Source organism: Streptomyces sp. NPDC007907 (assembly GCF_042959365.1).
GTDB lineage: Bacteria > Actinomycetota > Actinomycetes > Streptomycetales > Streptomycetaceae > Streptomyces > Streptomyces indiaensis.
On the sequence record NZ_JBIBKR010000004.1, the window covers coordinates 57672 to 280998 of the forward strand.

General features: G+C 71.3%; 205 protein-coding genes, 7 tRNA genes, 1 other RNA gene, 4 pseudogenes and 1 riboswitch (2 of these 218 only partly in view). Of the genes and pseudogenes, 122 read left to right on the forward strand and 95 right to left on the reverse strand.

Going from position 1 to position 223327, the window contains the following annotated elements:
• Positions 1-1929 carry the 5' portion of an FtsK/SpoIIIE domain-containing protein gene (locus tag ACFZDI_RS16560; RefSeq protein WP_391251224.1) on the reverse strand. 2214 nt of this gene lie to the left of the window's left edge, so 1929 of the gene's 4143 nt are visible here — the first part of the coding sequence; the start codon lies at positions 1927-1929; its stop codon lies beyond the left edge, outside the window.
• 363 nt (positions 1930-2292) lie between these two features.
• Here ACFZDI_RS16560 and ACFZDI_RS16565 point away from each other — a divergent pair, with 363 nt between their 5' ends.
• The 4 genes from ACFZDI_RS16565 to ACFZDI_RS16580 all read left to right on the forward strand — a co-directional run bounded on the left by ACFZDI_RS16565 (position 2293) and on the right by ACFZDI_RS16580 (position 7456).
• Positions 2293-3978: a protein kinase gene (locus ACFZDI_RS16565; protein ID WP_391251226.1), complete on the forward strand. Its 1686-nt coding sequence runs from the start codon at positions 2293-2295 to the stop codon at positions 3976-3978.
• Between the two features lie 122 nt (positions 3979-4100).
• Entirely contained in the window at positions 4101-5348 is a 1248-nt protein-coding gene (locus ACFZDI_RS16570) for a serine/threonine-protein kinase (RefSeq protein ID WP_234850428.1), read from the forward strand.
• Positions 5349-5407: 59 nt separating this feature from the next.
• Positions 5408-6511 carry a peptide chain release factor 2 gene (gene prfB / locus ACFZDI_RS16575; RefSeq protein ID WP_234850429.1) on the forward strand — a complete coding sequence of 368 codons (1104 nt, stop codon included), beginning with the start codon at positions 5408-5410 and terminating at the stop codon, positions 6509-6511.
• A 291-nt stretch (positions 6512-6802) separates the two neighbouring features.
• The gene (locus ACFZDI_RS16580) at positions 6803-7456 is read left to right on the forward strand and encodes a hypothetical protein (protein WP_391251229.1); all 654 of its coding nucleotides are present in this window, start codon (positions 6803-6805) and stop codon (positions 7454-7456) included.
• Positions 7457-7559: 103 nt separating this feature from the next.
• Here ACFZDI_RS16580 and ACFZDI_RS16585 read toward each other — a convergent pair whose 3' ends face one another.
• Positions 7560-7751, reverse strand: a complete 192-nt coding sequence (locus ACFZDI_RS16585; protein ID WP_221759658.1) for a hypothetical protein — start codon at positions 7749-7751, stop codon at positions 7560-7562.
• Positions 7752-8020: 269 nt separating this feature from the next.
• Between ACFZDI_RS16585 and ftsE the strand changes: the two genes are divergently transcribed.
• The 5 genes from ftsE to ssrA all read left to right on the forward strand — a co-directional run bounded on the left by ftsE (position 8021) and on the right by ssrA (position 11923).
• Positions 8021-8710 carry a cell division ATP-binding protein FtsE gene (gene ftsE, locus ACFZDI_RS16590; protein ID WP_003990615.1) on the forward strand — a complete coding sequence of 230 codons (690 nt, stop codon included), beginning with the start codon at positions 8021-8023 and terminating at the stop codon, positions 8708-8710.
• A 40-nt stretch (positions 8711-8750) separates the two neighbouring features.
• Positions 8751-9668, forward strand: coding sequence for a permease-like cell division protein FtsX (ftsX, locus tag ACFZDI_RS16595; protein ID WP_391251232.1), 918 nt, complete (start codon positions 8751-8753; stop codon positions 9666-9668).
• A 68-nt stretch (positions 9669-9736) separates the two neighbouring features.
• Positions 9737-10906, forward strand: a complete 1170-nt coding sequence (locus ACFZDI_RS16600; RefSeq protein WP_391251234.1) for a S41 family peptidase — start codon at positions 9737-9739, stop codon at positions 10904-10906.
• A gap of 46 nt (positions 10907-10952) precedes the next feature.
• Positions 10953-11435, forward strand: coding sequence for an SsrA-binding protein SmpB (gene smpB / locus ACFZDI_RS16605; protein WP_053669821.1), 483 nt, complete (start codon positions 10953-10955; stop codon positions 11433-11435).
• Between the two features lie 99 nt (positions 11436-11534).
• Positions 11535-11923: a transfer-messenger RNA gene (gene ssrA / locus ACFZDI_RS16610) on the forward strand.
• A 48-nt stretch (positions 11924-11971) separates the two neighbouring features.
• On the opposite strand, the gene ACFZDI_RS16615 is transcribed toward ssrA, so the two are convergent.
• Both ACFZDI_RS16615 and ACFZDI_RS16620 read right to left on the reverse strand, forming a co-directional pair.
• Positions 11972-12223 carry a hypothetical protein gene (locus ACFZDI_RS16615; RefSeq protein ID WP_391252293.1) on the reverse strand — a complete coding sequence of 84 codons (252 nt, stop codon included), beginning with the start codon at positions 12221-12223 and terminating at the stop codon, positions 11972-11974.
• Positions 12224-12254: 31 nt separating this feature from the next.
• Positions 12255-13463, reverse strand: a complete 1209-nt coding sequence (locus tag ACFZDI_RS16620; protein WP_391251236.1) for an MFS transporter — start codon at positions 13461-13463, stop codon at positions 12255-12257.
• Positions 13464-13711: 248 nt separating this feature from the next.
• Between ACFZDI_RS16620 and ACFZDI_RS16625 the strand changes: the two genes are divergently transcribed.
• The 15 genes from ACFZDI_RS16625 to ACFZDI_RS16695 all read left to right on the forward strand — a co-directional run bounded on the left by ACFZDI_RS16625 (position 13712) and on the right by ACFZDI_RS16695 (position 32138).
• On the forward strand, positions 13712-13957 hold the full coding sequence (locus tag ACFZDI_RS16625) for a hypothetical protein (RefSeq protein ID WP_234850435.1): 246 nt from the start codon (positions 13712-13714) through the stop codon (positions 13955-13957).
• Between the two features lie 12 nt (positions 13958-13969).
• On the forward strand, positions 13970-14821 hold the full coding sequence (locus ACFZDI_RS16630) for a hypothetical protein (protein WP_391251239.1): 852 nt from the start codon (positions 13970-13972) through the stop codon (positions 14819-14821).
• A gap of 52 nt (positions 14822-14873) precedes the next feature.
• Entirely contained in the window at positions 14874-15896 is a 1023-nt protein-coding gene (locus tag ACFZDI_RS16635; protein WP_391251241.1) for a LysR family transcriptional regulator, read from the forward strand.
• A 262-nt stretch (positions 15897-16158) separates the two neighbouring features.
• Positions 16159-17037, forward strand: a complete 879-nt coding sequence (locus tag ACFZDI_RS16640) for a hypothetical protein (protein WP_391251243.1) — start codon at positions 16159-16161, stop codon at positions 17035-17037.
• Between the two features lie 337 nt (positions 17038-17374).
• Positions 17375-19567 carry a glycosyltransferase gene (locus ACFZDI_RS16645; RefSeq protein WP_391251245.1) on the forward strand — a complete coding sequence of 731 codons (2193 nt, stop codon included), beginning with the start codon at positions 17375-17377 and terminating at the stop codon, positions 19565-19567.
• Positions 19564-20763 carry an acyltransferase family protein gene (locus ACFZDI_RS16650; RefSeq protein ID WP_391251247.1) on the forward strand — a complete coding sequence of 400 codons (1200 nt, stop codon included), beginning with the start codon at positions 19564-19566 and terminating at the stop codon, positions 20761-20763. Before ACFZDI_RS16645 ends, ACFZDI_RS16650 begins: the two co-directional genes overlap by 4 nt.
• An 80-nt stretch (positions 20764-20843) precedes the next feature.
• Entirely contained in the window at positions 20844-21794 is a 951-nt protein-coding gene (locus tag ACFZDI_RS16655; RefSeq protein WP_391251249.1) for a hypothetical protein, read from the forward strand.
• A 158-nt stretch (positions 21795-21952) separates the two neighbouring features.
• The gene (locus tag ACFZDI_RS16660) at positions 21953-23338 is read left to right on the forward strand and encodes a NarK/NasA family nitrate transporter (protein WP_234850365.1); all 1386 of its coding nucleotides are present in this window, start codon (positions 21953-21955) and stop codon (positions 23336-23338) included.
• A gap of 188 nt (positions 23339-23526) precedes the next feature.
• Positions 23527-24675: a uroporphyrinogen-III synthase gene (locus ACFZDI_RS16665; RefSeq protein ID WP_234850366.1), complete on the forward strand. Its 1149-nt coding sequence runs from the start codon at positions 23527-23529 to the stop codon at positions 24673-24675.
• A gap of 349 nt (positions 24676-25024) precedes the next feature.
• Positions 25025-25618, forward strand: coding sequence for an ABATE domain-containing protein (locus ACFZDI_RS16670; protein WP_391251252.1), 594 nt, complete (start codon positions 25025-25027; stop codon positions 25616-25618).
• Positions 25619-25970: 352 nt separating this feature from the next.
• A complete protein-coding gene (locus ACFZDI_RS16675) occupies positions 25971-26492 on the forward strand; it encodes a sigma-70 family RNA polymerase sigma factor (RefSeq protein WP_010039908.1) in 522 nt (173 codons plus the stop codon).
• A complete protein-coding gene (locus ACFZDI_RS16680) occupies positions 26492-27325 on the forward strand; it encodes a zf-HC2 domain-containing protein (RefSeq protein WP_308287574.1) in 834 nt (277 codons plus the stop codon). Before ACFZDI_RS16675 ends, ACFZDI_RS16680 begins: the two co-directional genes overlap by 1 nt.
• 125 nt (positions 27326-27450) lie before the next feature.
• Complete coding sequence (locus tag ACFZDI_RS16685; protein ID WP_391251254.1) at positions 27451-29748, forward strand: UvrD-helicase domain-containing protein; 2298 nt, start codon at positions 27451-27453, stop codon at positions 29746-29748.
• A gap of 331 nt (positions 29749-30079) precedes the next feature.
• Positions 30080-31513: a malic enzyme-like NAD(P)-binding protein gene (locus tag ACFZDI_RS16690; protein ID WP_391251255.1), complete on the forward strand. Its 1434-nt coding sequence runs from the start codon at positions 30080-30082 to the stop codon at positions 31511-31513.
• 343 nt (positions 31514-31856) lie between these two features.
• The gene (locus tag ACFZDI_RS16695) at positions 31857-32138 is read left to right on the forward strand and encodes an HU family DNA-binding protein (protein ID WP_003990598.1); all 282 of its coding nucleotides are present in this window, start codon (positions 31857-31859) and stop codon (positions 32136-32138) included.
• A gap of 283 nt (positions 32139-32421) precedes the next feature.
• On the opposite strand, the gene murA is transcribed toward ACFZDI_RS16695, so the two are convergent.
• A complete protein-coding gene (murA, locus tag ACFZDI_RS16700; protein ID WP_234845601.1) occupies positions 32422-33762 on the reverse strand; it encodes a UDP-N-acetylglucosamine 1-carboxyvinyltransferase in 1341 nt (446 codons plus the stop codon).
• A gap of 252 nt (positions 33763-34014) precedes the next feature.
• Here murA and ACFZDI_RS16705 point away from each other — a divergent pair, with 252 nt between their 5' ends.
• From ACFZDI_RS16705 to ACFZDI_RS16750, 10 genes are all read left to right on the forward strand, one after another.
• A complete protein-coding gene (locus ACFZDI_RS16705; protein WP_234845602.1) occupies positions 34015-34587 on the forward strand; it encodes a YqgE/AlgH family protein in 573 nt (190 codons plus the stop codon).
• Between the two features lie 29 nt (positions 34588-34616).
• Positions 34617-34892, forward strand: a complete 276-nt coding sequence (locus tag ACFZDI_RS16710) for a DUF3039 domain-containing protein (RefSeq protein ID WP_053669953.1) — start codon at positions 34617-34619, stop codon at positions 34890-34892.
• A gap of 211 nt (positions 34893-35103) precedes the next feature.
• Positions 35104-36402, forward strand: coding sequence for an extracellular solute-binding protein (locus ACFZDI_RS16715; protein WP_391251257.1), 1299 nt, complete (start codon positions 35104-35106; stop codon positions 36400-36402).
• Between the two features lie 5 nt (positions 36403-36407).
• The gene (locus tag ACFZDI_RS16720; protein ID WP_391251259.1) at positions 36408-37406 is read left to right on the forward strand and encodes an ABC transporter permease subunit; all 999 of its coding nucleotides are present in this window, start codon (positions 36408-36410) and stop codon (positions 37404-37406) included.
• Positions 37403-38248, forward strand: coding sequence for an ABC transporter permease subunit (locus ACFZDI_RS16725; RefSeq protein ID WP_391251261.1), 846 nt, complete (start codon positions 37403-37405; stop codon positions 38246-38248). Before ACFZDI_RS16720 ends, ACFZDI_RS16725 begins: the two co-directional genes overlap by 4 nt.
• A gap of 1 nt (position 38249) precedes the next feature.
• Entirely contained in the window at positions 38250-39872 is a 1623-nt protein-coding gene (locus ACFZDI_RS16730; RefSeq protein WP_391251263.1) for a family 20 glycosylhydrolase, read from the forward strand.
• Positions 39873-40131: 259 nt separating this feature from the next.
• The gene (locus ACFZDI_RS16735) at positions 40132-41025 is read left to right on the forward strand and encodes a xanthine dehydrogenase family protein subunit M (protein WP_234845606.1); all 894 of its coding nucleotides are present in this window, start codon (positions 40132-40134) and stop codon (positions 41023-41025) included.
• Complete coding sequence (locus ACFZDI_RS16740) at positions 41022-43202, forward strand: 2Fe-2S iron-sulfur cluster-binding protein (protein ID WP_391251266.1); 2181 nt, start codon at positions 41022-41024, stop codon at positions 43200-43202. The genes ACFZDI_RS16735 and ACFZDI_RS16740 overlap by 4 nt, the downstream gene beginning before the upstream one ends.
• A complete protein-coding gene (locus tag ACFZDI_RS16745; RefSeq protein WP_391251268.1) occupies positions 43199-45517 on the forward strand; it encodes a molybdopterin cofactor-binding domain-containing protein in 2319 nt (772 codons plus the stop codon). The genes ACFZDI_RS16740 and ACFZDI_RS16745 overlap by 4 nt, the downstream gene beginning before the upstream one ends.
• Positions 45518-45940: 423 nt before the next feature.
• Positions 45941-47107: an SUKH-4 family immunity protein gene (locus tag ACFZDI_RS16750; RefSeq protein ID WP_391251270.1), complete on the forward strand. Its 1167-nt coding sequence runs from the start codon at positions 45941-45943 to the stop codon at positions 47105-47107.
• A gap of 10 nt (positions 47108-47117) precedes the next feature.
• Here the strand turns inward: ACFZDI_RS16750 and ACFZDI_RS16755 are convergent, their stop codons facing one another.
• On the reverse strand, positions 47118-48362 hold the full coding sequence (locus tag ACFZDI_RS16755; RefSeq protein ID WP_391251272.1) for a hypothetical protein: 1245 nt from the start codon (positions 48360-48362) through the stop codon (positions 47118-47120).
• Between the two features lie 216 nt (positions 48363-48578).
• Here ACFZDI_RS16755 and ACFZDI_RS16760 point away from each other — a divergent pair, with 216 nt between their 5' ends.
• The 3 genes from ACFZDI_RS16760 (at position 48579) to ACFZDI_RS16770 (ending at position 49555) form a co-directional block, all read left to right on the forward strand.
• Positions 48579-49067 carry a DUF6083 domain-containing protein gene (locus ACFZDI_RS16760; RefSeq protein WP_234845611.1) on the forward strand — a complete coding sequence of 163 codons (489 nt, stop codon included), beginning with the start codon at positions 48579-48581 and terminating at the stop codon, positions 49065-49067.
• 88 nt (positions 49068-49155) lie between these two features.
• Positions 49156-49461: a hypothetical protein gene (locus tag ACFZDI_RS16765; RefSeq protein ID WP_391251274.1), complete on the forward strand. Its 306-nt coding sequence runs from the start codon at positions 49156-49158 to the stop codon at positions 49459-49461.
• Positions 49433-49555 (forward strand): hypothetical protein, encoded by a 123-nt coding sequence (locus tag ACFZDI_RS16770; protein ID WP_391251276.1) that lies wholly within the window; start codon positions 49433-49435, stop codon positions 49553-49555. The genes ACFZDI_RS16765 and ACFZDI_RS16770 overlap by 29 nt, the downstream gene beginning before the upstream one ends.
• Before the next feature lie 3 nt (positions 49556-49558).
• Here the strand turns inward: ACFZDI_RS16770 and ACFZDI_RS16775 are convergent.
• Together ACFZDI_RS16775 and ACFZDI_RS16780 are read right to left on the reverse strand one after the other, a co-directional pair.
• A tRNA-Cys gene (locus ACFZDI_RS16775) sits at positions 49559-49633 on the reverse strand.
• Positions 49634-49654: 21 nt separating this feature from the next.
• Positions 49655-49751: transfer RNA gene (locus ACFZDI_RS16780), tRNA-OTHER, on the reverse strand.
• Between the two features lie 208 nt (positions 49752-49959).
• On the opposite strand from ACFZDI_RS16780, the gene ACFZDI_RS16785 reads away from it, so the two are divergent.
• From ACFZDI_RS16785 to ACFZDI_RS16810, 6 genes are all read left to right on the forward strand, one after another.
• Positions 49960-51426, forward strand: a complete 1467-nt coding sequence (locus ACFZDI_RS16785) for an MFS transporter (RefSeq protein ID WP_391251278.1) — start codon at positions 49960-49962, stop codon at positions 51424-51426.
• A gap of 170 nt (positions 51427-51596) precedes the next feature.
• Positions 51597-51797, forward strand: a complete 201-nt coding sequence (locus ACFZDI_RS16790) for a hypothetical protein (protein ID WP_391251280.1) — start codon at positions 51597-51599, stop codon at positions 51795-51797.
• Complete coding sequence (locus ACFZDI_RS16795) at positions 51794-52177, forward strand: type II toxin-antitoxin system death-on-curing family toxin (RefSeq protein WP_391251282.1); 384 nt, start codon at positions 51794-51796, stop codon at positions 52175-52177. Before ACFZDI_RS16790 ends, ACFZDI_RS16795 begins: the two co-directional genes overlap by 4 nt.
• 137 nt (positions 52178-52314) lie before the next feature.
• A complete protein-coding gene (locus ACFZDI_RS16800) occupies positions 52315-54114 on the forward strand; it encodes a DEAD/DEAH box helicase (RefSeq protein WP_234845615.1) in 1800 nt (599 codons plus the stop codon).
• A gap of 353 nt (positions 54115-54467) precedes the next feature.
• Positions 54468-55109, forward strand: a complete 642-nt coding sequence (locus tag ACFZDI_RS16805) for an IclR family transcriptional regulator (RefSeq protein WP_234845616.1) — start codon at positions 54468-54470, stop codon at positions 55107-55109.
• A gap of 210 nt (positions 55110-55319) precedes the next feature.
• Positions 55320-56111, forward strand: coding sequence for a S16 family serine protease (locus ACFZDI_RS16810; RefSeq protein ID WP_391251285.1), 792 nt, complete (start codon positions 55320-55322; stop codon positions 56109-56111).
• Here ACFZDI_RS16810 and ACFZDI_RS16815 read toward each other — a convergent pair.
• From ACFZDI_RS16815 to ACFZDI_RS16845, 7 genes are read right to left on the reverse strand one after another with little or no spacing between them, the layout of a single operon-like run.
• The gene (locus ACFZDI_RS16815) at positions 56108-56278 is read right to left on the reverse strand and encodes a hypothetical protein (RefSeq protein WP_391251287.1); all 171 of its coding nucleotides are present in this window, start codon (positions 56276-56278) and stop codon (positions 56108-56110) included. The two genes, ACFZDI_RS16810 and ACFZDI_RS16815, sit on opposite strands and share 4 nt — an antisense overlap.
• Positions 56279-56294: 16 nt before the next feature.
• The gene (locus ACFZDI_RS16820; RefSeq protein ID WP_391251289.1) at positions 56295-56867 is read right to left on the reverse strand and encodes a helix-turn-helix domain-containing protein; all 573 of its coding nucleotides are present in this window, start codon (positions 56865-56867) and stop codon (positions 56295-56297) included.
• 51 nt (positions 56868-56918) lie between these two features.
• Complete coding sequence (locus ACFZDI_RS16825; protein WP_391251291.1) at positions 56919-57884, reverse strand: glycine betaine ABC transporter substrate-binding protein; 966 nt, start codon at positions 57882-57884, stop codon at positions 56919-56921.
• Positions 57881-58681, reverse strand: a complete 801-nt coding sequence (locus ACFZDI_RS16830) for an ABC transporter permease subunit (protein ID WP_391251293.1) — start codon at positions 58679-58681, stop codon at positions 57881-57883. Before ACFZDI_RS16830 ends, ACFZDI_RS16825 begins: the two co-directional genes overlap by 4 nt.
• The gene (locus tag ACFZDI_RS16835; protein ID WP_234845621.1) at positions 58678-59937 is read right to left on the reverse strand and encodes a betaine/proline/choline family ABC transporter ATP-binding protein; all 1260 of its coding nucleotides are present in this window, start codon (positions 59935-59937) and stop codon (positions 58678-58680) included. Before ACFZDI_RS16835 ends, ACFZDI_RS16830 begins: the two co-directional genes overlap by 4 nt.
• A complete protein-coding gene (locus ACFZDI_RS16840) occupies positions 59930-60577 on the reverse strand; it encodes an ABC transporter permease (protein ID WP_234845622.1) in 648 nt (215 codons plus the stop codon). Before ACFZDI_RS16840 ends, ACFZDI_RS16835 begins: the two co-directional genes overlap by 8 nt.
• A 19-nt stretch (positions 60578-60596) precedes the next feature.
• Positions 60597-61067 (reverse strand): Lrp/AsnC family transcriptional regulator, encoded by a 471-nt coding sequence (locus tag ACFZDI_RS16845; RefSeq protein ID WP_053669862.1) that lies wholly within the window; start codon positions 61065-61067, stop codon positions 60597-60599.
• A 123-nt stretch (positions 61068-61190) separates the two neighbouring features.
• On the opposite strand from ACFZDI_RS16845, the gene hppD reads away from it, so the two are divergent.
• A complete protein-coding gene (gene hppD / locus ACFZDI_RS16850; protein WP_234845623.1) occupies positions 61191-62336 on the forward strand; it encodes a 4-hydroxyphenylpyruvate dioxygenase in 1146 nt (381 codons plus the stop codon).
• Positions 62337-62445: 109 nt separating this feature from the next.
• On the opposite strand, the gene ACFZDI_RS16855 is transcribed toward hppD, so the two are convergent.
• Positions 62446-63882 (reverse strand): tetratricopeptide repeat protein, encoded by a 1437-nt coding sequence (locus tag ACFZDI_RS16855; RefSeq protein ID WP_391251296.1) that lies wholly within the window; start codon positions 63880-63882, stop codon positions 62446-62448.
• Between the two features lie 91 nt (positions 63883-63973).
• On the opposite strand from ACFZDI_RS16855, the gene ACFZDI_RS16860 reads away from it, so the two are divergent.
• On the forward strand, positions 63974-65389 hold the full coding sequence (locus ACFZDI_RS16860) for an FAD-linked oxidase C-terminal domain-containing protein (protein WP_391251298.1): 1416 nt from the start codon (positions 63974-63976) through the stop codon (positions 65387-65389).
• 11 nt (positions 65390-65400) lie between these two features.
• Here the strand turns inward: ACFZDI_RS16860 and ACFZDI_RS16865 are convergent, their stop codons facing one another.
• Positions 65401-65811: an SsgA family sporulation/cell division regulator gene (locus ACFZDI_RS16865; protein WP_234845626.1), complete on the reverse strand. Its 411-nt coding sequence runs from the start codon at positions 65809-65811 to the stop codon at positions 65401-65403.
• A 245-nt stretch (positions 65812-66056) separates the two neighbouring features.
• Here ACFZDI_RS16865 and ACFZDI_RS16870 point away from each other — a divergent pair, with 245 nt between their 5' ends.
• Both ACFZDI_RS16870 and ACFZDI_RS16875 read left to right on the forward strand, forming a co-directional pair.
• Positions 66057-67922, forward strand: coding sequence for an RDD family protein (locus tag ACFZDI_RS16870; protein ID WP_391251300.1), 1866 nt, complete (start codon positions 66057-66059; stop codon positions 67920-67922).
• A gap of 61 nt (positions 67923-67983) precedes the next feature.
• Entirely contained in the window at positions 67984-68739 is a 756-nt protein-coding gene (locus tag ACFZDI_RS16875; protein ID WP_391251302.1) for an RDD family protein, read from the forward strand.
• A gap of 32 nt (positions 68740-68771) precedes the next feature.
• Here the strand turns inward: ACFZDI_RS16875 and ACFZDI_RS16880 are convergent, their stop codons facing one another.
• Positions 68772-69047 (reverse strand): hypothetical protein, encoded by a 276-nt coding sequence (locus tag ACFZDI_RS16880; protein WP_372486555.1) that lies wholly within the window; start codon positions 69045-69047, stop codon positions 68772-68774.
• A 416-nt stretch (positions 69048-69463) separates the two neighbouring features.
• On the opposite strand from ACFZDI_RS16880, the gene ACFZDI_RS16885 reads away from it, so the two are divergent.
• Together ACFZDI_RS16885 and ACFZDI_RS16890 are read left to right on the forward strand one after the other, a co-directional pair.
• Positions 69464-71812: an immune inhibitor A domain-containing protein gene (locus tag ACFZDI_RS16885; protein ID WP_391251304.1), complete on the forward strand. Its 2349-nt coding sequence runs from the start codon at positions 69464-69466 to the stop codon at positions 71810-71812.
• A gap of 122 nt (positions 71813-71934) precedes the next feature.
• Positions 71935-72279: a hypothetical protein gene (locus ACFZDI_RS16890; RefSeq protein WP_234845631.1), complete on the forward strand. Its 345-nt coding sequence runs from the start codon at positions 71935-71937 to the stop codon at positions 72277-72279.
• Between the two features lie 26 nt (positions 72280-72305).
• Here ACFZDI_RS16890 and ACFZDI_RS16895 read toward each other — a convergent pair whose 3' ends face one another.
• Together ACFZDI_RS16895 and ACFZDI_RS16900 are read right to left on the reverse strand one after the other, a co-directional pair.
• On the reverse strand, positions 72306-72896 hold the full coding sequence (locus ACFZDI_RS16895) for a nicotinamidase (protein ID WP_234845632.1): 591 nt from the start codon (positions 72894-72896) through the stop codon (positions 72306-72308).
• A gap of 124 nt (positions 72897-73020) precedes the next feature.
• Positions 73021-74367 carry a nicotinate phosphoribosyltransferase gene (locus ACFZDI_RS16900; RefSeq protein ID WP_391251307.1) on the reverse strand — a complete coding sequence of 449 codons (1347 nt, stop codon included), beginning with the start codon at positions 74365-74367 and terminating at the stop codon, positions 73021-73023.
• A 107-nt stretch (positions 74368-74474) separates the two neighbouring features.
• Here ACFZDI_RS16900 and clpS point away from each other — a divergent pair, with 107 nt between their 5' ends.
• The 7 genes from clpS (at position 74475) to ACFZDI_RS16935 (ending at position 79343) form a co-directional block, all read left to right on the forward strand.
• On the forward strand, positions 74475-74792 hold the full coding sequence (clpS, locus tag ACFZDI_RS16905; RefSeq protein WP_010039975.1) for an ATP-dependent Clp protease adapter ClpS: 318 nt from the start codon (positions 74475-74477) through the stop codon (positions 74790-74792).
• 32 nt (positions 74793-74824) lie between these two features.
• On the forward strand, positions 74825-75433 hold the full coding sequence (locus ACFZDI_RS16910; protein ID WP_391251310.1) for a DUF2017 family protein: 609 nt from the start codon (positions 74825-74827) through the stop codon (positions 75431-75433).
• 366 nt (positions 75434-75799) lie between these two features.
• Positions 75800-77224 (forward strand): amino acid permease, encoded by a 1425-nt coding sequence (locus ACFZDI_RS16915; protein WP_391251312.1) that lies wholly within the window; start codon positions 75800-75802, stop codon positions 77222-77224.
• Between the two features lie 132 nt (positions 77225-77356).
• Positions 77357-77779: a Mov34/MPN/PAD-1 family protein gene (locus ACFZDI_RS16920; RefSeq protein WP_234845636.1), complete on the forward strand. Its 423-nt coding sequence runs from the start codon at positions 77357-77359 to the stop codon at positions 77777-77779.
• 109 nt (positions 77780-77888) lie between these two features.
• The gene (locus ACFZDI_RS16925) at positions 77889-77984 is read left to right on the forward strand and encodes a putative leader peptide (RefSeq protein ID WP_311688247.1); all 96 of its coding nucleotides are present in this window, start codon (positions 77889-77891) and stop codon (positions 77982-77984) included.
• A 123-nt stretch (positions 77985-78107) separates the two neighbouring features.
• Complete coding sequence (locus tag ACFZDI_RS16930; protein ID WP_234845637.1) at positions 78108-78386, forward strand: MoaD/ThiS family protein; 279 nt, start codon at positions 78108-78110, stop codon at positions 78384-78386.
• A 6-nt stretch (positions 78387-78392) separates the two neighbouring features.
• The gene (locus ACFZDI_RS16935; protein WP_234845638.1) at positions 78393-79343 is read left to right on the forward strand and encodes a PLP-dependent cysteine synthase family protein; all 951 of its coding nucleotides are present in this window, start codon (positions 78393-78395) and stop codon (positions 79341-79343) included.
• Between the two features lie 61 nt (positions 79344-79404).
• Here ACFZDI_RS16935 and ACFZDI_RS16940 read toward each other — a convergent pair whose 3' ends face one another.
• Positions 79405-79851 (reverse strand): type II toxin-antitoxin system PemK/MazF family toxin, encoded by a 447-nt coding sequence (locus ACFZDI_RS16940; protein WP_234845639.1) that lies wholly within the window; start codon positions 79849-79851, stop codon positions 79405-79407.
• Positions 79852-80063: 212 nt separating this feature from the next.
• On the opposite strand from ACFZDI_RS16940, the gene ACFZDI_RS16945 reads away from it, so the two are divergent.
• Complete coding sequence (locus ACFZDI_RS16945) at positions 80064-80816, forward strand: MBL fold metallo-hydrolase (protein WP_234845640.1); 753 nt, start codon at positions 80064-80066, stop codon at positions 80814-80816.
• Positions 80817-80936: 120 nt separating this feature from the next.
• Here the strand turns inward: ACFZDI_RS16945 and ACFZDI_RS16950 are convergent, their stop codons facing one another.
• Positions 80937-82199 carry a PTS transporter subunit EIIC gene (locus tag ACFZDI_RS16950; RefSeq protein WP_234845641.1) on the reverse strand — a complete coding sequence of 421 codons (1263 nt, stop codon included), beginning with the start codon at positions 82197-82199 and terminating at the stop codon, positions 80937-80939.
• Positions 82200-82375: 176 nt separating this feature from the next.
• Positions 82376-82569, reverse strand: a pseudogene (locus ACFZDI_RS16955) (PTS lactose transporter subunit IIC); the annotation flags it as partial.
• A 378-nt stretch (positions 82570-82947) separates the two neighbouring features.
• On the opposite strand from ACFZDI_RS16955, the gene ACFZDI_RS16960 reads away from it, so the two are divergent.
• The 4 genes from ACFZDI_RS16960 (at position 82948) to rdgB (ending at position 85320) form a co-directional block, all read left to right on the forward strand.
• The gene (locus tag ACFZDI_RS16960) at positions 82948-83181 is read left to right on the forward strand and encodes a glucose PTS transporter subunit EIIB (protein ID WP_221756120.1); all 234 of its coding nucleotides are present in this window, start codon (positions 82948-82950) and stop codon (positions 83179-83181) included.
• 111 nt (positions 83182-83292) lie between these two features.
• Entirely contained in the window at positions 83293-84030 is a 738-nt protein-coding gene (gene rph, locus ACFZDI_RS16965) for a ribonuclease PH (RefSeq protein WP_234845642.1), read from the forward strand.
• A gap of 156 nt (positions 84031-84186) precedes the next feature.
• Positions 84187-84585, forward strand: a complete 399-nt coding sequence (locus ACFZDI_RS16970; protein WP_234845643.1) for a hypothetical protein — start codon at positions 84187-84189, stop codon at positions 84583-84585.
• 132 nt (positions 84586-84717) lie between these two features.
• Positions 84718-85320, forward strand: a complete 603-nt coding sequence (rdgB, locus tag ACFZDI_RS16975) for an RdgB/HAM1 family non-canonical purine NTP pyrophosphatase (protein WP_361110850.1) — start codon at positions 84718-84720, stop codon at positions 85318-85320.
• Positions 85321-85368: 48 nt separating this feature from the next.
• Here rdgB and ACFZDI_RS16980 read toward each other — a convergent pair.
• The 4 genes from ACFZDI_RS16980 to bcp all read right to left on the reverse strand — a co-directional run bounded on the left by ACFZDI_RS16980 (position 85369) and on the right by bcp (position 87211).
• Positions 85369-85441, reverse strand: a tRNA-Leu gene (locus ACFZDI_RS16980).
• A gap of 16 nt (positions 85442-85457) precedes the next feature.
• Entirely contained in the window at positions 85458-85952 is a 495-nt protein-coding gene (locus tag ACFZDI_RS16985) for an HNH endonuclease (RefSeq protein ID WP_391251318.1), read from the reverse strand.
• Positions 85949-86590: an HNH endonuclease signature motif containing protein gene (locus ACFZDI_RS16990; RefSeq protein WP_361110848.1), complete on the reverse strand. Its 642-nt coding sequence runs from the start codon at positions 86588-86590 to the stop codon at positions 85949-85951. The genes ACFZDI_RS16985 and ACFZDI_RS16990 overlap by 4 nt, the downstream gene beginning before the upstream one ends.
• Before the next feature lie 153 nt (positions 86591-86743).
• On the reverse strand, positions 86744-87211 hold the full coding sequence (bcp, locus tag ACFZDI_RS16995; RefSeq protein ID WP_391251321.1) for a thioredoxin-dependent thiol peroxidase: 468 nt from the start codon (positions 87209-87211) through the stop codon (positions 86744-86746).
• A gap of 95 nt (positions 87212-87306) precedes the next feature.
• Between bcp and ACFZDI_RS17000 the strand changes: the two genes are divergently transcribed.
• The 3 genes from ACFZDI_RS17000 (at position 87307) to ACFZDI_RS17010 (ending at position 88516) form a co-directional block, all read left to right on the forward strand.
• Entirely contained in the window at positions 87307-87636 is a 330-nt protein-coding gene (locus ACFZDI_RS17000) for a DUF3618 domain-containing protein (protein ID WP_234845647.1), read from the forward strand.
• 44 nt (positions 87637-87680) lie between these two features.
• Positions 87681-88037: a co-chaperone GroES gene (locus ACFZDI_RS17005; RefSeq protein WP_104779699.1), complete on the forward strand. Its 357-nt coding sequence runs from the start codon at positions 87681-87683 to the stop codon at positions 88035-88037.
• 56 nt (positions 88038-88093) lie between these two features.
• Positions 88094-88161: riboswitch (guanidine-III (ykkC-III) riboswitch) on the forward strand.
• Between the two features lie 34 nt (positions 88162-88195).
• Positions 88196-88516, forward strand: a complete 321-nt coding sequence (locus tag ACFZDI_RS17010) for a multidrug efflux SMR transporter (RefSeq protein WP_031113232.1) — start codon at positions 88196-88198, stop codon at positions 88514-88516.
• Positions 88517-88644: 128 nt separating this feature from the next.
• On the opposite strand, the gene ACFZDI_RS17015 is transcribed toward ACFZDI_RS17010, so the two are convergent.
• Positions 88645-91050, reverse strand: a complete 2406-nt coding sequence (locus ACFZDI_RS17015; protein WP_391251324.1) for a transglycosylase domain-containing protein — start codon at positions 91048-91050, stop codon at positions 88645-88647.
• A gap of 477 nt (positions 91051-91527) precedes the next feature.
• Here ACFZDI_RS17015 and ACFZDI_RS17020 point away from each other — a divergent pair, with 477 nt between their 5' ends.
• The 4 genes and pseudogenes from ACFZDI_RS17020 to ACFZDI_RS17035 form a co-directional block, all read left to right on the forward strand.
• Positions 91528-92328 (forward strand): ABC-2 family transporter protein, encoded by an 801-nt coding sequence (locus tag ACFZDI_RS17020; protein ID WP_234845649.1) that lies wholly within the window; start codon positions 91528-91530, stop codon positions 92326-92328.
• Complete coding sequence (locus ACFZDI_RS17025) at positions 92321-93142, forward strand: ABC-2 family transporter protein (RefSeq protein WP_391251326.1); 822 nt, start codon at positions 92321-92323, stop codon at positions 93140-93142. The genes ACFZDI_RS17020 and ACFZDI_RS17025 overlap by 8 nt, the downstream gene beginning before the upstream one ends.
• 10 nt (positions 93143-93152) lie before the next feature.
• On the forward strand, positions 93153-94130 hold the full coding sequence (locus ACFZDI_RS17030) for an ATP-binding cassette domain-containing protein (RefSeq protein ID WP_391252252.1): 978 nt from the start codon (positions 93153-93155) through the stop codon (positions 94128-94130).
• 33 nt (positions 94131-94163) lie between these two features.
• Positions 94164-94856, forward strand: a pseudogene (locus ACFZDI_RS17035) (DUF1707 domain-containing protein); the annotation flags it as partial.
• A 72-nt stretch (positions 94857-94928) separates the two neighbouring features.
• On the opposite strand, the gene ACFZDI_RS17040 reads toward ACFZDI_RS17035, so the two are convergent.
• The gene (locus ACFZDI_RS17040; RefSeq protein WP_361110836.1) at positions 94929-96263 is read right to left on the reverse strand and encodes an SGNH/GDSL hydrolase family protein; all 1335 of its coding nucleotides are present in this window, start codon (positions 96261-96263) and stop codon (positions 94929-94931) included.
• A 196-nt stretch (positions 96264-96459) separates the two neighbouring features.
• On the opposite strand from ACFZDI_RS17040, the gene ACFZDI_RS17045 reads away from it, so the two are divergent.
• Positions 96460-97803: a DUF445 family protein gene (locus ACFZDI_RS17045; protein ID WP_391251328.1), complete on the forward strand. Its 1344-nt coding sequence runs from the start codon at positions 96460-96462 to the stop codon at positions 97801-97803.
• A gap of 67 nt (positions 97804-97870) precedes the next feature.
• Positions 97871-99439 (forward strand): MFS transporter, encoded by a 1569-nt coding sequence (locus ACFZDI_RS17050; protein ID WP_391251330.1) that lies wholly within the window; start codon positions 97871-97873, stop codon positions 99437-99439.
• A 410-nt stretch (positions 99440-99849) separates the two neighbouring features.
• Here ACFZDI_RS17050 and ACFZDI_RS17055 read toward each other — a convergent pair whose 3' ends face one another.
• Positions 99850-100152 carry a hypothetical protein gene (locus ACFZDI_RS17055; RefSeq protein WP_234845655.1) on the reverse strand — a complete coding sequence of 101 codons (303 nt, stop codon included), beginning with the start codon at positions 100150-100152 and terminating at the stop codon, positions 99850-99852.
• Positions 100153-100321: 169 nt separating this feature from the next.
• Between ACFZDI_RS17055 and ACFZDI_RS17060 the strand changes: the two genes are divergently transcribed.
• The 5 genes from ACFZDI_RS17060 (at position 100322) to ACFZDI_RS17080 (ending at position 103153) form a co-directional block, all read left to right on the forward strand.
• Complete coding sequence (locus ACFZDI_RS17060) at positions 100322-100747, forward strand: Hsp20/alpha crystallin family protein (protein ID WP_234845656.1); 426 nt, start codon at positions 100322-100324, stop codon at positions 100745-100747.
• A 99-nt stretch (positions 100748-100846) separates the two neighbouring features.
• Complete coding sequence (locus ACFZDI_RS17065; RefSeq protein WP_234845657.1) at positions 100847-101305, forward strand: DUF2267 domain-containing protein; 459 nt, start codon at positions 100847-100849, stop codon at positions 101303-101305.
• Between the two features lie 177 nt (positions 101306-101482).
• On the forward strand, positions 101483-102274 hold the full coding sequence (locus ACFZDI_RS17070) for an alpha/beta fold hydrolase (RefSeq protein WP_391252254.1): 792 nt from the start codon (positions 101483-101485) through the stop codon (positions 102272-102274).
• 304 nt (positions 102275-102578) lie between these two features.
• Positions 102579-102767, forward strand: coding sequence for a VOC family protein (locus ACFZDI_RS17075; protein ID WP_391252255.1), 189 nt, complete (start codon positions 102579-102581; stop codon positions 102765-102767).
• A 236-nt stretch (positions 102768-103003) separates the two neighbouring features.
• Positions 103004-103153 carry a hypothetical protein gene (locus tag ACFZDI_RS17080; protein WP_391251333.1) on the forward strand — a complete coding sequence of 50 codons (150 nt, stop codon included), beginning with the start codon at positions 103004-103006 and terminating at the stop codon, positions 103151-103153.
• On the opposite strand, the gene ACFZDI_RS17085 is transcribed toward ACFZDI_RS17080, so the two are convergent.
• Together ACFZDI_RS17085 and ACFZDI_RS17090 are read right to left on the reverse strand one after the other, a co-directional pair.
• Positions 103150-103383, reverse strand: a complete 234-nt coding sequence (locus ACFZDI_RS17085) for a DUF397 domain-containing protein (protein WP_391251335.1) — start codon at positions 103381-103383, stop codon at positions 103150-103152. The genes ACFZDI_RS17080 and ACFZDI_RS17085 overlap by 4 nt on opposite strands.
• Entirely contained in the window at positions 103384-104229 is an 846-nt protein-coding gene (locus ACFZDI_RS17090; RefSeq protein WP_391251337.1) for a Scr1 family TA system antitoxin-like transcriptional regulator, read from the reverse strand.
• Positions 104230-104447: 218 nt separating this feature from the next.
• On the opposite strand from ACFZDI_RS17090, the gene ACFZDI_RS17095 reads away from it, so the two are divergent.
• The gene (locus ACFZDI_RS17095) at positions 104448-105080 is read left to right on the forward strand and encodes an ATP-binding protein (RefSeq protein WP_391251340.1); all 633 of its coding nucleotides are present in this window, start codon (positions 104448-104450) and stop codon (positions 105078-105080) included.
• Between the two features lie 138 nt (positions 105081-105218).
• On the opposite strand, the gene ACFZDI_RS17100 is transcribed toward ACFZDI_RS17095, so the two are convergent.
• Positions 105219-105683 (reverse strand): DNA mismatch endonuclease Vsr, encoded by a 465-nt coding sequence (locus tag ACFZDI_RS17100; protein WP_391251341.1) that lies wholly within the window; start codon positions 105681-105683, stop codon positions 105219-105221.
• Between the two features lie 88 nt (positions 105684-105771).
• On the opposite strand from ACFZDI_RS17100, the gene ACFZDI_RS17105 reads away from it, so the two are divergent.
• Complete coding sequence (locus tag ACFZDI_RS17105; protein ID WP_391251343.1) at positions 105772-107028, forward strand: DNA (cytosine-5-)-methyltransferase; 1257 nt, start codon at positions 105772-105774, stop codon at positions 107026-107028.
• A gap of 27 nt (positions 107029-107055) precedes the next feature.
• On the opposite strand, the gene ACFZDI_RS17110 is transcribed toward ACFZDI_RS17105, so the two are convergent.
• The 4 genes from ACFZDI_RS17110 to ACFZDI_RS17125 all read right to left on the reverse strand — a co-directional run bounded on the left by ACFZDI_RS17110 (position 107056) and on the right by ACFZDI_RS17125 (position 111849).
• On the reverse strand, positions 107056-107910 hold the full coding sequence (locus ACFZDI_RS17110; RefSeq protein ID WP_391252257.1) for an NgoMIV family type II restriction endonuclease: 855 nt from the start codon (positions 107908-107910) through the stop codon (positions 107056-107058).
• Between the two features lie 20 nt (positions 107911-107930).
• Positions 107931-108728, reverse strand: coding sequence for an HNH endonuclease (locus ACFZDI_RS17115; RefSeq protein ID WP_391251346.1), 798 nt, complete (start codon positions 108726-108728; stop codon positions 107931-107933).
• 442 nt (positions 108729-109170) lie between these two features.
• Positions 109171-110187 carry an SEC-C metal-binding domain-containing protein gene (locus ACFZDI_RS17120; protein WP_391251348.1) on the reverse strand — a complete coding sequence of 339 codons (1017 nt, stop codon included), beginning with the start codon at positions 110185-110187 and terminating at the stop codon, positions 109171-109173.
• Positions 110188-110343: 156 nt separating this feature from the next.
• Positions 110344-111849, reverse strand: a complete 1506-nt coding sequence (locus tag ACFZDI_RS17125) for a beta-1,6-galactanase (RefSeq protein WP_391251350.1) — start codon at positions 111847-111849, stop codon at positions 110344-110346.
• A 193-nt stretch (positions 111850-112042) separates the two neighbouring features.
• Here ACFZDI_RS17125 and ACFZDI_RS17130 point away from each other — a divergent pair, with 193 nt between their 5' ends.
• From ACFZDI_RS17130 to ACFZDI_RS17145, 4 genes are all read left to right on the forward strand, one after another.
• Positions 112043-112354, forward strand: coding sequence for a DUF6412 domain-containing protein (locus tag ACFZDI_RS17130; RefSeq protein ID WP_391251352.1), 312 nt, complete (start codon positions 112043-112045; stop codon positions 112352-112354).
• 99 nt (positions 112355-112453) lie between these two features.
• On the forward strand, positions 112454-113164 hold the full coding sequence (locus tag ACFZDI_RS17135) for a membrane protein insertase YidC (RefSeq protein WP_391251354.1): 711 nt from the start codon (positions 112454-112456) through the stop codon (positions 113162-113164).
• 154 nt (positions 113165-113318) lie between these two features.
• Entirely contained in the window at positions 113319-114176 is an 858-nt protein-coding gene (locus ACFZDI_RS17140) for a fumarylacetoacetate hydrolase family protein (protein WP_391251356.1), read from the forward strand.
• A gap of 214 nt (positions 114177-114390) precedes the next feature.
• Complete coding sequence (locus ACFZDI_RS17145) at positions 114391-116295, forward strand: protein kinase (RefSeq protein WP_391251357.1); 1905 nt, start codon at positions 114391-114393, stop codon at positions 116293-116295.
• 25 nt (positions 116296-116320) lie between these two features.
• Here the strand turns inward: ACFZDI_RS17145 and ACFZDI_RS17150 are convergent, their stop codons facing one another.
• The 3 genes from ACFZDI_RS17150 to ACFZDI_RS17160 form a co-directional block, all read right to left on the reverse strand.
• On the reverse strand, positions 116321-117187 hold the full coding sequence (locus ACFZDI_RS17150; protein WP_234845667.1) for an LLM class F420-dependent oxidoreductase: 867 nt from the start codon (positions 117185-117187) through the stop codon (positions 116321-116323).
• An 88-nt stretch (positions 117188-117275) separates the two neighbouring features.
• Positions 117276-117797: a heme-degrading domain-containing protein gene (locus ACFZDI_RS17155; RefSeq protein ID WP_234845668.1), complete on the reverse strand. Its 522-nt coding sequence runs from the start codon at positions 117795-117797 to the stop codon at positions 117276-117278.
• Positions 117794-118885 (reverse strand): Gfo/Idh/MocA family oxidoreductase, encoded by a 1092-nt coding sequence (locus tag ACFZDI_RS17160; RefSeq protein ID WP_234845669.1) that lies wholly within the window; start codon positions 118883-118885, stop codon positions 117794-117796. The genes ACFZDI_RS17155 and ACFZDI_RS17160 overlap by 4 nt, the downstream gene beginning before the upstream one ends.
• Before the next feature lie 173 nt (positions 118886-119058).
• On the opposite strand from ACFZDI_RS17160, the gene ACFZDI_RS17165 reads away from it, so the two are divergent.
• The 6 genes from ACFZDI_RS17165 (at position 119059) to ACFZDI_RS17190 (ending at position 125549) form a co-directional block, all read left to right on the forward strand.
• Positions 119059-120528 (forward strand): ROK family protein, encoded by a 1470-nt coding sequence (locus ACFZDI_RS17165; RefSeq protein ID WP_391251359.1) that lies wholly within the window; start codon positions 119059-119061, stop codon positions 120526-120528.
• 398 nt (positions 120529-120926) lie between these two features.
• Positions 120927-121730, forward strand: coding sequence for an LPXTG cell wall anchor domain-containing protein (locus ACFZDI_RS17170; RefSeq protein WP_391251361.1), 804 nt, complete (start codon positions 120927-120929; stop codon positions 121728-121730).
• Positions 121731-121834: 104 nt separating this feature from the next.
• On the forward strand, positions 121835-122614 hold the full coding sequence (locus ACFZDI_RS17175; protein ID WP_234849034.1) for an HAD-IIA family hydrolase: 780 nt from the start codon (positions 121835-121837) through the stop codon (positions 122612-122614).
• 121 nt (positions 122615-122735) lie between these two features.
• A complete protein-coding gene (locus ACFZDI_RS17180) occupies positions 122736-123473 on the forward strand; it encodes a hypothetical protein (protein WP_391251364.1) in 738 nt (245 codons plus the stop codon).
• 2 nt (positions 123474-123475) lie between these two features.
• Positions 123476-124153 (forward strand): class F sortase, encoded by a 678-nt coding sequence (locus tag ACFZDI_RS17185; RefSeq protein WP_391251366.1) that lies wholly within the window; start codon positions 123476-123478, stop codon positions 124151-124153.
• A 358-nt stretch (positions 124154-124511) separates the two neighbouring features.
• Entirely contained in the window at positions 124512-125549 is a 1038-nt protein-coding gene (locus tag ACFZDI_RS17190) for a glycoside hydrolase family 6 protein (protein WP_391251368.1), read from the forward strand.
• A 70-nt stretch (positions 125550-125619) separates the two neighbouring features.
• Here the strand turns inward: ACFZDI_RS17190 and ACFZDI_RS17195 are convergent, their stop codons facing one another.
• From ACFZDI_RS17195 to ACFZDI_RS17210, 4 genes are all read right to left on the reverse strand, one after another.
• Positions 125620-127560, reverse strand: coding sequence for a kelch motif-containing protein (locus tag ACFZDI_RS17195; protein ID WP_234849030.1), 1941 nt, complete (start codon positions 127558-127560; stop codon positions 125620-125622).
• Complete coding sequence (locus tag ACFZDI_RS17200) at positions 127557-129557, reverse strand: glycosyltransferase family 2 protein (protein ID WP_234849029.1); 2001 nt, start codon at positions 129555-129557, stop codon at positions 127557-127559. Before ACFZDI_RS17200 ends, ACFZDI_RS17195 begins: the two co-directional genes overlap by 4 nt.
• A gap of 323 nt (positions 129558-129880) precedes the next feature.
• The gene (locus ACFZDI_RS17205; protein WP_391251371.1) at positions 129881-130594 is read right to left on the reverse strand and encodes an FCD domain-containing protein; all 714 of its coding nucleotides are present in this window, start codon (positions 130592-130594) and stop codon (positions 129881-129883) included.
• 98 nt (positions 130595-130692) lie between these two features.
• A tRNA-Lys gene (locus ACFZDI_RS17210) sits at positions 130693-130766 on the reverse strand.
• A gap of 197 nt (positions 130767-130963) precedes the next feature.
• On the opposite strand from ACFZDI_RS17210, the gene ACFZDI_RS17215 reads away from it, so the two are divergent.
• The 5 genes from ACFZDI_RS17215 (at position 130964) to ACFZDI_RS17235 (ending at position 136496) form a co-directional block, all read left to right on the forward strand.
• Positions 130964-132274 carry a peptidoglycan-binding protein gene (locus ACFZDI_RS17215; protein WP_391251373.1) on the forward strand — a complete coding sequence of 437 codons (1311 nt, stop codon included), beginning with the start codon at positions 130964-130966 and terminating at the stop codon, positions 132272-132274.
• Positions 132275-132411: 137 nt separating this feature from the next.
• Positions 132412-133533, forward strand: coding sequence for an SPFH domain-containing protein (locus ACFZDI_RS17220; RefSeq protein WP_391251375.1), 1122 nt, complete (start codon positions 132412-132414; stop codon positions 133531-133533).
• A gap of 101 nt (positions 133534-133634) precedes the next feature.
• Positions 133635-134240, forward strand: a complete 606-nt coding sequence (locus tag ACFZDI_RS17225; protein ID WP_234849025.1) for a lytic polysaccharide monooxygenase — start codon at positions 133635-133637, stop codon at positions 134238-134240.
• A gap of 98 nt (positions 134241-134338) precedes the next feature.
• On the forward strand, positions 134339-134833 hold the full coding sequence (locus ACFZDI_RS17230; protein ID WP_391251377.1) for a hypothetical protein: 495 nt from the start codon (positions 134339-134341) through the stop codon (positions 134831-134833).
• A gap of 55 nt (positions 134834-134888) precedes the next feature.
• Entirely contained in the window at positions 134889-136496 is a 1608-nt protein-coding gene (locus ACFZDI_RS17235) for an AMP-binding protein (RefSeq protein ID WP_391251380.1), read from the forward strand.
• Positions 136497-136689: 193 nt separating this feature from the next.
• Here ACFZDI_RS17235 and ACFZDI_RS17240 read toward each other — a convergent pair.
• The 6 genes from ACFZDI_RS17240 to ehuB form a co-directional block, all read right to left on the reverse strand.
• Positions 136690-136763 (reverse strand) — tRNA-Lys (locus ACFZDI_RS17240).
• A gap of 96 nt (positions 136764-136859) precedes the next feature.
• Positions 136860-137618, reverse strand: a complete 759-nt coding sequence (locus tag ACFZDI_RS17245) for an IclR family transcriptional regulator C-terminal domain-containing protein (protein ID WP_391251382.1) — start codon at positions 137616-137618, stop codon at positions 136860-136862.
• A 207-nt stretch (positions 137619-137825) separates the two neighbouring features.
• Positions 137826-138623 carry an ectoine/hydroxyectoine ABC transporter ATP-binding protein EhuA gene (ehuA, locus tag ACFZDI_RS17250; protein WP_234849020.1) on the reverse strand — a complete coding sequence of 266 codons (798 nt, stop codon included), beginning with the start codon at positions 138621-138623 and terminating at the stop codon, positions 137826-137828.
• Positions 138613-139263: an ectoine/hydroxyectoine ABC transporter permease subunit EhuD gene (gene ehuD / locus ACFZDI_RS17255; RefSeq protein WP_234849019.1), complete on the reverse strand. Its 651-nt coding sequence runs from the start codon at positions 139261-139263 to the stop codon at positions 138613-138615. Before ehuD ends, ehuA begins: the two co-directional genes overlap by 11 nt.
• Positions 139260-139976: an ectoine/hydroxyectoine ABC transporter permease subunit EhuC gene (ehuC, locus tag ACFZDI_RS17260; RefSeq protein WP_391251385.1), complete on the reverse strand. Its 717-nt coding sequence runs from the start codon at positions 139974-139976 to the stop codon at positions 139260-139262. Before ehuC ends, ehuD begins: the two co-directional genes overlap by 4 nt.
• Positions 139973-140902 (reverse strand): ectoine/hydroxyectoine ABC transporter substrate-binding protein EhuB, encoded by a 930-nt coding sequence (gene ehuB, locus ACFZDI_RS17265; protein WP_391251387.1) that lies wholly within the window; start codon positions 140900-140902, stop codon positions 139973-139975. Before ehuB ends, ehuC begins: the two co-directional genes overlap by 4 nt.
• Positions 140903-141009: 107 nt before the next feature.
• Here ehuB and ACFZDI_RS17270 point away from each other — a divergent pair, with 107 nt between their 5' ends.
• Positions 141010-141504 (forward strand): DUF3830 family protein, encoded by a 495-nt coding sequence (locus tag ACFZDI_RS17270; protein ID WP_234849016.1) that lies wholly within the window; start codon positions 141010-141012, stop codon positions 141502-141504.
• Here the strand turns inward: ACFZDI_RS17270 and ACFZDI_RS17275 are convergent.
• Together ACFZDI_RS17275 and ACFZDI_RS17280 are read right to left on the reverse strand one after the other, a co-directional pair.
• Complete coding sequence (locus tag ACFZDI_RS17275; protein ID WP_391251389.1) at positions 141485-142903, reverse strand: amidase; 1419 nt, start codon at positions 142901-142903, stop codon at positions 141485-141487. The two genes, ACFZDI_RS17270 and ACFZDI_RS17275, sit on opposite strands and share 20 nt — an antisense overlap.
• A gap of 17 nt (positions 142904-142920) precedes the next feature.
• The gene (locus ACFZDI_RS17280) at positions 142921-143868 is read right to left on the reverse strand and encodes an NAD(P)-dependent oxidoreductase (protein ID WP_391251391.1); all 948 of its coding nucleotides are present in this window, start codon (positions 143866-143868) and stop codon (positions 142921-142923) included.
• 196 nt (positions 143869-144064) lie between these two features.
• Between ACFZDI_RS17280 and ACFZDI_RS17285 the strand changes: the two genes are divergently transcribed.
• Both ACFZDI_RS17285 and ACFZDI_RS17290 read left to right on the forward strand, forming a co-directional pair.
• Positions 144065-144880, forward strand: coding sequence for an aspartate/glutamate racemase family protein (locus ACFZDI_RS17285; RefSeq protein WP_234849013.1), 816 nt, complete (start codon positions 144065-144067; stop codon positions 144878-144880).
• The gene (locus tag ACFZDI_RS17290; RefSeq protein ID WP_391251393.1) at positions 144877-145608 is read left to right on the forward strand and encodes an aspartate/glutamate racemase family protein; all 732 of its coding nucleotides are present in this window, start codon (positions 144877-144879) and stop codon (positions 145606-145608) included. The genes ACFZDI_RS17285 and ACFZDI_RS17290 overlap by 4 nt, the downstream gene beginning before the upstream one ends.
• 61 nt (positions 145609-145669) lie before the next feature.
• Here ACFZDI_RS17290 and ACFZDI_RS17295 read toward each other — a convergent pair whose 3' ends face one another.
• Both ACFZDI_RS17295 and ACFZDI_RS17300 read right to left on the reverse strand, forming a co-directional pair.
• Positions 145670-145933, reverse strand: coding sequence for a hypothetical protein (locus ACFZDI_RS17295; RefSeq protein ID WP_391251395.1), 264 nt, complete (start codon positions 145931-145933; stop codon positions 145670-145672).
• The gene (locus ACFZDI_RS17300; protein WP_391251397.1) at positions 145930-146151 is read right to left on the reverse strand and encodes a hypothetical protein; all 222 of its coding nucleotides are present in this window, start codon (positions 146149-146151) and stop codon (positions 145930-145932) included. Before ACFZDI_RS17300 ends, ACFZDI_RS17295 begins: the two co-directional genes overlap by 4 nt.
• 260 nt (positions 146152-146411) lie before the next feature.
• Here ACFZDI_RS17300 and ACFZDI_RS17305 point away from each other — a divergent pair, with 260 nt between their 5' ends.
• Both ACFZDI_RS17305 and ACFZDI_RS17310 read left to right on the forward strand, forming a co-directional pair.
• Positions 146412-146681: a hypothetical protein gene (locus ACFZDI_RS17305; RefSeq protein ID WP_391251399.1), complete on the forward strand. Its 270-nt coding sequence runs from the start codon at positions 146412-146414 to the stop codon at positions 146679-146681.
• Between the two features lie 127 nt (positions 146682-146808).
• The gene (locus tag ACFZDI_RS17310; protein WP_391251401.1) at positions 146809-147921 is read left to right on the forward strand and encodes an MsnO8 family LLM class oxidoreductase; all 1113 of its coding nucleotides are present in this window, start codon (positions 146809-146811) and stop codon (positions 147919-147921) included.
• Here ACFZDI_RS17310 and ACFZDI_RS17315 read toward each other — a convergent pair.
• Positions 147891-149756, reverse strand: a complete 1866-nt coding sequence (locus ACFZDI_RS17315) for an EAL domain-containing protein (RefSeq protein ID WP_391251403.1) — start codon at positions 149754-149756, stop codon at positions 147891-147893. The genes ACFZDI_RS17310 and ACFZDI_RS17315 overlap by 31 nt on opposite strands.
• 277 nt (positions 149757-150033) lie before the next feature.
• Between ACFZDI_RS17315 and ACFZDI_RS17320 the strand changes: the two genes are divergently transcribed.
• Positions 150034-151329 (forward strand): M6 family metalloprotease domain-containing protein, encoded by a 1296-nt coding sequence (locus ACFZDI_RS17320; RefSeq protein ID WP_391251405.1) that lies wholly within the window; start codon positions 150034-150036, stop codon positions 151327-151329.
• Between the two features lie 68 nt (positions 151330-151397).
• Here ACFZDI_RS17320 and ACFZDI_RS17325 read toward each other — a convergent pair.
• The 7 genes from ACFZDI_RS17325 to ACFZDI_RS17355 all read right to left on the reverse strand — a co-directional run bounded on the left by ACFZDI_RS17325 (position 151398) and on the right by ACFZDI_RS17355 (position 158174).
• A tRNA-Lys gene (locus tag ACFZDI_RS17325) sits at positions 151398-151474 on the reverse strand.
• Positions 151465-152178 (reverse strand): bifunctional DNA primase/polymerase, encoded by a 714-nt coding sequence (locus ACFZDI_RS17330; protein WP_391251407.1) that lies wholly within the window; start codon positions 152176-152178, stop codon positions 151465-151467. Before ACFZDI_RS17330 ends, ACFZDI_RS17325 begins: the two co-directional genes overlap by 10 nt.
• Before the next feature lie 132 nt (positions 152179-152310).
• Complete coding sequence (locus ACFZDI_RS17335; RefSeq protein WP_234847858.1) at positions 152311-152679, reverse strand: hypothetical protein; 369 nt, start codon at positions 152677-152679, stop codon at positions 152311-152313.
• 456 nt (positions 152680-153135) lie between these two features.
• Positions 153136-154470, reverse strand: coding sequence for an AAA domain-containing protein (locus ACFZDI_RS17340; RefSeq protein WP_391251409.1), 1335 nt, complete (start codon positions 154468-154470; stop codon positions 153136-153138).
• Complete coding sequence (locus tag ACFZDI_RS17345; RefSeq protein ID WP_391251411.1) at positions 154467-156059, reverse strand: hypothetical protein; 1593 nt, start codon at positions 156057-156059, stop codon at positions 154467-154469. The genes ACFZDI_RS17340 and ACFZDI_RS17345 overlap by 4 nt, the downstream gene beginning before the upstream one ends.
• Positions 156050-157213 carry a hypothetical protein gene (locus tag ACFZDI_RS17350; protein ID WP_391251413.1) on the reverse strand — a complete coding sequence of 388 codons (1164 nt, stop codon included), beginning with the start codon at positions 157211-157213 and terminating at the stop codon, positions 156050-156052. The genes ACFZDI_RS17345 and ACFZDI_RS17350 overlap by 10 nt, the downstream gene beginning before the upstream one ends.
• Positions 157164-158174, reverse strand: a complete 1011-nt coding sequence (locus tag ACFZDI_RS17355) for a phosphatase PAP2 family protein (protein ID WP_391251415.1) — start codon at positions 158172-158174, stop codon at positions 157164-157166. Before ACFZDI_RS17355 ends, ACFZDI_RS17350 begins: the two co-directional genes overlap by 50 nt.
• A gap of 187 nt (positions 158175-158361) precedes the next feature.
• Between ACFZDI_RS17355 and ACFZDI_RS17360 the strand changes: the two genes are divergently transcribed.
• On the forward strand, positions 158362-158955 hold the full coding sequence (locus tag ACFZDI_RS17360; protein WP_391251417.1) for a histidine phosphatase family protein: 594 nt from the start codon (positions 158362-158364) through the stop codon (positions 158953-158955).
• A 41-nt stretch (positions 158956-158996) separates the two neighbouring features.
• Here ACFZDI_RS17360 and ACFZDI_RS17365 read toward each other — a convergent pair whose 3' ends face one another.
• Entirely contained in the window at positions 158997-160448 is a 1452-nt protein-coding gene (locus ACFZDI_RS17365; RefSeq protein WP_391251419.1) for a hypothetical protein, read from the reverse strand.
• A gap of 297 nt (positions 160449-160745) precedes the next feature.
• On the opposite strand from ACFZDI_RS17365, the gene ACFZDI_RS17370 reads away from it, so the two are divergent.
• Complete coding sequence (locus ACFZDI_RS17370; protein WP_391251421.1) at positions 160746-161141, forward strand: hypothetical protein; 396 nt, start codon at positions 160746-160748, stop codon at positions 161139-161141.
• 134 nt (positions 161142-161275) lie between these two features.
• Complete coding sequence (locus ACFZDI_RS17375) at positions 161276-162145, forward strand: fused MFS/spermidine synthase (protein WP_391251423.1); 870 nt, start codon at positions 161276-161278, stop codon at positions 162143-162145.
• 43 nt (positions 162146-162188) lie between these two features.
• On the opposite strand, the gene ACFZDI_RS17380 is transcribed toward ACFZDI_RS17375, so the two are convergent.
• Positions 162189-162698: a hypothetical protein gene (locus ACFZDI_RS17380; protein WP_391251425.1), complete on the reverse strand. Its 510-nt coding sequence runs from the start codon at positions 162696-162698 to the stop codon at positions 162189-162191.
• Positions 162699-162829: 131 nt separating this feature from the next.
• Between ACFZDI_RS17380 and ACFZDI_RS17385 the strand changes: the two genes are divergently transcribed.
• Both ACFZDI_RS17385 and ACFZDI_RS17390 read left to right on the forward strand, forming a co-directional pair.
• A complete protein-coding gene (locus tag ACFZDI_RS17385) occupies positions 162830-163528 on the forward strand; it encodes a response regulator transcription factor (protein ID WP_361110743.1) in 699 nt (232 codons plus the stop codon).
• Positions 163525-164922, forward strand: a complete 1398-nt coding sequence (locus ACFZDI_RS17390; RefSeq protein WP_391251427.1) for an ATP-binding protein — start codon at positions 163525-163527, stop codon at positions 164920-164922. The genes ACFZDI_RS17385 and ACFZDI_RS17390 overlap by 4 nt, the downstream gene beginning before the upstream one ends.
• 210 nt (positions 164923-165132) lie before the next feature.
• Here ACFZDI_RS17390 and ACFZDI_RS17395 read toward each other — a convergent pair whose 3' ends face one another.
• From ACFZDI_RS17395 to ACFZDI_RS17410, 4 genes are all read right to left on the reverse strand, one after another.
• Positions 165133-166569: a GH1 family beta-glucosidase gene (locus ACFZDI_RS17395; protein WP_391251429.1), complete on the reverse strand. Its 1437-nt coding sequence runs from the start codon at positions 166567-166569 to the stop codon at positions 165133-165135.
• Positions 166570-166662: 93 nt separating this feature from the next.
• Entirely contained in the window at positions 166663-167568 is a 906-nt protein-coding gene (locus ACFZDI_RS17400; protein WP_234847846.1) for a carbohydrate ABC transporter permease, read from the reverse strand.
• Positions 167569-167579: 11 nt separating this feature from the next.
• Positions 167580-168590 (reverse strand): ABC transporter permease subunit, encoded by a 1011-nt coding sequence (locus tag ACFZDI_RS17405; RefSeq protein ID WP_391252259.1) that lies wholly within the window; start codon positions 168588-168590, stop codon positions 167580-167582.
• Positions 168591-168595: 5 nt separating this feature from the next.
• On the reverse strand, positions 168596-169924 hold the full coding sequence (locus ACFZDI_RS17410) for an ABC transporter substrate-binding protein (RefSeq protein WP_234847845.1): 1329 nt from the start codon (positions 169922-169924) through the stop codon (positions 168596-168598).
• A 410-nt stretch (positions 169925-170334) separates the two neighbouring features.
• Here ACFZDI_RS17410 and ACFZDI_RS17415 point away from each other — a divergent pair, with 410 nt between their 5' ends.
• Positions 170335-171390, forward strand: a complete 1056-nt coding sequence (locus ACFZDI_RS17415; protein WP_234847844.1) for a LacI family DNA-binding transcriptional regulator — start codon at positions 170335-170337, stop codon at positions 171388-171390.
• Between the two features lie 37 nt (positions 171391-171427).
• Here ACFZDI_RS17415 and ACFZDI_RS17420 read toward each other — a convergent pair whose 3' ends face one another.
• The 5 genes from ACFZDI_RS17420 to ACFZDI_RS17440 all read right to left on the reverse strand — a co-directional run bounded on the left by ACFZDI_RS17420 (position 171428) and on the right by ACFZDI_RS17440 (position 175564).
• Positions 171428-172618: an MFS transporter gene (locus tag ACFZDI_RS17420; protein WP_391251432.1), complete on the reverse strand. Its 1191-nt coding sequence runs from the start codon at positions 172616-172618 to the stop codon at positions 171428-171430.
• Positions 172619-172718: 100 nt separating this feature from the next.
• Positions 172719-172791: transfer RNA gene (locus ACFZDI_RS17425), tRNA-His, on the reverse strand.
• 115 nt (positions 172792-172906) lie between these two features.
• Positions 172907-173509: an oligoribonuclease gene (gene orn / locus ACFZDI_RS17430; RefSeq protein ID WP_234847842.1), complete on the reverse strand. Its 603-nt coding sequence runs from the start codon at positions 173507-173509 to the stop codon at positions 172907-172909.
• Between the two features lie 104 nt (positions 173510-173613).
• Positions 173614-174858 carry a helix-turn-helix domain-containing protein gene (locus ACFZDI_RS17435; RefSeq protein WP_234847841.1) on the reverse strand — a complete coding sequence of 415 codons (1245 nt, stop codon included), beginning with the start codon at positions 174856-174858 and terminating at the stop codon, positions 173614-173616.
• 373 nt (positions 174859-175231) lie between these two features.
• On the reverse strand, positions 175232-175564 hold the full coding sequence (locus tag ACFZDI_RS17440; protein ID WP_391251434.1) for a hypothetical protein: 333 nt from the start codon (positions 175562-175564) through the stop codon (positions 175232-175234).
• Positions 175565-175870: 306 nt separating this feature from the next.
• On the opposite strand from ACFZDI_RS17440, the gene ACFZDI_RS17445 reads away from it, so the two are divergent.
• Together ACFZDI_RS17445 and ACFZDI_RS17450 are read left to right on the forward strand one after the other, a co-directional pair.
• Entirely contained in the window at positions 175871-176398 is a 528-nt protein-coding gene (locus ACFZDI_RS17445) for a universal stress protein (RefSeq protein ID WP_010047889.1), read from the forward strand.
• Positions 176399-176513: 115 nt separating this feature from the next.
• Complete coding sequence (locus ACFZDI_RS17450) at positions 176514-177074, forward strand: GPR1/FUN34/YaaH family transporter (RefSeq protein ID WP_391251436.1); 561 nt, start codon at positions 176514-176516, stop codon at positions 177072-177074.
• Between the two features lie 177 nt (positions 177075-177251).
• On the opposite strand, the gene glmS is transcribed toward ACFZDI_RS17450, so the two are convergent.
• Together glmS and ACFZDI_RS17460 are read right to left on the reverse strand one after the other, a co-directional pair.
• Entirely contained in the window at positions 177252-179069 is a 1818-nt protein-coding gene (glmS, locus tag ACFZDI_RS17455) for a glutamine--fructose-6-phosphate transaminase (isomerizing) (RefSeq protein WP_234847838.1), read from the reverse strand.
• A 12-nt stretch (positions 179070-179081) separates the two neighbouring features.
• The gene (locus ACFZDI_RS17460; protein WP_030838058.1) at positions 179082-179339 is read right to left on the reverse strand and encodes a hypothetical protein; all 258 of its coding nucleotides are present in this window, start codon (positions 179337-179339) and stop codon (positions 179082-179084) included.
• A gap of 186 nt (positions 179340-179525) precedes the next feature.
• Between ACFZDI_RS17460 and ACFZDI_RS17465 the strand changes: the two genes are divergently transcribed.
• Positions 179526-181091, forward strand: coding sequence for a fibronectin type III domain-containing protein (locus ACFZDI_RS17465; protein ID WP_391251439.1), 1566 nt, complete (start codon positions 179526-179528; stop codon positions 181089-181091).
• Between the two features lie 7 nt (positions 181092-181098).
• Here the strand turns inward: ACFZDI_RS17465 and ACFZDI_RS17470 are convergent, their stop codons facing one another.
• Positions 181099-181980 carry a DUF4429 domain-containing protein gene (locus ACFZDI_RS17470; protein WP_391251441.1) on the reverse strand — a complete coding sequence of 294 codons (882 nt, stop codon included), beginning with the start codon at positions 181978-181980 and terminating at the stop codon, positions 181099-181101.
• Positions 181981-182074: 94 nt separating this feature from the next.
• Between ACFZDI_RS17470 and ACFZDI_RS17475 the strand changes: the two genes are divergently transcribed.
• On the forward strand, positions 182075-183664 hold the full coding sequence (locus tag ACFZDI_RS17475; protein WP_391251443.1) for a family 20 glycosylhydrolase: 1590 nt from the start codon (positions 182075-182077) through the stop codon (positions 183662-183664).
• A gap of 104 nt (positions 183665-183768) precedes the next feature.
• Here the strand turns inward: ACFZDI_RS17475 and ACFZDI_RS17480 are convergent, their stop codons facing one another.
• The 6 genes from ACFZDI_RS17480 to ACFZDI_RS17505 form a co-directional block, all read right to left on the reverse strand.
• The gene (locus ACFZDI_RS17480; RefSeq protein ID WP_391251445.1) at positions 183769-185538 is read right to left on the reverse strand and encodes an IucA/IucC family protein; all 1770 of its coding nucleotides are present in this window, start codon (positions 185536-185538) and stop codon (positions 183769-183771) included.
• On the reverse strand, positions 185535-186086 hold the full coding sequence (locus ACFZDI_RS17485; protein WP_391251447.1) for a GNAT family N-acetyltransferase: 552 nt from the start codon (positions 186084-186086) through the stop codon (positions 185535-185537). The genes ACFZDI_RS17480 and ACFZDI_RS17485 overlap by 4 nt, the downstream gene beginning before the upstream one ends.
• On the reverse strand, positions 186083-187360 hold the full coding sequence (locus ACFZDI_RS17490; protein ID WP_391251449.1) for a SidA/IucD/PvdA family monooxygenase: 1278 nt from the start codon (positions 187358-187360) through the stop codon (positions 186083-186085). The genes ACFZDI_RS17485 and ACFZDI_RS17490 overlap by 4 nt, the downstream gene beginning before the upstream one ends.
• Positions 187344-188786: a lysine decarboxylase DesA gene (gene desA / locus ACFZDI_RS17495; RefSeq protein ID WP_391251451.1), complete on the reverse strand. Its 1443-nt coding sequence runs from the start codon at positions 188784-188786 to the stop codon at positions 187344-187346. The genes ACFZDI_RS17490 and desA overlap by 17 nt, the downstream gene beginning before the upstream one ends.
• A 281-nt stretch (positions 188787-189067) precedes the next feature.
• Complete coding sequence (locus tag ACFZDI_RS17500) at positions 189068-189922, reverse strand: SIP domain-containing protein (protein ID WP_391251453.1); 855 nt, start codon at positions 189920-189922, stop codon at positions 189068-189070.
• 122 nt (positions 189923-190044) lie between these two features.
• Positions 190045-191088 carry an ABC transporter substrate-binding protein gene (locus ACFZDI_RS17505; protein WP_391251455.1) on the reverse strand — a complete coding sequence of 348 codons (1044 nt, stop codon included), beginning with the start codon at positions 191086-191088 and terminating at the stop codon, positions 190045-190047.
• A gap of 512 nt (positions 191089-191600) precedes the next feature.
• Here ACFZDI_RS17505 and ACFZDI_RS17510 point away from each other — a divergent pair.
• Together ACFZDI_RS17510 and ACFZDI_RS17515 are read left to right on the forward strand one after the other, a co-directional pair.
• Positions 191601-191897: a hypothetical protein gene (locus ACFZDI_RS17510; protein ID WP_391251457.1), complete on the forward strand. Its 297-nt coding sequence runs from the start codon at positions 191601-191603 to the stop codon at positions 191895-191897.
• The gene (locus ACFZDI_RS17515) at positions 191894-192298 is read left to right on the forward strand and encodes a hypothetical protein (RefSeq protein WP_391251459.1); all 405 of its coding nucleotides are present in this window, start codon (positions 191894-191896) and stop codon (positions 192296-192298) included. Before ACFZDI_RS17510 ends, ACFZDI_RS17515 begins: the two co-directional genes overlap by 4 nt.
• Positions 192299-192305: 7 nt before the next feature.
• On the opposite strand, the pseudogene ACFZDI_RS17520 reads toward ACFZDI_RS17515, so the two are convergent.
• The 5 genes and pseudogenes from ACFZDI_RS17520 to ACFZDI_RS17540 form a co-directional block, all read right to left on the reverse strand.
• Positions 192306-193110 (reverse strand): annotated as a pseudogene (locus ACFZDI_RS17520) (tyrosine-type recombinase/integrase); the annotation flags it as partial.
• Positions 193111-193593: 483 nt separating this feature from the next.
• Positions 193594-194754 carry an acyl-CoA dehydrogenase family protein gene (locus ACFZDI_RS17525; RefSeq protein WP_234847829.1) on the reverse strand — a complete coding sequence of 387 codons (1161 nt, stop codon included), beginning with the start codon at positions 194752-194754 and terminating at the stop codon, positions 193594-193596.
• A gap of 5 nt (positions 194755-194759) precedes the next feature.
• On the reverse strand, positions 194760-195710 hold the full coding sequence (locus ACFZDI_RS17530; protein ID WP_391251462.1) for a hydroxymethylglutaryl-CoA lyase: 951 nt from the start codon (positions 195708-195710) through the stop codon (positions 194760-194762).
• On the reverse strand, positions 195707-197623 hold the full coding sequence (locus ACFZDI_RS17535) for a biotin carboxylase N-terminal domain-containing protein (protein WP_391251464.1): 1917 nt from the start codon (positions 197621-197623) through the stop codon (positions 195707-195709). Before ACFZDI_RS17535 ends, ACFZDI_RS17530 begins: the two co-directional genes overlap by 4 nt.
• Positions 197624-197637: 14 nt before the next feature.
• Complete coding sequence (locus ACFZDI_RS17540; protein WP_391251466.1) at positions 197638-199254, reverse strand: carboxyl transferase domain-containing protein; 1617 nt, start codon at positions 199252-199254, stop codon at positions 197638-197640.
• A gap of 87 nt (positions 199255-199341) precedes the next feature.
• Here ACFZDI_RS17540 and ACFZDI_RS17545 point away from each other — a divergent pair, with 87 nt between their 5' ends.
• From ACFZDI_RS17545 to ACFZDI_RS17555, 3 genes are all read left to right on the forward strand, one after another.
• Positions 199342-199935, forward strand: coding sequence for a TetR/AcrR family transcriptional regulator (locus ACFZDI_RS17545; RefSeq protein ID WP_344369200.1), 594 nt, complete (start codon positions 199342-199344; stop codon positions 199933-199935).
• Positions 199936-200294: 359 nt separating this feature from the next.
• Positions 200295-201452 carry an acyl-CoA dehydrogenase family protein gene (locus ACFZDI_RS17550; RefSeq protein WP_102912870.1) on the forward strand — a complete coding sequence of 386 codons (1158 nt, stop codon included), beginning with the start codon at positions 200295-200297 and terminating at the stop codon, positions 201450-201452.
• 35 nt (positions 201453-201487) lie between these two features.
• Entirely contained in the window at positions 201488-202363 is an 876-nt protein-coding gene (locus tag ACFZDI_RS17555) for an acyl-CoA thioesterase II (protein WP_234849171.1), read from the forward strand.
• Positions 202364-202610: 247 nt separating this feature from the next.
• Here ACFZDI_RS17555 and ACFZDI_RS17560 read toward each other — a convergent pair whose 3' ends face one another.
• Entirely contained in the window at positions 202611-203399 is a 789-nt protein-coding gene (locus ACFZDI_RS17560; RefSeq protein WP_234849172.1) for a phosphatase, read from the reverse strand.
• Positions 203400-203523: 124 nt separating this feature from the next.
• Positions 203524-205029 (reverse strand): helix-turn-helix domain-containing protein, encoded by a 1506-nt coding sequence (locus ACFZDI_RS17565; protein WP_391251470.1) that lies wholly within the window; start codon positions 205027-205029, stop codon positions 203524-203526.
• A 121-nt stretch (positions 205030-205150) separates the two neighbouring features.
• Between ACFZDI_RS17565 and ACFZDI_RS17570 the strand changes: the two genes are divergently transcribed.
• From ACFZDI_RS17570 to ACFZDI_RS17580, 3 genes are all read left to right on the forward strand, one after another.
• The gene (locus ACFZDI_RS17570) at positions 205151-206608 is read left to right on the forward strand and encodes a sodium:solute symporter (RefSeq protein ID WP_391251472.1); all 1458 of its coding nucleotides are present in this window, start codon (positions 205151-205153) and stop codon (positions 206606-206608) included.
• Positions 206609-206674: 66 nt separating this feature from the next.
• Positions 206675-207655, forward strand: a complete 981-nt coding sequence (speB, locus tag ACFZDI_RS17575; protein WP_391251474.1) for an agmatinase — start codon at positions 206675-206677, stop codon at positions 207653-207655.
• Positions 207652-209337 (forward strand): thiamine pyrophosphate-dependent enzyme, encoded by a 1686-nt coding sequence (locus ACFZDI_RS17580; protein ID WP_391251476.1) that lies wholly within the window; start codon positions 207652-207654, stop codon positions 209335-209337. Before speB ends, ACFZDI_RS17580 begins: the two co-directional genes overlap by 4 nt.
• Before the next feature lie 186 nt (positions 209338-209523).
• Here ACFZDI_RS17580 and ACFZDI_RS17585 read toward each other — a convergent pair whose 3' ends face one another.
• Positions 209524-210162 (reverse strand): hypothetical protein, encoded by a 639-nt coding sequence (locus ACFZDI_RS17585; RefSeq protein ID WP_391251478.1) that lies wholly within the window; start codon positions 210160-210162, stop codon positions 209524-209526.
• A 160-nt stretch (positions 210163-210322) separates the two neighbouring features.
• A pseudogene (locus ACFZDI_RS17590) lies at positions 210323-210559 on the reverse strand (hypothetical protein); the annotation flags it as partial.
• Positions 210560-210710: 151 nt separating this feature from the next.
• Here ACFZDI_RS17590 and ACFZDI_RS17595 point away from each other — a divergent pair.
• The 5 genes from ACFZDI_RS17595 to ACFZDI_RS17615 all read left to right on the forward strand — a co-directional run bounded on the left by ACFZDI_RS17595 (position 210711) and on the right by ACFZDI_RS17615 (position 218112).
• Positions 210711-211562, forward strand: coding sequence for a serine hydrolase (locus ACFZDI_RS17595; RefSeq protein ID WP_391251480.1), 852 nt, complete (start codon positions 210711-210713; stop codon positions 211560-211562).
• A 133-nt stretch (positions 211563-211695) separates the two neighbouring features.
• A complete protein-coding gene (locus ACFZDI_RS17600; protein WP_234849178.1) occupies positions 211696-215415 on the forward strand; it encodes an ABC transporter ATP-binding protein in 3720 nt (1239 codons plus the stop codon).
• Positions 215416-215523: 108 nt separating this feature from the next.
• Entirely contained in the window at positions 215524-215916 is a 393-nt protein-coding gene (locus ACFZDI_RS17605) for a hypothetical protein (RefSeq protein ID WP_234849179.1), read from the forward strand.
• A 117-nt stretch (positions 215917-216033) separates the two neighbouring features.
• Entirely contained in the window at positions 216034-217470 is a 1437-nt protein-coding gene (locus tag ACFZDI_RS17610) for a S28 family serine protease (protein WP_391251483.1), read from the forward strand.
• Positions 217471-217566: 96 nt separating this feature from the next.
• Positions 217567-218112 (forward strand): hypothetical protein, encoded by a 546-nt coding sequence (locus tag ACFZDI_RS17615; RefSeq protein WP_234849181.1) that lies wholly within the window; start codon positions 217567-217569, stop codon positions 218110-218112.
• A 21-nt stretch (positions 218113-218133) separates the two neighbouring features.
• On the opposite strand, the gene ACFZDI_RS17620 is transcribed toward ACFZDI_RS17615, so the two are convergent.
• From ACFZDI_RS17620 to ACFZDI_RS17630, 3 genes are all read right to left on the reverse strand, one after another.
• On the reverse strand, positions 218134-218799 hold the full coding sequence (locus ACFZDI_RS17620; protein ID WP_391251485.1) for a hypothetical protein: 666 nt from the start codon (positions 218797-218799) through the stop codon (positions 218134-218136).
• 113 nt (positions 218800-218912) lie between these two features.
• Positions 218913-220745 carry a glycoside hydrolase family 3 N-terminal domain-containing protein gene (locus ACFZDI_RS17625; RefSeq protein WP_391251487.1) on the reverse strand — a complete coding sequence of 611 codons (1833 nt, stop codon included), beginning with the start codon at positions 220743-220745 and terminating at the stop codon, positions 218913-218915.
• A 331-nt stretch (positions 220746-221076) separates the two neighbouring features.
• The gene (locus ACFZDI_RS17630; protein ID WP_391251490.1) at positions 221077-221994 is read right to left on the reverse strand and encodes a LysR substrate-binding domain-containing protein; all 918 of its coding nucleotides are present in this window, start codon (positions 221992-221994) and stop codon (positions 221077-221079) included.
• A gap of 90 nt (positions 221995-222084) precedes the next feature.
• On the opposite strand from ACFZDI_RS17630, the gene ACFZDI_RS17635 reads away from it, so the two are divergent.
• On the forward strand, positions 222085-223014 hold the full coding sequence (locus ACFZDI_RS17635) for an EamA family transporter (RefSeq protein WP_391251491.1): 930 nt from the start codon (positions 222085-222087) through the stop codon (positions 223012-223014).
• Here ACFZDI_RS17635 and ACFZDI_RS17640 read toward each other — a convergent pair.
• A protein-coding gene (locus tag ACFZDI_RS17640) for a hypothetical protein (RefSeq protein ID WP_391251493.1) crosses the window boundary here: on the reverse strand, positions 222980-223327 show its end. It continues 837 nt past the right edge of the window; only the last 348 of its 1185 coding nucleotides appear in the window; the start codon falls outside the window, past its right edge; it ends in the stop codon at positions 222980-222982. The two genes, ACFZDI_RS17635 and ACFZDI_RS17640, sit on opposite strands and share 35 nt — an antisense overlap.

Below are 223327 nucleotides of genomic sequence, written 5' to 3' on the forward strand. Positions count from 1 at the left end.
CGGCCAGGTCTCGGGCACGGCCGGCACGACGACCGGGTGGGGCTGTGCGGCCGCCACCGGGGCCGTTTCGTCCTTGTACGCCTCGCGCGGTTCCGCCGTCTGCTCGCCGCGGCCCCCGGTCAGCCGGCGGGCCCACGCGCCCAGGCCGCCGCGCCTGCGGGTCTGCTGGGGTATGTCGGTGCCGCGCAGGGGAGTGCCCTTGCGTCCACGACCGGCACGCTGGTCGGCGAGGGCCGGGTCGTCGGCACCGGTGTCCGGGTCCCAGGGGCCCTGACCGCTGCCGTCCGTGGCGCCGACGTCGTACGCGGGTCCGGTGCGGTCCGGGGCCGCGTCACCGAACGCTCCGGTCAGGGAGCGACCCGCGTGCGTGTCCCCGGCGCCGCCCGCCGGCCGGCCCGCGTCGCGCTGCGGTGCGGCGTCGCCCGGAGCGGCGTCGTGCCGCCGGGCGGTCCGCACCGGTTCCTCCGACGAACCGGTGTGCGGTCCGCTCACCTCCGCCGGCCTGTGCGCGGACCCGGGGGTCGTCTGCCGACGCGTCTCACCCCCGATGCCCCCGGTCGGCACATCACTCCACCCGTCCCCTGCGTGGGCCGCCCCTCCGGGCCCAAAGGACGCCACCTCGGCCCCATGGTTCCCGGCACGAGCCGCGCCCGCGTCGCCGGGGGACCGCACCTGTTTCCACCGCCCCGCCGAGGTGTCCCCGCCGACGCCTCCCGGGGACGGCACGTCCCCCCGACGGCTGCCGGCACGGGCGGTGCCCGCGTCGCCGGGGGACTGCGCCGCGCTCCGGCGTCCCGCCGAGGTGTTCTCGCCCCCGGCTGCCGGGGACGGCACGTCACTGCGCCGGCTGCCGGCACGGGCGGTGCCCGCGTCGCCGGGGGACTGCGCCTGGTTCCGGCGGTCTCCCGACGGGCCCGCGCCGCCGCCGTTCCCGGCGAGCGCGTCGCCGACAGGACCCCGCTCCTGCGACACGGCCCGGCCGCGCTCCTGCGGCGCTTCGGATCCTGCGTCCCTGGTGTTGTCCCCCCGAGGCGCCTGCGGTGCCGCCCCCGTGCCCCCGCTGCCGCTCCGCGGCGCGTGCGGCGCCGAGCCCGCCGCCTCGGTCTCTGTCCGGGGCGCACCGCCCTGCCCCGGCACCACGGCGGGATCCGCGGGGCCATGACCGGGGGAACCCGGCACGCCCCAGGCCGCCGAACCGCGGGCGTGGTGCGTCGGGCCCGCGGGGCCGGCCGGTCCCGGAGCGGCCTCGCCGGTCCCGGGTGACTCGGCGGGCCCGGCCACGCGCACGTGCCCCTCACCGTCCGGAGTCGTCTCCACCCGGGCCCCCGGCCCCCCGGCGGGAGCCAGCCGCAGGGCCGACTCGCCGATCCGCAGCAGCGCACCCGGCACGAAGGGGACCGCCCGGCCGCCGATCCGCGCGCCGCTCACCGTCGTGCCGTTCGTGGAGCCCAGGTCGGCGACCGCGACGCGCCCGTCCGCGCCCACCGTCACCGCGCAGTGCAGCCGGGAGACGTCCGGGTCGTCGAGCGGTACGTCCGCGTCGGCGGAACGGCCGATGCGGATCTCGCCGCCGTGCAGCAGATGGACACCGCCGGCGTCGGGACCGGCCACGACCTGGAGCTGGGCCGGTGCGTCCTCCAGCTCCGGGTGCGGCTCCGGCTCGCCCGGCGCGCCCACGGACAGCACGGCACCGTCGGTCAGCGGCGGCTCGCCGAGCGTGCAGCGCCGGGCGTCCAGCCGCTGCTCCCCGGCGTACAGCACGGGGGCGCCCGAACCGTCACCGCCGGTGACCGCCTGGGCGAGCGCCGACGCCACGGCGGCGAGCGCCGTACCGGCGGGGGCCGTGACCAGCACGTCGCTGCGCGGGGCGCGGTCCCGCGCCGGCGCCGACGGGCCCAGCGGATCTACGACGGTCAGCCGGATCTGCATCGCCGTCAGCGGTCCCTTCTGCCCGGGCGCGGAGTCCCCCCACCCCGCCCCAGCACGTCGGCCAGTACTGGCAGCATCCTCGCACCTGCCACTGACAGTGCGCCCCCCGCTCCGAAAAAGTTGATCTTGATTGGTCGGCTCTGCCCGCAAAAGTGCCTGAGAGATGACCCACAGGCGATCGCTTGAGATCACTCACGCTCTCCTGCGGCAACCACGGGACCGAGGTGAGCGTCTTCCTTTCGAACGAGTGTGAGGGGCGCTACGTAAGACCCACAGAAAGACGACACTCCGGTCCCCGGCCCCCCGGCACTACAGTGGGTCGGACAGGCCAGCAGGCAAGGCAAGCACCAGGGAGCGCATGACGTGCGGCCGGTAGGCAGCAAGTACCTGCTCGAGGAGCCGCTCGGACGCGGCGCCACGGGCACCGTCTGGCGAGCCCGCCAGCGCGAGACCGCGGGCGCCGAGGCGGCCGTGCCGGGGCAGCCCGGCGAGACCGTCGCGATCAAGGTCCTCAAGGAGGAGCTGGCCGGCGACCCGGACATCGTCATGCGGTTCCTGCGCGAGCGGTCCGTCCTGCTGCGGCTGACCCACCCGAACATCGTCCGGGTCCGTGACCTGGTCGTCGAGGGCGAGCTGCTGGCGCTGGTCATGGACCTCGTCGAGGGCCCCGACCTGCACCGCTACCTGCGCGAGAACGGGCCCTTCACCCCGGTCGCCGCGGCCCTGCTCACCGCCCAGATCGCCGAAGCGCTCGCCGCCAGCCACGCCGACGGCGTCGTGCACCGCGACCTCAAGCCGGCCAACGTCCTGCTCCAGCAGTACGACGGGCAGATGCACCCGCTGCTCACCGACTTCGGCATCGCCCGGCTGGCCGACTCCCCGGGCCTGACCCGCACGCAGGAATTCGTCGGCACACCCGCGTACGTCGCCCCCGAGTCCGCCGAGGGCCGCCCGCAGACCTCCGCCGTCGACATCTACGGCGCCGGCATCCTGCTGTACGAGCTGGTCACCGGCCGCCCGCCGTTCTCCGGCAGCTCCGCCCTGGAGGTGCTGCACCAGCACCTGAGCTCCGAGCCGCGCCGCCCCTCCACCGTCCCCGACCCGCTGTGGACGGTCATCGAGCGCTGCCTGCGCAAGAACCCGGACGAGCGCCCCAGCGCCGAGAACCTCGCCCGCGGCCTGCGCGTCGTCGCCGAGGGCATCGGGGTCCACGCGAACTCCGCGCAGATCGCCGCCGCCGAGGGCGTCGGCATGCTGCTCGCGCCCGACCCGGCCCCCGCGCCGGTGCCGGACACGCCCGGCTCGGCCGACCCCACCCAGGTCCTCCCGCAGGGCGCCGGCGCCTACGACCCGAACGCCGCGACCAGCGTCCTGCCGCACACCGCCGGCCCGGCCGGTGCCGCAGACCCCACCGCCGTCATGAACCACCGGGGCGCCGCCGACCCGACCGCCGTCATGCCGCCGGTCCCGCCGGGCTCGCCCGGACAGCAGGGCGGTCAGGGCGGCCCCGACGACCCGCACCCCTGGCAGAACCAGCTGCGCGCGGCCCGCGACCGCAACGAGCAGACGCAGGTCCAGTACCTCGACCCGAACGAGGACCCGCTGCGCCGCCGCCCCCAGCGCCAGGTGGCCCGGCCCCAGCAGCCCCCGCGCCGTCAGGCGCCCCCGCCGGGCCCCGGCTACGGATACCCGCAGCAGCAGCCCCAGCCCCAGCAGTACGCCCCGCAGCCGCAGCGCCCTCAGCCTCCGCAGCGCTACGCCCCGCCCGCGCCGCCGCAGCCCCAGCAGCCGCAGCGGCCCCAGCGCGAGCCCCGGCAGCCGCGCCAGCGCAGCGCCAGCCCGATGCGGATCCCCGGCCTGGGATGCCTGAAGGGCTGCCTCTTCACGATCGTCATCCTGTTCGTCGCGGGCTGGCTGGTGTGGGAGCTGAGCCCGCTGCAGGAGTGGATCGGCACCACCAAGGGCTACTGGGACCAGCTCACCGACTGGTTCTCCACCGTGACGGGCTGGTTCGACAAGATCGGCGGGAGCGGTTCCGGCACGAACTGACCGGAACCGCCCTGCGGGGCTGGTGATTTGTCGACAACTGGCGGGTGATTTCCGCCTCCCCGGTGAAGGTTGGCTCCCCGGACGCGTAGTTTTAACGACAACACGCGTCGGTAGGAGCAGCCTTGGCACGGAAGATCGGCAGCCGGTACACCGCCCATCAGATCCTCGGGCGGGGCAGCGCCGGCACGGTGTGGCTGGGCGAGGGCCCCGAAGGCCCCGTCGCCATCAAGCTGCTGCGCGAGGACCTCGCGTCCGACCAGGAACTCGTCGGCCGCTTCGTCCAGGAGCGCACGGCGCTGCTCGGCCTGGAGCACCCGCACGTGGTGTCCGTGCGCGATCTGGTCGTCGACGGCAACGACCTGGCGCTCGTCATGGACCTCGTCCGCGGCACGGATCTGCGCACCCGGCTGGACCGCGACCGGCGCCTGGCCCCCGAGGCGGCCGTCGCGATCGCGGCCGACATCGCCGACGGACTGGCGGCCGCGCACGCCGCGGGCGTGGTGCACCGCGACGTCAAGCCGGAGAACGTGCTCCTGGACATGCAGGGCCCGCTCGGCCCCGGCGGTTCCCACCGCGCGCTGCTGACCGACTTCGGCGTGGCCAAGCTGATCGACACCCCGCGCCGCACCAAGGCCACCAAGATCATCGGTACCCCGGACTACCTCGCCCCGGAGATCGTCGAGGGCCTGCCCCCGCGGGCGTCCGTCGACATCTACGCGCTCGCCACGGTCCTCTACGAGCTGCTGGCCGGCTTCACCCCCTTCGGCGGCGGCCACCCCGGCGCCGTCCTGCGCCGGCACGTCACGGAGACGGTCGTCCCGCTGCCCGGCATCCCCGACGAGCTGTGGCAGCTGCTGGTGCAGTGCCTGGCCAAGGCCCCGGCCTCGCGGCTGCGGGCCTCGGAGCTCGGGGCCCGGCTGCGGGAGCTGCTGCCGATGCTGGCGGGCATGCCCCCGCTGGAGGTCGACGAGCCGGACACCGAGAGCGCGGAGGAGTCCGACCGGGAGGAGCAGCCCGCCGGGGCCGCGCCGGCCGGGGAGCGGGTCCGGCGGCGGGGCGCGGTCCCGCTGGTGCCGGGCGCGAAACCCACCGACTCCAACCGGGACACCCACACCTCGATGCGCGTCCCCGCCCCCGACGAGCTGGCCGGCGGCGCCCACGGCACGGCCCGGGCCCCGCGCACCCCGGGCGCGCCCCGTCCCGGCTCGGCCCGCAACCGGGCAGCCACCCGGCGCCGCCGGGTGGCCCTGGGAGCGGGCGCGGTCGCCCTCGTGGCGGCGATCGGCGTCGGTGCCTGGCTGACCACGTCGGGTGACGACGACGGCGCACCTCCCCAGGACACGAAGAACTCGGCCCCGCAGACCCCCTGAACCGGGCGGCTCAGGCCGCCCTGCGATGGCCGACGGGCGGAGCCGTTACGCTGGAGGGCGTGGCAGTCGTCGACGTATCCGAAGAGCTCAAGTCCCTCTCCTCGACCATGGAGTCGATCGAGGCCGTTCTGGACCTCGACAAGATGAGGGCAGACATCGCCGTGCTCGAGGAGCAGGCGGCCGCGCCGTCCCTCTGGGACAACCCCGATGAGGCGCAGAAGATCACCAGCAAGCTGTCCCACCTCCAGGCCGAGGTGCGCAAGGCCGAGGCCCTGCGCGGTCGCATCGACGACCTGGGAGTCCTCTTCGAGATGGCCGAGGAGGAGGACGACCCGGACACCCGCGCCGAGGCCGAGTCCGAGCTCGCCGCGGTGCGGAAGGCACTGGACGAGATGGAGGTCCGCACCCTCCTCTCCGGCGAGTACGACTCCCGTGAGGCCCTGGTGAACATCCGCGCCGAGGCCGGTGGCGTCGACGCCGCCGACTTCGCCGAGAAGCTCCAGCGCATGTACCTGCGCTGGGCCGAGCAGCGCGGCTACAAGACCGAGATCTACGAGACCTCGTACGCGGAAGAGGCCGGCATCAAGTCGACCACCTTCGCCGTCCAGGCGCCCTACGCCTACGGCACGCTCTCCGTCGAGCAGGGCACGCACCGGCTCGTGCGCATCTCGCCCTTCGACAACCAGGGCCGGCGGCAGACCTCCTTCGCGGGCGTGGAGATCCTGCCCGTGGTCGAGCAGACCGACCACATCGAGATCGACGAGTCCGAACTGCGCGTCGACGTGTACCGCTCGTCCGGCCCCGGCGGCCAAGGCGTCAACACCACCGACTCCGCGGTGCGCCTCACCCACATCCCCACCGGCATCGTCGTCTCCTGCCAGAACGAGCGCTCGCAGATCCAGAACAAGGCCACGGCCATGAACGTGCTCCAGGCGAAGCTGCTGGAGAGGCAGCGCCAGGAGGAGCGGGCCAAGATGGACGCCCTCAAGGACGGTGGCAGCTCCTGGGGCAACCAGATGCGTTCCTACGTCCTGCACCCGTACCAGATGGTGAAGGACCTGCGCACCGAGTTCGAGGTCGGCAACCCCGAGGCTGTGTTCAACGGCGAGATCGACGGCTTCATCGAAGCCGGAATTCGCTGGCGCAAGCAGCAGGAGAAGTAAGTTTGTCGACAAGGCAACTGCCGCTGTCAGGGCGGCAGTTGCCTTTTCCGCACCCCCATGTCCGGGTTCTACATCACACTCACAGTCTCAGACTCCCGGCAAATCTCCCGTAGTTGGACACGGCGTCCGTAAACGGCCTTGACGTGTTCTTGAAAAATGGGAAGGGTAAAGCGCGGCATGCGTGTCTCTGGGGCGCATGTGAACCGGGGCGCCTTTTCACCACAGCCATCCCCGTCGAGCACAGCCCCGAGCGCTGCCTAATGACGATGAGCTACTGGGGGTAGCAACCACATGACGAAGAAGACGCGGATCCGTGTCGCGCGGATTGCCGCCGGTGCCGTGATCGCCGCCGGTGCCTCGCTGACCGCCGCCGGTGCGGCATCCGCTCTCGACCTGGGCGTGAACGTCGGCCTCGCCGACACCGGCGTCGGTGTCGGCGTGAGCGCCGGCGACGGCGACCCGACCGACCCGCCGACCGAGCTCCCGACCGACCCGCCCACGGACCTCCCGACGGACCCGCCGACGACCGAGGAGCCCACCGAGGAGCCGACCGATCCCACGGAGGAGCCCACCGAGCCGACCGAGGACCCGACGGACGTCCCGTCCGACCCGGGCAACGGGAACGGCACCGGCGGCGGCAACGGTGGCGACAACGGCAACGGCGGCGGTAACGGCAACGCCAACGGTGGCAGCACCGGTGGCGGCAACAACGCCGACCCCGACGGCGGCACCTCGCCGCAGGAGGAGGGCTCCTCCGCCCTCACCGACACCGGCTCGGACTCCACCCCGGCCCCGCAGGCCCAGGGCAACGGCAAGGAGCTCGCCGAGACGGGTGCCGCGCAGACCACCTTCCTGGTGATCGGCGCCGCCACGATGATCGCCGGCGGTGTCGGCTTCCGTCTGCTGCCCCGCCTCGTGAGCGGCCGCGGCGGCGCTGCCGCCTGACGGTAGCCACGTCCGTACGGACCGTGCGCCCAGAGCGACACCGAGGGCCCGGAGCGACACGCTCCGGGCCCTCGGCCATGTCGGCAGGGGGGCGGCCTACGCCCTACACGGTCTGGTGCGCCAGCAGGGCCACCGCCGCGATCAGCACCGTCAGCAGGGCGATCAGCGTCATCGGGTTCAGACCCGCTAGGAAGTTCTCCTGCTGCAGCCGCTCGCGGTTCGCGCGGCACACCGGGCAGCGGCCCTCGTTCACGGGGGACGCGCAGTTCGCGCACACCAGCCGGTCGTACGTCATGCGCTTGCCCTCCTTGCGCCGGTTCCACGGTGTCCAACGCCCGTGGGGGCGGGAATGTTCCCCCTCCACTTTGCCAGGTTCCGTCCGCCGTCGCGCGGCTGCGCGTTTTCTGTGGCTGTACACACAGCGCCCCCGCGCCGTTCGGGGCTCGGCCCGGCGCTTAGAACAAAACGGCACATCCGTGGCGCAACCACGGTCGGTGACTGCGGTGCCCCACCCGGTTCGCGTATGGTCACGCTCATCTACCCCCGGCGACCCGTGGTGCATCCGTGATCCGATTCGACAACGTGTCCAAGGTCTACCCCAAGCAGACCCGCCCCGCCCTCAGGGATGTCTCCCTGGAGGTCGAGAAGGGCGAGTTCGTCTTCCTCGTGGGGTCCTCCGGCTCCGGAAAGTCCACCTTCCTGCGGCTGATCCTCCGCGAGGAGCGGTGCAGTCACGGGCAGGTGCACGTTCTGGGCAAGGACCTCGCCCGCCTCTCCAACTGGAAGGTTCCGCAGATGCGGCGCCAGCTGGGGACGGTGTTCCAGGACTTCCGCCTGCTGCCCAACAAGACGGTCGGCGAGAACGTCGCCTTCGCGCAGGAGGTCATCGGCAAGTCGCGCGGCGAGATCCGCAAGTCCGTGCCGCAGGTGCTCGACCTCGTCGGGCTCGGCGGCAAGGAGGACCGGATGCCCGGCGAGCTGTCCGGTGGTGAACAGCAGCGCGTCGCCATCGCGCGGGCCTTCGTCAACCGGCCCAAGCTGCTCATCGCCGACGAGCCCACCGGCAACCTCGACCCGCAGACCTCCGTCGGCATCATGAAGCTGCTCGACCGCATCAACCGGACGGGCACGACCGTGGTGATGGCCACGCACGACCAGAACATCGTCGACCAGATGCGCAAGCGCGTCATCGAACTGGAGAAGGGCCGCCTCGTCCGCGACCAGGCCCGCGGTGTCTACGGCTACCAGCACTGATACCGCACCCGAGATCCACGGAAAGGCATAACCAGTCGCCATGCGCGCCCAGTTCGTCCTGTCGGAGATCGGTGTCGGTCTCCGCCGCAACCTGACGATGACCTTCGCCGTCGTCGTCTCCGTCGCCCTGTCGCTCGCCCTGTTCGGCGGGTCGCTCCTGATGAGCGACCAGGTCAACACCATGAAGGGCTACTGGTACGACAAGGTCAACGTCTCGATCTTCCTCTGCAACAAGAGCGACGCCGAGTCCGACCCCAACTGCGCCAAGGGGGCGGTGACCGACGACCAGAAGAAGCAGATCAAGGCCGACCTCGACAAGATGAACGTCGTCCAAACGGTCGCGTACGAGTCGCAGGACCAGGCGTACAAGCACTACAAGGAGCAGTTCGGCGACTCCCCGCTGGCCAGCTCCCTCACGCCGGACCAGATGCAGGAGTCGTACCGCATCAAGCTGAAGGACCCGGAGAAGTACCAGGTCATCGCCACCGCCTTCAACGGCCGGGACGGCGTGCAGTCCGTGCAGGACCAGAAGGGCCTCCTGGACAACCTCTTCAAGCTGCTGAACGGCATGAACTGGGCCGCCCGCGCGGTGATGGCGCTGATGCTGGTCGTGGCGCTGATGCTGATCGTCAACACCGTGCGCGTCTCGGCGTTCAGCCGTCGGCGTGAGACCGGCATCATGCGGCTGGTCGGCGCCTCCGGCTTCTACATCCAGGCACCGTTCATCATGGAGGCCGCGGTCGCCGGACTCATCGGCGGCACCCTCGCGTGCGGCTTCCTGCTGGTCGCCCGGTACTTCCTCATCGACCACGGACTGGCCCTGGCCGACCAGCTGACACTGATCAACTTCATCGGCTGGGACGCCGTCCTCACCAAGCTGCCGCTCATCCTCGCGACGAGCCTTCTGATGCCCGCGTTGGCCGCGTTCTTCGCGCTGCGCAAGTACTTGAAGGTGTGACGCATGCCAAGAGGGGCCGTGCGGTCAACCGACCGTACGGCCCTTCCGCTTGTCCTAGACTCACCGGCATGTCAGATCGTGACCCGTTCTGTCAGCCCCGCCGCATCCGTCGCGGGGCCGCCCTGACGTTGGTGTTCGCGAGCATCCTCGTCGCCGGAGCGGCCACCGGGGCGCTGCCGCAGGGTGAGGGGAAATCCGCCCCGGAGGAGGCCCGTTCGTCCGGTACGGCCGGGCACCACGCGGACGTCGCCCGGGCCGCCGAGGAGGCCATGGCCGACGGCACGTCCCCGATCCAGGCCGCCAAGCGCGCCGTCAGCCGCAGCGGCGACCGCTGGGGCGCCGTCTACTCGCAGGGCGAGTACGAGGAGTTCGAAGAGTCCCTCGACGGCCAGTACACCGGCGTCGGCCTGTGGGCCCGCAGCGAACGGGACGGCCGTATCGAGGTGACGAAGGTGCGCGCCGGTTCGCCCGCGGCCACCGCCGGGATCCGCCCCGGGGACCTGCTGCGCAGCGTCGACGGGAAGCGGACCGACGGGCGGCCCGTCACCGAGGTCGTCTCGTTACTGCGCGGGGACGCCACCGACGCCCCCGCGGGCACCACCGTCCGTCTCGGCCTGGAGCGCGGCACCCGCGCGTGGACCGAGACCGTGCGCCGGGCCCAGCTGTCCACGGACTCGGTCACCGTCCGGGAACTCGCCGGCCGCGTCACGCTGATCAAGGTCGCCACCTTCACCAAGGGCTCCGGGCGCCAGGTCCGCGCAGCCGTCCGGCAGTCCCCGCCCGGCGCCGGGATCGTCCTGGACCTGCGCGGCAACTCCGGCGGCCTGGTCACCGAGGCCGTGACCGCCGCGTCCGCCTTCCTCGACGGCGGCCTGGTCGCCACCTACGACGTCGACGGCGAGCAGCGCGCCCTGCACGCCGCGTCCGGCGGCGACACCACGAAACCGCTGGTCGCGCTCGTCGACGGCGGGACGATGAGCGCGGCCGAGCTCCTCACCGGTGCCGTGCAGGACCGCGGACGGGCGCTCGTGGTGGGCTCCCGCACCTTCGGCAAGGGCTCGGTCCAGATGCCGAGCCGGCTGCCCGACGGCTCCGTCGCGGAGCTGACCGTCGGGCACTACCGCACCCCCTCCGGGCGCGGCGTCGACGGCCGGGGCATCACGCCCGACCTGGAGACCGACGAGGACGCCCTCCAGCGGGCCGGGACCGTGCTGCGCGGCCTCGCGAGCCCCTCGTAATCGACTTTCCGCCGGGCCCCTCCGTAGTGCGAAAATGGTCGGCACTATGGCTAAGGAAAAAGGGCGCAAGCTGATCGCGCAGAACAAGAAGGCGCGGCACGACTACCTCGTCATCGACACCTATGAGGCCGGCCTGGTTCTCACCGGGACCGAGGTGAAGTCCCTGCGCCAGGGACGGGCGTCGCTGGTCGACGGTTTCGTGCAGCTGACCGACGGTGAGGCGTGGTTGCACAACGTGCACGTGCCGGAGTACAGCCAGGGCACCTGGACCAACCACAGCGCCCGGCGCAAGCGGAAGCTGCTGCTGCACCGCGCAGAGATCGACAAGCTGGAATCGAAGTCGGGGGACACGGGCCACACCATCGTGCCCCTCGCGCTGTACTTCAAGGACGGCCGGGCCAAGGTCGAGATCGCGCTGGCCAAGGGCAAGAAGGAGTACGACAAGCGCCAGGCGCTGCGGGAGAAGCAGGACCGCCGGGAGACCGACCGCGCGATCGCGGCGGTGAAGCGGAGGCAGCGCGGGGCGTAGGGAATACGCTGGCACCGACCCGCGTTGGTCACGTACGATGGTGACAGCACCCCATGGAGGGTGCGCTCCCCTCTCCGGAGGGACTTGTCAACACAACATGGGGATGATCGGTTTCGACAGCGGCTGTCGAAGCAGGGGAAGCGTGTCGAGGAAGCGGCAATGATCTCGTAAACCATATGTCGCAAAAAATAATCGCCAACACCAAGCGCGATTCCCAGTCCTTCGCCCTCGCTGCCTGATAAGCAGTGACTGAAGGACCCTAAATGGGTGTCAGCCCGGGAGCGTTCCCGGCCCGGATCCTGGCATAAGCTAGGGAACTAAACCATCGAGCCCGGTCACGGGGTTCGATGGGAAATCAAACAGTGACTGGGCCCGTCGGCGACTTGTTCGCGTGATCGCCGGGGCCGAGAAAATCGCAGCGAACTGCACACGGAGAAGCCCTGATTCTGCACCGTTGGACGCGGGTTCGATTCCCGCCATCTCCACTCATCCCATGTGGGCGAAGGCCCCGCCGCTTCCGAGCGGCGGGGCCTTTGTCATGGGGTCGTCCAGCTTTCCCCCTCCTGGACGACCCTGAAGATCACGTCCCCGACCGGGAGCACCGCGCCGGGGCGGACCGGCAGCGGCGCGCTCAGAAAGCCGTGGCGCTCGCGCACCCAGCGCGGCCCGGTCACCGTCTCGCCGGTCAGGAGATGCGTCCAGGTGCCCTCGGGGACGTAGGACGTGACGTCGCCCTCGTCGCTGAACACAAGGAGCCGCATCTTCAGCCGGATGCAGTGGCGGGCCACCTCGACCGACTCCTCGGGAGGCGTGAGGGCGTCAATGGTGCGTCAGAATCTTGGTGAAGCGATGCGAAGAAGTGGGCAGCGACAAGGCCAGGGCCACGGTCGCGGACGTCACCGGGAGGGCGTAGCCCGTCGTCGGTGAGAGGTGCTCGACCGTCCAGCCGCCGAGCGCGCTGCCGCAGGCGATGCCGCCCAGCAGACCGGTCACCGCGAGGGTCATGCCCTCGTTGAGCCGGCCCTCGGGGGTGCGCTCCTGGACCAGCGTCATGGTCGTGACCATGGTCGGGGCCGTGGCCATCCCCGAGACCATCAGCGCGGCCGCCAGGAGGGGCAGCGAACCGGTGAGGGCCGCGGCCAGCAGCGGCAGGGTCAGCAGCGCGGCCATCGCGGCCACGCACCACGGCAGCCGGGCCGATGCCGGTCCGGTGGGCTTCACGGCGCCGTACAGCAGGCCCGCCACGCAGGAGCCCGCGGCTTGGAGCGCCAGCACGATTCCGGCTGCCGACTGCCGCCCCTGTGCGTCGGCGAAGGCCAGCGTGACGACCTCCGTCGCGCCGAAGACACCGCCCATCGCCAGGCAGACCGCGAGCAGCGGCGGAATGCCGGGGGCGCGCAAGGGCGCGTCACCGGGTATGCGCGCGCGGGCCGGGGGCTCCGTCGCGCGCTGGGTCGTGAACAGGACCATGCCGGTCAGCAGCAGCACCGCGCCCACGAGGGTGCCCGCCTCGGGGAAGAGCGTCCCGCACAGGAAGGCCGCGAGGACCGGGCCGAGCATGAAGCACAGCTCGTCCACGGCCTGCTCGAAGGAGTTGGCGGTGTGCAGTGCCTTCGCGTCGCCGGCCAGCAGGTGTGCCCAGCGGGCCCGGGACATGCCGCCGGTGTTGGGGGTCGTGGCGGTGGCGGCGTAGGAGGCGAACAGGGTCCAGTCGGGGGCGCCGTGGCGTACGCACAGCAGCAGGGACAGGGAGCCGAGCACGGCGACCGCCGTGGCCGGCAGGGCCACCCGGGCCTGGCCGTGGCGGTCGACGAGCCGTGCGATCCACGGTGCGACCAGCGCGGTCGCCGCGAGGCCCGTCGCTGTGACGGCACCGGCGAGGGCGTACGAGCCCCGGGTCCCGGCGATCATCACGACCGCGCTGACACTGAACATGCCCATCGGCAGCCGGGCGATGAGGTTCCCGGCGGTGAACGCGCGGGCACCGGGCAGGCGGAACAGGCGGCGGTACGGGGAGAGTTGGGGCATGCGTCCACCGTCGCCCGGAGGTGATCAAGCGGTCCAACACCTGTTCCGTACGCACTCACGCACCTGGGTTGTGGATCCGTGGCGCGCGGCCGAAATCTCACGGCGGGAAATATTCGCCCCTTGTTCTTCATATAAAGATATGGAGATGGCGAATGCCCTTCATGACGGGTGGAAAAGATGCTCATTCCGGCACATCCTTCACTCGTTTGCCGCGCATCCAATGAGGTGAGCCGAAGGTTAGGCGGTACATGACCGAGGCGACCAGGAAAGGCGGCTGGGCGGTAACGCTCGGCCCGTACACCTACATTCCCGCTCCAGCGCACTCGTCGGCGGCAGTCAACGGGACGCTCACCAGAGGGGGTTGCCCGGTCACGCTGCAGGTGACCGAGGCGGTGCTGCGCGATTTCATCGACGCCATGAGCACACTGGAAAAAGATCTTGCCCGGCGATGGATCAGTGCGACGAATTGGCCCGCTTTCGCGCTCGCGGAATAAGCGGGGCGCGCCATGTACGACAATGTAGAGGGCACCGGCCGGCACCGGGCTCCGGCCCGGGATTTCATCACACCCCTGACCCCGCCGGACCCGACCTGGGACCCCGCCGAGGAACTGGCGTTCATTCTCGCGGAGGCCCTCGGGGAACAGGCGGCGCGGATTCCCGCCCCCCGCGACGAGGACCTGGCACCGGCTCCGGCCCCGGCCGAGGGCCCGGCACCGGCCTCCGCCCCCGGGCCCCACATGCGACGCCTCCAGGACATCACCGAGGAACTGCCGCCCGTGCGGGAGGTCCCGCGGCGCCACCGCAAGGTCAGGACCCGCAAGGCCTTCGGCGTGCTCCGCACCACGAGCTTCCTCGTCGCGGCGATGGCGGCCGTCATCGCCTCCGCGGTGAGCCTCCTGAGCGGCGTCGTCGCCTACGACCCGCTGCGCCTGGTCGCCGTGTCCCCGGCGGCGCGGGGGCTGCGCACGTGGTGGCCGCTGCTGGTCTACGGGCCCTGGCTGGTGGGCTCCCTGTCCGTTCTGCGGGCCGCGCTGCACCAGCGCCGTGCCGCGCACTCCTGGTGCGTGGTCCTGGTGTTCTCCTGCATCGCCGTGCTGCTGTGCGTCGTCCAGGCGCCCCGGACCGTCCTCGGCACCGCGGCAGCGGCCCTGCCCGGCCTCGCGGCCCTGGCGTGCTTCCAGCAGGTCGTCCGTCAGATCACCCTGACCAGACCGCCGATGCGCTCGGTACCCCGCCACCGGGTGGGCCAGATCACGCCGACGACGGGCGCGGAGGGCCGCAGAGGCGCGGAGGGCCTGAGGGCGGCGGACCCACGCGGAACCCAGGGCGGCACCCCGCGAAGGACCACCGGTTTCTGACGACCCCGGCACCCCCGCATGCCCCGTCACCGGGCCGCTGTAGGTTCACCGCATGCCCGTCCACCTCGACCCCCGCCTCCTGCGTGGCTTCGTCACCGTCGCCGAGGAGTTGCACTTCACGCGGGCCGCGGTGCGGTTGCACGTGGCTCAGCAGGCGCTCAGCCGGGACGTGCGGCGGCTGGAGCGGGAGCTGGGGGCCGAGTTGTTCGTGCGGACCACCCGGCAGGTCACGCTCACCCCCGACGGGGAGCGGCTGCTGCCGTACGCCCGCCGGGTGCTGCGGGCGCAGGACGACCTGCTCGCCGCCTTCGGTCAGGCCCGGCCGCTGCTGGTCGACCTCAACTCCCCGGGCCTGGTCACACCGCGCCGGGTGCTGCACGAGGCGCGTGAACTCGCCCCCCGCCACGAGCTGATGGCCCGCTACGAGAGCGGTCTGACCGGAGCCGCCGGTGAGCTGCTGGCCGGCAGGCTGGACGCGTCGTTCGGGCGGTTCGCCGGACTGGAGCCGGCGCTGCGGGCCGGACTCGACCACCAGCCCGTGCGCTTCGAGCCGATGGCCGTCGTACTGCCCGAGGAACACCGGCTGGCCGCGTGGGAGGCAGTACCGCTGGCCGAGTTGGCCGGCGAGAGCGTCTACGCGGGCGCCGGCAACCCGCGCACGCCCGAGTGGACCGGGCTCGCCCAGCTGCTCTTCGAGGGCCGGGGCATCGATATCGCGCCACCCGCGCCGCTGGCCGTGGGGGAGGAGGAGTTCCAGCGGATCATGGCCAGGACACGCAACCCGATCCTGGCCGTCGTGGGGTTCCCCGCCCTGCCGTCGACGGTGGTGCGGCCCCTGGTCGACCCGGTTCCGCTGTCCCCCGTCTCGCTGGTGTGGCGCAAGGGCCTGACCCACCCCGCGTTCGACGCGCTGCGCCGGGCGGCGGCCCGGCTGACCGGGACGGAGGGGTGGCTGAGCAGGCCCTCGGGGTCCTGGATTCCGGCCGTGGACGATGTCCTCATGCTGTCTCACCGCTGCCACGATTCGGCACGGCGCGCACACAGAACCTGCGCGTGCGCTACATTCGACGCCTGAGCACGGTGTGGTAAGAGGGGGCGCTCGGACGGGTGGGGGCCCGGTCCGACGGCGGGTGCTCAGGTCGTCACAGCGCACCTGAACCATCCCTGGGGGGAAGTGCGTGCGCGTGAAACAGTGTCGAGAAGACGCCCAACCCGAGTGGCCCGAGGCCGCTACCACCACCGGTGAGTTCACCTCGGACGGCGGAGTCCGGAACGGAAGAGCGACGCAGGTCTTTCCCGGTGGTGACGTCCGGACGACCGGCCACCGGCCGGCCGCCGTGACCGAGGTACTGGGGGGCATTCCCCGCCAGAGCGAGGGCGAGGCCGACTCGCTCGCCGCGGAACCGGGGACCCGGACCGCGGTCTGTGACCCCTGGCAGGAGCGGGAGGAACCGGACCCGTCGGGCCACGCGCCCGACACGGACGGTCAGACCCACGATCCGCACGAGGTCACCGTCCAGCTCGACGCCGTGGCGCTCGGGGACGGCTTCCTGCGCCAGGCCAAGGAGGGCGCGGGCGCCGAGGCCCCGGCCGACCGGCCCGTCTTCGTCGACGAGTCCGGCCGCCGCAGCCGCCGCTACCGCCGGATCGGCATGGCCGTCGCGCTGGCCTGCGGTATCTACGCGGTCGTCATCGTCGCCACGCTGCTGTCGGGCAACTCCAACGCCCCCTGGCTGCCCGTGCCGACGAAGGAGGACAAGCCTCCGGCCGGGCAGGTCGACACCCCGCCGCTGACCGCCGAGTCGGCACCGCCCGGAGACCCCGGGGACACCGGCGAGACCGCCCCGGGCAGCACGCCCGCGACCGGCGACGCCACGGCACCCGCACCGGGCACCGGCGGCGACGCCGTCTCTCCCGAGGCGACCGCCGGCCCCGGCAGCCGTCCCGGCGCGTCCGCCAAGCCCTCGCCGACCGCGACCCGGGCCACCCCGAAACCGGGCACCAAGGCCACCGAACCGGCTCCGACCAAACCGGCGGACCCGCCGAGCACGCCGGCCACCGACCCGACCCCGACGGGTGAGGCCTCGCCGCAGCCCACCGAGACGACGGGCACCGGCGGCGACGGCGGCACCGTCGCGGAAGGCCTGCCCGAGCCGCAGCCCGTGGCCGAGGGCCCGGCCGAGCCGCAGCCCACCGCCGAGACGCCCGCCGCCTAGACCGCGCCGCCCGGGTCGCGTCGCCGCCTGAACCCGCGTCGCCGCCCGGCCGTGTCGCGACGCGGCGCCCGCCGCTCCGGGCGCCGCACCACCTCCCCGCCGGCCGGGCGCGTCTGCCCTCGGGTCCGGCCGCCCGGAGGAACCGGAGCCCCCCGAGCGGGGGCCACCCCCTCGGCGGCCGCGCCCACCGTCCCGCCCCGCTCACCCGGCGGGACCCCGGGGCGTCGCGGGCACCGCACGCCACCGCGACGTCCCCGCCGGGCCGGACCCCACCACACCGTCCGCCCGCCCCCGTCCCCGTGCCATCCCGTCCGCACCACCCGGAGTACCACCACCCATGGCATCCCGAACCCGCCTTTCCGGGCCCGCGCCGCGAGCCCGTGGCGGCTCCAGGCGCCGGCGCCTGCCCATGCGTCTGTTGTTGCCCCTGCTCGTCCTCGTCGCGCTGGGGGCGATGCTCATGCTGCGCGGCTACGTGCACAGCGAGGTCCTCGCCGACCACCGTGTCGGACCGCCCACGGCGAACGACCGCGTCCCGAAGGACATCCTCAAGGGCGGCCCCGTCATCGACACCCGCGGCGGGAAGGCGACCAGCCTGGACCTCCCGGACCACGAGCTGGTGCTCACCTTCGACGACGGCCCCGACCCGATGTGGACGCCCAAGGTCCTCGACGTGCTGAAGAAGCACGACGCCCACGCGGTCTTCTTCATCACCGGCACCATGGCCTCCCGCTACCCGGACCTCGTCCAGCGCATGGTCGACGAGGGCCACGAGATCGGACTGCACACCTTCAACCACCCCGACCTGTCGCTGCAGGGCAAGAGCCGGGTCGACTGGGAGCTGTCGCAGAACCAGCTCGCGCTCGCGGGCGCGGCCGGCATCCGCACCTCGCTGTTCCGCCCGCCCTACTCGTCGTTCGCCCGGAACATGGACAACAACACCTGGCCGGTCACCGAGTACATCGGCAGCAAGGGCTACATCACCGTCGTCAACGACACCGACAGCGAGGACTGGCGCAGGCCCGGGGCCGAGCAGATCATCCGCAACGCCACGCCGAAGAACGGCGACGGGGCCGTCGTGCTGATGCACGACTCCGGCGGCAACCGCTCCCAGACCGTCGCCGCCCTCGACCGGTACGTCTCCGGACTGCAGGCCAAGGGTTACCGCTTCCACACCCTCACCGGCGCACTCGACGCCCCCAGCGCGCACACCCGGGTCGCCGGACTGGAGTCGCTGAAGGGCGAGGCGTGGGTCTTCCTGGTGCAGGCCTCCGAGAAGATGACCGGGTTCCTCGTCGCCGGCCTCGCCGTCGTCGGCGTCCTGGTCTTCGCGCGGCTCGGGCTGATGCTGATCCTCTCCGTGGCGCACGCCCGCCGGGTGCGGCGCCGCGGCTTCAGCTGGGGCGATCCCGTCACCGAGCCGGTGTCCGTCCTCGTGCCCGCCTACAACGAGGCCAAGTGCATCGAGCAGACGGTCCGTTCCCTGGTCGCCAGCGACCACCCCATCGAGGTGCTGGTCGTCGACGACGGCTCCAGCGACGGCACCGCCCGCATCGTGGAGAACCTGGGCCTGCCCGGCGTACGTGTCGTCCGCCAGCTCAACGCGGGCAAGCCCGCCGCCCTCAACCGGGGCATCGCCAACGCCAAGTACGACCTGATCGTGATGATGGACGGCGACACCGTCTTCGAGCCGACCACCGTCCGCGAACTCGTCCAGCCCTTCGGCGACCCGCGGGTCGGCGCCGTCGCCGGCAACGCCAAGGTCGGCAACCGGGACTCGCTCATCGGCGCCTGGCAGCACATCGAGTACGTGATGGGCTTCAACCTCGACCGCCGCATGTACGACGTGCTGCGCTGCATGCCCACCATCCCCGGCGCGGTCGGGGCGTTCCGGCGCAGCGCACTGGAACGCGTCGGCGGCATGAGCGACGACACGCTCGCCGAGGACACCGACATCACCATGGCCATGCACCGCGACGGCTGGCACGTGGTGTACGCCGAGAAGGCCGTCGCCTGGACCGAGGCCCCGGAGTCCGTCCAGCAGCTGTGGTCCCAGCGCTACCGCTGGTCGTACGGCACCATGCAGGCCATCTGGAAGCACCGCCGGTCCGTCATCGAGCGGGGGCCCTCGGGCCGCTTCGGCCGGGTGGGCATGCCGCTGGTGTCGATGTTCATGGTCGTGGCGCCGCTGCTGGCCCCGCTGATCGACGTGTTCCTCCTGTACGGGCTGGTGTTCGGGCCCACGGAGAAGACCATCGGCGCCTGGCTGGGCGTCCTCGCAGTGCAAGGGGTGTGCGCGGCCTACGCGTTCCACCTGGACAAGGAACGCATGACCCACCTGATCTCACTCCCGCTCCAGCAACTCCTCTACCGCCAGCTCATGTACGTCGTCCTGCTCCAGTCCTGGATCACCGCCCTCACCGGCGGCCGGCTGCGCTGGCAGAAGCTGCGGCGCACCGGCGCGGTGGGCCTGCCCGGTGCCGGCACCCCCGCCGCCCAGCCGCAGATGGACGGGAGGCCGGTCGGATGACCACCCACGTCACTCCCGCCACCGAGGCCGCGCCCAGCGAGGCGGCCCCTGTCCAGAAGCAGGGCCGCGACCGGTACTTCGACCTGCTGCGCGCCCTCGCCCTGTTCCGCGTCGTGCTCTACCACCTGACGGGCTGGGCCTGGCTGCCGCTGGTGTTCCCGTCCATGGGCGTGATGTTCGCGCTCGCCGGGAACCTCATGGCCCGCTCCCTGAAGCGCCCGGCCGTGCAGGTGATCCGCGGCCGGATGCGGCGGCTGCTGCCCCCGCTGTGGCTGCTCGGCGTCGTCGGTGTCACCGGCATGGTCCTACAGGGCTGGGGCCCGGACGAGGACGGACACCCCGGCTGGTGGCTGCTCCACCTCACCTTCTGGATCGTCCCGCTCAGCGACCCCCCGTACGCGGAGGGCCTGCCCGGCGTCCACGGCTTCATCGGCGAGAACTGGGCCGCCGACCTCGCGGGTCCGCTCTGGTACATCCGCGCCTACCTCTGGTACGTCCTGCTGTCGCCGGTGCTGCTGAAGGCCCTGCGCGCCCTGCCGGTCCTCACGATCCTCATGCCGGTCGCCCTGTCCGTCGCCTTCGAGCAGGGCTGGATCACGCTGCCCGGGGAGCGGATCCCCTCGGCGCTCACGGACTTCTCCACCTTCGGCGCCTGCTGGATCCTCGGCATGGCCCACCAGGAGGGCATCCTGCGGCGGCTGCCGCGCTACATCGTGCCGTCCGTCGCACCCGTCATCGCCCTGGCCGGCCTCTGGTACGCCCTGCACCACGACTTCGGCACCGGCAACGACCTGGACAGCATGCCGCTGGCCCAGGCCCTGTGGTCCTTCGGCACGGTGTTCCTGCTGCTGCACCTCAGCCCGTCCTGGACGGAATGGCCACGCCGGCTGCGCCCCTTCGCGGGCACGATCACCCTCCTCAACTCCCGTGCCGTGACCATCTATCTGTGGCACAACACCTGCATCCTCATCGCCGCCACCCTCTGGGACCAGCTGTGGGGCTTCCCCCTGCTGGAGCAGAACGTGCCCGGGCTGCTGGAGAGCGTGTGGCCGGTACTGGTCCTGGTCTGGATCCTGATCGGCTGCTGCGTGCTGGCGTTCGGCTGGGCGGAGGACCTGGCGGCGAAGCAGAAGCCCCGGTTGTGGCCGACGGGCGAACCCCGGGCACAGTCCCGCGGAGGCCGCAGGCGCGCCTGACGGCCTTTCCCCCGGGCCCGACCGGTGTGCCAGACTGCCCGAGTTGCGGTGGTGGACAGGGTGGCCCGGGGGAGCGGTGAATGAGCAAGCGGCAGACACAGAAGATGCTGCGGCTGATGGCGAGCGGGGAACCGGTCGAGCTGACCAGCCCGATGGCGTCCGTGAAGAAACTCGCCCGGCTGGCCTTCGTGGCCCAGCAGTTCGGCTACGAGTACGCCGACGTACGCCAGAGCAACGGCCGCAACGGTGCGCTCATCATGCTGCTCGTGCCCGACCCGAGCCCGCAGGCCCGGGCCCGGGCCGGGCAGAACTGGGCGCAGTACCCGAACGCCGGTGACGGTGTCTCCCTGCCGCCCCTCGTCCCGGAGGCGTTCGAACTCCTCAAGGCCCGCATCAACTTCGACCTCACCGGCAAGAACGCCGAGAAGCGCATGGGGTACGGGGCCCTGGGGGTGAGCATCGGCTGTGTGATCCTCGCCTTCCGGTTCGGCGGGCAGTCGGACGACTTCGTCGCCGCCGGTGTGGTGTGGCTGCTGCTCATGGCGGTCTTCGGCATCGGCCTCGTGGTGACGCGCAAGCGCAACGCCAAGTTCTCCGCCCGGCTGCGGGCCGCGGGCTTCACGCCGGTGCACGACGAGAACGGGCGGCTGCGGTATCTGCCGCCGGGGGCGCAGCCGCCCGGGCAGGGCAACCCGTTCGCGGGTGCCCCGTACGGCGGGCCGGGCCAGGCAGCGGGAGCCCCGCCGGCCTACGGGCAGCAGCCCCCCGGTCCGTATGCCCAGCCCACGCCGGGTCCCTACCCGGGCGGGCCCGCGCCTGGTCCGTACGCCGGCCAGCCCGTGCCGGGGCCTTACGCCGGCCAGCCCGCGCCGGTCCCCTACCCCGGTCAGCCCGCGCAGGCCCCGTACCCGGGTCAGCCCGCGCCGGGCGGCCCTTACGGTGCGCAGCACCCCGGCCCCTACGCCCAGCCGTACCACCGGCCGCAGTCCCAGCCCCAGCCGAATCCGCACGGGCAGCCCCCGCAGCGCTGAGACGGGAACCTCCCGGAACCTCTCATCCCGCCTCGGCGCGGGGTGAGAGCGAAGTTCCCTCGCGGTCACCGGGTACCACACGACAGGAAACGCGTCCTCCCTACGTTCGGGACCAGTCACTCGCGTACGACCGAGCCCCGGAGCACAGTGGAGGCGTCATGACAGGCCCTGGCACGGCAACCGCACCCCCGAGCAGGGGCGGCCGCTGGATCCGGCACTGGGATCCGGAGAACGAGACGTTCTGGAAAGAGACCGGGGAGAAGGTCGCCCGCCGGAACCTCTTCTTCTCCGTGCTGTCCGAGCACATCGGTTTCTCGATCTGGACCCTGTGGTCCGTGCTGGTGCTGTTCATGGGCCCGGAGTACGGACTGACCCCCGCCGACAAGTTCATGCTGACCTCGATGGTCACGCTGGTCGGCGCCGTCGTCCGCGTCCCCTACACCTTCGCCGTGGCGATCTTCGGCGGACGGAACTGGACGATCATCTCCGCGAGCCTGCTGCTGATCCCCACGGTCGCCGCCTTCGCCGTGATGGAACCGGGGACGTCCTTCTCCACGTTCCTGCTCGTCGGCCTGCTCGCCGGTATCGGCGGCGGCAACTTCGCCTCCTCCATGACCAACATCAACGCCTTCTTCCCGCTGCGGAAGAAGGGCTGGGCGCTGGGTCTGAACGCGGGTGGCGGCAACATCGGCGTGCCGGTGATCCAGCTGGCCGCTCTCGCGATCATCGGCGCGAGCGGCGGGCCGCGGGTCCTGCTGGGGATCTACATCCCGCTCATCGTCCTGGCCGCGGTGCTGGCCGCGGTCTTCATGGACAACCTCGAGAACGTGAAGAACGACACCGGTGCCGCCAAGGACGCCGCGCGCGACGCCCACACGTGGATCATGTCCGTCCTCTACATCGGCACCTTCGGCTCCTTCATCGGCTACAGCTTCGCCTTCGGCCAGGTCCTGCAGAACCAGTTCGGCCGGACCCCGCTCCAGGCCGCGTACGTCACCTTCCTCGGCCCGCTGCTCGGCTCCCTCATCCGTCCCGTCGGCGGCTGGCTCGCCGACCGCTACGGCGGCGCCCGGATCAGCCTGTGGAACTACGTCGGCATGGGCGCCGCGACGGCGGTCCTCATCGGAGCGTCCATGCAGAAGTCGCTGTCCCTGTTTACCGGGGCGTTCGTGGTGCTGTTCGTGCTCAGCGGGCTGGGCAACGGCTCGACGTTCAAGATGATCCCGGGCATCTTCCAGAACAAGGCCCTGGCCAAGGGGCTCCAGGGCGAGGAGGCGGCGGCGTACGGGCGGCGCCTGTCCGGGGCGTCCATGGGGCTGATCGGTGCGGTGGGCGCGCTCGGCGGTGTCGGCATCAACCTCGCCTTCCGCCAGTCCTTCCTCTCCTACGGTTCCGGCACCGGGGCGTTCGTCGCCTTCCTCGCCTTCTACGCGGTCTGCTTCTTGGTCACCTGGGCCGTATACCTTCGCCGCACGGCTCCCCGGGTACCCGTCACCACGACGACCTCGGAGACGAAGCCACAGCTCACCTACGCCGAGGTGTGACGCGGTGCTCAACCGGGGGACGCCCCCCAAACCCGAAGCCCACGGCCGTCGGTCCAGCGGAAACCGGCATCGGTAACACCGTGGACATCACACCGATCCGAGCCTGTCACGAGCCGTTGACAGGCTCGATCGGCATGTAGGTACGCCATGCCCATGAAGTACGACGACTCGAGTGCGGGACGAGAGCCATGTACGAAGAACAGCGACCGGACCACGGACCCCTGGCGGGCTTCACCGTGGGTGTGACGGCCGCGCGCCGGGCCGACGAGCTCGGGGTGCTGCTGCAGCGACGCGGTGCCGCCGTCCTGCACGCCCCCGCCCTGCGGATCGTGCCGCTCGCCGACGACAGCGAGCTGCTGGCCGCGACGAAGGAGATCATCGAGCAGGTGCCGGACATCGTCGTGGCCACGACCGCGATCGGCTTCCGGGGCTGGGTCGAGGCCGCCGACGGCTGGGGGCTGGGGGACGAACTGCTGGCGCGGCTGGGCGACGTACGGATCCTGGCGCGCGGGCCGAAGGTCAAGGGGGCGGTCAGGGCGGCCGGGCTGACCGAGGAGTGGTCGCCGTCGTCGGAGTCCATGGCGGAGGTGCTGGACCGGCTGCTGGAGGAGGGCGTCGACGGGCTGCGGATCGCGATCCAGCTGCACGGGGAGCCGCTGCCCGGGTTCGTGGAGGCGCTGCGGGAGGGCGGGGCCGAGGTCGTCGGGGTGCCGGTCTACCGCTGGATGCCGCCGGAGGACATCACCCCGGTCGACCGGTTGCTGGACGCGACGGTCGCCCGGGCCCTGGACGCGGTCACCTTCACCAGCGCCCCGGCCGCGGCATCCCTCCTGTCCCGGGCGAAGGGCCGCGGACTGCTCGACGAGGTCCTGGCGGCGCTGAGCCACGACGTGCTGCCGGCCTGCGTGGGACCGGTCACCGCCCTGCCCCTGCAGTCCCGCGGCATCGACACGATCCAGCCGGAGCGCTTCCGGCTCGGCCCCCTGGTCCAGCTCCTCTGCCAGGAACTCCCCGCGCGGGCGCGCTCCCTGCCCGTCGCCGGGCACCGCGTGGAGATCCGCGGCCACGCGGTTTTGGTCGACGACGACCTCAAACCGGTCCCGCCCGCCGGCATGGCCCTGCTGCGCGCCCTCTCCCGGCGCCCCGGCTGGGTCGTCGCCCGCGCCGACCTGCTGCGCGCCCTGCCGGGCTCCGGCCGTGACGAACACGCGGTGGAGACCGCCATGGCCCGCCTCCGCACGGCCCTCGGCACCCCGAAGCTGATCCAGACGGTGGTCAAGCGGGGCTACCGCCTGGCCTTGGACCCGAGCGTGGAGACGAAGTACGCGGACGCATGAGCCCGGCCGGAGGTTGAGCCGTATCACGACAAGATCTGCCCCCGGTTCGGCCGCCCGGGCGCCATGCCGGGAGGACTCACGACCCGAGGGAGGCCGGGTGCCGCCCGGCGGCAGCCGCCCACGCGGAACGCTCCGTGCGTTCCCGGCGCCGCAGGGCGGCAGGGCACCCCGTCCGGCACGGCCTGAACCCCTGTCCCTTTTCGGCCGTCCGGCGTGGCGACGTGTGTGCGAGGGGTTTTCGGCTTCGTCGCGGGCAGGCACTGTAAGAGGGAGCGGTCCACCGGCCCTCTCACCGGCGTCCCACCGATGCCCTCGCGACCGGGGTGAACCCGTAGGCGGTGACAGGCACATGGCACTGAGTACGGCCACGGCCTCCCACGAGCTGCGCTTCGACGCCGGGCGGATCTGTCTGGACCTGCTCTCCACCACGCACCCCGAGGAGCGGCTCGGCTCCGTGGACGTGCTGCGCGCCTGGATCACCGGCTCCGGGCTCGTCCCGGCCGGCACCGACCTGGTCCACGCCGACACCGGCTGGCTGCTCGCCTTCCGTGAACTGCGGTCCCAGATCGACCGGTTGGTGCGCTGCCGGCCCAAACCGGGGGCCGCCGTGTACGACCTCGCCCTCGCCCGGGTCAACGACCTGGCCCGCACCGCGCCCCCGGCCCCGCGCGCGGTCCGCGGCGAAGACGGCCAGCTGCTGCGGCGGTTGGACGGCCCGCCCGGCTGCGCCGCCCTGCTCGCGGTCGTCGCCCGGGACGCCGTGGACCTGCTGACCGACCCCGTCGCCCGTGCCGCGCTGCGGCAGTGCGAAGGCGACAACTGTCCCATCGTGTACCTCGACACCTCACGCGGACGCCGACGGCGCTGGTGCTCCAGCGAGGTCTGCGGGAACCGCGAGCGGGTCGCCCGGCATCGCCGCCGCGCGGCACTCACGCGCACGTGAAACGGAATTGAGTGGTCCGTGCACTCAATTTCCCTGTCCTAAATGCGTCTTCTGCGACCGCGCCACCGAAGTGATTTCGGTTACATGCCGTTTACCTACGCCACCGTAGGGAAAGCCTGGCTCGAACGTGCCGATGTGGCGGAAATGTAAAGAACGCGGGGTTGGAATGTGACCCCATGTCCCGCTCGTCACGTCATCCCGAAGAAAAGTGTCAGGTCTCTTTGAACGCCCAACCGCTCGTATCCGTACGGCATGTGGAGCGACCGACTGGGGGAACCCCCGGACATCGGAGGTGGGCGTGCGCAAGGATTCCGTCGTGGCCAATGAACGTGCACCGAGGGCCCGACATCGCATGTCCCAGCCCTCGGAACCCGACGAGGAGCTGATGCGTGCGCTCTATCGCGAACACGCCGGACCCCTGCTGGCATACGTCCTGCGCCTGGTCGCCGGAGACCGGCAGCGCGCCGAGGACGTCGTGCAGGAGACGCTCATCCGTGCCTGGAAGAACGCCGGTCAGCTCAACAGAGCGACCGGATCGGTACGCCCCTGGCTGGTGACGGTCGCCCGGCGCATCGTCATCGACGGCCACCGCAGCCGGCAGGCCCGGCCGCAGGAGGTCGACCCGTCGCCGCTGGAGGTCATCCCCGCGGAGGACGAGATCGACAAGGCGCTGTGGCTGATGACTCTCTCGGACGCACTCGACGACCTGACCCCCGCCCACCGGGAGGTGCTCGTCGAGACGTACTTCAAGGGGCGTACCGTCAATGAGGCGGCCGAGACCCTGGGCATACCCAGCGGCACCGTCCGCTCCAGGGTGTTCTACGCCCTGCGTTCGATGAAGCTGGCACTGGAGGAGCGGGGGGTGACGGCGTGATGAGTGTTTACGGGGGTAACCAAGGGTTCGGTACGGGAGGCATGGGTATGTCTGGTCCCATGCAGGAATCTCCGGTGCCGAACGAGCACGAGACCGTCGGCGCCTACGCCCTCGGCATCCTCGACGACGCCGAAGCGACCGCATTCGAGGCCCACCTCGCCACCTGCGAATGGTGCGCCCAGCAGCTCGACGAACTGGCCGGCATGGAGCCCATGCTCGCCGCCCTCGCCGATCTGCCCGGCTCCGGCAGCACCCCCGCGATCGGCGACTCGCTGTCCGCGAAGCCCCGGCCGCGCCTGGTGGAGAAGCTGGTCGACGAGGTCGCCGACCGCCGCGCCCAGAAGCGCCGCCGCAGCTTCTACATGGTGGCCGCGGCCGGCGCGCTGATCATCGGCGGCCCGTTCGTCGCGGTCGCGACGAACGGCGGCGACAGCGGCGGCGGCGCCGCCGAGAACCGCCCGCTCGCGGCGAGCCCCGCCAAGGCCGCCTTCGACGGCATCTCCGACAAGATCACCGCCACCGACCCGAACACCAAGGTCTCCGCCACCGTCGCCCTTCAGAAGAAGGACTGGGGCACGGGCATGGTCCTGGAGCTGAAGAACGTCAAGGGCCCGCTCAAGTGCGCCCTTGTCGCGGTCGGCAAGAACGGCGAGCGCGAGACCCTGTCCTCCTGGTCCGTCCCGGAGTGGGGTTACGGCCTTCCGGACGCCAAGTCCGACAAGGCCAAGGAACCCCTGTACGTCCAGGGCGGCGCCGCCTTCGAACCGAACGAGATCGACCACTTCGAGGTCGTGACCTTCGACGGCAAGCGGCTGGTCGAGGTCGACGCGTAGAGCTGTTCGGCCGTCCGGCGGGCGCCATTGGGGGCAACAGCCCCGCGCCTGCCGCCGGCCCGTAGCTTCCAGGGGTCCCCTTCGCGTACGGTTGACGGCTGCCCAGCACGTCAGAAGGGGGCCCGGTGGCCGCTCAGGCTCACAGACAAGGCGCGGTCGGTTCGGTGCACGACTCGGTTCGTGACCGGGAGATCCACGTCGAACAGGAACACCTGGACCGGGTGTACCGGCGCCTCGAGGAGAAGATCCACGAGGCGGAGTTCCTGATGCAGGACGCCGCCCGGCGCGGCCAGGTCGGCACCCCCGGCGCACTCGCCGAACGGGACGCGCAGGTCTTCCGCGCGGGCATCCACCTCAGCCGCCTCAACAACGAGTTCGAGGACTTTCTCTTCGGCCGTATCGACCTCCTGACCGGCAAGGACGGCAAGAAGGGCCCCGACGGGGCGTACACCGCCGTCGAGCCGGCGGAGGGCGCCGTACGCCCCGACAACACCGCCGACATCGCCGAGACCCTGCACATCGGCCGCATCGGCGTCCTCGACCAGGACTACGCACCGCTGGTCATCGACTGGCGGGCCCCGGCCGCCGCCCCGTTCTACCGCTCCACCCCGGTCGACCCCGGCCGTGTCGTCCGCCGCCGCGTCATCCGCTCCAAGGGCCGCCGGGTGCTGGGCGTCGAGGACGACCTGATGCGTCCCGAGCTGACGGCGTACCTCGACGGCGACGAGCTGCCCGTCATCGGCGACGGCGCCCTGATGGCCGCGCTCGGCCAGGCCCGCAGCCACACCATGCGCGACATCGTCGCCTCCATCCAGGCCGAGCAGGACCTGGTCATCCGCGCCCCCGCCGCCTCCGTGACCTACGTCGAGGGCGGCCCGGGCACCGGCAAGACCGCCGTCGCCCTGCACCGCGCCGCCTACCTCCTCTACCAGGACCGGCGCCGCTACGCGGGCGGCATCCTGATCGTCTCCCCGACCCCGCTGCTCGTCGCCTACACCGAGGGCGTGCTGCCCTCCCTCGGCGAGGAGGGCCAGGTCGCCATCCGCGCCATCGGCTCCCTGGTCGAGGGCACCGAGGCCACCCTCTACGACTCCCCGTCCGTGGCCCGCGCCAAGGGCTCCTCGCGGATGCTCAAGGTGCTGCGCAAGGCCGCGCGCGGCGCCCTGGAGCTGAACGACCCGCCGGCCCGGCTGCGCGTGGTCGCGTTCGGCCGCCGCCTGGAGCTGGAAGCCGCGCAGCTGGACGGCGTCCGCCGCGCCGCCCTCGGCGGCACCGCCCCCGTGAACCTGCTGCGCCCCCGCGCCCGCAAGCTCCTCCTGGACGCCCTGTGGGAGCGGTCCGGCGCGGCCGGCCGGCACTCCGACCCCGAACTCGCGGCCGAGCTGCGCTCCTCCTTCGACGAGGACATCACCTCCGAGGACGACTTCATCGCCTTCCTCGACGCCTGGTGGCCGGAGCTGACCCCGGCCGCCGTCCTGGACGCCATGGCTGACGAACGGCGCCTCGGCCGCTGGGCCCGCCGGATCCTCAACCCCGGCGAGGTCCGCAAGGTCGCCCGCTCGCTCAGGCGCGAGGGCCGCTCGGTGCACGACATCGCCCTGCTCGACGAGCTCCAGGCCGTCCTCGGCGCCCCGGCGCGCCCCCGCAGGAAGCGCGAACTCGACCCGCTGGACCAGCTCACCGGCCTGGAGGAGCTGATGCCGGTGCGTGAGGAGTCGCAGCGCGAGCGGGCCGAACGACTCGCCCAGGAGCGCGTCGAGTACGCCCACGTCATCGTCGACGAGGCCCAGGACCTCACGCCGATGCAGTGGCGCATGGTCGGCCGCCGCGGCCGGCACGCCACCTGGACGGTCGTCGGCGACCCGGCGCAGTCCTCCTGGTCCGACCCGGACGAGGCCGCCGAGGCCCGTGACGAGGCCCTCGGCACCCGCCCGCGCCGCCGCTTCGAACTCACGGTGAACTACCGCAACCCGGCCGAGATCGCCGAGCTGGCCTCGAAGGTCCTCGCCCTCGCCATGCCCGGCTCGGTGTCGCCGAAGGCGGTCCGCTCCACCGGCGTGGAGCCGCGCTTCACGGTCGTCGAGGAGACCCTGGCCGCCACCGTCCGCGACGAGGCGGCCCGCCTGCTGGAGCGCGTCGACGGCACGGTCGGCGTGGTCGTCGCCATGCAGCGCCGCGAGGAGGCCCGTCGCTGGCTCGCCGGCCTCGGTGACCGGGTCGTCGCCCTCGGCAGCCTGGAGGCCAAGGGCCTGGAGTACGACGCGACGGTCGTGGTCTCCCCGGCGGAGATCGCCGACGAATCCCCGGCCGGCCTGCGCGTCCTCTACGTCGCGCTGACCCGGGCCACCCAGCAGCTCACGGTCGTCTCGGCCGACCGGGACGAGCCCGACGCGGCGGGAGTTCCGGACCTGCTCAGGGAGTGAGGCCCCCTACCCAGTTGTCGGCGAAATGAACTACCGCTACGGGAATGGCCTTACGGGATCCGTTTGTTAGCCTGGATGTGGCACCGGCTCGATCCAAGCCCCCGGGCCCAACCTTCGTCGCTACGAGCGACCACTTGCCGCGAGGCGAGCATGGCGGGTCGGTGCCACTTATTCGTGAAGAGACCCACGTCCACGTGACGTGGGTCTCTTTTTGCTGCCCCATTCCGCGAACAAAACGTTCGCAATCGAGGGCGGCTACCTGATACTCAGCGGTAGGTGCGACGATCGGACGGCACAACTCAGCGTCAGGTGAAAGCAGAGGAAGTCGGCCATGGCAACGGCGCCCAGCGTCTCCTACTCGATGACGGTCCGGCTGGAGGTGCCCGCGAGCGGAACCGCCGTCTCGCAGCTCACCACCGCCGTGGAGTCCTCCGGAGGCTCGGTGACCGGCCTCGACGTCACCGCGTCCGGTCACGAGAAGCTCCGTATCGACGTCACCATCGCCGCCACGTCGACCGCGCACGCGGACGAGATCGTCGAGGAACTCCGCGGCATCGAGGGCGTCACCCTGGGCAAGGTCTCGGACCGGACCTTCCTCATGCACCTCGGCGGCAAGATCGAGATGGCGTCGAAGCATCCCATCCGCAACCGTGACGACCTGTCCATGATCTACACGCCGGGCGTGGCCCGCGTCTGCATGGCGATCGCCGAGAACCCCGAGGACGCCCGCCGCCTCACCATCAAGCGCAACTCCGTTGCGGTCGTGACGGACGGCTCCGCCGTGCTGGGCCTGGGCAACATCGGCCCGAAGGCCGCGCTGCCCGTCATGGAGGGCAAGGCGGCCCTGTTCAAGCGGTTCGCGGGCATCGACGCCTGGCCGATCTGCCTCGACACCCAGGACACCGACGCGATCGTCGAGATCGTCAAGGCGATCGCCCCGGGCTTCGCGGGCATCAACCTCGAGGACATCTCCGCCCCGCGCTGCTTCGAGATCGAGGCCCGGCTGCGCGAGGCCCTCGACATCCCCGTCTTCCACGACGACCAGCACGGCACCGCGATCGTCGTCCTCGCCGCCCTGACGAACGCGCTGCGCGTCACCGGCAGGGCGATCGAGAACATCCGCGTCGTGATGTCCGGCGCCGGCGCGGCCGGTACGGCCATCCTCAAGCTGCTGCTCGCCGCGGGCGTCAAGAACGCCGTCGTCGCCGACATCCACGGTGTCGTGCACGCGGGCCGCGAGGACCTGGTCGACGCCGCCCCGGACTCGGCGCTGCGCTGGATCGCCGACAACACCAATCCCGAGGGCCTCACCGGCACCCTCAAGGAGGCCGTGCGCGGCGCCGACGTCTTCATCGGCGTCTCCGCCCCGAACGTCCTCGACGGCGACGACGTGGCCGCCATGGCCGACGGCGCCATCGTGTTCGCGCTCGCGAACCCGGACCCCGAGGTCGACCCGGCAGTCGCCCGCCAGACCGCGGCCGTTGTCGCCACCGGCCGCTCGGACTTCCCGAACCAGATCAACAACGTGCTCGTCTTCCCGGGTGTCTTCCGCGGTCTGCTCGACGCGCAGTCCCGGACCGTCAACACCGAGATGATGCTGGCCGCCGCGACGGCCCTCGCCGACGTGGTGACCGAGGACGAGCTGAACCCGAACTACATCATCCCGAGCGTCTTCAACGACAAGGTCGCGGGCGCGGTCGCCGGTGCCGTGCGGGAGGCCGCCAAGGCGGCCGGCACGACGGCGCACAGCCCGGCCGGCGTCTGAGGCCGGGGCGGGGCCGGGCCCCCGAGGCGGGGGCCCGGGCGGTTTGTGGGCCCGGACTGTGAGTAACCCCACGGCAGCCTGGAACCCGGCGCGTCGCAAGAACCCTGTCAGCAGCGGAGCTATCGTGGCGCAAGGCTCAGGCCCTCTTTTCGTGTGACTCCCAAGGGTGTTCTCACGACTCCGGCGGGTGCCGGATTGGCTTTCCCGCCGCAGGTAGGGGCAGGATGCGTCTCTGGGCGCGAGGGTCTGACGACGGACCCGGGTCCGGGGACTCAACGAGGACCCTGGCAGCATCGGCTTCGATCTGACGCCTCAACGGCAAGATGAACACGGGAGTAACAACATGAACCGCAGTGAGCTGGTGGCCGCGCTGGCCGACCGCGCCGAGGTGACCCGCAAGGACGCCGACGCCGTGCTGGCCGCGTTCGCCGACGTCGTCGGCGACATCGTCTCCAAGGGCGACGAGAAGGTCACCATCCCCGGCTTCCTGACCTTCGAGCGCACCCACCGTGCCGCTCGCACCGCCCGCAACCCGCAGACCGGCGAGCCCATCCAGATCCCCGCCGGCTACAGCGTGAAGGTCTCCGCGGGCTCGAAGCTCAAGGAAGCGGCCAAGGGTAAGTAAGCGACCCGTCGCGTGCGCCGTGGGCGACTGCGGGCCCGCCTGTGGCCGGCCGCGCAGTTCCCCGCGCCCCTTCGGGCGCGCCACGCACAATCGCACCACATGCCGAGGGGCGGCCACCTGATTCCAGGTGGCCGCCCCTCGGCGTCTGCGCTGTACGACTACCCGAGCGCCTTGCTCGGCAGCTCGACCTTCGCGCCCAGTTCCACGAGTTTCTCCATGCCGTGCCGGCCCGGGGGATGACCCCCGGACCCCCAGCCGGCCGGGCGTGGGTGCGGGGCCGGGATCAGCCGAGCGCCTTGCCCGGCAGCTCGACCTTCGCGCCCAGTTCCACGAGTTTCTCCATGAAGTTCTCGTAGCCGCGGTTGATCAGGCCGATGCCGTGGACGCGGGACGTGCCCTGGGCCGCCAGGGCCGCGATCAGGTACGAGAAGCCGCCGCGGAGGTCGGGGATGACCAGGTCCGCGCCCTGGAGCTTGGTCGGGCCCGAGACGACGGCCGAGTGCAGGAAGTTGCGCTGGCCGAAGCGGCAGTTCGAGCCGCCCAGGCACTCGCGGTAGAGCTGGATGTGCGCGCCCATCTGGTTCAGGGCGGACGTGAAGCCGAGGCGGGACTCGTAGACCGTCTCGTGGATGATGGACAGGCCCGTGGCCTGGGTCAGGGCGACGACCAGCGGCTGCTGCCAGTCGGTCTGGAAGCCCGGGTGGACGTCCGTCTCCAGCGCGATGGACTTCAGCTGGCCACCGGGGTGCCAGAAGCGGATGCCCTCGTCGTCGATCTCGAACGCCCCGCCCACCTTGCGGTAGGTGTTCAGGAACGTCATCATCGAGCGCTGCTGGGCGCCGCGGACGTAGATGTTGCCCTCGGTCGCCAGCGCGGCCGACGCCCAGGACGCGGCCTCCAGGCGGTCCGGGAGGGCGCGGTGGTTGTAGCCGCCGAGCTGGTCCACACCGGTGATGCGGATCGTCCGGTCGGTGTCCATCGCGATGATCGCGCCCATCTTCTGCAGCACGCAGATGAGGTCCTCGATCTCCGGCTCGACGGCCGCGTTGGACAGCTCCGTGACGCCCTCGGCGAGGACGGCCGTCAGCAGCACCTGCTCGGTCGCGCCGACGGACGGGTAGGGCAGCGCGATCTTCGTGCCGCGCAGCCGCCGGGGCGCCTCCAGGTACTGGCCGTCCGCCCGCTTCTCGATCTTCGCGCCGAACTGCCGCAGCACCTCGAAGTGGAAGTCGATGGGCCGGCCGCCTATGTCACAGCCGCCGAGGCCGGGGATGAACGCGTGGCCGAGGCGGTGCAGCAGGGGGCCGCAGAAAAGGATCGGGATACGGCTCGAACCGGCGTGGGCATCGATGTCAGCGACGTTCGCGCTCTCCACGCGCGTCGGATCCATCACCAGTTCGCCGGGCTCGTCACCCGGACGGACCGTCACGCCGTGCAGCTGCAGCAGACCCCGCACGACTCGGACGTCGCGGATGTCCGGAACATTGCGCAGCCGGCTGGGAGCGCTGCCCAGCAGCGCTGCGACCATGGCCTTCGGTACGAGGTTCTTCGCACCGCGGACACGGATCTCGCCCTCCAGCGGAGTTCCGCCGTGGACAAGCAGGACATCGTCGTTGACGGTCATGAATCTCGCGTTCCATGGAGTCGGGCAGGGGCCAGGAGGGAAAGGGTAATCGCCCTCCACCCCCCTTCTGTATGCCTGAGTCGGACCCAGCCACGTCATAGCTTGGTCACAACACGAACCGTTCCGTGCCGGGCACATGGGGTCACGGCCGGTTTCGTGCGCATGGGACGCTTCCTCGCGCCCTGAGCTGCGTTCCCTCTCCGTGCCGCATTGCCTCCCCACACGCGGGGAGAATGCGGGATCATGTCTGCCATGACCGAGGTGTCCTCGCTCACAGGGCGGTTGCTCGTGGCCACCCCCGCCCTGGCGGACCCGAACTTCGACCGTGCGGTGGTGCTGCTCCTCGACCACGACGAGGAGGGCTCGCTCGGCGTCGTCCTCAACCGCCCCACCCCGGTGGACGTGGGCGACATCCTGGAGGGCTGGGGGGATCTCGCCGGTGAGCCCGGTGTGGTGTTCCAGGGCGGCCCGGTCTCACTGGACTCGGCCCTCGGTGTCGCCGTCGTCCCCGGGGGTGCCGCCGGGGAAGCCGCCCCGCTGGGCTGGCGCCGGGTGCACGGCGCGATCGGTCTGGTCGACCTGGAGGCCCCGCCCGAGCTGCTGGCCTCGGCCCTCGGCTCCCTGCGCATCTTCGCCGGGTACGCCGGCTGGGGCCCGGGCCAGCTGGAGGACGAGCTGGTGGACGGCGCGTGGTACGTGGTCGAGTCGGAGCCCGGTGACGTCTCGTGCCCGTCTCCCGAGCGGCTCTGGCGCGAGGTGCTGCGCCGCCAGCGCAACGAGCTGGCGATGGTGGCGACGTACCCGGACGACCCTTCGCTCAACTGATGCGTGTGAGCTTCAGTACCCTTGGCCGTATGAGCACTCTCGAGCCCGAGCGCGGGACTGGTACGGGGACCCTCGTTGAGCCGACGCCGCAGACCTCCCACGGTGACGGTGACCACGAGCGCTTCGCCCATTACGTCCAGAAGGACAAGATCATGGCGAGCGCCCTCGACGGCACCCCCGTCGTGGCGCTGTGCGGCAAGGTCTGGGTACCGGGCCGCGACCCGAAGAAGTACCCCGTGTGTCCCATGTGCAAGGAGATCTACGAGTCCATGAGCTCCGGGGACGAGGGCAAGGGCGACCAGTAGGTCCGGCCCGCGGGGCGTGAGGCCCCCGGGGTGCGTTTTGCGCACCCCGGGGGCCTTTGTGCTGTCCGGGCGTTGCGCAGGGTGCGTCCCCCGGTCACAGAGTGGTGGAGACCTCTTGTGGGCGTGTTCATGCAGTCCCTAGCCTCCGATGTGTTGTGCACAGCGAAACCGTCATTGCGCATGTTGCAACGCCCTTTCGGAGGAGCACTCCATGAAGCTGTCCGTCCGTACCGCCGGGCTCGCCGCGTTCGCCGCCCTGCTCGCCACCGCCTGCGCGCCCCAGACCTCCTCGAACTCCTCCTCCGACGAGGACGAGAAGACCGGCACGCTGCGCGTGTGGCTCTTCCGGGAGGTCGGCAACGCCCCCAAGGAGAAGGTCGTCGACCGTGTCGTCGCCGACTTCGAGAAGACACACCAGGGCGCCGAGGTCGACGTCGAGTACATCCCGGTCGACACCCGCGCCCAGCGCGTCAAGGCCGCCTTCAACGACCCCGGCTCCGCGCCCGACGTGATGGAGTACGGCAACACCGACACGGCCGGCTACGTGAGGGACGGCGGACTCCTCGACGTCACGCGGGAGTTCGGCGACTGGAGCGAGGCGAAGGACACCGACCCGACGGCGAAGCAGTCCGTGACGGTCGACGGCAAGCTGTACGGCGCCCCGTTCTACGTGGGCGTCCGCGCCCTGTACTACCGCACGGACGTGTTCGAGGAGCTCGGGCTGTCCGTCCCGCGGACGATGGACGAACTCGCCTCCACCGCCCGCGAGATCCGCGCCGCCCAGCCCGAGTTGTACGGGCTGGTGGTCGGCGGCGCCTACACCTACGGCGCGATGCCGTTCGTGTGGGCCAACGGCGGTGAGCTGGCGAGCGGCAAGGGCGGCTCCTACGCGTCCGGGATCGACAGCCCGCAGGCCCGCAAGGGCATCAAGGCGTACACGTCCCTCTTCGGCGACGACAACTGCCCGGCCGCCACGTGTGCGGGCATGGGCGGCAACGACACCGTCTCCGCGTTCGCCGCGGGCAAGGCGGGCATGGTGATCGGCGGCGACTTCAGCCACGCCGCCGTCGAGGCCGGGAAGGTCAAGGGCAAGTACGCCGTCGTCCCCCTGCCGGGGGTGAAGGCCGGCTCCATCGCTCCGGCCTTCGCGGGCGGCAACAACATCGGCGTCCTGAAGAGCACGTCCCACCGCACACTCGCCGTTCAGCTGATGAAACGGCTCGCCTCGAAGAAGACGCAGGGCGAACTCTTCGACGCGATGGGCTTCCTGCCGACCTTCACCGACGTCCGGCAGCAGGCCGCGCGGCGGGAGCCGTTCGTGAAGCCCTTCGTGCGCACCCTCTCCGCGGGCACCGAGTTCGTCCCCGCGTCGCCCGCCTGGGCCCAGATCGACTCCTCCCTCGTCCTGCCGACGATGTTCCAGGAGGTCATCAGCGGCAAGAAGGACGTCACCAAGGCCTCCGAGGACGCCGCGAAGAAGATGAACTCCGCGTTCGGTTCCGCGGGGTGAGCCCCGTGAACGACCGCAGTGCCGTGAAAACGCCCGCGGCCGCCACCGAGGCGGCCGCGACCGTCCCCCGGCCCCCGAACAGGACCGCTGACGCGCGAGGCGGGCGCACCACGCGGGGAGCCGCCCGCGGCAGTGGCGGCTGGACCCCCTGGCTGTATCTCGCGCCCGCGCTCCTCGTGCTCGGGGGACTGCTCGTCTACCCGATCTACCAGCTCGGGCTGATCTCCTTCTTCGAGTACACCCAGGCGCAGGTCAGCGGAGGGGAGCCGGCCACCTTCGAGGGCTTCGGGAACTACGGCCGACTGTTCGGGGACCCGCAGTTCTGGCAGGTGCTGCTCGCCACCGTGCTGTTCGCGGCGGCCTGCGTCGTCTCCACGCTCGCCGTCGGCTGCGCGCTGGCCGTGCTCCTCACGCGCGTCCGGGCCGTGCCGCGGCTCGCGCTGATGCTGGCCGCCCTGGGGGCGTGGGCGACCCCGGCGGTGACCGGCTCCACGGTGTGGCTGTTCCTCTTCGACCCGGACTTCGGCCCGGTCAACCGCATGCTGGGCCTCGGCGACCACGCGTGGACCTACGGCCGGCTCAGCGCGTTCTTCCTGGTGCTGCTCGAAGTGGTGTGGTGCTCCTTCCCGTTCGTGATGGTGACGGTCTACGCCGGGATCCGCGCCGTACCCGGCGAGGTGCTGGAGGCCGCCGCTCTCGACGGCGCCTCGCAGTGGCGCATCTGGCGCTCCGTGCTGGCTCCGATGCTCCGGCCGATCCTGGTCGTCGTCACCATCCAGTCGGTCATCTGGGACTTCAAGGTCTTCACCCAGATCTACGTCATGACGAACGGTGGCGGCATCGCCGGTCAGAACCTGGTCCTGAACGTCTACGCCTACCAGCAGGCCTTCGCGTCCTCGCAGTACGGCCTGGGCTCCGCCGTCGGGATCGTGATGCTGCTGATCCTGCTCGCCGTCACGCTCGTGTACCTGCGGCTGCTGCGCCGGCAGGGGGAGGAACTGTGAATCCGCTGCGCGCCCTTGTGCGCCGCCCCGGCCGCCTGGCCGCCGAGGCCTCCGCCCTGCTGATCGCGGTCGTCGTCGCCTTCCCCCTGTACTGGATGGTGCTCAGCGCCTTCAAACCGGCGGGGGAGATCGAGTCGAGCGAAGCCCGGCCCTGGACGCTCGCGCCCTCCCTGGATTCCTTCCGACGTGTCTTCGGGCAGCAGGAATTCGGCCGTTACTTCCTCAACAGCCTCGTCGTGGCGGGCTGTGTCGTGATCGCCTCCGGGCTGATCGCGTTTCTCGCCGCGACCGCCGTCACACGATTCCGCTTCCGCCTCCGCACCACCCTTCTGCTCATGTTTCTGATCGCCCAGATGGTGCCCGTGGAAGCCCTCACGATCCCCCTGTTCTTCCTCATGCGGGACGCCGGTCAGCTGAACACACTGGGCTCACTGATCCTGCCCCACATCGCCTTCTCGCTGCCCTTCGCGATCTGGATGCTGCGGGGGTTCGTGAAAGCCGTTCCACAGGCGCTGGAGGAGGCCGCGTACATCGACGGGGCGAGCCGGGCGCGATTCCTCTGGCAGATCCTTTTCCCGCTCGTCCTGCCGGGTCTCGTGGCCACCAGCGTGTTTTCGTTCATCTCCGCCTGGAACGACTTCCTGTTCGCCAAGTCGTTCATCATCAGCGACACCTCGCAGTCGACGCTGCCGATGGCCCTGCTCGTCTTCTACAAGCCCGACGACCCGGACTGGGGCGGGGTCATGGCCGCCTCCACCGTCATGACGATCCCGGTCCTGGTCTTCTTCGTACTCGTACAGCGGCGCCTGGTCTCCGGACTGGGCGGAGCGGTGAAGGACTGACGTGACCGAACTGATCCCGGCGCCCCGCAGCGCCACCGCCGGATCCGGCGCGGTGCGGCTGACGCGGCACTCCCGGCTCTGCGCCGACCCCGCGACGGAGGGCGTCGCCCACTGGCTGGGCGCAGCCCTCCGGCAGGCCACCGGGCTGCCGCTGCGCGAGGGGCGGGAGCCCGACGACGCCGAGGGCGGCATCGCGCTGCGACTCGGCCCCGGGCTCGGCCCCGAGGAGTACCGCCTCGTCAGCGACGGGTCCGGCGTCCGAATCGAGGGCGGCGGCGCGGCCGGTGTCTTCTGGGGCGCCCAGACCCTGCGCCAGCTCTTCGGCCCCGACGCGTACCGCAGGGCCCCGCTCGATCGCGGGCGCACCTGGAACGTGCCGCATCTGACGATCGAGGACGCCCCCCGATTCCGCTGGCGCGGTCTGATGCTCGACGTCGCCCGGCACTTCATGCCCAAGGAAGGCGTGCTGCGTTACCTCGATCTGATGGCGGCGCACAAACTCAACGTCTTCCACTTCCATCTGACGGACGACCAGGGCTGGCGCATCGAGATCGAGCGGCATCCGCGGCTGACCGGGATCGGCTCCTGGCGGGCCCGGACGAAAACCGGTCACCGCGCCTCGCCCTTGTGGGAGGACAAGCCGCACGGCGGCTACTACACCCAGGACGACATCCGGGAGATCGTCGCCTACGCCGCCGACCGGCATATCACCGTGGTCCCCGAAATCGACGTACCGGGCCACTCGCAGGCCGCCATCGCCGCCTACCCGGAACTCGGCAACACCGATGTCGTCGACACCGAGGACCTCTCCGTCTGGGACACCTGGGGAATCAACCCGAACGTACTCGCTCCCACCGACAACACCCTGCGCTTCTACGAAGGCGTCCTCGAGGAAGTGCTCCGGCTGTTCCCCTCGGAGTTCGTGCACATCGGCGGCGACGAATGCCCCAAGGAACAGTGGCGGCGGTCGGAGACGGCCCAGGCGCGCATCAGGGAACTCGGGCTCGCCGACGAGGACGAGCTCCAGTCCTGGTTCACCGGGCACTTCGACACCTGGCTCGCCGCGCGCGGGCGGCGGCTGATCGGCTGGGACGAGATCCTGGAGGGCGGTCTGGCGAAGGGCGCGGCCGTGTCGTCATGGCGCGGCTACGCCGGAGGCATCGCCGCCGCCCGGGCCGGTCACGACGTGGTCATGTGCCCCGAGCAGCACGTGTACCTGGACCACCGTCAGGCCCCGGGCCCCGAGGAGCCGGTACCGATCGGGTGGGTGCGCACCCTGGAGGACGTCTACCGGTTCGAACCCGTTCCCCCTGAGTTGACGCCCGAGGAGACCCGGCACGTGCTGGGCACACAGGCCAACCTGTGGACCGAGGTGATGGAGGACCAGGCACGCGTGGACTACCAGGCCTTCCCTCGCCTCGCGGCCTTCGCCGAGGTCGCCTGGAGCGCCCTGCCCGCTCCGGCAGAGCGGGACTTCGCCGGCTTCCAGCGCCGTATGACCGGCCACTACCGGCGCCTGGACGCCCTGGGCGTCGCCTACCGGCCCCCCACGGGGCCGCTGCCCTGGCAGCGGCGTCCCGGGGTGCTCGGCCGCCCGCTCGACGGCCCGCCGCCGAACCGGTAGGGCCGGACGCCGCGACCGAACAGCTCGAACAGGCCACGGAAAAAGCGCACAAGGGTCACCGAAAGTGCCAATCGGCACGCACTGGCGAACCTGTGCGAAACCGGACCATCTCGCCGGTGAGGTGGGCGAATGCCTCCTAGCGGACCCGTGTCTTCGGCTCTCGCCAAGATGTGCCAGAGTTGCCACGTCCGCCCTGTCAGCACGTACCGTACGGCAGCACAGGTGGGACCAGGTGGGGCAGCGGGAAGGGGCAGCCGGTTTGACCACGCACGCACCGCAGGCGGCGCAGGCCGTCACGCTGCCCACGACGCTGGACGAGGCCGTCGCGGCGCTCACCGCCGTGCCCGCCGCCGTACCCGTCGCGGGCGGCACCGATCTGATGGCCGCCGTCAACTCCGGGCAGCTCAGGCCCGCCGCCCTGGTGGGACTCGGCCGGATCAGCGAGATCCGCGGCTGGCAGTACCTGGACGGCCACGCGCTGCTCGGCGCGGGCCTGACACACGCGCGCATGGGCCGCCCCGACTTCGCGGCGCTCATCCCGGCGCTCGCCGCCGCCGCGCGCGCGGCCGGCCCGCCGCACATCCGCAACGCGGGCACGCTGGGCGGCAACATCGCCTCGGCCGCCCCCACCGGCGACGCGCTGCCGGTGCTGGCCGCCCTGGAGGCGACCCTGGTCATCGCGGGCCCGGGCGGAGCCCGCCGGGAGATCCCCGTCTCCCACCTGCTCGCCGGGATGGACATGCTGCGCGCCGGTGAACTCATCGGCTACGTGCGCGTGCCGCTGCTGCACGCCCCGCAGGTGTTCCTGAAGGCGACCGGCCGGACCGGCCCGGGGCGCGCGGTGGCGTCCGTGGCCCTGGTGCTGGACCCCGCCCGCCGGGGCGTGCGCTGCGCGGTGGGCGCCATAGCGCCGATGCCGCTGCGGCCCCTGGAAGCGGAGCAGTGGGTCGCCGGCCTCATCGACTGGGACAACAGCCGCGCGCTCGTCCCGGAGGCGCTGAACGCCTTCGGTGAGTACGTCGCCGCGGCCTGCATCCCCGACGCGGCGCCGGCCGAGGACGGTTCGGTCCCGCAGTTGCCGCCCGCCGTACTGCACCTGCGGCGCACCGTCGCCGCGCTGGCCCGACGAGCACTGGGGAGGGCGCTGTCGTGACCGACGACCGGCACGGAGAGGGCACGCCCCGGGGCGGCAGCCGCTGGGACCCGCTGCCCCAGGGCGAGTACGACGACGGCGCCACCGCCTTCGTCGAGCTGCCCGAGGGCGGCGTCGACGCCCTGCTGGCCGCCGACAGCCCCCTGGCCGCGCCCGGCCACGGCTACGTGCCGCCGCAGATAACGGTCGCCCCCGCGACGACGGCCGGAACCGACCCGGCGGCCACCGGCGCCTGGCCGGTGCCCGGCGCGCCGGTCGACGGGGCGCAGTGGCACGACCCGAACGCCGCGCACCAGCAGCACGGCGCGCACGGGCAGCACGGCCCCGAGCACGGCGCCCACCAGCAGGGCCACGACGTGCCCGAGCAGCCCTACGGCGGCCCCGAGACGCCGTACGACCCCGAGGCCTCCTACGGCTCCGACGCGACGGCGCGGCAGCACGGCGGGGACGACCGGTTCACGTACGACCCCGGAGTGACCGGCCAGTGGAACTTCGAGGAGACCGCGGCAGCGGCCGAGGCGGCGCCCGGCCATGACGTGACCGGGCAGTGGTCGATCCCCGTCGCCGGGGGCGACCTTCCGGACGAGTCGGGTGAATTCACCACATCCTCGCTGGTCGAGCAGTGGGGCGGCACCCCACCGGCCACCCTGCCCGGGGGCGCGCCCGCGCCCTGGGCGACGCAGGCCGCCGGCCGGCCGTGGGGGCAGCAGGACCCGGCCGGGCAGGAGGAGGCCCACCGGGGCCACCCCCACGAGCACGGGCCTGAGCCCGACCGGGGTCACGCGCCCGGGCAGCGGCCCGACGCGGGTCCGGCCGCACCGTCGGCCTACGCGCCGGAGGACCCCGGGGCGGCCGGTCACGCGGCGGACCCGTCCGCTTTCGCCGACCACCGGCCGGAGCCGGAGTACGGCCACGGGCCGGGTCCGGCCGAGTACGAGCACGGGGCAGAACCCGCGGAGTACGAGCACGGGGCAGAACCCGCCGAGTACGAGCACGGGCCCGAGCCCGCCGAGTACGACCACCGGCCGGAGCAGCCCGAGTACGCCGCCCCCGGCCCGGAGCAGCCCGAAGCGCCCGGCCACGGGCCGGAGTCCGCCGAGTACACCGACCACGCGCCCGAGTCCGCTGAACGCCTCGGGCACGGCACCGAACCGTCCGGCCCCGCCGGTCACCCGCTGCCCGCCGCCCACGAGCCCGAGCCGCCGTACGCGGAGGCCCCCGGCGAGTTCCCCGGGGAACCCCTGCCCGACGCCCGCCCGGAAGCCGCTGCGCTCCCGCAGGACGCCCCTGACGCCTCACAGGCGGCTCCCGGCGCCAGTGAGGACTCCGAGGACGCACCAGGGGCCCCGGAGGCCGGTGACGGCCCCTCCGAGCCCGCCGCCGGGCCCCTGCCGTCCGAGACGGAAGCGGACGCCGACGCCGAGGCCGCCCACGTCCGGGAGACCGCCGACGGCGGGGCCCAGGACGATCAGGGACCGGACGAGGATCCGGCGGCCCACCCGTCCGGCACCGCCCCCCAAGAGGAACACCCGCTCGCCTCCTACGTCCTGCGCGTCAACGGCACCGAACGCCCCGTCACCGAGGCGTGGATCGGCGAGTCCCTGCTGTACGTGCTGCGCGAGCGGCTCGGACTCGCGGGCGCCAAGGACGGCTGCTCACAGGGCGAGTGCGGCGCGTGCAACGTCCAGGTCGACGGGCGGCTCGTGGCGTCCTGCCTCGTCCCGGCCGTCACCGCCGCCGGCAGCGAGGTCCGGACCGTCGAGGGCCTCGCCGAGGACGGCCGGCCCTCGGACGTGCAGCGTGCGCTCGCCCGCTGCGGCGCCGTGCAGTGCGGCTTCTGCGTCCCGGGCATGGCGATGACCGTGCACGACCTGCTGGAGGGCAACCCGGCGCCCACCGAGCTGGAGACCCGGCAGGCGCTGTGCGGCAACCTGTGCCGCTGCTCGGGCTACCGGGGCGTGGTGGACGCCGTCAAGGAAGTCGTCGCCGAACGGGAGACCCACGCGGCGCCCGGCGACGGCGACACCGACGAGGCCCGCATCCCGCACCAGGCGGGCCCGGGCGCCGGTGGCGTGAACCCGTCGGCCTTCGGGGCACCCCCGGAACCACACGCCCCCGGACCGCACTCCCCTGAAGCGCACGACCAGCCCTACGGCCAGGACGGAGGCCCCGCGTGAGCAACGAAGCAGCCACCGCACAGGCCGCACAGGCCGCGGAGGCCGCCCCCGCCCCGGAACCGCTCCCGCACGGCATCGGCGCCTCGCTCCCGCCCGCCGACGCCCGCGCCAAGACGGAGGGCACCTTCCCGTACGCGGCCGACCTGTGGGCCGAGGGCCTGCTGTGGGCCGCCGTGCTGCGCTCACCGCACCCGCACGCGCGCATCCTGTCCATCGACACCACCCACGCGCGCGAGATGCCCGGCGTCCGCGCCGTCGTCACCCACGAGGACATCCCCGGCGTCGCGTTGCACGGCCGCGGCACGGCCGACCGCCCGGTCTTCGCCTCCGAGGTCGTGCGCCACCACGGCGAGCCCATCGCCGCCGTCGCCGCCGACCACCCCGACACCGCGCGCATGGCGGCGGCCGCCGTCATCGTCGAGTACGAGGTGCTCGACCCGGTGACCGACCCGGAACAGGCCTTCGAGGCCGAGCCGCTGCACCCCGACGGCAACCTGATCCGGCACATCCCGCTGCGCCACGGCGACCCGGAGGCCGCCGGCGAGATCGTCGTCGAGGGCCTGTACCGCATCGGCCGCCAGGACCCCGCGCCCATCGGCGCCGAGGCGGGCCTGGCCGTACCGCGCCCGGACGGCGGGGTGGAGCTGTACCTCGCCTCCACCGACCCGCACGCCGACCGCGACGCCGCCGCCGCCGCGTTCGGACTGGAATCCGAGCGCGTCAAGGTCGTCGTCACCGGCGTCCCCGGAGCCACCGCCGACCGCGAGGACCAGGGCTTCCAGCTCCCGCTCGGCCTGCTCGCACTGCGCACCGGCTGCCCGGTGAAACTCACCGCCACGCGCGAGGAGTCGTTCCTCGGCCACGTCCACCGGCACCCCACCCTGCTGCGCTACCGCCACCACGCCGACGGCGAGGGCAGACTCGTCAAGGTCGAGGCGCAGATCCTGCTCGACGCGGGCGCCTACGCCGACACCTCCTCCGAGGCCCTGGCCGCCGCCGTCGCGTTCGCCTGCGGCCCGTACGTCGTCCCGAACGCCTTCATCGAGGGCTGGGCCGTCCGCACCAACAACCCCCCCTCCGGCCACGTACGCGGCGAAGGCGCCATGCAGGTCTGCGCCGCCTACGAGGCCCAGATGGACAAGATCGCCCGGAAGCTCGGCATCGACCCGGCCGAGGTCCGGCTGCGCAACGCCCTGGCGACCGGCGACGTGCTGCCGACCGGCCAGACCGTCACCTGCCCGGCCCCGGTCGCCGAACTCCTCCAGGCCGTACGGGACTTCGAGCTGCCGCCACTGCCCAAGGACACGCCCGAGGACGAGTGGCTGCTGCCCGGCGGGCCCGAGGGCGCGGGGGAGCCGGGCGCGGTGCGCCGGGGCGTGGGCTACGGCGTGGGCATGGTGCACATGCTCGGCGCGGAGGGCGCGGACGAGGTCTCCACGGCGACCGTGAAGGTCCACGACGGGGTCGCGACGGTCCTGTGCGCGGCCGTCGAGACCGGCCAGGGCTTCACGACGCTGGCCCGGCAGATCGTCCAGGAGACCCTCGGCGTCGACGAGGTCCACGTGGCGCCCGTCGACACCGACCAGCCCCCGGCGGGCGCGGGCTGCCGCGGCCGCCACACCTGGGTCTCGGGCGGGGCGGTGGAGCGCGCGGCGAAGATGGTCCGCACGCAGCTCCTGCAGCCGCTCGCGCACAAGTTCGGCATGTCGACGGAGCTGCTCCAGATCACCGACGGCAAGATCACGTCGTACGACGGCGTCCTCTCCACGACCGTCACCGAGGCGCTGGACGGCAAGGAGCTGTGGGCCACCGCGCAGTGCCGCCCGCACCCGACCGAGCCGCTGGACGAGACCGGCCAGGGCGACGCCTTCGTGGGCATGGCCTTCTGCGCGATCCGCGCGGTGGTGGACGTCGACATCGAGATCGGTTCCGTCCGGGTCGTGGAACTGGCGGTCGCCCAGGACGTCGGCCGCGTGCTGAACCCCGCCCAGCTCACCGCCCGGATCGAGGCGGGCGTGACCCAGGGCGTCGGCATCGCGCTCACCGAGAACCTCCGCACGCCGCGCGGCCTGATCCGCCACCCCGACCTGACCGGTTACGCCCTGCCGACCGCCCTCGACGCCCCCGACATCCGCATCGTCCGGCTGGTCGAGGAGCGGGACGTGGTCGCGCCCTTCGGGGCCAAGGCGGTCAGCGCGGTGCCGGTGGTGACGTCCCCGGCGGCCATCGCGTCCGCCGTCCGCGCGGCGACGGGCCGCCCCGTGAACCGCCTCCCGATCCGCCCCCAGGCGGCGGTGGTCACGGAGCGGGGCTGAGGCTGGGCCCGTGCTGATGCGTGGCGCCCGACGCCTGACGCCTGACGCCTGACGCGTGGCGCTTGGTCCCGCACGCGTGGCGCCGTACGCATGGCGCGTGACCTCTGACGTCTGATGCCTGACGTCTGATGCCCGACGTCGATGCCTGCTGTCCGGCGCCCTGTTCGAGAGGCCCGGGGCGCGCGGTGCTCCAAGCCGTTGGTTGAAAACGGAAGTTGGGCAGGCGAAAAGGGAACGCGCGAGGGTGCTCCGAGCGTCTTGTGAGGTGAGCGCGCCGTGTCGCCGGGCGCGCGTCGCCGGTCCGGGGCGTTGTCAGTGGTGGGGCGTACTGTTCTGGGCAGTGGGGAACGGCTGCCGGGCGGGGCCGGGCGATTCTGACGTGCCCCGCCGGGGGACGGTGAGCGAGCACATGCGGGGGAGCCCATGAGTACGACCGACGCCGGTTGCGCGGTGATCACCCTGACCGAGTCCGACCTGGACCCGTGGGTGACGCACGCGTCCACGAGGCACTGGCTGACCGGCCCCGGACTGCCCGGCGACAGCGGCGTGCTGAGCTTCGCAGAGCTGAGGCGGGACGGCCTGCGCACGGTCGCCGACTCGACCGCCGATCCGGACGACCGCCTCCCGGCCGAGCTGCGCGAGCAGCTGGTGATAGGCGGACTGCTGGGCCCGGGCGGCCTGGAGACGGAGTCGGTCCTGCTGGACGGCGCGACGGGCGAGATCTCGACGGCGTACGTCCTGCACGACCGCCCCGACCTGATGGACCGCCGCCCCCTGGCCCCCTCGCTGCGGACACTGGTCCGCTTCGCCGAGGCCACGGACGAACTGGCCGGCCTGCGCGGCCAGTTCGCCTCCTACGCGGGCCGCTACGGTCCCAAGGCGGTGGCCGAGGCGTCCCAGCACCTGCTGGCGGTGTTCCGCGACGGCGCGGACGGCGAACCGGCTCCGTTCTGGAAGATGGCGGCGCTGATCCGTCCCCTGTCCCTGGTGGCGGGCCGCGGCGGCGCGTCCGGCCTCTCCCTGGACCTCCCGCACCGCCTCCTGGACCAGGAGTTCGGCCCCGGCAAGGTGGCGCGCTTCGAGGACGTCGACTTCCCCGCGACCCTCACGCACGAACCGACCCGCCGCTTCCTGCGCGAGGTCGGCCTGCCGGAGGACGCCCATGTCTTCTCCCTGGACACCGACGTCCCCCTGGCGACGCTCGCCGAGTACCACGCCGACACGGGCACCCCGGCGGAGCTCCCGGCGGGGGCCCACCGCCTGATCCGCCTCGGCTACCTCGTCGAGGACCACAGCCTGGTCGTCGACGGCGCGACGGGCGCGGTCCTGAACTGGAGCGAACCCGAGGCGACCCTGTACCCGCTCAACACGGACGTGTCGACGCTCGCCTTCACCCTCTGGCTCCTGCACCGCGAGCGCGCGATAGACGCCAGGTCGTCCCACGAGCTGACCACCGACACCTACGACCAGCTGGCCATGACGATGCTCCAGGTGCTCTCGACCGTGGACCCCACCGGCGTCACCGCGGACAGAACGGTCCGCCACTACTGGACGGACGCCTTCCAGGACGAGGCCGGCGGGGTGCTCTGACGGGCTGCCGTCAGACGGATCCGGCGGCCCCGGCGGACCTGGCGGCGCTTCGGCGACGCACGGCGAGGACCAGACCGCCGCCGGTCACCGCGGCGGCAGCCGCGGCGCCCGCGAGGAGCGGGGTGCCGTCGGAGCCGGTCGTGGCGAGGCTGCCCCCGGTGGTGCTGCCGGTCGTGGTGCCGGTGGAGCCACCGGTCGAGGTGCCCGCCGAGTCCGATGCCGTGGCGGAGGGAGAGGTCGTGGCGCCCGTACCGCCGGCGGCCTGGCCCTCGGGGTCGTTGCCGTTCCCGCCGTTGCCTGAACCACCGTCGGTGCCGTCCGAGGGGCTCGGCTCGGGCTCGTAGTCGCTCGGCACGTCGATGCCGATCGAGGCGATGTTGTTGGCGCGGTTCTTGTCGTACGCGGGGGCGATGTCGTAGACGGAGGACGCCTTGATCTCGCCCTCGGTGTCCTGCGCGGACTTCTTGATCTTCAGCATGAAGGTGTACGCCATGGACTGGCCGGCCTCGATCGTCCCGTTCCGCGGCCAGCAGACGTACTTGGGCTTGCCCGGGGTGCCCTGCGGTCCGCTCGGCCCGTCGATCCCGAACGGCGCGCAGTCCTTCGGCACCTCGATGGCGGTGGTGCCCGGCGGGATCTGCACCAGCAGGCCGGGGAGGTCGTCACTCTCCTGGTTCTGCACCCAGCCCGGGCCGTCGTTGCGCAGGGTCGCCGTGACCGACTGCTCCCCGCCGGCCAGTGCCTCCATCTCCTGACCGACGGCGACGAGATCGGCGGTGTTGTCCGCGGTCAGGATGTGCCGCCGGTAGCTGTCGTCGAACCCCTCGCCCGGGGCCTCACCGGTGGCGCCGGTGCCGTACTCGACGGCCTCCATCAGGGCGTTGTCCAGCGCCTTGAACCGCACGGGGGTCGTGATCGAGGCACCGGGCTCGATGACGGTGTCCAGCTCACAGACCGCCTGGCGGACCTGGTCCTTGACGGTCGAGTAGGTGCAGCCCTTCACGTGCTCGGGGAAGTCCAGCCCGCGCGTCAGACGCACCCGGAAGGTGACCCCGTCCACGGCGGCCGTGCCCTGGTTGGTGAGGGTGACGGACTTGTCGTAGACGTCCCCCGGCTTGGGAGTAGCGGACGGCAGGGCCGACACCACCAACTGGGGCGCACCCTCCTCGGCGTGCGCCAGGGGAGCGACGACAGCGGGACCGGCGGCGGCGAGCACGACGGCGGCCGGAACGGCTGCCGAGGGGCGGAGGTGCACGGAGTATCTCCTCGTCGAAACAGGGGATGGACGACCGGAGCATCGGCCACCGGTCATGTCCTGGACACCTGAGGGGTGCTTGGGGTTGTGCGGGACTGCCAGCGCGGGACACCGAACGTCACAAGGAAGGCAATGACCTGCGGCATTGGTCGTATTGCCCCGCTGCGCCCTGAACGCGCCCTTCCATACCCCCGGGCCCCCGCACATGCTCGGGCCATGGGGGACACAGACGCATCGCGCATCATCCCGTTACCCGACCCCGACGGCCACCGGCAGCGGCCACCGGACGCGCCGCGCCCCTGGGAGAAGACGGACCGCGCCCAGGCGGCACTGGAAGGCGCCACCGGCCCGGAGCCACCCGCTCCACCCGAGTGCCCCGACTGCGGCCTGGTGGGCGAACGGCACGTCACCTACTACGGCACCCATGTCCTTCTCGAACCGGGCATGGAGGCCCCCGCTCACATGGTGCCGGTCTGGCACCGCTGGTACGTGGACTCCAACGGCACGGCGTGGAACAGCCGCGAGGACGAGCCCGAACCCGGTGCGGTGTGCTGCGTCCCGCACCGGATCGCCTGCCCCGGTCTGAGCCCGGAGGAGGCGGGCCTCTGGCGATGGCTGGACGCCGTGCGCGAGGAGAACGCGCGCGGGGCCCGTCTGCACGCCGACGGGAACACCGACCCGGCCGTATTTCCCGACGCCGGCTGACGCCGCGCAACCACTCCCACTGCAGATCCCCGCCAGGGCGAACAGGCTGGTAAGAGGGGTCGACATGGTCCGATCCGAGGAGCATCCCATGAGGAAGAACAGAACCGGCGTCTGGCGCGCGACGGGAGTGGTCACCGCGCTCGCCACAGCCGCCGCGATCGCCTCCGTCGCCCCGGCCCAGGCACAGACCACCGCTCAACTGTCCGCGTACGTCAGCGACGGCTGGGGAGGCGGGACCATCACCAGTCAGCCGGCCGGTATCAACTGCCACCAGGAGGCGTGGGATCCCGAACGACCCGCAGCCGAACCCGACCGGCACCTGCACCGCGAGCTTCGAGATGGGAACGACGGTCACCTTCACCGCCATGCCCGACACGGGGTCCTACGTCAATGACGGCCCCACCCCGAACCCCGTGACCGTGCAGACCGGTTACAACTACACGTGGGTCATGTTCTGCCCGACCGAGGGCCTCTGCTCGGCGGGCTAGTACTGGAGGCCGTGGCGGGATTCGAACCCACGTAACTCGCTTTGCAGGCGAGCCCCTCAACCACTCGGGCACACGGCCGTGACCGAGTCCGACTGCTCACTGCCGTGGCGGGATTCGAACCCGCGTAACTCCCCGCGAGCGGAGCTCGCTGATGGATGCAGCGCGGGCGAGCCCCTCAACCACTCGGGCACACGGCCTTGTTCGGACTTGATGTCGAACTCGGTGTAGTGACCGTACGGGGCTCTCGGAGGGCGGCTCAAGGGCATCCGGTGGGGTGCAACGTGACTGCCACACGCCGTTCATGAAAGGCGGTGGGTGAAGGGGAGGGCGTACGACCAAGGTCTCAGGCCGGGCCCGTCTCGCGACAGGGGTCAAAGGGCCGCGTGGACCTTACGCTGGCGGGCATGCCTGACTCCGAGCCGCGTGACGTCGATGTCGTGACTGCTGCCGTCCCGTCCTCCCTCGCCCAGGGAGACGAGGGTGTGCTCAGGCCGGGATACCGGGCCTTGAGCGTCGGGATCGTCTCCGTCGTGCTGCTCATCGCCTTCGAGGCGACCGCCGTGGGGACGGCGATGCCCGTCGCCGCCCGGGAGCTCGACGGGGTCTCGCTGTACGCGTTCGCCTTCTCCGGGTACTTCACGACCAGCCTGTTCGGCATGGTGCTCGCCGGGCAGTGGTCGGACCGGCACGGCCCCCTCGGGTCGTTGACGACGGGCATCGCCTCCTTCGGCGCCGGGCTGCTCCTGTCCGGCACCGCAGGATCGATGGGGGTGTTCATCCTGGGCCGGGCCGTGCAGGGGTTCGGCGGTGGGCTGGTGATCGTCGCGCTCTACGTCGTCGTCGGGCGGGCCTATCCGGAGCGGTTGCGGCCCGCCATCATGGCCGCGTTCGCCGCCGGCTGGGTGCTTCCGTCGATCGTCGGCCCGCTCGCCGCCGGCACGGTGACCGAGCAGTTGGGATGGCGGTGGGTGTTCGTGGGGGTACCCGTGCTTGTCGTCCTCCCGCTCGCGCTCGCGCTGCCGCAGATACGGCGTAGGGCGTCCGGCCCGGCGGGGATTGCCGACGGGGCGCAGGCGCCCCGCTCTTTCGACCGTCGGCGTATCCGGCTCGCCCTGGCCGTCTCGCTCGGTGCCGGTCTCCTCCAGTACGCCGCGCAGGACGTGCGTCCCCTCTCGCTCCTGCCGGGTGCGCTCGGCGTGGCCCTGCTCGTGCCCGCCGTGCTCGGGTTGCTGCCGCGCGGCACCTACCGGGCCGCTCGCGGGCTGCCGTCCGTCGTGCTGCTGCGCGGCGTCGCCGCCGGGTCGTTCATCGCCGCCGAGTCCTTCGTGCCGCTGATGCTGGTCACCCAGCGCGGGCTCAGCCCGACCCTGGCCGGGTTCTCGCTCGCCGCGGGCGGTGGGACGTGGGCGCTGGGGTCCTGGGTCCAGTCGCGGTCGCGGCTCGAACCGTACCGGGAGCGGTTGACGACCGTCGGCATGCTCCTGGTCGCCGCGGCCGTCGCCACGGCGCCGAGCGTGCTGGTCGACTCCGTGCCCGTCTGGACCGTCGCCGTCGCCTGGGCCTTCGGCTGCTTCGGGATGGGGCTCGTGATCTCCTCCACGAGCGTGCTGCTGCTCAAGCTGTCCGCCCCCGAGGAGGCCGGCGCCAACTCCGCCGCCCTCCAGATCTCCGACGGCCTCTCCAACGTCGTCCTCCTGTCCGCCGGGGGCGCCGCCTTCGCCGCGCTGGGCGGCGGCACGGTGGCCCACACGACCGCCACCCACGCCTCCGGCTCCCACCCGGCCGCCTTCGTCGTGGTGTTCCTGCCGATGGCGGCGGTCGCGTTGACCGGGGCCTGGGTGTCGACCCGGCTGCGGGAGCTACGGGCGTAGGACGGGTGCCTGCCGTCCCCGCTGCGGGAGCGACGGGCGTAGGACGGGTGCCTGCCGTCCCGGCTGCGGGAGTGGTTGCCGTAGAACGGGCGCCTGACCCGTTCCCCGCTGCGGGAGTGTGGGCCGTAATGCGGTCGCCCGTAGTCTCCGCCCGGTCGTAGCCTCTGCCCATGTCCGAGATCCTCCTGCCCCTCGACCCCGCCCTGCGGGCCGCCCTCGACGACCTCGCCGACGCGCGCGGGTGCGCGCCCGAGGACGTGGTGCTGGACGCCGTACGCGGATACCTGCGGCAGGAGACCGGACGCGTGCGGGCCGTCGCGGACGGGCTCGCGCGGCACCACGCCGACCTGTTGTGGAGGCTCGGCGAATGACCGGGGGCACCCGTTACCTGACCCTCGGCGAGGTCACCGCCATCGCTGAGACCGCCTTCGGCGGGCGGCCGCCCGAGGCGCGTGCGCCGGGGCTGCTCGCGTCCGCCGTGCACCGCCCGCGTGCCCGCATGTTCGGGACGCCCGCCTACGACGACCTGTACGAGCAGGCCGCCGCCCTGCTGCACGCCATCGCCGCCAACCACCCCCTCGTCGACGGCAACAAGCGCACCGCCTGGCTGGCCACCGCGACCTTCCTCGCCCTCAACGGCGTCGACCTGGCCGGGGTGGATCAGGACGTGGCGTACACGCTGGTCGTCGACGTGGCGTCCGGGGTGGAGGCGGACGTGGGCAGGATCGCGGGGCGGCTGAGGGGGCTGTGACGTCGGTCCCACCCCCGGCCGCCCCGGGCCGGTCCGCGCGTCGACGGGCCCGGGGCGCCGGTAGGGTGGCCCGGTTGTCATACGTAGCCGAGCCGTCAGGCTCCCTCGAACGAGCCGCCCGACCCCCAACGGAGACCGTGACTACCACCGCCGGCACCAGCTCTGCCTCGCACCACCTGTCCCCGGCGTTCCCCGGCCGTGCCCCCTGGGGCACCGCCAGCAAGCTGCGTGCCTGGCAGCAGGGAGCGATGGACAAGTACATCCAGGAGCAGCCGCGGGACTTCCTCGCGGTCGCCACCCCCGGCGCCGGCAAGACGACCTTCGCGCTGACGCTCGCCTCCTGGCTGCTGCACCACCACGTCGTCCAGCAGGTGACCGTGGTCGCCCCCACCGAGCACCTGAAGAAGCAGTGGGCGGAGGCCGCGGCCCGCATAGGGATCAAGCTCGACCCGGAGTACAGCGCCGGGCCGCTCGGCCGGGAGTACCACGGCGTCGCCGTGACGTACGCCGGTGTCGGTGTGCGGCCCATGCTGCACCGCAACCGGGTCGAGCAGCGCAAGACGCTCGTCATCCTCGACGAGATCCACCACGCCGGTGACAGCAAGTCCTGGGGTGAGGCCTGCCTGGAGGCGTTCGAGCCGGCCACCCGGCGGCTCGCCCTGACCGGTACGCCGTTCCGGTCCGACACCAACCCCATCCCCTTCGTGACATACGAGGAGGGCAACGACGGCATCCGGCGGTCGGCGGCCGACTACACCTACGGCTACGGCAACGCCCTCGCCGACAACGTCGTCCGGCCGGTCATCTTCCTCTCCTACAGCGGCAACATGCGCTGGCGGACCAAGGCCGGTGACGAGATCGCCGCCCGGCTCGGCGAGCCCATGACCAAGGACGCCATCAGCCAGGCCTGGCGGACCGCGCTGGATCCGCGCGGCGAGTGGATGCCGTCGGTGCTGCGCGCCGCCGACCAGCGGCTGACGGAGGTACGGAAGGCCATCCCGGACGCGGGCGCCCTCGTCATCGCCTCCGACCAGGAATCCGCGCGCGCCTACGCCAAGCTCATCCGGGACATCACCGGCAGCAAGGCCACCCTGGTGCTGTCGGACGACTCCGGCGCCTCCGCGCGGATCGACGAGTTCAGCGGCAACGACGACCGCTGGATGGTCGCGGTGCGGATGGTGTCCGAGGGCGTCGACGTGCCGCGGCTGGCCGTCGGGGTGTACGCCACCACCATCTCGACGCCCCTGTTCTTCGCCCAGGCCGTCGGGCGTTTCGTGCGGTCCCGGCGGCGCGGCGAGACCGCGTCCGTGTTCCTGCCGACCGTGCCCGACCTGCTGGGCTTCGCCAACGAGATGGAGCGCGAGCGCGACCACGTCCTCGACAAGCCCAAGAAGGAGGGCGAGGAGGACCCGTACGCCGAGTCCGAGAAGGAGATGGACGAGGCGAACCGGGAGCAGGACGAGGACACCGGCGAGCAGGACATGCTGCCCTTCGAGGCGCTGGAGTCCGACGCCGTCTTCGACCGGGTCATGTACAACGGCGCCGAGTTCGGCATGCAGGCCCATCCCGGCTCCGAGGAGGAGCAGGACTACCTCGGCATCCCCGGGCTGCTGGAGCCCGACCAGGTGCAGCTGCTGCTGCAGAAGCGGCAGGCCAAGCAGATCTCGCACAGCCGGAAGAAGCCGGACGCGGAAGCCGACCTGCTGGAGGTGCCGGCGGAACGGCGGCCCGTGGTCTCCCACAAGGAGATGATGGAGCTGCGGCGGCAGCTCAACACGATGGTCGGCGCGTACGTGCACCAGAGCGGCAAGCCGCACGGGGTCATCCACACCGAGCTGCGGCGCGTGTGCGGGGGGCCTCCGGCGGCGGAGGCGACGGCCGGGCAGTTGCGGCAGCGGATCGCCAAGGTCCAGGAGTGGGCCACGCGGATGAAGTGACGGTGCCCTCCGCGGGGCACGGGGGTGGTGGCTCCCACGCGGGCGGAAGCCGTACACCGACACAGCTCCGCGCCCTTTCGGGGGCGCGCAAACCGCCCGAATACCGACACCACGCCCTGACCCCTGCCCGGATTCTGGACGGAGACTTCCGCTCAGCGAACCTGCTTCGCTACTGTCCGGCTACGCACACGCCCCGTGGCAGCGCCGCCGCGGAGCGCAGCCGTGAAGCGACGCGGTCCGGACAGGCCGGGCCGCCGACCGATCGGCGGCCTCTGAAGCGCGTGACCGACGGGACTCGGTGACGCATTCGCCGACCGGGGAGCCGCCGACCTCACCACTAAGGAGTGGGCGTCGTGACCGCGGAGACCTCTCAGACGCTCGACCGGGGACTGCGGGTCCTCAAGCTGCTCGCCGACACGGACCACGGGCTGACCGTGACCGAACTCTCCCTCCGGCTGGGTGTGAACCGGACCGTCGTGTACCGGTTGCTCGCCACGCTGGAACAGCATGCCCTCATACGCCGTGACCTCGGCGGACGTGCCCGGGTCGGGCTCGGCGTGCTGCGGCTCGGGCGTCAGGTACATCCGCTGGTGCGGGAGGCCGCGATGCCGGCGCTGCGGTCACTGGCCGAGGACATCGGCGCGACGGCGCACCTGACCCTGGTCGACGGGGCGGACGCGCTGGCCGTGGCCGTCGTGGAACCGACCTGGACGGACTATCACGTCGCCTACCGCGCCGGTTTCCGGCACCCGCTGGACCGGGGCGCCGCCGGCAAGGCGATACTCGCGGCCCGGCAGCACCCGATGAGCGACCCCGGCTACATGCTGACCCACGGGGAGCTGGAGGCAGGTGCCTGGGGGGCGGCGGCACCGCTGCTGGGCGTGACGGGCGTCGAGGGCAGCGTGGGCGTGGTGATGCTGGCGGAGGCGGTACCGGAACGGGTGGGCCCCCGAGTCGTCGACGCGGCCCGCGAGGTCGCGGAAGCCCTCCGCTGACCAACGCGCGCCGCGGCCCCCTCGCCCGGCGACCCCAGCGGCCCTGCGCTGAAGGCCTGCGGCCTCCCCCACGCGGGCGGCCCGAAAGCCTCGCGGCGCCTGCGACCTCACGCACCGGCCGCCTGGAGGCCTGGCGCCGACGGCCTGCGGCTGCCGAGCCCCCGGCGCCCTGGTCCCGGTGGTATCGCGCCTCCGCGTTAGATTGATCCCGTGTTCTCTCGCCTCACGCGCCCCCAGGCCATCGCCGTCTGCGCCCTGCCCGTCGTGGCCCTGTTCGCGACGGCGGTGTTCGCGCCGCTGCCGTTCTCGGTGGCGCAGCCGGGCCTGACGGCGAACGTGCTCGGCGAGAACAAGGGCGCGGAGGTGATCACCATCTCCGGTGCGCCGGTCCGGGAGACCGAGGGCCAGTTGCGGATGACCACCATCGAGGCGACCTCCCCGGACACCCGGGTCTCGCTCCCCGACGTCATCGACAGCTGGTTCCGCACCGACCAGGCGGTCATGCCGCGCGACTCCGTCTACCCGAGCGGGGACAGCGTCAAGGAGATCGAGCGGCACAACGAGGAGCAGATGAAGGAGTCCCAGGACGCGGCGACGCAGGCCGCGCTGGGGTACCTCGGTCTCGACGACGAGGACGTCGAGGTCAGTCTGAAGCTCGCGGACGTGGGCGGGCCCAGTGCGGGGCTGCTCTTCTCCCTCGGCATCGTCGACAAGCTCGACGGCGACGGCACGGGCGGGGATCTGACCGGCGGCCGGGTCATCGCCGGTACGGGCACGATCGACGCGGCCGGCCGGATCGGTGCGGTCGGGGGCGTCGCCCTCAAGACGCAGGCCGCGAAGCGGGACGGGGCGACGGTGTTCCTGGTCCCCAAGGCGGAGTGCGGGGACGCTCGCGCCGAGCTTCCGAAGGGGCTGCGGCTGATCCCGGTGACCACCCTGAAGAGCACGGTGAGTTCCCTGGTGGCCCTGGAGACGGGCAAGGGCTCCGTGCCGAGTTGTTAGTGGGCGGGGAGCGGCCCCGGCCGGGTGGCGAGTTTCAGCCCGACTTCTACGAGGGTCCAGCCCAGTCGCGTACGGAGTGCGTGGCGCTGCGCCGGACGGGGTTCGGTCTCGGCACGGAGCTCGGCGGCGCGGGCGTGGTGCAGGGCCAGGTGGATGTCCGGGTGCATGGGCGATGGCCTTTCACTACGTCGTCTGACTGGGGAAGACGTGCGTGTGGACGCGTACCGTCTCGGCGCCCGGGGTGTCCTCGGGCAGGGGGCGGTAGCTCTGGACGAGGTCGTGCATCTTGCCGACCAGCTCACGGGCGAGTTCAGGAGTGAGCCGCAGCGTGAAGTCGCTGAGGTCGGTGGCGCCGTCCCACTCCTCGCCCCACTCACTCGTGTTGCCGAGCCAGGTCGAGATCTCCTGGGTGTGCACGTTGGCGATCTCGTACCGGAACAAGGCGACGGCACCCCGTACGGCCGGATCAGGGTCCTGGATCAGGGTCTCGTCGATCTGGACGCCCCGGTCCACCGCTTTCCACCAGCGCTCCCGTCCTTTGCCCAGCTCCGGGGCGTCGGAGACGAAACCGTGCGCGGCGAGTTGCCGTAGGTGATAGCTAGTAGAGCCGCTGGACTCGCCGAGTTTCTCCGCCAGTTGGGAGGCAGTTGCGGGCCCGCCGCGGCGCAGTGCGACCAGCAGCTGCATCCGCAGGGGATGGGCCAGGCCGCGCAGGGAGCGGGCGTCGAGCAGACGGGGAGCTGGTTCGTCGGGCATGTATGCAAAGGTAGCGTTGCAAAGCTCCCTTTGCAACGGTCTCTTTGTAACTCACCCCTCCTTGACGAACCCCTCCCGCACCATCCAGTCCAGCGCCACCTGATGCGGATCCTCCCCGTCCACATCCACCTTCGCGTTCAGCGTCTGCGCCACGGAGTTGTCCAGCTTCGCCGTCACCGGGTTCAGGACCTCCGCGATCGCCGGCCACTCCTTCAGGGTCTTGGCGTTGATCATCGGGGCGGCGTTGTAGTTGGGGAAGAACTTCTTGTCGTCGTCCATCACCACCAGGTTCATCGACTTGATGCGCCCGTCGGTGGTGAACACCTCCCCGTACGTGCAGTTGCCCTTCGCGGTCTGCGTGTAGATGATCCCGGTGTCCATCTGCGTGATGTTCCGCGCCGGCACGTTCATGCCGTAGGCCTTCTGCATGCCCGGCAGCCCGTCCGCCCGGTTGGCGAACTCGACCTCCACGCACAGCTGCACGGCCCCCGGGTCGGACTTCGACAGCTTCGCCACGTCCGACATGGTCTTCGTGCCGTACTTCTTCGCGTTCTGCTGGTTCATCGCCAGCGCGTACGTGTTGTCGAGCTTCGACGGCGGCAGCCAGACCAGCCCGTTGCCCGCGTCCTCCTTCCTCACCGACTCCCACTGCTCCTGCGGGTCGGTGATCGGCTTGCTGTGCCCGAGGTAGGTGATCCACGCCGTGCCCGTGTACTCGTACCCGGCGTCCGCGTCACCTTTGCGGACCGCCTCGCGGCTGCCGATGGACCCCTGGATGCCGGTGCGGTCGATCACGTCGGCGCCGGCCGCCTCGAACGCGATGCCCATGATCGAGCCGAGGATCAGCTGCTCGGTGAACGACTTCGACGTCACCGTCAGGTGCGCCCCCTTCAACGGCTCGCCCCGGCCGATCGACCCCGGCTTCACATCGTCGGTCAGGGGGGAGCCGCTGGTCAGGCCACAGCCGGCCGCCGCCAGCAGCAGGGCCGCGGCCGCCAGGCGCGTACGCCCCCTCACGGCTGCAACCCCCGTGGCCGCAGCAGCAGTTCGACGATCGAGGCCAGCCAGTCCACCAGCAGCGCCAGCACCACCGTGAGGACCGAGCCCAGCACCAGCACCGGCATTCGCTGGTTGGTGATCCCGGTCGTGATCAGCACACCGAGACCGCCGCCCCCGCCGAACACCGCCAGGGTCGCCGTACCGACGTTGAGGACGAGGGCCGTACGCACGCCCGCGAGGATCAGCGGGACCGCGAGCGGGAGTTCCACCCTCCGCAGCACCCCCGAGGGGGACATGCCGATGCCGCGGGCCGCCTCCAGCAGGGTCGGGTCGTTCGCCCTCAGGCCCGTGATCGTGTTGGAGAGCACCGGCAGGATGGCGTAGACGATCATGCCGATCAGGGCGGCCCTGCGGCCGATGCCCAGCCAGATCACCAGGAGGGCGAGCAGGCCGATCGCCGGGGTCGCCTGGCCCGCGTTGGCGAACGCCATCGCCACCGGCGTGGCCCTGCTCATCGCCCCGCGGGTCAGCAGGATGCCCAGCGGGATCGCGATGATCAGCACGAAGAACGTGGAGATCACGGTCAGCTGGATGTGCTGCCACAGCGCCTTGGTGACCTGGCCGCCCGACAGGGCGTTGCGGGTGAGCGCGTCCAGGTCGGCCTGCTGGAACCAGAGCCAGGTGGCGAGCAGCACGGCGATCAGGGCGACCGGCAGGAACGTCAGCTTCTGCCAGGTCAGGCGCGAGGGCGGGCGCTCCGTCCGGGACGCTTCCGCGACCGGCTCGGAGGGCTCCTCGACCTCCGTGGCCGTCACCGTTCTCCTCCCGGGCCGGTCACGCCCGCCGGGCCTGAGGCCCCCTCTTGCTCCGCGTGTGTCTGCGAGGCCCGCAGCGACTCCAGCTCGTGCTGGTGCTCCATCGCGTCGAGCCGGTCGGCCTCCAGCAACTCGTGCACGGAGTTGATGAGCGTCTCCATGTCGACGACGCCCGTGTACTCGCCGCGCCGCCCGGTCACCACCACCCGCCCCGCGTTGTCGGTGAGCACCGCCTCCAGCGCGTCCCGCAGGGTGGCGTCCAGGCTGACCGTGGCCTGCACCAGGGTCCCGGCGCGGGCCAGTGAGCCCCGGGCCCGCATCAGATCGCCGCGCCGCAGCCACTTGTAGGGGCGGCGGCGCCGGTCGAGCAGCAGGATCTCGTTGCTGCCGCTGGTCCGCAGCAGGTTGAAGATCTGCTGCAGCGGGTCGTCGACCGTGACCGTCGGACAGTCGGTGATCTCCACGTCCCGGACGCGGGTCAGGTTCAGCCGCTTCAGTGCGGCGCCGGCGCCCACGAACCCGGACACGAAGTCGTCCGCCGGGTTCGTCAGGATCGCCTCGGGGGTGTCGAACTGCGCGATGTGCGACCGCTCGCGCAGCACGGCGATCCGGTCGCCGATCTTGATCGCCTCGTCGAAGTCGTGGGTGACGAACACGATCGTCTTGTGCAGCTCGTACTGCAACCGGATCAGCTCGTCCTGGAGGTGGTCCCGGGTGATGGGATCCACCGCCCCGAACGGCTCGTCCATCAGCAGCACCGGGGGATCGGCGGCCAGGGCCCGGGCCACCCCCACGCGCTGCTGCTGCCCGCCGGAGAGCTGGCGCGGGTAGCGGCCGCGGAACTCCGCGGCGTCGAGGCCGACCAGGTCGAGGAGCTCCTCGGTGCGCTCCCTGATCCGCGGCTTCGACCAGCCGATCATCTTCGGGACGATCCCGATGTTCTGCGCCACCGTCATGTGCGGGAAGAGCCCGGCGGACTGGATGGCGTAGCCGACCTTGCGGCGCAGCTTGACCGGGTCCATGTCGGTGACGTCCTCGCCGCCGATCCTGATACGGCCGCCGGTCGGCTCGATCAGCCGGTTGATCATCTTGAGCGTGGTCGACTTGCCGCAGCCCGAGGGGCCGACGAAGACGACGACCTCGCCCGCCTTGATCTGCATGCTCACGTTGTCCACGGCCGGCTGCGCACTGCCGGGGTAGCGCTTGGTCAGGTTCTCCAGCTCGATCGAGGCGCCGTGGTCGCCGGTCTCAGGCACGGATCCCCCTGGGAATGGTCAGCCGCCCGATCAGGACGTACGCGGCGTCGAACAGCAGCGCCAGGATGATGATGCCGAGCGTGCCCGCGAGGACCTGGTTGAGCGCGTTGGCGCTGCCCAGCGAGGCGAGGCCGCGGAAGATGACGTTGCCGAGTCCGGGGCCGGAGGCGTACGCCGCGATGGCCGCGATGCCCATCAGCATCTGGGTGGAGACGCGGATCCCGGTCAGGATGGGCGGCCAGGCCAGCGGCAGCTCGATCCGCAGCAGCCGGGCCGGCCGGGACATCCCGATGCCCGTGGCCGCGTCCACCAGAGCCGGATCCACCCCGCGCAGCCCGACGATCGCGTTGCGCACGACCGGCAGCAGCCCGTACAGCGTCAACGCGATCACCGTGGGCGGCACGCCGAGGCCCACGAGGGGGATGAGCAGACCGATCAGGGCGAGCGCCGGCACGGTCAGGATGGTGGCGGTGGTCGTGGTGGCGAGGTTCCCGGCCCACTCGCTGCGGTACGTGACCACGCCGATCAGCACCCCGAGCGCGGTCGCCACGACCATGCACTGGAAGACCACGCTCGCGTGCTGGTAGGCGTCCGTGAGCAGCTGCTGGTGCCGGTTGACCAGGTACTCCCAGAAGTTCACACGCGCTCACCCCTACACGTCAGGTCTCCTCCGCGGCCTGCTCCACGAGCGGGATGATCCGCAGCGGAACGGGGTTCTCCATGACGATCGCCGTGGAGGCCCGGACGATGCCATCAAAACCGACGACCCGGTCGATCACACGCTGGAGATCGGCGTTGGAGCGGGCCACGAGACGGCACAGCATGTCCCCGGTGCCGGTGGTCGTGTGCAGCTCCAGCACCTCCGGCACGGTCGCCAAATGGGCCCGTACGTCGGGCCCTTGCCCCTGCCGGATCTGCAGCGTGGCGAACGCCGTGACCGGATAGCCGAGCGCGGCCGGATCGACTTGCGGACCGAATCCGCGAATGACTCCGTTCGACTGAAGCCGGTCCAGCCGCGCCTGCGCGGTGCCCCGGGCCACCCCCAGCCGCCGGGACATCTCCAGCACCCCGATCCGCGGCTCCCGGGCCAGCAGCAGAATGATCCGGCCGTCCAGATGATCGATCGCCACAGCAGCCTCCCGGCATGGTCATCCTGTACAGAAGGGCCGCCGATACGGCCGTATCGCTGAACAGATTGCTCATTCAGAACACAAACTATTGCGCACCTTGCCGGGCAGGGAGACCCTGCGGCTATGACGCAGACCACAGACCACACTCCCGACACCGCCCGGCAGGCCGACCCCTTCCCGGTCAAGGGAATGGACGCGGTCGTCTTCGCCGTGGGCAACGCCAAGCAGGCGGCGCACTACTACTCCACCGCCTTCGGCATGAAGCTGGTCGCCTACTCCGGACCGGAGAACGGCAGCCGTGAGACCGCCGCGTACGTCCTGGAGAACGGCTCCGCCCGCTTCGTCCTCACCTCGGTCATCAAGCCCACCACCGACTGGGGCCACTTCCTCGCGCAGCACGTGGCCGAGCACGGCGACGGTGTGGTCGACCTCGCCATCGAAGTCCCGGACGCGCGGGCCGCGTACGCCTACGCGCTGGAGCACGGCGCGCGCTCGGTCGCCGAGCCGTACGAGCTGAAGGACGAGCACGGCACGGTTGTCCTGGCCGCCATCGCCACCTACGGCGAGACCCGCCACACCCTGGTCGACCGCTCCGGCTACGACGGCCCCTACCTGCCCGGCTACGTCGCCGCCGAGCCGATCGTGGAGCCGCCCGCGCAGCGCACCTTCCAGGCGATCGACCACTGCGTCGGCAACGTCGAACTCGGCCGCATGAACGAATGGGTCGGCTTCTACAACAAGGTGATGGGCTTCACGAACATGAAGGAGTTCGTGGGCGACGACATCGCCACCGAGTACAGCGCCCTGATGTCGAAGGTCGTCGCCGACGGCACGCTCAAGGTCAAGTTCCCGATCAACGAGCCGGCCGTCGCCAAGAAGAAGTCCCAGATCGACGAGTACCTGGAGTTCTACGGCGGCGCGGGCGTGCAGCACATCGCGCTGAACACGAACGACATCGTCCAGACGGTCCGCACGATGCGCGCGGCCGGCGTCGAGTTCCTCAACACGCCCGACTCCTACTACGACACGCTGGGGGAGTGGGTCGGCGAGACCCGTGTCCCGATCGACACCCTGCGCGAGCTGAAGATCCTCGCCGACCGCGACGAGGACGGCTACCTGCTGCAGATCTTCACCAAGCCGGTCCAGGACCGTCCGACCGTCTTCTTCGAGATCATCGAACGCCACGGCTCGATGGGCTTCGGCAAGGGCAACTTCAAGGCCCTGTTCGAAGCGATCGAGCGCGAGCAGGACCGCCGCGGCAACCTGTAGCCGCCGCACCCCCGGGTCGTGCGGGTGTCACGGGGCACCCGCGCGACCCGCACCCGTGCCGCCCCGGACGGGCGGCCCGGTGGTGGCGGTGTGTGCCGGCCGTGCCCGGCTATCCCGCCCCGCCGTCCATCTCCGGCACCTCTTCGTCCGGCGGTTCGCCCAGTGCCTCCAGTGCCGTCCGGGCCGCGGGCGCCCCCAGCGGGGAGAAGTGCGGGTTGATCCGCAGGGCCTCCGTGAGGTGGCGGCGGGCCGCGCCGTCGCGGCCCAGCTCCCGCTCGATCATGCCCCGGTGGTACATGGCCACCGCGTCGTACACCCCGCCCCCGCGCACCGGATCCGTCGCCACCAGCGCGAACCGCAGGCCCTCCACGGACTCCCCGGCCCGGTGCAGCGCCCACCCCAGCGCGTCGGCGACCTCCGCTACGGGCCGGCGCCTCCACTCCGCCCGCAACCGCCGTACCCCCGCCCCCGGATCGCCGTGGTCGGCCTCGAACCGCCCCAGCACCAGTTCCTCGTCGGCCCCGCCCGTGGCAGCTGCCCGCACCCGCTCCCGCAGCAGCCCGTACTGCACCCGGGCCGCCGCCGGCCGGCCCAGCGACTCGTACAACTCGCCCAGCTCCAGCGCGTACAGCGGACATGGCTGCCGGGCGAGAGCCGCCCGGTAGACGCCCAGGGCTTCCGTCGGCCGGCTGAGGGCGGCCAGGGCACGACCCTGCCCGGCCTGCGCGGCCCGCTGGCCGGCGTCGAGGCGGACCGCCTCCCTGAAGTGCCGCAGCGCGACGTCGGGTTCCCCCCGTTCGAACGCCAGCCGCCCGGCCTGCTCCAGATAGGCGGCCCGCTCGGCGGGATCCCGCGCGCCCGCCACCGCGTCCGCCAGCGAGGCCGCCGCGTCCTCTCGCCGGCCCCGGTCCCGGTAGACGGCCGCCGCCCGCGCCAGCACGGCGGGACCCGAGTGCAACCCGGTCAGCCGGTCCAGCGCCCGCTTGGCCGCATTCTGGTCACCGAGCCCGGTGTACGCGTCGATGAGCAGCGGATACGTCGTCCACCGCCGCGGCTCCAGCTCCAGCGCCGCCTCAACCCACCGGCGCGCGGCGGGAAAGTCCCGGCGGGCGAGCGACAGCGCGGCAAGACCCGCCAGGGCCCGGGTGTTGCGCTGCGGCCGCACCCTCAGCGATGTCCGCAGCGCCTTCTCGGCCCGCGGGTAGTACGCCGGGTCCGCCAGGCGCCGCCCCCGCTCCGCGTAGGCCGTCCCGAGCACCGCCCAGGACGTCGCGTCCCCCGGCCGCTCGCGCACGGCCCGGGCCCGCTCGTCGATCAGCTCCCCCAGGTCGGGCAGCGCGGCCGGCACCCCGCTGTCGAGCGCCGCCATGGCCGGCGCCCCCGGAGCCGGCGCGGCGGGCCCGGCCGGCCGCTCACGCGGCAGCAGCACCAGCACCCCGCCCAGCACCGCACACCCCGCGACGGCGGCGATCAGCACCGGCCGTGAGCGCACCCGGCGCTTCCGGCCGGTCTCCGGCCCCACCGGGCCCTCCTGCTGGTTCTCCATGGCGCTCACTGTGCGTCAGCACGACCACCCACCCGGGCAGCCGAAGGGTGCCGCCGACGGGGTTCACACCGATGGCCCCGGGTGCGAACCTGTGATCATGAGCCGTATCGAAGCGTCCCGCTCCGAGGACACCACGGCGACCGGCGACCTCGTGGACCTGCTGCTCGGCGGCCTGCCCGCCGAAGCGGTCCTCACCGACCCGGACGTCACGGCCTCCTACGCCAACGACATGGCGAGCTTCTGCCCGGCCGGCATCCCGGCCGTGGTCGTGCTGCCCCGCACGGCCGAGCAGGTCCAGCACGTGATGCGCACCGCCACCGCCCTGCGCGTCCCCGTCGTCCCGCAGGGCGCCCGCACCGGACTGTCCGGCGCCGCCAACGCCTCCGACGGCTGCATCGTGCTCTCCCTGACGAAGATGGACCGGATCCTGGAGATCAACCCGGTCGACCGCATCGCCGTCGTCGAACCGGGCGTGGTCAACGCCGCCCTGTCCCGGGCCGTCGGCGCACACGGCCTCTCCTACCCGCCGGACCCCTCCAGCTGGGAGATGTGCACCATCGGCGGCAACATCGGCACGGCCTCCGGCGGCCTGTGCTGCGTCAAGTACGGCGTGACCGCCGAGTACGTCCTCGGCCTCGACGTCGTCCTCGCCGACGGCCGCCTGATGTCCACCGGCCGCCGCACCGCCAAGGGCGTCGCCGGCTACGACCTGACCCGGCTGTTCGTCGGCTCCGAGGGCTCGCTCGGCATCGTCGTGCGGGCCGTCCTCGGGCTGCGCCCCAAACCGCCCGACCAGCTGGTGCTGGCCGCCGAGTTCGCCTCCGCCGCCGCGGCCTGCGACGCCGTCTGCCGCATCATGGAGGGCGGCCACGTCCCCTCGCTCCTCGAACTCATGGACCGTACGACGGTCAAGGCCGTCAACACGATGGCGCAGATGGGCCTCCCCGAGAGCACCGAGGCCCTGTTGCTGGCCGCGTTCGACACCACCGCCCCGGCCGCCGACCTCGCCGCCGTCGGCGCCCTGTGCGAAGCGGCCGGTGCCATCCAGGTCGTGCCCGCCGACGACGTGGCCGAGTCCGAACTGCTGCTCCAGGCCCGGCGGTTGTCGCTCACCGCGCTGGAGGCGGTCAAGGGCGTGACGATGATCGACGACGTGTGCGTGCCGCGCTCCCGGCTCGGCGACATGCTCGAAGGGGTGGACCGGATCGCCGCGAAGTACCGGCTCACCATCGGCGTCGTCGCCCACGCGGGCGACGGCAACACCCACCCGACGGTCTGCTTCGACCCGGCGGACCCCGACGAGTCCCGGCGCGCCCGTGAGTCCTTCGACGAGATCATGGCGCTCGGCCTGGAACTGGGCGGCACCATCACCGGCGAGCACGGCGTCGGCGTCCTGAAGAAGGAGTGGCTGGCGCGCGAGATCGGCCCCGTGGGCATGGAGATGCAACGGGCCGTCAAGCAGGCCTTCGACCCGCTGAACATCCTGAACCCGGGCAAGCTCTTCTGAGAACCTCGCGCTCACTGGGCGAGCAACTGGGCCAGCTCGTCGTCCAGCCCGAGCTGCTCGTCCTCCGTCCCCGGCGGGACCACCCGCAGCGTGCGCTCCAGCCAGGCCGACACCGCCGCCGCCGGAGCCTCCAGCAGGGCGTCCCCGTCGGGCGAACTGAACGCCATCAGCACGACGCCGCGCCCCTCCGTCTTCGTCGGCCACACCCGCACGTCCCCCTGCCCGCAGGGCCGGAACACGCCTTCCACCAGAAGGTCCCGGGCGAACATCCAGTGCACCGGGTGCCGGGTGTCGATGTGGAAGGTGACGTGGACGGCGTAGGGGTCGTCGCTGAGATACCCGAGCCGGGCGGGCACCGCGACCCTGCGTTCGGGCGACAGGACGAGCTGCAGCTCCAGTTCCCGCTCCACGACGGTGTGCATGGCGGTCTTCCCTTCTCCTGACGGCTGCCCGTTGCGGGCCGGTCAGGAGGAGAGAGCGGGCCGGGGCCGCGGCATTACGCGCCTTGCCGGAAGTTTTTCGCGCGGGGATCCGCGGCGGCGGTGCGGTGCGTAGCACATCGGTGCTCGAAAGGGTCGGGTCCGGTGGGAGCGGCCGTGGGGCTTGCGCTCGTCTGATAGATGTGGAGACCCCCATTTGGCCCCCGAGCAGATACGGGACGACGGACATGAGCGCCCCAACCCCGGCCCCCGGTGACGACAGGCCCCGCGAAGGGTATTACCCGGACCCTTCCATTCCTGGATATGTCCGGTACTGGAACGGTGCTTCCTGGGTGCCGGGCACCAGCCGTCCGGCGCCCGGTGAGGGCGAGTCGCTCGCGCCGCCGCCCGGAGCGGGTGCGGCGCAGCCCGCCCCGGTCGAGGAGACCGGCCCGCACTTCTTCGACGAGGACCCGGTCGAGGAGCCGTCCGAGTCGCCGTCCGCCGCCGACGTCCAGCACGGCAGCCGTCCCGAACCGGCCTCCGCCTGGGGCGCCGACCGCTCCCGGCAGTCCGGCTTCGGCGGCGACCAGGACCGCCGTGTCTCGTGGGGTGCGCCGCAGGGCGCTCAGAGTGTCCAGGGCGCCGATCCGAGGCTCCCGCACGCCGACCGGCGGCCCGACGGGGAGTCAGCACGTGCCGACGGCACGGCTGACGCCTCTCCGGCCGACCTGGAGGCGAGCGCCGCGGCAGCGGGCAGCACGTTCGTGTTCCGCCGCCCGATGGGGAAGTCCGGGGGCGGAACACCGGCCGACGCGTCCGACGACGGCACGATGACGTTCCGCGCAGTGTCCCCGCGCCCGGGGGCGGACGGTGGTGCGGCACCGGCCGGGGGACCGGGAGCCGGGAACCGCGGCGCGGCCGGGGCCGGGTCCGGCGGCAGTGCTCAGGGGCCGGGTTTCGGTCCGGCGGGTGCGGGTGCGGGTGCGGGTGCGGGTGCGGGTGGCCCGGGCGGCTCGGCGGCGTCAGGCGTCGGTGCGCAGGGCGGTGCCGGTGGCTCCGGGGGCGGTTCTCCGAGTCCGGGTTTCGGACCGGCCGGTGCGGGCGGACCGGGCGGCGGCCCGGCGGCGTCCGGGTTCGGCGCGCAGGGCGGAGCGTCCGGCGGTGTCTTCGGGCCGGCCGGCTCGGGCGGCGCGGCGTCCGCCTTCGGCGGCGGGCCCGGTGCGGCGGGCTCCGGCGGGAGCCCGTCGGGACCCGCGTTCGGCCCGCAGGCAGGGCCGAACGGTTCCGGGAGCGGTCCCGCGGGCCCCGGTTTCGGCGCCGGCAAGGCGGCCGCCGCGCAGGCAGGGGCCGGGAGCGCCGGCGCGGCGGCCTCCGGGTCCGCCCCGACCGCACTGTCCGGACCCCAGGCGGCACCCACCGTCCCTCCGCAGTCCGGCGGACCCGGCGCCGCCCCGCCCGCCGCCTCCCCGTCCGGCACCCCGCTCAGCCCGGGTCCCGGCGGCGGCCAGTCCTCCTGGGCGCAGCAGGTGCACCGGCTGGCCGGAGCCGGCGGCGGTGACGAGCAGCCCGTCGCGCCCTGGAAACCACCGGTCGAGGACGTGTTCCAGGCGGCGGCCCGGCGCCAGGCGGAGGCCCGCCCCGCCGGGCTCGGCAAGCGCCTGGCCGCCCGGCTGCTGGACACCGTCGTCCTCGCGGCCCTCACCGCCACGGCCGCCGTACCGCTCGGCACCGCGGCGATCGACCACGTCAACGAGAAGATCGACGCGGCCAGGCTCTCCGGCGAGACCGTCACGGTCTGGCTGCTCGACGGCACCACTTCCGTCTACCTCGGCATCATCCTTGCGGTCCTGCTGGTCGCCGGTGTCCTGTGCGAGGTGCTGCCGACCGCAAAGTGGGGCCGCACGCTCGGCAAGAAGCTGATGGGCCTCGAAGTGCGGGACATCGAGGCGCACGACTCCCCGGAGTTCGGTGCGGCCCTGCGCCGCTGGCTGGTCTACAGCGTGCCCGGGCTCCTCGTCGTCGGGATCGTCGGCGTCGCCTGGTGCCTCTTCGACCGGCCCTGGCGCCAGTGCTGGCACGACAAGGCGGCGCACACGTTCGTGGCGGGCTGAGGCTCCCTCGGACAGCCGTCCGCCGGATGCGGAGCCCGGGGGTTCGCGGTCGACTCGGGCCATGAGCAGTGAACCGCCCCCCGGCCCCGGTCCGGAACCGCCGGAAGACGACCCGTTCAGGAAGCGCCCCCCGAACGAGCCTCCGGGCGAGGGCACGGGAGCACCTCACGGCAACGAACCCCCGCCGTACGGGGGCGGCGGCCAGGACGGTCCCGGTGGCCCCGGAGGTCCTGCCGGCGGCCCGGGCGGCGGCTTCGGTGACGGTCCCCCAGGAGGCGGAGTCCCCCCGGGCGGTGGCGTTCCCCCGGGCGGCGGTCCCTACGGCGGTGGCCCCTACCCCACCGACCCCCTCGCCGGCATGCCCCCGCTCGCCGACAGCGTCCTGCGCACGCTCGCGCGCATCATCGACATGATCCTGGTGGGTGCCGTCGTCTGGCTGCTCACCTGGGCCCTGAACATCGACGAGTACGACGTGGACAGCGACCGCATCGAGGTCGGCAAGTCGCTCTGGCAGGCGGCGGTCGCCGCCGTCCTCTACATCGCCTACGACACCGCCATGACCGTGAGGAACGGCCAGACCCTCGGCAAGCAGCTGCTGCGCATGCGCGTGGCCAACCTGGACAACGGTGCGACGCCCTCCGTGCAGATGGCGCTGACGCGGGCCGCGGTGCTGTGGATCCCGTTCGCCTTCTGCTGCTTCTGCTTCTGGATCGCGGTCTCGGGCGGCTGGAGCTACTTCGACCGGCCCTACAAGCAGGGCCTGCACGACAAGGCCGCCAAGACGGTCGTGGTCAGCACCAAGGGGAGCAGTGGGTGAACGAGAGGCGGTGAGGAACGGTCAGCGGGCGCTCAGGAGGCCGCCCGTTCACGCACCGGCTCCGGGGCCGGCGCCGGGACAGAGGCCCGGAGCGGCTCGACGGGCGCGGGCTGTTCCACCGCGGCCGGGCGCTTCGGCAGGGGGACCGTCATGGCGACCAGCAGTCCCAGGGCGAGCGCCGCGAGGGCGATGACCGCGATCCCCGCACCCGAACGCGTCTGGGACAGCAGCAGCATGGCGAGGGTCGAGAGGATCACGGTGCACGAGCCGTAGGCGAGCTGTGCGGCAGTCGGACGGGGCATGGCCATCATGTCCTCGAAAGTGGGTGGTCCACGGGGTGTCGGCCTGGCATTCCGCCGGCTTCCGGGCGTTCTGCCGAACGACATTCTCTCGGGCAGGGTGCCCGACCGGAACCGGCGGTAAGCGTGACCTAACCAACAAGGGCGGTGCACAGGGGGCGCACGGAGTCATGACGTCCACCAAGTGGACAGATGCACGCGCCCGCACGGCCGGTGGGAGGGCCATGGGACAACCGTTTGGTTGTCCGCAAAACGAACGTTGCCTCCGTATAGTGCACTTGACCTGTCCAAGTCAAGGTCTGTCTTTTCTTCTAAACCTCTAGTCAAATGTCGTCACTTGACTACACGCGTTGATCACGCGCGCGCGGACTTCCATGACCGGGACCCCGCCTGCCGCGCGCAGCGAACGCGGGGGAGGATCTCAAGTGACCAGTAGAACCTGGACGTTCAGAGCGGCCGCCATAAGCGTGGCGCTCACGGCGGCCACTGCCACCGCCTCCACCTACGCGGTGGCCGACGACGCCTCGGCCCCCCGGTCCACCACCGTGGACCGGCACGACCCGGCGGATCGTCACCACGACGAGCACGACCTCGAAGGCCCGCTGAGCAAGACGCAGGACGCTCAGCGCCAGGAGGCCCTGAAGCAGGTCATATCGGGCAAGAGCAAGGTCAAGAACCGCGAGGGCTCGAAGGTCGTCCAGCTCAAGGGCAAGAAGGGCGACGACAAGTACGTCGAACTCGGCCGCGAGAAGACCGACAAGATCTTCACGATCCTGGTCGAGTTCGGGGACAAGGTCGACAGCCGCTTCGGCGGCACCGCGGGTCCGCTGCACAACGCGATCCCCAAGCCCGACCGCAAGAAGGACAACTCCACGGCGTGGAGGGCCGACTACGACCAGGAGTACTTCCAGGACCTGTACTTCGGTCACGGCAAGGGCGTCGACTCGGTCAAGACCTACTACGAGAAGCAGTCCTCGGGCCGCTACTCCGTCGACGGCGAGGTCTCCGACTGGGTCAAGGTCCCCTACAACGAGGCCCGTTACGGCAACAATGCCTGCGGTGACACCAACTGCCCGAGCGTGTGGAACGTCGTCAGCGACGGTCTGAACGCCTGGGTCGCGCAGCAGAAGGCCGCGGGCCGCACCGACGCCCAGATCAAGGCGGACGTCGCCCGGTTCGACGAGTGGGACCGTTACGACTTCGACGGCGACGGCGACTTCAACGAGCCCGACGGCTACATCGACCACTTCCAGATCGTGCACGCGGGCGAGGACGAGTCCGCGGGCGGCGGTGCCCAGGGCACCGACGCGATCTGGGCCCACCGCTGGTACGCCTTCGGCACCGACGCCGGCGCCACCGGCCCCGAGAACAACAAGCTCGGCGGCGCGAAGATCGGCGACACCGGCATCTGGGTCGGCGACTACACCGTCCAGCCGGAGAACGGCGGACTCGGCGTCTACGCCCACGAGTACGGCCACGACCTCGGTCTGCCGGACCACTACGACACCTCGGGTGGCGAGAACTCCACCGGCTTCTGGACGCTGATGTCGTCCGGTTCCTGGCTCGGCACCGGCAAGAACGAGATCGGCGACCTGCCCGGCGACATGACCGCCTGGGACAAGCTGCAGCTCGGCTGGCTGAACTACGACAAGGCCAAGGCCGGCGTCAACTCCTGGCATAAGCTGGGCGTGGCCGAGTACAACACCAAGCACAAGCAGGCCCTGGTCGTCGACCTGCCCAAGAAGGCGGTCACCACCGAGATCGTCGCCCCCGCCGAGGGCAAGACCCAGTGGTGGAGCGGCAGCGGTGACAACCTCAAGAACACGCTGACGCGTTCGGTCGACCTCACCGGCAAGTCGAAGGCGCAGCTGACCCTCGACGGCTGGTACGACATCGAGGCCAACTACGACTACCTCTACACCGAGGTCTCGACCGACGGCGGCGCCAACTGGACCGCTCTCGACGGCACGGTGGACGGCCAGCCGATCCCGCGCGACGGCAGCGACAAGCCGGTCCTGACCGGCACGGTCGACGGCTACAAGAAGCTCGCCTTCCCGCTCGACGCCTACGCCGGCAAGGAGATCGACCTGCGCTTCCGCTACCAGACCGACGGCGGCGTGGCCCAGAAGGGCTTCGCGGCCGACTCGATCACGGTGACCGCCGACGGCACGCCGGTCTTCTCCGACAACGCCGAGAGCGCGGACGCCGCGTGGAAGGCCAACGGCTTCTCCCGCATCGGCGCGTCCTTCACCAAGGACTACGCGCAGTACTACATCGCCGAGAACCGTCAGTACGTGTCGTACGACAAGACGCTGAAGGTCGGCCCGTACAACTTCGGCTTCACGGCGCGCCCGGACTGGGTGGAGCACTACGCGTACCAGAACGGCCTGCTGATCTGGAAGTGGGACACCTCCCAGGCGGACAACAACACCAGCCAGCACAAGGGCACCGGACTGGTCCTGCCGATCGACTCGCACCCGGACCAGCTGAAGTGGGCCGACGGCACGCTGATGCGCAACCGCATCCAGGCCTACGACTCGCCGTTCAGCCTCTACCGCACCGACGGCATGACGCTGCACAAGGCGGACGTGGCGAAGTACATCCCGGGCTCGAAGGGCGTCTCGGTCTTCAACGACCGGAAGAACGACTACTACGACGAGTCGAACCCGACCGCGGGCGTCAAGATCACTGACACCAACACGAAGATCAAGATCCTCAAGGAGGCCAAGGACGGCTCGACGATCGAGCTGGAGGTCGGCGCCGCGGGTAGGTAATCCGCGTCCTTGCAGGTCAGAACATGATCGGCGGTGACCCACTGGCGGGTCACCGCCGATCCGTGTTTAGGTGCGTCCTGTGGCTCTCTTATTGACACCGACCGACACGGGGGGATGAGCGCATGGCCGCAGGAGGCTTCTGCAAACTGCCGAACGGCACGGTGGTGGTGGCACTGAACCTGCCCAGCCCCGCCGCCGACGGCCCCGGCTCCGTCCGGGTCCTCGTCCACTCCGTGAACCGCGCCCGGGCCCTGACCAGGCTCCGCAACCTCGGTCTGCGGTCGGTCTACCTGCGCGGCAACGCCGCCCCGCCGACCCCCGACGAGATCACCGCGGTCCTGCACCACCCCGACGGCCTCATATGGCGCACGGCCCCCGACAACGGTGTCGCGTCGAGCCCGGACCTGGTCCAGGAGCTGTGGCGCCCGATCAGGGCCCTGCTGCGGCGCCCGACGGCCCACACCTGAGCGACCCGTGCCGGGTCGGTCGCGGGCTACTGCACGATCGGCTTGCCCGACAGCTCCACACCCGCCCCGCGCAGCTCCTCCAGGGCCCGCTCGGTGCTCTCCTGGGCGACTCCGGCCGTCAGGTCCAGCAGGACGTGCGTACGGAAGCCCTCGCGGGCGGCGTCCAGGGCCGTGGCCCGCACGCAGTGGTCCGTGGCGATGCCGACCACGTCGACCTCGGTGACGTCGCGGGAGCGCAGCCACTCGGCCAGGGGCGTGCCGTTCTCGTCGGTGCCCTCGAAGCCGCTGTACGCCGCCGAGTACGCCCCCTTGTCGAAGACCGCGTCGATCGAGCCGGAGGCGACCGCGGGGGCGAAATTGGGGTGGAAGCCGACGCCCTCCGTGCCGGCGACGCAGTGCGCGGGCCAGGAGCGGGCGTAGTCCGGGTTGGTGGAGAAGTGCCCGCCGGGGGCGATGTGGTGGTCGCGGGTGGCCACGACGTGCTGGTACCCGGACCCGGCGGCCTGACCGATCAGTTCCGTGACGGCGGCGGCCACGTCGGCACCGCCGGACACCGCGAGGCTGCCCCCCTCACAGAAGTCGTTCTGCACATCGACGACGATCAAGGCGCGGCGCATGGTCGGTGTCCTTCGGCTATGAGGTCTATGAGGTCGGCAAGCCCGGCCGTTGAACCACCGAGCCTAGGGACAAGGGGGAGCGGGCGGGAGGGGTCGCGACTCGGCGCATCACGGCACACCGCAATTAGCTACCCGAGCTGTCGTGCAGGTACTCCGTGGGCAGGACGGGCTCCCCGCGCGAGAGCTGCGTGGCCGACATCGGCAGACCCGCGCGCGCCCTCGTGTGCCGCTCGCGCGCCGCGTCCAGGGGCTCACGCGCCACCACCTCGCCCCCCTTGACCAGCTCGACCAGGAGCTGCCGGTCCGCGAGCTCGCCCGGCACCGGCCCGGTGCCGATCACCTCGGCCTCGGCGACCCCGTAGGAGTCCAGCCGCCGTGCGGCCCACTTGCGCCCGCCGACGGAGGTCTTGCCGCCGGTGGACTTCTTCGCCACCGGCACCAGCGGTGCCTGCGGGTCGGTCGACTCGGCCCGCGCGACCAGCTTGTAGACCATCGAGGACGTGGGGTGGCCGGAGCCGGTCACCAGCTGCGTCCCGACGCCGTACGCGTCCACCGGCGCCGCCGCCAGTGAGGCGATCGCGTACTCGTCCAGGTCCGAGGTCACGACGATCTTCGTCTCGGTGGCGCCCAGCTCGTCGAGCTGCTGGCGTACCCGGTGCGCCACCAGCAGCAGGTCGCCGGAGTCGATCCGTACCGCGCCCAGCTCGGTCCCGGCGACCTCCACGGCCGTGCGGACCGCCTCGGCGACGTCGTAGGTGTCCACCAGCAGCGTGGTGCCGCGGCCCAGCGTGCGCACCTGGGCCTGGAAGGCGTCCCGCTCGCTGTCGTGCAGCAGGGTGAAGGCGTGCGCGGAGGTGCCCACGGTGGGGATGCCGTAGCGGAAGCCGGCCGCGAGGTCGGAGGTGGTCGCGAAGCCGCCGACGTAGGCGGCCCGGGAGGCCGCCACCGCCGCCAGCTCGTGGGTGCGCCGGGCGCCCATCTCGATCAGCGGCCGGTCACCGGCGGCCGCCGACATGCGCGAGGCGGCCGCGGCGATCGCCGAGTCGTGGTTGAGGATCGACAGGATCACGGTCTCCAGCAGGACGCACTCGGCGAAGGTGCCCTCGACCCGCATGATCGGCGAGCCCGGGAAGTACACCTCGCCCTCGGGGTAGCCCCAGATGTCGCCGCAGAACCCGTAGCCGGCCAGCCACTCCAGGGTCGCCTCGTCGACGATCCCCCGCTCGCGCAGGAAGGCCAGCACGGGCGGGTCGAAGCGGAAGTTCTCCACCGCGTCCAGCACCCGGCCGGTGCCGCCGACGACGCCGTAGCGGCGCCCGTTCGGCAGCCGCCGGGTGAAGACCTCGAACACGCTCCGCCGCTCGGCCGTGCCCGCCTCCAGGGCGGCCCGCAGCATCGTCAGCTCGTACTGGTCCGTGAAGAGCGCCGTCGAGGGAACCTCCACCGGCAGCCCAAGGTCCGCTGTGTTCATGATGATGAGCGTACCCCCATTTCGTCAATCTGACGATTGCGGTCCGCGGACCCGCGATCGCCTTACGGCCAGGCCCGTTTGTGCGACTACCCCCCTCGGGTGGCAGCATGGGCAGTGTGACGTCACCCGCGCCCCTGGAGATCGAACGCACCGAGTCGGCGGAGGAGGTCTTCGCCGTACCCGAGCCGGACGTCCCGTGGGTCACCATCGTCCACAACGACCCGGTCAACCTCATGAGCTATGTGACGTACGTCTTCCAGACGTACTTCGGCTACTCCAAGGACAAGGCCACCAAGCTCATGCTCGACGTCCACCACAAGGGCCGGGCGGTCGTCTCCAGCGGCAGCCGCGAGGAGATGGAGCGCGACGTGCAGGCCATGCACGGCTACGGCCTGTGGGCCACCCTCCAGCAGGACCGCAAGTAGCCAGCATCCCGCCCAGCAGCGAAAAGGCGTTCATGCCCGGAACCTTCGAACCGCTCCCCGACGGCGGCGCGGCCGTCGCCCTCGACGACGTCGAGATCTCCATCATCCGGTCGCTGGCCGTCCAGCTCCTGCAGCTCATCGGCCCCGGCCCCGCCGAGGGCGCCCCCGACGACCCGCTCGCCGAGCTGTTCGCCGAGGGCCCGAGCGAGCCGCCCAGCGACCCGGTGCTGCGGCGGCTCTTCCCGGACGCCTACAGCGACCCCGAGCAGCCCGCCTCGCCGCGGGACGCCGAGGAGCAGCGGGCGCTCTCCGCGGAATTCCGCCGCTACACCGAGAACGACCTGCGGGCCGGCAAGCGCGACAGCGCCCTCGCCGTGATCCGCTCCCTCGACGCGCTCTCCTCGGCCTCGGCCGGTGAGGGCGGCGCGGTGCTGAAGCTGTCACCGGCGGAGTCCCAGCAGTGGCTCGCAGCCCTGAACGACCTGCGGCTCGCGATCGGCTCCCGGCTGGAGATCACCGACGACGAGGACACCGACCTCCTCTACCGCCTTCCGGACGACGACCCGCGCAAGCCGATGGTGATGGCCTACCTGTGGCTGGGTGGACTCCAAGAAACGCTGGTCGGCACCCTTATGCCCTGATCGGTGCAGGTTCTGTGACCGGCGGGTGACCGGATGGTGTTCGCTCAGAGGACACTCAAATCCGGATAACGATCGCATCACCGCACGCGCCTTCTATGGCCACTTCGAGTGCGTTTTGTCTGCTTTTACCTATGTCGTGCGCCACATCGCGCTCTCGTGATCAGTGTTGCGGGCGTGATAAATCTTCACGACCGCCCGGCAGAACACCACCCGAATGTTCGGCCGGGTGCGCCACCGAGCCGGCAACCGCCGGCCAGGCACGAGCGGGCTCGCGGGCCCGCTCAGCTCCATTCATTCCGGGGGGATCGAAACCCGATCCGAGGCCGACGAGAGGCCCGGGTCGGCATGGAGAAAGGCGCACCACACATGACCTCTGCGCAGGTCGACACGGAGAAAGCACCTGAAGAGGGCTACGAGCGCGGACTCGGCAGCCGTCAGGTCCAGATGATCGCGATCGGCGGCGCCATCGGCGTCGGCCTCTTCATGGGAGCCGGGGCGAACATCGCCAAGGCCGGGCCCAGCATCATCCTCATGTACGCCCTCGCGGGCGTGATCATCTTCTTCATCATGCGAGCCCTGGGCGAGCTGCTGCTCTACCGTCCGGTCTCCGGCTCCTTCGCCGAGTACGCCCGCGAGTTCCTCGGCCCGTTCTTCGGGTTCGTCACGGGCTGGACGTACTGGCTCATGTGGGTGGTCACCGGCATGGCCGAGCTCACGGCCGCCGCGATCTACATCAACTTCTGGTTCCCCGAGATCCCGCAATGGGTCAGCGCCCTGGTGTTCCTGGTGGTGCTCTTCGGCGTCAACCTGATCTCCGTCAAGATCTTCGGCGAGGTCGAGTTCTGGTTCTCGATGATCAAGGTCACGGCCATCATCGGCATGATCGTCATCGGCCTCGGCGTGCTCACCCTCGGCTTCTCCGACGCCGGTGACACCGCCACCGTCTCCAACCTCTGGGCGCACGACGGCTTCTTCCCGAACGGCATCGGCTCCAGCCTGATGACGCTCCAGGGCGTCATGTTCGCCTACCTCGCCGTCGAGCTCGTCGGCGTCACCGCGGGCGAGTCCGAGAACCCCGAGAAGACCCTGCCCAAGGCCATCAACACCCTGCCCTGGCGCATCATCGTCTTCTACGTCGGCGCCCTGCTGGTGATCCTTTCCGTCGTCAAGTGGACCGAGTTCTCCGCCGGCGAGAGCCCCTTCGTGCACGCCTTCGGCAAGATCGGCATCCCGCTCGCCGCGGGCATCGTCAACTTCGTCGTGCTCACCGCGGCCCTGTCGTCCTGCAACTCGGGCATGTACTCCACCGGCCGCATGCTGCGCGACCTGGCCGCCAACAGCGAGGCCCCGCAGGCGTTCGGCAAGCTCAACGCCCGCAAGACGCCCGCCGTCGGCATCACCGTCTCCGTGGCGCTCATGGGCATCGGCGTCGTCCTGAACTACGTCGTCCCGGAGAAGGCGTTCCTCTACGTCACCTCCGTCGCCACCGCGGCCGGCATCTGGACCTGGATGATGATCCTCGTCAGCCACATCCGCTACCGCGCCGCGGTCGACGCGGGCCGGCTGCGCGCCTCGGCCTTCCCGGCCCCCGGCGGAGCCCTGTTCAGCTGGGTCGCGCTCCTCTTCCTCATCGGCGTGACCTTCATGATCGCCTACGACAAGGACGCCCGGGTCTGCCTGTACGTCGCCGCCGGCTGGGCCGTCGCTCTCGGCATCGGCTGGGCGCTCCTCAAGCGCCGCAACCCGCAGCTCACCGAGCGCCGCGACCCGGAGCTCGAGCAGGTCGGCTGACCAACCCGCGGGACGCCCGCCGCAGGGAGTACTCGTGGCACTCCCTGCGGCCGCCGCTCAGGGCGTCCGGCATATGGGCCGTTCCGTACCAACCCTCGGTACGGAACGGCCCTTCTGCTTATCCTGGCGAGCATGCTGACCATCACCCAGGCCCTCGTCGACCAGATCGTCGCCCACGCGCGCAAGGACCACCCCGACGAGGCGTGCGGCGTCGTCGCCGGACCGGCCGGCTCGGACCGCCCCGAGCGCTTCATCCCCATGCTGAACGCGGCCATGTCGCCCACGTTCTACGAGTTCGACTCCGGCGACCTGCTCAAGCTCTACCGCGAGATGGATGACCGCGACGAGGAGCCGGTGGTCATCTACCACTCCCACACCGCCACCGAGGCCTACCCCTCGCGCACCGACATCTCCTACGCCAACGAGCCCGGCGCCCACTACGTCCTGGTCTCCACCGCCGACACCGACGGGGCCGGCGCGTTCCAGTTCCGTTCCTTCCGGATCGTCGAGGGCCAGGTCACCGAGGAGGACGTCGAGATCGTCCAGGCGTACTGATCCCGCCTGAGCCCGCCCTGAACTCCACGATCTCGACATGCGGATGAATTCCGTCCGAAGTGTGGGATCACACTCCGGGGGCCCGGTCGGGAATCGATACGATGACCCCATGGTTTTCCACGACGTGAGCGAAAAGACGCCGGGCGATCTGCTCGTGGCGCGGCTGCACGTCGACCTGTGCAGGCTCGCCAGCGCCATCTGTTGACGCGGCGCCTGCCGCCGTACGGCCAGTGAGCCGCGGCGAACCGCTCCGCCTGCGTACGACCACGCACCCCCGCGCCGCCGCGCGCCACCACCCGACGACACCTTCCGACAGGAGCCCTACGCCATGGCCATCGAGGTCCGCATCCCCACCATCCTCCGCACCTACACCGACGGCCAGAAGGCCGTGGAGGGCACCGGGGACACCCTCGCCGAGCTGTTCACCGACCTCGAGACCCGGCATGCGGGCATCCAGGCCCGCATCGTGGACGGCGACCAGCTGCGCCGCTTCGTCAACGTCTACCTGAACGACGAGGACGTCCGCTTCCTCGACGGCATCAACACCAAGCTGTCGGACGGCGACAACGTCACGATCCTGCCGGCCGTGGCCGGCGGCATGGTCTGATCGGCGATGCGCTACGACTCCCCCCTGGCCGCGGTCGGCAACACCCCCCTGGTGCGCCTGCCGCGGCTGTCGCCGTCCGCAGACGTCCGCATCTGGGCGAAGCTGGAGGACCGCAACCCCACGGGATCGGTCAAGGACCGTCCGGCCCTGCACATGATCGAGCAGGCGGAGAAGGACGGCCGTCTGACCCCGGGCTGCACCATCCTCGAGCCGACGTCGGGCAACACCGGCATCTCCCTGGCGATGGCGGCGAAGCTCAAGGGCTACCGCATCGTGTGCGTGATGCCCGAGAACACCTCGCAGGAACGCCGGGACCTGCTGGGCATGTGGGGTGCGGAGATCATCTCCTCCCCGGCGGCGGGCGGCTCCAACACCGCCGTGCGCGTCGCCAAGGAGCTCTCGGCCGAGCACCCCGACTGGGTGATGCTCTACCAGTACGGCAACCCCGACAACGCGGGCGCCCACTACGCCACGACCGGCCCCGAGATCCTCGCGGACCTGCCGTCCGTCACGCACTTCGTGGCCGGCCTCGGCACCACCGGCACCCTCATGGGCGTCGGCCGCTTCCTGCGCGAGCACAAGCCGGACGTCCAGATCGTCGCCGCCGAACCGCGCTACGACGACCTGGTCTACGGCCTGCGCAACCTCGACGAGGGCTTCGTCCCCGAGCTGTACGACGCGTCCGTCCTCACCAGCCGCTTCTCCGTCGGCTCCGCGGACGCCGTCACCCGCACCCGCGAGCTGCTCCAGCAGGAGGGCATCTTCGCCGGCGTCTCCACGGGTGCCGCGCTGCACGCCGCGATCGGCGTCGGCAAGAAGGCCGTCAAGGCCCAAGAGCCTGCCGACATCGTCTTCGTCGTCGCCGACGGCGGCTGGAAGTACCTCTCGACCGGCGTCTACACCGCCGCCACGACGGAGGAGGCCATCGACACGCTCCAGGGCCAGCTCTGGGCGTGACGGTCGGCACGGACACACCGAGGGGCTGGAGTCGCGACTCCAGCCCCTTCGCTCGTGCGGATCAGCCCGCCAGGTAGCGCACCTGGTCCCACAGCGTCGGATCCACCACGCCGACCCGCCGCCGGAAACCCCACACCGGGACCTCCCGCAACTCGTCCGTCTCCAGGAAACTCGCGCGGCCCCGGACGTCGCCGACCGAGCCCGGCGGCAGCGGGATCACCCCGCTGCGCTCGTCACGGAACCGTGTCGTGATCTTCGCGACCGTCGCCCGCTCCCCGCGCACCGCCAGCACCAGACAGGGCCGGTCCTTCGTGCGGTTCTCGTCCTCGTAGGGCACGTCGGCCCACCAGATCTCCGCCGGCTGCGGCCGGCCCTCCGCGAGCACGGGCCCGGCCGTCCGGCCCCGCCGGGCCGTCGGCCGCCTGCCCCGGCCCCAGCCGTCGACGAGCGTGGCGATGAGCGCGAGCAGTACCACCGCGGCGAGCGCCAGCCACCAGGACGTGTCCATACTGAGACGTTACCGGCGCCACCCCTGCCACGCGCCCCCCTCACGCGGATCACCCCCGGCCCTGCCAGCCGAACCGGTGACACCACAGGTGAGTTCGCCCACAACAGGCCTTGGCGGAGGAGCTACCGGAGGTTTTGCGCCTTACGCTCGACGGACCGCACGACCCCCGACGCCCCTCTCAGACTTATCCCGCCAGCGGAGGTTTCTGCTTCATGAAGCTCACCGTCGTCGGCTGCTCGGGGTCGTTCCCGTCCGCGGAATCGGCCTGCTCGAGCTACCTCGTCGAGGCCGACGGCTTCCGGCTGCTTCTCGACATGGGCAACGGTGCCCTGGGCGAGCTGCAGCGCCACTGCGGTCTCTACGACCTCGACGCGATCTTCCTCAGCCATCTGCACGCCGACCACTGCATCGACATGTGCGTGTACTTCGTCGCGCGCTACTACCGCCACGACGGCGGCCGCTGCGATCCGATGCCCGTCTTCGGCCCCGAAGGCACGGAACACCGGCTGACCACCGCCTACGCGGACACCCCCTCCGCCTCCTCCATGAGCGAGGTCTTCGACTTCCACACCGTCAAGCCGTCCACGTTCGAACTCGGCCCCTTCACGGTGCACACCGAGCGGGTGGCCCACCCCGTGGAGGCGTACGGCATCCGGATCGAGCACGGCGGCCGGACGCTGACGTACTCCGGCGACTCCGGAGTGAGCCCCGCGCTCGACGAACTGGCCCGGGACGCCGACCTGTTCCTGTGCGAGGCGGCGTTCACGCACGGCAAGGAGAACATCCCCGACCTGCACCTCAACGGCCGCGAGGCGGGTGAGACGGCGGCCCGGGCCGGTGCCCGCCGCCTGGTCCTCACCCACATCCCGCCGTGGACGGACCCCCAGGTCAACCTGGTCGACGCCCGCGAGGTCTTCGACGGCCGGGTCGACCTGGCCGCGCCGGGGCAGACGTACGAGATCTGACGGCCCCGCCCGAAGGCCCACGCGTGCCCGCGAGGCCCCGGAACGCAGGCGGAAGGCCCCGGAGCACACGCGAAGGCCCCGGAACCGAGCGGTTCCGGGGCCTACGCGCCTGGCGGAGTGTTACTTCGCCTCCGCCTTCTGCAGCTCGGCGAGCTCCTCGTCGGACTCGCGGCCCGGCGTCGGCAGGTTGAACTTGGTGATCGCGAAGCGGAAGACCACGTAGTAGACCGCCGCGAAGCACAGACCGACCAGAGCCAGGCCCCACGGATTGGTCGCGATGCCCAGGTTCAGACCGAAGTCGACCGCGCCGGCCGAGAAGCCGAAGCCGTCCTTCATCCCCAGCGCCCATGTCAGCGCCATCGAGACGCCGGTGAGCACCGCGTGGATCGCGTACAGCACCGGGGCGATGAACATGAAGGTGAACTCGATCGGCTCGGTGACGCCCGTGACGAACGAGGTCAGCGCGAGGGAGAACATCATGCCGCCGACGACCTTGCGGCGCTCGGGCCGGGCGCAGTGGACGATCGCGAGGCACGCGGCCGGCAGAGCGAACATCATGATCGGGAAGAAGCCGGTCATGAACTGCCCGGCGGTCGGGTCGCCCGCGAGGAACCGGGCGATGTCGCCGCTCTTGCCCTCGTAGGTGCCGGCCTGGAACCACGGGAAGGAGTTCAGCAGGTGGTGCATGCCGATCGGGATCAGCGCACGGTTGGCGACACCGAAGATGCCCGCGCCGACCGCCCCGGAGCCGACCAGCCACTCGCCGAAGTTGTGCAGAGCCGTGCCGAGGACCGGCCAGATGTACCCGAAGACGATGCCGATGACCAGGCCCGCGAAGGCCGACAGGATCGGCACCAGGCGACGGCCGCCGAAGAAGCCCGCCCAGTCCGGCAGCTTGGTCCGGTAGAACTTCTGGTAGAGCAGCGCCACCACGATGCCCATGACCACACCGCCGAGGACCTTGGCGTCCACGGGCGCGTCGACCATGACGACCTTGCCGTCGACCGCCGTGGCGACCTTCGGCAGGTTCTTGTCGGTGAACGTGGCCAGCACGTTCTTGAAGACCAGGTAACCCACGACGGCGGCCAGGGCCGTGGAGCCGTCCGACTTCTTGGCGAAGCCGATCGCGATGCCCACGGCGAACAGCAGCGCCATGTTGTCGAGGATCGCGTTGCCGCCGGCCGCCATGAAGCCCGCGATCTTGGTGATGAAGGCGGGGAACGACTCGCGTCCCAGCATGTCGGTGTTGCCGAGACGGACCAGCAGGGCGGCGGCGGGCAGCACGGCGACCGGCAGCATGAGGCTGCGGCCGATGCGCTGCATCACGGCCATCACGGCCGAGCCCTTGCTCGGGCTCGCGGGCGCGGCTGTGTCTGTGGACATGAACTTCCTCCAGGGGGCACGGCGCCGCCCAGGAAGCATGCGAAGGGGACGGCGGCGTCTCAAAGAAAGGGGAACGCGGTGACCACCGCGCGACCTCCACCGGTGAGTGGTGTAGACCAGTTGTAGCACGGTAGGCCGAACGAGTGGAACCCGCCAATTCCGCCCGCTGCGGACGATCACGCCTTGGCACTGCCCTCCACGCCCTCCCCGGGCTCCCGCCCCGCAGGCCGCAGATCGAACCTGCTGATCGCGAACCGGAAGATCACGTAAGAGGGGGCGCGAATCCCAGCCCGATCGGAACGATCAGTCACGGCCGCGTGGCCGGATTCCAGTCGATGACGAAGTCGATCAGCCCCGCCCGGAACGCGAACGCCATCACCTCCCGGTCCAGCCCGGCCCGGCGTCCCCGAACGCATCCGGCCGCCCCAGCCGGTTCAGGATCCCCGCCGCCGACAGCACCGCCCTCGGCAACCGCAGGCTCCGGCCCGTCCTCTGCCACCCCTGGACCAGCCGGTTCCAGCGAGCCCGCCCGGGGCCCACGGCCGACGCGGCACCGGCGGAGCTGCCGGCACTCGTCCCGGTCCCCCTCGCCGGAGACTTTGTCGAGAGGCAGGTCGTGGTGTAGACCAGTCGTTCGACGGTCGCACGAACGTGACGCCATCCTTCGGCACACACAACAGAGCCGCTCGCCAAGAGGGGCCAACTGTGGGTTACTGCGACAAAGCGGTTCGGATCAGGGAGAACGAACATGGCCACCAAGGCTGAGAAGATCGTTGCCGGGCTCGGCGGCATCGACAACATCGAAGAAGTCGAAGGCTGCATCACCCGCCTGCGCACCGAGGTCGTGGACCCCGCCAAGGTCGACGAAGCCGCCCTGAAGGCCGCCGGAGCCCACGGCGTCGTCAAGATGGGCACCGCCATCCAGGTCGTCATCGGCACCGACGCCGACCCCATCGCGGCGGACATCGAAGACATGATGTGAAGGACCGGGATCACCCCGGACCTCACCCCCCGACACCCCTGAGGCCACCAGCGCGCACGGCCCCTCCCCACCGGGAGGGGCCCCTCCGCCGGTGCGGATAGGCTCAGCCGCATGTCTCGAATCGACGGCCGCACCCCCCAGCAGCTCCGCCCCATCACCATCGAGCGCGGCTGGAGCAAGCACGCCGAAGGCTCCGTCCTCGTCTCCTTCGGCGACACCAAGGTCTTCTGCACCGCCTCCGTCACCGAAGGCGTCCCCCGCTGGCGCAAGGGCAGCGGCGAAGGCTGGGTCACCGCCGAATACTCCATGCTGCCCCGCTCCACCAACACCCGCGGCGACCGCGAATCCGTCAAGGGCCGCATCGGCGGCCGCACCCACGAGATCAGCCGCCTCATCGGCCGCTCCCTGCGCGCCGTCATCGACTACAAGGCCCTCGGCGAGAACACCATCGTCCTCGACTGCGACGTCCTCCAGGCCGACGGCGGCACCCGCACCGCCGCCATCACCGGCGCCTACGTGGCGCTGGCCGACGCCGTCGCCTGGGCCCAGGGCAAGAAGCTCGTCAAGCCCGGCCGCAAGCCCCTCACCGGCACCGTCTCCGCCGTCTCCGTCGGCATCGTCGGCGGCGTCCCCCTCCTCGACCTCTGCTACGAGGAAGACGTCAAGGCCGACACCGACATGAACGTCGTCTGCACCGGAGACGGCCGCTTCGTCGAGGTCCAGGGCACCGCCGAAGCCGAACCCTTCGCCCGCGACGAACTCAACGCCCTCCTCGACCTCGCCGTCGCCGGCTGCGACGAACTCGCCGCCCACCAGCGCGCGGCGCTCGACAAGCTCCTGGAGAAGTAGCCCCCAAAGTAAAGGGCACGCCAAGAACGGTGCTCGGCCCGGGCAACCGCACCGAGCACACTCGCGTCTCAAGGAGTACGGGCGCACGGCTCATCCCTGTGCGCCCGGCCAGCCGCGCGGGCCCGACCGGCCCGACCGAACGAGAGGGACCGCTCCATGGCCGCGAGCCGCCGACGCCGCACCGCAGCCGTCGCCGCCACCCTGGCGGCCGTCGCGCTGACCGCCGGACTCACCACCGGCTGCGCCGCCGTCGACAAGGCGCTGGACTGCGTCCAGACCGCCGACGCCATCGCCGACAGCGTCACGGAACTCCAGCAGGCGGTCGACAGCGCGTCCAACGACCCGACCCAGCTCGACGAGTCCCTCGACTCCATCGACAAGAACCTCGGCGAGATCGGCGACAAGACCGACAACGCGGATGTCGGCAAGGCCGTGGACGACCTGAACAAGGCCGTCGACAACGTCCGCACGTCGATCAGGAACGGCGACGAGACACCCGACATCAGCCCGGTCACGGACGCCGCGGGCGAGTTGACGAAGGTCTGCACGCCGTAAGCCGCGCCGGCTGAACCGGCTGCGGCTTCTCGTGTGCCGGGTCGCACCGGAGGCCGTCCGCGGGTCCCGTCCTGGTCGCCCGCGCAGTTCCCCGCGCCCCCGACGGGGTGCGGGGGCAATACTGTTGCGGGCATGAGTCGCCTGATCCTCGCCACCCGTAACGCCGGAAAGATCACCGAACTTCGCGCCATCCTCGCCGAAGCCGGGCTGTCCCACGAACTCGTCGGCGCCGACGCCTACCCGGACATCCCCGACGTCAAGGAAACGGGCGTCACCTTCGCCGAGAACGCCCTCCTCAAGGCCCACGCGTTGGCCCGGGCCACGGGTCTCCCGGCCGTCGCCGACGACTCGGGCCTGTGCGTCGACGTCCTCAACGGCGCACCCGGCATCTTCTCCGCCCGCTGGTCCGGCCGCCACGGCGACGACAAGGCCAACCTGGACCTCCTCCTCGCGCAGCTGTCGGACATCGCCGACGAACACCGCGGCGCCCACTTCGCCTGCGCGGCGGCCCTGGCCCTGCCGGACGGCACGGAGCGGGTGGTGGAGGGCAGGCTCCCCGGCACCCTCCGCCACGAGCCCACGGGCACGGGCGGCTTCGGCTACGACCCGATCCTCCAGCCGGACGGCGAGACCCGCACCTGCGCGGAACTGACCCCCCAGGAAAAGAACGCGATCAGCCACCGGGGGAAGGCGTTCCGGGGGTTGGTGCCGGTGGTGCGGGAGCTGTTGGGCTGACGGAACAGCCCCGCACCACGGAGACCGAGGTGCGGGGCTGTGCTTCTGTACGCCCGGTCGGATTCGAACCGACAGACACGACCACCTAAAGATCGCCGCTCAGCCGTTGGCGTACGGGCGCCCGCCAGATCCCTACTCTACTGGGCGAGATTATGTCGCCGTTGCCCTCCCCGGCACCAGGTGCTCGTGACGGCGTGGCAGTTGGGGCACAGCAACCGCAAGTTCTCCAAACGGTCGTCGCTCCAGTCCCCATTGATGTGATCCACCTCAAGCGTCATGGCCTTGCCGAGCCACTCCGGGCCGATCCCGCAGTCGGCGCATGCCTCTGCCACGCCGACCTCATGCAGCGCCCGACGCAGCACAACTGTCCGGGTCCGACGTTTGCCGCCATGCTTGACCAGGACGTCCTCGGGACGTTTGGCCGAGGTCGGGCGGCGCTTCCCACGCTGGTGAGCCTGGCCCAGAAAGTGCTCCGTGGCGAGCTGATCCTCGGCGATCCACAGGCGCAGATGCCTGCGCTGAGCACCGCCGTCCGGGAGCCCCAGGCGGCGTAGTACCTCCGCGACTGAGAAGGACTCGGTGACCGCGTCCCGCAGTTCCTCGGAGGTGGGCCGTGGTCGCCGACTCCTCATGAGGCACGTCCCTTGCCGCGCCCCCGGTAGTTGTCCGTCGTCGAATGGCAGTTGGGGCAGAGGAGCCGAAGGTTCTCGATGCGGTTGTCCCTCCAGTTGCCGTCGATGTGATCGACCTCCAGAGGAAGCGAGCGGCCACGCCACACCGGCGCCGTGCCGCACAGGGCGCATCTCACCGCTACTCCCGAGGACGTCATCGCCCACTTGAGGCGGTCGCTCGGAATGCGCCGGGCGCGATCGGCCGGTTGCTCGACCAGCAAGGCCTCGGGCGTGCGCGGTCGCCACGGTTTGCCTCGCCGAGTCGGCACCCTGAAATGTGATGTGTCGATCCCGTACGCCTTGATCCGGCGGCTGATGTGCGTGTGATGTCCGCCCACCACCTCGAGTCCGAGATGCCGCAGCACCTCGCACATGTTCGTCGACGCCGTGACAGCCCGCTCAAGGACGTCCCTCGACCACCGCACCCCCTCGCGCTCGAAGTGCGACACGTCCACACCGAGCCTCTTCATCCGCTGGGACACGTATCGCCGCGTCGAGCTCCGCGGATCCACCCCCAAAGCCAGCAAGGCCTCCGACAATGTTCGTGCCCCCCGAGCCGCCTCCTCCAGCCGCTCCCTGGTGTACGCACTGGCCCCCATGGCACGCCCCTCCGTCCCCGACCACCCGTTCGTGGTCTCGTACGGAGTAACGAACCGTTTATCGGACAGTCACGCACGGCATGCGGGGGAATGCGGAGCGGCTCGTACCGGAGGTCACCGGTACGAGCCGCTCGCGACGCGATCCGTGGGGTCTCAGACCCCCAGGTCCTTGATGATCTTGGCTACGTGGCCCGTGGCCTTGACGTTGTACAGGGCGCGTTCGACCTTGCCCTCCTCGTCCACGACGATCGTGGAGCGGATGACGCCGACGACCGTCTTGCCGTAGAGCTTCTTCTCACCGAAGGCGCCGTAGGACTCCAGGACCTGCTTGTCCGGGTCGGCCAGCAGCGTGACCTTGAGTGATTCCTTCTCGCGGAACCTGGCCAGCTTCTCCGGCTTGTCGGGGGAGATGCCGATGACGTCGTAGCCCGCGCCCGCCAGCAGCTCCAGGTTGTCCGTGAAGTCACAGGCCTGCTTGGTGCAGCCGGGCGTGAGGGCGGCCGGGTAGAAGTACACGATGACCTTGCGGCCCTTGTGGTCCGCCAGGGACACCTCGGTGCCGTCGGCGTCGGGCAGGGTGAAGGCGGGGGCCACGTCCCCCGGCTGGAGTCGCTCGCTCATCGGACCAGCCTAACCGGGGGTCGAGGCAGTGCTATGAGCCGTGGAGCTGACAGACTGTCCAGCACAGGCTTCACACCGACTTCGGAGGCGACACGGTGGCGGACACGGCGGACACCAGGACCCCGGCGCAGATCGAGGCGGACATCAGGCGCCGCCGCGCGACCCTGGCCGAGACCCTCGACGAGATCGGGGTGCGGGTGCACCCGAAGACGATCGTCGGGGATGCCAAGGCCAAGGTCGCTTCCAACATCGACCACACGCTCGGGCGGGCCTACGTGGAGGTGAACCGGGCCGTCACCGATGTGCGGTCCCGGTTCGTGGACGAGGAGGGCGCGCCCCGGCTGGAGCGGGTCGTGCCGGTCGCCCTCGTCGTCGTCGGAGTGGTCGGGCTGCTCGCGTTCAGCACGCGGCGGCGCAAGGGCTGACCCGACTGCGTACGGATCCGGGGAAGACAGGTAGGTTTCAGGGCGTGAGCGCCAAGAGAAACGAGCAGAGCACCCATCCGGACAAGCTGCCCATCCGGATGCTGCACGACCGCGTACTCGTGCGGCAGGACACCAGCGAGGGCGAGCGGCGTTCCGGCGGCGGCATCCTGATCCCCGCCACGGCGGCGGTCGGCCGGCGGCTGGCGTGGGCCGAGGTCGTCGCGGTGGGGCAGAACGTGCGGACCGTGGAGGCGGGTGACCGGGTGCTGTTCGACCCGGAGGACCGTGCCGAGGTAGAGGTGCGGGGGATCGCGTATGTGCTGATGCGCGAGCGTGACCTGCACGCGGTGGCCGCGGACCGGTTCGAGGGCGCCGAGGACTCGACGGGCCTGTACCTGTAGGGCTCGGATCGTGGCGAAGGGGCCGGTGACGACCGTCACCGGCCCCTTCGCCATGGGCTTTGCTACGTTGGAGGCACCCCCGACGAGACGCGCCGTACCGGGATCAAGGCAAAGACGACGCACCGACACCGTCAGCCCGTTTCCCGGAGGTGCCCGTCATGGCCTGGGTTCTGCTCGTCGTCGCCGGTCTGCTCGAGGTGGGGTGGTCCGTCGGCATGAAGTACACCGACGGGTTCACGCGTCCGCTGCCCAGTGTGCTCACGGGCGCCGGCATCGTCGCGAGCATGCTGCTGCTGTCGCAGGCCGCCAGGACCCTGCCCATCGGTACCGCCTATGGCGTGTGGGTGGGGATCGGTGCGGCCGGGGCGGCGGTGTTCGGCATGGTGGTGCTGGGTGAGCCGGCGACCGCCGCCCGGATCTTCTTCGTGTGCCTGCTGCTGGTCGCCGTGGTGGGACTGAAGGCGACCAGCGGCCACTGAACCGGCATTGCGCAGAAGGCGACCAGCGGCCATGAGCCGTCGTTGAGCCGAAGGCGACCAGCGGCCACTGAGCCGTCACGGCGCCGAAGCCGGCCGGCCGCCCCTGACCGGCCGGGCACCGTCATGTGCTACTCGCGGCGGGCTCCCTGCGGGACCACGCCCCAGCCCGGGCCCGTCGGGCCGCCCGTCGCGCCGCCGTCGCTCGTGTCGCCGCCGCCCTCCGTGGTGCCGCCGTCCGTCGCGCCGCCGTCGGTGGTGCCGCCGTCGGTGGTGCCCCCGTCCGCGGTGCCGCCGCCCGTGGGGGACTCGCCGCCGGTGCTGCCGTCGGTGGTGCCGCCGTCGGTCTGGCCCTCGGTCTGCCCCTCGGGGGCGCTGGGGCTCTGCTCGGGCGTCTGGGTGCCGGTCTCCTCGCCGCCGGTGGTCGTGCCGTCGTCGGTGGTGCCGGGGGTCGGGTCGGCCGGGGTGTCGCTGCTGGGCGCCTGCGAGACGTCGGAGCCGGGCTGGAGCCTGAGGTCGAACTCCTTGGCCGGCTTGCCCTTGAGGGCGTCCTGGGTGAACTGCGTCCAGATCTCGGCGGGTGCGCCGCCGCCGTTGATGCGCGGCAGGCCCATGACGCCGTACAGCGACTTGTGGGCGGCGGTGACCGGGTCCTGGCCCATGACGGAGACCACGGTGGCCAGGTCGGGGGTGTAGCCCGCGAACCAGGCCGCCGTGTCCTCCTCGGCGGTGCCGGTCTTGCCGGCGACGGGGCGGCCCGCGGCCTGCGCGGCGGAGGCGGTGCCGTTCTGGACGACGCTGAGCAGCATGGAGGTGGTGGTGTCGGCGGCCTCGCGGCTGACGGCCTGCCGGGTGCGCCGCTCGGGCAGGTCGATCGGCGTGCCCCCCTTGGTGACCTTCTCGACGATCGTGTAGGTGCCGTGCCGGCCGTGGTTGGCGAGGGTGGCGTAGGCCTCGGCCATGTCGAGGACGCTGGCGGTGGCGGTGCCGAGCGCGATGGCGGGGCCGTCGGCGAGGTCGGGGGTGGCCTCGGGGACGCCGAGGTCGATCGCGGTCTGCTTGACCTTGGCGGGGCCGACGTCGGCGGCCATCTGCGCGTAGACCGAGTTCACGGAGCTGTCGGTGGCCTCGGTGACGGTGATGTCGCCGTAGGAGCGCTGGTCCTCGTTCTCGGGGGAGTAGGGGTCGCCGGTCCAGCCCTGGACGGTGCGCTTGTTGGTGCCGTCGTAGATGGTGTTCGGGGTGATGACGCGGCCGTCCTGCGTCTCGGAGTGGTTCTCGACGGCCGCGGTGAACACCAACGGCTTGAAGGTGGAGCCGACCTGGAAGTCCCTGCGGGTGGCGTTGGGGGTGTACTGCTTGACGTAGTCGATGCCGTTGTACATCGCCACGACCTTGCCGGTCTTGGGGTCGACGGAGGCGCCGCCGGCGCGGACGTAGGTGTCGACCTTGCGGTCCTTCTTGTCGAGCTTGGACATCAGCTTGTCGTTGACGGCCTTCACGAACGCGTCCTGCTTGCCCTTCTGCAGGGTCGTCGTGATGCGGTAGCCGCCGGCGTCGAGCTTGCTCTCTTCGATGATCTTGTTCTGGACGAGGTAGTCCTTGACGATCCGGACGATGTAGCCGCGCTGGCCGGACATGCCGGTGGAGAGGGTGGACTCCTTCGGCACGGGGAACTTCATGCCGGTCCGCTCCGACTCGCTGAGCCAGCCCTTGGTGACCATGCCGTCCAGGACGTAGTTCCAGCGGGCCTCGGCGGCCCTCCGGTTCTCCGGGTGGGCGACGACGTCGTACTGGCTGGGGGCGTTGACGAGCGCGGCGAGGTAGGCGGCGCGGGCCGGGTCGAGCTCCTTGGCGTCCATGCCGTAGTAGGCCTGGGCGGCGGCCTGGATGCCGTAGGCGTTGCGGCCGAAGTAGCTGGTGTTGAGGTAGCCCTCGAGGATGTGGTCCTTGCTGACCTCACGGTCCAGCTTGATCGCGATGAAGAACTCCTTGGCCTTGCGCGTGACGGTCTGTTCCTGGCGCAGGTAGTAGTTCTTCACATACTGCTGGGTGATCGTGGAGCCGGACTGCTTCCCCTTGCCGAGGGCGGTGTTCCAGGCGGCGCGGACCATGGCCTTGGGGTCGACGGCGGACTCGGTGTAGAAGTCGCGGTCCTCGGCGGCCAGGATCGCGTGCTGGGCGTCCTTGGAGACATGCGGGAGGGTGACGTTCTCCCGGTTGACCTCGCCGTCGCGGGCGATCACGGAGCCGTCGGCGTAGAGGTAGACGTTGGCCTGCTGGGTGGCGAGCGCGTTGGCGGGCGGGATCTTGACGAGCGAGTAGCCCAGGAAGAAGCCGCCGACCAGGAGCAGGACGACGACGATGAAGCCGCCGAGCGTCATGCGCCAGGTCGGGATCATCCGGCGCCAGCCGGTCCGCTTCGGTTTCCCGGCCGCAGTGGCCGCGGGCGTGCCCGGGTCGCCGTCGGCGTCCGCCTGCGGCTCTCTCGATGCCCAGCCCGGATTCGGCTGCTGCGGCTGAGGCTCGTCACTCATGTCGTGCACGGACTCCTGTTTCGCGTCGTACGTCGTTCCGTACGTCTCTGCTCGCTCTTGCGCCCTGGTGATGAAGACTGTCCCATCCGTTGATCAGTTCCCTGATCGAGGGCCGGGCTGTGAGCCGTGTGGTGAGGCGGGCCTCGTGCGTGCGGGTGCGCGGCGGGCACAGGGTGAAACGTGCTGCCGCGCACGTCTGCCCGAATCGTGATCTCGCCTGCGCGAACATTCGCCCGAAGGGGGCTACGACCGTGGATCGCGACGGCTCGTACGCTCCGCCCGGCCGGCACCGCCATCCCGTTGCTCGCCCTGGCCACGGGCGCCTCGGCCCACGCGGACGCAACGGATCGTACCGTCTGGGCCGGTGCGCGCCCGCACCGCGGCGCTCCCGCGGCGGCCCGAAATTGCGTGGCACGCCCGTTCGTCGGAGCACTAGGCTCCTGCGCTTCGGTGCCGGCGGCGAGGAGGGCTGTGGACGTGGGCTCGGCACGGTTGTACGCGGCCGTCGCGGCGGGCGGTTTCAGGCGGTACGCGACGTATCGGGCGGCCACGGTGGCCGGGGTGTTCACCAACACGGTCTTCGGCGTCATCCTCGTCTTCACCTATATGGCCCTGTGGGACCAGAAGCCGCAGCTCGGGGGGTATGACCAGGCGCAGGCGGTGACCTACGTCTGGCTGGGGCAGTGCCTCTACGCGACGCTGGCGATCCAGGGCGGGGGCGCCGAGAAGGACCTGATGGAGCGCATCCGCACCGGGGAGATCGCCGTCGACCTGTACCGGCCGGCCGATCTCCAACTGTGGTGGCTGGCGGGGGACGTGGGGCGGGCGTTGTTCCAGATGCTGGGGCGGGGTGTGGTCCCGTTCCTGTTCGGTGCGCTCTTCTTCCCTATGGCGCTGCCGACGTCGGTGACGCCGTGGGCGGCTTTCACGGTCACGCTGCTGCTGGCGACGGTCGTGAGCTTCGCGATCCGCTATCTGGCGGCGCTGAGCGTGTTCTGGCTGCTGGACGGCATGGGCGTCAACCAGGTCCTGATGGTCACGGGGATCTTCTTCTCGGGCATGGTGCTGCCGCTGAACGCCTTCCCGGGTGTGCTGGGCGAGGTGGTGCGGGTGCTGCCGTGGGCGGCGCAGCTGCAGATGCCGGCGGACGTGCTGATGGGGGAGACGGATCCGCTGCGGGCGTTCGCCTTCCAGGCGGGGTGGGCGGTGGCGCTGCTGGCGGCGGGTCGGCTGCTGCAGTCGGCCGCGACGCGGCGGGTGGTGGTGCAGGGTGGCTGAGCGCGGTGTGCTGCGGGAGGGCCTGCGGGCCTACCGGCTGATCGCCGGGATGTGGGTGCGCTCCAGCATGGCCTACCGCACCTCGTTCGTGGTCACGGTGTTCGGGAACCTGACGGTGACCGGCCTGGACTTCGTGGGCATCCTGCTGATGTTCTCGCAGGTCGACTCGCTGGGCGGCTGGTCGCTGCCGGAGGTGGCGTTCCTGTACGGGCTGTCGGTGACGTCGTTCGGTATCGCCGATCTGGTGCTCGGCTCGATGGACGTGCTGGGCGCCCGGATGCGCGACGGCTCGTTCGACACGCTGCTGGTGCGGCCGTGGCCGGTGCTGGCGCAGGTCGGGGCCGACCGGTTCGCGCTGCGCCGGCTGGGCCGGATCACGCAGGGGGCGGTGGTGCTGGGCTGGGCGCTGGTGTCGGTGGACGTCGGCTGGAGCGTGTCCAAGGTGCTGCTGGTGCCGGTGACGGTGGTCAGCGGCGCGGCGATCTTCTCGGCGGTGTTCGTGGCGGGCGCGGCCTTCCAGATCTACGCGCAGGACGCCGCCGAGGTGCAGAACGCGTTCACGTACGGCGGGACGACGCTGTTGCAGTATCCGCCGACGGTGTTCGGCAAGGACCTGGTGCGCGGTGTGACCTTCATGGTGCCGCTCGCCTTCGTCAACTGGGTCCCGGCCGCCTACGTCCTGGGGCGGCCGTACCCTCTCGGCGTGCCGCCCTGGACGGCGTTCGCCTCGCCCCTGGTGGCGGTGGCCTGCTGCGCGCTGGCGGGGGCGGCGTGGCGGACGGGCCTTCGTTCCTACCGGAGTACAGGGAGTTGAGGTGAGCGGGGTGGACAGCGGTTTCATCGAACTCGACGGTGTCGAGAAGGTCTTCGACGTACGCAGGAAGACCGGCTTCATGAAGCGGGAAGTACGGCAGGTACGGGCCGTCGACGCGATCTCCTTCCGGGTGGAGCGCGGCGAGATGGTCGGCTACATCGGGCCGAACGGCGCCGGCAAGTCCACCACGATCAAGATGCTGACCGGCATCCTCACGCCCAGCGCGGGCCGGCTGCGGGTGGCGGGCATCGACCCCTCCCGGGAGCGGAAGCGCCTCGCCCACCGCATCGGCGTGGTGTTCGGGCAGCGTACGACGCTGTGGTGGGACCTGCCGCTGCTGGACTCCTACCGGCTGATGCACCGCATGTACCGGATCCCCGACGCCCGTTACCGGGAGAACCTCGACCGGCTGGTCGAACTCCTCGACCTGGGCGCCCTGCTGGACGTACCGGTGCGGCAACTCTCCCTGGGGCAGCGGATGCGCGGCGACATCGTGGCGGCGCTGCTGCACGACCCGGAGGTGCTGTACCTGGACGAGCCGACCATCGGGCTGGACGTCGTCTCCAAGTCGAAGGTGCGGGAGTTCCTGCGGGAGCTGAACGCCGAGCGCGGCACGACGGTGCTGCTGACCACACACGATCTGCAGGACATCGAGCAGTTGTGCAAGCGGGTGATGGTCATCGACCACGGGTGTCTGATGTACGACGGCCCGCTCGCGGGGTTGCACGAGGCAGGGGAGAGCGAGCGGACCCTGGTGGTGGACCTGGAGCGGGAACTGCCGCCGATCGACGCGCCGGCGCCCGCGCGGGTCGTGCGCGTGGACGGTCCGCGGCAGTGGCTGGCGTTCCCGGCGGGGGAGTCGGCGGCGCCGCTGGTGGCGCGGATCGCGGCCGAGTATCCGCTGGTGGACCTGTCGGTGCGGGAGCCGGACATCGAGGCGGTCATCGCCACCATGTACGGGGAGCAGGCCGAGCGGGCGATCTCGTAGCCCCCGGCGGGGTGAACTCGTAGTCTGCTGTGTATGACCGACGACGCCGTCCCGGACCTCCGCGCCTCCGACGCCGACCGTGAAAAGGTCGCAGACATCCTGCGGGACGCCCTCGCGGAGGGACGCCTCGACATGGAGGAGTTCGAGGAGCGGCTCGACGCGACGTACAAGGCGCGCACGTACGGGGAGCTGGCGCCGATCACCCGGGACCTGCCGGCCGCGGGCGTGACGGTCCCGGCGGTGTCCCTGACGAAGGACCCGGCGGCCGGCCCGGGCTGGTCCGGGCGGATCACCGGCGGCGAGGGCACCTCCACGTGGGCCGTCGCCGTGATGTCCGGCTTCCAGCGCAAGGGGCGCTGGACGATGCCCCGGCGGTTCACCTGCCTCGCCTTCTGCGGCGGCGGGGAGATCGATCTGCGCGAGGCGGACTTCGCGGACCGGGAGGTCGAGATCAACGCCTTCGCGATCATGGGCGGGGTGGATGTGATCGTTCCGCCCGGGGTCGAGGTCGTCGTCCGCGGCATCGGCGTCATGGGGGGCTTCGACCACCGCGAGGAGGGCGTGCCGGGGGAGCCGGGCGCGCCGCGGGTGATCGTGACCGGGTTCGCGCTGTGGGGCGGCGTCGGGGTCCAGCGGAAGCTGACCCGTGCGGAGAAGCTGCGGATCCGTGAGGAGCGCCGCCAGGAGAAGCTGGAGCGCAGGGCAGGGCGGCGGGAGTTGGACGGCGAGCGCTGAGCAGCGCTGTGCCCGCCGCCTGTGGTCGGGCGACGGGCACGGGTGAGACGGTGCGGGACGGGGTTACAGCTTCGCCGGCGCCGACCCCTTCAGCGTCGACAGATCGAAGGACTCCGCCATCCGCGCGTACCCCGCGTCGCTGGGGTGCAGATGGTCGCCCGAGTCGTACTCGGGCCGCAGCCGCCGCGGGTTGTACGGGTCGCGCAGCGCCTGGTCGAAGTCGGCCACCGCGTCGTACACCCGTCCGGCGCGGATCTGCGCGTTGATCGTCTGGCGGACCGCCTCACGCGCCTCCGTGTACCCGCGGTGCCCCTGGAACGGCATGAGCGTCGCGCCGACGACCTTCACGCCGCGCGCGTGGGCCTGTCCCACCAGCGTGCGCAGCCCGGTGAGGATCGCGTTCGGGTCGGCCAGACGCGGGTTGCGCAGGATGTCGTTGACGCCGAGGTCGATGACGACGACCTTGACGTTCGTCCGCTCCAGGACGTCCCGTCCGAAGCGGTTCAGGCCGCTGGGGTTGTCCGCGGGGCGGCCCAGGCCGTCGGCGAGGACCTGGTTGCCGCTGATGCCCTGGTTGACGACGCTGTAGCGCGGCAGGTCCCGCCCGGAGGCGATCTCGGCGCGCAGCCGGTCGGAGAGCACGTCGGTCCAGCGGCTGTTGGTGTCCGGCGTGGAGGTGATGCCGTCGGTCAGGGAGTCGCCGAGGACGACGACCGTGCCGTCGGACTCGTTGCTCAGCACGTCCAGCGCGGTCAGGTACCGCCAGGACCCGATCCGCTCCGTGTACGGCGTACCCGTGACGTCCTGCGCGTGGTCGCCCTGGGCGACGTAGGAGACCTGCCGGGCGTGCCGGTGGTGGGTCACCGGGCCGGAGCTGCTGGGCGTGTAGGTCGTGATCAGGACGTCGGAGTCGTGCGGGACGACGATGCGTACCGCGTCGCTCATGACCTGCCGGCCGGGCGGGATGACGACCGTGGGGCCGCCGCCGAAGGTCAGCTGCCGCATGGTGTCGGCGAGTGCGGCGGGCGTACCGCTGCCCGCGGAGACGGCGACCGTCGCCCGCGTGATGCTCAGCGGCGACTGGCCGTAGAGATTGGACAGCGTGACGCGGGCACTCGTACCACCGACGCTGGTGTGGACGACGTTGCGTACCGAACGGTCCGCCATGCCCGTGGTCTCGGTGCCGGGTTCGGCGGCGGAGGGAGATGCGGACCAGGTGCCGACCCAGGTGCCGGTGGAGGCGGGGGCGGCGGAGTTGTGGGGGGCGCGGCCGTCGCCGAGGGCGCTTCGGATGCGCAGGCCGTCGTCGGACGCCACGCCGACGTATATGGCGGTGGAAAGGCCCACGATCGCTGCGACGACCAGGGCCAGGAGGGCGTAGCCACGTCCTCGGGTCATGCTGTTCAGTTCTCCTCGGGCGATGGGAGCCCAAGGCTCCGATCTGATGTGCCCATGATGCGGCATGGACCGGGGGAAGCTCACAGCACCCCGTGGCAATACCCCCTCCCGACAGACGCCGGGAACTCCTGTTCCGTTCCAGGAGTCGGTCAGGAAGGGACAATGTGTGTGCGGGATCACCGAGCGGGTGGAGCGGATGGAACAGACGAAAGCAGCTGAAAAAGATGCCGGTGCCGAAGTGCAACATGCCCGTCCCGGCGCCGCGGTGAACCGTGCGATGACGACCTTCAGCCCGGCGGACCAGGAGAAACAGCGCGGCGTCCGCCGGATGAAGCTCACCGCCACCGGACTCCTGGTGTTCGTGGCGCTGGTCTACGTCCTGTCCACCTGGGCGCACAACTCCGGCGCCGGGGCCTGGGCGGCCTATGTCGCCGCCGCCTCCGAGGCCGGCATGGTCGGCGCGCTCGCCGACTGGTTCGCCGTCACCGCCCTCTTCCGCCACCCCCTCGGCATCCCCATCCCGCACACCGCGATCATCCCCACCAAGAAGGACCAGCTGGGCGTCTCCCTGGGCGAGTTCGTCGGGGAGAACTTCCTCTCCGAGGACGTCGTACGGCAGCGGCTGCGCGCCGTCGGCATCGGCAGCCGCCTCGGCGCCTGGCTCGCCGTCCCCGAACACGCCGACCGGGTCACCGCGGAGCTGTCCACCGCCCTGCGCGGCGCCCTGACCGTCCTGCGCGACTCCGACGTCCAGGCCGTCGTCGGCGAGGCCATCACCCGCCGTGCGAACGCCCAGGAGATCGGGCCCGGCATCGGCAAGATGCTGGAGAAGGTCGTCGCCGACGGCGGCCACAAACGCGTCGTCGACCTGATCGTCACCCGAGCGCACGACTGGCTGGTGCTGCACCGTGACGAGGTGATGGACGCCGTGGAGGGCGGCGCCCCGGGCTGGACGCCGAAGTTCGTCGACCGGAAGGTCGGCGAGCGGGTCTACCGGGAACTGCTGCGCTTCGCCACCGAGATGCGCGACATGCCCGGCCACCCGGCGCGCAACGCCCTGGACCGCTTCCTCACCGACTTCGCGGGCGATCTCCAGTCCGACACCGACACCCGCGCCCGCGTCGAACGGCTCAAGGGCGAGGTACTGGGCCGCGGCGAGGTCCAGGACCTCATCGCCAGCGCCTGGACGGCCGTACGGTCCATGATCGTCTCGGCCGCCGAGGACGAGCGCAGCGAACTGCGGCTGCGCGTACGGGCGTCCCTGCTGTCGCTGGGCTCCCGCATGGCGGGCGAGCGCAAGGTGCAGGACAAGGTCGATAAGTGGGTGGAGGACGCGGCCGTCTACGTCGTCACCACCTACCGCAAGGAGATCACCTCCCTGATCACCGACACGGTGGCGAGCTGGGACGCCGAGCACACCACGCGCAAGATCGAGGCCAACATCGGCCGCGACCTGCAGTTCATCCGCATCAACGGCACGGTCGTCGGCTCCCTGGCCGGCCTGCTCATCTACACGGTGTCGCACGCGCTGGGCGCATAAGGCTTCGGGCGTAGGAGAAGCCGGTCAGGGCACCCGATCCGGATTCCGCTCGAAGAGGAGGGGGCCCATGACCACCGCCCAGGCCGACACCGGCCGCACCGTGACCACCGACATCCCGGCACGCCTCGACCGCCTCCCGTGGTCACGCTGGCACTGGACGATCGTCATCGGTCTCGGCACCGTGTGGATCCTCGACGGACTCGAAGTCACCGTCGTGGGCAACATCGCCGGCCGCCTGTCGGAGCCCGGCAGCGGCCTGCCCATCACGTCCGGCGAGGTCACCGGCATGGCAGCCGCCCTGTACGTGGCGGGCGCCTGCCTGGGAGCCCTGTTCTGGGGCCGCCTGACCGACAAGTGGGGGCGCAAAAAGCTCTTCATGATCACCCTGGCGGTCTATCTGGCCGCCACGGCCCTCACCGCGATCTCCTTCGACACCTGGTGGTTCTTCCTCTTCCGGTTCCTCACCGGCTTCGGCATCGGCGGCGAGTACGCGGCCATCAACTCCGCGATCGACGAACTGATCCCCAAGGAGTACCGCGGCCGCACCGACCTGATGATCAACGGCAGCTTCTGGCTGGGCGCGGTCTTCGGCTCGCTGCTGTCGATCGTCGCCCTGGACACGGACATCTTCGCCGCGAACGTCGGCTGGCGCCTCACCTTCGCGCTCGGCGCCGTCCTCGCCCTGGTGATCCTCCTCGTCCGGCGGCACGTCCCCGAAAGCCCACGCTGGCTGCTCATCCACGGCCGCGACGACGAAGCGGAACGCATCGTCTCCTCCATCGAGGACAAGATCGAGGAGGAGAGGGGCGAGCCGCTGCCCCGCGCCCAAGGTGAGATCACCATCCACCAGCGCCGCAGCGTCTCCTTCCTGGAGATCGGCCGCACGGTCTTCTCCGACTACCGCAAACGCTCCATCCTCGGCTTCTCCCTCTTCATCGGCCAGGCCTTCCTCTACAACGCCATCACCTTCGGATTCGGCGCGATCCTGACGACGTTCTTCGACGTCCCGAGCGGCAACACCGGCTACTACTTCGCGGTCATCGCCATCGGCAACTTCTTCGGCCCGCTGGTCCTCGGCAAGCTCTTCGACACGGTCGGCCGCCGCATCATGATCTCCGGCACATACATCCTGTCCGGCGCGCTGCTCTTCGGCACGGCCTGGCTCTTCGACCAGGGCTCCCTGAGCGCGACCACGATGACGGCCTGCTGGTGCGCGGTCCTGTTCTTCGCCTCGGCCGGCGCCTCCAGCGCCTACCTGACGGTCTCCGAGGTCTTCCCCATGGAGACCCGGGCGATGTCGATCGCGTTCTTCTACGCCATCGGCACGGCGGCCGGCGGCATCAGCGGCCCGCTGCTGTTCGCCAAGCTCACGGAAACCGGCGTCGTCGGCGACACGGTCCTCGCCTTCTCCATCGGCGCGACGCTGATGTGCCTGGCCGGCCTGGTGGCGGCCCTCCTCGCGGTGAAGGCGGAACGCCGCTCCCTGGAGGACATCGCCAAGCCACTGACGGCGGCGGGCAGCGGGGCCACGGACGACGCGTCCAGGGGCGGCCCCGGCCGGAGGGAGTCCGCTCGACGACGGCGTAGGCCTGGTGCCCGGGGCGGCGGCCAGCCAGGAGGTGACGGCCCCGGGTGACGGCACGGGCGATCGGAGCATGTGGGCCGCGAACGGCCAGGGAAACAGGGGCGGGGCCGGCCCACATGCTCCGGTCGCGCTGCCCGCCCCCTGTGGGGGACGGCGAGGAGACGGCCGGGCGGTGAGGTGAGGTGAGAACAGAAACTGCGCTATAGTTGATCTGCGTCCAGTCGCCGGAAGTCCGGTAGCAGGACGATGCGTTGGTGGTCCAAGGAAAGACGCCCCACTTCCTGTGGGGAGATGCAGGTGCAAGGCCTGCCCGGCGCTCCGACAAGAACCCGGCCCTGGGATACAGGGCCGGGTTTTCTTGTGTGCGGTTCTTTTGTGTGCCGACCGGGATGAGCCGGCCGGCATGCCCCGGCTCACCGGATCAGCCGGTCGGCATGCCCCGGCTCACCGAGATCAGCCGGTCAGTCGCGCCGGTCCGCCACCGCCCACGACGCCAGCGCCACGGCCCCCGCCACGCCGAACACGGCAGGCCAGGCGCCGACCTTCTTCGCCAGTGGATGCGACCCGGCGAAGGCGGCGACATACGCGGCCGACAACGCCCCCGCGGCCACCCCACCGGCCTGCTGCCGCCACTGCCGCGCCGCGGCCACCCCGGCCGCGGCCAGTACGACCCCGCCGAGCGGCCGCTGCCGGGTCCAGCGGGCCACGCCGTACCCGCCCACGAGCCCGCTCGCGGCGACCACCGCGCTGGGAACCTTCGCCATACGTGCCTCCTGCGTCCTACACCCTGCTCGGGATCTTGAGGCTAGCCCGCACACCCCCGAAACCCGAACCTGAGTCCGGGGTTGTCAAGTTTCCTCCTCCGAGCTATATAAGAAGACGCAGACCGTATGGCATCGCACCCACTGCACCTGGAGAGAGGAGTGACCAGTGATGCTCATGCGCACGGACCCCTTCCGTGAGCTCGACCGGCTCACCCAGCAGGTCTTCGGTCCCAACACCACCCGCCCGACGGCGATGGCGATGGACGCCTACCGCTCGGGGGACGACTTCTTCGTCCACTTCGACCTCCCCGGCGTCGACCCCGAGACGATCGAACTGGACGTCGAACGCAATGTGCTGAACGTCCGAGCCGAGCGCAGGTCCCCCGCCCCCGAAGGCGCGGAGCCCCTCGTCGCCGAGCGCCCCACCGGCACCTTCACGCGCCAGCTGTTCCTCGGCGACACCCTCGACACGGAGCGCATCGACGCCTCCTACGAGGCCGGCGTCCTGACCCTGCGCATCCCGGTGGCCGAGCAGGCCAAGCCGCGCCGCATCCAGATCTCGGGCGGCGACACGCCCAAGCAGCTCAGCAGCTGACCCCACCGCATCACCAGAGGTACGTCGCGCCGCCGGGACGGGCTCCCGGCGGCGCGACCCAGGCTCCCCCCCTCAAGCACCCGGAGGAAAACCCCGCACATGAGCACGACGACGGTGCCCCGTGTGACGACGAGACGCGCCCCGCACGCCGCCGACGACAACGGCTGGCCCCAACTGGTCGAAACGGTCCGCGAGTCGGGCCTGTACCCCACCCGGTCGAAGGCGGAACAGGTCACCCGTACCGTCCTGGCCGCCCTCGGTACGCACGTCACCGGCGACGAACGGGTCGACCTGGCCCGGGCCCTGCCCCCCGAGGCCGCCCGGCTGATCGCCTCCCAGATCCCGGCCACACGGCGCCTGACGGCCGCACGGTTCGTCGACGAGGTCGCGTCCCGCACGCCGGGAGCCACGTCCGCCACCGCCCGCTGGGACGTCAGCTCGGTCCTGGGCGCGCTGCCGCCCCTCGTCGGCGACGACCTGGTCACCCGCATCCTGGCCCAACTCCCCGCCGGCTACGCCCTCCTGTTCGGCCGAGCGGACCTGACCCCGACGTCGTAGGCTCCTCACACCAGGCGCACGACGGCCACCTTTGTGACATGCGGGGGGTGGCCGTCGACGCGGATGCTGTCCGGGCCGACGACGAGGGGAGGGCGCTTTGAGCCGCACGACCTCCGGGACCGGGAAGGCCCTGTGACCCGCATGACGTCCGTGGACCGGGAAGGCCCTGTGACCCGCATGACATGCGGGACCCTCACCACCCCCGACGGCACCCGCATCGCCCACCGGACGTACCACCCCGCGGCCGAGCCCGCGACCACGCTCCTCCTCCTGCACGGCCTGGCCGGCCACCAGGGCGAGTGGGACACCCTCGCCGCGCAACTGTCCGCCGACGGCCACCGCGTGGTGACGTACGACGCCCGCGGACACGGCGCCAGCACCCGCACACCGGCGTCCACGACCCGCGAGGCCCACGTCCAGGACGCCACAGCCCTGATCGAGGCACTGGACCTGGCCCCCGTGACCCTCCTGGGCCAGTCCCTCGGCGGCCACACGGCGATGCTGCTGGCCGCGGCCCACCCCGGCCTGGTGCAGTCCCTGATCCTGATCGAAGCGGGCCCGGCCGGCCCGACCCCCGACCTCCCGGCGCAGATCGCGGCCTGGCTGGACAGCTGGCCGACTCCGTTCCCGTCCCTCCGGGAGGCGGAGGCCTTCCTCGGCCATGAGGTATGGACGAGGACGCTGGAGCAGCGAGCCGACGGCTGGCACGCCACCATGGACCGCACCACGATCGTCGACACGGTTGCTGAACTGGCCACCACCGCCTACTGTGACGAGTGGTCCCGCATCACCTGCCCCACGCTCCTCATCCAGGGCGAACACGGCACGATGCGCCCCGACGAGCCGTCCACGATGCTCGCCCGCCGCCCGGACACCCGCCTGATCCGCATCCCCGACGCGGCCCACGACGTCCACCTGGATCAGCCGGAACGCCTCTACGAGGCGATCGCCTCGGTCCTGCCCGGCTGAGGCGGGGTCGTCTCCGTCCTGCCCGGCTGAGGCGGCGCGGGGCGGACGGGGAGCGCGGGGTGCCGAGAAGGCCAAATAGTTCGACAGGCCCCGGCCTCCCCCCCGGCATCCTGCGAAGCGCCACCGGCGCGCCGGACGACGTGAGGGAGACGACCGTTGCACCCCAACCACACCGCCAACCCCACCGTCCGCCACATCACCTTCGACTGCACGAACGAGCCCTACGAACTGGCACGTTTCTGGGGCGGAGTTCCTGGGCCGCCCCATCTCCGACCTCGACAAACCCGGGGACGACGAGGTCCTGATCGAACTCCCGGACGGCGCGCCCGGCCTCGTCTTCGTCCGGGTCGAGGAGGCCAAGACGACGAAGAACCGCCTCCACTTCGACCTGGGCGGCCCCACCGGCCGCACCCGCTCCGAGGTCGAACGAGCCGTCTCCCTGGGCGCCCGGGTCCTCACGGACCGCACGCACGAACGGGGAGAACTGGGGTGACCGGTGGCGGGGCTGAGCTTGAACCATAAGGGCGAGTGCCCATGAGTGACGACGAACCAACGGTGTAGGAGATCCGGATCCACGGCTGCCCGACCCTGCAAGAGGCCCTCGCACTCCAGGCCCCGATCGAACACCTCCTGTGCCCGGACCCCGGCCACGCCCCACCTTGCGAGGTCCCCTGGAGCTTCACCCTGGCCGGCGAGGACACCGACACCACCACCGCGCTCATCCTGGGCGTGCATACGTCCAGCGCCCGGGCCGCAGATGTGACGGACCGGGTGCGCAGGCTCGTGGGCGAGACGCGCACCGTTGCTGTGAGCGAGGGCGATGCCGGGGAGTGGGAGGAGCTTGTGGAGCAGTACTGGTTCGAGAGAGGGCTGGGCTAAAAGTCCTGGAGCCCCGTACCGAGGGCGCACCCTGTACTGCGTATCCCTCCTATGAAGCACCGCCATGCGTCGCTGCCCACGTGGACGATGGGTCCCTTCGAGATCTTCGAGTCACGTATGAGCGCACCGTTGCCGCCGTACGAACACTCCAGACACTCGGTGGCGTTGCCGCCGCTGTACGACGACTTGAACCATCTGGGCTCGGTGATGATCTGAGGGGCGGCGGGCATTCAAAGCTCCTTGCGGGCGCGATGGATCAGGGTGGAGGAGGCCTCCATGTCCAACGCTTGTGCGCGGAGGTACTCGAACGCAAGCCTGTATCGCTCCAGTTCCGCTTCCTTCTCCAGGAAGAGCGAGCCCGTGTGGATGTCGACGTACACCACGTCGAGGGCCGGTTGAGGGCCTCCGATCATGACGAAGCTGCCGAGAGCCGCGGCGTGCGCCCCCTTGGAGAACGGGAGCACTTGGAGCGTGATGTGTGGGGACTCGTTGGCCTCGAGGAGCCTGTCGAGCTGCTCCTTCATCACGGCCGGTGACCCGACGACCCGGCGGATCACCGACTCATCGAGGATCGCCCACAGATGCAACGGCTTTGGCCGGGACAGGATCTCCTGCCGCTTCATGCGAATGTCGACCAGTCGTTCGACTTCGGAGGGTTCCAGGGGGACTTCGTTGGCCTTCTGGAGCTCTGTGCTGTAAGCACGTGTCTGCAAAAGCCCAGGGACGTAGACGCAACAGAAGTGGTTCTCACGAACGGCTTCGTCCTCAAGCGTGAGCAGCAGGTTCATGCTCTCCGGGATGGAGTCGGCAAAGGAGTTCCACCAGCCCTGTTCCCGGGCGTTCTTGGCGAGGTTGACGACTGCTCGCCGCTCGGCGTCCGTTGCGTCGTACTCACGGCAGAGTGCGTCGATGACGAGCCATTTGACCGGCCCGGCCGTGGTCTCGTACCGGCTGACGGTCGCCTTCGATACGCCGACAAGACGCCCAGCCTCCTCAAGTGTCAGGCCTTTGCGCGAGCGCAACTTGCGCATCATGGCGCCCAGTTGGCGGCGTCTTGTTGTGCTCCGTTCGGGCATGCGGCTCCTTCGCCATGGTCGGGCCTCAGCCCGTAGGACGCCCATCAGGCTAGGTATCCGTGAACCGGGCTCACTACCGGATTCACTCGATCGATTCCCATGAGAAGTTACAAGACGAGATTTCTCTGTGCCATGCTCTTTCCGTAGTCGCTACGTAGCGCAGCTGTATGGTTACGGCACGATGGGCGCGCTGCGTGGCCAAGAAGTCAGGAGCGGTCATGCCCGGCTATGAAGTCACGGAGCCTCGCCTCCGCTGTGTCCTTCCCTTCGAAGCTGCGCCGGCCGAAGTGCGTCTGCTGCGAAGAGCAGCCGTTCAGCAGCTCGGCCTATGGGGCGCATCCCTTGCTTCTGAGGAAGTCGAACTACTCGTTTCAGAGCTGGTCACCAATGTGCTCAAGCACGTGGGCGAAGGTGCGTTAGCGACCTTGATCCTTGAGTGGAAGGGGGAACGGCTGCGCCTCAAAGTCCACGACATGAGCCCGGTCGTACCCGCCATCAGGGCAGCGGAATGCGGTGATGATTGCGGCCGTGGTCTGCATCTTCTCGCGGCCATCGCTGTTGACTGGGGCACGGTTCTGACGGCAGCGGGCAAAGCGGTGTGGTGCGAGCTTGCGCTGACAGGCGGGCGCAGCTGCCGACGGGTCGAGCGAGCTGTGGAGGCACTTGAGAGGTACGAGAGAGTCGGACGCGAGTCAGCTACGCAAGTTCGTAGCCGTGACGTGTGCCTCGTCGAATCCGCGGTAGAGCTGATCGCTGATTTGCTCCACTGGACCGCTGCTCGCGGTCATGACCCAGACGAGGTTCTCGACCGTGCTCAGATGCACTACGAAGCTGAGTCGGAGGCCGCCTGACGGGCTCAGTCCACGGATGTCTTGCACTTCCTGGAACCGGGATGCAAGCAGCGCCCGGATGTGGAGGGCTGTCACTGCCGCTGAGCCAAGGAGCGGGTCACGGATGTGGCCTATTGGCACAGCCGTGAGACAGATCCTTCATTTAGCGCGTGAGCCCCGACCCACTTGGGGAGCCGCTTCGAGCGTAGCGATGATGCGTGCTGCAGCCTCGTCTGGTGCCTCGTGCTCCCAGACACGGACAACTGTCCAGCCTGCGGCTGCAAGGGCCGCGTCGGCCGCCCGGTCTCGCGCAACATTGCGCTGGAGCTTCGGCCCCCAGTACCCGCCATTGACGCCAGGCTGTCGTCCGTGCTCGGGGCAGCAGTGCCAGAAACAGCCATCTACGAAGACAGCTACACGTGCACGGGTGAAGACAATGTCCGGCCTTGGGCGCGCACCCTCTAGCTGCAGACGAAGATCCACGCGGTACCGCTTCCCCGCGGCGTGGAGCAGGGACCGGATGGTCCGCTCAGGCTTCGTGTCCCGCCGTTTGATCGCAGCCATGTTCCGCGAACGGCCAGGAGTAGGCGGTGTCGGCGTTGCGGGGTCAGTGCTGGAGGTCATCGCCTACACCGTAGCCCTACTGTCAGACCCACAGTGTTTGATGGGTCAGGATGGTAGACCTGTGCAAGACAGACATGGAGGTAGGAGCGTGGCTGATCTGTCCGCGGTGGAGATCTGCGCGGGCGCTGGGGGCCAGTCGCTCGGCCTTGAGCTGGCAGGTTTCGACCACGCCGTCGCAGTCGAGCTCGACGAGAACGCCGTCAACACCCTTCGCGAGAACCGTGACTGGAATGTGGTGCACGGTGACGTCGCTGATGAGGACCTCTGGAAACCAGGCGATTACGTCGGTATCGACCTGCTCGCCGGCGGTGTGCCATGTCCTCCGTTCTCGATCGCTGGCAAGCAGCTGGGTGCAACCGACGAGCGTGACCTCTTCGCCTGGGCCGTCGAACTGGCTGGCAAAATGAAGCCTCGGGCGCTCCTTCTTGAGAACGTGCGTGGTCTCTCCATGCCTCGCTTCTCCGCCTACCGACAGCATGTGAAAGACCGCCTTAGGGACCTCGGATACTGGTCCGACTGGAAACTTCTGCATGCGAATGATTACGGCGTTCCGCAGTTGCGGCCGCGATTCGTTCTTGTCGCCATGCGTCATGAAGATGCGCAATGGTTCGAGTGGCCTGAGGAAAAACCCACAACGGACACCGTTGGAACAGCGCTACAGGACATGATGGCTGATGGCGGTTGGCTGGGTGCCGAAGCTTGGGTGAAAAAGGCCAACGATATCGCTCCCACCATCGTTGGCGGCTCGAAAAAGCACGGTGGAGCGGACCTTGGGCCAACTCGTGCGAAAGCGGCCTGGCGCAACCTCGGCGTAGACGCAATGGGAGTGGCTGATGCGCCGCCAGATTCCACGACTCCAGTGGACTTCGTACCGAAACTCACAACCGATATGGTTGCGCGCATCCAAGGGTGGGGTAAGGAGCGTGATTACGAGTGGACTTTCACTGGACGTAAGACAACGAAGTACCGGCAAATCGGAAACGCATTTCCGCCCCCCGTTGCCAGGGCGATTGGTGCTTCGATCGCCAATGCGTTGAATCGCAAGGGTGAACCTAAGAAGCTGGCTGAAGTGGAGAACGAAGTCATGCATGACGCGCTCTACTTGGCTTTGAAGAGCGCGTCAACCGCACTGACGGAAAAGGAACTAGTCAAACTGGCCGGCGAGAAAATGGATTCGCTGGCTTTTGAGCGCCGGATGGCTATCCTTGCGCGGGATTTTGTGATTGACGAGGATGATCAGCTGGGCGGTCGTGCGTACCGCCTCGCGGGCTTCAAGGGGTTCACGGGTCAACAAGACCACGAACGGCACGCACGTTTCGCTGAGCTGCGATCCCGGATCAGCTAGCTGTTGATTTCGGCAGGTGGCCTGCCGCTAGATCGCTAGGTCGAGCGGCAGGTCGCTGATGTCACGGAGGCGTTTTCCGCTAACCAAGGTATTGAGCATACTGATAGCCTCGTCGTTCTCTGTCTCTTTGACTCCGTTGATTAGCTCTGGAAGTGCGAAGTGATAGACGGTGTCGATATCACCGGTGCCTAGAGCCAAGGAAGCAAGCCGAGACGGTGATGGTTCACCAGTGACGACAGCGATGTGTGGAGTGCGTCCCTTCCGGTTTCGGATGACATTGAGAGCCTCTGAACGTGCATTCTGGGCACGGTCGCTGCGAAGCGTCCATTTACATGAAACTATGGCATGGACAACGGGCCGCTCCTGATTGATCATCCTGATGACGGCATATCGACCCGACTCCGAATCCACCAGGTCATAATCGCGGTTGATGGTATCGTCTGGCTCGGGCCTTCGGAGGATTAGAATGTCAGGGCTGATCTCGTACGAATTCCCTAGCACCGAGGCAAGGTTCCGGTCATTCGCAATTGCGCTTGCGAGGTCGGCCAGATGAGTGTAGGGCTCATACCTGGAAATTTGATACTCGCTGCGGGAACCGCCAACATTTTCGATGCTCCAGTCTCCTGGGCGAAGGGACTGGAAGAGCGGAAAGGTCTCTGAGAGAAATCCTTCAACTGCCTCTTCGAACTGTTTCCCAGCTTTTTGCCCATCAAGCTTCTTGGGGATGGTTTCAGCGGAAAGCTCTTTTGCGATGCTCAGAGCCGCACTTACGCTGGTCCTTTGACTCTTGTCGGCATTGGAGGCCACGCCCTCCGGTGAGAGGGCAAGTGTGTGCTTCTCGGTAAGGTCATTGTGGAAGTTCCTCCTGGCTGCCGTAAGCATGGCCGTCACGGGAAGCGCTCCTAACTAGGGCCGCCTGTACTGGTTTTCAAGTACCTTATGAGATCCTCTTGCTCTTTGCGTGTGAGGATCCGAGCTAGATCGTAGACTCGATCCAGCTCCGAACGAGTACGTTCCGCTCGCTGTAGCCAGCTGAGTAGTGTTTGCTTGTTCGCCCGGCCCATGCGCCTGACCTGTGCTAGCACCTCGTCGTACTGCTGAGGGTCGGGGACCTCGTCTCTCACGGGCTCGTTGCAGCGGGCGCACTCGGTTCGCCAGTTGTCGATGTCGTCGGCTGCCCCACGACTCCTCAAGCGTTCCTGCGGCACCCGGTGCCCAATGGTGAGCCGGGCTTTGCTGTCAGGTTCACCTGGGTAGGGCTCACGGGCCGCAGTTCCGCAGACAACGCAACGTCCTCCGTCGCGCTCTATGACATCGCGCCGCACGCGAGCTGATGGTGCGAACCGCTTGTGAGCTTGGCGATCCTCGTCAAGCCAGTACCGCGCCCCCTTTGCCTGGAGCCGGTACTCATCCGAATTCAATGAGCCATCATCCTTATACGACGGGATGATCCATCCCGCCGAGCGCAAGGTGCGGAGACGGCGGTTGAGATGCTCGGACTTGCCGACGATGTCTGAGCCCAGCGCGTCGCGCAGCTCATTCATCGTGAAGATGTCGCCTATTTCCTTATTGAACCAGAGCCACGCTGCTAGGCGCCGTTCCTGGCCAAACGTCTTGTTGCGGGTGCCTGGCTGGATAGTGAGCTCCCACCATGGCGTTCCGTCTGGGGCTATTGGCCCGTCGTTTGCGCTGGCGTCCATACGCTGGAGTATGGCCGGCTGAGTGGATCACCACCTAGGAGCTGGCTGCAATCTTGAGGATCGAGTGCCGTTGACGGGCCGCCAGTAGCGCGGTTTCGCGCCCAAGGAACGGGGCTGTCTCGCAGCGGCGTTACTGGGCATGAGGGCCGCCCGCTTCCTTGTCAGTGTCGTGCCTCCGCGGCCCGCCTCAAGGGCGCTTCACTCCGCTGCGCTGCGTTCCGCGTCGGCTGCGCCGATGGCCCTGCGGGCCACCCTTGACCCGGGCCGCTTCGGCACGGGAGAGAAGCGAGCGGGCGGCCCGGGGAAGCGGAGGCCCGGGACGGTGGCGGCGCCGTGCGCTATGTGGGTGCCCGGCGTGACGGGCGCGTCAGCGGCTCCGCGCACGCCGGGGCTGCTCAGCGGCGAGCTGCCGGTGGTTCGCCTGGACAAGCGCAGCGGGATCTCAGTCCGTGTTGCCGTGGCAGCGGCCGTACGGCTCGCCCGAGCCGCACCAGCAAGCCGCCCCCTGCTGCGGTGGCCATGCCACTGCCCTTCCTCTCGCCGCCAGCGTCGTCGCGTACTGGGGGAGGAGGGTCGGGTCGGTCGGGGAGGAGAGTTCCGATGCTGCGAAGGCCTCGTAGGACGGGACCGTGCCGGTGACGATGCCCAGGTTCGGGGTGCCGGAGGCGGACAGTTCGCGGAGGGCCGTCTCTATCGTCGCGAGGTGTTCCTCGTGGGTCGGGTACTCCGACGCGAGGGTCGGGTACGCCTCCAGGAGCTCCGTGAGTTCCGGCGCCGGCCAGTGCAGGATCGCCACCGGGAAGGGGCGGGAGAGGGCCTCTCGGTACGCGCCCAGTTCCGCTCGGAGGCGGAGGATCTCCGCCTCCAGTTCCGCCGGGTTCTCCGAGCCCAGGGACCACACGCGCTTGGGGTCGTGGAGTTCGTCCAGGGTGATCGGGAGGGAGTGGACCGTGTCCGCCAGGGCGTCCCACTCGTCGTGGGACCTGCCGAGCATGCGCCGTACGCGGTGGCGGCCGAAGAGGAGGGGGTGGGTGGCGTAGGGGGGCTCCTCGACGTCCGCCAGGAGGCGCTGCACGGCCTCCGTGAACGTCTCGTGGGCGGCTTCCAGTTCGTCGTGGGATTCAAGGGACTCCGCGACGATCACCCAGGGGGCCGGGTCCTTGGGGGACGCCGCCCGGATGCCCTCGATGATCGCGCGGGCCTCGGCCTCGTGGCCGTACTCCCAGAGGTTCGAAGCCTTGAGCGCCCGTACCAGGTGGGGGTTCTCCAGGCCGTCGGGGGAGGACAGCAGTCGGTCGTAGAGGGTGGTCGCGGTGGGGCGGTCACCGGCGAGCTCCAGGTGGGCCGCCGCCCGCAGCAGCAGGGCCTCGGCGTCCTCGGGATACAGGCCGGCGGTCCGCTCCAGGCGTGCCGCCTCGGCGGTGTGGTCGACGTTTTCGGCAGGCGTGTCGGGGCGCATGGGGGACACCGTACTGCCGGGAGGTGACGAGCGTGAGAGATGCGCAGGCCAGACCACTCGGCCCACCGACTTTCCCCCGCTCGCCACCGGGGTTTCGCAGTTCGTCCCGAACGTCCGTTGCCGGACCGCCCAGGACCTTGCCGGACCGCCCCGGGACTACAGGGCCACGCCGTCGATTTGCAGGGTTTGTACCGACTTTGCCGTGAAGGGGACGCTTGCGGATTTTTCGGACAGGCGGATGTCCGAGTGTGGCGTGTAGAGGTCGGCGCCGCCCGTCGTGACCGTGTTCCAGCGTGGGACCAGGCCCCCGGCACCACCCGTCACCGTCGCGAAGCGGGAGAGGTCGAACGTGAGGGTCTGGGCCGAGGCGGAGGTGTTCACCGCGACGATCACCAGGCGGCGGGCCGTCGCGTCGTACGCCGCCACCGCGTGGTCCACGCCCGTGTCCAGGATCGTCATGCCGGGGCGGATGTGGCGGCTGAACTGGGCCATCACGTAGTGCTTGGTCTGGACGGTGGTCGGCTGGAGCGTGTTCGCGTCGTAGGCGATCATCGCCCAGCCCGTGGACGGGTCCATGACCTGCCAGTAGCACCAGGCCGTCGGATGCAGCCAGCGGAAGTCGAGGCACAGGTTGGACGCCATCGTCAGGCCCGTGCCGTCGCTGTCGCCCGTCTCGGAGTTCCACAGCTTCTTGCGGGAGGTGGTCACGACGTCCGTGTGGAGGAGGTCGCGGCGGCCGCCCGAGCCCTGGTAGCCGTGCACGTTGACCTGCGAGACCAGGCCCTTCGTCGTCGAGTTGAAGGACGACCAGGTGGAGCGGGCCGTGTCGTAGTTCGTCTCGTCCGAGGCCGCTATGCGGATGCTCGTCAGGCCGCGCTTGTCCAGTTCGCTGCGCATGTACGGGAGGACGGCCGCCTGGACCGCCGGGTCCATGTGGCAGCCCTCCTGGGTGCCGGTCGCGGTCCACCAGGTGGAGGCCGGCTCGTTGAAGGGGTCGACCGTCGCGAAGTTCACGCCCCAGTTCGACTTCGCGTACAGGGCCGTCGCCGCCAAGTGGCCGGCGTGCTGGCGGTAGTTCCACGACTGGAGGTTGTTGCCGCCGCCCGACGCGCCCGAGGGGTTGTGGTTACCGCACATCCACCACATGGGGGAGTTCGCGAACAGCTCGGTGATCGCGCCCCGTTGCGTGGCCTTCACCAGCATCGCGCGCTGGTTGGCGTCCGCCGTCCACTTCCACGCCGAGGAGGTGGGGTCCTCGTTGGTCCAGTCCTGCCAGAAGCCCTCGATCTGCTTGAAGGCGGGGATGTTGGGCGACGTGACCATCGTCTCGCCGCCGACGCTGTTCCAGCTGCACGCGCCGAGGTTGTAGCGGGCGATGGTGAGGCCCAGGCCGGGGAGAGAACGGCCGTTGTACGTCACGGACTTGGTGGTGAAGAACAGGTCGGCGAAGTCGTCCCGGGCGCCGAAGACGTCGGCCCACCAGGCGAGGGAGGTGCCCCAGCCCTCCCAGGTGCCGTACGTCGTCGACGGGTTGACGGCGATGGTGGCGTCCGCGTGCGCGGTGCCCGTCGCCAGGGTGCTGCCGAGGAACGTTCCGCCCGCTGCGGCCAGCAGGCTTCTGCGTCGTATCTCGGCTCCTCCGTAAGGGAGATGAGGGCGCACGCCGGTCCCCGGCCCGGCGTCGCAAAGGAAGCCCGTTGCCGGGTGACGAGAAGCATCGGGTGTGGCGGGTGGGTTGTCGAGGGTTCCGACGCACCTTTCTCAAACCCGTGTACGAAGTCGCGGGTCCGGGCGGGAGGGCGGTCCTGTATAACGGACGACAGGACATACGCAGGGACGAGGGGAGGGGCAGCCGGTGAACCGGAGCTGGGTCACGCTGCGTCCCGCCCTCGCGCTGCTCTTCCTGCTCGTCGAGGTGGCGCTGCTCGACACCGGCAGCCTCTCCGCCACCGTCGCCCTCGCCGCCACCGCCGCGGTCTCGTCCGCCCTCGCGCTCTGCGCCGTCGTCGCCTCCCGCTGCGCGCCCGCCGTGCCGCGCACCCGCGTGCGCACGGCCATCCGCGACCGGGACCGGCGTACGGCCTTTCTGCCCCAGCGCGATCCCGACGCCCGGGGGCGCACCCGGCCCCGGGCACCCGGTCACGCCCTCCGGGCGACCGTCGCGTAGGGGCACCTCCACACCTGTCACACCCGTGAGTGACCCCGCGCGGTCGTCATGCCGTCATGACCTGTTCCCGGCACGACGAGACCCCCGGAGGGCTCACTCATGTCCGTCTTCGCAACCCTGGTCGAGCACCTCGCCGACCTGCTCCAGCCGCTGTTCGGCGCCTCGGCCGCCGCCGCGGCGATCGTCCTGTTCACCGCGCTCGTACGGCTTCTCGTCCACCCCCTGTCCCGGGCCGCCGCGCGCGGCCAGAAGGCCAGGACCGCGCTCCAGCCGAAGATCGCCGAGCTGCGGAGGAAGCACGGCAAGGACCCCGAGAAGCTCCAGAGGGCGGTGCTGGAGTTGCACGCCCAGGAGAAGGTGTCGCCGCTCGCCGGCTGTCTGCCCGGGATGTTGCAGGTTCCCGCGTTCTTCCTGCTCTACCACCTGTTCTCCAGCGACACGATCGGCGGCGAGGCCAACGCGCTGCTCGGCCAGCGGCTGTTCGCGGCGCCGCTCGGAGGGCGGTGGGCGGACGCGCTTCAGGGGGGTGTCCTCAGTGGTGAGGGGCTCGTCTACGGCGGGCTGTTCGTGGTCGTGGCGTGCGTCGCCGCGTTCAGCTACCGGATCAGCACGCGCATGATGGCCGCGAACCCGGCCGCCCGGGCCGGTGACGGGGAGCAGCTGCCCGGGCTGGGAGCGGTGGCGAAGGTGATGCCGTTCATGTCGTTCTTCACGCTCGTCACCGTGGCCGTCGTGCCGCTGGCCGCCGCGCTGTACGTCGTCACCAGCACGACGTGGGCTGCCGTCGAGCGGGCTGTGCTCTACCGGTGACCGGTGGCCGGTGGCCGGTGGCCGGTCCAGTACGTGAACGGGGTATTGCGGAGTGCACGCCCGGCTTGGAGGATCGACCAGTCCTCCGATGGCTGCCCCGCCGCATCCGGGTCGCGCTCATCGGTCGGGCGCCCGCGACAGAGGGAGACTGATCATGAAGCTGCTGCGAGTCGGTACGGCGGGGGCCGAGCGGCCGGCGCTGCTCGACACCGGGGGTGCCCTGCGGGACCTGTCGGGCGTGGTGGCGGACATCGACGGCGCGCTGCTCGCCGACGAGGAGGCACTGGACCGGGTCCGGGCCGCCGCGGACTCCGGGGAGCTGCCCCTGCTGGACCCCACCGGGCTGCGGATCGGGCCGCCGCTCGGCAGCATCGGCAAGATCGTCTGCATCGGGCTGAACTACCACGACCACGCGCGCGAGACCGGCGCCGAGCCGCCCGCCGAGCCGGTCGTCTTCATGAAGGCACCGGACACCGTGGTCGGCCCGCACGACACCGTCCTCGTGCCGCGCCGGTCTCTCAAGACGGACTGGGAGGTCGAACTGGCCGTCGTCATCGGGCGTACGGCCAGGTACCTGGAGTCCGCGCAGGAGGCGCTCGGGCACGTCGCCGGGTACGCCGTGGCGCACGACGTGTCCGAGCGGGAGTTCCAGATCGAGCGGGGCGGGACCTGGGACAAGGGGAAGAACTGCGAGACGTTCAACCCGCTCGGGCCCTGGCTGGTGACGGCGGACGAGGTGCGCGACCCGCAGGACCTGTCCCTGAAACTCTGGGTCAACGGCGAGCTGAAACAGGACGGGACCACGGCCGAGCAGATCTTCCCGGTCGGGGAGGTCGTGCGGTACCTCAGCCGGTTCATGACGCTGTACCCGGGCGATGTGATCAACACGGGGACGCCGGCGGGGGTGGCGATGGGGGCGCCCGACCCGAAGCCGTTCCTGCGGGCCGGGGACGTCGTGGAGCTGGAGATCGAGGGGCTCGGTCGGCAGCGGCAGGAGGTCAAGGACGCCTGACGGGCCGGAGGGCGCGGATCGGTGAAAGGCGCCCCCGGCGCAGTCGAGCGCGAGAGGAGCGCGTGCGGTGCGCGTGCTCCTGTTCGGCCTCTCATAGCGCTCGATGTGGGGAAATCAGCCAGTACGGTTGGCGACCGGGTGGACTGATGCACGGCGCGCTCCGAAGCGGCGACTCCCGCGCCGGTCTCGCACCTTGACGCGAACGGGGAGCACCATGCGGGTACTTGCGGACCGCTACGAGCTGATCGAGGAAGCAGGACGGGGCGGCATGGGCCAGGTCTGGCGCGCCACGGACCGGGAACTCGGTCGCGTCGTCGCCGTGAAGATCCTGCCGCCGGAGCTGACCCGGCACGAGGAGTTCCGGGTCCGGTTCCGCCGGGAGGCCCGCACGATCGCCTCGCTCAGCCACCGCAACATCGCCGTCCTGCACGACGTCGGCGAGGACGTCCGGGACGGCGGCGAGACGACCCCCTTTCTCATCATGGAGTTCATCGACGGCCGCACCGTGGCGGACGCACTGGCCGAAGGGCCGTTCACGGTCGAGCGTGCCCTCGACGTCAGCCGGGGCATCGCGGAGGCTCTCGCCCACAGCCACGGTCAGGGCCTGGTCCACCGGGACATCAAGCCCTCCAACGTCATGCTCACCTCCGAAGGCGGCGTCAAGGTCCTGGACTTCGGGATATCCAAGGTCGTGGCCGAGACCACCACCCGCCTGACCGCGACCGGGATGACGGTCGGGACCCCGGCCTATCTGTCACCGGAGCAGCTGACCGGTGGTGGGGTCGACGGCCGCTCCGATCAGTACTCCACGGGCTGCCTGCTGTACGAACTGCTCACGGGACGGCCGCCTTTCGCCGGTGACTCCCCGTTCGCCGTGATGCACCAGCACATCAGTAAGGAGCCCGTCGCCCCGTCCGAGCTGCGGCCGGTGATCCCGGCGGCGGTCGACGAGGTCGTCCTGCGGGCGCTGTCGAAGGACCGGGAGCAACGATTCGCCGGCATGGGCGAGATGCGGCAGGCGCTGGCCCGCGCGGGCACCGTGACCCCCGCCCTGCCGGCGATGCCCCCGGTGCCGCCGGTGCCTCCGCCCTCGGGATCCGGGCCGGGCCGGACGATGCTGGCCGAACAGCCGACCCAGGCCGCGTCGGTGCCTCGGCAGGCCGCTGCCGCACCCCCGCGGCCTCCCAAGGAGCCGGGCGAGGCGGCGGCAGGCCACGGCGATCAGCAACCGACCGCCGGCTCCTCCGAAGCGACGACCACCGGCCCCGAGCGGACCGGGCCCGAGGAGACCGGCCCTGAGCAGACCGACCGTGAGCAGACCGACCGTGAGCAGACCGACCGCGAGCGGACCGGCCCCGGGCGGACCGGCCCCGACGAGGCCGGCTCCCGGGCCGATGTGCCCCGGCGCAGATGGCGTCGGCTCCCGGCCAAGAACCGTGCGATGGCCCTGCTGGGGCTCCTGGTCTCGGCCGTGGTCGTCCTCGTCCACCAGGACGTCGAACCGTCGAGCGACCACCTCGTGCCGTTATCGGTGGTCGCGGCGCTGGGTCTGGCCGTGTTCCGCTGGCTCCCCCTGACGTCCACGCTCGCGTGGTGGGGGGCGGGAGCCCTGGTCATCGCGAGTGTCCCCGCGGGCGCGCCGGTCGAGGAGAGCGACTACACCTTCGCCTCCGACGCCGACTTCAACGGCACCCTCTACTACTACGGCACCTACTACAAGGACTACTACCAACTGTCCGAGGACCCCTCCGGGCACACCCTGTTCGAGCAGGGGTACGACGGAGGTTACGAGCCCGCGTCGGCCATGGTCTCCATGGACTACACGGGGCACGAGCCGATGTCCTTCCTCGCCGTCCCGGTCCTCGTCCTCGCCGTCCTCTGCCTGGCCCGGACGCTGCTCACCCGGCGGCACTCCGCTCTCCTCGCGGCCTCCGGCATCACGCTGGGCGGGCTGGGAGTCAGCTGGCTGGCCGCCGGAACGGACGACCAGGTGGCGTGGTTCTCCCTCGCCTGGGCCCTGACCGCGTTCGTGGCCGTCGTCCAGGAGGTGCGGGGCCGCAGACACGGCCCGGGCCCGCGACGGCCCCGACGCCGACTCCGGTTCGTCGTCGCCGAGTAGCAGCAGGGCCCGCGCCCCTGCGAGGTCAGCCCAGCAGGGCGGCCACCTCGCGCCACGCCTTCCTCGGGAGGGCGTCGCGCGGTGCGCCGTCCAGGACCTGGAGGGCGACGTGGTCGGCGCCCGCCTCGAAGAACGCGTCGATCTTGGCGCGGATCGCCGTGTCGTCACCCCAGGCGAACAGGGCGTCGACCAGGCGGTCGCTGCCGCCGTCCTTGAGGTCGTCCTCGGTGAAGCCGTGCCGGAGGAAGTTGTTGGTGTAGTTCGGCAGGGGGAGGTAGATCTCCAGGAACTCGCGGGCCAGGGCACGCGCACGGTCCGGATCGGTCTCCGGGACGACGCCCAGCTCCGGGGCCAGCAGCGGGGCCTCGCCGAGGATCTCGCGGGCGTGCGCGGTGTGTTCCGGGGTGACCAGGTACGGGATCGAGCCCGCCGCCCGGTCCCGGGCCAGCCGCAGCGACTTCGGGCCCAGCGCGGCCAGCAGACGGCGGTTTGCCGGCACTCCGGCGGCGTCCAGCCCGTCCAGATACTCGACCAGGGCCGAGTAGGGGCGGGCGTACTGCTCCACGCGCTTGGCGTGGCTCACTCCGAGGCCCAGCACGAAACGCCCCGGGTGGGCCGCCTCCAGCTCGGCGAAGGCCGCGGCGGCGGTGGCCGGCTCGTGCTGCCAGATGCTCTGGATGCTGGTGCCGAACGTGAGCTTCGAGGTCGCCTCGATGAGCGGGGCGGCGTGGGCGGCGGAGCTGTTGCCGCCCAGCCATACGGCGCCGTAGCCGAGTTCCTCCAGTTCGGCGGTGGCCTCGGCGAGTTCGCCGCGCCGGTCCGGGTCCTCCGAGCGCAGGCCTACGCTCCAGATGCCGTACCGGCCGACGGTCTCCTTCAGGGGGCTGGTCATCAGGGGGATCCCTCCGGTTGGGGCGCCGTGCTCGATCACGCGTACGCAGGTGCCAACCGGAGGGAGTCTCCGCTCATTCCATGGGGGCCTAGGCGCCCAGAAAGCGCTCCAGTGCCTCCACCACGAGCCGGTGGTCCTGGAGTTGGGGCAGGCCCGAGACCGTCACCGCGCCGATCACGCCCACGCCCTCGACGGTGATCGGGAACGAGCCGCCGTGGGCCGCGTAGGTGTCGGGGTCCAGGCGGGAGGACTCCTCGAACGTGCTGCCCTTGGCGCGGAAGCGGGCGCCGACCAGGTAGGAGGCGGAGCCGTAGCGCTCGACCACCCGGCGCTTGCGGGCGATCCAGGCGTCGTTGTCGGGCGTCGAGCCGGGCAGCGCCGCGTGGAAGAGCTGCTGTCCGGCGCGGTGGATGTCGATGGCGACCGGGGCCTGCCGCTCCCGGGCCAGTTCGACCAGGAGCGAGCCCAGCGTCCAGGCGTCGTCATACGTGAACTGGCGGAACACCAGCCGGCGTTCCTGCTTCTCCAGCTCCTCCAGGCTCGGCGTGAGCTCCGGGTGGAACTTCGGGGTGAGCCCCTGGCTGTGGGAGGGGTTGCTCTTGTGGGTCACAGCGTCACCGTCACCTTCTCGAGGGCCGAACGACGAGCGGCCTCCAGGACGTCCAGGGCGGCCGCCGCCTCCCGTGCGGTCACCGGGTTCGGGGCGCCCTCCAGCAGGGCCTTCGCCACGGCCGCATAGTAAGCGGGGTAGTCGCCCGGGAGGGTGGGTTCGGGGCGGCCGCCGCCGGTCACCGGGGACTCGCCGGAGCCGACGCGGCCCCACAGCGACTCGGGCTCCACGCCCCAGTCGGGGCCGGGGCGCAGACCGTCCCGGAGGGCCGCCTCCTGGGGGTCGAGGCCGTACTTGACGTAACCGGCGGCGGAGCCCAGGACGCGGAAGCGGGGGCCGAGTTGGGCCGTCGTCGCGGAGACGTAGAGGTGGGAGCGGACGCCGTTGGTGTGCGTGATCGCGAGGAACGTGTCGTCGTCCGTCTCGGCGCCCGGGCGGCGGATGTCCGTCTCCGCGTACACGGAGGCCGCCGGGCCGAAGAGGACCAGGGCCTGGTCGACGACGTGGCTGCCGAGGTCGTAGAGCAGACCTCCGATCTCAGCGGGGTCGCCGGACTCCCGCCAGCCGCCCTTCGGCTTCGGACGCCAGCGCTCGAAGCGGGACTCGAACCGCCACACGTCGCCCAACTCGCCCTCGGCCAGCAGCTTGCGCAGGGTGAGGAAGTCGTTGTCCCAGCGGCGGTTCTGGAAGACGGAGAGGAGCAGGCCGCGCTCCTCGGCGAGGGCGGCGAGTTCGCGGGCCTCGGCCGCCGTGCCCGCGACGGGCTTGTCGACGACGACCGGCAGGCCGGCCTCCAGCGCGGTCCTCGCGAGCGGCACGTGCGTCTTGTTCGGGGACGCGACGACGATCAGGTCCAGCTCGGCGGCCCGGGCGAACAGCTCGTCCGGTGTGGCGGCGAGGCGTACGTCCGGGAACTCGGCACGGGCCTGCTGCTGCCGTTCCGGGTGGGAGGTGACCACCGTGTCGAGGGCGAGGCCCTCCGTGGCGGCGATCAGCGGGGCGTGGAAGACGGAGCCGGCGAGGCCGTAGCCGACGAGGCCGACGCGGAGGGGCGAGCCGGGGGCTGTGCCGAGGGGTGTGCCAGTCATGCCCTCCACTTTCGCAACGCTGTTGCCAAAGTGCAAGCGCCGGGGACAATGGGGGCGTGGACAGGGCGGACGACCGTACGGGCGGAGTGGGCGGCATGCGCGGGGCGCCAGGCGCGGGAGCGGCCGGAGCGGGTGGGGCAGGCACGCGTGGTGTCGGAGCGGGTGGGGGCGACATGCAGGGGGCCGGAGCGGGTGGGGTGGGCAAGCAGGGGGTCGGCACGCGTGGGGCAGGCACGGGTGCGGTCGGTGCCGGTGGGTCAGGGGGCGGCGGGGTGAATCTGCTCGCTCTGCGCAGCCACAACGCCGCGCTGGTGCTCGACCTGCTGCGGACGGCCGGGGACGAGGGCATCAGCCGGCTCGAACTCGCTGAGCGGACCGGGCTCACCCCGCAGGCCGTCAGCAAGATCACCGCCCGGCTGCGGGAGGACGGACTCGCGGCGGAGGCCGGACGCCGGGCGTCGACCGGGGGCAAGCCGCGCACGGTGCTGCGGCTGGTACCGGAGGCCGGGCACGCCGTCGGGGTCCATCTCGACCGGGACGAGGTGCGGGTCGTGCTGGTGGATCTGCGGGGGACCGTGGTGGGGGAGCGGCGGGCCGCGCTGGATCTGGGCGCGGGGTCGGAGGCAGTGCTGGGGGCGGTGCGGGAGGCGGTGGCGGGAGTGCTGCGGGGCGGGGGCGACGGAACCTCCGGGCAGGGGACGGCCGCTGGTGAGGAGGTCTCTCGGGAGGGGCGGTCGGCTGGGGGCTGTGGGGGTCTCGGGCGGGGACGGGCTGAGGGGGAGGCGGGCTTCCGGCAGGGGTGGGCCGAGGGTGAGGAGGTCTCTCGGGAGGGGCGGTCGGCTGGGGGCTGTGAGGGCCTCGGCCGGGGACGGGCTGAGGGGGAGGCGGGCTTCCGGCGGGGGCGGGGCGAAGGTGAGGCGGGCCTCTGGCGAGGGCCGGGTGGGGCGGGGGCAGGCTTGTGGCAGGGGCTGGTCGGGGGCGGTCCGGGCCTTCTCGGGGTCGGTGTCGCGTTGCCCGGGCCGCTCGATCACGGCCGGGGCGTGCTGCACCGGGTGACCGGATTCCCCGAGTGGGACGGCTTCCCGCTGCGCGATGCGCTGGCGGAGCGGCTCGGGGTGCCGGTCGTGGTCGACAAGGACACCAACGCGGCGGCGCTCGGTCTCGCCGCCGGGGGTGAGCGCGGTTCCTTCGCGTACCTGCACCTCGGCACGGGGCTGGGCGCCGGGCTGGTCATCGGTGGCAGCGTGCACCGGGGGGCCAGGACCGGAGCGGGGGAGTTCGGCCACCAGGTGATCCAGCTCGACGGCCCGCCCTGCACCTGCGGGAACCGCGGCTGTGTCGAGGCCCTGTGCCTCGCCGCGGTGGCGCGCGGCGATCTGGACGAGGCGGCGCGGGTGCTCGGGGCCGGGGCGGCGAACCTCGTCGGGCTCCTCGACATCGACGTCGTCCTGCTCGGCGGCCGCACGGTGGCGGCGGCGCCGCGTGTCTTCACGGACGGGGTCGGCGCGGTCCTGCTCGCCCGGGCCCGCCGCACGGGCCAGGACGCCGTCCCGGTACGCGTCGCGGCCGGGGGAGACGGAACCGTGGCGGTGGGCGCCGCTCAGCTGGTGCTGGGGCCGGTGTTCGGACGCGGCGGAGGCTAAGACGGGGGCGCGGGGACGATCCCGGCCGGGTGGTGGTCCAGCACCGTCCGCGTACCCCTGACGACCCCACCCGGGACGGTCCCACCCCGGACGGTCGCACCCGGGACGGTCGCACCCCGGACGGTCCGCACCCGGGACGCTCCCACCCGGGACGCTCCCGCCCGGGACGGTCCGACCGGGACTGGTCCGCCGGATGCCGTCGGGGACGGTCCGACCCGGGACGCTCCCGCCCGGGACGGTCCGACCCGGGACCTCCCGCCCGGGACGGTCCGACCCGGACTGGTCCGCCGGATGCCGTCGGGGACTGTCCGCCGACCGGGCGGATCCGCGCCGCCGTTCGGGGCCGGTGCGCGGCGGTGACGTCTCGCGGGCCCCTCCGCTCGGAATGTCACATCATCATGCGACTCTGCACGCCCGCTCACCTCTGCCTGGCGGCGGCAACGGCGACCGCCGTCCTGCTTCCCGGCGCACACCCGGCGCTCGCGGACGCCCCGGCGCCCGCCTGCGCCGCGCCCGACGACCACACCTTCCCGCTCACCACCCGCATCCACGGCGGGCCGGCCTCCTACACGGCCGGCGGCGGGTTCGGCACCTGGTCCGTCGACCTGACCAACACGACCGACCGGACCTGCGCCGGGATCCACCCCGTCGTCGTGCTCGTCGACGACAAGCGGACCCTGGAGCCGTCCCAGCCCCGCCTCGAGTTCTTCGAGGGGGAGAACGCCCACCCCGTGCGGTTCGAGAAGACCGGCGAGGACGAGCTCGTCGCGGCGTTCGCCGACGAGGAGGGCGGCTTCGCCGGGTTCACCGTCGCCCCCGGCGACACCGTCACCGTGAAGGTGCGGCTCACCCTCACCTCGGACGCCGAGCCCAACGAGGTCACGGCCAACGCCGCGGTGGTGCAGCGGCACGACGACGACGGCGACTGGGTCGGGCAGTCGAACGACTACCGCTTCCGGATCGACGGCGGCGAACAGGGGACGGGCACGGACACCGACCCCGGCACCGGCAAGGACACCGGCACCGACACGGGCACGGAGCCCCGCCCCGACCCCGACGCCTCCGTCCCGCCCCGCGAGGACCGGCTCCCGTTCGCGGAGGAACTGGCCCGTACCGGCACCGGCACCCAGGTCAGCGCGGCCGCCGCGGCCCTGCTGCTGGCCGGCGGAGTGACCCTGCTCGTCGCACGCCGCCGCCGCTAGGCCGTCCCGCCAGTCGGGACGTCGTACGCGGAGCGTTCCGCAAGATCCCGGCTCTGTTTAGGCTGGGTCGCAGGCTGGACCGCGTACGGCAGGAGATTCCGCACATGGCAGACCGCAAGCCCATCGCGTCGTGGCTCACCGACATGGACGGTGTGCTCATCCACGAGGGCGTACCGATCCCCGGCGCCGACGCCTTCCTGAAGAGGCTCCGCGAGTCCGGGAAGCCGTTCCTGGTCCTCACCAACAACTCGATGTACACCCCGCGCGACCTGCACGCCCGGCTGCGCCGCATGGGCCTGGAGGTGCCGATCGAGTCCATCTGGACCTCGGCGCTGGCCACCGCCCAGTTCCTGGACGACCAGCGGCCGGGCGGCTCGGCGTACGTCATCGGCGAAGCCGGGCTGACCACCGCGCTGCACGACATCGGCTACATCCTGACCGACCACGAGCCGGACTACGTCGTCCTCGGCGAGACCCGCACGTACTCCTTCGAGGCCATGACGAAGGCGGTGCGGCTCATCCTCGGCGGAGCCCGGTTCATCTGCACCAACCCCGACGAGACCGGCCCCTCCACCGAGGGCCCGTTGCCCGCGACCGGCGCGGTGGCCGCGCTGATCACCCAGGCGACCGGCAAGAAGCCGTACTTCGCGGGCAAGCCGAACCCGCTGATGATGCGGACCGGGCTGAACGCCATCGGGGCGCACTCCGAGACCAGTGCGATGATCGGCGACCGCATGGACACCGACGTGCTGGCCGGCATGGAGGCCGGGATGCAGACGTTCCTGGTGCTCACCGGCCTGACCCGGCCCGAGCAGGTCGAGGACTTCCCGTACCGGCCGTCTCAGGTCGTGGACTCGATCGCGGACCTCGTCGACCGGGTCTGAGCCCCGGGCAGGCGGCGGGAGGGGCTCAAACCCCAGGTCACCCGTACGGAGCAGCCGCCGCGTCCCTGAGGATGCGGCGGCCCACCGGGCGGGGGAGGCTCCAGGCGTCTGGAGGTTCACGATGGGTTCCCTGAAGGTCACTTTCTGTACGAGCGTCCTGGCCGTCGTCGCCCTCGCACCGGCGGCGTACGCGGCGGACGCGGGGAGTGTGTCGGTGAGCCCGGCGGCCCCCGTACCCGGCAGTGAGGTCACGCTGCGCGTGACCGGCTGCGCCCAGCGCACGGCCGTGGCCGCCTCGTCGGCGTTCGTCGCGGACGCGCGCCTCACCGCCGGCGGCGCGGACGAGGTCACCGGCGACAGCCGCGTCCGCTCCACGCTCAAGGCTGGTTCGTACACCGTGCGGGTCACCTGCGGTGCCGTCCGGCGGACCGGCACGCTCACCGTCCGGGACCACGAGGGCGGACCGTCCGGGTCCCCCCGTGCGTCCGTGCCCGGGGCCGGTGGACAGCCGCCCGCGCCCGCAGTGGGCGCACAGCCACCCGTCTCCGGGCTCGGTGGGCAGCCGCCGGCGCCCGGCATGGGCGCACAGCCACCCGTGCCCGGGAAGGGCGGCGGGCAGACCGCGACACCCGGCGTCGACGACGAGGCGTCCGAGGCGTCACCCTCCCGCCCGCCCGGGGCGCCCGCCTCGCCCGTCGCCCCCGTCGCCGCGGGCGGTGGCGGTGCCGCCGTCGCCGCGCAGGAGCGCGGTGACGGTCCCGGCGCGGCGCAGGGCGTGACCGGGCTGGTGCTCGCGGGGGTGGCCGCGGTGGTGGTCGTCGTGCTGCGCGGTGCCCGCCGGGGCCGCGGGACGGACTGACCATGCACGATCGCGATCACGAGCCGAGACGCTTCTCGGGCACCGGACGCCTGCTGACCGGCATGGCCTGGGTCGTACTGCTGCTCGGACTGTGGCTGTGGGGCCGCGAAGTCACCGAGATGCGGCACGGCATCGCGGCGCCCGCCACGGGTGACATGGCCGCGGCCGGACGGCCCCCGGACATCAAGCTGCCGCCGGAGCACCGCCCGCTGCGCGACGCGCTGCCGCAGCGGATCGACATCCCCGGGCTCGGCGTGCAGGCCCCCGTGGTGGCACGCGGTCTCGACGCGCGCGGGGCCCCCGACCCGCCGCCGTACGACCAGCCGGGCGTGGTCGGCTGGTACGCCGGCGGCGTCGCGCCCGGGGCGCCCGGCACCGCGCTGATGGTCGGTCACGTCGACACCGAGACCCGGCCCGCCGTCTTCTACCGGGTCAGTGCCATGCGGCCGGGCCAGACGATCCGGGTGGTCAGGGCGGACGCCAAGGTCGCCGAGTTCACCGTCGAGTCCGTTCAGGTCCTCACCCGCGACCACTTCGACGCCCACCAGGCGTACGGCGCCCGTGAGTCGGGGCGGGCGGAACTCCGGCTGGTCACCTGCGGCGGCAGCTTCGACCGCACGACCCGCAGCTACACGGCGAACGTGGTCGTCTCGGCGTACCTGACGGGAACCGGCCGCTGAAGCCCCCTGCGGCAGCCCTGCGCGGCAGCCGTGTGCGGCCACCCAACCCGGTCGGCGACCCGCTCCCCCTGAGGCCGCCGACCGGGCCGGTCCTCGACCGCGCGCGCACGGGCTGCGGGAGTGACCCGGCGAGCTGCGCGGGAGGCCACGGGAGCCACGGTGGGTGAATCTCTGGCCGAAGGCCGGGCATGTGCTGTGAAGACTCTAGAACCAAAGCGCCGCCCAGGCCTAGGGGTTGGATAACGCCAGGTCCCGGTACGGTGGCGCTGCGTCATCGACGGGTGGGCCTCGCCGCATGGACGTCGCGGGACGTATGTCAGGATTGAGACTTGGAACGGTGCACCCAAGGGGGAGTTGGATGTACGGCAGCAGGGGGGTTCGGACGTTCGCCGGGAGGCGGATGTCCGCAGCGGTGCTGGGGGCGGCACTGCTGGTGACGGGATGTTCCTCCTCCGATGGAGGAGACGGCTCGGACGACCGCGGTGACGCGGGCGCCGGGATCACCCAACAACCCAAGGACAAAGCGCCCTTCTGGGTCAACCCGGACGGGACGGCGGCCCGGGAGGTCGCCGAGCTGGAGAAGTCCGGCAAGAAGCAGGACGCCGAGCAGATTCGCAAGATCGCCGAGCAGCCGGTCGCCGAATGGGTCGGCCCGGACAACCCGGAGGGGCAGACCCGGGGCTTCACCGAGGCCGCCGACAAGGCCGGCCGCACGGCTCTGCTCGTCCTCTACAACATCCCGCACCGCGACTGCGGCCAGTACTCGCAGGGCGGCGCCGCCGACGGCGACGCCTACCGCGACTGGCTCGACGGCGTCGCCGCGGGCATCGGCGACCGACCCGCCCTGGTCGTCCTGGAGCCGGACGCCCTGCTGCACCTGGTCGACGGCTGCACCCCGGAGCAGTTCCACGAGGAGCGCTACAACCTCCTCAAGGGCGCCGTCACCAAGCTGAAGTCCCTGAAGAACACCAAGGTCTACCTGGACGCGGGCAACGCCGGATGGCAGAACCCGGACCAGATCTTCGAGCCGCTGAACCGCGCGGGCATCGCCCAGGCCGACGGCTTCTCGGTCAACGTCTCGAACTTCTACTCCACCGAGGACTCCATCGCCTACGGCAAGCAGCTCTCCGCCAAAGTCGGCGGCAAGCACTTCGTCATCGACACCAGCCGCAACGGCAAGGGGCCCTACAGCGACGGCAAGCCCGACGAGCGCTGGTGCAACCCGCCGGGCCGCTCCCTGGGCGAGACCCCGACGACGAAGACGGCGGACCCGCTGGTCGACGCCTACCTGTGGGTGAAGCGGCCGGGCGAGTCGGACGGTGAGTGCAAGGGCGGCCCCAAGGCGGGCGAGTGGTGGGCGGACTACGCCCTGAAGCTGGCGAAGGCCACCGGCTGACGCACGGACGCACATGACGAGGGGCGCTCTCCCACAGGGAGAGCGCCCCTCGTCGCCGGTCCCGGGGCCGCTAGGGCACCTTGACCCACTGCGCCTTGCTCGGGGTGCCGTCGGCGTCCGTCACGAACAGCATGTACCAGCCCGCCTGGACCAGGTTCCGGTTCTCCGGCACGGTCACCGTCAGCTTGTCGCCGGACGCCTTGAAGTCCAGGGCGATCGACCGCTGGTCGACGTCCGTGACGTGCGTGGCGGCGCTCGGCCGGATCAGCCGGACCTTCTTCACCTTCGCCGCGTCCGACGAGGTGAACGTCCCCGTCCCACCGCGCTCGATGGTCTGCGGACCGCCCGACAGCGCGGGCTGTTCCTTGTCGCCGTACAGGTAGGGCGGCGTGTAGATCTCGATGCGCTGCTCGAACTCGCCCGGCTTGGTGTTGGCCTTGTCGGCGTAGAGCGAGTCGGAGCCGAAGAACATCACGCGTCCGTCGGGCAGCAGGATCGACCCGGAGTGGTAGTTGCGGCCCACGAGCGGGTCGGCGACGCGCCTGAGCTCGTTCTTCTCCGTGTCGTAGAGCCGCGCCTCGAAGATGTTGGAGTCGCCGCGGCCGCGGTAGTCCTCCGAGCCGCCGGAGATCAGCACGCTGTCGTCGGGCAGGATCGAGGCGTTCGGGTAGCGGGTGCCCTTGTCCAGGGACGGGCCGTCCACGAAGCGCGGGTCCGGCTTCTTCAGGTCGACGATCCGGGTCTTCTCGCTGGACTTCTCGGACTCGCCGACGCCGCCGCCGCCGACCACCATGTACTTCTCGTCCTGCGCCGGCGGCAGCAGCACCGTGCCCGACGTCTCCATCAGGGTGGGGTCGCTCAGGCCCGGGATCTTCGAGAACTTGTTGGTCTCGACGTCCCACACGCCCGGCTCACGGCCCACGTTGTCCGGCCCGTAGCCCGCGTTGGACCCGGAGTAGAAGACCTTGCCGTTCTGCATGAGGAACAGCGCCGGGTACGTCGGGAACTGCCGGACCTTGCCGGTGTAGGCCCACTTCTTGGTCTTCGGGTCGAAGACCTCGTTCTTGCCCGGGACCAGCTGGCCGATGTCGTCGAGGCCGGAGACGCTGAGGATCTTCCCGTCGCTCAGGGTGGTGAGCGTCGGGTACCAGCGGGCCTCCTTCATCGGGTCGACCTTGATGTACTTCTCGGCGACCGGGTCGAACTCGAAGGCGTCCCGAATCCCCTGGAAGTCCTTCTTGTCGAGGGCGAGCTTCTGCGCGATGCCGTAGGTGTTCTTGGCGTCGGCGCCCTTCAGGCCGTGCACGCGGTAGTTGTCCTGCGTGCCCGTCTCGTACTTCTTGCCCCGCTTCTGCGCCTCGACGTAGATCCGGCCGAGACCGGGGTCGTTGCGCAGGAACTTGCCGGTCGCCTTGTCGAACACCTTCTTCGCGCGCGGCACGAGGACCGGGTCCTTCGAGACGAAGGTCTTGCCGTTCTTCTTGCCGGTGAACGTCGTGCCCGCGGGCAGGGTGATCGGTTCGTCCGGGTTCTCGTTGTGGACGATCATCAGGCCACCGGCCTTGGTGACGTCACCCTGGAGCTTCTCGTAGCGCTTGGTGCCGCCGGCTATCAGGAGATTGCCGTTGGCGAGCTGGGTGTGGCCGGTGCAGAACAGGTCGGCCGGGGTGGGCACCTTCTTGATGGTGCCCTTGACCGGGTCCCATATCCGGGTGTCGAACTTCTTCGCGTCGAAGTTGTCCTGGTTGTTGCCCGACCCCGCGACGAGCAGCACCTTGCCGGTGCGCAGCAGCGCCGCGTGGATGGTGTTCTGCCGGTACTCCTCGGGGAAATCGACGATCTCCCACTTGCCGTTCGCGGCCTTGTACTCCGGCTTGTTGATTGTGTACTGGTGGTATTTCTCGGTGCTGAAGCGGTAGAGCCACGGCCCGTTCATCCCGGCCAGCGCGAGTACCACCGCCGTGCCGATCGCGAGTCGACGGGCCCGGCGGCGGCCTGCACGGTCGTTCATTCCTTACGTCCCCCAAGTCCACCAAGGGCGATGTGCATGGTCTGGTCGGATCCCCCGACCTCCCCGTGTGCGCCCGGGGTGGCGGCCCAAGTGGGCTTCTGCTGCGGGGTGTGAGCCGACGGCTGCTGCGGGATGGGCAGCGACTGCGTCCGGTTCGGACCCGCAGGGTCCTGCGGCTGCCCCGCGGCGTGGGCAGCGGGCTTCTTTGCGTCCTGCCGCAGCTGCCAGCGCCAGGCGAACACCGGCGAGGCGGTGATCAGCAGCGCGAACGTGGCCCAGATGATCATCGCCGGGTGGGAGTGGCCGAAGACGAAGCCGGCCACGATCGACGCACCGAAGATCGCGACGAAGTACCAGTGGTAGCGGAACGTGCCGAACCAGCGGTCCGGGCTCGCCGAGTCGCCCTTGGGCGTCACCACGAACTTGCTCTTGCGCCGCAGCACGGAGTCGATCAGCGCCTTCGCGTACAGCGGCGCCGAGAGCGCGGACATCACCATGCCGGCCACACCGCCGGAGCCCTCCGGCTCGTGCGGCGAGACGTTGTGCCGGCGGTTCCAGACGTACAGGCCGATCTGCAGGGCGGAGGCGTTGCCGTAGAGCATCAGCCACACGGCCGGGTCGATGTTCACACCCGAGGCGCCCAGGCCCAGGAACAGCGCGCAGCTGAGCGCCGCGAGGATCCAGTTGAGGGCCGACATCGGGTAGAAGATGATCATCATCGTGTAGTTGAAGAGCTTGCTCGGCGGCAGCGAGTACCAGCCCTTCCAGTACTGCCCGATGATCGTCTCGTACGTCCCTCGCGACCAGCGCATCTGCTGGGTGAAGAAGTCCGTCCAGGCGCTCGGGCCCTCACCGACGGCGAGCACGTCCGGCGTGTACACCGAGCGCCACTTGCGTCCCGTCGCCGGGTTCTTGTGGCGGTGCATCTCGAAGCCGGTCGCCATGTCCTCGGTGATCGAGTCGTACAGACCGCCGATCTGCTTCAGCGCCTTGATGCGCACCGCGTTGGACGTGCCGACGAACATCGGGGAGCCGTAGCGGTTGCCGGCGCGCTGGATCAGCGCGTGGAAGAGGAACTGCTGGGACTCGGCGGCCTTGGTGATGGGGTTGTCGTAGTTGCCGTAGACCTGCGGGCCGATGACGAAGCCGACGTCCGGGTCGCGGAAGAAGCCGAGCATCCGCTCCAGGTAGTTGGGCAGCGGCACGTGGTCGGTGTCGACCGACGCGAAGAAGTCGTAGTCGTCGCCGTGCGCCTCCAGCCAGGCGTTGTAGTTGCCGTGCTTGGTCTTGGCGCGGTGCGGGCCCTTGGCCTGGTTCCACTTCGCGACGCCCTTGCGGGAGAAGTGGTGCACGCCCAGGCGCTCGCAGACCGCCTTCACATCGGGGTCGTCGCCCTCGTCGAGCAGCCAGACGTGCATCAGGCCCCGGTGGCGGATCTTGACCGCGGCCTCCAGGGTCTTCGTCACCATCTCCAGCGGCTCCTTGCCGGGCACGAAGGAGGTGAGGAAGGCCACTCTGGTGCCGGTCTCGGGCACCACCGGGATCGGGTCGCGGGCCACCAGCGTGGCGTGCGCGTTGGACAGCACGTTCATGCAGCGGAAGAACTCGATCAGACCGATCGAGACGAGCATGACCATGTCGAGCGCGGGCAGCCAGTCGAAGGCGGGGTAGTCGCGCTCGGTCCAGTGCTCGGGCTGGAGCAGCCAGAACAGCAGCACCAGCGACAGCACCGGGGCCGCGGCCAGCATCAGCGCGACCCGGATGCGGTGCGGCTCCTGCGAGATGAGGGAGCGGTACTGCACCTTGTACGGCTTGTTCGGATCCGGTTGGGTGAGGGGACCCGCGAGCCGGCTGTAGTGCTCGTAGTCGTATCTCGGCAGCGTCTTCTTGATCCGCCGGAATGTCCCCGTGGTGCTCATCCGGTGCGCCGGCACCCTGAGCTGGGTGGTCTGGGACGGGTCGTTTTCCTGCCGGGCACCCGTGGGCCTCGACGTCATGAGTCATCCCCCCACACGCGAAAAGCGCGTGTTTCGTAGCTTCGTACCGTCTGGTGCAGGTCCCCCTCGACCTTCACAGACGTCTCAGTGGTGGATCGCAGTCACCACGTCATCCACACCCTATAGACACGGCAACGCGACCTTCCGGTTGCATGATGCCCCCCACGGCATCGGCTCATGGACAGGGCCCCTACCCCCGCCCGGTCCGCAACCGGTTCCGAATCCCCCCAACTGCCGCGTAAGCGCAGCATCCTGTAAAACGAGAAGACCAAGGTTCTACGGCGTCCATCATGATCGCAAGATGCGAACGCGGCGGTAACCGGTCATACGCGTTCATTGTGGCGGGTGTGGGGGGCCTGCGGAGCCGTTGTCGACAGGCGGGCGCGGATGTTTCCGAAGTGCTCCCTTATGGCCTCCTCCGCCCGCATCGCGTCCCCGGACCGCACCGCGTCGAGGATCTCCCGGTGCTGCCGGCAGGTCACCTTCGGGTCCTGCGGCTCGCCCCCGAGGTCCGTGCGGACCCGGTGGAAGGCGTCCCAGAACGCCTCCAGGACCTCGCACAGCAGCACGTTGTCCAGCCCCCGGTAGAGGGTGGCGTGAAAGGCCCGGTCGGTCTCGGCGAGGCCGGCGCCGCGCGCGGCCTGCTCTTCCATACGGTCGATCAGCGCGTCCAGTTCAACGAGGTCCGCTTCCGGCATCCGCCCGGCGAGCCGGGACACCAGCCCCGTCTCCACCGCCTCCCTCAGCTCCAGCAGCTGGAGCAGGGAGTCCTCGCCCCGGGAGTGCCCGGCGACCGTGCGGAAGGCGAGGCCTTCGATCATCGGGGCCAGGGACATCGGGCCGACGTAGGTGCCGAAGCCGTGCCGGATCTCCACGATGCCCATCGCCTGGAGCGCCTTCAGCGCCTCCCGCACCGAGTTCCGGCTCGCGCCGAGGTGCTCCATCAGCTCGGGCTCGGTCGGCAGCGGGGCCCCGGAGGCCAGCCGGCGGTCGAGGATGAGCTTCTTGATCCGCTCCTGTAGGTCACGCGCTGCCATGGCCAGAGGGTATCCGGCCAGGACCGGAGGGGGACCTCGGACGGACATACGAAGACAAACAGAAGGCCCCTCGCTGCTGCGAGGGGCCTTCCGGTCGGTGCGCCGCCAGGGACTCGAACCCCGGACCCGCTGATTAAGAGTCAGCTGCTCTAACCAACTGAGCTAGCGGCGCCTGCTGACGTCGTAACCCTACAGGACGCCGCGGGGTGCTCCCGACCACCCGGCCCGGGCGCGGGCCCCCGCCGAGGCGGCCGCGTACATCATTCGGACCGTCAGCATGCGCGTGCGGAAGACAGTTGCGAAACTGACGACGCGGGCCCTCCGGTGCACGGGCGCCGCATTTTCCGCCGGAAGTGTGAGGGGAATCGCATGGAGTCTCCGGTATTCGAGGAAATCGACCCCGCGAGCGATTGCGACTGCCCCGGCTGTGTCCACTGGCGCCGCGTCCTGCCGCGTTCCCGGGCGGGCCGTACCAGCGGCCACCCGGCCGCCCACCGGGCCCTCGCCCTGGCCGCGGTGGCCTCCGCGGCCCTCGGCGCGGGCCACGCCGTACCGGCCGCGGCCGCCTCGTACGCCCCCCACCGTCCCGGTGTCCGCGCAGGTGACGAGCCCGACAGCCCCCAAGGGGTGACGGCCCCGCTGTACGGCCCGGGCGGTCCGGCGACGACCTCCGTCGCCCCCAAGCCGGCCTCCCTCACCCGCACGGAGATCATCGACCGGGCCAAGACCTGGGTCGCCGCCACGGTGCCGTACAGCATGAGCGCCTACTGGTCCGACGGATACCGGCAGGACTGCTCCGGCTATGTGTCGATGGCCTGGAAACTGCCCCGAAACGAATGGACGGGCAGCCTCGCCCAGTACGCGGAAAAGATTTCCAAAGAGGAACTCCAGCCGGGCGACATCCTGCTGTTCCACAATGCGGCCGACCCCGCGAACGGCTCGCACGTCACCATTTTCGGCGGCTGGACGGACAGCGCGCACACCACCTACACCGCCTACGAGCAGACCCGCCCGCACACCCGCCGCGCGTCCACCCCGTACGCCTACTGGAGCAACTCCTCCCGGTACGTCCCCTACCGCTACAAGGGCGTCGTCCCGGAGGAGCCGGTGCCGGGGAAGGACGCCGGCACGCCCGGCGCCCCGGCCGCCACGCCGTTCCCGGGAGCGGCGTATTTCGGCCCCGGCGCGAACAACAAGTACGTCACAGAGCTCGGCCGCATGCTCGTCGCGCGCGGGGCCGGCGGCTCGTACGCGTCGGGACCGGGGCCCCGTTGGACCGACGCCGACCGGCGGGCGACCCGGGCGTTCCAGACGGCGCAGGGCTGGACGGGCGCGGAGGCCGACGGTCTGCCCGGACCGCACACCTGGGAGCTGCTCGTCACCGGCAAGGGCAAGGACGTGAAGGACGGAGCGGTCGGCCCGCCGCCCGCCTCCCACGGCGTCCCCGGCTACCCGGGCCGGGCGATGTTCCGCCCCGGCGCGAACAACGCCTACGTCACCCAGCTGGGCCAGCAGCTCGTGAGCAAGGGGTTCGGCAGGTTCTACCAGGTCGGGCCGGGGCCGCTCTGGAGTGAGGCGGACCGGCGCGCCGTCGAGGCCTTCCAGCGCGCCCAGGGTTGGCGAGGCGGAGCCGCGGACGGCTACCCGGGGCCGGAGACCTGGCGGCGCCTCGTCTCGTAGGGCCCCGGTTCTCACAGGGCCAAGGCCCCTGATCGGCCCCCCTCGGGCGGGCCCCGAACCCCGGCCGGGTCCCCTTCCGCGGGCCCGCACCCGGGACCACCGTTGTGACGCATCTGGCGCGGAGGCTGGAGGCACGCATGAGTACGACCACTTCCCACCCGTCCGAGCCCGACGGGCCGGCCGAGGGCCCGGCCCGGCCCGCCCGGCTCATCCAGAACGAGGCCACCACCGAGATCCCCGTCCACCTGCTGTTCCGTGACGACCCCGACCCGGCCCCGGTGCCGCTGAAGCCGGCGGTCGTCGGCCGCAGGCAGGGGACGGGGGAGCAACCGCGGCTGCGGCGCCCGGCGGTCACGCCGCAGTGCCCGGTGCCCCAGGTCGATCCCGACCTGGTGGAGCGGCCCGCCCGGGTGCTGCCCGGAGCGGCGGGCGTACTGGCCGGGGCCTGCGGCGCGGCCGGGTGCGTGGCCACCTCGTGGTGGGCTGGGGCGCTGCCGCCGCTCGTGCTGGAGGCGCTGCGGCTGCCCGCGTACGCCGGGGCCGGGCTCGGCCCCGCGCAGTGGGCCGCGTATGCCGGGGCCGGGGCGCTCGGGCTGTTCGGGATCGGCGGGCTGGCCCGGGGCCGCACCGGGCGCGCCTGGGTGCTGGGCCTGTTCGGGCGCTACCGGGGGACCGTCCGGCGCTCCGGTCTGCTGTGGGTGAATCCGCTGCTGCTGCGCCGCCCGGTGGACGTACGGCTGCGGCACTGGCGCAGCGAGCCGGTGCCGGCGGCCGACGGGGGCGGCGTCGCGCTGCGGGTGGTCGTGCTGGTGGTGTGGCGGGTGCGGGACACCGCGCGGGCCGTGCTGGGCGTCGAGGACCACGAGACGTATCTGCGCGAGTGCGTCGAGGCGGCGCTGGCCCGGGTGCCGGTGGAGATGCCGGGCGGGCCGCGGGGAGCCGGGGAGGCGGCGGGCGAGACACTGACCCGGCTGGTGGCGGCGGACGCGGCCCCGGTCGGCCTGGAGGTGTTCTCCGTGCAGCCGGTCCGGGTGGAGTACGCCCCCGAGATCGCCGCCGCGATGCACCGCCGCCGGATCGCGGCGCTGGACGCGCGGCACCGGGCGAGCGTGCTCACCTCGGTCGTGGACTCGGTGGAGGACACGGTGACCCGGCTGACCGTGCGGGGGCTGGTCGAACTCGACGACTACGAGCGGAAGGCGCTGGTGAAGGACCTGACGGTGGCGTTCTGCGCGGGCCGGGGAGAAACAGCTCCGTGATTGGTATGGACATGTTCAACTAGCGCCCATAATCTCGAACTTGGTCTAGACCTACACGCACGGCTCACCGAACTTCCCCCACGTTCTCCAGGAGCGGCAGCATGCGTACCAGGACCAAGTTGTCCGCAGTCGCGGTGGGACTGGCCACGACCGGAGCCCTCGTGCTCTCCTCCGGCGGTGCCAGCGGCCACGGCTACACCGATCTCCCCATCAGCAGGCAGAAACTCTGTCAGAACGGCACCGTGACCAACTGCGGCTCGATCCAGTGGGAGCCGCAGAGTGTCGAGGGCCCGAAGGGATTCCCCGCCTCCGGGCCGGCCGACGGACAGATCTGCAACGCCGGCCTCGGCCAGTTCAGCCAGCTCAGCGCCCCGCGGACCCCGTCCGGCGGCGCCTGGCCCACAACCCGGGTGACGGGCGGCCAGAACTACACGTTCCGCTGGCAGTTCACGGCCATGCACGCCACGACCGACTTCAAGTACTACGTCACCAAGCCGGGCTGGAACCAGAACCACAACCTGGCCCGGTCCGACCTCAACCTCACCCCGTTCTTCACGGTGCCGTACAACGGGCAGCGCCCGCCGTCCACGCTCTCCCACAGTGGCAGGCTGCCGACCGGGCTGAGCGGCCGGCACGTCATCGTGGCCGTGTGGACGATCGCCGACACGGCCAACGCGTTCTACGCCTGCTCGGACGTGACGTTCTGAACCTCTGAGGTTCCCTTGAGTCACCGGTGCGGCCGGCGCGGGTAGGTTCCTCCCACGTCGGCCGCCCGGGTCGGCGCATCGACCTCGGGGGATGCGCGATGGACGTGGTCTTCTACGTCGTGCCCGGCCTGATCATGGTCCTGGCCCTCTTCATGGCCTGCCGCGTCGTGCGGCGCTGGCTGGAGATCCGTGGCGCCTGGAACAGCGGGCTGACGGCGGAGGGCCGCTGCCTGCGCACCTTCACCAACGTCAGCGGCGGCCACGGCGACACCTCCGTGCGCAGCACCCTCCACCACGTCTACGAGTTCATCGCACACGACGGCCGGGTCATCCGCTTCGAGGAGGACGGCGGCCCTGCGACGACCGTCGAGGGCGACTACGTCACGGTGTACTACACCGACGGCCGGCAGGTCGTGGCCACGGCCCAGACGCCGAGCCGCACGAGGCAGGCGGTGAGCGCCGTCGGCATGCTGGCGTTCCTCGGGGTGGCCGTGGTGTTCTGCGCGGGGTTCGTCGCCGCGTACGGACAGGCCTTCGGCGAGTACGGCGACGTCGTCTTCAGCGTCGACAGCCGGACGACGGTGCGGCCGTGAACCGTGCGGCCGCGGCCCTCCACATCTGACGATACGTCAATTACTCTGCCCGCCCATGAACTTGACGGCGAGCACGGTCGCGGAGCTGGTCACCGCCCGGTGGGGTGACCACCGCCCCGGTCTGCGGTGCGAGGACCGGACCCTGACGCACCACCAGGTGGCGGCGGGTGCCGCGGCCCGGGCCGCACTGCTCAGGGACCTCCTCCCGCCGGCCGCCGAACCCCACCTCGGCCTGCTGCTCGACAACACCCCCGAGTTCCCGCTGTGGCTGGGCGCGGCCGCCCTGGCCGGGGCGGCGGTCGCCGGGATCAACCCCACGCGCCGCGGCGCCGAACTCGCCCGGGACATCCTGCACACCGAGTGCCGTGTCCTGATCACCGAGCGGGCTCACCTGCCGCTGATCGAAGGCTTGGACCTGCCCGGGGTGCGGCTCCTGGTGACGGACACGGCGGAGTACGCCGAGCTCCTCACCCCGTACGCCGGCGCCCGCCCGGACCCGTGCCGGGCCGCTCCCGGCGACCGGCTCCTGCTCTACTTCACCTCCGGCTCGACCGGTGCCCCGAAGGCCGCGCTGTGCTCCCAGGGCCGCCTGGCAGCCGCCGGCCGCTCGCTGGCGGACCGGTTCGCCCTGGCCCCGGACGACGTCCACTACGTCTGCATGCCGATGTTCCACGGCAACGCGGTGATCGCCGACTGGGCACCCGCGCTGGTGACCGGCGCGACGGTGGCGCTGCGCCGCCGTTTCTCGGCGTCCGGGTTCCTGCCGGACGTGCGGCGGTACGGGGCGACGTACTTCACGTACGTGGGCCGGGCGATCCAGTACGTCCTGGCCACCGAGCCGCGCCCGGACGACCGGGACACCTCCCTCCGCCTGGGCTTCGGCACGGAGGCGGGCGCGGTGGCCGCGGCGGCCTTCGAGCGGCGCTTCGGGGTGCGGCTGGTGGAGGGCTACGGCTCGTCGGAGGGCGGGGCGGCGATCACGTGGTCGCCGGGCACGCCGTCGGGTGCGGTCGGCCGGGCGGCACCCGGGCTCGTCGTCCTCGACCGGGGTACGGGGAAGGAGTGCGCGCCGGCCGTGTTCGACGGGGCGGGGCGGCTGCTCAACGGGGACGAGGCGATCGGCGAACTCGTCAACCGCGGTCCCAGCCTCTTCGAGGGCTACTGGCGCAATCCGGGGGCGGAGGCGGAACGCGTCAGGGACGGCGGGTACTGGACGGGCGACCTCTTCTGCCGCGACACCGACGGTTACCTCTACTTCGCCGGCCGCACCGACGACCGCCTCCGCGTCGACGGGGAGAACCTGGCGGCCGCGATGATCGAGAACATCCTGGCGCGCTACGAGGGGGCGGAGGCGGTGTGCGTGTACGCCGTGCCGGACCCGGTCACCGGTGACCAGGTGATGGCGACGATCGCCGGATCGTTCGACCCGGAGTCCTTCGCGGCCTTCCTCGCCGCCCAGCCCGATCTCGGGACGAAGATGGCGCCGCGGTTCGTCCGGGTGGTGCGGCGGATGCCGGTGACGGCGACGAACAAGATCCACCGGGCGTCCCTGCGCCAGCAGGGCGTGCGCTGCCCGGATCCGGTGTGGCGGCGGGGGCCAGGGGGCGCATACCGGTTGCTGTCCCGCACTGACGGCGACGTCGAAGGCGGGCAGGACGAGTGAGGAGACCAGGGCGGGGACGGGGGCGCTCCAGATCAGCTCGCCGAACTCGGGTTAGGTGCGCGTCCCGGCGGTGATCAGGAACCGTCTCGCTCCGGCGCTCACCTCGGGAACCGTGGGTCCCGCCTGGGCTCCTCCCCGACGTCCGGCTACGACGAGAAGGGGCCCCTCGCTCCCACGAGAGGCCCCTCATCCGTGCGCCGCCAGGGACTCGAACCCCGGACCCGCTGATTAAGAGTCAGCTGCTCTAACCAACTGAGCTAGCGGCGCATGACTCTCGCCTGCCCTCGGAACCGTGTTCCGCGGCGGGCGACGCAGAAAATACTACCCAATGCCGAGGGGTGCTCCTGACCACCCGGCATCCGGCTAGATCGCCATGGAGAGCAGCATCGGTGCCGCGTGGCGGTTGAGGGTGTCCGCGGCCTGACGCAGGCGGTGGGCGTGTTCGACCGGGAGGGACAGGGCCAGGCAGCCGACGGAGGAGCCGGCTGTGATCGGGACGGCCGCGCAGACCGTGCCGACGGCGTACTCCTGGAGGTCCAGGACGGGCACGGTGGGCGGCTGGGACTCCAGGCGGGAGAGCAGGAGCCGGTCGCTGGTGATGGTGCGCGACGTGAGGCGGGCCATCTTGTGCCGGGCGAGGTGGTCGCGGCGGCCGGCGTGGTCGAGCTGGGTGAGCAGGCTCTTGCCGATGGCGGTGGCGTGGGCCGAGGAGCGGAAGTCGACCCACTCGTGGACCTTGGGCGCGGCCGGGCTGTCGGCGTACTGGGTGATGCTGATCTCACCGTCGATGTACCGGCTCATGTAGACGGCGGCGCCGACGGAGTCGCGCAGCCGGTCGAGGGTGCGCTGGAGCTTGTCGCGCAGGGCCTGCTCGCGGTGGTGGGCGGAGCCGAGGCGGGTCAGGGTCTCGCCCGTGACGTACGCGCCGTCGGTGATCTGCTCGACGTAGCCCTCGCGGCGCAGCATGCGCAGGAGCGTGGTCAGGCGCTCCGGGGTGATGCGGGTGTGGCGGGCCAGCTCGGTGTCGGTGACACCGCTGGTGCTCCGCGCCACCGTCTCCAGGACGCGCAGGGCTTCCTGGGCCGAGTGGTACGGGGTGGTCGGCTCGTGCTTCAGCGCCACGGTGGTCTCCCCCTGCGCTTGCTGTAGGGCCGTAATCCGGTCAGTGAACCTCTTCCAGGTTAACCGGCAAAAGGCTTGCGGGGAGCGGGGGTTGACAAGATTCCCGGGGCCCCGGACTGGGGCAATGACACTCTGGCATATGCCAGAAGCATGCCCCAGTCACGCCCTCGTCACGAGGTGGGAGTTCTGCCTGTTCACGGGGTGTAGTCAGAGCACTGCGCTGAGGAACTCCCGTGTCCGGTCGAGCTCGGGGTCGCTGAAGATCTTTTCCGGTGTGCCCGACTCGATGATCCGGCCGTGGTCGAACATCAGTACCCGGTCCGAGATGTCCCGGGCGAAATTCATCTCGTGGGTCACACAGAGCATCGTGATGTCCGTGGAGCGGGCGATGTCCCTGAGGACGTCGAGGACGCCCGCGACCAGCTCGGGGTCGAGCGCGGAGGTCACCTCGTCCAGGAGCAGCACCTGCGGGCGCATCGCCAGGGCCCGGGCGATCGCCACCCGCTGCTGCTGGCCGCCGGAGAGCTGGGCCGGGTGCGCGTCGCACTTGTCGGCCAGGCCCACCAGGTCGAGCAGCCCCTTGGCCCGCTCCACCGCCTCGTCCTTGGACAGGCCGAGGACCGTGACCGGCGCCTCGGTGATGTTGCGCAGCACCGTCATGTTCGGGAACAGGTTGAACTGCTGGAAGACCATCCCGATCTTCTTGCGGACCTCGCGGACCTGCTTGTCGGAGGCCGGGAACAGCTGCTGCCCGTCGACCGTGATCGTGCCCTCGTCGGGCTTGAGCAGGGTCATCAGCAGCCGCAGGATCGTGGTCTTGCCGGATCCGGACGGACCGATCAGGGTGACGTGCTTGCCGGCGTCGACCGAGAAGTCCAGGTGGTCCAGGACGGTGTTGCTCCCGAACCGCTTGGTGACCTGCTCCAGCCGGATCAGCTCACCGGTGCCCCGGGCGGGGGTCTTCTCGGGGTCGGTGCCGGGATTGGGGAGGGTGTCAGTGGGCAAGGCGTCGCTCCAGGGCTCGCAGGGCAAGGGAGGCCAGGTAGGAAATGACGATGAAGGCCACGCCGATCACCGTCAGCGGCTCGGTGAACTGGAAGTGCTCCTGCGAGTACAGGCGCGCCTGGCCGAGCATCTCCAGCACGGTGATCGCCATGACCATCGGCGTGTCCTTGAGCATGGAGATGACGTAGTTGCCGAGTGCCGGCACGACCCGGCGCACCGCCTGCGGCAGGATCACCGCGGTCCACGTCCGGCGCAGCGGCAGGTTCAGCGCCGTCGCCGCCTCCCACTGGCCGACCGGCACGGCCTCGATACCGGCCCGGTAGACCTGCATCGTGTACGTCGAGTAGTGCAGCCCGATCGCGAAGACGCCGGTGGTCAGCGCCGAGAAGGTCAGGCCCCACTCGGGCAGCACGTAGAAGAGGAAGAACAGCTGCACCAGCAGCGGGGTGTTGCGGACGAACTCGGTGACCACGCCGACCGGCCAGGTCACCCAGCGCGAGGGCACCCGCATCAGCAGCGCCCACACCAGGCCCAGCGCGAACGAGATCAGCGAACCGAGGGCCAGGATCTGCAAGGTGACCAGCAGACCGTCCCAGAGGTGCGGCAGGAAGCCGCTGACAGCGCTCCAGTCCCACTTCATGCGACTGCACCTCCCACACCGGTGGTCTGCGCACGGTCCAGCTCCTGGTCGGGTGTGCTCCCGACGGGCTTGTTCGTGCCGGTCTTGAGCTTGCGCTCCAGGCCGCGCATGCCGCGGGTCAGGACGAAGGCGATCACGAAGTAGATCAGCAGCACGATCGTGTAGATCTCCGCGCTCTCCTGGAGCGCGAGCCGCACCAGGTTGCCGCTGAACGCCAGGTCACCCATGCCCATGATGGACACCAGGGCGGTGCCCTTGAGCAGTTCGACGAGCAGGTTGGAGAACGGCGGGATCATCTCCGGCACCGCCTGTGGCAGCAGGATCAGCCGCAGCCGCTGCCAGGGCGTGAAGCTGAGCGCGATCCCGCCCTCCTTCTGCGCCGGGTCGACCGCGTTCAGCGCGCCGCGCACGATCTCGGAGCCGTACGCCCCGTACGTCAGGCCGAGCGCGAGGGTGCCCGCCCACAGCGGCACCAGCTGCCAGCTGAAGGCGATGGGCAGCACGAAGTACACCCAGAAGATCATCACCAGCGCGGACGTACCGCGGAACACCTCGGTGTAGAGGCCCGCGAGGAAGCGGACGATCCACAGCCGGTGGGTGCGCGCCACGCCGACGGCGAAGGACACCGCGGCGCCCAGCAGGGCGCTGCAGACGAGCAGCTGGACCGTGACCCAGACGCCCTTGAGCACGAGTTCCCAGAGTCCCGAGGTCATCCGCCGCAGAGCTCCTTCGCGGTCAGATCCGTCATCTCGGCCTCGGTGAAACCGAACGGCTTGAGGATGCGGAGCAGTTCGCCGCTCTTCCTGAGTTTGCGCAGCTCCACGTTGAAGGCGTCGCGCAGCTTCGTCTCCGTCGGCCGGAACGCGAAGGCGCCTCCGTCGACGTGCGGCTTGCCGTCGACGATCGGCTTGAACGGGTCGGTGGCCTCCGCCTTGGCGGACTTCTTCACCACCTCGCGCACGGTGAGCGCCGTACCGGCGAACACGTCCACGCGCCCCGCCTCGACGGCGTTCAGCCCCGCCACCTGGTCCGGGACGATGAGGATGTCGCTCTCCTCGTACCCCGCGTCCACGGCGTACTGGATCTCGGCGTAGCCGGTCCCGGTGGCGAACTTCGCCTTCTTCCCGACGACGTCCTTGTAGCTGTGCAGCCCCTTCGGGTTGCCCTTGCGCACGATGAACGCGTCGAGCATCTGGTAGTCGGGGTCGGCGAAGATGACCTGCTCGCAGCGCTCGGGATTCACGTACATCCCGGCGGCGACGACGTCGAACTGCTGGGAGTTCAGGCCCGGGATGAGCGAGCCGAACTCGGTCGGCACGGGCTGCACCCGGTCGACTCCGAGCCGCTTGAAGATCACCTTGGCCAGTTCCGGTGCCTCACCGGTCAGTTCGCCGTTCTTGTCGATGAAGCCGAACGGGATCTCGCCGGCGATGCCGAGCCGGACGACGCCCGCCGCCCGGAGCCGGCCGAGCAGGTCACCGCCCTCGGCGTCCGACGCCGTGGCGACCTTGCTGCATCCGGCGGCGCCCAGCGCGCCGAGCGCCGCGACCCCCGCGAGCAGCGACCGGCGGGCGGGCCCGGAGCCGGGCCGGAGTATGGGTTCAGGAACTTTGAGTGGGCTTCTCTGTGGTGGAGCCATGGGCGCGCGGCTACCCGACCGCCTGCGGGTTATGCCGATCTTTTCAAGCCCCGCACGTACCCGGTGCGCCCTTGACCGCAGCGGCGGCGGGCACTCCCATGGAGGGCATGGCTGATCGCTACATCGAAGTCTCGCTGGTCAAGCGTGACGTGACCTGCACGGCCAGGCTGCTGGACGACCGCGCGCCGATCACCTGCGCGGCCGTCTGGGACTCCCTTCCGCTGGCCGGCGACGTCTACCACGCGAAGTACGCACGCAACGAGATCTACGCCCTTTTCCCGCCCTTCGCCGCAACCGAGCCACCCCTGGAGAACCCGACCATCACCCCGATCCCCGGCGACCTGTGCTATTTCACCTTCGCCGGGGCGGAGTTGGGGACCAAGGCGTACGGCTACGACCGTGAGGTCCGCGCCGGGACCACCCTCGTCGACCTGGCCCTGTTCTACGAACGCAACAACCTGCTGCTGAACGGCGACGTCGGCTGGGTCCCCGGCATCGTCTGGGGCCAGGTCGTCGACGGCCTGGAGACCATGGCCGAGGCGTGCAACGACCTGTGGAGGTCGGGAGCGGCGGGGGAGTCGCTCAGCTTCCGGCGGGCGTAGGCCGGCCGGCGGAGGCCACCCCCGCCCCGTACAGCGCGTGGGCCGCCCGCAGCACCAGATCGTCGCGGTGCCGGGCGGCCACGAGCTGAAGCCCGATCGGCAGACCGTCCGTGTCGGCACCGACCGGCACGCTCGCCGCGGGCTGCTGCGTCATGTTGAACGGGTAGGTGAACGGGGTCCAGCCCGTCCACCGCCGATGGCCGGAACCCTTCGGCACCTCGACGCCCGCCTCGAACGCCGTGAGCGGCATGGTCGGCGTGACGAGCAGGTCGTAGCCCTCGTGGAAGCGGCCCATCCGGCGGCCCAGGTCCATCCGGACGTCCACCGCGGCCAGGTACTCCAGCGCCGTGTGGCGGGCGCCCCGCGCGCAGATCTCCCGCAGGCCCGGGTCCAGCAACTCCTTCTGCCGCGGGCCCAGATGCTGGGTCACCCGGGCCGCCCCGCTGAACCACAGGGTGTGGAAGGCCTCGACCGGGTCGGTGAGGTCCGGGTCGGTCTCCGTGACGTACGCGCCGAGGTCCGCCAGCCGCTCCACCGCCCGCCGCACCGCGCTCGCGACCGCCGGCTGCACCGCCACCTGCCCGCCCAGCGACGGCGAGTACGCCACCCGCAGCCCGCGCATCCCCGCCCCGCCCGCCAGGGCGTCGGTGTACGGACCGGCCGGGGCCGCGAGCGCCGACCAGTCGCGTGGGTCCGGATGCCCGATGACGTCCATCAGCAGCGCCGCGTCGGCCGCGTCCCGGGTCATCGGCCCGACGTGCGCCAGCGTGCCGAACGCGCTCGCCGGGTAGAGCGGCACCCGCCCGTACGTCGGCTTCAGCGCGAAGATCCCGCAGAACGACGCCGGGATGCGGACACTGCCGCCGCCGTCCGTGCCGAGCGACAGCGGCCCCGCGCCCAGCGCCACGGCCGCCGCGCTGCCGCCGCTCGACCCGCCCGCCGTGCGCGAGGGGTCGTACGGGTTGCGGGTGATCCCGCTGAGCGGCGAGTCCGTCACGCCCTTCCAGCCGAACTCGGGCGTCGTCGTCTTGCCGACGAACACCGCCCCGTGCTCGCGCAGCCGGGCCACGGAGGGGGCGTCCTCGTCCCATCGCCCCGCCGCCGGGTCCACGGCCTTCGAGCCGCGCAGGGTCGGCGTCCCGCGCTGCAGCAGGATGTCCTTCACGGTTACCGGCACCCCGTCCAGCAGCCCCCGCGGCTCGCCGCGCCGCCATCGCTCCTCCGACTCCCGGGCCTGCTCCAGCGCGTCCTCGGCGGTCAGCCGGACGAAGGCGTTCACCTCCGGCTGGATCGCCTCGGCCCGCTCCAGCACCGCCCGCGTCGCCTCCACGGGACTCCACTCGCCCTTGCGGTACCCCGCGAGGAGCCGTACGGCGGTCAGCTCGGTGAGCTCGGTCATCCACCCTCCCAGGAACGTCAGTGACCAGGTACGTACCCACGCTGCTTGTCGACCACGTTCCTCAACGGCTCCCCGGCCGACCACTGTTCGAACAACTCCACGAACTGGGAGCCGAGTTCGTCGCGCCAGCCGATGATGTCGCCGCTCATGTGCGGGGACACGATCAGGTCCTGCGCCCCCCACAACGGGCTGTCGGCGGGCAGGGGCTCGGCCTCGAAGACGTCCAGGGCGGCGCCCGCGATCCACCGCTTGGCCAGGGCCTCGGCGAGCGCGTCCTCGACGACCAGCTGCCCACGGCCGATGTTGACGAACCGGGCGGACGGCTGCATCAGGCCGAAGCGGCGGGCGTCGAACATCCCCCGCGTCTCGTCCGTGAGCGGCGCCGCCGCGACCACCCAGTCGGCGCGCGCCAGCAGCCGGTCCAGGTCCTCCGGGCCGTGCACGCCGGAGCGCGCGGCGCGGCCCACGAGCGCGGTCGTGATGCCCAGCGCCCCCAGGGTGTGCGCGATCGCCCGGCCGATCGGCCCGGAACCGACCACCACGGCACGGCTCCCGGCGATCCTGTGCGACTCGCGGTGCCGCCAGGTCCGCTCCCGCTGCAGCTCCAGCGTCCTCGGCAGATCCTTGGCCATCGCCAGCACGAGCGCGGCGACGTACTCCGCGATCGGCTGGTCGAAGACGCCGCGCGCGTTGGTCACCACCGCGTCGGAGGCGGCGAGTTCCGGACACATCAGATGGTCCACACCGGCGCTGGCCGTATGCACCCAGCGCGGCCGCGGACCCTCGCCCGGCCAGGCGTCCCGCACGGCGCGCGAGGTGAAGTCCCACACCAGGAGTACGTCCGCACGCGGGAGGCGCTCGGCCAGATGGGCCGCGTCGGTGTGTTCGATACGGGCGCGGCCGGTGAGGCGGCCGAGGCGGGGGAGGGGTTCGGCGTCCAGGACGAGGAGCGTGGGGGTGGGCATGAGCAGCCGATTCTCCAGCCGTTCGGCGGGGCCGGCGGCCGTGCGGCGGCCGCCGGTGACGACGAGTTAACCCGGTGTTGACCAAGGAGTGATCCGGGCGGATTGACCACGCTCGCACCCGAACCTACCGTCGTCAACACGGGCGTTCCCACGATCCGTTGCACACTCGTTGCCCAGCGTGAGGCCGGTGCTTGCCATGGACGTCTCTTTTCTCGGCGGGCCCGGCCCGCAGCGCGGGGTCGGTGTCGTCGCCCCGTTCGACTTCGCACTCGACCGCGAACTGTGGCGCTGGGTGCCGGACGAGGTCTCCCTCCATGTGACCCGCACACCGTTCGTGCCGGTCGAGGTGAGTCTCGACCTGGCCCGCCTGGTCAGCGAGCACCAGACGCTGAGCGAGGCGGTCCGCACGCTCACCGCGATCGCCCCCGAGGTCGTCGCCTACGCCTGTACGTCGGGCAGCTTCGTCGGCGGCATGATGGGCGAGCGGGCCATGTGCGAGGCGATGAGCCGGGCCGGTGCCGTCCCCGCGATCACCACCTCCGGCGCGCTGCTGGAGGCCCTGGTGGAACTGGACGTACGCCGGGTGGCACTGGTGACGCCCTACACGGTCTCGGTGACACAGTCGCTGGAGGCCTATGTCGCCCAGGCCGGCGTGACGATCTCCGGCTGCGCCTTCATGGGGCTGACCCGGCACATCTGGAAGGTGCCCTACCGGGATGTGGTGGACATGGCGCGGCAGGCCGTCCGCGACGACGCCGACGCGCTGTTCATCAGCTGCACCAACCTGCCCACGTACGACGTGATCCCCCAGCTGGAGGCCGAGCTGCGCATCCCCGTGATCTCGGCCAACCAAGTGACGATGTGGGCGGCACTGCGCCGACTGGGTACCCGTGCGGTGGGGCCGTACCAAGCGCTGATCAATCCGGCGGCGCGTTCCGGCCCCGCAGCGCCGGGGGCGGACCCCGGTCCCGTAGTGCCGGAAGAAGAGCAGCAGCAGGAAGGCTGGACATGACAGCACTGGGATTTCTCTACCCGGGCCACTCCGCCGAGGACGACTATCCGCGCATCGAGCAGTTGCTGGGCAGCGACATCCGGGTGGACCTGGTGCACACCGACATCGGTGAGGACGCGCACCGGGTGGACGCGCTGCTCGAGATGGGCTCGGCCGGCCGGCTCGCGGCGGGCGTCCAGGAACTGCGGCACGCCGGGGCGGACGCGGTGGTGTGGGCCTGCACCAGCGGCAGCTTCGTCTACGGCTGGGACGGCGCCCAGGAGCAGGTCCGCACCCTGGCGCAGACGGCCGGCATGCCGGCGTCGTCCACGTCCTTCGCCTTCGCCCACGCCGTACGGGAGGTGGGCGCGGGCAGGGTCGCGATCGGCGCGACCTACCCGGAGGACGTGGCGCAGCTGTTCGCGGAGTTCCTCCGCGCGGCGGGTGTGGAGGTCGTGTCGGTCAACAGCTCCGGCGTCATCACCGCCGCCGAGGTCGGCACCTGGGGCGAGGCCGAACTCCTCGCCCTGGCCCGGAACTCCGACCACCCCGACGCCGAGGCCGTCCTGCTGCCCGACACGGCCCTCCACACGGCGGCCCACATCCCGGCCCTGGAGAAGGAACTGGGCAAGCCGGTCCTCACCGCCAACCAGGTCACGGTCTGGGAGGCCCTGCGCCTGGCCGACCGACGGGTGAACGCGCCGCAACTGGGCGCCCTCTTCACACGGGAGCCGATCGTCCAGGTGTGAGTCCGAAGCCCTGATCCTCGCCGCCCGTGGCAGCGGTCGCGGGCGGCGAGGAGGCCGCGGTTCATGGCCTCCGCTCCGGTGGTGGGGGCGGAGGATACGGCGGTGGCGGGAGGGTGGGCGGCTCCGGGCGGCCACGCCGAAGGACCGAGGGGAACGCGAAGCCGACGGCTGAGCCGGCGACGGCTCCGACCACCAGGGCCAGGAGGATCTCCCGGCCCACGCCGGAGTCGAGCAGCTCCTGCGGTCCGGCCACCACGGCCCCGAAGCAGCCCCCCGCGACCGCGCCGCGCAGGCGAGTGCGCAGGCCGCCCCCGTCCCCGCTCATGGACGCTCGCTCCGCGAGCGCCGCCGGCGGAGCACCCACAGCACGACACAGGCGACGAGGGCGACCAGGAAGAGCACGCTCGCCGCCGCCCTGGCCGCCGTCCAGAGGACTCCGTCCGGCTCCCAGAGGGCCTCCGCCAGATTCATCGCGACGGCCACCGCGAAGGCGGCCTTGAGGCAGTCGCCCGCTCGCGCCGCCCGGTACGCACCAGTGTCCATGGGGCCCGAGTGCCCCGGGGCGGCCGGGGGAAGGGGGCCGTTCCCTCGAACGCGTGCTTCACGGGGGCCGGAATCGGTCCCGCCCCTTCTTCGGTGGAGAACGGGGCAAAGCCGTCCCAACTCCCCGCCCGATGCTGACGAATGCTCAACTCCGCCACCTCACATGCCACGTCGGTTGACCGAAAGCGCGTTCCCCCTCTGCCGCCGATCCCGTGCACACTGACCACGTCCGCAGCCAGTCGTGCCGTGAAGGACTTCCGATGGCCGAACCGGGCCCGTTCAGATCCGATGCAAGCGTTGTCCAGCTGGCCGGGCGCCTGCTGTGCTGGAGCCTGGCCGCGGCCATGGCCTCGGCCGCCGCGGACGCCTCCCTCCATCCCCACCTGAGCTGGTGGGGTGCTGTGTGGCCGCTGCCCTGGTGGTCCGCCTCCCTGGCCGCCCTCGCGTGGACCGTCCTGCGGGCCCGCGAGAAGGCGCACCGCACGCCCCCGCAGGACAGCGCCCGGAGCGATTGGGAGCAGGCCGCCTGACGGCCCCGGGCGCAGTGGCCGGGAGGCCGCCTGACGGCCCCCGGCGCAGTGGCCGGGAATAACCGGGGACAGTCCCCTGTTAGAGCCGGAACGACAGCACCCGGTCCACAGCAGGAGGCACCCCACCGTGGCGGCAGACGACACACGCGGCGACGAGATCCGCGGCGCGGCGCGGGGCAGCGCCCCCGTCCCCCTCTCCGTACTGGACCTGGTCACCGTCGGAGCCGGCCGCACCGCCTCCGACGCCCTGCGCACCAGCGTCGACCTGGTCCGTCTCGCGGAGAATCGGGGCTTCCACCGCTACTGGGTCGCCGAGCACCACTCCATGCCGGGCGTGGCCTCCTCGTCCCCGGCCGTGATCCTGGCCCACCTCGCCGCCCACACCGACCGCATCCGCCTCGGCTCGGGCGGCGTGATGCTGCCCAACCACGCCCCGCTCGTGATCGCCGAGCAGTTCGGGACGCTGGAGGCCATGGCCCCGGGCCGGATCGACCTCGGCCTCGGCCGCGCCCCCGGCACGGACGGCGCCACGGCCGCCGCCCTGCGCCGCACCGACCGGCTGAACGAGGGCGCCGACGACTTCCCCCAGCAGCTCGCCGAGCTGACCCGCTTCCTCGACGACGACTTCCCCGACGGGCATCCCTACCGCCGTATCCACGCCGTACCGGGCCCGGTCCAGGCGACCAGCCCCGGCGGCGTCCAGTCCCCGCACCGCCCGCCGCTCTGGCTCCTCGGCTCCTCCGGGTTCAGCGCCCGCCTGGCCGGCGCCCTGGGCCTGCCCTTCGCCTTCGCGCACCACTTCTCGGCGCAGAACACGCTCCCGGCGCTCGACCTGTACCGGGAGTCGTTCCAGCCGTCCACCGTGCTCGACGAGCCGTACGCCCTCATCGGCGTCTCCGCGTTCGCCGCCGACGAGGAGCGGGAAGCCCGCCGGCAGGTGCTCGCCGCCGCGCTCAGCATGGTCCGGCTGCGCACCGGCCGCCCCGGCCTCGTGCCCACCCCGGAGGAGGCGGAGGCCTACGAGTTCAGCCCGATGGAGCGCGACTTCGTCGACTCCTGGAACGCCAACGTCATCCACGGCACCCCGGACGAGGTCCGCTCCGGCCTGGACGACCTCGCCAAGCGCACCGGCGCCGACGAGCTGATGATCACGGCCAACGCACACGGCGGCGACGTCCGCGTCCGCTCCTACGAACTCATCGCCGACGCCTACGGCTTGCCGGCGCCCGCCTCCGCCTGAACGTCCGGCGTGCCCAGCAGCTCGGAGATGCGGTCCGGTGACACCGGACGGGAGTAGAGCCAGCCCTGTCCGGTGTCGCAGCCGATGCTGCGCAGCCGGGTGGCCTGCGCCGAGGTCTCGACGCACTCGGCCGTGACGGTCAGCCCGAGCCGGTGCGCGAGCTGGATCATCGCCTCGACGACGACCTCGTCGGCCGGGTTGGCGCGGGCCGCCGCCTCCCGGTCGTCGTACTGGAAGCCGCGCACGAAGGACCCGTCCAGCTTCAGCACCGACACCGGCAGCCGGCTCAGGTACGCCAGGTTCGAGTAGCCGGTGCCGAAGTCGTCGATGGCGATCCGCACCCCCATGTCGCTGAGCGCCTTCAGGGTCTGCAGCGGCCGGCCGGCCGAGCCCATCACCGCCGACTCGGTCAGCTCCAGCTGGAGCAGGTGCGGCGCGAGGCCCGTCGCGTCCAGCGTCTCCGCCACGTCGGCCACCAGGTCCGAGTCCCAGACCTGCCGCACGGCCACGTTCACACTGACGAAGATCGGCGGCTCGTCCGGGTGGTCCAGCTGCCACCGCCGGGCCTGCTCGCAGGCCGTGCGCAGCACCCAGCGGCCCAGCGGGACGATCGAGCCGTCCTCCTCGGCCAGTCCGATGAACCGATTCGGCGTCAGTACGCCGAACTGGGGATGGTTCCAGCGGATGAGCGCCTCGACGCCGTGCAGCCGGTCGTCCTCCATGCCCACCAGCGGCTGGTACTCCAGCTGGAACTCACCGCGGTCGATGGCCGGCCGGAGTGTGGAGGCGAGGGCCTGGCGGGTCATGCGGTGGGCGTTGCGCTCCGGGTCGAACAGCGTCCAGCGGGCCTTGCCGTCGGCCTTCGCCCAGTAGAGCGTCGTGTCGGCCGCCTGCATCAGCGCGGTGGGCGTGGTGCCCGCGGCGTGCCGCTCCACGACCCCGATCGACGCCGAGACCGACAGCCGCTGCCCGGCGATGTCGAACGGCTCCTGGACCGCCCGCAGCACCGACTCGGCCAGCTCGGCCAGCTGTTCGGTGCCCGTGGAGTCCTCGACGAGCAGCGCGAACTCGTCACCGCCGAGCCGGGCCACCAGCGGGATGCTGGTCCGTGCGTGGCCGGCCTCGTCCGCGCAGCGCGTGAGGCGCTCGGCGACGGCGGCCAGCAGCCGGTCGCCGACCCGGTGGCCGAGGGTGTCGTTGATGGCCTTGAAACCGTCCAGGTCCAGGTAGCACAGCCCGATCCGGCCCGTGCCGCTCTCCTCGTACGACTCCGCCTCCAGCGCGGCCGACAGCCGTTCGAAGAACAGGGTGCGGTTGGGCAGCCGGGTCACCGGGTCGTGCATCTGCAAGTGCCGCAGCCGGGCCTGGAGTTCCCGCCGGGCGCTGATGTCGGCGACGGCCAGCAGGACGCCGCTGTCCTCGACGGGCAGCGGGGTGACCGTCACCTGCACCCACAGCGAGTGCCCGTCGGGGTGCTTGAGCCGGCGGGTGCAGCGCAGCCGGGACTGCCGGCCGCGCAGCACCTCGCGGTAGGCGTGCCAGGTGCGGGCGTCGGAGGTGAGGTCGACGAGGTCGGCGGCGACGGACCCGGTGAGCTCCTCCGGGTCGCCGCCGAGCAGCGCGGCCAGTGCGTCGTTGGCGCTGACGACCGCGCCCTCGCGGTCCACGACCGCCATGGCGATCGGGGCGGCCGTGAAGGCTGCGCGGTAGGGCTGCCGGGACGGCGGCCCGGTACGGGCAGACGTATCGATCTCACTCTCTGTGACGATCGGCCGGTCCAGTTCTGCTGCGGGCGCCGGCCCTTCGGAGGTTCCGCTCACCGCTCGCTCCCGCATGTATTCGATCTCTGTCCGTGCAGGAAAGGTCAGGAAAGTGTGCCGATCATAGAGGCTGGCACCAGCGCCTTCCAGCCGGTGTCCAGTCTTCCCGGCCAACCGGCCCTACAGCCAGATCGTTTCTGCGCACACCTGGGCGGCTTCTTCAAGCCCCCGACCAGTTGTGACGTTCTGTGAGTGCTTCGGGGGTGTCGGCTTCCGCGATTTTTCGACCCCTTCACCCGACCGGTGCAGGCAAACAGGGCGCAGTACGACAAATCATCACAGGCTGGGTGCGGTGTCCCGCGAACCGTACCCGGAGGTACCCGTGCCGCGTCCGTTTCCGCGCGCCCGACTGCGCAGTACCGCGGCCGTGTTCACCACCATGTCGGCGCTCGCCGCCACCTCCCTCGGCACCGGGCCCTCGGCCGCCGAATCCGACTCGGCCGCGCCCTGCGCCCTGACCCGGACCGACGCCCATCACTCCGAGGGCCTGGATACCTGGAACGCCGCCTATCCGCGCCCGGCCCGGTCCCTCGACGCGGTCATGGTCTTCCTGTCCTTCCCGGACGCCCACCCGCTGACCACCCCGCAGGAGCTGACCGCCGACCACTTCCCGGCCACCACCCGTTTCTTCGAACGGGCTTCCTACGGCCGCTTCACCCTGCGCCCGCACGCGCTGCGGCAGTGGATCCGGATGCCGAAGCCGTCGACCGCGTACGACATAAAGCGGGACTGGAGCCCCGAGCGCCGGTCCGCCTACCTGCGCGACGCCCTCGCGGCGGCCGACCCCCGGGTCGACTTCTCGCGCTACGACGTCGTGTACTTCGTCGCCGACCCCGACGCGCCCGGCGTCGACTCGGACGCGACCAAGGTGGTGAATCTGACGAGCCCCCTGCGGGCCGACGGCACCGACCTGCGCCGGATCGTCACGGTGTTCGAGCAGCACCCACCGGACCGGCTGGTGCTCGCCCACGAGACCGGGCACGTGTTCGATCTGCCCGACCTGTACCACCGGCCCGCGGACGGCAAGGGCGACTGGGACACGCACGTCGGCGACTGGGACCTGATGGGCAGCCAGTTCGGGCTCGCGCCCGACCTCTTCGCCTGGCACAAGTGGAAGCTGGGCTGGCTGGACTCGCGGCAGGTGCGGTGCGTGCAGGACGCCGGGCCCGCCCGGCTGACCCTGGAGCCGCTGACCGCGGGGCCGGGGGCACCGGCGACGGGGGCCGCGGGGGCGCAGGCCTTCGGGCTCGGGCGGGGCGCCAAGCTCGCGGTGGTGCGGACGGGGGCCGACAGCGTGCTCGCGTTCGAGGTGCGGGGGCCGGTGGGCAACGACGCGACCGCGTGCCGGCAGGGGGTGCTGGTGTACCGGGTGCGGGGCGGTGCGCAGTCCGGCGGCGGGCCCATCGAGGTGATCGACGCCCATCCGCACACCGACGCGTGCTGGGCGAGCTCCGTCTACCCGCCCCTCGCGGACGCCCCGATCGGCATCGGGGAGAGCTTCACGGTGCCGGGCGAAGAGGTGCGGGTGGAGGTGGAGGGGCGCACGGTGTCGGGGGCGTGGACGGTGAAGATCACAGTGGGGCGCTGAGGGCGCCTGCGAAGGGTCAGCCGGGCATGCGAAAGGCCCCTCGTTCTCACGAGGGGCCTTTCACCGTCTGGTGCGCCGCCAGGGACTCGAACCCCGGACCCGCTGATTAAGAGTCAGCTGCTCTAACCAACTGAGCTAGCGGCGCCTGCTGACGTCGTAGACCTTAGCATCCTGGTCGGGGGGAGGAAAAATCGAAATCCGCACTGCTGAGCGGGCCGCTCGGACGGCCGCCCAGAGCAGTACCTCGGGGCCGGGGAGCCAGGGCTGACGGGTGTCGGGCGCGACGAGCCAACGGGTGGCGGAGCGGCCGGGAGTGCCGGCCCCGGCGGGCGCCGGATGGGTGGGAGCGGGGCTGTCCGCGAGGGCCGGGCGAGTGCGTTCCGGGTAGGCCGGGGCGGCGGGGGCGGTGAGCTCCGGCGGGGTAGGGCCGGTGGGGAGGGGGCGTTCCGACGGGGCCGGGACGGTCACCGCGTCGCCGGTGCCGTGGCACAGCAGCGGCGGTACGGAGTCCGTACGGCGGTCGTCCCGGTTGCGCGTGCCCCACTCCTCCCACTCCAGCAGTGCGGGGAGCCGCTGTGCCGTCCCCGGGGCGGCGAACAGCAGCATCCGGCCCCGGAACTCCGCGACCGGCCCCGAGCCGGGGCCGTCGTCCCACAGCCGGTCGAGCATCCGCCGGCCGAACAGCGCGGGGGCGCTGACCACGTCGAAGACCGACCCGCAGGGCAGTACGACCGGGGCGTCCGGCCGCTCCTGCCAGAGGGCGAGCGTGCTTCGCGGATACGTTCCTGCCGAGGCGAGCCAGGCGGCCCCGTCCGGGGTGACATCGGAGGCGTTCCATGCGCTGCTCATGACGTCCAGGTCTACCCGCCGTGAGCGTGCGATTCCCGAGGGTTGCGGGAAATCGGGACAGGAGGGGGTGGCAGGGGGTATCTTGCCCGCCTGGCATATGCCAGGTGATCGGGAAGGGGCGCGCGGCGCGTCTCAGACGGTGCCGCCGGGCCCCCGGCCCTCCACGCCGCCCCGCATCAGGTCACGCCCGAACTCGACCATCTTCTTGGCGTAGTCCTCGGTCCACTCGGCCCGCTCGGCGATGTCGGCGGTCGTCAGCCGGTCGAACTTCCGCGGATCGGCCAGCTGCGCCGCCGCCATCGCCTGGAACTCCACCGCCCGGTCCGCCGCGGCCCGGAACGCCAGCGTCAGCTCCGTCGCCCGGGCGAGCAGCGCACGGGGATCGTCGATCGACTCGAGGTCGAAGAAGTGCTCAGGGTCGGAGGCCGCCTCCGCCGGCTCGAAGAGCAGGGGCGCGGGGCGTAGCCGCGGTTCGTTCCGACGCGGCGTGGGCTCCGCCATGTCTTCTCCTCCTCGTACGTCGCGCACGGCCCTCCCGGTGGATGGGCCACCGTCCATTGTCTCGCGGGCGCGCAAGTGGGCATCGCGGTAGTGGGTACGGCTGTCACGCCACCCGGTGTTCGTCAGGGCGTCGGCGACGGGCTGCTTTCCGGCCAGATTTGCGGCCGCCAGCGCACCCGGTGCTTCGCCAGGTGCGCCAGGACCGCGTGGTTGGCCTCCCAGCCGTCCGGGCTGTGTTCATCGGCCGCCTCCGGCGGCGCCCGGCCTCCGGCCGGTGGGGGGTGGGGCGGGCGCGGGTGGGGGCGGGGGCACGGTTCACGGCCGCCAGCGCACCCGGTGCTTCGCCAGGTGCGCCAGGACGGCGTGATCGGCTTCCCAGCCGTCCGGGCTGTGTTCATCGGCCGCCTCCGGCGGCGCCCGGCCTCCGGCCGGTGGGGGTGGGTGCGGGGGGACGGTTCACGGCCGCCAGCGCACCCGGTGCTTCGCCAGGTGCGCCAGGACCGCGTGGTTGGCCTCCCAGCCGTCCGGGAACTTCACCACCGTCCCGAGCTGGACCGGCTCCGTCGACGGGTAGTCGTCCAGGAGGTCGGTCACTCCCGCTCGGCAGACCACGATGCAGGCGTGCCGGTGGCGGGAGGCCAGGACGCACAGGCGGCCCGTCTCCAGGTGGAAGGCCGTGGCGTCGGGGCGGCCGGAGAGAGGATGCAGGACCACCGTGACGTCGTACTCGCGGCCCTGCAACCGGTTCGCCGTGTCCACGACCACGTCGGTGACGCCGAGGCCGGCCAGGGCCGCGCGGACCGCGGCCGCCTGGTCCCGGTGGGCCGTGCCGACGGCGATCCGGTCCGCCGTCAGGGGCGACGGGGCCGAGGAGCGCTCCGAGGTCGCGGCGCCCGCCCGGTCCAGCAGACGCCGTACGACCACGGCCACCGCCCCGACCGCCTCCGGGTCCGTGCGCGGCGTGTGCCGGGCGGGCAGCTCCAGCAGGCCCCAGCCCGACTCGGCCGCCTCGTCGATCACCCGGTCGGGGCCCGAGCCGTCCGACGGCACGCCGAAGGCCAGGGTCCGGTCGCCGGGGCCGGTGCCGCTGCGGAACGGCGTATAGGGGTAGAACGCGTCCGAGACCAGGGGCGCCGCGGAGGCCGGGAGCCGCCAGGACACCGGCAGCCGGTGCTGGGGCAGGTCCGGGTTGTGCGCCAGCAGGGTCGTCACCGCCGAGGCCGACGGGTCGTACGCCAGGCCCGCCCACTGCTCGCTGCCCACGACCGCGAACGGGTCGAGCTGCCCCGGGTCGCCCACGAACAGCGCCCGCTCGAACAGCCCGGCCACGGCGAGCAGGGCGTCCGAGCGCATCTGGTACGCCTCGTCGACGATCGCGTGCCGCCAGGGCTCGTCGACCTTGACGTGCGCCCACTTCGCCGCCGTCGAGATCACCACCGCGAGCCCCGCGAGGTCGGCCGCCTTGGCGGACGTGCGGACGTTCTCCAGACCGTCGAGCGCCTTGTCGTACGGGTCGGAGTCGCTGCTGTGCAGCCGCCCCACCGGCAGTTCGGGGTTCTTCTCGGCGAGCCGCAGGACCAGGTCGTCGACCTGGGCGTTGGTCTGCGCGACGACCATCAGCGGGTGACCCGCCTCCGCCAGCTCCAGGGCCGCCCGGACCACCAGGGTCGACTTGCCCGCGCCCGGCGGGGAGTCCACGACGACACCGCGGGCGGTGCCGTGCAGCGTGTCGTGCAGGATCGCCTCGGTGGCCTGCGCCGCGGCGGCCGAGGGGTCGAACACCGTGGTCACAGCACATCCTCCTCGGTCACCGGGTCGGCGGCCTCCAGGGTCGCCTCACCCGGCGGCCCGCCGTGCGTCCATGGCGTCTGCTCCGGGTCGGGCAGCTTCGCGCCGCCCCGCTGCTCGTGCTCGAACAGCGTGAAGCAGACCCGGTCGCCCTTCTCCGGCACCGAACCCGGTTCGGGCTCCTTGCCGCGCCCCATCTTGTCGAGCACCCGCAGCACCACGACCGCGCCGTCCTCCTCGGCCGTGACGAACTCCGCCGACTGCGGCTTCCCGCCCAGCGACCGGTACACCTTCGTGCGCTCACCGAGATGCGGCCGGTCGTCCGTGCGGACCGTGACCAGGGGGCGCGGGCTCGGCCGCTTGCCGTCGCTGTACGCCATCACGACATCGGTGACCTCACCCGCGAACGCCTCCCCGGACAGCCGCCGGCCCGCCATCACCAGCGGATCGTCGAGGGCCTCCTGCGCCTCCAGCCGGGCCTGCTCGCGCTCGCGCGTGGCGAGCTTGTTGGCCGCGGTGACCGCGTCGTCGCGGCGCGGCTGCGGGGGCTCACCGGCCAGGACGCGGTCGCGGTGGCCGGTGAACGACCAGCGGTCGCGGGTCCACCGCTCCTCGACCCGCGCCCCCTCCGGCAGCTCGCGCAGCAGGTCCAGGCCCCGCCAGACCGCGTCCCAGGTGGGCCGGGTGCGGCTGAGCACCAGGGCCCGGATCTCCCGCTCGGCGGCGGTCAGCGCACCGAGCCGGTCGTCCGCCTCCGTGCCGTCCTCGGCGGAGGCGAGAGCCGTGCGGGCCCGGTCGTAGCGCTCGATGGCCGGGGCGAGCAGCTTGTTGTCGAACGCCGGGTCGGTGGCCGGACCGGCCGGGGGACAGGTCAGCTGGCCCTGGGCGTCCCGTTCCAGCTCGGCCCGCAACGCGGCCTCGGCGCCGGTGGTGCCCTCCGGCGGGTCGATCCAGGCGAGCAGTGCCCCCAGATGCTGGTCCTCCAGGGTGGACTGCCCCGTCACCCAGTGCCGGCCCAGGGCGTCGGTCATCGCCAGCAGCAGCGAGGAGCCGGGCACCCGGGCCCGCTCCCCGAAGTGCGTCAGCCACCGCCCGAGCAGCGGCACCCGCGGCGGCGCCGGGTAGGGGGCCTCCGGATCCTGCTCCGCCGTACGCCGGAACCGCATCGAGCGCCCGAGCAGCCGCACCAGGTCGATGCCCGCCCGGCTCGGCACGATCAGCTGCGGCGCGTCCGCGCACAGCTCGACCTCGACCTTGACGCGCTTGCCGGTCTCCGGGTCGGTCTCGGTGCGCTCGGCGGCCTCCACGGTCTCGGCGTAGGAGTCGACGTAGGGCAGCACGACGTCGGCCAGCTCGGCCAGGAACGCGAACCTCAGGTCGCGGTCACGGGGCTGCGGGACGACCAGCAGACGCGGCGCGTCCCGGTCGGTGCCGACCAGCGCGCCCAGCGGGGCGCCGGCCTCACCGGCGGTGGTCAGCGGCACGAACACCAGCGGACGGTCGCCGAGATGCCGGTGCCGGACGGTGGCGGAGGGCTGGGCGCGGCCCGTGCTGACGGCTTCGAGGCGGGCGAGGGTGGAGATCAGCGACACGCCGCCTCCAGCGCCTCGGCACGCAGGGCGGCCGCCCGCCGCAGCGCCGCCACGGCCGGGTCGTCGGGATCGCCCGCCTCACCGCGCGCGGCGGCCAGGACGTCCTCCACGGTCGTGAGGCCGCCCAGCTCCGCCCGCACCGGGCGCCCGAGGGAGGTCACCGCGCCCGCCTCGCGGGACCGGCTGCGGCAGTGGAAGGCCAGCTCGCACGCCGACAGGCACTCGGGCGCGTAGGTCGCCGGGACCGACTCCACGGCCTCCGCCAGTGCTTCGGCGGGCAGCTCGGGCGAGAAGCAGGTGCCCTCGGGCAGCGCGTCGGCGATGTCCTCGATGCGGGTCAGCCGGGCCAGCTGGCGGGCCGTCACCGCCCGCTGCTTGCGGATGTCGACGGCGGACGCGGCCGGCTGATTGGAGAAGTCCCTGGGACACACCAGCAGGATCCGGTGCCGCACGCGCGGTGCGGACACGGAAGTCCCCTCGGCACCGGCGTCGCCCTCCGGCTCCGCGTCGAGCCGGGCGGCGAGCTCCTCCAGCGCCAGGACGTACACCGCCGCCTGCCGGGCCGCGGCCCCGACCTTCGCCGGATCGGCCGAACCGTCCAGCAGGGGGAAGGACTTGATCTCCACGACCGTCCAGCTGCCGTCCGGGTGGACCACCACCGCGTCGGGCTCCAGGAACGCGGGGGAGCCCGCGACGTCCAGCGCGAGCATCGGGTGGTCGAGCAGCGTCCATACGCCCGGGTGCGCTGCGGCCTCCCGCAGCTCCAGCTCCGTACGGGCCGTGCGCCCCCGGGGGCCGGTCGCCGTCAGGTCGGGCACCCGCGCGCCGACGGGCGGCTCGGCGGACCGGTCGAGCCTGTCGTGCACCAGCCGCAGCAGCTCCGCCCCGCCGTCGGCCTTGACCTTCGCCTCGAAGGCGTTGCCCCGGGTGAGCGCGAACTGCGACTGCCCGAAGGCCGACGGCGAGCCCAGCGCGCTCGCCAGCGCCGCCTTGTTCACCCCGGCGCCGTCGAGGATCGCGCGCCGCGCACAGCCGGGGTTGGCGGCCAGCGCCGCCAGGGCGCGCGCGTCCAGTGCCTTCGCGGGTACGTCGGGGCCGCGCAGCTCAGCGAGCCGCTGCCGGAGCGCCGTCCCCCGCGTCCTTGGGGGAGGCACCCGGTTCGGCTCCCGCTCCGAGCCGCGACTCGCGCTGCCGTGGAATTCGCTCACCCGCGGAAGTCTGGCATCCGGCACTGACAATCGAGGAACCTGCGGCGGGAGAGGCGGCGGCGGAGCCGGCGGGAGACGTGGCCGGGAGGTCGGCGGCGAGGCCGGCCGGAGCGCCCGCCGCGACCGGTGCCGGCCGTACGAACCGCGCCTTGGCCCGGTCCGCGGTGCGCATCACGAGCGGCGCCAGCAGCAGCCCGGCGCCCATGACGGCCGCGCCCGCGACCGCGTCGAGGAAGTAGTGGTTGGCGGTGCCCATGACCACGATCGTCGTGATCAGCGGGTAGGCGACGGCGGCCACCTTCGTCAGGCGCGTACCGCCGAAGCGCCACAGCATCACGCCGCACCACAGGGACCAGCCCACGTGCAGGCTCGGCATCGCCGCGTACTGGTTGGTCATGTTCCCCATGCCGCGCGGCGCGCTCGCCGCGCCTCCCCACCAGCCGTAGGAGCTGTACTGGGCCATCGTGTCCACGAAGCCGTGGCTCGCGTCGAGGAGCCGGGGCGGGCAGGTCGGCAGCAGGGTGAAGCCGATCAGACCGATGAGGGTGGACGTCATGAGCCAGGTGCGCGCGGCGCGGTAGCGCACGGCCCGGGAGCGGAACAGCCACACCAGCACCGCCGGGGTGACCAGGTAGTGCAGCGACGCGTACCAGAAGTCGGCGGGTATGCCTATCCAGGCCTCGCGCGTGAAGAGGCGGTTGAGCGGGTGCTCGAAGTTGAGATACAGCGCCTTCTCGAAGCGCAGGATCGTCAGACCGTTGTCGACGGCGCCGGAGACGTCGCCGCGGGCGAGGAGCCGGCCGGCCGAGTAGCACGCGTACACCAGCAGGATCAGCGGCAGCTCGGTCCACCAGCGCAGCCTGGACGCGGGGGCAGCCTCGGTGCCCGGTGTATCGGTGTGCGGCATCCGATCGTCCTCCCCCTTCGTCATCACGCGTAACCCGTTCGGCCGTGTCACTTTACGGTGTGGGCGCGCGTCAGGGGGCGCGCCTCCGGCCCTCGAAGACGCAGGGATCGCCCCCCGGGTTGCCCGCGACGGGCGTGCGCGATGATGGGGGTGTTCCCCTTGCGTTGTTCTTCCGGAAAGGTTCCCCATGGCCGCGCGCATCCTGCTGGCCCGCCACGGACAGACCGAGTGGTCCCTGTCCGGGAAGCACACGGGCAGGACCGACGTGCCACTTCTGGAGGAGGGCCGGCGCGGCGCCAAACTGCTCGGCGAGCGCCTGCACCGGGCGCCGTACGAGGGCCTCGACGGCGTCGAGGTGCGGACCAGCCCGCTGGCACGCGCGCGGGAGACCTGCGAGATCGCCGGCTTCGGTGACCGCGCGCGCACCTGGGACGCGCTGCTGGAGTGGGACTACGGGGCGTACGAGGGGATGACCCCCGCGGACATCCAGGCCGTCCGGCCCGGCTGGCTGATCTGGCGCGACGGCGTGCCGGGCGGGGAGTCGCTCGCCGAGGTCACGGCCCGGGCCGACGAGGTGGTTTCCTGGGCCCGCTCCGAGGACCGCGACGTCCTGCTCTTCGCCCACGGGCACATCCTGCGCTCCATCGGGGCGCGCTGGCTCGGCCTCCCGATCGACTTCGCGGCCCGGATACGGCTGAACCCCACGTCGCTGTCGGTGCTGGGCTGGGCCTACGGAGAACCGGCGATCGAGAGCTGGAACGACCTGGGGCACCTCGCCTAGGCGGCGTCGCGGGGCAGGACGGTGCGGACACGGCTCAGGTCTCACGCCCTGCGCGGCGTCGAGGCGTGCCGGTCCAGGAACGCCGACACCCCGCAGGCCCGGCGGTGCGGCAGCAGCACCCGGGCCGTCGCCGCCAGCATGGTCTGCACACGGGACGACTGGACCTCCTCCAGCAGGTCCAGCACCCGCATCCCCGCCACCGCCGCCTCGTCCGGCCGGCCCCCGCGCGCGAGGTCGTCGGCCAGCTCCGCCGTGTACAGGGCGATGTTCCGCGTGAAGTGCGGGTCCTGCAGCTCGGCCGCCCGGCGCGCGTGCCGTGCCGCCCGGGGCCAGTCCCCGAGCGTGGACCAGCACTGCGCCTCCAGGCCCTCCAGTTCGGCCTCGCCGTAGAAGCTCATCCACTCCGGGTCGGCGTCCGACGGGCCCCGTTCGAAGAAGGCCTGCGCCCGGGCCAGTGCCTGTTCGCAGCCGACGCGGTCGGCGAGTCCGGCCCAGCCGCCCGCCTCGCGCAGCGCGAGCAGCGACATCAGCCGCGCCGAGCCCACGGGCCGGGCGACGCGCTGCGCGGCCTGGGCCGCCCGGACCGCCTCGCGCGGCCGGCCGGCGTCACGCGCCAGGAACGCCGTGTTGCAGAAGGCGTGCGCCTCCAGACCCGGGTCCCCGGTCATCCGGGCCGTCGCCAGCGCCTCCGCGTAGTGCGAGCGGGCGTCGTCGAAGCGCCCGGAGTCGTGGGCCAGCCAGCCCACGGAGATGGCCAGTTCACCGGCGCCCGAATAGAGCCGGTCCGCCGTCGTCTGCCGGGTCGCGCCGGCGTCGAGCAGGGCGTAGGCGGCACGCAGCGGGGCGGCGGCGCGCCGGTAGAGGCCGTCGGCCCCGTGCCGGTCGTCGAGCAGCCTGATCCGGCGGACGGCTTCTTCCAGGGCCCCCGCGTCGCTCGCCCCGGCGCGGCGCGCGGGGCGCTGCGCCGCCGCGGCGTCGAGGGCGAGGCCGACGGGCCCCAGTGAGGCGGCGGCCACCGTGGCGCCTCCGCCGGTCATGAACGCGCGACGTAGCACGTCGCTCTCCTCGTAGGTGTCGTGCGGGTGGTACGGGTCGTACGGGTTCCGCGTTTCATACGGCTCGCACGCCCTGCTGGCCTCACTCGTGGCTTTCGCCGGGTTCACGGTGCGCGGCAGGGGCGCGTCCTCGGCGTCGCGCGCCCGGCGTCCGCGTACGGACGAGCGGGGGGCGAACCCCAGGTCGGTCAGCGTGCGGCCGGGGAACATGTGCAGGAACACCCGTTCGTACGCGTAGTTGGGACAGCGGATCTCGCCCGCTTCGACCCGGCCGATGTAGCGCGCGTCACAGCTGACCTGCTCGCCGATCTCGAGCCCGGCGCGCCGGATCGCCGCGGCGAACTCGGCCGGCGAGCGCTGTCCGCGCAACCGCCGGAAGACGAGATTCGGCCGTGGCGGCCGGTTGGGTTGAGACGAGGTCACCGTTGACGACGCCATGGCCGGGTCCTCCCGTGCGAACCGTCGAACCATGCCGGATATGGGGCGACTTGTGGTGATTTGACCACAGGATCTACCTCGTGTCCGGCGAGCAAGAACGTACCTGCTGTGATGGAGTCGCCACGCTGGGTTTGGCTACAAACCGGATATCTCATCCCTGATCTGCCATGAAGTGCCATCCTTTGCGGCTGACTTCCGCCGTAGCCGTTGACGCCGAGCCGCGTTGAACCTCGCGGACCGGGAGGCCCCCGACTCCCGACCGCTCGTTCAAGCAGGGGTTCTCGTGGTGGAGGCCGGATGGAGACCAGCCGGATCAACGATCCTCGTACGCCGCCGATTACACCGGCGGCCGGCTGCGATGTGGTGACGGTGCCGGCGCGGCACGGGCTGGAGGCGGTCGACATCCTGCGCCGCGGACCGGCGGACGCGGTGGGACCCGTCCTGCACGACGGCGGCGGCGACACCCTGGGCTTCCTCGTGCCGCCGGGGACGGCCGCCGCGTGGGACGTGCCGGGAAGCACCTGCACGGAAACCGGCGGAAGCGGACAGGCCCTGGCGCCCGAGCCGCCCGTCGCGGGCTCGGACTGGCTGCTGCCGCCCGGCGAGGCGGACCTCGCGACCGATCCCGCGGTGCTGCGCGAGGCCCTGGGGGAGGCCGCCCGGATGATCAGGGCGGCGGACAGCTGCCGCTGAGCCCGCGCCCCGTCCCTGCGACGGCTGCCGCTGAGCCCGCGCCCCGCCCCTGCGACGGCTGCCGCTGAGGCCCCTCTTCCGCCGGGCGGCAGGAGCGTACGCGGCGCTTAACAGACCACCCCGATAATGACCCCATGGGAAAGTCCAAGGGCGGCCGACGCAGACAGGCCGGTGCCGAGCCCGTCGTGGAGAGCGTCGACGGCGGCCTCGCCGAGCTCATCCCCGACCGTGAGCGCGCCCGGGCCTGGACCCTGGTGATCGACGGCGCCCCGCAGTCGCACGTCGACCTGGACGACCCGGCGTACCTGTCCTTCGAATACCAGCGCCGCCTCGGCCACGTGATCGACCTCGTCGCCCCGCCCGGCCGGCCCGTGCAGGCCGTGCACCTGGGCGGCGGCGCCCTCACCCTCGCCCGCTACGTCGCCGCCACCCGTCCCCGCTCCACCCAGCAGGTCGTCGAACGGGACGGCACTCTCGTCCAACTGGTGCGCCGCGAGCTGCCGTTGGACCCGAACGCGCGCATACGGGTGCGCTCCACCGACGCCCGCGCCGGCCTCGCCAAGGTGCCGGACGGCTGGGCCGACCTCGTCATCACCGACGTGTTCAGCGGCGCGCGGACCCCGGCCCACCTGACCTCCACCGAGTTCCTCGACGACGTGCGCAGGGCCCTCGGACCCGGCGGTGTCTACGCCGCCAACCTCGCCGACGGACCGCCGCTCGCCCACCTGCGCGGCCAGATCGCCACCGCCGCAGCGCGTTTCGAGCACCTCGCGCTGGTCGCGGATCCGGCGGTGCTGCGCGGCAAGCGCTTCGGCAACGCCGTCCTGGTCGCCTCCGACCGCCCCCTGCCCGTCGCCGAGCTGACCCGCCTCGCCGCCTCCGACCCGCACCCCGCCCGGGTCGAACACGGCAGGACGCTCACCGACTTCACCGGCGGGGCCGCGCCCGTCACGGACCTCGCGGCAGTGGCGTCACCGGCACCGCCCGCTTCGGTGTTCCGATGACCGGCCAGGACAGCCCCAGGGTGCCGATGGCCGCCCTCGGCACTCAGTAGGTCCCGATCTCCACCCGCGGCGGCCCGTCGTGCCAGGTGCAGAACACCGACACCCGGTCCGCGCCCGAGGAGAACTCCACGCGGATCCACGACTCCGTCTTCCACACCTGCATCGACCAGCCCGCCCCCGGCGTAGCGGAGACCAGCGAAGCGGAGGTCCTGCCGAGGTCGAAGACCGCCCGGCCGCCGTCGGTGTCGTAGCTCTTGACCCGGCCGGAGGTGGCGAGGGCCGTGCCGGGCGATGGTGTGGGGGCGGAACTCGGCTTCCCGGACGCCGGAGGCGTGCCGGGCTGCCGCCGCCTCGGCGGAGACGTCCGTTCCGACGGTGAGGCGGGCGCCTTCGGCTCCCGCGTGGACGGCGCGTCGGCGGCCTTGACGGGCAGGGCGCGCGGCGGGTCGTAGGCCGTTCCCGCCATCACCGTGTGGACACCCCACCACGACAGCGTGACCGCCGCGCCCGTGGCGAGCAGCCATGCCAGTACGTGTACGAGTCCTCTGCGCATCGCGGGCCATACTGCCTCACGCGCCCCACGTGTCGCCCGCAAACGCACTCCCTCAGGGGCGAGTTGTCCACGGCCGGGGAGTTGTCCACAGCCCCGCACCCGGCTGTTCGAGATGGCGTACGGTGCGGCGCATGGCAAGTGTGCTCGTGGTCGAGGACGACCAGTTCGTACGTTCCGCGCTGATCCGGCACCTGACCGACGCCTCGCACACGGTGCGCAGTGTCGGGACGGCGCTGGAGGCGCTGCGCGAGGTCGCCCATGTCCGCTTCGACGTGGTGATCCTGGACCTCGGACTGCCCGATCTCGACGGGTCCGAGGCCCTGAAGATGCTGCGCGGGATCACGGACGTCCCGGTGATCGTCGCCACCGCCCGGGACGACGAGACGGAGATCGTCCGGCTGCTCAACGCCGGGGCGGACGACTACCTGACCAAGCCCTTCTCCGTCGAGCACCTCTCGGCCCGCATGGCGGCCGTGCTGCGCCGTGCCCGCTCCGGCGCCGCCGACGCCGAGCCGTCCCCCGCGATCCGCGTCGGCGGCCTGACCGTCGACCCGCTGCGCCGCCAGGCCGAGCTGGACGGCACCCGACTCGACCTGACCCGCCGCGAGTTCGACCTGCTCGCCTTCCTGGCCCGCCGGCCCGGCGTCGTCGTCCCCCGCAAGGAACTGCTCGCCGAGGTGTGGCAGCAGTCCTACGGTGACGACCAGACCATCGACGTCCATCTGTCCTGGCTGCGCCGGAAACTGGGCGAGACGGCGGCCAACCCGCGCTATCTGCACACCCTCCGGGGCGTCGGTGTGAAGCTCGAACCCCCGGGGGCGCCGCGATGAGGTGGGCCCTGGTCAAGGTGTCGCTGGCGGTGACCACCATGGTCGTGGTCGCCTTCGCCGTACCGCTCGGACTCGTCATCCGCGAGATGGCCCGCGACCGTGCCTTCTCCAACGCCGAGCGGGAGGCCGCGGCGGTCGCCCCCGCCCTGTCCATCACCACCGACCGCGACCAGCTCGAACGCGTCGTCGCCTCCGCCGGTTCCGACGCCGGAATGGCCGTGCACCTGCCCGCGGGAGACGGCCGGGCCGCCCTCGAACTGGGGCGCCGCCGCGCCGCCGACGAGGACATCGCGGCCGTGCGCGAGCTGGGCCGCGCCTCCACCACCGGCGTCACCGGCGGCTGGACCCTGCTCCAGCCGGTCGCCCTCAGCACCGGCCGGATCGCGGTCGTCGAGGTGTACGTGCCGGAGTCCGACGTCACCAACGGCGTCGGGACCGCCTGGGCGGTGCTCGCCGGGGTCGGGGTGGCGCTGATCCTCGGCTCGGTCGCGGTCGCCGACCGGCTGGGCGTCCGCATGGTCCGCCCCGCGCGGCGCCTGGCCGAGGGGGCGCACGACCTCGGGGAGGGCCGGCTGGGCGCCCGCGTGCCCGAGGACGGCCCGAGCGAACTGCGCCTCGCGGCGGCCGCGTTCAACTCGATGGCCGACCAGGTCGTCCAGCTCCTGGCGAACGAGCGGGAGCTGGCGGCCGACCTGTCCCACCGGCTGCGCACGCCCCTGACCGTGCTGCGGCTCAACACCGCCTCGCTCGGTGAGGGACCGGCCGCCGACCAGACCCGGACCGCGGTCGAGCAGCTGGAGCGCGAGGTCGACACCATCATCCGCACGGCCCGGGAGGCCAAGCCGCAGACGGCGGCGGCCGGGCCGGGTGCGGGCTGTGACGCCGCCGAGGTGGTCCGGGAGAGGATGGCGTTCTGGTCGGCGCTCGCCGAGGACGAGGGCCGCAAGTGGCGGGTGGCCGGGGCCGACCGGTCGGTGCGCATACCCGTGGCCCGCGCCGACCTGGCCGCCGCGCTCGACGCACTCCTCGGGAACGTCTTCCGGCACACCGCCGAGGGCACCGCCTTCGCGGTCGACGTGCACAACGGCGAGGACGCGGTGATCGTCCTGGTCTCCGACGCGGGCCCCGGCATACCCGACCCGGAGGCGGCGATGGCGCGCGGCCGCGGCTCCGGGAACGACGGCTCGACCGGGCTCGGCCTGGACATCGTGCGCCGCCTCGCGGAGTCCACCGGCGGGGACGTACGGATCGGCTCCTCGGTGCTCGGCGGGACCGAGGTGCGGATCTGGATCCAGCTGGACGGCCGCGCCCCGGCCGGCGGCGGACACCGGCAGCCGCGGCGCCGCCGTCCCGGCAGGCTCGCCGCCGTGTACAACCGCGCCCGCTCCCGCTGAGCCCTCCCGACCTCACGTCGCCCGCTCACCCCGATCCCCACCCTGATCGTGTACTTCGCACTCCCGCGCCAGTTCGTCAGCGGCCTCACCCTGGGCGCCAACAAGGGCTGATCCGGCTGACGGTCTGCCAGGGGCAGACGTCGCCGAGGCGCGGCCGGGGCGCGGCACTCCCCTGAGCGTGCCGCGCCCCGGATCCCCGTCCCCCGCCGGTCAGACCGCCTCGACCTCCGGCAGCGTCCCGGTCCGGGCCGCCCGGCCGTACCACCGGGCGCTCGTCTTCGGCGTGCGTTCCAGCGTCGCGTAGTCCACGTACACCGCGCCGAAGCGCTTGCCGTAGCCGTACGCCCACTCGAAGTTGTCCATCAGCGACCACAGGTAGTAGCCCCGGACATCCGCGCCGTCGGCGATGGCACGGCGGACCGCCGACAGGTGGCCGTGCAGGTAGGCGACCCGCTCCGGGTCGTGCACCCGGCCGTCCGAGTCGATCTTGTCGTCGTAGGCCGCGCCGTTCTCCGTGATGTACAGCGGCAGCCCCGGCGCCTCACGCGTGTAGCGCATGATCAGCTCGTGCAGGCCCGTCGGGTCGATCGTCCAGCCCATCTCCGTGCGGTCGCCGGGCGTCTGGTGGAACGCCACGTCGTCCGCGGCCGGCCACGGCGAGTGGTCGCTCGCCCCGTGACCGTCGGCGCGCGGCGCCTTCGCCGACACGTCCGCCGCCGAGACGAGCGAGGGCGTGTAGTAGTTGAGCCCCAGCGCGTCCAACGGCTGGTTGATCAGCTCCAGGTCGCCGTCGAGGACGAAGCCCCAGTCCGTGAGGCCCGCCGTCGCCACGTACAGCGACTGCGGGTACGCCCCGTGCAGCATCGGCCCGTGGAACACACCGTTGGCCAGGTCGTCGATCCTGCGCACCGCCTCCAGATCCGCCGGATCCTGCGAAAGCGGCCGCACCACCGAGGAATTGAGGCTCACCGCGACCGTGTTGCGGGCCGGCATCACCGACCGCAGCGCGGACGCGCCCAGCCCGTGCGCCAGATTCAGATGGTGCGCGGCACGCAGCGAGGCCGCCGGATCCGTACGGCCCGGGGCGTGCACCCCGGAGGCGTACCCCAGGAACGCGCTGCACCACGGCTCGTTGAGCGTGATCCACTGCTCCACCCGGTCGCCCAGCGCCTCCCCGGCGATCTGCGCGTACTCCGCGAACCGGTACGCCGTGTCACGCTCCGGCCAGCCCCCCGCGTCCTCCAACTCCTGCGGCAGGTCCCAGTGGTAGAGCGTGATGGCCGGCTTGATGTTCTTCGCCAGCAGTTCGTCCACCAGCCGACGGTAGAAGTCCAGACCCTTCTGCACGGCGGGGCCCCGGCCGGTCGGCTGCACCCGCGACCACGACATGGAGAAGCGGTAGGCGCCCAGGCCCAGCTCCGCCATCAACGCCACGTCGTCGCGGTAGCGGTGGTAGTGGTCGACAGCGATGTCACCGTGGTCGCCGCCGACGGTCTTGCCCGGCGTGTGGCTGAAGGTGTCCCAGATCGACGGCGTCCGGCCGTCCTCCCGCACCGCACCCTCGATCTGGTACGCGGACGTCGCCGCGCCCCACAGGAAGGCGGGCGGGAAGGTCACCGGAGTGGCCGGGTTCTCGGAGTCAGGCATGGAAGCGCTCCCAAAAGGGGTCGTGTGGACCGACGAGCGGATGGGGGGAAAGGGGCCGAGGCGGCAATGGCTCGGCCCCCGGGAAAGCAGGGCTCAGCCCTTGACGGCGCCCTGCATGATGCCGCCCACGATCTGCTTGCCGAAGATCGCGAAGACCAGCAGCAGCGGCAGCGTGCCCAGCAGCGCGCCCGCCATGATCAGGGACTGGTCGGGGGTGTAGCCGCGGCCCAGACCCGCGACCGCGACCTGCACGGTCGGGTTTCCCATCTGGGTCAGCACCAGGAAAGGCCACATGAAGTCGTTCCACGTCTGCACGAACGTCAGCATCCCGAGCACGGCCATCGCCGGCCGGGCCGCCGGGAACACCACGTGCCACACCACACGCCAGCTGCTCGCGCCGTCCACGCGGGCGGCCTCGATGATCTCGTCCGGCAGCGCCTGGATCAGGTACTGCCGCATGAAGAACACACCGAACGCACTCACCAGCGACGGCAGGATCACCGCCTGCAACTGGTCGGTCCAGTCGAGCTTGGCGACCATCATGTACAGCGGGATCACACTCAGCTGCGGCGGCACCATCATCGTGCCGATCACGATCAGCATCAGCGCGCCACGGCCCCTGAACCGCAGCTTGGCGAAGGCGAAACCGGCGATCGTCGACAGGAAGACGATGGTCAGCGCCGACGTGCCCGCCACGATCGTGGTGTTGAAGAACGCCTCACCCAGATTGGCGTCCTTCCAGGCGATCTCCAGCTTGTCGAACAGACCCGAACCGAACCAGAACGGCGGCGGCGTCTGCGCCAGCCGCTGGTTGTCACGCGAGGCGGCGATCGCCGTCCACACCAGCGGGAACAGCGACACGAAAGTGAACACGATCAGGATCGCGTACGCGATCGGACCGCCGTGCAACTGCCCGCCCGCCCGCGCGGACTTCGGCAGCCGGGGGCGTTTGGGCGTCTCGACGGACTTGGTGTCCGGGGGCGTCACAGTCGTCGTCACGGCCACACTCCTTAACTACTGGCGCGCAGCCGGCGCGAGATGACGTAGTTGACGATGCCGATGACGATCAGCATGAGGAACATCGTCCAGGCGATCGCCGAGGCACGGCCCAGGTGCTGGGCGACCCAGCCCTGCTCGTACAGATACAGACCGAGCGTCTGGAACTGGTGCTCCGCGCCACCGGACGTGCCCTTGTTGGCGTCGAACAGCAGCGGCTCACCGAAGACCTGGCTCGCCCCGATCGTCGAGACCACACAGGTGAACAGGATCGTCGGACGCAGCGACGGCAGCGTCACATGGATGAACTGCTGCCAGCGGTTGGCCCCGTCCAGGGCGGCCGACTCGTAGAGATCCTGCGGGATCGCCTGCATCGCGGCCAGGTAGATCAGCGCGTTGTAACCGGTCCAGCGCCAGATGATGATCGACGAAACGGCGATCTGTGAGGGCCATTTGTCGTTCTGCCAGTCGACCGGGTTGATGCCGACCATGTCGAGCACCCAGTTGATCACGCCGTAGTCGCGGCCGAAGAGCAGCACGAACACCAGCGAGGCCGCGGCGATCGACGTCGCGTACGGCGCGAGCATCGCCACCCGGAAGAAGGTCGAGGCACGCAGCTTGTAGTTGAGGATGTGGGCGATGCCCATCGCCATCAGCAGCTGCGGAACCGTGGAGATGATGCCGATGGTCAGGGTGTTCTTCGCCGCGTTCCAGAAGAAGTCGTCGTCGAAGATCCGGGTGTAGTTGCGCAGCCCCACCCAGTCCATGTCGGTCGGCGCGGTCAGCTCGACCTGGTGCAGCGACGCCCAGCCCGTGTACAGCAGCGGGAACAGGCCGAACGCGACGAACAGCAGGAAGAACGGCGACACGAACGCGTACGGGCTCCAGCGGATGTCCCGCTGCCAGCGCCGGGACAACCGGTCCCGGCGCCGCCGCGCCTTCTCGGCGGCGGCGTCCTCGGGTGGGCGGCCCGGGGCCGCGCCCCCCTGCATGGGGAGCGCGGCGGTGTCGTGACGGGTGTCCATCCGGGTCACTGGTCCAGCTTGTTGTCGATGGTCTTGACCGCGGAGTTCCAGGCGTCCTTGGCGGACTTGCCCTTCGTCACCAGGATCACGCCGTTGTCCGTCAGGCCCTGCATGATGATCTGGTCCTTCGGGCCGATCACCTGGACCGGGGCGGCCTTGGCGGCCTCGGCGAAGATCGGGCCGATCTTCTGGTCACCGGTCATCTCATTCGTCGCGCCGGTCACTTCGGGCATGGCGTAGGCGGACGGGGCGCTCGGGAAGCTGGCCTGCACCTTGAACAGCTTCGCCTGCTGCTCCGGAGCGGTCAGCCAGGCCACGAACTTCTGGGCCTCCTTCACGTTCTTGCCGCTCTTCGGCACGGTCAGGAAGGTGCCACCCCAGTTGCCGCCCTTGGGCGCGGTGGCCACGGCCCACTTGCCGGCCGCGTCCGGCTTGGAGTTGCCCTTGATCGTGCCCAGCATCCACGGCGGGCAGGCGATGGCGGCGAACTTGTTGTTGGCGATCGTCGAGTTCCAGCCCGGCTGGAACTGCGTCTGCGACTGGACGAGACCCTTCTTCGCCGCGTCCGACGTCAGGTCGAAGGCCGCCTTCACGGCCGGGTTCGACTTGTAGATGATCTCGCCGGAGGAGTCGTAGAACTTCTCCTTCTCGCTGCCCAGGATCGCCTGGATCAGACCGCCGGGGGAGTCCATGAAGAAGGTGCCCTTGGGGGCCTTCGCCTTGTACCGCTCGCCGACCTCGACGAGCTTGGCCCAGTCACCCGACCACAGCTTGCCGACCTCGGCCGGGTCCGTGGGCAGACCGGCCTGCTTGAAGAGGTCCGTGCGGTAGCAGATCGCCATCGGGCCGACGTCGGTGCCGAGGCCGACCGTCTTGCCGTCCTTGGTGGTGGCCTGCTGCCACTTCCAGGGCAGCCACTTGCTCTTGTCCACGCCCGGCGCCTTGGACATGTCCTCGAGCTTGTCGGCCTGGGTGGCCGTGACCTCGGCGATGTTGGCGACTTCGACGGCCTGGACGTCCAGCAGGCCACTGTTGGTGGTCAGGTGGTTCAGCAGCGCCGGGTAGTAGTTCTCGTTGCGCTCGACGACGTTCTGCTCGATCTTGATCTTCGGATTGAGCTTCTCGTATTCGGCGTAGAGGCCGGCTTCCTTGAACCCCATGGTGCCGAACAGGCCCACCGAGATCGTGGTCTTGCCGCCGCTGTCGCCGCCCGACGAGGAACCGGAGCCGTCGTCCTTGCCGTCGTCGGCACAGCCGGCCAGCAGCCCGGCGCCCAGCGACGCGACGGCCGCGACGACCATCGCCTTGCGGGCGGTTCGGATGCGTGCTCGCATGTCGTCCTCCTGTTGCCCTGACGTGCCGACCCCCCGGCCAACTGCTGTGTCGGACCGTTTTACGCGCTTAAGGCTCGGGCGGGGAACGTGCGGGTTGTGTATGTGTCAGGTACTGTGGGAGCGCTCCCACCAGTGATGTGTTGAAGAGTCCCCGGTCGCGGCGGGGGTGTCAAGGGACCGGACAGGGAGAGATGTGTTCAGTTACCGGGCTGTTAACTGGACCCAGGACCGGACTCGGTCGGGGGCCGGGCCCATGGAATCGAGCCAGTCGGACCGCCGGTCGCACCGGGGCGTTCGGCCGAAACGGAAGACCGGGGCGGTGAGTCCTCGGCGGAGGCCGGCACGGTCGACGGGCCTGTTAAATTCCAGGCCAGTCGCAGAGTGCGGGTGTGGACGGGAAGGCGGAGCCCATGGCAACCCACGGAGCGCGGGGGCGAAGTGGTGGCCGGCCCACCCTCGAAGAGGTGGCGGCGCGCGCCGGTGTCGGCCGGGGCACCGTCTCACGGGTGATCAACGGCTCGCCCCGGGTGAGTGACGCGACCCGGGCCGCCGTCGAGGCGGCGGTCGCGGAGCTCGGCTATGTCCCCAACACCGCGGCCCGTGCCCTGGCCGCCAACCGTACGGACGCGATCGCGCTGGTCGTGCCCGAGCCGGAGACCCGGTTCTTCGCGGAGCCGTACTTCTCGGACATGCTCAAGGGTGTCGGGGCGGCGCTGTCCGACACGGAGATGCAGCTGCTGCTGATCTTCGCGGGCAGCGACCGGGAGCGCGCCCGGCTCGCCCAGTACCTGGCGGCCCACCGTGTGGACGGCGTCCTGCTGGTCTCGGTGCACGCCGACGATCCGCTGCCCGATCTGCTGGCGCAGCTGGAGATCCCGGCGGTGATCAGCGGCCCGCGCTCGGCGGCGGAGACCCTGCCCTCGGTCGACTCGGACAACTACGGCGGTGCCCGCCAGGCCGTCGAGCACCTGCTGTCCCGGGGCCGCAGCCGGGTCGCCCACATCACCGGCCGCCTCGACGTCTACGGTGCCCAGCGCCGTGTCGACGGCTACCGCGACGCCATGAGCGACGCCGGCCTCGGGGTGGACGAGGGGCTGATCGAGGCGGGGGACTTCACGGAGGAGGGCGGGCACCGGGCCATGACGGTCCTGCTGGAGCGCCACCCCGACATCGACGCGGTTTTCGCCGCCTCCGACGTCACGGCGGCCGGGGCCCGGCGGGCGCTGCGCGACGCGGGCCGCCGCATCCCGGAGGACGTGGCGCTCGTCGGCTACGACGACTCCGCCATCGCCCGCCACATGGAGCCGCCGCTCACCAGCGTCCGGCAGCCCATCGAGGAGATGGGCCGCCGGATGACAGACCTCCTGCTCACCGAGGTCGCCGACCGCCGCCCCCTGGCGTCCCGCGGCCTGGAACGCCGCCAGATGGTCCTGGCCACGGAACTGGTGTCCCGGTCGTCGTCGTGAGCGGCCTTCCGCCCACCGGCCCGTCTTTTCGCACCGCTCACACCCGAGCCGGCACCAGTCGTCGTACCAGGTACACCCCCGCCACCACGACCAGGACCGCCATGGACGCGATGAACACCAGTCCGGCGCCCTCCAGGCCGATCGGGTCGGTCAGGAGGCCGACGCCGATCACCGGGACGGAGATGCCGGCGTAGGCCACCACGAACAGGGTCGAGATCACCGCCGCGCGCTGGTCCGCGGGGGACGCCTCGGCCACGTCGGACAGGGCTCCGCGGAACGCCAGGCCCTGGCCGATCCCGCCGACGAGCGCGCTGGCGATCAGCAGGGCCATCTGGTCCCAACGCAGCGCACCGGCGAGCAGCGCGAGTCCGGCGAGGAGCCCGGCGCAGCCGAGCGGCAGGGAGCGCCGCACGCCGACCCGGCCGACCGCCAGTTGCCCGGCCGTGGAGGAGAAGAAGGCCAGCGCGACGATCAGCCCGCTCACGGCGTGGTCGGCCACGTCCAGGGACTCCACGAGGAAGGCCGGGCTGACCGAGGTGAACACCCCGAACAGGGCGAATCCGACGAAGGATGCGGTCGCGGCGGGCCCGAACACCGCCCGCACCCGCGGTGGCAGCGCGGGCCGCTGCGGTCGTACGGTGCGCAGCGGCTGCCGCTCCCGTACGGTCTCCGCGAGCCACAGCAGCACGGCGGCCGAGGCGGCGACCAGGGCGAGGTGGGTGACGAACGGCAGGTACAGCGGCCAGGGGGCGTACTGTGCGAGCAGTCCGGAGAGCAGGGGACCGCAGCCCAGCCCGCCCATGTTGGCCGCCGTCGCCACGAACGTGGCCCGGGAGGCACCGCCCGGCGGCGCGAGTTCCATGACGTACGCCGTGGCGGCCCCGGTGAACAGCCCGGCGGACAGCCCCGACAGCAGCCGCCCCGCGTACAGCCAGCCGAGGCCCCCGGCGCTGAGGAAGCAGACGGCGCTCGCCGCCGCGCACGCCAGGCCGCACAGCAGCACCGGTCGCCTGCCGACGGCGTCCGAGGCGTTGCCGACCAGCAGCAGCACAGCGATCACCGCGAAGGCGTACAGGGCGTACACCACGGTCACCGTCAGCTCGGAGAAGCCGAACTTGTCCTGGTAGAGGGGATAGAGGGGAGTCGGCAGCGTGGTGCCGGCCATGCAGACGGCGAACACCGCCCCGCCGAGCACACACGCACGCCATCCGGTCCGCCCAGCGTCCATGCCGCCGACGGTAGCCCCGGCCCGTGGACGCCACGCCGAGCGGCACGCTGAAAACGCTTCAGCCGGTGGCCTCTTTCGAGGCCACCGGCTGAAGGCTCAGGGTGAGTGACGGGACTCGAACCCGCGGCATCCTGGACCACAACCAGGTGCTCTACCAGCTGAGCTACACCCACCATGACCGGCTTGGAGATCAGTGTGGTCCCCGACCGGCCGAGAAAAAGTGTACAGGGTCCGAAGGGGTGCTCGCGCACGCCTTTCTCCGGGCCCCTCCTCGTGTCCCCGTCCTGCCTACTGACCAGGCAGGACGTGCTTCGCGGCGATCGTCCGCGCGGTGTCCGAGTCGGGGCCGGGCTGCGGGACGAACACGGCCTCGCGGTAGTACCGCAGCTCCGCGATCGACTCGCGGATGTCGGCGAGCGCGCGGTGGTTGCCGTTCTTCTGCGGGCTGTTGAAGTAGGCCCGCGGGTACCAGCGGCGCGCCAGCTCCTTGATCGAGGACACGTCGACGATCCGGTAGTGGAGGTAGTTCTCCAGCGTCGGCATGTCCCGCAGCAGGAAGCCGCGGTCGGTGCCGACGGAGTTGCCGCACAGCGGGGCCTTGCCGGGCTCCTTGACGAACTCCCGCACGTACGTCAGGACCTGGTCCTCGGCGTCCTTCAGGGTCGTCCCGGCGGCGAGCTCCTCGAGCAGCCCGGAGGCGGTGTGCATCTGACGCACCACGTCCGGCATCGTCTCCAGCGCCTGGTCCGGCGGCCGGATGACGATGTCCACGCCGTCCCCGAGCACGTTCAGCTCGGAGTCGGTCACGAGGGCGGCCACCTCGATGAGCGCGTCGTCCGACAGCGAGAGGCCGGTCATCTCGCAGTCGATCCACACCATGCGATCGTTCATGTGTCTAACCTTACGGCCCGCCGCTTCCGGCGGGGCCGCCCCTACCGCGAAAGCCGCGGGGCCCGCGGGGAGGGGTGCTCCTCGCGGGCCCCGCGGCTACCGGTTCACGGTGCGCTGCGCTGCCCGGGCAGGCTCCCCGACAGAGCCGGGGACTGGCCGACCGCGCTCGCCGCCGCCGCACGGCGGGACTGCAGCGGCACCGGGTGCTCCGGGTGGAGCGGGGCCGGTGCCTGGCCGGGCTGGCCGGGGTGCCCGGCGTGGCCCGGATGGCCCGGCATGCCGGGCCCGGGGCCGCCCGGAGCGCTCTCGGTCTCCTGCGGCCGCTCGCCCTGGGGGCGCCGGGCGCGGTAGGCCGCCCGGTACGCGGCCGGGGACGAGCCCAGCTGGCGGCGGAAGTGCCCGCGCAGGGCGACCGGCGACCGGAAGCCGCAGCGGCCGGCCACCTCGTCCACCGAGTAGTCCGACGTCTCCAGCAGGCGCTGCGCCTGGAGGACCCGCTGCGTGATCAGCCACTGCAGCGGAGCGCTCCCGGTCAGCGAGCGGAAGCGGCGGTCGAACGTACGCCTGCTCATGTACGCGCGTGCCGCCAGGGTCTCCACGTCGAACTGTTCGTGGAGGTGCTCCAGCGCCCAGGCGACGACCTCGGCGAGCGGGTCGGCGCCGATCTCCTCCGGTAAAGACCTGTCGAGGTAGCGCTCCTGCCCGCCGCTGCGGCGCGGTGGCACGACGAGTCGCCTGGCCAGGGCCCCGGCGGCCTCGTTCCCGTGGTCCGTGCGCACGATGTGCAGGCACAGGTCGATGCCCGCGGCCGTGCCCGCCGACGTGAGCACGTCGCCGTCGTCGACGAACAGCTCACGCGGGTCCACGTGCACTGACGGGTAGCGCTTGGCCAGCGTCGGTGCGTACATCCAGTGGGTCGTCGCGGGACGGCCGTCCAGCAGGCCGGCCGCCGCGAGGACGAAGGCGCCGGTGCACAGTCCGACGATGCGGGCGCCCTCCTCGTGGGCGCGGCGCAGCGCGTCGAGCGCCTCCTCCGGAGGCGGGGAAGTGATCGAACGCCAGGCCGGTACGACGACCGTGCCCGCGCGTGAGATCGCTTCCAGGCCGTGTGGTGCGGTGAGTTCGAGGCCCCCTGTGGTCCGCAGCGGGCCTTCCTCGCCTCCGCACACGAGTAGTCGGTAGCGCGGTACGCCGGCGTCCTGGCGGTCAACCCCGAACACCGACAGTGGTATGGAACTCTCGAAGATGGGGCCGCCGCTGAACAGCAGCACCGCGACGATCTCCTTGCGACGTCGCCCGGAAAGCTTCCGGGCCGCGGCTTCCGGCGCGGCAGTGGAGTCGTGGCTCATACTGCTAAGCCCCCCTCGGTGGTCGCGGCTCCTCGGTTGTGTCGCTCCTGCACGTTTCCCCTCGGTCCTGCACGAGTCCCCCGCCGTAGTCAAGATCGAATCTACTGTGTGCCGTCGTGCCGAAGTGGCCGGTATGGCCCTCGGCACATTGTCGACTTGGCAACTTGGCGTGAAGCATTCGATCACGAAGCGTTGCACTCGTGGGGCGTGCAGGGAAGTGCGCCTTGTCGCAGTGGCCAATCCACGTAGGGTGCGCAGACCCCCCGGGGTCCTTTCCGTGCAGGTCGAACGGGGGTTGGGGGGTGGTCGGGCGGGGTGATGCACAGGTATGAGAAGTTGGCTGAAAACCGCTGTGTGCGTGCGCGGAAACCGGTCAGCCGACCGGTGTATCTCCGCCGGTACGCCGTCCGCCGCGGTGCGAGCCCGTTCCGGTGCGGTGGCGCCGTCCCCGGTGCGGTGCCCGGTCCTCCGCCGCGAGGCGCGCCGCGCCGCGCTCGGACTGGCGCAGCAGGATCCGGCAGGCGCCCGTGACGGCCGCGAGCCCGAGGGCGGTGCCCGCGGCGCCGGCGAGAGAGGTGCCGTAGCCGAGGAGCACCACCGGGACGAGCAGGCAGCTGAAGGCCGCCCAGCGAACCACATCCGTCACGGTGTCCCGCGGCGGCGGGGTCGCGCGGTCCGCCTCGGCGGCGGGGCGTGGTGCGGACATGCGGGCTCCCTGTGGCGTGACTCACGGAGTTCAACGCGCGGCCCGGGCGTCGGTCACTGGCTGCACCGATCACCGTCACGGGTCAGTGAATCCCGTGCAAACCGCCTGTACAGCGCAGCAACCATTGCGTTACGGGCGGTGCCTCGTGCATGCTCCCTGGAACCCGCACGCACAGTGAGCGGGATCTGGGCTAAGGAGGCGTGCCGCCGTACCCTTGGGGGTATGGGGTCGGGAAGACCAATCCCGGACACAGCTCCGCCGCACATGTTGTCCCTCCCGTATAAGGATCACGACGCCGAGACAGCCATGGCCGGTCACGAATTCTTCGAACCCGCGGACCGCAAGCGGCCCGTCGCCGATCCCACGGCGGCCGAGCCCCTGGCGGCGGAAGAGCCACGCCATTCCTGCGATCCCGCGTTCAAGCACGGGGTCGTCGTCGGCTTCGACGGCTCCACGTCCAGTGAGCGCGCCCTGGCCTACGCGATCGGGATGGCCCATCGTTCCGGATCGGGCCTGATCATCGTCCACGTCGCCAACCGGCTGCCGACCACGGTGTGGGCCGGCTGTGAGCCGCCGGTGTTCGTGGACGTGCCGGACCACCGCACCGAGGTGCTCGGTCTGGAGCTGGCCTGTGCGGACTACCTCGCCGAGGTGCCCTGGATCCTGGTCGAGCGCGGCGGCGACATCTGCCACGAACTCGAAGAGGTCGGCCGTGAGTACGAGGCCGACGCGATCGTCGTCGGCTCCACCCACGGCATCGTCGGGCGCATCTTCGGCTCGGTCGCGGGGCGGCTCGCCAAGCGGGCGCAGCGGCCCGTCATCGTCATTCCCTGAGCTTCAACTCCCTTGGTGCACCGCGCGAATCTCCTCGCGCGCAGAGGTGTTTGTGCCCTTGTGAAGGGCATATACGGAGCACCGCACAACTGCACGTGCACGAAGGGAGCCCGCCGTGGACGAAGACGCCTCCGCGGGACGCGGAATCACGACCGTGGCCGGTCGACTCGCCCTCGCCATCACCCTGTTGGCCTTCGGGCTGGGGCACACCGCGGTGATCGACGGCGTCTCGGCCGCTGACGCAGTGTCAATCGCCCAGTACGTGGGCGGAGTCGCCCTGTTCGTCGCGGGCCTCGTGGCCCTGCGGGAAGGGGACGCCGCCGGTGGTCCGGCGTTCTCGGTGCTCGGGGCGCTGTGGTTCACGTGGGCCGTGTCCGACGGCGCCCGCGGCAACGGGGCAGGGGTGTTCCTGCTGTTGTTCGCCCTGGTGGCCCTGTCGTTGACGCTCGCGGGCGGGGACCGGCTGGGGCGCGGCGTGTACGGGCTGTTCTTCGTCGCCCTGTTGCTCATGGCGGTCGCCGAGTTCGCGGGCAACGACGGGCTCACCAAGGCGGGCGGCTGGTTCGCCGTCGCCGCGGGTGCGGTGGCCTGGTACGCGGCGACTGCGGCGTCGGCGCACTGGCCTGCGGCGCTTTCGCGGCGGGCTGCCGGCCGGGGGGTGACGGCCACCGGCTGAATCGGCAGCCGACGTCGGGGAGTTGGGCGGCTTCCCGACGATGAAAACGGACCCCCTGTGCCTTGGTGGCAGCACATGGGGGTCCGTCCCCTTTTTGCGCCTAAACCGGCGCCGCTCTCGCGGACGTGGTGGCTCGCCGCGGGGGTTCCTCAATGACCGCTTCGGTGGGGAGAGCTTTTATTCCACCGTCACCGACTTGGCGAGGTTGCGGGGCTTGTCGATGTCGCGGCCGAGTACCAGTGCCGTGTGGTACGCCAGGAGCTGGAGCGGGATGCCCATCAGGATCGGGTCCAGCTCGTCCTCGTTCTTGGGGACGACGATCGTCTCGTCGGCCTTCTCCTGGGGCTGGTGGGCCACGGCGAGGATCTTGCCGCTGCGGGCCTTGATCTCCTCCATGGCGGCGCGGTTCTTCTCCAGCAGATCGTCGTCGGGGACGATCGCCACCGTCGGCAGGGCCGGCTCGATCAGGGCCAGGGGGCCGTGCTTGAGTTCCGAGGCGGGGTAGGCCTCGGCGTGGATGTAGGAGATCTCCTTGAGCTTCAGGGAGGCCTCACGGGCCACGGGGTAGCCCCGGACACGGCCGATGAAGAGCATCGAGCGGGCCTCGGCGAACTGCAGGGCCAGCTTCTTGACCTCCTCCTCCTGCTGGAGGATCTCGGAGATCTGGGCGGGCAGCTTGCGCAGGCCCTCGATGATCCGCTTGCCGTCGCTGACCGAGAGGTCGCGGGTGCGGCCCAGGTGGAGGGCGAGCAGGGCGAAGGCGACCGTGGTGTTGGTGAAGCACTTGGTGGAGACGACGCAGACCTCGGGTCCGGCGTGCACGTAGATGCCGCCGTCGGCCTCACGGGCGATCGCCGAGCCCACGACGTTCACCACGCCGAGGACACGCGCGCCCTTGCGCTTGAGCTCCTGCACGGCGGCCAGCACGTCGTAGGTCTCGCCGGACTGGGACACCGCCACGTAGAGGGTGTCGGGGTCGACGACCGCGTTGCGGTAGCGGAACTCCGAGGCCGGCTCGGCGTCGGCGGGGATGCGGGCCAGCTGCTCGATCATCTGGGCGCCGATCATGCCCGCGTGGTACGAGGTGCCGCAGCCGAGGATCTTCACGCGGCGGATCCGCCGGGCCTCGCGGGCGTCCAGGTTGAGGCCGCCCAGGTGCACGGTGGAGAAGCGGTCGTCGATGCGGCCGCGCAGCACGCGGTCCACGGCGTCGGCCTGCTCGTGGATCTCCTTGTGCATGTACGTGTCGTGGCCGCCCATGTCGTAGGAGGCGGCCTCCCACTCCACGGTGGTGGGCTCGGCGGTGGTGCGGGTGCCCTCGGTGGTGTAGGTGCGGAAGTCGTCGGCCTTCAGAGTTGCCATCTCGCCGTCGTCGAGGGTGACGATCTGCCGCGTGTGGGAGACCAGCGCGGCGATGTCGGAGGCGACGAACATCTCCTTCTCGCCGATGCCGAGGACGACCGGGGAGCCGTTGCGGGCGACGACGATCCGGTCGGGGAAGTCGGCGTGCATGACGGCGATGCCGTACGTGCCCTCGATGACCCGGAGGGTCTCGCGGACCTTGTCCTCCAGCTTGGTCGCCTGCGAGCGGGCGATGAGGTGGACGAGGACCTCGGTGTCGGTCTCGGAGAGGAACTCGATGCCGTCCGCCTCGAGCTTGCGGCGCAGGTCGGAAGCGTTGTCGATGATGCCGTTGTGGACGACGGCGACCTTGCCCTCGGCGTCCAGGTGCGGGTGGGCGTTCACGTCGGACGGGGCGCCGTGGGTGGCCCAGCGGGTGTGGGCGATGCCGGTGGTGCCCTTGAAGCGGGCCGGGACCTTGGCCTCGAGGTCGCGGACGCGGCCCTTGGCCTTGACCATCTTCAGGCCGGACGTCTTCGGGGACGTGACGACGATGCCCGCGGAGTCGTAGCCGCGGTACTCCAGGCGCTGCAGGCCCTCCAGGAGCAGGGGCGCGACGTCACGCTTCCCGATGTAACCGACGATTCCGCACATGTATACGTATTCCTAGCCGTAGACGATGCGCCGCAGCTGCCGGAGCGAGAGCTCCGGCGGGGCCACCGCGCGGTATTTGAGGTCCGCCTCGATCCGTTCGAAGATCGCCGCGTTGACCAGGCCCTGGGCCTGGAGCTCGCGGTGGCGGCGACGGACGTACTCCTCGGTCGTCTCGTCGAAGTAGGCGAGCACGTCCTGGATCACACGCAGCGCCTCGCCCCGGCCGAGGGCGGTGGACCGCGTCAGGTGATCAACGAGTTCGTCGTGCACTCGCTAGATCCTGAGCTACCGAAGCCGCTTACGCAAGAATCCTGCCCGATTTCAGGCAGATGTCTGTGGGGAGTCCTTGGGGGAACATTGAACCCGTCATGAGCGCTTGTTCGTGGCCCGTCCACCGGACGTCCGGCATCCCGTTGCCCGAGGCGTCGATTTTTGGACGCCATGGACACTCCTCGTATGGGCGTACCCGAGCCGCTCGCCGAGCGCATGAGCATGGCCGAGCAGCACGAGTACCTGCGCACAAGATTCTCCAGGCGCACGATGATCAGAGGCGGTGCCGTCACACTCGGCGCCGTCACGGGTGGCGCGTTCGTGCCCGGTGCCACCGCCCGGGCCGCCGTGCCGACCGCCCGCACCGCCCCGGCCGCCGAGGCCGTCGACGGCGCTCACGTCGCCCCCTTCGGCCGCCACCTCGCCTACGGCGCCGACCCGCGCACCGAGATGACCGTCTCCTGGCAGGTTCCCGTCGCCGTCAAGAAGCCCTTCCTCCGCATCGGCGCCCACCCCGGGGACCTCTCCCGCACGATCGACGCCGAGGTCCGCACCCTGTTCACGCCCGCCGGCATCGGCGCGAGCGGCAACCACACTCAGTACTACGTCCACGCCAGGCTGAGCCGTCTCAAGCCGGGCCGGACCCACTACTACGGCGTCGGCCACCAGGGCTTCGACCCGGCCGCACCGCACCTGCTCGGGACCCTCGGCACCTTCACCACCGCCCCCGCGCACAAGGCGCCGTTCACCTTCACGGCCTTCGGTGACGAGGGCGTCGGCTACCACGGCCTCGCCAACAACATCCTGCTGCTCGGCCAGAACCCGGCCTTCCACCTGCACGCCGGCGACATCGCCTACGCCGACCCCTCCGGCTCCGGCCGGACCTCCGACACCGGCTTCGACTCCCGGATCTGGGACCAGTTCCTCGCCCGGACCGAGTCCGTCGCCAGGTCCGTCCCGTGGATGCCCGCCTACGGCAACCACGACATGGAGGCCTGGTACTCGCCCAACGGCTACGGCGGCGAGGAGGCCCGCTGGACGCTGCCCGACAACGGCCCCGACAAGAAGAACCTGCCGGGCGTCTACTCCTTCGTCCACGGCAACACGGCCGTCGTCTCGCTCGACGCCAACGACATCTCCTTCGAGATCCCGGCCAACCTCGGCATCTCCGGCGGCACCCAGACCAAGTGGCTGGAGGCTCAGCTGAAGAAGTACCGCGCCTCCCGCGACGTCGACTTCATCGTCGTGTTCTTCCACCACTGCGCCTACTGCACCTCCACCGCCCACGCCTCCGAGGGCGGGGTCCGGCAGGAGTGGGTGCCGCTGTTCGAGAAGTACACCGTGGACCTGGTCGTCAACGGCCACAACCACCAGTACGAGCGCACCGACGTCATCAAGGGGAACAAGGTCGCCAAGAAGCTCCCGATCGGCGGCACGGCCTACCCCGAGACCGAGGGCGTGGTGTACGTGACGGCCGGTGCGGCCGGCCGCAGCCTCTACGCCTTCAGCGCCCCGCTGTCGTACGAGGGCAACGAACACGACGTGGACTCCGTCGCCTCCTTCGTCAACGTCGAGGGCGGCAAGCAGAACGAGACTGTCGCCTGGTCCCGGGTGCGCTACCTCGACTACTCCTTCCTGCGCGTGGACGTCACCCCCGCGCCGAAGGGGCACCTGGCCACGCTGACGGTGCGCGGCATCGCCGAGAGCGGTGACCAGGTGGACCACTTCACGGTGGTGCGCCGGGCGAAGTAGCCGCGTGCTACATCCGCTTGAGGATCGCCTGCTTGGCCAGGGTGAACTCCTCGTCCGTCAGCACCCCCGAGCGGTGCAGCTCGCCGAGTTCGCGCAGGCGGCGCAGCAGGGCGTCGTGGTCGGCCTCGGACGACGCGACCGAAGCGGAAGGCGGCTCCGGTCGCGCGTCCACCGGGTCGGCGGCGGCCCGGGCCGGGTGCGGAAGCCTGGCCTGGACCGCCGCCGCGACCAGCGCCATCAGCGGGTCCTTCTTGAAGCCCCACAGTTCCACCGCGTTCGGGTCGTACTTGGGCGGGGCCTTGGTGGGCGCGTTCCGCACGGTGAAGCGCAGATGGCCGTTCTCCAGACCGGCCGCCGGGTGCCACTCCACGCCCGTGATGTCGGCGAGGGCGAGCGTGCGGGTGCCGGCCGCGGCCTTGGCGTCCTCCGTCTTCCAGTTCCACTCCAGCCGTATGCGCTCGCCGTCGAAGCCGGCGGTGCCGTCCCCGGCGGAGACCGACAGGGGGACGGAGGGGCCCGGCAGCAGGTACGCGTCGACCGGCCCGGCGGGGACCTGGTCGAGGAGCAGGGCGCTGCGCACCTCGTCCACGAAGTACTCGGCGACGCCGTACCGGTCGGACTCCACGACCAGTTGGTACGGGTCGTGCGGCTCGGTGAGCCGGCCGCCGGTGGCGTGCAGCAGCGGGTCGGCGCCGTCCCGCAACCGCAGCCTGAGCCGCCCCGACTTCTTGCCCTGCTCCAGGGAGACACCGGCCAACGCCCCTAACGGAACGACCAGTTCACCCAGTTCTCTGCGCAACAGACTGACGTTCTTGTCCCGTCCGGGAGTCAGCCGCAGCGCGTCCCCGTCGAAGGCCCATGTGCCGTCCTTCTGGATGATTTCCGCCATGGGGTGGATTGTTCCACCCGACTCACGAGAGTCTGGTCCAGACCTCTTGGAGCTCGACGGCTCGTGAAGGGACACGCTTGTGAGAGATGGCCGTGTGAGACAGCACCGCAGAACGCTCCGCCTGCTCGGTCCCCTGCTGCTGGTCGCGATGGCCGCCTCGGTCACCGGGGCCGCCCCCGCACCGCCGGCGCCGACCACCCCGCTCGACCGGGTGGTCCCCGCGCCCGCCTCCGTCACCCCGGGCGGATCCCCGTACCGGATCACCCGCGGCACCCACATCCGCATCGACGGAACCCGCGAGGCCCGGGGCGTCGGCGAGTACCTCGCGACGATCCTGCGCCCCTCGACCGGCTATCCCCTCCCCGTCACCACCCGGGGAGCCGGAGGCATCCGGCTGCGCCTCGCCGAGGGCCCCTTCGGTGCCGAGGGCTACCGGCTCGACAGCGGACGGAGCGGCCTCACCCTCACCGCCGCCCGGCCCGCCGGCCTCTTCCACGGCGTGCAGACGCTGCGTCAACTGCTGCCCGCGGCCGTCGAGAAGGACACCGTCCAGCCCGGCCCCTGGCTGGTCGCGGGCGGCACGATCAAGGACAGTCCGCGCTATGGCTGGCGCGGCGCCATGCTCGACGTCTCCCGGCACTTCTTCACCGTCGAGCAGGTCAAGCGCTACGTCGACCAGCTCGCCCTCTACAAGATCAACAAACTGCATCTGCACCTCAGCGACGACCAGGGCTGGCGCATCGCCGTCGACTCCTGGCCGCGGCTTGCCACCTACGGCGGTTCGACCGAGGTCGGCGGCGGTCCCGGCGGTTTCTACACCAAGGCCGACTACAAGGAGATCGTGCGGTACGCCGCCTCCCGCCACCTGGAGGTCGTCCCCGAGATCGACATGCCCGGCCACACGAACGCGGCGCTGGCTTCGTACGCCGAGCTGAACTGCGACGGTGTCGCGCCCCCGCTCTACACCGGCACCGAGGTCGGCTTCAGCTCGCTGTGCGCCGGCAAGGAGGTCACGTACGACTTCGTGGACGACGTGATCCGGGAGATCGCCGCGCTCACCCCGGGCGCGTACCTGCACATCGGGGGCGACGAGGCGCACTCCACGAGCCATGAGGACTACGTGAAGTTCATGGACCGGGTGCAGCCGATCGTCGCGAAGTACGGCAAGACGGTCGTGGGCTGGCACCAGCTGACGGGAGCGTCCCCGGCGAAGGGGGCTCTCGCCCAGTACTGGGGGCTGGACGGCACCGGTGCGGAGGAGAAGGCGCGGGTGGTGAAGGCCGCGCAGGCCGGGACGGGGCTGATCCTGTCTCCGGCGGACCGGGTGTATCTCGACATGAAGTACACGAAGGAGACGCCGCTGGGGTTGTCGTGGGCGGGGTACGTCGAGGTGAAGCGGTCCTACGACTGGGATCCCGGGGCGTATCTGCCCGGGGTGCCGGGCGGGGCCGTACGGGGGGTCGAGGCGCCGATGTGGTCGGAGACGCTCGAGAACTCCGAGCACATCGAGTTCATGGCGTTTCCGCGGTTGCCCGGTGTCGCCGAGTTGGGATGGTCGTCGGCGGCTTCTCATGACTGGGAGCGGTACAAGGGGCGGCTTGCCGCGCAGGCGGAGCGGTGGGACGCGCTGGGCATCGACTATTACAGGTCGCCCCAGGTGCCGTGGGGCACTGCGGGGCGGTGAATCGTCTGCGGGTGCGTGGGGGCTGGGCGCGCAGTTCCCCGCGCCCGTGAAAGACGCGCACCCCCGGTGGACCGTACACCGGGGGTGCGCGTCTGTCTGTGGGGTCAGAAGTCCGCGATCGGGTTCCTCAAGCTGCCCACCAGCTGGAGGGCGCCCGACGGGTCGGACAGGTCGACCATCTGTTCGTTGTTGCGGAGTTGGAGGCGGTTGAGGCAGGAGAGGGCGAACTCGGGGGCGAACATGTCGTACTGACGGAACTTGTCGGCGAGTTCGGGCATCGACTCCTGGTAGGCGCGGGTCACCTCCGCGACCGTGCGCCAGAAGTCGTCCTCCGCCAGGATCCCCTCGGTGGCGAGGTTCGCCGCGAGGAAGCGGAAGAAGCAGTCGAAGACGTCCGTGAAGATCGACAGGAGCTTCTTGTCGTCCGGGACCTCCACCCGCAGCCGCTCGACCGTCGGCGGCAGTACCGCGTCCGGGTCCATGACCGCGATCTCCTCGGCGATGTCCTTGTAGATCGCGCGCTGCACGACCCCGTCCTTCAGCACCAGGATGACGTTCTCACCGTGCGGCATGAACACCAGGTCGTAGGCGTAGAAGCTGTGCAGGAGGGGCGTGAAGTAGGCCTGGAGGTAGCGGCGCAGCCACTCCGTCGGGGCGAGGCCCGACTGCTCGATCAGCGCGCCCGCGACGGACGCGCCCTCGTGGTCGACGTGCACCAGGGACGCCATGGTGGCCAGGGACTCGCCCTCGCCCAGGGACGGCACCGGGCTCTCCCGCCACAGCGCGGCGAGCATCTTGCGGTACGGCGAGTAGCGGTCCGTGGCCCGCTCGTACTCCAGGTGCCGGTAGCCGACGGCCGCCCGCTCCCGGATGATCGACAGTCCGGTGGACTTGAGCACCGGGTCACCCTCGATGAGCTGGGCCAGCCAGTCGTTGATGGCCGGGGTGGCCTCCATGTAGGCCGCCGAGAGTCCGCGCATGAAGCCCATGTTGATGACCGACAGCGCCGTTTTGACGTAGTGCTTGCCGGGGCTGGTGCGGTTGAAGAAGGTCCGGATGGACTGCTGCGCCAGGTACTCGTCGTCGCCCTCGCCCAGGCACACCAGGTGCCGGCGGGCCACCTCGGCGGCGAAGGTGACGCTGAGCTTGTTCCACCACTGCCAGGGGTGGACCGGGATCAGCAGGTAGTCGCCGGGGTCCAGGTCCTGGTCGCGCAGCACGCCGTGGAAGCGCTCGACGGTCTCCGCGCCGAGTTCCTCGCGCAGGAACGACTCGTACTCGATGCCGACACCGGCCGTGAACGCGGCGCGGGACCGGTGCGCGGCCAGCCACACCAGGCGGACCGGGCTCGCCGTCTCCGGTGCGTAGGACAGGTACTCGTGGATGCCGAAGCCGAGCCGGCCGTTGTTGGCGACGAAGCAGGGGTGGCCCTCGGTCATCCCCGTCTCGATGGCCTGGAAGTCACCGCGGGCCAGTTCGGCCGCCGTGGTCCTCGGCTTGGTGAGTTTGTAGCAGGTGCCGGAGAGCGTGGAGGAGATCTCCTCCAGGTACACCGGCAGGATGGCGTCGCTCAGGCCCAGGGACTTCCGCAGTTCGATGAAGAAGTCCAGCGCGGCGAGCGGGACTTCGGTGCCGTCGCGGTGGCGGGTGATCGACTCGGCGTCGACCTGCCAGTGGTCCAGGGCCCGGCGGGTGGCGGTGAAGCGGTAGCTCGTCAGGCCGTCGTCGCTGTGGACGACGTAACCCTCACCGTCCTGCTCGGGGGTGATCAGCCGCTCGTGCGCGAACTCGGCGAGGGCCTTGCGGATCAGGAGGCGGTTGGCCCGCGCCCAGCGGTGGGGGGACAGGTGCGCTACGGCGTCGGACAGGGTCATACGGCTACTCCTCGGGCGGCCAGGAACTGCGCACGCGTGCAGAAGCTGAGCAGCGCGCGCTTCTCCGGCTTGTCGATCTCGCGCTCGGCCACGAAGCCGACGGCCTCGTTCAGCGCGTGTACTGCCTTGTTGGCGACGTCGGGCTCCACCACGACCCGGCGGGTGCGCGGGTCGGCGAACAGCTCCTCCATCACGGTCGTGATGACGGCCCGGGTGAAGCCGTGGATCGGCCGGTCGGTCGGCGCGACCAGGAAGTGCATGCCGACGTCGCCGGGCTCCGGGTCGTACAGCCCGACCAGCTCCACGTACCGGGGGTCGTACTTCTCCATGAGGAACGCGGGCCGGCCCTCGTGCAGGCCGATGAAGGCGTCATGGTGCTCGTGTGCGGCGATCCGCATGTACTCGCGCTCGACGTCCTCGAGTTTCGCGTCCTGCATCATCCAGTAGGCCGCCTTGGGGTGGGTGACCCAGGAGTGCAGCAGCTCGGCGTCCTTCAGCGGGTCGAGCGGGCGGACGGTGAGCGTTCCGATACCGGTGGCGGCGCTCATACGGCGAACTCCTGGAAGGCGATCGTCTTCTCCACCGGGTAGTACTCGCTGCCGAGCAGCTCACGGATGATGTACGCGTTCCGGTACGGACCCATGCCGAGGTCGGGGCTGGTGATGCTGTGCGTGTGGACGCCGGCGTTCTGCAGGAAGACGCCCCGGCCGGTGACGTCGATCGCGTAGTTGCGGGCGACGTCGAAGTTGCCCTGCGAGTCGTAGACCAGGCGGTCCTTGACGGGGGCCAGGAACTCCGGCTCGGCGTACCGGTAGCCGGTCGCCAGGACCAGGCCCTGCGACTCCAGCTCGAAGTCCTTGCCCTGCTCCTCCTGGCGGAAGCCCAGGGTGTAGGTGCCGTTGTCGTACCGGGCGGTGTGGAGTGAGGAGTTGGTGAGCAGCCGGGTGGGGACGGGGCCGCCGAGGTTCTTCTGGTAGAGCAGGTCGAAGATGGCGTTGATGAGGTCGCCGTCGATGCCCTTGAACAGGCCCTTCTGCTCGGCGGTGAGGCGGTAGCGGGTCGCCTCGGGCAGCTCGCGGAAGTAGTCGACGTACTCGGGGGACGTCATCTCCAGCGTGAGCTTGGTGTACTCCAGCGGGAAGAAGCGCGGGGAGCGGGTCACCCAGTTCAGCCGGTAGCCGTGGACGTCGATCTCGCTGAGCAGGTCGTAGTAGATCTCGGCGGCCGACTGGCCGGAGCCGACCAGGGTGATGGAGTCCTTCTTCTGCAGCTCCGCCTTGTGGCTGAGGTAGCGGGAATTGTGGAGGAAGTCGCCGTCCAGGCCCTGGCAGGCCTCGGGTATGTAGGGCGGGGTGCCGGTGCCGAGGACCAGCTGACGGGCCCGGTAGATGTCGCCGGCGGTGGTCCGCACGACGTAGAGCTCGTCCTCGTACGTCACCTCGGCGACCGTCGTGCCGAAGCGGATGCTGCTCAGTTTGCCCGCGGCCCAGCGGCAGTAGTCGTCGTACTCGACGCGCAGCGGGTAGAAGTTCTCACGGATGTAGAACGAGTAGAGCCGGCCCTTCTCCTTCAGGTAGTTGAGGAAGGAGTACGGGGACGTCGGGTCGGCGAGGGTGACCAGGTCCGACATGAACGGCGTCTGGAGGTGGGCACCGTCCAGGAACATGCCGGCGTGCCACTCGAAGTCGGGCTTCGACTCCAGGAAGACACCGTCGAGTTCGTCGATCGGTTCGGTCAGGCAGGCCAGGCCGAGGTTGAAGGGGCCGAGCCCGATGCCCACGAAGTCATGGGGTCTGGTGGGGTTTTCAGGACGCGCGGTCAAGGGACTCTCCCAGGTACTGCTCGGCGTGGCCGGCGATCAGATCGAGGACGGCGGCGATGTCGGACGCCTGCGTCTCGGGGTTGAGCAGGGTGAACTTCAGGTAGTGGCGGCCGCCGACCTTGGTGCCCGCGACGATGGCGTCACCGGAGGCGAACAGGGCCTTGCGGGCGTAGAGGTTGGCGCGGTCGATCTCGGCGGGGTCGGTGACGGCCGCCGGGATGTAGCGGAAGACGAGGGTGGACAGGCTCGGCTCCACGACGACGTCGAAGCGCGGGTCGGCGGCGATCATCCGCCAGCCCTCCCGGGCCAGGTCGCACACCTCGTCGAAGAGCTGCCCGATGCCGTCGGCGCCCATGGTCCGCAGGGTCATCCACAGCTTCAGGGCATCGAAACGGCGGGTGGTCTGCAGGGACTTGTCGACCTGGTTGGGGATGCGCTCCTCCACCATGCGCCGCGGGTTGAGGTACTCGGCGTGGTAGGTGGCGTGGCGCAGCGTGGCGGCGTCCCGCACGAGCACGGCCGAGGAACTCACCGGCTGGAAGAAGGACTTGTGGTAGTCGACGGTGACCGAGTCGGCGCGCTCGATGCCGCCGATGCGGTCCCGGTGCTTCAGGGAGGCCAGCAGACCGCAGCCGTAGGCGGCGTCGACATGCATCCAGGTGCCGAACTGCTCGCACAGCTCGGCGATCTCGGGCAGCGGGTCGATGGAGCCGAAGTCGGTGGTGCCGGCGGTGGCGACGACGGCCATGGGGACGAGGCCGTCCTTCGTGCAGCGCTCCAGCTCGCGGGCGAGGGCGACGGTCTGCATGCGCTTGTCGTGGTCGACGGGTATGGAGACCACGGCGTCCTGGCCGAGCCCGAGCAGCTTCGCGGATTTCTTCACGCTGAAGTGGCTGACCTCGGAGGCGAAGATGCGCAGTTTCGCCGACGAGTCGGTCTTCGCCTCCTCGCGGGCGAGCAGCAGCGCCTGGAGGTTTGACTGGGTGCCGCCGGAGGTGAACACGCCGTCGGCGGCGGGGCCGAGACCGATGCGGTCGGTTGTCCAGTCGATCAGCTTCCGCTCGATGAGGGTGCCGCCGGCCGACTGGTCCCAGGTGTCCAGGGAGGAGTTCACGGCGGACAGGACGGCCTCGCCGAGCACGGCCGGGATGACGACCGGGCAGTTCAGGTGGGCGAGGTAGCGGGGGTGGTGGAAGTAGATCGCGTCCCGGAGGTAGACGTCCTCCAGTTCGTCGAGCACCGCGGTGGTGTCGTGCAGCGGCTTGTCGAGGTCGATCCCGTCGATGCGGGGGGCGAGGGCGTCGACGCTGATGCCGGTGAACGGCCGTTCGGTGGCGGCGAGTTTGGCGGCCACCCGCTCGACTCCGTCGGTCACGGAGCGGCGGTACTGCTCCGCGGTGGTGTCGTTGAGCAGGTGCGAGCGCATGTGGGGGTCCTCCGGTGGGGACGGTCCGGTGTGGGACGGGGTGGGCTGGTCTCCGGCGTCCAGTACTTAGGTAAGCCTAACCTAAGTTGATCGGGCTGTCGGTGGGCTCTGCCGTGACCGTGGTCACTCGTGTCACTCGGGTCGCGGCGGGGCAGCGGCGGGGTCGTGGCGTGGCTGCGGCGGGAGCCCTGGCCGGGTCGCGCCGTGGGCCTGTCGGGACCGCGGCGGGAGTTCCGGCAAGGCTGCGGCGGGAGTTCCGGCAAGGCTGCGGCGGGCTGCGGTTACGCCTCCGCCCGCAGCTGCTCCTCGCTCACGCCGCGCCGCCAGTAGCCGACGAACGTCACCCTGCGGCGGTCGATCCCGAGCTCGCGCACGAAGTGCCGGCGAAGCTCCTTCACACACCCCGACTCGCCGGCGATCCAGACGTACGGCCGCTCGGCCGGTGGCAGCGGGGCGTTGCGGAGGACGTCGAGAGCCTTGGGGGAGCCCTCGGCGTTCCCCTCTTCCCGGACCAGCCAGGTGATCTCGGCGTCGGCCTCGGTCACCAGGTCCTGGATGTCGCCGGCGTGCGGGACCTCCAGCCAGACCCGGGCGCGGGTGCCGGCGGGAAGCGACTCGACGATGGCGGAGGCGGCGGGCACGGCGGTCTCGTCACCCCAGACGACGACGAGGTCGGTGTCCTCGGGCGGCCGGAACCGGATCGCCCGGTTGTCGGCGATGGCGGGGCCGAGGAGCAGGACCCGGTCACCGGCGGCGGCCCGGGCGGCCCAGCGGGAGGCCGGGCCGGCCTGGACGGAGGCGTCCGGTCCGATGCCGTGCAGGGCGAAGTCGATGTCGATCTCGTCGGGGTCCCGGCGCAGACCGCGCAGGGTGTAGGAGCGCATCACGGCCCGTACGTCGTCCGGGAGTTCACGCCAGCCCTGCCACCAGCCGTCCCCGAGTTCGAGCGGGACGACCGGCTCGGGCTGCCCGGGGTGCGGCAGGAACAGCGACAGGGACTGGTCGCGCCCGTCGGAATGGAAGGCGTGCAGATCGGGCCCGCCGAAGGTGACACGGACCAGGGACGGACCCAGCCGCCTCGTCCGCAGGACCTGGAGGGAGAAGAAACGGAACGGGGCGGCCACGGCGGTGGTCACGAGGACTCCTGAGGGGTCTTCGGGCAGAGGGTGGAGGCACCTGAGGGGCGCGGGGAACGGCGCGCACGGCCACGACGGGCCCGCACGCGCCGCTGCCGTTCAGGCGTCACCGGCGGAAGGCGTCAGGCGACCTTCTTGGCGCTCTCGATCGCCTTGGCGAGGTTCTCGACCAGGGGCGTGCACTTGTCGTACGACAGGATCGGCTCGGGCGAACGCGAGATGACCTGGCCGGCCTTGACCGCGGGGAGCTTCTTCCAGGTCGCCTCGGTGATGTCGGCCGGCTGGATGGTCGAGGCGCGGTCGTCCATCATGATGATGTCGGCCGGGTACTTGTCGACGTTCTCCCAGCTGAGGTTCTCGAACCAGCCGCCGTTGGCCTTCTTGGCCTTCTCCGGGGGCTCGACGAGGTTCACGCCCAGGGCCTTGAAGTACTCCAGGTCGATGGAGAAGTTGGAGCCCGAGACGTAGAAGATGGCGTCCGAGGCGGAGCCGGCCAGCACCTTGATCTCGGGGCGGGACTTGGCGGCCTTGCGCAGTCGCTCGGAGGCGGCCTCGAAACGCTTCTTCGCCTCGACGACCTTCGCGGCCTTCAGGTCGGCGCCGAGGGACTCGGCCAGCTCGGCCATGCGCTGCAGCGGCTTCGGTATCTGCCGGTCGAAGACCGAGATCGCCACGCTCGGGGCGAGCTTGGCGATCTTGTCCTTGGAGGCCAGCGGGACGTACCAGAGGGAGCCGGCGGCGTCGAAGGTGGTGGTGATGAGCACCTCCGGCTGGAAGGCCGCGTACTGCTCGACGTTGAACTGGTCGAACCGGTTGCCGAAGACGGTCAGCTTGCTGACGTCCATGTCGCCGGCCTGGACGTCCGCCTTGCCGTCCTTGGTCCTGGTCGGGCCGAAGACGCCCTCGACCTCGATGCCGTAGTCGTACAGGGCGGCGGCGACACCGGTGAACGCGACGATTTTCGTGGGGACGTGGTCCAGGCTCACGGTCTTGCCGCGGTCGTCCTTGAAGGACCAGGGGCCGGACTTGGCGGCACCCTTCGCGTCCGAGCCGCCGTCCTTGGAGTCCTCACTGCCACACGCGGTCACGAGGGCGCCGAGCCCGAGAGCACCGCCGGCGGCGAGCAGGCCGCGGCGGGAGAAACGGGCGGTTGTGGCGTTCGACATGACTGGGTCTGCTTTCGTGCGTACGGAGCCACTGCGGGCATGGCCGACAACCCCGTGGCTGAGATCAATATTAGGTTAGCCTAACCTGAGATCTTGTCCAGGGGGTCGGGGGTCGGGGGTCTGTGCCCGGGGATGGGGGTGGGGATACGGAAGGGGGCGGTGATCCGCATCACCAGAGGCCCAGAGGCCCAGAGGCTCCGCTCGGCGCGCCCCCTACGACGTGAAACGGCCGGTCACGGCCCGGACCAGTGCGGTCCGGGCGACCGGCAGCACGGACTCCGCACCGCGACCCGGCGCGGGCTTGGCGTACCAAGGAAGGCCACGGCGGCCCCATTTGGCCGACGGAAAGTCCCGAGGGAGCGGCGGCAGGCTCAGCGCCCACGGCCCGACGGCTGTCCCGTCCACGCTCCGGCTGGGAGCTCGGTGACCGGCATGCGCACGATGAAGTCACCGTCGGCTGGTGAGCCCAGGTCGGTGGGGAAGGCGGCGGTCCTGCCCGTGCCGTCCTCGAGGTGGACGGCCAGAGCGCCGCCGGGGAGGGCGGCGAGCGTGCAGCGGCATCCGGATGCTCAAGGGATTCTGGATATATTGCCACCACCACTTCAGAGTCTGTGGCGATCAAGCGTGGCGGAAACGTCTACGAGATTCGCGGTGTTGATGGAGTGGACGTAAGCAAGGAATTTCCCGGGAACCCATTTGCGCATAAAACGGAGATTGCAATTCCAGGGCGGGTCGACACGAGTTGCATCGTTGCTTGCAGGCTTCGAGACGGAACTAGGGTTCCGAACCCCAACTATGGCGGGGGATGATTGTGGAAGAGCTGGCTCGGACTGGAACCAGGGTAAGCGGGGAGGTGGTGAAAGTGTTGCTCCAGGTTTCTACACCACCTTCGACTCTTCGGGTGAGATTGCCCGATGAAGAGTTTGAGCGCATCTACGAAGAGGTTGATTTGCTGGAATGCCTCAAATCAGCCCGCCGCGATCTCGAAGGCATGGGTCTGCTTCTGTGTTGCCAGGGTGCGAGATTGAATGTCTTCCCGTCAGGGATGACTAGGCAGATGACGGAAGGTCGATTGGCCTACTCGTTGCAAGCCGGAAAAGCGCCCTCTGATGACGACCTCGTGGATATCTTCGCTCCAGCAGACTGCTCCGAGGTCGGAACGCTAGAAGACCAGCTAGCGGCGATGCGGAAACTGTTTCGCATGAAATGAAGTTGATTCACCTTAGGTGAATCTGATGGCAACGCCAGCGGACGACGGCTGGGGTGGGTGGGTCGTCGGGGTCGTCGCCGGAGGGGCTGAGTGCGTCGCAGAGGGTATCGATGGCCTGCCGCTGGAGGCGGAGGCAAACGTGGGCATAGACGCCGGCGGTGATGTGGGCGTGGCCGAGAAGTTCTTTGATGACCACGAGGTCGATGCCCTGTGCGAGGAGCAGGGTGGCGGTGGAGTGCCGGAGGTCGTGGAAGCGGATCATCCGGAGCCCGGCACGGTGGAGGAGATGGCGGGTGAGGGTGGTGGTATCGAGAGGTCTACCGGTGGTGGTGGTGAAGACGAGCCCGTTGTCCGTCCTCCAGCCCGCCCGTTCCGGCTGCCCGACTTCTTCCTGGTGGCGCTCCTGATGGATCTTGAGGGAGTTGATGCATTTCGTCGGGAGGGCGATCCGGCGTTCGGAGGCGCGAGTCTTGGTGTGCAGGATGGTCAGGCCGCTGGTGGGTGCGCTGGAGGGAGCGGTGGATGCTGGCGGTGCCAGTGTTGAGGTCGAGGTATTCCCAGTGCAGCCCGAGGAGTTCGCCCTTGCGGAGCCCGGTGCGCAGGGCGAGTTCATACAGGGCCTTCAGCCGGTCGCTGCTGGCTGCGTGGAGGAACTGCCGGGCCTCGCTCGCGGTGAAGGGCTTAAAGCGCCGAGGGCGGGGTGCTGGGGTCTTGATGTTGCGGGCGACGTTGCGGGGCAGGTCGTCTTCGCGGACGGCGTGCTCCAGGGCGGACTTGAGGACGGAGTGGACATAGGCCACGGTCAGGGGGAGAGAATGTTCTGCTGATCCTTGTCCGGGCGGGGTCCGTTGCTGTGAGCTGCTTCAATGATGCTGCGCGGACGCTCGACGACTCTGTGCAGCGGGAATTGGGTGAGCTCGTGATTTTTCACGAGTCCGAGGAGTGGCTGTCTGACGAGGCTGTTCGGAACAAGCTCCTGCTGCCGCGATGGTGACTTGACGAAGGCTCCACCGTGCGTGGCAGGTGATCGTCGCGGTGGCAGGTCGTCGATCAGGCTGCGAATGGTTTGTACGGGCGCTCGGCTGGGAGTTTCCCAGCCGAGCCTTTAGCGTAGGCGGCCGTTGAGTTCTATGGCGACGATGTCGAGGCACTGGCGTCTGCGGGCGTACAGGCCGGTACTGCTAGGGAAGTGCTGCCGCAGATGCCCGTTCCTCAACGCAAGCGCGACCGGCGGCCTTTCAAGTCTCAGGTTGCGATTACCCAGCACGCCTCACACCAGTGCCTAATTGTTTGCGTCAGCCCACCAGCCCCAACTCCCGTGCGATCAGCATCCGCTGGACCTCGCTTGTGCCCTCGCCGATCTCCAGGATCTTGGAGTCTCGCCACATGCGGGCCACCGGGTACTCGTTCATGAAGCCGTAGCCGCCATGGATCTGGGTGGCCTCTCGGGCGTTGTCCACCGCGACCGTGGAGGAGTGGAGCTTGGCCAGGGCCGCCTCCTTCTTGAAGGAAGCGCCGGTCACCAGGCGGGCCGCCGCGTCACGCCAGGCCAGGCGGGCCGTGTGGGCCTTCATCTCCATGTCCGCGATCTTGAACTGGATGGCCTGGTTCGCCGCGATCGGCTTGCCGAAGGCGTGGCGTTCCTTCGCGTACTTGACCGACTCGTCCACGCAGCCCTGCGCCAGACCCGTCGCCAGGGCCGCGATCGCGATCCTGCCCTCGTCGAGGATGCGCAGGAACTGGGCGTAGCCGCGGCCCTCCTCGCCCAGGAGGTTCTCCGCCGGGACCCGGACGTCCGTGAAGGACAGCTCTCGGGTGTCCGAGGCGTTCCAGCCGACCTTGGAGTACGGGGCGGCGACCGTGAAGCCCGGTGTGCCGGACGGGACGATGATCGAGGAGATCTGCGGCCTGCCGTCGGGCTTGCGGCCCGTGACCGCCGTGACCGTCACCAGGCCCGTGATGTCCGTGCCCGAGTTGGTGATGAAGCACTTCGTGCCGTTGATGACCCACTCGTTCGTGGAGGCGTCCAGGCGTGCCGTCGTGCGGGTCGCACCCGCGTCGCTGCCGCCGTCGGGCTCCGTCAGGCCGAACGCGCCCAGGATCTCGCCCGAGCAGAGCCGGGGGAGCCACTCCTGTTTCTGCGCCTCGGTGCCGTAGAGGTGGATCGGCATCGCGCCCAGCGAGACGCCGGCTTCCAGGGTGATGGCGATCGAGGAGTCGACCCGGGCCAGCTCCTCCAGGGCCACACCCAACGCGAGGTAGTCACCGCCCATGCCGCCGTACTCCTCCGGGAACGGCAGGCCGAACAGGCCCATGCGGCCCATCTCGCGGACGATCTCGTACGGGAACTCGTGCCGCTCGTAGAAGTCGCCGATCTTCGGCGCCACCACCTCGTGTGCGAACTCCTCAACCGTGCGGCGGAGTTCCTCCAGTTCGGGGGAGAGACGGTAGTCCATGGTGATCAGTGCTCCTCGGTGTCCTCGTGGGACAGGGCTCGGACGGTGCGGGACGGGCTGGATCGGCCCAGGTGGGCGGCCATCCACGTGCTCGTGGCGACGAGGCGGCCGAGGTCGATTCCGGTGTCGATGCCGAGGCCCCGCAGCATCCACACGAGGTCTTCGGTGGCGAGATTGCCCGTCGCCGACTTCGCGTACGGGCAGCCGCCGAGGCCGCCCGCCGAGGCGTCGATCGTCGTGACGCCCTGCTGGAGCGCCGCCAGGGTGTTGGCCAGGGCCTGGCCGTAGGTGTCGTGGAAGTGGACCGCGAGCGTGGCGGGCGGGATGCCCGCCTCGTCCAGGGCCGCCAGGAGTGCGACCACGTGCCCGGGCGTCGCCACGCCGATCGTGTCGCCCAGGCTCAGTTCGTCGCAGCCCATATCCAGCAGGGCCCGGCAGACCCGCACCACCTGGGGGATCGGGACACCGCCCTCCCAGGGGTCGCCGAAGCACATGGAGAGGTAGCCGCGGACGTGGACCGCATCGGCCTTGGCGCGCGTCACCACCGGCTCGAACATCGCCAGGGCCTCGTCCACCGTGCGGTTGAGGTTGGCCTTGGCGAAGGACTCCGTGGCGCTGGCGAAGACGGCCACCCGGCGGGCGCCCAGCGCCAGGGCGCGGTCCAGGCCCCGTTCGTTCGGGACCAGGACCGGGAGCGCGACGGGCAGGTCGGCGACCACCGGGAACAGCTGCTCCGCGTCCGCCAGTTGGGGCACCCACTTGGGGTGGACGAAGCTCGTCGCCTCGATCGTCGTCAGACCCGCGCCGGCCAGGCGGCGGATGAACTCCGCCTTGATGACCGTGGGGACCGTCGCCTTCTCGTTCTGCAGGCCGTCCCGGGCGCCGACCTCATGGATGCGGACGCGGGTGGGGAGATCCCTGCTCGGGACGGTCATGGGAAGCCCTGGGACTGTCATTCCGCCGCCTCCTCGTGCGGTGCGATGACCGCCAGCACCTGGTCCATGGCGACCGTGGTGCCGGGTGCCACGTCCAGTTCGGCGACCTTGCCGGCGTGCGGTGCGGAGATGACGTGCTCCATCTTCATCGCCTCCACCACCAGCAGGCTCTGACCGGCGCTCACCTCGTCGCCGACCGCGACCTTCACCACCGTCACCGTGCCGGGCATGGGCGCGGTGAGGGAATCGGCACCCGCGTGCGCCGAACGGGTCAGGGACGCGGCCACCGGGTCGTGGTCGCGGACGTGCCAGGCGTCGCCGTCGCGGCCGAGCCAGTCGGCGGCGCGGTGGAAGGTGTGCCGGACGCCGTCCACGGTCACCGTCACCCGGTCACCGGCGACCGTGGCCGTGCCGCGCGGGGTGTACTCCAGGGGCTCCTGCACGCGCAGGGGGAAGGCCGGACGCTTCGGCTCGCCGCCCAGGCGCCAGCCGCTCGGGACCGAGAAGGGGTCCGTCCAGCCGCCCGGCTCCGGCTTCAGCGCCTCCAGACGTACGGCCGCGGCCGCCTCGTACACCTCCTCGGGGACGCCCGTGGCGACCAGGTCGTCCACCTCGCGCTCGACCAGGCCGGTGTCCATGTCTCCGGAGACCACCGCCGGGTGGGCGAGCAGACGGCGCAGGAACCCGGCGTTCGTCTGCACGCCGAGCGTGACCGTCTCCGCCAGGGCCGAGCGGAGCTTGCGCAGGGCCGTCGCACGGTCGGGGCCGTACGCGATGACCTTGGAGAGCATCGGGTCGTAGAGGCTGCCGACCTCCGTGCCCTCGGTGAGGCCGGAGTCGGTGCGCACGCCGTCGCCCTGCGGCTCGCGCAGCCGCAGGATCGTGCCGCCGGAGGGGAGGAAACCGCGGGCCGGGTCCTCGGCGCAGATACGGGCCTCCACCGCGTGACCGGTCAGCCGTACGTCCTGCTGCGTGAAGCCGAGGGGCTCGCCCGCGGCGACCCGCAGCTGCCACTCGACCAGGTCCAGGCCCGTGATCAGCTCGGTGACCGGGTGCTCCACCTGGAGGCGGGTGTTCATCTCCATGAAGTAGTACGACGACGGGTCGCCGCCGGGGACGATGAACTCCACCGTGCCCGCGCCCCGGTATCCGCAGGAACGGGCCGCCTGGACGGCCGCCTCGCCCATCGCGGAGCGGGTCTCCTCGTCGAGGAGGACGCTCGGCGCCTCCTCGATGATCTTCTGGTGGCGGCGCTGGAGGGAGCACTCGCGCTCGCCCAGGTGGACCACGTTGCCGTGGCCGTCCGCCAGGACCTGGATCTCGATGTGGCGGGGACGGTCGATCCAGCGCTCCACCAGGAGCGTGTCGTCGCCGAACGAGGCGCGGGCCTCGCGGCGGGCCGACGCGATCTCGTCCTCCAGCCGGGTCAGGTCCCGCACCAGGCGCATGCCCTTGCCGCCGCCGCCCGCGCTGGGCTTGAGCAGCACGGGCGCGCCCAGCGCGCGGGCCGCCTCCGCCAGATCCGGGTCGCGCCCGCCGGGCACCACCGGCACCCCGGCCTCCTGGACCGTCTCCTTGGCGCGGATCTTGTCGCCCATCAGGGCGATCGCGTCCGCGGGCGGGCCGATGAAGACCAGGCCCGCGTCGGCGCAGGCGCGCGCGAAGGCCGCGTTCTCCGCGAGGAAGCCGTAGCCCGGGTGGACGGCCTGCGCGCCGGTGCGGGCCGCGGCCTCCAGCAGGCGCTCCACCGACAGGTAGCTCTCGGAGGCGGGAGGCGGGCCGATCCGGACCGCCGTGTCCGCCTCGCGCACGTGCCGGGCGTCGGCGTCCGCGTCGGAGAAGACGGCCACCGAGCGCACGCCCATCGACCGCAGCGTCCGGATGACGCGTACGGCGATCTCGCCGCGGTTGGCCACCAGTACTGTCTCGAACATCGTCGTCCGTCCCCTCACATCCGGAAGACGCCGAACTGGGGGTCACCCAGGGGCGCGTTGGCGCACGCGGTCAGGGCCAGGCCCAGCACCTGACGGGTGTCCAGCGGGTCGATCACACCGTCGTCCCAGAGGCGGGCCGACGCGTAGTAGGCGTTGCCCTGACGCTCGTACTGGGCGCGGATCGGGGCCTTGAAGGCGTCCTCGTCCTCGGCCGGCCAGGACTCGCCGCGGGCCTCCAGCTGGTCGCGCTTGACGGTCGCGAGGACCGAGGCGGCCTGCTCGCCGCCCATGACCGAGATCTTGGCGTTCGGCCACATCCACAGGAAGCGGGGGGAGTACGCCCTGCCGCACATGGAGTAGTTGCCCGCGCCGTACGAGCCGCCGACCACGACCGTGAGCTTCGGGACGCGCGTGCAGGCGACTGCCGTGACCATCTTGGCGCCGTGCTTGGCGATGCCGCCCGCCTCGTAGTCCTTGCCGACCATGAAGCCCGAGATGTTCTGCAGGAAGACGAGGGGGATGCCGCGCTGGTCGCACAGCTCGATGAAGTGCGCGCCCTTCTGCGCCGACTCGGAGAACAGGATGCCGTTGTTGGCGACGATGCCCACCGGGTGGCCGTGGATCCGGGCGAAGCCGGTGACCAGGGTCTGACCGAACTCGGACTTGAACTCGGCGAAACGCGAGCCGTCGACGACCCGGGCGATGATCTCGCGCACGTCGTAGGGGGTGCGGGAGTCGACCGGGACGGCGCCGTAGAGGCCGTGCGGGTCGACCTTGGGCTCCGTCGCCTCCGTGACCTCCCAGGGGAGCGAGCCGCGGGAGGGGAGGGTCGAGACGATCGTGCGGACGATGCGCAGGGCATGCGCGTCGTTCTCCGCGAGGTGGTCCGTGACGCCCGAGACGCGGGAGTGGACCTCGCCGCCGCCGAGCTCCTCCGCCGTGACGACCTCGCCGGTGGCCGCCTTCACCAGGGGCGGGCCGCCCAGGAAGATCGTGCCCTGGTTGCGGACGATCACGGCCTCGTCGCTCATCGCCGGTACGTACGCCCCGCCGGCCGTGCACGAGCCGAGGACCGCGGCGATCTGGGGGATGCCGGCGCCGGACATGCGGGCCTGGTTGTAGAAGATGCGGCCGAAATGGTCCCGGTCCGGGAAGACCTCGTCCTGCATGGGGAGGAAGGCTCCGCCGGAGTCCACCAGGTAGACGCAGGGGAGGCGGTTGTCGAGGGCGACCTCCTGGGCGCGGAGGTGCTTCTTGACCGTCATCGGGTAGTAGGTGCCGCCCTTGACCGTGGCGTCGTTGGCGATGACCACCGTCTCGCGGCCGCTGACCCGGCCGATGCCGGCGATGACGCCGGCGGCCGGGGCCTGCCCGTCGTACATCCCGTCGGCCGCGAGCGGGGCCAGCTCCAGGAACGGCGAGCCCGGGTCGAGGAGGGTGTCGACGCGGTCGCGGGGGAGCAGCTTGCCGCGCGCGGTGTGGCGGGCGCGGGCCTTCTCGCCGCCGCCCTGTGCGGCGGTGGCGAGCTTGGTGCGCAGCTCCCCCACGAGGGCGTGGTGCGCCTCCTCGTTGGCCCGAAAGGCCTCCGACGCGGGGTCTGCCGCGCTCGTGAGCTCCGGTGCCTCGTGCATCCTGCGGGTCCCCTCACCTTGTTAATGAGCGTTAACGCATTTCCTTCAGGTTAACGACCGCTAACCTCGCTGTCTAGAATTGATTTCATGGCCACCAGAACCGACGCCCCCACCCGCCGTGAGCAGATCCTCAAGGAGGCCGCTCGGCTGTTCGCCGAGCGGGGCTTCCACGGGGTCGGAGTCGACGAGATAGGCGCCGCGGTCGGGATCAGCGGGCCCGGGCTGTACCGGCACTTCGCGGGCAAGGACGCGATGCTCGCGGAGCTGCTGGTGGGGATCAGTGGGCAGTTGCTGACGGGGGCGAAGCGGAGGGTGGCGGAGGCGGACGGGGGTGGGGCGGAGCAGGTGCTGGACTCGTTGATCGAGGGGCATATCGACTTCGCGCTCGACGATCGGCCTCTGATCACCCTGCACGACCGGGAGCTGGATCGCCTCCGGGACAGTGACCGGAAGATGGTGCGGCAGCTGCAGCGGCAGTATGTGGAGCTGTGGGTGGCGGTGGTGCGGGAGGTGTACCCGGGGCTGGGGGAGCCCGCGGCTCGGTCTGCTGTGCACTCGGTGTTCGGGTTGTTGAACTCGACTCCGCATCTGGGGAGGGCGGGGTCGTTGCCCGGGCGGGGGGCTACGGCGGAGTTGCTGCATCGGATGGCCCGGGGGGCGTTCGCGGCGGCGGTCGATTAGGGGCCTTTGCCCACCCGCCCGCCCGTAACTGCCGGACAGGGGCCCCTGCTCGCCCCGGGGCTCCGCCCCGCGCCCCGGCGGGGGCTCCGCCCCCTGCGCCCCCGGGGGTTTCCCGCCGCCCGCCCGTGACTGTCGGGCAGGGCGGCCCTGGTCGTCCCGGGGCTCCGCCCCCTGCGCCCCCTTGGGCTGAGCCCCCCCGTAACCCCCTTGGCCGAGCCCCTCCCGTAACCCCCTCAGGCTCCCCCTCCCCCCAACGCGTGACGAGCATCTCCCCGCCCCCACCCTGGACGGTCGTTGATACTCGCCGGTATCTTAGGCTGAGCAAGCGCTTAGACATGTGGAGTCCTGGAGGTGGCGGCGTGCGCCGTACGGTGTTCAACGAGGATCACGAGGCGTTCCGGGAGACCCTTCGCGCCTTCATCGAGGCCGAGGTCGTACCCGTGTACGACGAGTGGTTCGCGGCGGGCCAGGCGCCCCGCGACTTCTACTACAAGCTCGGTGAGCTGGGCATCTTCGGCATCAACGTGCCCGAGGAGTTCGGCGGCGCGGGCCTGGACAGCCACAAGTTCGAGGCCGTGCTGTACGAGGAGACCGCCCGTGCGGGCGTCGCGTTCGGCGGCTCCGGCGTGCACGTGCTGCTCGCCCTGCCCTACATCAAGATGCTCGCCACCGACGAGCAGAAGAAGCGGTTCCTGCCCAAGTTCGTCTCCGGCGAGGAGATGTGGGCCATCGCGATGACGGAGCCGGGCACCGGGTCCGACCTCGCGGGCATGAAGTCCACCGCCAAGCTGAGCGAGGACGGCACCCACTACGTCCTCAACGGCGCCAAGACCTTCATCACCGGCGGCGTCCACGCCGACCGCATGATCGTCTGCGCCCGTACCTCCGCCCCGACCGCCGAGGACCGCCGCCACGGCATCTCCCTCTTCGCCGTCGACACCAAGTCCGAGGGCTACTCCGTCGGCCGCAAGCTCGACAAGCTCGGCCTGAAGACCTCCGACACCGCCGAGCTGGCGTTCGTCGACGTCAAGGTGCCCGTCGAGGACCTGCTCGGCGAGGAGAACAAGGGCTTCTACTACCTGGGCCACAACCTGGCCTCCGAGCGCTGGGGCATCGCCTTCGGCGCCTACGCCCAGGCCAAGGCCGCCGTGCGGTTCGCCAAGCAGTACGTCCAGGACCGCACCGTCTTCGGCAAGACGGTCGCGTCCTTCCAGAACACCAAGTTCGAGCTGGCCGCCTGCCAGGCCGAGGTGGACGCCGCCGAGGCCGTCGCCGACCGCGCGACCGAGGCCCTCGACGCCGGCGAGCTGACCCCCGCCGAGGCCGCCTCCGCGAAGCTGTTCTGCACCGAGGTCGCCCACCGCGTCATCGACCGCTGCCTCCAGCTGCACGGCGGCTACGGCTTCATGAACGAGTACCCCATCGCCCGCCTGTACGCGGACAACCGCGTCAACCGCATCTACGGCGGCACGAGCGAGATCATGAAGTCGATCATCGCCAAGAACATGGGCCTGTAAGGTCCCCGCAACCACTGGCCTATACAACTGACTCCATGAGCCAGGCACTCCAAGATCTCCTCGATCTGCTCGACCTCGAGCCGATCGAGGAGAACATCTTCCGCGGCCAGTCCCGGTCCGCCGTCGTCCCCCGGGTCTTCGGCGGCCAGGTCGCGGCCCAGGCGCTGGTCGCCGCCGGGCGTACGGTCCCGGCGGACCGGCCGCCCCACTCGCTCCACGCGTACTTCCTGCGCATGGGCGACCCCGGCGCGCCCATCGTCTACGACGTCGAACGCATCCGCGACGGCCGCTCCTTCACCACCCGCCGGGTGGTCGCGGTGCAGCACGGCCGGCCGATCTTCTCGCTCTCCGCGTCCTTCCAGGAGCACGAGGAGGGCATGGACCACCAGGCGCCCATGCCGCCCGCCCCGGACCCGGCGGCGCTGCCCACCTCGCAGGAGCGGTTCCGCGGCTACGACCACCTCGACCCGAGGGTCGTCGAGCACTTCCTCGCCGCACGTGAGGCCATCGACCTGCGCTATGTCGAGGAACCGCCCTACGGGCAGTACGGCGAGCCGCGCGAGCCGCACTCCCAGGTGTGGTTCCGCACCAACGGCAAGCTCGACGGGCCCGTCGACAATGCCCTGCTGCACATCGTCCTCGCCACCTACGTCTCCGACATGACGCTGCTCGACTCCGTGCTGCTCGCGCACGGGCGCGGCGGCTGGGCCGTCGGGGACGTCGTGGGGGCCTCGCTGGACCACGCGATGTGGTTCCACCGGCCGTTCCGGGCCGACGAATGGCTGCTGTACGACCAGGAGTCCCCCTCGGCGTCCGGCGGCCGCGGCCTCGGCCAGGCCCGCATCTACACCCAGGACGGCCGGCTCGCGGTGTCGGTCATCCAGGAGGGTGTCGTGCGCGTTCCCCGCTAGGTCGTGTCCGCACCGTCCCGTCGTCCGCTCGGAGGGCGGGCCCCGCGGCGTCTGGTGTGTGGTCTCGGCGTGCCGGGCGGAGACCCTCGTACCGGGCGTACTCGGGGCTTCGTCCGGTGCGGCGAGGGGGAGCGCCCCCTGCTGGAGCGGAGTCGAGAGCTTGGGGGAGCGTGCCGGGCGTCGCGGGGCGGGCGGGACTGTGCGGACACGACCTGGGCCCGCCCGGGGACGCCGGGCCGTCCGCCGGTCAGTCCAGCCCGGCCGCCGCCAGCAGGTACGCCGTCATCGGGTCGTAGTGGCGGGGGCTGACCACGTGGTCGTCGAGGGGCACCGTCACCTGCACGGTGCCCTCGGCCTCGGCGATGAACAGGGCCGGGTCGTTGCAGTCGGCGTAGCCCACGGAGTCCACGCCGTGCTGTCCCGCGTACCCCGCCCAGCCGTGGTCGGCGACGACCAGGTCGGGCAGCGGGCGGCCCTGGCGCTCCAGGCCCTTCAGAATCGCCTTCATCGGTTCGCCCGAGTGGGTGTGCCACAGCGTCGCGCCGTGCTCCAGCACCGCCACGTCGGCGAACTGCATGACGTAGCCCTCCTCGGTCGTCAGACCGTCGGGGATGACGACGATCTCGCAGCCGGCGGCGCGCAGCGCGGACGCGGTGGCGCGGTGCACGTCGAGGAGGCCGCCGGGGTGGCCGGTGGCGAAGAGGACGCGCTGCTGCCCGTCCGCGGCCTTGCGCAGCCGCCCGGCCATCCGCTCCAGGCCGTCGACGGTCAGCTCGGGGTCGATGGTGTCCTGGCCGTACCGGTACTCGGGGTCGTCGTTCACACCGACCCGTTCCGCCATCACCGCGAGGACGTCCTGCTCGTCGTTCCACCGGTCGCCGAGTTCCAGCCCGAGCCAGTAGTGGCGGTCGCTGTTCGCCAGCTTGCGGTAGTGGGAGAGGTTGTTCTCGCGAGGGGTGGCGACGTCGCCCGCGATGCGCGTCCTGACGAGGTGTTCGACGAGTTCGGCGCGGCTGGGTGTCCCGGATATCGGCATGGGATCCATTGTGAGGCAGCCGACCGGGGGCGTCCCTGGCGTATCGAGCGCTGGGACGTGCGTCACGTACTCAGAGGGACTCCGCTCACCTCCTCGGATCACCGGGCGGATGTGCCGGTCCCGTTCACACGTGCCGCAGCGCGAACCAGAGTTCCATCCGGACGTCCGGGTCGTCGAGGTCCGTCTCCAGCAGGGTCGCGCAGCGGGCGACGCGCTGCCGCACGGTGTTGCGGTGTACCGACAGGGCTACGGCCGTGCGGTCCCAACTGCCGTGCAGGGACAGCCAGGTGCGCAGGGTCTCGGTGAGCGCGGGGTGGGCCGTGACGGGGGCGAGGAGGGCGCGGGCGTGGGCCTGCGCCTCCCCGGGCGGCACCAGGCCGGCGAGGGACGGGCGTGCGCTGTGCCGCAGCAGCGGGGAGCGGGTGGCGCGGGCGCGGGCCAGGGCACGGGCGGCCTGGGTGTCGGCGGCGGGCCAGTCGTGCGGGGCGACCGCGGCGCTGACGCCCAGCGTCCAGCCGGGCAGCGGGGCCGGTGCCCGGCCGGCCGGGACCAGGACGCGGACGACCTCGCCGGCCGGGTCGACCAGGGCGGACCCGAGTGCGGCGCCCAGCGCGGAGGCCGCGACGGGGTCGGGGGTGCCGTCCCCGTCCGGCCGGGCGTGCACGACGGTCCACGGTCCCTCGCCGAGCAGCGCGGCGACCTCCTCGGGCGGCGCGCCCAGCAGCAGCCGTACCAGGGCGGCGGACCGGGCGGCTCCGGTGCCGCTCTGCTGCTCGCCGGTGAGCAGGGACAGCAGGACGGCCGCGACGGAGACGACGGTGTGGTCGCCGGAGACCCGCTGCGGGGCGGCGGCACCGAGCACGAAGCCGTGTCCGGCGCCCAGGCTGTAGGCGGCGAGGTGGGAACCGGCGGCGGAGTCGGTGGCGGATGCCGGAGCGGGGCGCTCACCCGGGCCGTCGGCCGGGCGTACGACCTGCGCCAGCCGTGCCAGCGCCGCCCGCACCTCCCCTCCGGGCTCCCGGCCCGCGCCCGCGATCTCCGCGCCCTCGGGCCCGTACAGCACCGCCCACCCGCCCAGCCGCTGCGCCAGCTGCCGCAGCACCGACGGGACCGGGTCGGGGCGGGACGCGGCGGCGGCGAGGGCCTGCTGGGCCTCGGTCACGCGGCGCAGTTCGGCGAGGCGGGCCCGGGCCATGAGCTGCCAGACCGCGCGGGCGACCCCCGAGAAGGTGGTCCGGCGCGGTACCTCCAGCAGTGGCAGCCCGTGCGCCGCGCAGGCCGCGATCAGGCCCTCGGGCACCGTGTCGTGCACCGGCGCCACCCCGAAGCCCAGGGCCGCACCGCCCGCCGCGACGATCCGCGACACGTAGCCGTCGAAGTAGGCGGAACCCGAGTCCGGCGTGTGCGCGGTGTCCGGGCCCACCGTCTCCGGGATGTGCACTCCCGCCGAGAGCAGCAGTTCCCCGCCCAGGAGATACGGATACGGGTCCGCCATCTCGGAGGTGTGCACCCAGTGGATGACCACGTCCTCGGCGGACGGCCCCGCGATCTGCCGCAGCGCCAGGTCCTCACGGGCCAGCAACGCGGTGAGCGGTACGGGCGGGGTGGGCGGGACCGCCGACTCCGGCATGGTGTGCGTTCCCTCCGTCCGGGGAGGCTCGAATGGATGAAACGTACACTTCGCAGTCGCTTTCCGGCCACCTAAGGTCAGTCCTCGTCACCCGCCGGCGACACCGATCGAAGGAGGCCCCGTGGCCGTCGACTACATCGTCATCGTCGTGTACCTGGTCGGCATGCTGGCCATGGGCTGGTGGGGCATGCGCCGCGCCCGCTCCAAGAGCGAGTTCCTCGTGGCCGGCCGCCGCCTCGGCCCGTCCCTGTACTCCGGCACCATGGCCGCGATCGTCCTCGGCGGCGCGTCCACCATCGGCGGTGTCGGACTGGGCTACCAGTACGGCCTGTCCGGCGCCTGGATGGTGTTCACCATCGGCCTCGGACTGCTCGCCCTGTCCGTCTTCTTCTCCGCCCGCATCGCCCGCCTGAAGGTCTACACCGTCTCCGAGATGCTCGACCTGCGGTACGGCGGAGGCCGCGCCGGGATCATCTCCGGTGTCGTCATGTGGGCGTACACGCTGATGCTGGCCGTGACCTCGACCATCGCCTACGCCACGATCTTCGACGTCCTGTTCGACATGCCCCGCTCGGTCGCGATCGTCCTCGGCGGCTCGATCGTCGTCGCGTACTCCACCCTCGGCGGCATGTGGTCGATCACCCTGACCGACATGGTGCAGTTCGTCGTGAAGACCATCGGTGTGCTGCTCCTGCTGCTGCCCATCGCCGTCGTGAAGGCGGGCGGGTTCGCCGAGATGAAGGCGCAGCTGCCCACCGAGTACTTCGACCCGCTGGGCATCGGCGGCGAGACGATCTTCACCTACGTGCTGATCTACACCTTCGGCATGCTCATCGGGCAGGACATCTGGCAGCGCGTCTTCACCGCGCGCAGCGACCGGACGGCCAAGTGGGGCGGGACCGTCGCCGGCACCTACTGCCTCGCCTATGCCCTCGCGGGCGCCGTCATCGGCACGGCGGCCAAGGTGCTGTACCCGAAGCTGGGCAGCCCGGACGACGCCTTCGCGACCATCGTGAAGGACGAACTGCCCGTCGGCGTACGCGGACTCGTGCTGGCCGCCGCTCTCGCCGCCGTGATGTCGACGTCCTCCGGCGCGCTGATCGCCTGCGCCACGGTCGCCAACAACGACATCTGGTCCCGGCTGCGGGGGAACTCCCCCGGAGGGGAACGCGACGAGGTGAAGGGCAACCGGGCCTTCATCCTGCTCATGGGCCTCGCGGTGATCGTCACGGCCATCGCCATCGACAACGTCGTGGAGGCCCTGACCGTCGCCTACAACCTCCTCGTCGGCGGCCTGCTGGTGCCGATCCTCGGCGGCCTGGTGTGGAAGCGCGGGACGGTGTACGGGGCGCTCGCCTCCGTGGTGGTCGGCGGAGTGGCGGTCGTCGTGCTGATGGCGACGTACGGCATCCTCGCCAACGAGCCGGTCTACTACGGCCTGCTGGCCTCCCTCGCCGCCTACCTGGCCGTCTCCCTGGTCACCCCGGCCACCGACACCGCCGTCCTCGCCGCCTGGCGCGAGCGCCTCGCCGGGCGGCCCGGCGAACTCGCGTCCGAACCGGTCGCGGCTCCCCAGTAGAGTCGTAGTACAAGCAGCGCATAGCAGTGCATACGCGATGAAGCGTAGGAAAGAAGGCAGTACGTCATGAGCAGCAACGAGACTCCGCGCGGACCCGTCGACTCCTCCCGCGTCCCGCGGTACGCCGGTCCCGCGACCTTCGCCCGGCTGCCCCGGCTGGACGAGGTCGGCCGGGCCGATGTCGCGGTCGTGGGCGTGCCGTTCGACTCGGGCGTCTCGTACCGGCCGGGCGCCCGCTTCGGCGGCAACGCCATCCGTGAGGCGTCCCGGCTGCTGCGCCCCTACAACCCGGCGCAGGACGCCTCGCCCTTCGCCCTCGCCCAGGTCGCGGACGGCGGCGACATCGCCGTGAACCCGTTCAACATCAACGAGGCCGTCGAGACCGTCGAGGCCGCCGCGGACGAGCTGCTCGGCACCGGCGCCCGCCTGATGACCCTCGGCGGCGACCACACCATCGCGCTGCCCCTGCTGCGCTCGGTCGCGAAGAAGCACGGCCCGGTCGCCCTGCTGCACTTCGACGCCCACCTCGACACCTGGGACACCTACTTCGGCGCCGAGTACACGCACGGCACCCCGTTCCGCCGCGCGGTCGAGGAGGGCATCCTCGACACCTCCGCCCTGTCCCACGTGGGCACCCGCGGCCCGCTCTACGGCAAGCAGGACCTCACCGACGACGAGAAGATGGGCTTCGGCATCGTCACGTCGGCCGACGTCTACCGGCGCGGCGCCGACGAGGTCGCCGACCAGCTCCGTCAGCGCATCGGGGACCGGCCGCTGTACATCTCCATCGACATCGACTGCCTGGACCCGGCCCACGCCCCCGGCACCGGCACCCCCGAGGCCGGCGGCATGACCTCGCGCGAACTCCTGGAGATCCTGCGCGGCCTGGCATCCTGCAACCTGGTTTCGGCCGACGTCGTCGAGGTGGCCCCCGCGTACGACCACGCGGAGATCACGTCGGTGGCGGCCTCCCACACCGCCTACGAACTGACCACGATCATGTCGCGCCAGATCGCCGCGGCCCGGAAGGACTCGGAAGCGAAGTGACTCACGACCACGATCTGGTGCTCCGCCCCACGCCCGCCCAGACGGAGGCCGCGCTCAACCCTCCTCCCGGCCGCAACGGCGGAGACCTGGTCGTGGAGACGCTGGCCGGGCTCGGCGCGACGACCGTGTTCGGACTGCCCGGCCAGCACGCCCTCGGCATGTTCGACGCGCTGCGCCGCTCGGACCTGAGGTACGTCGGCCTGCGGGTGGAGAACAACGCCGGGTTCGCGGCGGACGCCTACGGCCGGATCACCGGCGAGGCCGCGCCGCTGCTGCTGTCGACCGGGCCGGGCGCGCTGACGTCCCTCGCCGCGCTCCAGGAGGCGGCCGCCGCCTCCGCGCCCGTGCTGGCGATCAGCAGCCAGGTCCCGACGGCCGGCCTCGGCGGCGGCCGCCACGGCTACCTGCACGAACTCCCGGACCAGGCAGCCTCGTTCCGGGGCGTGGTCAAGTCCGTCCACACCGTCCGCACCCAGTCGCAGATCCCCTCGGCGATCGAGGCGGCCTGGACGTCGGCGCTGACCGCCCCGCACGGCCCGGTGTGGGTGGAGATCCCGCAGGACGTGCTGCTCGCCGAGACGTCGATCCCGGTCGTCACCGGCGGGGACGCCTTCCCCGAGGAGCTGCCGCCGCGCCCCGAACTGACCGCCGTGGCCGCCGACCTGCTGTCCAGGGCCGCGCGCCCGGCGATCATCGCGGGCGGGGGAGTGGTCCGGGCGGACGCCTCGGGCAAGCTGAAGCAGCTGGCCGAGTTGATCAAGGCGCCGGTCGTCACCACCCCCGGCGGCAAGGGTGCCTTCCCCTGGAAGCACCCGCTGTCCCTGCAGTCCTGGATCGAGGACCGGCACACCACGGACTTCCTGGAGGACGCCGACGTCCTCCTGGTGGTCGGCTCGGGACTCGGTGAACTCTCCTCGAACTACCACACGTTCAAGCCGTGCGGCCGGGTCGTCCAGATCGAGGCGGACCTCGGCAAACTAGAGTCCAACCACCCGGCCCTCGGCATCCACGCTGACGCCCGCCTGGCGTTGCAGGCGCTGCTGGAGACGGTGTCCGAACGACAGGACCCGGGGGCCCCGGAGCGCGTACGAGAGGTGCTCGCGAAGGTCGGCGAGCGCATCGCCGCCCAGGAACTCACCCTGGAACAGGACGTCCTGGCGTCGGTCCGCAGGGCACTGCCCGCCGACTCCCCGTCCTTCTGGGACATGACGATCCTCGCGTACTGGGCCTGGTCGGCCTTCGACGCCCAGGGCCCCAACCGCATGCACTCCGCGCAGGGCGCCGGCGGCCTCGGCTACGCCTTTCCCGCCGCACTCGGCGCAGCGGCGGCCGACCCGACCCGCCCGGTCCTCGCCGTCTCCGGCGACGGCGGGGCTCTGTACTCCATCGCGGAGCTGGCCACGGCCCGCCAGTACGGCCTCGACGTCACCTGGCTGATCGTCGACGACGGCGGCTACGGCATCCTGCGCGAGTACATGACCGACGCGTTCGGCGAGGCGACCGCGACGGAGCTGACCCGCCCCGACTACGTGGCTCTGGCGGAGTCCTTCGGGGTCCCCGGGGTGCGGACGACCCCGGAGACCCTGGAGCAGGACCTGGCCAAGGCGCTGGGGACGCCCGGGCCCTCGGTCGTCCTGCTCCCGGCCGTGCTGCGGATGTTCGCGCCGACGCACCTGGGCTGAGCGCGGTCCCGGCGGCGGGCTACAGGCCGTCGCGGACCGTCGCGGCGACGATGCGGATGTGGCGGTCGGCCCCGTGCCGGACCATTCGTTGTCCTAGTTCAGGACCCTTCTCGGACACGGCATTTGGCGCGCTGTGGGCCGCAAGTATCCCGGCGGGGAAGGGGGCGTCAACAGTTCCGGCAGGGGTCAGTGGAACCAGAAGAGCAACGTGGCAGGGTTCGTCCCGGCCGTCCGCGCGCTGCCCCCCTCCCGCGCCTCGGCACGCAGGGCGTCGGCCAACCGGCGGGCCGGCCCGCGGAATTCGGGGTCGAGCCGGTCGAGCACCCGCGCATAGGCATCGGCCAGGGCGGTGGCCCGGCCGGCCGGCAGCGTGCCGATCGCGGGCACCACGTCGCCGGGGTGGGGCAGCCGCAGCGGCGGGCCGCGGAAGAGGAACGTGCCCGGGAGCAGGTCGGACGGCACACCGTGCCGGGCCAGTTCGTCGTCCATGGCGCGGAACCACGAAGGCCGGCGCCACGCGCCGAGGTCCGTGGGGTCGGAGAAGTGCGCCGCGACGGCCTGGTAGAAGGCGTAGCTGTACGCGGGGCAGGGGTCGGTGCTCGGGGTGCCGTCGATCAGCTCGTCCAGGGCCCGGCTGATGGAGACGTCGAGGTCGATGCCCTGCTCCCGGAAGCGGGCGTCGGTCCGCTCGCACTCCGTACGCACCCGGGCGAGCGTGCGCTCCTGCCGCTCGGTCCGCTCCACCGCCGTGAGCAGCCGCACCACCGTTCTCATGTCGCCGGTGCTCATCTCCAGGCAGTGGCCCACCGCTGCGTTTCCCTTCACCCGTCCGCTCACCCGTCCGCCGGACACCGGTGTCCATGATCGGGGACGCGCGAACGGCCCCGGGCCGAGAGCGCGAGGCCGTTCGTATGTGCGGATTGTGGGGGATCAGCCGACGTCGGACGGGTCGAGGCGGTAGAGCGCGGACTGGTTCGACTGCCTCAGTGAGGGAGCTCCCGGCGTCCAACGAGCCGAAGAACCAGGCCTTCCAGCTCTCGGTGCCGCTCAGCACGGCGGCGCTGTAGAGACGGTTGAGGCCGGCCTCGGACAGGTTCCAGGAGTGGAGCACCGCGGCCAGGGCGAGGGGCGCGAGCAGCGCGGGCAGGGACCAACGCAGGGCGGGAGCACCCGACTTCGGGGGGACCTGCGGGGGCCCGGCGGTGCGTGGCTTCGGTGGCAGATGTCACCCCGGCACGGTGGCGAGCCCGGGTCGGAGGCCGCTGTGCCGGACCTGGCCGCCACCTGTGAAAGCGGGCAGCTCCCGATAACGACTCGTGCAAGGCTTTGCGGCCCGTGCAACCTTTCGTCCGTGTCCGCGAGTCAAGGGGTGCATGACTTCTGGGATATCCCGCCGCGCGAGAGTGCTGGCGGCGGCCGTGGGTACGGGCGTTCTCGTGCCGCTCGTCGCCGCTGCCACGCCCGCTTCCGCCGCCCCGCCGGCCGTGACCTGCACCTCGGCCAGGGCCGGGCTCGCCGCCAAGCTGCAGAAGGACATCACCGCCGCGCTGGCCACCCGCCAGGGCACGGTCGCCGTCGGCCTCTACGACCGCGGCACCGACACCACCTGCACCCTGCGCGCGACCTCCGCCTACGACTCGGCCAGCGTCGTCAAGGTCACCGTCCTCGCCACGCTGCTGTGGGACGCGAAGAAGTCCGGCCGGTACCTCACCGACCGCGAGAACACCCTCGCCAGGGCGATGATCACCAAGTCGGACAACGCGGCGACCTCCACCCTGTGGAAGCAGCTCGGGATGACGAAGATCAAGGGCTTCCTCGCGGCCGCCGGCATGACGCAGACCAAGCCCGGGGCGGACGGTTACTGGGGCCTGACCCAGATCACCGTCACCGACGAGCAGAAGCTGCTGAAGCTCCTCACCGCGAAGAACGCGGTCCTGAGCGACAACTCCCGGTCGTACATCCTCAAGCTGATGGGCCAGGTCGTCTCGTCCCAGCGCTGGGGCACTCCGTACGGTGTGCCCTCGGGCGTCACCGTCGCCGTCAAGAACGGCTGGCTGCAGCGCTCCAGCAACGGATGGCGGGTGCACAGCGTCGGCGCGTTCAAGGGCGGCGGCCACGACTACGTGATGACCGTGCTCAGCCACGGCAACAGCACGATGAACTACGGCATCGCCACCATCCAGGCCGTGGCCAAGGTCATCCACAAGGACCTGGTGGCGAGCTGACGGGGCCGGTCCGCCCCGGACCGTGCCGCCCGCCCGCACTCGAACAGGAATCGAAACTGTTACAGCGGGATGAAATCGGCTCCCGAGCGCGTTGGTGCCTTCCGGCAGAGCAGGACGACTGGAAGGCACCGGGGTGACACCGAAACGGGGATGGGCACGACGACTGTGGGCCTACGCATGGCGCCACCCGAAGGACGTCGTACTCGCCCTCGGCTCCTCCCTGGCCGGCATGGCCGTCATGGCCCTCGTCCCGCTGATCACCAAAGTGATCATCGACGACGTCATCAGCGACCACACCAGGGACATGACCACCTGGGCCGGCCTCCTGATCGCCGCAGCCCTGGTCGTCTACGTCCTCACCTACATCCGCCGCTACTACGGCGGCCGTCTCGCCCTCGACGTCCAGCACGACCTGCGGACGGAGATGTACGGCACGATCACCCGGCTCGACGGCCGCCGCCAGGACGAGCTGTCCACCGGCCAGGTCGTCGGCCGCGCCACCAGCGACCTCCAGCTGATCCAGGGCCTGCTCTTCATGCTCCCGATGACCATCGGGAACTTCATGCTCTTCCTGCTCTCCCTGGCGATCATGGCGTGGCTGTCCGTGCCGCTCACCCTGGTCGCCCTGGCCGTCGCCCCCGCCCTGTGGTGGATCGCCAAGCGCAGCCGCACCCGGCTGCACCCCTCCACCTGGTACGCCCAGGCCCAGGCCGCCGCCGTCGCGGGCGTGGTCGACGGCGCCGTCAGCGGCGTCCGCGTCGTGAAGGGCTTCGGCCAGGAGGAGCAGGAGACCGGCAAGCTCCGCGAGGTCGGCCGCCGGCTGTTCGCGGGACGGCTGCGCACCATCCGCCTGAACTCGGTCTACACCCCGGCCCTGCAAGCCGTCCCGGCGCTCGGCCAGGTCGCGATGCTGGCCCTCGGCGGCTGGCTGGCGGTGCGCGGGCACATCACGCTCGGCACGTTCGTCGCCTTCTCCACCTACCTCGCCCAGCTGGTCGGCCCGGTCCGCATGCTCGCGGTGGTGCTCACCGTCGGCCAGCAGGCCCGGGCCGGCACCGAGCGCGTCCTGGAGCTGATCGACACCGAGCCGTCGATCGAGGACGGCCACAAGGACCTGCCCGCCGACGCCCCCGCGACGGTCGAGTTCGACGACGTCTCCTTCGGCTACGACGCCGACCGTCCGGTCCTCGACGGGCTGAGCTTCGAGATCCGCCCGGGCGAGACCCTCGCCGTCGTCGGCTCCTCCGGCTCCGGCAAGTCCACCGTCTCCCTGCTGCTGCCGCGCTTCTACGACGTCAGCCGCGGAGCCGTCCTGGTCGGCGGCCACGACGTGCGCGAGCTGTCCCTGGAGTCCCTGCGGGCGGCGATCGGCCTGGTCCCGGAGGACTCGTTTCTCTTCTCCGACACGGTCCGCAACAACATCGCCTACGGCCGCCCGGACGCGACCTCCGAGGAGATCGAGAAGGCCGCCCGCGCCGCCCAGGCGGACCGTTTCATCACCGAGCTGCCCGAGGGCTACGACACCACGGTCGGCGAGCACGGACTCACCCTCTCCGGCGGTCAGCGCCAGCGCGTCGCCCTCGCCCGCGCCATCCTCAGCGACCCGCGCCTGCTGGTCCTGGACGACGCCACCTCCGCCGTGGACGCGAGGGTCGAGCACGAGATCCACGAGGCCCTGAAGGGTGTCATGCGGGGCCGCACCACCCTGCTGATCGCCCACCGCCGCTCCACCCTGAACCTCGCCGACCGCATCGCCGTCCTGGACGGCGGCCGCCTCGCCGACATCGGCACCCACGAGGAGCTCCAGGAGCGGTCCGCCCTCTACCGGCGCCTGCTCACCGACCCCGACGAGCTGGGCGCGGTCTCCCCGGGCCACACCCAGCCCGCCTGCCCGCAGGAGGACACCTCCGTGCGGGACGAGCTGGACGCCGAGTTCGACGCCGAGCGCGGGGTCACCCCGCGGCTGTGGACCGGGGACCGGGAGCGCAAGGACACCGCCCTCGCGGAGAGCCCCGCCACCCCCGAGCTGCTCGCCCAGGTCGAGGCGCTGCCCCCGGCCACCGACGTCCCGGACGTCGACGAGGCGAAGGCCGTCCAGCCGGAGGACTCCTACGGCCTGCGGCGGCTGCTGCGCGGCTTCGGGCTGCCGCTGCTGGTCAGCCTCGCCCTGGTCGCCACCGACGCGGGCATGGGCCTGCTGCTGCCTGTGCTGATCCGGCACGGCATCGACTCGGGCGTCACCGAGGCCGCGCTCGGCGCGGTGTGGGCGGCGGCCCTGCTGGGGCTGCTGACGGTGGTCGTGCAGTGGGCGGCCCAGATCGGGGAGACCCGGATGACCGGCCGCACCGGCGAGCGGGTCCTGTACTCGCTGCGGCTGAAGATCTTCTCCCAGTTGCAGCGCCTCGGGCTCGACTACTACGAGCGTGAGCTGACCGGCCGGATCATGACCCGGATGACGACCGACGTCGACGCGCTGTCGACGTTCCTGCAGACGGGCCTGGTCACGGCCTTCGTCTCGGTCGTCACCTTCTTCGGGATCATGGTCGCGCTGCTGGTGATCGACGTGCAGCTCGCGTTGGTCGTCTTCGCGACGCTGCCGCCGCTGATCATCGCCACGTTCTTCTTCCGCCGGGCGAGCGTGAAGGCGTACGAGCTGGCCCGCGAGCGCGTGTCGGTCGTCAACGCCGACCTCCAGGAGTCGGTCTCCGGGCTGCGGATCGTGCAGGCCTTCCGGCGCGAGGGGGACGGCGGGCGGCGGTTCGCCGAGCGCAGCCACAGCTACCGGCAGGCCCGTATCCGGGGCCAGTGGCTGATCTCGGTGTACTTCCCGTTCGTGCAGTTCCTGTCGTCGGTGGCCGCGGCGGCCGTGCTGATCGTGGGCGGGGCCCGGGTCGACGACGGGACCCTCGCCATCGGCTCGCTGGTCGCGTACCTGCTCTACATCGACCTGTTCTTCGCACCCGTGCAGCAGCTCTCCCAGGTCTTCGACGGCTACCAGCAGGCGACCGTCTCGCTGGGCCGCATCCAGGAACTGCTCCGGGAGCCGACGTCGACGAAGTCCGCCGCCGAACCCGTCCGGGTCACGTCCCTGCGCGGCGAGATCGCCTTCGAGGACGTGCACTTCGCCTACGGGGACGACGAGGAGGCCCTGGTCGGGGTCGACCTGCGCGTCCCCGCCGGGCAGACCGTCGCGTTCGTCGGCGAGACCGGCGCCGGCAAGTCGACCCTCGTCAAGCTCGTGGCCCGCTTCTACGACCCCACCGGCGGCCGGGTCACCGTCGACGGCACCGACCTGCGGGCCCTGGACCTCACCTCGTACCGGCACCGTCTGGGGGTCGTCCCGCAGGAGGCGTACCTCTTCCAGGGCACCGTCCGCGACGCCATCGCCTACGGCCGTCCCGACGCCACCGACGCGGAGGTCGAGGCGGCGGCCCGGGCGGTCGGCGCGCACGACATGATCGCCACCCTGGAGGGCGGTTACCTCCACGAGGTCGCCGAGCGCGGCCGCAACCTGTCCGCCGGGCAGCGCCAGCTCATCGCGCTGGCCCGCGCCGAGCTGGTCGACCCGGACGTGCTGCTGCTCGACGAGGCCACGGCCGCCCTGGACCTGGCCACGGAGGCCCAGGTCAACCAGGCCACCGACCGCCTCGCCGGCCGCCGCACCACCCTCGTCGTGGCGCACCGCCTCACCACCGCTGCCCGCGCCGACCGGGTCGTCGTCATGGACCACGGCCGGGTCGCCGAGGACGGCACCCACGACGAACTGCTCGCCCGCGGCGGGCGGTACGCCGAGCTGTGGCGGACGTTCATCGGCGCCGCCGAGCCGGAGGAGCCGGTCGGCGCGTCCCGCTGACGGCGGTGAGCGCGTTTTCATAACGCTCGTGCAACCGTCCGACATACGTCATGCGTCCGTACAGACGTACGCCGATGGTCGCGGACGACGCGGTACGGGAGGACGACAGTGCACAGTGGAGCGATACGCCGGCGGCTCGCGCTCGGGCTGGCCGTGCTGACCGCCTCCGGGCTGCTCGCCGTCGTGGCACCGGGCGACGCCCAGGCCGCGACCTCCGCGCTCTGCCCCGGACGCAAGGTCCGCACCCTGCCGTTCTCCACCGGCACCGTGCTCGTCTACAAGCGTGGCGGCTACGTCTGCGCCGTCACCCTCACCAAGAGGCCCGGCGCCAAGCGCACGATGTCGGTGAGCGTGCAGGCGCGCGGCAACCGGCCGGTCGTCGACCTGGGCACGTACGCCCACCACGCGGGCCCGGTGACCGTGCACGCCGGGCGCCGCTGCGTCTGGCTCAAGGGCCGGGTCGGCCGGGGGAAGTTCAGCTCCGGCTGGGTGCTGTGCTGACCCCGGGCGCCCGGTGACACGCCCCCCGCGCGCACAGGGTTTTCCCTATGTCCCCTGGTGCTCCGGTGAGTTGGTCCGCTAGCTTCCGGCGCACATCTGTCTCACAGGGGAGTGCGCATGCGCAAGGCGCTCAGATGGCTGCTGGCGCTCACGGTGCTCATAAGCACACTGGGCACGGCGGGAGCGGCCACCGCCGCCGACGCCGCCGGCACCGATGGCACCACCGACATCAAGGAGAGACTGCTCTCCATACCGGGCATGAGCCTGGTCGAGGAGAAGCCGTACACCGGCTACCGCTTCTTCGTCCTGAACTACACGCAGCCGGTCGACCACCACAAGCCCTCCAAGGGCACGTTCCAGCAGCGCATCACCGTGCTGCACAAGGACGTCGCGCGCCCGACGGTGTTCTTCACCAGCGGCTACAACGTCTCGACGACACCCCGCCGCAGCGAGCCCACCCAGATCGTGGACGGCAACCAGGTCTCCCTGGAGTACCGCTACTTCACCCCGTCCCGGCCCGCCCCGGCCGACTGGTCCAAGCTGGACATCTGGCAGGCCGCCAGCGACCAGCACCGCGTCTTCAAGGCCCTGAAGGGCATCTACTCCAAGAACTGGATCTCCACGGGCGGTTCGAAGGGCGGTATGACCGCCACCTACTACGAGCGCTTCTACCCGCGGGACATGGACGGTGTCGTCGCCTACGTCGCCCCCAACGACGTGGTGAACAACGAGGACTCGGCCTACGACCGCTTCTTCGCCCGCGTCGGTACCAAGGAGTGCCGCGACCGGCTGAACGCCGTGCAGCGCGAGGCGCTGGTGCGCCGCGAGCCGCTGGAGAAGAAGTACGCCGCCTACGCCGAGGAGAACGGCCTCACCTTCACCACCATCGGCAGCCTGGACAAGGCCTACGAGGCGACCGTCCTGGACTACGTGTGGGGCTTCTGGCAGTACAGCCTGCTGGCCGACTGCGACCAGATCCCGGCCGACGCCAAGAACGCCACCGACGACGCGATCTGGGACTCCGTCGACACGATCTCCGGCTTCTCCGCCTACGCCGACCAGGGCCTGACGACCTACACGCCGTACTACTACCAGGCCGGCACCCAGCTCGGCGCGCCGACCATCCACTTCCCGCACGTGGAGAAGCGGTACATCCGCTACGGCTACCAGCCGCCCCGGAACTTCGTCCCGCGTGACATCCCGATGAAGTTCCAGCCGCACGCGATGCGCGACGTGGACACCTGGGTCCGGCACAACGCCCGCCACATGCTGTTCGTCTACGGCCAGAACGACCCGTGGGGCGCGGAGTCGTTCCGCGTCGGCAAGGGCGCGAAGGACTCCTACGTCTTCACCGCCCCCGGCATGAACCACGGCGCCAACGTCGCGGGCCTGGTGCCCGAGCAGAAGGCCCTCGCCACCGCCCGCATCCTCGAGTGGGCCGGCGTCGCCCCCGGCGCGGTGCAGGCCGACCCGCAGGCGGCGAAGCCGCTGGCGAAGTTCGACGCGAAGCTCGACAAGCGGGACGTGCAGCGCGAGATGACGCTGCGTCCGTAACCGCCCGACACGCGCACACCACCGCCCCCCGGTCCCGGACCGAGGGGCGGTTCGCATGGTCCTGCGCTCGCCGTGAATGCTCCGTACGGTGACCGGATGGACAGTTCTGTCGTCTTCAACATCGTGACCACGGCCATCGCCGTCGTCGCCGTGGTGACCTCCATCGTGTTCAGCGCACGGCAGGCGCGCACCGCGCAGCACGCCAACCACATCGCGGTGCTGGTGGACCTGCTCAGAGAGTTCCGGTCGGCGGAGTTCCACGAGCAGCACGACTACGTGTGCACCCGCCTGGGAGCCGAGCACGACCCGGAGCACGGGGTGCGCGGGTTACCCGCCGAGGCCAAGGCGGCCTTCTGCAGCGTCGTGTACTACTACCAGTCGTTCGCCAACCTCGCCGTCTTCGGTCTGCTCGACCGGACCCTGCTGGTCACGGTCCTGCGCACCCGGATCGTCTCGGTCTGGAAGGCCGTGCGGCCGTTCGTGGAGCGGGAGCGGGCGTTGCGGGGGGAGGGCGGCGACGGAACCTATCTGTCGACCTTCGAGGAACTGGCCCGACTCGCGGCCGACCTGCCCCCCGAGCACGTCCGCGACCAGATGGCCGAGGCCCGGCGCCGGCCGTCGCGCAGGGGGCTGCTGCGGTGAGGCGGTGAGGGCGGACACCCGTCACAGCCTCCGGGCACACCCCACGGGCCGCTTCCCGCCCAGGCGGACGTACAGGGCGGTCGGGCCGGGGCAGTCGGCCCGTTCGGCGACCGCCCGGACCACCTCGTACTGCGGCCGTCGTGCGCCCGTGCCGTCGCAGGCCGTCTCGCGGACCTTCCCGTCGCCGGAGCCGTAGACGCAGTCGCCGACGATCGTGCGGGGCCCGCCCCCGCCGCCCGGGTCGCCGGGGTGCGGCGGCTGGAGATTGCGCATACAGGCGTAGCCCTGCGGGACCACCCCGTCGCCGTCCTCGTCGGAGGCGGGCCGCTGCTCGCTGATGTGCAGCACGAAGTCGGTGGTGGGCGGGCAGCGCGGCCCGTCCCGCACCGTGCCGTCGTGCCGAGCCGCGACCCGGGCCGCCGCCCGCTCACCGGCGCACGGCACCTCGGTGAAGCTCGTCGTGCCGAACGAGGAGCACTCGCCGACCGCGAGGAACACCGCCCCGTACCCGGCGGGCCGGGTCGGCGCCGGCGACACCGTGGTGGTCCGTCCCGGCGTGCCGGTCACCGGTTCGCCCAGCCGGCCGTCCTCCGCGACGCCTCCCGCCGGACTCTGGCAGCCGGTCAGCAGTGCGCCGAGCAGTACCAGGAGCCCGCAGACCACCCCCACAACACTTCGCTCACGCATCGCCGACCCCCCGAGTGTGCTCGTCCAGCGTGACCCGCCGTAGCGGGCGCACGCCAGACACATGGGGCGGTTTGCGCACGTTGGGGGTGGTGCGCACGGTCCGTGGCGTACGTCTAGTACGACAGTCCGTAGCCGATGGGGTACAGCACCTGCTCCGGATCGTCCGCCCGCTGTACGGCCACCGGCAGCTCCCCGCGAGGCTTCACACGCCCGGCGATCACCCGGGCGGCGGCCCGCAGTTCGACGTCGGTCCAGGAGTAGGTGGCCAGACAGGCCGGAGCGGACGGCAACTGGGCCACGTCGTACGGATTGCGGATCGCCACCGCCACCACCGGCCGCCCGGTCGCCACGAGTTGCTCCACGAGCGTCCGCTGGCCGCTGCTCGCGGTGACGTTGTACGTGGCGGCCACCACCGCGTCCGCCTCCCGCGCCGCCGCGACCGCCCGGGCGACGGTCGCGGCGGAGGGCGCCGTGCCGGTCGGCAGGGCCGTGGCCGTGAATCCCAGCTCGGTCAGCGCGCCGGCCAGCACGCCCGTGGGCGGGCCCGTCGTACCCGACGGCGAGGCCGGATCGGCGCCCACCACCAGCACCTTGCGGTGCCGACGCCGGGACAGGGGCAGCAGCCGTCCGTCGTTGACCAGCAGCGTGGTCGTGCGCTCGGCGATCCGGTCGGCCGCCACCCGGTGCGCCCGGGTCCCGACGGTCCGGTCCACCCCGCCGTGGCTCACGTACGGCGCACGGAACAGCCCCAGCTTCGACTTGAGCCGCAGCACGCGCAGGATCGATTCGTCGAGCCGGGCCTCCGTGAGCTCGCCCTCGCGCACCGCCGTCAGCACGGCGTTCCAGGCGAGGTCCAGGTCGGGCGGGTTGAGCAGCTGGTCCACGCCCGCCTTCAGCGCCAGCACCGGCACCCGGGCGTCGCCGTACTTGGTCCGCACGCCCTCCATGCCGAGGGAGTCGGTGACCACGACCCCGTCGTAGCCGAGGCGTTCACGCAGGACGCCGGTGAGGATCGGGCGGGAGAGGGTGGCCGGGTCGCCGGAGTCGTCGAGGGCGGGGACCATCACGTGGGCGGTCATGATCGAGTCGATGCCCGCGGCGATGGCCGCCCGGAACGGCGGTGCGTCCAGCTTCTCCCACAGCTCCCGGCTGTGCGTGATGGTGGGGAAGCCGGTGTGGCTGTCGACGTTGGTGTCCCCGTGCCCGGGGAAGTGCTTGGCGGTCGCGGCGACCCCGGACCCCTGGTATCCGGCGACCTCGGAGGCCACCAGCGCGGACACGGCCCGCGGGTCGGCGCCGAAGGAGCGTACGCCGATGACCGGGTTGGCCGGGTTGACGTTCACGTCGGCGACGGGGGAGTAGTCCTGCCGGATGCCCATCGCCCGCAGCTCCGCGCCCGCGATCCGGCCCAGGGTGCGCGCGTCGGACCGCGACCCGCCCGCGCCGACGGCCATGGCACCCGGGAACAGGGTGGCGGGTTCGCCCACCCGGGCGACGATGCCGTGCTCCTGGTCGGTGGAGATGAGCACCGGCAGCCCGCGCGGCAGTTCCAGGGAGGCCTGCTGGATGCCGTTGGACAGGTCGGCGATCTGGTGCGGCTCGCGGGTGTTGTGCGCCCAGGCGAAGTAGATGATGCCGCCGACCCGGTACTTCGCCACCAGCTCGGCGGCCGTACGGACCCCGATCTCCTTGAGGTTGGCGTCGATGTCGGCCTGGTCGGGGGCGGTGGCGGAGTGGCCGTAGACCCGCATCACGAAGAGCTGGCCGACCTTCTCCTCGAGCGTCATGCGGGAGACGAGGGCGCGCAGCCGGCTGTCGTCCAGGGCGGCGGCGTGCGCGGGCCCGGCGGCCGCGAGCGCGGCGGTGACGCCGGCCGTGGCGGCGAGGACGGTGCGTCTGGACGGTCGTGCGGTGTTTCCCGTGCTTCCCGTGCCGGTGTCGTGCACGTGCGCTCCTTCCGGAGGTGATCCGCTCGGATCCACTGAAGGAAACTTCCAAGATGTCACGAATATCCGGGAAGTTTCTGCCAGTCAAGGGAACGCGCAGCAACGCGAAAGGGCCGCCACCGGCGCGGTTGGAGGGGGACGCGCCGATGGCGGCGGGTGCCGCCGGCCGCGGTACGGCGGAGAGGGTGGTCAGCGATCGCAGCCAGTGGCGAGGGCCGACACCGCACCGTGGTGACTCTCCGGTGGCCTGCCCTTGGACGGGGGCGGTCCGCTCCGGGTTCCCGACTCGCCCCGGATTCCCGCAAGTCGGTACGCGGGAGGAACCAGGGGATCAGCGGGGCGGATGAGCCGCCACGTCCGGCCACTGCTCACCGAGCACCCGTACGCACTCCGCGATGGCCGGGCGCCGGGCCGCCCCCGTCCGCCACAGCGCGTACAGCCGCCGTACCGGCATCGGATCGAGCGGCACCTCCACCACCCCGGCGGGCACCGGCCCGCGCCCGAGCCGCGGGATGAGCGCGACCCCGAGCCCGGCCGCGACCAGGGCCACGAGTGTGGGATTCTCGTCGGCCTGGTGGACGATGTCCGGCTCGTGCCCGGCCGCGCGCAGCGTCCGCAGCAGCCAGTCGTGGCAGACCCGCCCCGGCGGCTGGCAGATCCACCGCTCGCCGCCCAGCTCCTCCCTCCGTACGGCGGTCCGCCCGGCGAAAGGGTGCCCCTCGGGGACGAGCAGGTCGCACAGGTCGTCACCGATGACCGCCTGTTCCAGACCCGGCGGTGCGGGCAGCGGCGCGATGTCCCAGTCGTGCGCGACGGCCAGGTCGACGGCGCCCTTCGCCACCAGGTCGACGGACAGATGCGGGTCGACCTCCGAGAGACGGGCGTCCAGGGCGGGATGCCGGCGGCCGAGCTCCGCCAGCACGCCCGGCATCAGCCCGCGCGCCGCCGAGGCGAACGCGGCGACGGTCAGCCGTCCCGAGGGCCGGCCCCGGCGCTCCTCCAGCTCGGTCTCCGCGCGCTCCACGATGGCCAGCAGCTCCTGTGCCGCGACCACCAGTTGACGGGCCTCGTCGGTGAGCCGGACGCCCCGCCCCTCCCGCTCCAGCAGGACGGTCCGGGTCTCCCGCTCCAGCTTGGCGATCTGCTGGGACACCGCGGAGGGCGTGTACCCGAGCGCGAGCGCGGCGGCCCCCACGGTGCCGTGCACGGAGACGGCGTGCAGGGCGCGCAGCCGCTGGAGGTCGAGCACGGCATGCCCCTTTCTGCTTAGCGATGCTTCATCCCACCGTGCAGCAATCATCGCTGGTGCTTCACGGTCGTGGGGGGTGATGCTCACCGCATGCGACCGACCCACTGTGCTCTCGCCGTTCTCGTCGCCGCCGTCTGGGGCGTCAACTTCACGGTCATCGAGATCGGCCTGGACCACTTTCCGCCCCTGCTCTTCTCCGCCCTGCGCTTCCTCGCGGCGGCGCTGCCCGCGGTGTTCCTCGTGGGCCGCCCGAAGGTGGCGTGGAAGTGGATCGTGGCGGTCGGCCTGGTCCTCGGCGTGGCGAAGTTCGGCCTCCTCTTCGTCGGCATGGACGCGGGCATGCCGGCCGGCCTGTCCTCCCTGGTCCTGCAGATACAGGCGGTGTTCACAGCGGCGATCGCCGCCCTGACCCTGGGCGAACGGCCCTCCCGCGTCCGTCTGCTGGGCATGCTGATCGCCCTGGCGGGCATCGCGGTGGCGGCCGTGGACGAGGGCGCCTCCGGACCGCTCGGCGCGTTCGCCCTGGTCGTCGGGGCGGCGGCGTGCTGGGGCGCGTCGAACGTCCTCACCCGCAAGGCCGCTCCACCCGACGCGCTGAACTTCATGGTGTGGGTCAGCACGGTCCCGGTCCTGCCCCTGCTGGGGCTGTCCCTCCTCACGGAGGGCCCCTCCCGCGACCTGGCTGCCCTGCGCGGCCTGGACTGGCAGGGCACGGGCACCGTCCTCTACGTCGCCTGGGTCACCACGGTCTTCGGTTTCGGCGCGTGGGGCTACCTCCTGCGCCACCACCCCGCCTCCACGGTCGCCCCGTTCTCCCTCCTGGTCCCGGTCTTCGGAATGTCGTCGGCGTTCCTGTTCCTGGGCGAGCCGGTGAGCCCGCTGCGCTGGTGCGCGGCGGCCCTCCTGGTGGGCGGTGTGGGGCTGGCGTCGCTGACCCCGCGCCGCCGCGCACCCGAGGCGGCTCCGGCCCCGGCGACGCCCACCGTCAGGACGCCTCGACCAGCATCCCGGGCGGGCTGATGTGGAACGTGCGGGCGCGGACGCCGAAGCCGGTGTCGCCGTCCAGGTGACTGTCGTCGTCCCAGGTGATCAGCGCGCTCTCCGGGCCGTTGCCGAAGGCCGTCGCGGTGCAGGTGTGGGACCGGTTGCCGGGGTCGGCCGTGCTCACCCGCACCGGGTCGCCGAGTGAACCCTGGCTCTCCGAGCAGACCTTGGCCATCACCGTCGGCACGGTGTCGTGCGTGTCCGCGCTCTCCTCGACCCACGCCATCAGGAAGCGCCCGCCCGGCAGCCGGGACAGGGCCGGGGCGCTCCGGGTGAACCCCCTGGGGTG

Excerpts from the sequence above, each read along its gene's own strand:
- ACFZDI_RS17140 (WP_391251356.1), top strand. The coding sequence starts at position 113,319 with ATGAAGCTGCTGCGAGTCGGTACGGCGGGGGCCGAGCGGCCGGCGCTG.
- hppD (WP_234845623.1), top strand. The coding sequence starts at position 61,191 with ATGACGCAGACCACAGACCACACTCCCGACACCGCCCGGCAGGCCGAC.
- ACFZDI_RS17280 (WP_391251391.1), bottom strand. The coding sequence starts at position 143,868 with ATGCCCACCCCCACGCTCCTCGTCCTGGACGCCGAACCCCTCCCCCGC.
- ACFZDI_RS16650 (WP_391251247.1), top strand. The coding sequence starts at position 19,564 with ATGACCACCCACGTCACTCCCGCCACCGAGGCCGCGCCCAGCGAGGCG.
- ACFZDI_RS16925 (WP_311688247.1), top strand. The coding sequence starts at position 77,889 with ATGGTTTTCCACGACGTGAGCGAAAAGACGCCGGGCGATCTGCTCGTG.
- ACFZDI_RS17070 (WP_391252254.1), top strand. The coding sequence starts at position 101,483 with ATGACATGCGGGACCCTCACCACCCCCGACGGCACCCGCATCGCCCAC.
- ACFZDI_RS17015 (WP_391251324.1), bottom strand. The coding sequence starts at position 91,050 with ATGAGTGACGAGCCTCAGCCGCAGCAGCCGAATCCGGGCTGGGCATCG.
- ACFZDI_RS17380 (WP_391251425.1), bottom strand. The coding sequence starts at position 162,698 with ATGCGCAGAGGACTCGTACACGTACTGGCATGGCTGCTCGCCACGGGC.
- ACFZDI_RS17270 (WP_234849016.1), top strand. The coding sequence starts at position 141,010 with ATGGCTGATCGCTACATCGAAGTCTCGCTGGTCAAGCGTGACGTGACC.
- murA (WP_234845601.1), bottom strand. The coding sequence starts at position 33,762 with ATGACCGTCAACGACGATGTCCTGCTTGTCCACGGCGGAACTCCGCTG.
- ACFZDI_RS16865 (WP_234845626.1), bottom strand. The coding sequence starts at position 65,811 with ATGCACACCGTCGTGGAGCGGGAACTGGAGCTGCAGCTCGTCCTGTCG.
- ACFZDI_RS17635 (WP_391251491.1), top strand. The coding sequence starts at position 222,085 with ATGCGACCGACCCACTGTGCTCTCGCCGTTCTCGTCGCCGCCGTCTGG.
- ACFZDI_RS17505 (WP_391251455.1), bottom strand. The coding sequence starts at position 191,088 with ATGTCGAACGCCACAACCGCCCGTTTCTCCCGCCGCGGCCTGCTCGCC.
- ACFZDI_RS16655 (WP_391251249.1), top strand. The coding sequence starts at position 20,844 with ATGAGCAAGCGGCAGACACAGAAGATGCTGCGGCTGATGGCGAGCGGG.
- ACFZDI_RS16620 (WP_391251236.1), bottom strand. The coding sequence starts at position 13,463 with ATGCCCCAACTCTCCCCGTACCGCCGCCTGTTCCGCCTGCCCGGTGCC.
- ACFZDI_RS17205 (WP_391251371.1), bottom strand. The coding sequence starts at position 130,594 with ATGGCAGCGCGTGACCTACAGGAGCGGATCAAGAAGCTCATCCTCGAC.
- ACFZDI_RS17190 (WP_391251368.1), top strand. The coding sequence starts at position 124,512 with ATGTACGGCAGCAGGGGGGTTCGGACGTTCGCCGGGAGGCGGATGTCC.
- smpB (WP_053669821.1), top strand. The coding sequence starts at position 10,953 with ATGGCTAAGGAAAAAGGGCGCAAGCTGATCGCGCAGAACAAGAAGGCG.
- ACFZDI_RS16870 (WP_391251300.1), top strand. The coding sequence starts at position 66,057 with ATGAGCGCCCCAACCCCGGCCCCCGGTGACGACAGGCCCCGCGAAGGG.
- ACFZDI_RS16705 (WP_234845602.1), top strand. The coding sequence starts at position 34,015 with ATGACCGAGGTGTCCTCGCTCACAGGGCGGTTGCTCGTGGCCACCCCC.
- ACFZDI_RS16660 (WP_234850365.1), top strand. The coding sequence starts at position 21,953 with ATGACAGGCCCTGGCACGGCAACCGCACCCCCGAGCAGGGGCGGCCGC.
- ACFZDI_RS17555 (WP_234849171.1), top strand. The coding sequence starts at position 201,488 with ATGAGCCAGGCACTCCAAGATCTCCTCGATCTGCTCGACCTCGAGCCG.
- ACFZDI_RS17405 (WP_391252259.1), bottom strand. The coding sequence starts at position 168,590 with ATGGACACCCGTCACGACACCGCCGCGCTCCCCATGCAGGGGGGCGCG.
- clpS (WP_010039975.1), top strand. The coding sequence starts at position 74,475 with ATGGGCAGTGTGACGTCACCCGCGCCCCTGGAGATCGAACGCACCGAG.
- ACFZDI_RS17610 (WP_391251483.1), top strand. The coding sequence starts at position 216,034 with ATGCGCAAGGCGCTCAGATGGCTGCTGGCGCTCACGGTGCTCATAAGC.
- ACFZDI_RS17050 (WP_391251330.1), top strand. The coding sequence starts at position 97,871 with ATGACCACCGCCCAGGCCGACACCGGCCGCACCGTGACCACCGACATC.
- ACFZDI_RS17275 (WP_391251389.1), bottom strand. The coding sequence starts at position 142,903 with ATGACCGAGCTCACCGAGCTGACCGCCGTACGGCTCCTCGCGGGGTAC.
- ftsX (WP_391251232.1), top strand. The coding sequence starts at position 8,751 with ATGCGCGCCCAGTTCGTCCTGTCGGAGATCGGTGTCGGTCTCCGCCGC.
- ACFZDI_RS16990 (WP_361110848.1), bottom strand. The coding sequence starts at position 86,590 with ATGGGGGCCAGTGCGTACACCAGGGAGCGGCTGGAGGAGGCGGCTCGG.
- ACFZDI_RS17065 (WP_234845657.1), top strand. The coding sequence starts at position 100,847 with ATGAGCACGACGACGGTGCCCCGTGTGACGACGAGACGCGCCCCGCAC.
- ACFZDI_RS17200 (WP_234849029.1), bottom strand. The coding sequence starts at position 129,557 with ATGACGTCGAGGCCCACGGGTGCCCGGCAGGAAAACGACCCGTCCCAG.
- ACFZDI_RS17160 (WP_234845669.1), bottom strand. The coding sequence starts at position 118,885 with ATGACTGGCACACCCCTCGGCACAGCCCCCGGCTCGCCCCTCCGCGTC.
- ACFZDI_RS16945 (WP_234845640.1), top strand. The coding sequence starts at position 80,064 with ATGAAGCTCACCGTCGTCGGCTGCTCGGGGTCGTTCCCGTCCGCGGAA.
- ACFZDI_RS17470 (WP_391251441.1), bottom strand. The coding sequence starts at position 181,980 with ATGGCGGAAATCATCCAGAAGGACGGCACATGGGCCTTCGACGGGGAC.
- ACFZDI_RS17170 (WP_391251361.1), top strand. The coding sequence starts at position 120,927 with ATGCGACTCTGCACGCCCGCTCACCTCTGCCTGGCGGCGGCAACGGCG.
- ACFZDI_RS17355 (WP_391251415.1), bottom strand. The coding sequence starts at position 158,174 with ATGCCGCACACCGATACACCGGGCACCGAGGCTGCCCCCGCGTCCAGG.
- ACFZDI_RS16915 (WP_391251312.1), top strand. The coding sequence starts at position 75,800 with ATGACCTCTGCGCAGGTCGACACGGAGAAAGCACCTGAAGAGGGCTAC.
- ACFZDI_RS17285 (WP_234849013.1), top strand. The coding sequence starts at position 144,065 with ATGGACGTCTCTTTTCTCGGCGGGCCCGGCCCGCAGCGCGGGGTCGGT.
- ehuD (WP_234849019.1), bottom strand. The coding sequence starts at position 139,263 with ATGAAGTGGGACTGGAGCGCTGTCAGCGGCTTCCTGCCGCACCTCTGG.
- rph (WP_234845642.1), top strand. The coding sequence starts at position 83,293 with ATGTCTCGAATCGACGGCCGCACCCCCCAGCAGCTCCGCCCCATCACC.
- ACFZDI_RS17485 (WP_391251447.1), bottom strand. The coding sequence starts at position 186,086 with ATGAGCGCCGCCACCGGTATCGGAACGCTCACCGTCCGCCCGCTCGAC.
- ACFZDI_RS16890 (WP_234845631.1), top strand. The coding sequence starts at position 71,935 with ATGGCCGCAGGAGGCTTCTGCAAACTGCCGAACGGCACGGTGGTGGTG.
- ACFZDI_RS17315 (WP_391251403.1), bottom strand. The coding sequence starts at position 149,756 with ATGCGGGAGCGAGCGGTGAGCGGAACCTCCGAAGGGCCGGCGCCCGCA.
- ACFZDI_RS17595 (WP_391251480.1), top strand. The coding sequence starts at position 210,711 with ATGACTTCTGGGATATCCCGCCGCGCGAGAGTGCTGGCGGCGGCCGTG.
- ACFZDI_RS17480 (WP_391251445.1), bottom strand. The coding sequence starts at position 185,538 with ATGACCCTGTCCGACGCCGTAGCGCACCTGTCCCCCCACCGCTGGGCG.
- ACFZDI_RS17135 (WP_391251354.1), top strand. The coding sequence starts at position 112,454 with ATGTCCGTCTTCGCAACCCTGGTCGAGCACCTCGCCGACCTGCTCCAG.
- ACFZDI_RS17185 (WP_391251366.1), top strand. The coding sequence starts at position 123,476 with ATGCACGATCGCGATCACGAGCCGAGACGCTTCTCGGGCACCGGACGC.
- ACFZDI_RS16760 (WP_234845611.1), top strand. The coding sequence starts at position 48,579 with ATGGGGGACACAGACGCATCGCGCATCATCCCGTTACCCGACCCCGAC.
- ACFZDI_RS17215 (WP_391251373.1), top strand. The coding sequence starts at position 130,964 with ATGGAGTCTCCGGTATTCGAGGAAATCGACCCCGCGAGCGATTGCGAC.
- ACFZDI_RS17305 (WP_391251399.1), top strand. The coding sequence starts at position 146,412 with ATGGCCGAACCGGGCCCGTTCAGATCCGATGCAAGCGTTGTCCAGCTG.
- ACFZDI_RS16710 (WP_053669953.1), top strand. The coding sequence starts at position 34,617 with ATGAGCACTCTCGAGCCCGAGCGCGGGACTGGTACGGGGACCCTCGTT.
- ACFZDI_RS17165 (WP_391251359.1), top strand. The coding sequence starts at position 119,059 with ATGCAGGGGGCCGGAGCGGGTGGGGTGGGCAAGCAGGGGGTCGGCACG.
- bcp (WP_391251321.1), bottom strand. The coding sequence starts at position 87,211 with ATGAGCGAGCGACTCCAGCCGGGGGACGTGGCCCCCGCCTTCACCCTG.
- ACFZDI_RS17115 (WP_391251346.1), bottom strand. The coding sequence starts at position 108,728 with ATGGACGCCAGCGCAAACGACGGGCCAATAGCCCCAGACGGAACGCCA.
- ACFZDI_RS17150 (WP_234845667.1), bottom strand. The coding sequence starts at position 117,187 with ATGACCAGCCCCCTGAAGGAGACCGTCGGCCGGTACGGCATCTGGAGC.
- ACFZDI_RS16785 (WP_391251278.1), top strand. The coding sequence starts at position 49,960 with ATGCCTGACTCCGAGCCGCGTGACGTCGATGTCGTGACTGCTGCCGTC.
- ACFZDI_RS17395 (WP_391251429.1), bottom strand. The coding sequence starts at position 166,569 with ATGCCTGACTCCGAGAACCCGGCCACTCCGGTGACCTTCCCGCCCGCC.
- ACFZDI_RS17235 (WP_391251380.1), top strand. The coding sequence starts at position 134,889 with ATGAACTTGACGGCGAGCACGGTCGCGGAGCTGGTCACCGCCCGGTGG.
- ACFZDI_RS16600 (WP_391251234.1), top strand. The coding sequence starts at position 9,737 with ATGTCAGATCGTGACCCGTTCTGTCAGCCCCGCCGCATCCGTCGCGGG.
- ehuC (WP_391251385.1), bottom strand. The coding sequence starts at position 139,976 with ATGACCTCGGGACTCTGGGAACTCGTGCTCAAGGGCGTCTGGGTCACG.
- ehuB (WP_391251387.1), bottom strand. The coding sequence starts at position 140,902 with ATGGCTCCACCACAGAGAAGCCCACTCAAAGTTCCTGAACCCATACTC.
- ACFZDI_RS17360 (WP_391251417.1), top strand. The coding sequence starts at position 158,362 with ATGGCCGCGCGCATCCTGCTGGCCCGCCACGGACAGACCGAGTGGTCC.
- ACFZDI_RS17145 (WP_391251357.1), top strand. The coding sequence starts at position 114,391 with ATGCGGGTACTTGCGGACCGCTACGAGCTGATCGAGGAAGCAGGACGG.
- ACFZDI_RS17410 (WP_234847845.1), bottom strand. The coding sequence starts at position 169,924 with ATGCGAGCACGCATCCGAACCGCCCGCAAGGCGATGGTCGTCGCGGCC.
- ACFZDI_RS16635 (WP_391251241.1), top strand. The coding sequence starts at position 14,874 with ATGCCCGTCCACCTCGACCCCCGCCTCCTGCGTGGCTTCGTCACCGTC.
- ACFZDI_RS16950 (WP_234845641.1), bottom strand. The coding sequence starts at position 82,199 with ATGTCCACAGACACAGCCGCGCCCGCGAGCCCGAGCAAGGGCTCGGCC.
- desA (WP_391251451.1), bottom strand. The coding sequence starts at position 188,786 with ATGCGCTCGCACCTGCTCAACGACACCACCGCGGAGCAGTACCGCCGC.
- ACFZDI_RS16930 (WP_234845637.1), top strand. The coding sequence starts at position 78,108 with ATGGCCATCGAGGTCCGCATCCCCACCATCCTCCGCACCTACACCGAC.
- ACFZDI_RS16985 (WP_391251318.1), bottom strand. The coding sequence starts at position 85,952 with ATGAGGAGTCGGCGACCACGGCCCACCTCCGAGGAACTGCGGGACGCG.
- ACFZDI_RS16750 (WP_391251270.1), top strand. The coding sequence starts at position 45,941 with ATGAGTACGACCGACGCCGGTTGCGCGGTGATCACCCTGACCGAGTCC.
- ACFZDI_RS17330 (WP_391251407.1), bottom strand. The coding sequence starts at position 152,178 with ATGAGCAGCGCATGGAACGCCTCCGATGTCACCCCGGACGGGGCCGCC.
- ACFZDI_RS17620 (WP_391251485.1), bottom strand. The coding sequence starts at position 218,799 with ATGCGTGAGCGAAGTGTTGTGGGGGTGGTCTGCGGGCTCCTGGTACTG.
- ACFZDI_RS17375 (WP_391251423.1), top strand. The coding sequence starts at position 161,276 with ATGGGAAAGTCCAAGGGCGGCCGACGCAGACAGGCCGGTGCCGAGCCC.
- ACFZDI_RS17180 (WP_391251364.1), top strand. The coding sequence starts at position 122,736 with ATGGGTTCCCTGAAGGTCACTTTCTGTACGAGCGTCCTGGCCGTCGTC.
- ACFZDI_RS17040 (WP_361110836.1), bottom strand. The coding sequence starts at position 96,263 with ATGACCCGAGGACGTGGCTACGCCCTCCTGGCCCTGGTCGTCGCAGCG.
- glmS (WP_234847838.1), bottom strand. The coding sequence starts at position 179,069 with ATGTGCGGAATCGTCGGTTACATCGGGAAGCGTGACGTCGCGCCCCTG.
- rdgB (WP_361110850.1), top strand. The coding sequence starts at position 84,718 with ATGAGTCGCCTGATCCTCGCCACCCGTAACGCCGGAAAGATCACCGAA.
- ACFZDI_RS16690 (WP_391251255.1), top strand. The coding sequence starts at position 30,080 with ATGGCAACGGCGCCCAGCGTCTCCTACTCGATGACGGTCCGGCTGGAG.
- ACFZDI_RS17335 (WP_234847858.1), bottom strand. The coding sequence starts at position 152,679 with ATGGCGGAGCCCACGCCGCGTCGGAACGAACCGCGGCTACGCCCCGCG.
- ACFZDI_RS16875 (WP_391251302.1), top strand. The coding sequence starts at position 67,984 with ATGAGCAGTGAACCGCCCCCCGGCCCCGGTCCGGAACCGCCGGAAGAC.
- ACFZDI_RS16645 (WP_391251245.1), top strand. The coding sequence starts at position 17,375 with ATGGCATCCCGAACCCGCCTTTCCGGGCCCGCGCCGCGAGCCCGTGGC.
- ACFZDI_RS17175 (WP_234849034.1), top strand. The coding sequence starts at position 121,835 with ATGGCAGACCGCAAGCCCATCGCGTCGTGGCTCACCGACATGGACGGT.
- ACFZDI_RS17090 (WP_391251337.1), bottom strand. The coding sequence starts at position 104,229 with ATGCCCGAACGGAGCACAACAAGACGCCGCCAACTGGGCGCCATGATG.
- ACFZDI_RS17525 (WP_234847829.1), bottom strand. The coding sequence starts at position 194,754 with ATGGACTACCGTCTCTCCCCCGAACTGGAGGAACTCCGCCGCACGGTT.
- ACFZDI_RS16920 (WP_234845636.1), top strand. The coding sequence starts at position 77,357 with ATGCTGACCATCACCCAGGCCCTCGTCGACCAGATCGTCGCCCACGCG.
- ACFZDI_RS16790 (WP_391251280.1), top strand. The coding sequence starts at position 51,597 with ATGTCCGAGATCCTCCTGCCCCTCGACCCCGCCCTGCGGGCCGCCCTC.
- ACFZDI_RS16665 (WP_234850366.1), top strand. The coding sequence starts at position 23,527 with ATGTACGAAGAACAGCGACCGGACCACGGACCCCTGGCGGGCTTCACC.
- ACFZDI_RS17195 (WP_234849030.1), bottom strand. The coding sequence starts at position 127,560 with ATGAACGACCGTGCAGGCCGCCGCCGGGCCCGTCGACTCGCGATCGGC.
- ACFZDI_RS16770 (WP_391251276.1), top strand. The coding sequence starts at position 49,433 with ATGCCCGACACGGGGTCCTACGTCAATGACGGCCCCACCCCGAACCCC.
- ACFZDI_RS17535 (WP_391251464.1), bottom strand. The coding sequence starts at position 197,623 with ATGTTCGAGACAGTACTGGTGGCCAACCGCGGCGAGATCGCCGTACGC.
- ACFZDI_RS17540 (WP_391251466.1), bottom strand. The coding sequence starts at position 199,254 with ATGCACGAGGCACCGGAGCTCACGAGCGCGGCAGACCCCGCGTCGGAG.
- ACFZDI_RS17415 (WP_234847844.1), top strand. The coding sequence starts at position 170,335 with ATGGCAACCCACGGAGCGCGGGGGCGAAGTGGTGGCCGGCCCACCCTC.
- ACFZDI_RS16670 (WP_391251252.1), top strand. The coding sequence starts at position 25,025 with ATGGCACTGAGTACGGCCACGGCCTCCCACGAGCTGCGCTTCGACGCC.
- speB (WP_391251474.1), top strand. The coding sequence starts at position 206,675 with ATGAGCAGCAACGAGACTCCGCGCGGACCCGTCGACTCCTCCCGCGTC.
- ACFZDI_RS17290 (WP_391251393.1), top strand. The coding sequence starts at position 144,877 with ATGACAGCACTGGGATTTCTCTACCCGGGCCACTCCGCCGAGGACGAC.
- ACFZDI_RS17295 (WP_391251395.1), bottom strand. The coding sequence starts at position 145,933 with ATGAGCGGGGACGGGGGCGGCCTGCGCACTCGCCTGCGCGGCGCGGTC.
- ACFZDI_RS17060 (WP_234845656.1), top strand. The coding sequence starts at position 100,322 with ATGCTCATGCGCACGGACCCCTTCCGTGAGCTCGACCGGCTCACCCAG.
- ACFZDI_RS17420 (WP_391251432.1), bottom strand. The coding sequence starts at position 172,618 with ATGGACGCTGGGCGGACCGGATGGCGTGCGTGTGTGCTCGGCGGGGCG.
- ACFZDI_RS16815 (WP_391251287.1), bottom strand. The coding sequence starts at position 56,278 with ATGCACCCGGACATCCACCTGGCCCTGCACCACGCCCGCGCCGCCGAG.
- ACFZDI_RS16900 (WP_391251307.1), bottom strand. The coding sequence starts at position 74,367 with ATGAACACAGCGGACCTTGGGCTGCCGGTGGAGGTTCCCTCGACGGCG.
- ACFZDI_RS17385 (WP_361110743.1), top strand. The coding sequence starts at position 162,830 with ATGGCAAGTGTGCTCGTGGTCGAGGACGACCAGTTCGTACGTTCCGCG.
- orn (WP_234847842.1), bottom strand. The coding sequence starts at position 173,509 with ATGAACGATCGCATGGTGTGGATCGACTGCGAGATGACCGGCCTCTCG.
- ACFZDI_RS16820 (WP_391251289.1), bottom strand. The coding sequence starts at position 56,867 with ATGCCCGACGAACCAGCTCCCCGTCTGCTCGACGCCCGCTCCCTGCGC.
- ACFZDI_RS16680 (WP_308287574.1), top strand. The coding sequence starts at position 26,492 with ATGAGTGTTTACGGGGGTAACCAAGGGTTCGGTACGGGAGGCATGGGT.
- ACFZDI_RS17095 (WP_391251340.1), top strand. The coding sequence starts at position 104,448 with ATGCCCGGCTATGAAGTCACGGAGCCTCGCCTCCGCTGTGTCCTTCCC.
- ACFZDI_RS17445 (WP_010047889.1), top strand. The coding sequence starts at position 175,871 with ATGGCCGGTCACGAATTCTTCGAACCCGCGGACCGCAAGCGGCCCGTC.
- ACFZDI_RS16855 (WP_391251296.1), bottom strand. The coding sequence starts at position 63,882 with ATGGAGAACCAGCAGGAGGGCCCGGTGGGGCCGGAGACCGGCCGGAAG.
- ACFZDI_RS17515 (WP_391251459.1), top strand. The coding sequence starts at position 191,894 with ATGATTGTGGAAGAGCTGGCTCGGACTGGAACCAGGGTAAGCGGGGAG.
- ACFZDI_RS16695 (WP_003990598.1), top strand. The coding sequence starts at position 31,857 with ATGAACCGCAGTGAGCTGGTGGCCGCGCTGGCCGACCGCGCCGAGGTG.
- ACFZDI_RS17045 (WP_391251328.1), top strand. The coding sequence starts at position 96,460 with ATGGAACAGACGAAAGCAGCTGAAAAAGATGCCGGTGCCGAAGTGCAA.
- ACFZDI_RS16880 (WP_372486555.1), bottom strand. The coding sequence starts at position 69,047 with ATGGCCATGCCCCGTCCGACTGCCGCACAGCTCGCCTACGGCTCGTGC.
- ACFZDI_RS17365 (WP_391251419.1), bottom strand. The coding sequence starts at position 160,448 with ATGGCGTCGTCAACGGTGACCTCGTCTCAACCCAACCGGCCGCCACGG.
- ACFZDI_RS16910 (WP_391251310.1), top strand. The coding sequence starts at position 74,825 with ATGCCCGGAACCTTCGAACCGCTCCCCGACGGCGGCGCGGCCGTCGCC.
- ACFZDI_RS17615 (WP_234849181.1), top strand. The coding sequence starts at position 217,567 with ATGGACAGTTCTGTCGTCTTCAACATCGTGACCACGGCCATCGCCGTC.
- ACFZDI_RS17225 (WP_234849025.1), top strand. The coding sequence starts at position 133,635 with ATGCGTACCAGGACCAAGTTGTCCGCAGTCGCGGTGGGACTGGCCACG.
- ACFZDI_RS16630 (WP_391251239.1), top strand. The coding sequence starts at position 13,970 with ATGTACGACAATGTAGAGGGCACCGGCCGGCACCGGGCTCCGGCCCGG.
- ACFZDI_RS16960 (WP_221756120.1), top strand. The coding sequence starts at position 82,948 with ATGGCCACCAAGGCTGAGAAGATCGTTGCCGGGCTCGGCGGCATCGAC.
- ACFZDI_RS17110 (WP_391252257.1), bottom strand. The coding sequence starts at position 107,910 with ATGCTTACGGCAGCCAGGAGGAACTTCCACAATGACCTTACCGAGAAG.
- ACFZDI_RS17220 (WP_391251375.1), top strand. The coding sequence starts at position 132,412 with ATGAGTACGACCACTTCCCACCCGTCCGAGCCCGACGGGCCGGCCGAG.
- ACFZDI_RS17300 (WP_391251397.1), bottom strand. The coding sequence starts at position 146,151 with ATGGACACTGGTGCGTACCGGGCGGCGCGAGCGGGCGACTGCCTCAAG.
- ACFZDI_RS17530 (WP_391251462.1), bottom strand. The coding sequence starts at position 195,710 with ATGACAGTCCCAGGGCTTCCCATGACCGTCCCGAGCAGGGATCTCCCC.
- ACFZDI_RS16970 (WP_234845643.1), top strand. The coding sequence starts at position 84,187 with ATGGCCGCGAGCCGCCGACGCCGCACCGCAGCCGTCGCCGCCACCCTG.
- ACFZDI_RS17440 (WP_391251434.1), bottom strand. The coding sequence starts at position 175,564 with ATGTCCGCACCACGCCCCGCCGCCGAGGCGGACCGCGCGACCCCGCCG.
- ACFZDI_RS16580 (WP_391251229.1), top strand. The coding sequence starts at position 6,803 with ATGACGAAGAAGACGCGGATCCGTGTCGCGCGGATTGCCGCCGGTGCC.
- ACFZDI_RS16795 (WP_391251282.1), top strand. The coding sequence starts at position 51,794 with ATGACCGGGGGCACCCGTTACCTGACCCTCGGCGAGGTCACCGCCATC.
- ACFZDI_RS17545 (WP_344369200.1), top strand. The coding sequence starts at position 199,342 with ATGGCCACCAGAACCGACGCCCCCACCCGCCGTGAGCAGATCCTCAAG.
- ACFZDI_RS16895 (WP_234845632.1), bottom strand. The coding sequence starts at position 72,896 with ATGCGCCGCGCCTTGATCGTCGTCGATGTGCAGAACGACTTCTGTGAG.
- ACFZDI_RS17435 (WP_234847841.1), bottom strand. The coding sequence starts at position 174,858 with ATGAGCCACGACTCCACTGCCGCGCCGGAAGCCGCGGCCCGGAAGCTT.
- ACFZDI_RS16675 (WP_010039908.1), top strand. The coding sequence starts at position 25,971 with ATGTCCCAGCCCTCGGAACCCGACGAGGAGCTGATGCGTGCGCTCTAT.
- ACFZDI_RS17010 (WP_031113232.1), top strand. The coding sequence starts at position 88,196 with ATGGCCTGGGTTCTGCTCGTCGTCGCCGGTCTGCTCGAGGTGGGGTGG.
- ACFZDI_RS16585 (WP_221759658.1), bottom strand. The coding sequence starts at position 7,751 with ATGACGTACGACCGGCTGGTGTGCGCGAACTGCGCGTCCCCCGTGAAC.
- ACFZDI_RS16935 (WP_234845638.1), top strand. The coding sequence starts at position 78,393 with ATGCGCTACGACTCCCCCCTGGCCGCGGTCGGCAACACCCCCCTGGTG.
- ACFZDI_RS16765 (WP_391251274.1), top strand. The coding sequence starts at position 49,156 with ATGAGGAAGAACAGAACCGGCGTCTGGCGCGCGACGGGAGTGGTCACC.
- ACFZDI_RS17085 (WP_391251335.1), bottom strand. The coding sequence starts at position 103,383 with ATGCCCGCCGCCCCTCAGATCATCACCGAGCCCAGATGGTTCAAGTCG.
- ACFZDI_RS17370 (WP_391251421.1), top strand. The coding sequence starts at position 160,746 with ATGGAGACCAGCCGGATCAACGATCCTCGTACGCCGCCGATTACACCG.
- ACFZDI_RS17465 (WP_391251439.1), top strand. The coding sequence starts at position 179,526 with ATGGGCGTACCCGAGCCGCTCGCCGAGCGCATGAGCATGGCCGAGCAG.
- ACFZDI_RS16715 (WP_391251257.1), top strand. The coding sequence starts at position 35,104 with ATGAAGCTGTCCGTCCGTACCGCCGGGCTCGCCGCGTTCGCCGCCCTG.
- ACFZDI_RS16940 (WP_234845639.1), bottom strand. The coding sequence starts at position 79,851 with ATGGACACGTCCTGGTGGCTGGCGCTCGCCGCGGTGGTACTGCTCGCG.
- ACFZDI_RS17565 (WP_391251470.1), bottom strand. The coding sequence starts at position 205,029 with ATGCCGGAGTCGGCGGTCCCGCCCACCCCGCCCGTACCGCTCACCGCG.
- ACFZDI_RS17230 (WP_391251377.1), top strand. The coding sequence starts at position 134,339 with ATGGACGTGGTCTTCTACGTCGTGCCCGGCCTGATCATGGTCCTGGCC.
- ACFZDI_RS17390 (WP_391251427.1), top strand. The coding sequence starts at position 163,525 with ATGAGGTGGGCCCTGGTCAAGGTGTCGCTGGCGGTGACCACCATGGTC.
- ACFZDI_RS17055 (WP_234845655.1), bottom strand. The coding sequence starts at position 100,152 with ATGGCGAAGGTTCCCAGCGCGGTGGTCGCCGCGAGCGGGCTCGTGGGC.
- ACFZDI_RS17560 (WP_234849172.1), bottom strand. The coding sequence starts at position 203,399 with ATGCCGATATCCGGGACACCCAGCCGCGCCGAACTCGTCGAACACCTC.
- ACFZDI_RS17100 (WP_391251341.1), bottom strand. The coding sequence starts at position 105,683 with ATGACCTCCAGCACTGACCCCGCAACGCCGACACCGCCTACTCCTGGC.
- ACFZDI_RS17120 (WP_391251348.1), bottom strand. The coding sequence starts at position 110,187 with ATGCGCCCCGACACGCCTGCCGAAAACGTCGACCACACCGCCGAGGCG.
- ACFZDI_RS16625 (WP_234850435.1), top strand. The coding sequence starts at position 13,712 with ATGACCGAGGCGACCAGGAAAGGCGGCTGGGCGGTAACGCTCGGCCCG.